This window comes from Halomonas sp. KM007 (assembly GCF_050709225.1).
GTDB lineage: Bacteria > Pseudomonadota > Gammaproteobacteria > Pseudomonadales > Halomonadaceae > Vreelandella > Vreelandella hamiltonii.
In genome coordinates this window covers 3317174-3544261 of record NZ_CP136131.1, presented here as the reverse complement: position 1 = coordinate 3544261, position 227088 = coordinate 3317174, and the positions used below count along the sequence as shown (strand labels likewise).

Sequence of the window (227088 nt, the reverse complement as noted above, 5' to 3'; positions counted from 1 at the left end):
GACAATCGCCGAGTGGATATTGGTAAACACCTTGAACTCATCGGCACAGCGCACATCGTATCCGTAGCTGGACGTGCCGTAGGAGATCACCCGCTGATCGTTGACGTAGCGCACCTGCTCGGCTTCGAAGGGCTCGATCATGGCATCGCTCTGCGCCATGCGGCGGATCCACTTGTCTGATTTAATGCTCATCGGTTACTTCATCACTCGCTAAAGGAAATCGTCGGGCCACCGGACTGATGGGCGTTGACGGACTGCGCCACCTGACGGGCAATCTCGGCAAACGTTTGGCTCACGGAACTCTCCGGCTCGGCAACCACGCTGGGGCGCCCGGAGTCGGCCAATTCACGAATCGACAGGGTCAGCGGCAGCCGACCCAGCACCGCCGTATCATACTCTTCGGCAATGCGGTCACCGCCACCGGTGCCAAAGATCGCCGCTTCATGGCCGCACTGTTCACAGTGGTAAAGGCTCATGTTCTCGACTACCCCCAGCACAGGCACATTGACCTTGCGAAACATTTCGATGCCCTTGCGAGCATCCAGCAGCGCGATGTCTTGAGGTGTCGTCACGATCACCGCACCCGACACGGCCACTTTCTGCGCCAGGGTCAACTGAATGTCGCCGGTACCGGGCGGCATGTCGATCAGCAGGAAGTCCAGGTTGTCCCACTGGGTCTGGGTGAGCATCTGCTGGAATGCCCCCACCACCATAGGGCCACGCCATACCATGGCATCACGGGTATTGACCATGAACGCCATCGACATGGCCTGGATGCCGTGTGCCTCCAGAGGCAGAAACGTGTTGTTCTCCCCGGCTTGAGGACGCATGCCCTCCTTGACGCCCAGCATCTGGGCCTGGCTGGGTCCATAGATATCGGCGTCCAGCACGCCCACACGGTAGCCCTGAGCCGACAATGCCAGCGCCAGATTCACGGTCACGGTCGACTTGCCGACCCCCCCCTTGCCCGAGGCCACGGCCACGATATGTTTCACACCATCCATCAATGGCTCTCCCGTTGTTGAATACCTGCATGGTCTGGCGGGAATGATACTCCTCCACCGCCCATTTCTAAACCGACAAAAACAAAAGCGGGCATGGGAAGCCCCGTGCCCGCTTTTGGAAGAACACGATGGCCTCAGCCATCGGAACTCCGTTTACTGCGCCTGCGTATCGTCAGCGTCGTCGCCCTCGCTCTCTTGATCACCTGACAGGTCAGGCACCTCATCGTTGGCAGCATCATCCACGTGCAGGCGGTCGCCTAGCGCGGCCAGCTCTTCACGCCACTCGCGCAGTTGGCTCTCCAAGCGTTCCAGCTGCTCTTCGCGAGTCTCGATATCGCTCTCGACATTGGCGACTTCCTCACGGCCAATGTCCAACGCCACCATCAGGTCATCCATTTCACCGCGCACCTGGCTCAGGCTCTCTTCTTCCTCCTCGCGCAGCTGGGTCATGGACTCGATCTCGGACTGCATCGCATCGCGCTCGCTGGTCACGCTATCGCGCTCTTCCTGCAGCGACTCCAGCTCGCTCTGCTGGCTGGCAATCTGCTCTTCCAGCTCGGCCAGGCGCTCATTGGCCTCGTTGACCTGGGATTCCAGCTCACTGAGCTCGTCTTCGGCAGCCGTCTGCTCTTCGACCGCCTGCTGGCGCTGCTCTTCGGCTTCCTGACGGGCCGCTTCAGCCTCCTGACGCGCCTGCTCCGCGCTTTCACGGGCGTCTTCGATCTGCTGCAGGCTAGACTCGGCCTCATCACGCTCACTGACGATCTGGTCGCGCGCTTCGCGCAGGCTTTCCATCTCGCTCTCGGCGCCCGCCAGACGCTCTTCCAGTGACGTCACTTCCTGCTCAAGGGCATCCCGCTGCGCTTCCAACTCCTCCAGACGAGACTGCACGGTGCCTACCTCGCCCTGAGCAGACGCCAGCGTTTCAGAGGCTTCTTCCTGCTGCTGCGCCAACAAGGCAATTTCTTCACGCATGGCGGTCAGGTCGGCTTCGGCTTCTTCGACCTCGGCCAGGCGCTGGCTCAACTGGGCATTCTCCTGCTCGACACTGTTGAGCTGGCCTTCCAGCCGCTCGACGCGATCACGATGGGTGCCTGCATTGGACTGCGCCATGATGGCCCATATCACCGCAATGGCCGCGATACCGGCAATCCCCTTGACGCGGTTATCCTGAAACAGCGTCTTCATATCAGGCTTGCCAGCAGGTGTGTGCGGCTCTGGGTGGTTTGCTTCTGACATGCTGCATCCCTCTCTTCGCTTGGCTGCTGGTAATAGCAACGTGAGTGACAAATCGCTCGATATCGTCAACGATCGTTTCTAAACGTAGTCCTTACCAGCATACACAGCCACCCGCATATCGCCAGCGCTCAGCAAGATACGGCTTCGAACCCTGCCTCTCTCGAGTGACCAGATGCCGTCACGGGCGACGCACTTTGCAAAGATGGCTCTCTTCACCGAAGCCCTGAGCGGCTCCCTGCTCCACCTCGAACCACGAAAGTCGCGCATGCAATGTCACCACGCTTCCCACGATCAACAGCGTAGGCGGCTGGATGGCACCTTGCAGAAAAGCCGTCGGCAGTTGCCGCAGGGTGCCCGTATGGGTCTGCTGCTGACGCGTGGTTCCCTGCTCGATCAGTGCCAGGGGCGTTTCCGGTGGCAAACCATGGGCCATCAGCCCCTCACAAATGGCCGTCAAATTACTCAGCCCCATGTAAAACACCAGGGTCTGCCCAGGCTGCGCCAGAGTAGGCCAATCGAGGGTAAACTCGCCCTGCTGCAAATGCCCGGTCACGAAACGCACGGATTGCGCATGATCGCGATGGGTCAGCGGTATGCCAGCATAAGCCGCACACCCCGAGGCAGCGGTGATGCCGGGCACGACGTCTACCTCGATACCGGCAGCCACCAAGGTTTCCAGCTCTTCTCCCCCACGCCCAAAAATGAACGGGTCGCCACCTTTCAGACGCACCACCTGCTTGCCCTGTCGGGCCCACTCCACCAATGCCTGATTGATCCCCTCCTGAGGCACACTGTGGGACGAACGCGCCTTGCCGACATAGTAGCGCGCGGCTTCCTGTGGCAGCAGCGCGATGATTTCATCACTCACCAGACGGTCATAAAGCACCACCTCGGCACTTTTGAGCCGACGAAAGGCTTTCAGGGTCAGTAACTCCGGGTCGCCTGGCCCTGCGCCTACCAAACTGACACGGCCAACGCCTGTCTGTGCGCTCATGGTTGCCATTATGGACGTATCCACCTCGTGTGATTGCTGTGCAGCCAAACCCGCCACCAAAGTAATAAGAATAATAATTCATATGCCGAAAAGTAATTTTAAACCGAATGGTGCGCTCTGCACAGGCCATCTCCGCCAAAAACGGACCATATAGAATTTAAAACCTGCTTTTAATTCCAAAAAATTATTAATAAAAGACAATTTGTCAGCAATGGCTTACATCCCATTTACCTATTTAGGGCTAATCTTCACAGCTAACTTATAATAGGCCTATCGTCTGGAGATTCACGCATGTCCGTGAATGAGGCATCCGTTACTTCCAAGCCTGCCGCCCCGGGCACGGAAGAGTTGATCAGCAGCATCCCAGGGGTCATTTTTCAGTTTTACCGCACGCACGCTGGCCACATGCATTTTCCCTATCTGGAAGGGGGTGGCATGGCACTTGCCTATATCGACAAACACCAGCTCGCCGAAGATGCCCAGCCGCTGCTGGAGCAACTCACTGGCAGCGACTACCCAAAGATCATGTCGGCCATCGAGCGCTCAGCACGCTGGATGCTGCCGCTGACCACCCGCTTCCGATTCCCCTTTCCAGAAGAAAACCCTCGCTGGATCGCGGTCAGCGCCAACCCAGAACCTTTCACCAATGGCGTGCGCTGGAGCGGTATCATGATGGACATCACCGACCAGGTGCTGGAAGAGCAGCGCCTGCGTCGGCTTTGCGACACCGACCCGCTGACCGGCCTGGCCAACCGGCGCAAGTTGATGCTGCAACTGACGCATTTGAGCTCCCTGAGCACGCGCCACGGCTCACCACTGTCGGTCATGATGATCGACATCGACCACTTCAAGCAGCTCAATGACGCCTGGGGACATCTGCAGGGCGACAAGGTACTCAAACAGCTCGCCACGTTGACCTGCTCGCTGCTGCGCTGTGAAGACGTGGTTGCCCGCCTGGGAGGTGAAGAGTTCATGGTACTGTTGCCGCTCACCTCGCTGCAGCAATGCCATGCGCTTGCCGACCGCCTGCGCAAAACCATCGCCGAGCACGATTTCGGCATTGGCCAGAACAGCGTCACGCTGAGCATCGGGGTTGCGGAGTACCGCTGTGGCGAACCCCTGACCAGCCTGATGGAGCGCGCGGATCAGGCGCTCTATCGCGCCAAGGAGGTTGGCCGGGACTGCGTGCGTCTTCTACCCTGACGCTAGTAACGTCGCCTTCGGAGACCGACCATGCAAAGCCTCGCTCGCACTGCCTTCCAGCCCGTGTCGTCAGATGCCATGCCGCTCGCTCATGAGGCATGCCAACCCCATCTGGCCGCACTTCCAGAGTGGCAGATTATCGAACACGATGGCATCATGAAGTTGACGAGACGCTTTGCGTTTCGTGATTTCGCGGATGCGTTGGCTTTTACCCAGCGTGTCGGTGAGGTCGCCGAGCAGGCTGGGCATCACCCGGTCCTCGTGACCGAGTGGGGGCACACCACCGTGACCTGGTGGACGCATACCCTGCGCGGCCTGCATCTCAATGATTTCATTCTTGCCGCCAGAACCGACGAGGTAGTCGAATAAATGTTTGAGCAAATTGAGCGAGTCCCTGGAGACGCCATTCTCGGGTTGATCGAAGCTTTCAAGAAAGACACCAATCCGCAGAAAGTGGACCTTGGTGTCGGTGTATACCGTGACGCAGCGGGCAATACCCCGGTCATGCGCGCGGTCAAGGAAGCAGAAGCTCGCCTGCTCAAGAATGAAACCACCAAGACCTACATCGGCTCCCATGGCGCGCCTGCTTATGGCGATGCCGTGCTGCCCATGGTACTGGGTGCCGACTCAGCGGTATTGAAAGCCAACCGTGCCAGCGCCACGCAGTCACCGGGCGGTACGGGCGCTCTGCGCCTGGCGGCCGATTTCATTGCCAGCCAGTTGCCCGGCAAAGGCATCTGGGTCAGCGACCCCACTTGGCCCAACCACCACGGCATCTTCACCGCGGCGGGCATTGCGCTGCACAAATACCCCTACGTCGATGCCGAGAACCGTCTGGATTTCACGGGCATGCTGGCAGCCCTCAAACAGATTCCAGAAGGCGACGTGGTCGTGCTGCATGCCTGCTGCCACAACCCTACCGGCTTCGATCTTTCTCAAGCCCAGTGGCAGGAAGTCATGGCCGTTCTGCAAGAGCGCAAGCTGCTGCCGCTGATCGACTTCGCCTACCAGGGCTTCGGCGAAGGGCTGGAAGAAGATGCCTACGGCGTTCGTCTGCTGGCTGAAAACCTGGATGAGGTGATCATCACCAGCTCCTGCTCCAAGAACTTCGGTATCTACTGCGAGCGCACTGGCTGCCTGATTCTGGTGGCCAAGGACGCCGAGCAGATGGAAAACGTACGCTCTCAGGCGGCCATCGTTGCCCGGGAAAACTACTCCAACCCGCCCGCCCACGGCGGCGCCATCGTCAGTGAAATCCTCCACGATGCCGAGCTGTCCGCCCTGTGGCGTGAAGAGCTGACGGAAATGCGCGACCGTATCAACACCCTGCGTCGCGATTTCGTCGAAGCGCTGAAGCCTTACGGTCTGGCGGAAAAATATGCCTGCGTAGCCGAGCAGCGCGGCATGTTCTCCTACACGGGCCTGACCCCGGAACAGGTAGACCGCCTGCGTGATGAGTTCGGCATCTACATGGTGCGCTCGGGCCGTGCCAACGTGGCAGGCTTCTCCCACGAGAACCTTCCCTACCTGGCCAAGGCCATCGCGGCAGTCAACGACTGATCTCGCGCACTGACGTATGACGCCCAGGCTTTGGCCTGGGCGTTTTTGTTTAGAAAGATCAACCTCTTGAACAATGATGTGTACAATTGCGCCTTCGCCGCCAGAGCCTGGGGCGCCCGCGCGGCGTCCGTGACAACGCAACGCTTGACCGATTAGTCAAATATTCGGCACACTCAGCGTAGCCTTGTATACAACACACCATAACCGAGAGGCACAACATGGCGGCTGCCAGCACTCCCTACCCCTGGTACAAAAAAGGTAACTATTCAGGTGGCTGCGGATGGGATATCGCCAACCAGCTGATTTTTCTGGCATAGTGTGCCTAATCCTTCGGCATATCTATGCGGTGACATGACCATCAGCGATATCAACGTCGACGAGGCTCTGGAGCGGGTCCGACAGCAGCTCAAGGAAGACCAGACGGTCTCTCCGTCGCTGCGTGCGGCCATCGATGTGCTGATGTTGCTGGTCAAGCTCATGGCCGATCGCCTGGCCACCAGTAGCCGCAACAGCAGCAAGCCACCGTCCCAGGATCCCAATCGCCAGCGCCGCTCGCGCGCCAAAGGCGAGCGGCGCCCCGGCGGACAGCCAGGGCATGAGGGTAAGACGTTGGCGCCGGTGACGGACCCCGACGAGGTGGTCAAGCTCCGTGTCGATCGTCGGCAACTCCCCAAGGGGCGTTCTTACCGCCCGGTCGGCGTCGAAACGCGCCAAGTGCAGGACATCGTAATCCAGGCCGTGGTCACCGAATATCAGGCTGAGGTCCTCGAAGATGATCAGGGGCAACGCTACGTGGCGCCATTCCCCGAGGGCGTGACTCGCCCCATCCAGTATGGCCCTCGCCTCAAGGCGCATGTCGTCTATCTCTCCCAGTATCAGCTGTTGCCCTATGCGCGTATCCGCGAGTTGCTCACCTCGCAGTGCGGCCTGTCGCTGAGCACCGGCACCCTGTTCGCCTTCAACCAGGAGGCCTACCAGCGGGCCGAGGCGTTCGCCGAGTGGGTGATCCCGGCGCTACGTGAAGCAGCCACCGTCCATGCCGATGAAACCGGAATGCAGGTCGGTGGCAAACGCTACTGGCTACACAGCGCCTCCAACGAGGCCCTGACCTGGTTGGCCCCGCACCCCAAGCGCGGCCAGGAAGCGATGGACGCCATCGGCGTATTGCCCTTCGTGCGTGGCGTGCTGGTGCATGATCACTGGAAGCCCTACTACCGCTATCCGGATTGCCGGCACGCGCTCTGTAATGCGCACCACCTTCGGGAGCTGACAGCGGCCTGGGAGAACGATGGCCAGGCATGGGCCAAGGCCTTGCATGACCTGTTGTTGGAGATGCATCGCGCCGTGGAGGTGGCCGACGGCTGCCTCTCGGCCGATGAGACCCGAGCCTGGCGGCAGCGCTATCGAGATTGCCTGGCGAAAGGGGACGCCGAGTGCCCCCCGCCGGTGAAACCGCCACCTGGAACGCGAGGCCGGGCCAAGCGCACCAAGCCGCGCAACCTCCTGGAACGCCTCCAGGCGTACGAGGACGACGTGTTGCGCTTCCTCGACGACCCTGCCGCTCCCTTCACCAACAACCAGGGGGAGCGCGATCTGCGAATGACCAAGGTCCAGCAGAAAATCTCGGGCTGTTTCCGCTCCTGGGAGGGTGCTGAGATCTTCTGCCGCATGCGTAGCTTTCTCTCGACCGCCGTCAAGCAAGGGGTAGCGGCGCATACCGCACTGGAGCAACTGTTTGCGGGGGAGGTGCCAGCCTTCATGCAGCAAGAAGCCCCGACTCAGCCAACCGGTGCTGAATAGTTACCAAAAAAGAAGATACCGACGCTTTCTTTGCGCTGTTTCAGAACAACATCGCCAATTTCGTCATTATCGCCATTACCATGCTGGGCATGGGTTTTCCTGCCTCCATCGTGTATGGGCAGGTGCTGCCAGGGGCGGCGGTCGCCGTCATGGTGGGCAATTTCTACTACGCCTGGAGCGCCGCTCGCTTGGCGCGCAAGGAGAACCGCAGCGACGTCACGGCGCTCTCCTACGGTATTTCCACGCCGGTGATGTTCGTCTTCCTGTTCGGGGTGCTACTGCCCGCCAAACAGCTGACCGGCGATGCCGAACTCGCTTGGAAAGTCGCCGTGGCCGCCTGCTTCATCAGCGGTGCCATCGAAGCCCTGATCAGCGTCGTAGGCCGCTGGGTACAGTATCACCTGCCCAGAGCCGCGATGCTGGGTGCCGTGGCAGGCGTTGCGCTGACCTTCATTGCGGGTGAAATGCTGTTCAAGACGCTGGAAATGCCGGTGATTGGCCTGCTGGTGCTGGGGATCATCATCGTGGGCCTGGTCGCCAGGGTGAGCATGCCCTTCAAGCTTCCCACCTCGCTGTTTGCCATCGTCATCGGGACGACCATGGCCTACCTGATTGGCGATGCAGGCACCGAGCGCTTCAGCGATGCCTTCACCCACTTGGGGTTCTACCCCTTGCTGCCCAATCTCGCCTGGTTCGAAGGGCTGGGCCTGCTGTTCACCGGCATGCTGGCCGTCCTGACCGTGGTGCTGCCCATTACCCTGTACAACGCCATCGAAACCATGAACAACGTCGAGGCCATGGAAGCCGCAGGCGACAAGTACGATGTACGGGAATGCCAGGCCGTGGATGGCGCGGGCACCATGATCGGGGCGCTGTTTGGCGGCGTGTTCCCGACGACGGTCTACATTGCCACGGTGGGTGCCAAATGGATGGGCGCCGGGCGCGGCTACAGCCTGCTGAACGGCGCCGTCTACGCGCTGGCCACCATGTTCGGCCTGATTGCTGCCCTGGCGGCCATCATTCCGGTCTCCGTCGTGGCGCCTATTCTGGTATTCGTGGGGATGTCCATGATCGCCACTGCGTTCCAGGCCAACGATACCCGCTACTACCCGGCCATCGCCCTGGCGATGCTGCCCTACTTCGCCAATTACGTGATGACGCGTTTCAACCGGGGAGCCGGTGAGGTGGTCAGCGACATCTCCAGCGCCATCGTCGTGCTGGGGCAAGGGGCCATGTTCATGGCCATCCTGTTAGGCGCCATGACCGTGTCGGTGATCGACCATCAGTTCCGCAGGGCAGCGGCCTTTGCCGCCATCGCGGCGGGCTTTTCATTCGTTGGCCTGATGCATGCGCCCCAGCTGGCCTTCAATGCGGCCCCCGACTTCGTCATGGGCTATCTCGCCATGGCGCTGCTGTTCCTGTATTTCTCGTTTCAGGAATCACGTCGCCAGCACTGAAGCTGTCGTCGGGTCATGACACTCCCGCCCGCCGATGCGGGCGGGAGAGAATCCGCCGCAGCGCTCCCCAAGCCATCAGGCCTGCCAGCACATTCCCCAAAGCGGCACCCGCAGCCAGCCCCGTCCAGCCAAACAGCTGCGCCCCCACCCAAAGGCACGGCAGGTAGCACACGAACAGCCGCGCACTGGAGAGCAGCATGGCCCGCAGCGGCCAGCCCAGCGCATTACCCGCCGACACCACCAGCATGCATACACCCAGCGCCGCATAGCTGGGCAGCAAAAAACGTATCAGCAGCGCCAGCTCGCTCTGCACTTCCGGATTACCGGCCAGCGCCATGGCCACCCAGGGTGACGCCAGCGCCAACAACACGCCCAACGCCAGCTGCCAGGCCACGGCCACGGTCAGCGCCAGGCGCATGAGACGATGAATCTGCTCCCAGTCTCCAGCCCCATAGCAGCGCCCCAACCAGGGGGGCAGCGACATGGTCATGGCAAGAATCACCATCAGCGAAAGGGTTTCCAACCGGCTGGCCAACCCCCAGGCCGCGACTTGGGTATCCCCCAGCCCCGCCACCGCCGCAATCGCCAGCATAGCGGCCAGCGGCGGCATCAGCTGGCTGACCATGGCTGGCGCGGCAATGCCGGTGAAAGGCCGCCAGGAGCGTTTGGCCTCTGGCCACAGCGCGACCATCGTCGCCCAGTCACGCCGATAGAGCTTGCGGCAGGTAAACCACAAGCCCACGGCAAAGGCGATGGCCGTGGCCCAGGCAGCCCCCGGCAACCCCCACCCCTCCCAGGGGCCTATGCCAAAAATGAACAGCGGGTCCAGCACCAGGTTCACCAGACTGCTGACCACCATCATCTTGCCAGGCAACCGAGTATCGCCGTGGGCGCGAAACACGCTGTAGATGAAGTAAAGCAAGGCGCCCAACCAGGCGGCGAACAGCTGCGGCGCCCAGTAGGCTCGAATGTGCCCTAGCGCACGCTGGTCGGCCCCCAGCAGGCTGAACAAGGGCTCCTGCAACGCCCAAAGCACGACAGCCAGCACACCGATGACCGCACCACCCGCCAACAGCACCAGGCTGCTCAAGCGCCTGGCTCTGGCCTGCTCACCGGCCCCCAAGGCTCGGGAGATGAGCGCCGCAATGGCGATGCCCACCCCCACCTGAATACCAATGATCAAAAACGACAGCGGAAAAGTGAACGACTGCGCGGCCAGCGGGGCCGTGCCCAGCCGCGCGATGAAGGCGCTGTCGACCAGCTGAAACCCGAGCAGCGCCAGAACACCAATGGCCATGGGCCAGGTTTGACGCCACAGGGTGATAGCCAACTCACGTTGTTGCATAGCGGCTGCCAACGGCGGCCTCCTTGGTGTATTGCTCGATTTACGGGGGCTTTAAAACGCAAAAAACGCCACCACCCGTGAAGGTGGCAGCGTTCTGATCAGTCATCGCTTACTGGCGGATGCCTTCGAAGGTGACGTAGAGCTCCAGCTCGTGCATAGCTTCCGGGAAGTCGCTCATGTCGATGCCGAAATCACTCAGCGTCAGCATGGTGCTGCCTTCGAAACCAGCGCGGTAGTTACCCCAGGGGTCTTCACCTTCGCCCATGAGGGTCACCGGCATTTCGATTTCCTGAGTTTCGCCATGCAGCGTCAGCTCGCCGGTCACCACGCCTTCGTTGTCACCTGTAGCTTCGAAACCAGTGGACGTGAAGGTCGCCGTGGGGAATTCGCTGGCGTTGAGGAAGTCAGCGCTCAGAATATGACGGTCACGCTCGGCATGGTTGGTGGTCAGGCTGTTGACCTGCACTTCCATGGAGACGGAAGACGCATCCAGGTCGTCGGCATCGTAATGGAACTGGCCATCGAAGGTCTCGAAGCTGCCCAGAATGTAAGAGAAGCCCAGATGGTTGATCTTGAACTGCACGAATGCGTGCTGGCCTTCGATATCGATCTGATAATCAGCCGCCTGAGCCTGGCTCAAGGGAACCAGAGCCGCTGCGGCCAGTGCCGTGGCAATCGCTGTCTTCTTCAACATTGCTATCTCCTCGCTTTCCTTGGTCAAAACTGCGGATTCATCATGAGTCCGCGGTGAGTAGAACAGGGGTTCAAATTTTAGGCTGGGCATGGGGCTTTGGCTGCCCATGGCGCGGGTTGACCATGCGGCGCAGCGTGTCGTGCCGCCAGCGCCAATGATGCACCAATGCCGCCAACGCATGCCCACCTGCCAATACCATGAGCGCCAACGCGCTGTACCAGTGTATGTCGCCCGCCACGCTGGCCTGATTGGGCAGGCCATGCAGGATGGCAGGAGCATCGAACCAGCCAAACACACTGATGGAACGCCCGTTGGCGGTCGAAATCAGGTAGCCACTGAACAGTACCGTCAGCAACAAAACGTAAAGTGCGATGTGGCCAAGGTGAGCCGCCAGACGCTCGAAACGCCCTCCCTCGGCCGCGGGGGTCGGCTGTATGAAACGCCAAGCCAATCGGCCAAAGGTGACCAGCAGCAGTAGCACGCCCACCGAGCGGTGTATCCAGGGAGCCTGATTGTACCAAGGGTCGTAATAACCCAACCCGGTCATCCACCAACCTAACGCGAACAACCCAATGATGGTCAAAGCGCTCAGCCAGTGAAACGCGATACTGATCACCCCCCAGCCAGTGCGTGTATTACGCCACATCCTTGACTCCCCATTGACGGCTGCACGCTGCCCCACAGCATGCTTCACTTGTTATAAAAATCATAACCTTTCGCATGACAAAACACTGCTGAAAAAAGCAGAACGCATCGTTCGGAAAAACCGTTTCATCGTGCCCGTATCGTGTCACTTTATGAAACGTTGGCGTGTTTCGCCAATAAAAAACCGGCCTTTCGGCCGGTCAGTCGTCACAATATCGTACTTCAACGAGCCGCCAGCGCATCCAGGCCACGGGCCAGGTCACGCTGGATATCCGCCTGACTTTCAAGCCCGACGGCTACCCGAATCAGCCCCGGCGCAATCCCTGCGGCGGCCTTTTGCTCATCGGAAAGGCGCCCGTGGGTCGTGGTGGCCGGGTGAGTGATGGTGGTTTTGACATCGCCCAGATTGCCGGTAATCGACAGCATGCGCGTGGCGTCGATCACCTGCCAGGCGCCCTCTTGCCCACCCAGCACCTCGAATCCCAGCACGGCACCAAAGCCCTGCTGCTGGCGCTTGGCCAACGCATGCTGAGGGTGCGCTTCCAGGCCGCTGTAATACACCCGATTGACGGCAGGATGCTGGTCGAGCCAGCGGGCCAGGCTCAAGGCGTTCTCGCAGTGGGCCTTCATGCGTAGCGACAGGGTCTCGAGCCCCTTGGTGAAGATCCACGCGTTGAACGGACTCAGGCAGGGGCCGCAGGTCCGCACGACGCCAAACACCTCTTCCAGCAGGTCATGACGCCCCACCACCGCTCCGCCTACGGCGCGCCCTTGGCCATCCAGGTATTTGGTGGCCGAGTGGATCACCAGATCGGCCCCCAGTGCCAGCGGCTGTTGCAGGGCAGGCGTAAGGAAACAGTTATCGATGGCCAGCAAGGCCCCGCTGCGCTTCGCCAACGCTGCCAGGGCCGGAATATCGGCCACTTCGGAAAGCGGATTGGACGGCGTTTCTGCAAACATCAACCGAGTGGCGGGCGTCACTGCGGCTTCCCAGGCTGCCAGATTGGAAAGCTCCACATAGCGCGTGGTAATGCCAAACTTGCCCAGATACTTGTCGAACAGGCTGACCGTAGAGCCAAACAGCGAACGCGAGGCCACGATCTCATCCCCCGCCGACAGCAGTGCCAGGGCAGTGGAAAGAATGGCGGCCATGCCAGAGCTGGTGGCTACACAACGCTCACCGCCTTCCAGGGCCGCCAGTCGGCGTTCGAAGGTATGTACTGTCGGATTGGTGAAGCGCGAGTAGACGTTACCCGGCTCTTGACCACCGAACTTGCGGGCAGCTTCGGCAGCACTCTCGTAAACAAAGCTCGAGGTGGGAAAAATCGGCTCGGCATGCTCCTGCTCAAGCGTGCGGTGGTGCCCCGCGCGAATGGCGAGCGTTTCGAGCGACCACTCCTCCTGGTGATGATCATCGTGCATGGCAGCGCCCTCTTTTCCAAAACGTCCAGCTTCCAAAACGTCCATTCCCCCGGCAACTCTCCCTGAGGAAAGTTGCCAGCGCATGCGCGTTCAGTCGTCCAGGTCATCATCCTGATTGTGCATGTCAACCAGCGCATGGTCACCCGCGCTGTTGTCCTTGGCCGCATCGTTACGGCTAGCCTCCAGTACCGCCAGGTAAGCCTCGTCGATATCGCCGGTGACGTAGTTGCCATCGAACACCGAGCAATCGAAGGCTTCCATCTCGGGGTTAACCTCGCGACAGGCGCTCTTCAGGTCTTCGAGGTCCTGATAGAAAATGCGGTCGGCGCCGATCAGCTGACCCACTTCCTCTTCCGTACGGCCATGGGCAATCAGCTCGGTGGCCGCGGGCATGTCGATGCCGTAAACGTTGGGGTAACGCACCGGGGGCGCCGCCGAGGCGAAATAGACCTTGCGGGCACCGGCATCCCGGGCCATCTGGATGATCTGCTTGCAGGTGGTGCCGCGCACGATGGAGTCATCCACCAGCAGTACGTTCTTGCCGTTGAACTCGACATCGATGGCATTCAGCTTCTGACGCACCGATTTCTTGCGCTGGGTCTGCCCGGGCATGATGAAGGTCCGGCCAATGTAGCGATTCTTCATGAAGCCTTCGCGGTAGGTGACGCCAAGATGCTGGGCCATCTCCAGTGCCGAAGTACGTGAGGTGTCCGGGATCGGGATGACCACATCGATATCGTGGTCGGGCCACTCGTTCATGATGCGGTCGCCCAGCTTGCGACCCATCTGCATGCGCGTGCCGTAGACATAAGCGCCATCGAGGATGGAGTCGGGGCGCGCCAGATAGACGTGCTCGAAGATACACGGACGCAGTTCGGGGCGGTCGGCACATACCTGGGTGTGAACCTGACCCTGCATGTCGACGAAGATGGCCTCGCCCGGCGCCAGGTCACGCGCCAGCTCGAAACCACCCACGTCCAGCGCCACCGACTCGGAGGCGATCATCACTTCCTGGCCGTTGGGGTCCTGACGCGTGCCGAACACCACCGGACGAATGCCGTGGGGATCACGGAAGGCGACCATACCGAACCCGTTGATGATCGCCACGGCCGCATAGCCACCCTTGCAGCGACGATGCACGCGACGCACCGCATCGAAGATGTCCTCGGCTTCCAGGTGAAGCCCTTGCTTGCCCAGCTCGTGGGCGAAGACGTTGAGCAGCACTTCCGAGTCGGAGCTGGTATTGATATGGCGCAGGTCCGTGGAGAACAGCTCCTGCTTCAACTGCTCTGAGTTGGTCAGGTTGCCGTTGTGGGCCAGCGCGATGCCGTAGGGGGAGTTGACGTAGAACGGCTGAGACTCGGCCTCACTGGAGGAGCCTGCCGTGGGGTAGCGCACGTGACCAATGCCCAGGTTGCCTTTCAGGCGCGCCATGTGGCGAGTATGGAAAACGTCACGAACCAGGCCGTTACTCTTGCGCAGTAGGAAGCGTCCCTCGCTCCAGGTCATCATGCCGGCAGCGTCCTGGCCCCGATGCTGAAGTACGGTCAGGGCATCGTAGATTCCCTGATTTACCGCCTGCTTGGCCAGAAGGCCCACTATACCGCACATTCCAGTTACCTCGCTTTAAAACCACGGCTTGCTGGTGCAAACCCGTATGATCATCAAACTTGCTCGTGCCGCTGCCAGACAGCGGCACGACATCCACCGCTCGGCTATTGCTGAACGGGAACGCGCAATTCGGGGAGCGAGACATCGCGCAGCGACGCCGGTGGCGTCGGCAGCTCACGCTCCCACTGGTCCAGTTGGCTCACGGCCCAGTCCCGCAACTCGATGAAGGTGGGGCGCAGCGAGGCTTCCTGCCATGCCTGAAGGTCTGCCAACGGTGTCAAGGTGATCAGCACGGTTACCACCAGCAGGATGACCGCGCCACGGGCAAGCCCGAACGCAGCGCCCGCAAAACGGTTCAACAGCCCCATGCCCACCCACTCCACGGCGGCGTGAACGATACGTATCACGATGCCGCACAGCAGAATCACCGCAAAGATGACCAGCGCAAAGGCCAGCACCAGGCGAGCATCGAAACTCTCGATGAAGCCGGCCATCAGCTCGGCCACCGGCTCGGCCAGCACCCGCGCCACCATCAGCGCGACGACCCAGGCAGCCAGCCCCAGCGATTCACGCACGAAGCCCCGTACGAAGCCTGCCAGCATCGATAGCGCCAGCACGGCCAGAAAAACGGCATCAATCCATGTCAGCGCCATGATCAGTCTCTTACCCGCACCAGAAGGCCTTGAACATTGGCCCGCTCTTTCACCAGTGCCAACGCCGCCTCGCCATCTTCCGAAGAGCCGTACGGGCCCACCAGCACGGTGGTGAGGTTGTTGTCACGCGGACGCTGGAAAACGCGGAAGCCTTGATTGGTGAGTTGGTCGCTGATTCGCTGGGCATTGGCGGCATCGCCAAAACTGCCTACCTGAACGGCCCATTCGCCCTGCTGCTGAGCCTGGGGAGCAGAACCATTGCTGCTGCCGCTACTACTGCTACTGCTGCCACGGTTCTGGTTAGCAGCCACCAGCTCGGCAATCGGGTCATTGGCGGGAGCGGGCGTCGGTTCGTTGCGCGGCGCTTCGGCGGGTGCTGCTGGCGGAGGCGTCTCAGCGGGCGCACTGGCAACGGCCTCGGTCTGCGGTTCCAGCGGCACGACCTCGATGGGCTCGTCCACTACCTCGGCATTCTCCAGCGGCTCGAGGGGAGACGGCGCGTTGATGGAAGCAGGCATCTCGGGCACAGGAACGTCCTGACGCACCACGTTCACCGGCTGTTCGATCACGAAGGTGGGCTGCGGACGCTCCTCCCGGGGAGCCGGGTCACTCATCAACCACGGCACGATGATCGCCAGCACGGCCAGCAGAATCACGAGACCGCTAATGCGTTCCGTTTTACCGTATTTCATATCCCTCTCCCTCCAGCTTAACGTGCCTGCGGCGATGCTTGAGGCAGTGACATCGCCAGTAGCGCTGCCACGGTAAAGAATGACCCCGTTGCCAATACCCGATCCTCTGGCGTCAGCCGTTGAGCCAGCCACTCTGCCCCGGCCTGCGGAGAATCGGCGCAATGATACACGCGCCCACCCAGCAACGTAATACGCTCGGCAAGCTCGCTGGCCAAGCGGCCACGTTCGCCTTCCAGGCTGACGCAGACCCAGTCACGGATACGCGGCAACAATGCCTCGATCACACCGTCGGCATCCTTGTCATTGAGCATGCCAAGCAGCCCCCACTGGCGACCACCGGCAGGCGGCGCGGGAAGCCTGCGCGCCAGATAGCTGGCCGCATGCGGATTATGCCCCACGTCCAGGCACCACTGCCCGCTCCACTGCATGCGCCCCGGCAGCGTCACCGTGGCCAGCGCTTCACTGACCGGCCGCACCTTCAACGGCACGCCTGCCAGCGCCAGCGCCTGCAGCGCCGTCGCCGCATTGTCGATGGGCAAGCCTGGGTCGGGCAGCGCGTCAAGGGAAAGAGTATCCCCTTCACGGTTGAGCCCATGCCAGCACCAGGGAGTTCCTGGCGGCTCGTCACCCGCGCTATGGCTGAAACCCACGCCCAGCACGTAGCTGGGCGCAGCCACGGCAATGGCCGTGTCCAGCACGCTCGTGGGCAGCGTCAAGCTTCCCAATACGGCGGGTTTCAGGGGGCGAAAGATGCCCGCTTTTTCGCGCCCGATCTGAGCCAGATCGGTTCCCAGGAAATTGGCATGATCCAGCGCGATGGTGGTCACGATGGCCACATCGGCATCGATGATGTTGACGGCATCCAGCCGCCCGCCCAGCCCTACCTCCAATACCGCCAGATCCAGCTCGGCATTGGCCAGACACCAGAGCGCACACAGAGTGCCCGCCTCGAAGTAGGTCAGACTGATGGCGGGCGCTTCCAGGCGAGCATCCTCCACCTGAATGAAGCCTTCGACCAGGGTTTGGTCACTGGCTTCGCGACCTTCCAGCGTGACACGCTCGTTATAGCGCAGCAGATGAGGAGACGTGTAGGTACCGGTGCGCAGGCCATGCGCCCGCGCCACCGCATCGATCATGGCAAGGGTCGAGCCCTTGCCATTGGTGCCTGCCACGGTAATCACCTGGCGGGCCAGGGGGCGGTCCAGCAGCCCCATGCGCCGGGCCACCTGCGACACCCGCTCCAGGCCCATGTCGATGCCTACCGGATGCAGCGTCTCAAGATGATTCAGCCATTCGGCTAACGTGCTAGGCATTGCGCGACGCGTCATCGCTCGCAGGCTTGGCAGGCTCTGCCTGAGCGCTGCTTTCTGCGGCATCGGCCAGCGCTGCTTCATCCACCACTGGCTCCGCGATCTCGGTATCGACTTCCGGCTCACCACTGACGTACAGTGGGTTCTGATGAGTCAGCTTGCGCAGCACACCACCGACACGCGCACGCATGTCATGACGATGTACGATCATGTCGACCGTGCCGTGTTCGAGCAGAAACTCGCTGCGCTGGAAACCTTCCGGCAGCGTTTCGCGCACGGTCTGTTCGATGACCCGAGGGCCTGCAAAACCGATCAGTGCGTTGGGTTCGGCAATGTTCAGGTCACCCAGCATGGCCAGCGACGCGGAAACGCCACCAAACACCGGGTCGGTCAGCACGGAAATATAGGGGACGCCCGCCTGTTTGAGCTTCTCCAGTGCTGCCGAGGTCTTGGCCATCTGCATCAGCGAGAACAGCGCTTCCTGCATCCGCGCGCCACCCGAGGCAGCAAAGCAGATCAGCGGAATACCCTCGTCCAGCGCAATGGTGGCCGCGCGGACGAACTTTTCGCCGACCACGGCACCCATGGAGCCGCCCATGAAGGTGAACTCGAAGGCCACGGCCACGACCGGCAGGCCATCCAGCTCGCCCCGCATGGCAACCAGCGCGTCTTTTTCACCGGTCTCTTTCTGGGCAGCCGTCAGGCGGTCCTTGTACTTCTTGGAGTCGCGGAACTTGAGGCGGTCATTGGGCTCGATCTCGGCCCCCACCTCTTCGCGCCCCTGCTTGTCCAGGAACCAGTCAAGGCGCTTGCGGGCGGTCAGACGCAAGTGATGGTCACACTTGGGACAGACGCTGTGGTGCTTTTCCAGCTCCGGCAGGTACAGCACCGCCTCGCATTTGGGACATTTACGCCAGAGGCCATCGGGCACGCTGGCACGACGGTCCTTCCGCTGGATACGCCCCATGGAGGGCACGATCTTGTCTAACCAGCTCATATCAAAAAGGCTTCCGTATACGTCAACGCTTGGCCAAGCCAAGCTTGATGAGTGTCGTCAATTCAAGATTCAGTGTAGACGATGAGAGGATGCACTCAGGCATCCATGGCGGTCCGCATTTCAGCCAACACGCTCTTCAACTGTCCGGCGATGGTTTCAGGGGCATCCTCGCTGTCCGCAATGCGGTTGACCAGCGCGCTGCCGACGATCACGCCATCGGCGACTTTCGCCACCTCGGCGGCCGTCACCCCATCGCGAATGCCGAACCCAACGCACAGCGGCAAATCGGTCATGTCACGCAGCGGCGCCAGGTGTTCAGCGACATCGGCTGCGTTCAATGTGGCCGCCCCGGTCACGCCTTTGAGCGACACATAGTAAAGATACCCCTCACCGTGGGCGCATATTGTAGCGGCACGGGCATGAGAAGTGGTAGGCGCAACCAGGAAAATCGCTGCCAAGCCGCGCTCTTTGAGCAGCGGGCCGAACTCGTCCGCCTCTTCCGGCGGCATGTCCACCACCAGCACGCCGTCCACACCGACGCTGGCGGCTTTATCGGCAAAGGCCGTGTAACCGATGCGTTCGATAGGATTCAGGTAGCCCATCAGCACGATGGGTGTCTGGGTATCGGTCTGGCGAAACTCGGCCACCATGTCCAGCAGGTCCACCAGCCGGGTGCCCTGCTTCAGAGCCCGCTCGCAGGCCTTCTGGATGACCGGGCCATCCGCCATCGGGTCGGAGAACGGCACGCCAAGCTCGATCACATCGGCCCCGGCATCCACCAGGGCGTGCATGAAGCCTACCGTATACTGGGGCGCAGGGTCCCCGGCGGTGATGTAAGGGATCAGAGCCTTGCGGCCCTGCTGCTTCAATTCGGAAAAACGCTGGTCGATTCGATTCATGCTAGCCCTTAAAACTCGATGCCGTCGATGTTAGCCACGGTCATGATGTCCTTGTCACCACGCCCTGAAAGGTTCACCACGATATGCTGATCAGGCCGCATGGTGGGCGCCAGCACTTTGGCATGGGCCAAGGCATGGGCAGACTCCAGCGCAGGCATGATGCCCTCCATGCGGGTCAGCTCGCGGAACGCTTCCAGCACCTGCTGGTCATTGGCGGCCACGTACTGCACGCGACCGGCGTCTTTCCACAGCGCGTGCTCGGGGCCAACGCCAGGATAATCGAGGCCTGCCGAGATGGAGTGAGTATCCATCACCTGGCCCGCTTCGTCGGACATCAGGTAGGTGCGGTTGCCGTGCAGTACGCCACGCGGTGCATTGGAAGACAGCGGCGCGGCGTGACGGCCGGTTTCCACCCCGTCGCCCCCTGCCTCGACACCGTACATGGCCACGGCGTCATCTTCGACGAACGGGTAGAACAGGCCAATGGCATTGGAGCCCCCGCCCACGCACGCTACCAGCGCATCCGGCAAGCGGCCGATCTGCTCCAGCGACTGGCGGCGCGCCTCGCGCCCCACCACTGCATTGAAATCGCGCACCAACAGCGGGTACGGGTGCGGCCCGGCCACGGTACCGATGATGTAGAAGGTGTTGTCCACGTTGGTGACCCAGTCACGCAACGCTTCGTTCATGGCGTCCTTGAGCGTGCGGGTGCCGGACTCCACCGGAATGACCCGCGCGCCCAGCAGCCGCATGCGGTAGACGTTCAGCTTCTGGCGCTGGACATCGGCGGCGCCCATGTAGACATCGCACTCCAGCCCCAGCCGCGCGGCAACCGTGGCCGTGGCCACACCGTGCTGACCCGCGCCGGTTTCAGCGATGACCCGAGGCTTGCCGGTCTTCTTGGCCAGCAGCGCCTGACCGATGGTGTTGTTCACCTTGTGGGCACCGGTATGGTTGAGGTCTTCGCGCTTCAACCAGATTTGTGCGCCACCCAGTGAGTTGGACCAGCGCTCGGCGTGATAAAGCGGCGAGGGGCGACCCACATAGTGCGCCAGATCGCGGTCGAACTCCGCCTGAAAGACCGGGTCGTCGCGCAGGCTGAAGTAGGTCTGCTCCAGCTCTTCAAGAGCGTAACTCAGGGTTTCCGACACGAACCGGCCGCCATAGGGGCCAAAGTGACCACGGGCATCCGGCATTCGGGTCAGGTCGCTGAACTTGGTTTCAGTTGCTGAGACTGTCACAGGCATACCTCACAGGATCGCCAGAAAGGCAAAGATGAATGAATACATAAAGGCAGAAGAAGGGTTTCACTCCCCTCGTCAGCGCTGATCGGCCCGCCCGACCTGAGCCACGAAGTCGGCCATTCGCCGAGCATCCTTTTGGCCTGGGGCGGCTTCGATTCCCCCTGATACATCAACCGCATAGGGAGCCACCTGCGCCACCGCGGCAGCAATGTTCTCGACCGTCAGCCCACCCGCCAGAATAACAGGTTTTTGCAGGGCTGCGGGGATTCTAGACCAGTCGAAGGTTTCTCCGGTTCCGCCTGGCACGCCCGGTCGGTAGGCGTCCAGCAGCAGTGCCTGGGCGGCCGCGTACTGCTGCGCTGCCTGATGCAGGTCGAGGTCGTCACGCATGCGCAGCGCCTTGATCCAGGGGCGATCGAACTGGGCGCAGAAGTCGGCGGACTCGTCACCATGGAACTGGATCAAATCCAGATGCGGCAAACACGCCTCCACCAGCGCTACGTCAGGGTTGACGAACAGCCCCACCCGCGTCACGAAAGCCGGTACCGGTGCTGCCAGCGCCGCCAACGCATCAGGGTCGATACCCCGCGCGCTCCTGGGCCACATGACGAACCCCAGCGCATCGACCCCCAGCGCCACGGCCTGGGCCACGTCCTCGTGGCGAGTAAAACCACAAAACTTGATACGCGTGCGACCAGATGCGGTCATGAGGCGCTCTCCTGCTGTTCAGGGCTGGCTTGCTGGGTAAAGGTGAGCTGGCGCCGGGCGGCCACTCGGGGCGTCTCCGGCAGCGCCCGCTCGCCGGTCCACTCGCCGGTGAAGGCCAGCAGATTGGGCCCCAGCGGCTCCTTGGGGATCGCGAAACGTTCGTCGTAGAGGGAGTCGACGAAATGCAGGCCGCAGGCAGGCGCCGTGACATCGCCCTTCTGGCGATTTTTCATCGCCAGCAGGCGGGCGATATGCCCTTCGTCCTGCGCCCCCCGGCCAACGCTGGCCAGCGCTCCGGCAATGTTACGGATCATGTGATGCAGGAAGGCATTGCCTTGGATATCGATCACCACCAGCGGGCCGTAACGCTTCACTTCGACGAAGTGCATCTGGCGCCAGGGGGATTTCGACTGGCAGCCCGCCGCGCGGAAGCTGCTGAAATCGTGCTCGCCCACCAGCACCTGGGCCGCACGATGCATGGCATCGGCATCCAGCGGGTCGCGACACCAGGTGACGTTGTGGCGCTCCATGACCGGGCGGCTGATCTGATTCAGAAAGATGTAGCGGTAACGGCGTGCCAGCGCGCCAAGGCGCGAATGAAAATCATCGGACACCGGCTTCACCCAACGCACCGCCACGTCTCGGGGCAGATTGGTATTGGCGCCGAAAATCCACGCTTTTTCAGTGCGCTGTACCGGCGGGTCGAAGTGAATCACTTGGCGCGTGGCGTGCACACCGGAATCGGTACGGCCGCTGGCGTAGATATGCACGGGCGCCCCCGCCACCTTGCCCAGCGCATCTTCGATGGCCTGTTGCACGGAGGCGGCATGCTTCAGGCGCTGAAAGCCACAAAAACGTGTGCCGTCATATTCGACGCCCATGGCCAGTCGGCCAGCCAGCGGTTGTGTTTCATCAAAGTGGTAGAACAGCGTCATCAAGCCACGTCATTTGGAGGATTTGGAAGAGTCGCTATTATCCCGACGTCGCGGCTCGAATGCCACCTCTTCGATTTCCCACTCCTCTTCAGGGGTATAGCGGGTGCGCAGCGGTGGCGGGTGCGCGTTTCCTGACAAGGAGGTCTCGGCCGCGTCTGACTCGTTAGCCTGCAGCAAGGGCGGATGATAATCGATACAGTGCGCCCGATGATCGTCCGGCACCGGTTGCGCAGGTGCCTGGGGCGTCGACAGCTCTGTAGCTTCCTCCAAGGGGCTATGCTCACCAGGCGCTTGAGCAACAGGCGTTTGGACAGCAAGCTCGTCGGTCACCGGCTCGTCAGCAGCAGACACCTGCTCATAGCGCTCGGCTACCTGTGGCGGCGCTTTCGGGATATCGAAAGGCGGTGGCTCGGCAAGGGGCGGCTCGGCCAAAGGTGCGCCAGCGGTGCCGGTGCTTTCCATGACTGGCTCGGCGCGCCGTGGGGGCGTTTCCACGGCAGCGGCGGGCGCTGGCACGTCCTCCCACTGGCGCTCGCGGCGTTTGCGTGACCACACCAGCGCCCCCAGCAACAGCGCCAGGGCGGCACTGGCCAGCGGCCACTGATAGGCCTCCAGCCGTGCGATCACCCCCGGCCCGGACGCTCCCGCACCGGCCGCCTGACCCGCGCTGGCCGCCATGGCTTCTGCGGCAGCCAGGGCATGCTGGGTTTCCTGTTGAGACGCCTGCAGCGCCTCCGTCAACGAGGCCACCTCCTGACGCAGCGCAGCCATTTCCGCCTGCATCAGGTCACGCTCTTCGAGGACGGTTTGCAGCATGGCCTGGCTTTCGCGCAGCTGTTCTGCCAGGTCGTTGAGGGTCAGCCCTGCCAGCTCGCTCTCTGTCTCGCTCTCTGTCTCGCCCTCGGCATCACCCTCGGCCAATGGGCCTTCTGGCGCGCCCTGTGGCAACTGCTCGCTCGCGGCCAGCGCCTCGTCGACCAGCACCGGCTCCTCGCCTGACGATGGCGCCGCCGCCGTTTGGCGCATGGCCTGCACCGCCTGGGATGCCTGGCTGGGGCTACGTGCCATGATTTGCTCGCGACCTGGCACCACCAGGGTTTGCCCGGCGCGAAGCTCATCCGGGTTACCGGAAGGGAACGCCGACGGGTTGGCTTCGACCAGCGCCAGTATCATCTGCTGGACACTGACCTCGGCGGGCTTGACCCGCGCCGCCACCCCCCACAATGAATCGCCGCTGGCCACATAGGCCGTTCCGCCAGGCGCCTGGGCCGCACTGGCCACGGATGCGGGCGATGGCGATGGCAATGGCGAAGAAGAGACTGCCTGTGGCGGGGCTTGTGCAGCCGTCGCGGACGGACTGACATGGCTGGCAGGTGCCGCCACCGGCGCACTGGCGATGCTCTCCGGCAGATCGAACAGCAGTGTGAACGCCTCGGCGCTACGCCCATCGGGGCCGCTGATGATCAACAACAGATCCAGCCAGGGTTCCAGCACCTCCTGATCGGTGCGCAGCACCACCCGAGCACCGCCGGGAAGGCGCTCGATCTCGGCGCGCACGCTGGCCGCCAGCGGGGTCCACTCCAGCCCCCGGGCGGTAAAGGCCGCTTCGTCAGCGACCTCCACCCGTATCTCGCCCAGCGCAGTCTCGGAGACATCCACGATGGGTGCGGAGGCATTCAGCGGTGCCTGGAGCGGTGAGTTGACCGTCACCTGCCCCAGCCCCACGGCCAACGCCAACGGGCTTACGACGCCCAGCGGCAGCCATGACCACCATGCCAGCTTGTTTTTCATTGCGGCCCCTACTGCCTGCGGTTCCCTGCGTTACATTGTGCGGAAACATTCACCCATCACAATGACTTAATTCGTTTTTATCATAACGTATTTAACATGCCGCTTGGGCCAATGCACCCTCGACACGCCTGACGGGCAAAAAAAATGGGAAGCTGCGAACAGCTTCCCACTGGTTTACCTGACGACCCGCGCTGGATTACTGCTCGCGCAGGATCTTCAGCATGCGCTTGAGCGGCTCGGCGGCCCCCCACAGCAGCTGGTCGCCCACGCTGAAGGCGGAGAGGTATTCACCGCCCATGTTCAGCTTGCGCAGCCGACCGACCGGCACTTGCAGCGTGCCCGTGGCTGCTGCCGGGGTCAGGCCTGCCACGGTGGCTTCCTTGTCGTTGGGAATCAGGCGCACCCACTCGTTGTGCTTGGCAATGCGCTCTTCGATCTCGTCCAGCGGCACATCCTGCTTCAGCTTGATGGTGAATGCTTGGCTGTGGGAGCGCATGGCCCCGATACGCACGCAAAGCCCATCGATGGGAATCGGGTTGTTCTGCAGACCCAGAATCTTGTTGGACTCGACGCTGCCCTTCCACTCTTCGCGGCTCTGGCCGCTCTCCAGCTTGGTGTCGATCCACGGCAGCAGGCTGCCCGCCAGCGGCGCAGTGAAGTTTTCCGTGGGGAAGTCGCCGCCACGCATGGCCGCAGTGACCTTGCGGTCGATATCCAGAATGGCGCTGGCCGGGTCGGCCAATTCGCTGGCCACGCTATCACGCAGGTGGCCCATCTGGTTGAGCAGCTCGCGCATGTGCTTGGCACCGGAGCCGGACGCCGCCTGATAGGTCATGGAGGTCATCCACTCGACCATATCGGCCTCGAACAGGCCGCCAAGGCCCATCAGCATCAGGCTGACAGTGCAGTTGCCACCCACGAAGGTTTTGGCACCTTTTGCCAGCTGCGCATCGATGACCTTGCGGTTCACCGGGTCGAGGATGATGGTGGCTTCGTCTTCCATCCGCAGGGTGCTGGCAGCATCGATCCAGTAGCCTTGCCAACCGCCGCTGCGCAGGTCGCCGTAGACCTTCTTGGTGTAGTCACCGCCCTGACAGGTAATGATCACGTCCAGCGCTTTCAGGTCATCCAGTGCAAACGCATCTTTCAGCGGAGGCACGTCCACGCCGATGTCGGGGCCGGGCTGGCCAACTTGAGAAGTGGTGAAAAAGATCGGCTCGATACCGTTGAAATCACCATCTTCCTGCATGCGCTGCATCAGCACAGAGCCCACCATGCCACGCCATCCCACGAAACCGACTTTCAACATGTGAAGTCCTCCAACCAAGAATGAGATAAGTATTATACACAAATATCCGACACGACGTCGGCCACCCCTTGGGGCAGCCGACGTTGGTTGCTTTGCGACGAGTCGAAGCGAATCAACCCATTAGCAGGCTTTCTTTTTGCCCATGCTCTTCTTGCTAGCCTTAGGCTGAGCGTTGTGCAAAGGCCGCCAGCACCGCATCGCCCATCTCCACCGTGGAGACCCGACGGGTGCCTTCGGAAGCGATATCCGCCGTACGCAGGCCGTCGTCCAGCACGCTGCCCACCGCCGCTTCAATGCGCTCGGCCATGGCGGGCTCATTGAGCGAGTAGCGCAGCATCATGGCCACCGAGAGCATCATGGCCAGCGGGTTGGCGACGTTCTGGCCTGCGATGTCCGGCGCGCTGCCGTGGCAAGGCTCGTACATGCCCTGCCCGCTCTCGTTGAGCGATGCAGAAGGCAACATGCCGATGGAGCCGGTCAGCATGGCGGCGGCATCGGAGAGAATGTCGCCAAACATGTTGCCGGTGACCACCACATCGAACTGCTTCGGTGCACGCACCAGCTGCATGGCGGCGTTGTCCACGTACATGTGCGACAGCTCTACATCCGGGTATTCCGGTGCCAGCCGCTCCATGACCTCACGCCACAGAATCGTCACTTCCAGCACGTTGGCCTTGTCCACCGAGCAGAGCTTCTTGCCGCGCTTCTGGGCCATCTCGAAGGCGACACGGCCAATGCGCTCGATTTCGCTCTCGGAGTAGATATAGGTATTGAAGCCGACCCGCTCGCCGTCGCGCACTTCGATACCCCGGGGCTGGCCGAAGTAGATGCCGCCGGTGAGTTCACGCACGATCATGATATCCAGCCCGGCCACCAGCTCGGGCTTCAAGCTGGAAGCGCTGGCCAACTGCGGGTAGAGCATGGCCGGACGCAGGTTGCCAAACAGCCCCAGGTTCTTGCGCAGGCCCAGCAAGCCTTTCTCAGGACGCTTGGAGAGGTCTTCGATCTTGTCCCATTTGGGGCCGCCCACGGCACCCAGCAGAATCGCGCTGGCAGCCTTGGCTTTTTCCAACGTTTCGGCGGGCAGCGGCTCGCCGTGTACGTCGTAGGCCGAGCCGCCCACCAGACCCTCTTCCACCTCGATGTCCAGGCCAGCGTCTTGGCAGGCTTTCAACAAACGCGCCGCCTGGGCGGCAATTTCCGGGCCGATACCGTCACCGGGCAGCAGTAACACCTTATGAGTCATGCTCAATCCTTAGCACAAAAAATGGAAGACTTACGCGGGCTGACGGAACAGCCACGGGCGCTGCTGACGATGCTGCGCTTCGAAGCTGCGAATGGCCTCTTCGTCTTGCAGGGTAATGCCGATATCGTCCAGGCCGTTCAGCAGGCAGTGCTTGCGGAATTCATCGACCTCGAATTCCAGAATCTCGCCGCTGGGCGTGATCACGCGCTGATGCTCCAGGTCGACGTCCAGCTGGTAGCCTTCGTTGGCGTCCACCTCGGCAAACAGACGATCCACCTGCTCTTCGGCCAGCGTCACCAGCAGGATGCCGTTCTTGAACGCGTTGTTGTAAAAGATATCGGCAAAGCTGGGGGCAATCACTACTTTGAAGCCAAAATCTTCCAGCGCCCAGGGCGCGTGCTCGCGGGAGCTGCCGCAGCCAAAGTTACGCCGTGCCAGCAGCACCTCGGCGCCTTTGAAGCGCGGCTGGTTCAGAACGAAATCCGGATTCAGCGGGCGCTGGGAGCAGTCCTGACCGGGTTGGCCTTCGTCCAGGTAGCGCAGCTCATCGAACAGGTTCACGCCAAAGCCGGTCCGCTTGATGGACTTCAGGAACTGCTTCGGAATGATCAGGTCGGTATCGACATTGGCACGGTCCAGAGGCGCGACGATGCCTTCAAAACGTTCGAACTTTTTCATGGCTCAGGCCTCCTGGGCGTGGGTGGCATCGTTGGCAGGCAAGGTACGGACATCGACGAAGTGGCCAGCAATGGCGGCCGCAGCGGCCATGGCCGGGCTCACCAGATGCGTACGCCCGCCGTAGCCCTGACGACCTTCGAAGTTACGGTTGGAGGTCGAGGCGCAGTGCTCGCCAGCGCCCAGCTTGTCGGCATTCATGGCCAGACACATGGAGCAACCCGGCTCGCGCCACTCGAAGCCCGCTTCGATGAAGATCTTGTCGAGGCCTTCGGCTTCCGCCTGGCGCTTCACCAGGCCAGAACCCGGCACCACCATGGCCAGCTTGATGGTATCGGCCACCTTGTTGCCCTTGGCCACCTTGGCGGCTTCACGCAGGTCTTCGATACGCGAGTTGGTGCAGGAGCCGATGAACACCTTGTCCAGCTTGATATCGGTAATTTTCTGGTTGGCCTGCAGGCCCATGTACTCCAGCGCGCGGGAGTGACTGCGCTGGACGGTTTCGTCATCGGCGGCCTGGGGGTCGGGCACCTGACCGGAAATACCGGTGACCATTTCGGGGCTGGTGCCCCAGCTTACCTGAGGCTCGATCTCTTCAGCCTTCAGGGTGACCACTTTATCGAAGTGGGCATCGGCATCGGAGACCAGCAGACGCCAGTCGGCCACGGCGGCTTCCCACTGCTCGGTGGTGGGCGCAAAGGGGCGCTCGGCGAGGTAATCGATGGTGGTGTCATCGACCGCAATCAGCCCCACTCGGGCACCCGCTTCGATGGCCATGTTGCACACGGTCATGCGGCCTTCCATGGAGAGCGATTCGATGGCGCTTCCAGCAAACTCGATGGCATAGCCGGTGCCGCCGGCGGTACCAATCTTGCCGATGATGGCCAGCACCACGTCCTTGGCGGTCACGCCCAGGCCCAGCTCGCCTTCCACGCGCACCTGCATGTTCTTCATCTTCTGCGCCAGCAAACACTGGGTAGCCAGCACGTGTTCCACTTCCGAGGTGCCGATACCGTGGGCCAGCGCGGCAAAGGCGCCGTGGGTGGCGGTATGCGAGTCGCCGCACACCACGGTCATGCCGGGCAGTGTGGCACCCTGCTCGGGGCCCACCACGTGCACGATGCCCTGGCGGGGGTCGTTGATCTTGAACTCTTCGATACCGAAGGCCTGGCAGTTGTCGTCCAGGGTCTGCACCTGAATCAACGAGACCGGGTCCTTGATGCCGCTGTTGCCCTCGGCACGCTCTTTCACCGTGGTGGGCACGTTGTGATCGGGGGTGGCCAGGTTGGCATCCAGACGCCAGGGCTTGCGGTTGGCCAGACGCAGGCCTTCAAACGCCTGTGGCGAGGTCACTTCGTGGAGCAGTTGGCGGTCGATGTAGATCAGCGCCGTGCCGTCATCGCGCTGCTTGACCAAGTGCTGGTTCCAGAGTTTGTCGTAAAGGGTTTGACCTGACATGTGGCTCTCCTGGGCAGTGCCCTGCTAGTCGTGTTGGCGGCTTCTACGGGCCGCTCTTGTCGCGGGCGTCATGGACGATGACCCGAGTGTTACCCGACTCGCACATAAAAGCAATTCATGTTATTCATACTTTAGATTCCAAACAGGAATAGATAATCAGGGAGCCGCCGTGGATACCCAAAGCCTGCAAGCCTTTCTTGCCGTGGCGCAAACCCAAAGCTTTTCCCGGGCCGCCGAGCAGCTTCACCTTACGCAGCCAGCGGTGAGTAAACGCATTGCCACCCTGGAAGAGCTGCTGGGCACGCGGCTTTTCGACCGTATCGGGCGGAAAATCACCCTTACCGAGGCAGGCAACCTGCTGCTGCCCCGCGCCCAGCGTATCCTCTTCACCGTGGACGACAGCCGCCGCGCGCTGGCCAACCTTTCCGGCCAGGTAGGCGGCAAGCTCACCCTGGCCACCAGCCACCACATCGGCCTGCACCGGCTGCCGCCGCTGCTCAAGCTCTACACCCAGCGCCATCCGGAAGTGGCCCTCGACCTGCACTTCCTGGACTCCGAGCTTGCCTATCAGGGCGTGGTGGATGGCACCCTGGAAATGGCCATCGTCACCCTGGCGCCCCACCCGGTGGAGCAGCTGCAGGTGGTCGAGCTCTGGCGCGACCGGCTCTGCTTCGTCTGCGCCAAGGACCACCCACTGGCCCAGCGCAGCCGCACCCAGGCCACGCTGAGCCTGGCCGAACTGTGCGAGGTGAACTGCGTGATGCCCGGCGCCAAGACCTTCACCCACACCCTGATCGGCCAACGCTTCCAGGCCGCCGGCCTGACCCTGCCGGTCAGCATGTCCACCAACTACCTGGAAACCCTGAAGATGATGTGCAGCGTCGGGCTCGGCTGGAGCCTGCTGCCGGAAAGCATGCTCGACAGCGAACTGGTCGAACTGCCGGTGGATACCGACCCCATCCACCGCCCACTGGGTTATCTGGTGCACCACAACCGCACGCTCTCCAACGCAGCGCGCCGGATGATCGAGGCGCTGGAGAATGACCGCGAGTGATGGCCTGGTAGCGGGGGCAACGTCAGAAACGAAACTGGCCCACGCCTCTACAAGCGTGGGCCAGCGCCACAGAAGCCCTGCCTCAATACAGGCATGTATTACCGTGATGACGACAGCGCCTGTTTGACAGCCTCTTCCAGCGACAGCGTGGGCCTACCCAGCAACTGGCTCAACTGATGGCCCTCATCCAATAGTGCCCCCTTGGCAACTCCTCTATCGGCGTCTGCCAATACGCTAGCGAACTCCTTCGGCAGCCCCGCCTGCTGCAAAGCACTTACGTAATCGGCCTCACTCACGTTGACGTAATCGACGCGCTGTCCGCTTTGCCGCGCGATAACGGCTGCCAGCTCGCCCAGCGTATACGCGCTGTCACCTGCCAACTCATAGACGGGCTCCCTGTGCTGATCGCTGGCCAGCACGATGGCCGCTGCTTCGGCGTAATCAGCCCGCCCAGCCGAGGCAATCCGCCCCTCGTCGGCACAGCCAAACAAGACACCCTGGGCGACCGCTCCAGGAGCGCCCTGCGTATAATTTTCGGTGTACCAGCCGTTGCGCAGCAGCACATAAGGAACACCAGAGGCATGAATCAGTGCCTCGGTCTCGCGGTGCTCCTGCGCTAAACCAAGCGGTGACGAATCGGCATGCAATAGGCTGGTATACGCTAGTAGCGCTACGCCCTGACGCTTCGCAGCCTCGATGACCGCTCGATGCTGATCGACACGCTGGCCAATCTCGCTAGACGAGATCAGCAGCACCTTTTCGGCTCCTTGCAAAGCCGCTTGCCAGCTGTCAGGGTCATCGTAATTGGCTTGACGTACGTGTACGCCTAGCTCGGCCAGCGGCTGGGCTTTTTCCACATTCCGCACGGCGGCCACAATGTGCTCGGCAGGCACGCGCTTCACTAGCGCATCAATCACCAAGCGGCCTAGCTGTCCGGTAGCACCCGTTACTACGATCATGTTTTCACCCTCATTCATCTGCAATGGTTGGTGAAACGAAGCGTACCCTTTAAACTAACTTTTAGTAAGTACGCACAAAAAGGTAAGTACCATGACCCGTCACCCAACGCCCCCTTCTCAAAGCGCCAGCCATGGAGAACTCGCCAATGCCATGCGCCGTGGCGAAGTACTCGCAAAAGCCTGCCCATCGCGGCAGATTTTGAAACACGTGACCAGCCAGTGGGGGGTTTTAGTGCTGCTGGTGTTGATGAAAGGCACCCACCGCTTCAGCGAACTGCGTCGCAAGATCGAGGGAGTCAGTGAGAAAATGCTGGCACAAACGCTTCAGCAGCTGGAAGAAGATGGCCTGGTCGCACGCTATGCGCGTCCCGTTGTGCCGCCGCATGTGGAGTATTCATTAACGTCGCCAGGCAAAGAGCTGGGACAGCACATCGAAGCGCTAACCGATTGGATCGAACACAACCTGCCTACACTGCTTGCTGCACGCCGAAAGCCTGACTAGCTACCCATGCTCAAGCGATGCAGGGCCGCATTACTTTGCACGGTGGAGGGTGTGGCCTCTTCCAGCGCCACCTTGACCATACCCAATGCCACGGCCTCTACCGAAATAGGCCGCAGCGCAAGCGGTAGCCAGCGCACCGCGGGTGCCAGCACCGCGCTCGCCCACGTCTCTGCAAAGCGCCCATCCTGCGGCCGCCCCAACAACAGCGAAGGCCGAGCAAAGAACACACAGGGCAACCTCAGCGCCTGAATATCCCGCTCCACTTCGCCTTTCACGCGGTTATAAAATATCGACGAGCGAGCATTGGCACCGTGCGCTGTCACCACGGCCAACCGGCTCACCCCCGCCGCTTTGCAGGCACGGGCAAACGCCAGCACCAACCCATGATCCACGCGACGAAACGCCTCTTTACTCCCTGCCTGCTTTTTCGTGGTGCCCAGCGCTACAAACGCCATGGCCCCAGCGGGCACCCGTTCGGCAACCTCAGCTTCCAACCGTTCGAAATCCAGCAGCACAGGCTGAAGCCTGGATGCGTTAGCGTGGGGAAATTCACGAGCAAGATCCAGCTCGCGGCGGGTCACGACGATGACGCTCTCCACCTCATCGCGCTGGGAAAGCTGCGTCACGAGGTGCTGGCCAATGGCGCCAGTGGCACCAAGAACGATGGCGGTAGGCATGAGTAACCGTTTCCTTATGGTGTGAGTACCTAGACACAGGTTTGCTTTCTACTGACACTGCAGGCAAAGAATGACATTGTAGCGCGTGGTAACGAGCGAGCAGCGAGGCACCCGCGAGGCCGCGCCACCGTGAGAAAAGGTAAGCAACCCACGCCCCACCATCACCTGACTGAATACATCCGCCTCACGGATCAGGTATCAACCCCCACAAACCGCGACTTCACCTCTGCTGACGGCACCATACAGGCATCTTTCTTACCAAAGAGCCGATAGCGATGCCGCGCAAACAATTTATAAGCCGCGTCCCTGATCGGCTTGGGCACTCTCTTGAGCGCATAACACAGCCGCCAAGGCCCTTTCAGGTCTTTCGCGATCTCAAGGGCGGCATCCGAGAGCACATAACACTCACCCTTCTTGATCAGCACCAGGGTGTCCGTGCCCACATCGGGGACGTTGAAGTGCTCCGTCAGCTCCTGGGCCAACTCACTCTGCATCGGGGTGAAGGCAAAGACACCCTCTGGATCTCGCTGGATGATGAAATTCACCGCGCCGTTGCAGAAGTTGCACACACCATCGAATATCACGATATGCCGATTATCCATAGGCTCCTGCAGAAAGAAGACGTTCGTTCGACATGAGTAGGTTGCCTGACACTACGGGCAACGGCGCACCATGGCAATCCGCTGCATCGGGTCGGCAAGCGCTGCCCAAGGTGCAGTGTTCCAATACCGCATGACCTCATGATCAGAAAAGATTTCCAGCAGGCTATCCGACTCATCGATGGCCAAGGGTTTGAGTATCAACCGCGCGGTTTCAATCACGGGGAAAAATAATCCTTTCAATATCAGCACTCCATTTCCATATCTAGCACTGGCTGGCTACCATCACCAAGTCCGTCAATTCAACCCTCTGGCATCGCACCGGAACAAAGCCGCACACTGCGCGCCACCAAGGGCAGCCACCCCTGTAGCGCGTGGTAACGAGCGATCAGCGAGGCACCCGCGAGGCCGCGCCACCGAGCAGCTATCGATGCTCAAAAATGTGATGCGTGGCGTGATAAAACACACTATCAGCTCGGCTCAAATGTTCAGCAACCCAGCGCGCCACAGCGCAAGCACCACTTCGACTTGCTGGTTATGCTGTTTCGGTGCCCCTTGGACGACAATTCCCCAAAGTTGTTTTCTGGGCAAATCGGCCAAGTGCGGTTTTTCGTGAAGAAGCTTAAGCAAGTCAATCGCGTATTTTTTGTTGGAAACGGAGGTGGTGTACTTACCAGCCTCTATTCCCTCGACATAGCCTTCTTCGCATAACCCCAAAAATGCAGACCGTGGACAGCCTTTAACACGAGCAGCATGCTGATCAGGAAACATGGATGCGGCGGCCAAATTCCACGCTTCTACAGGAGCAACACCTTCCCCTGCCAAGCGAACAGCCTGTAAAGCAACATCGCCATATTTAGCCATTTTACGCCCCCCCAACTCGAATCATCATGTAGCGCGTGGTAACGAGCGATTAGCGAGGCACCCGCGAGGCCGCGCCACCAATAGAGAAGTAGGCAGCCGTCCAGGCTCCACCAGCGGGCGGACACCGCCATTCCCTATGCGGGAAGATCACTGACCAAGCGCCCATACATTGCCGAGTCAGAGACAACGCCATTGACTTCCCAGCGCTGCCTTAGCAGCCCCTCTTGAGAAAACCCGAGTTTCCGTAGTGCTTTCGCTGACGCCAGGTTTTTTGGGTCAATCTCTGCTTCAATCCGCCGGAGCCCCAATGAGTTGAAGCCGTACTGAATCAACGCCTCGCCTGCCTCATGAATATATCCCTGCCCCCAGCATGAACGGCCCAACCCAAACCCGATTTCAGCCCGTTTGGATTTTTGATCGTAGCTGAACAGCATGCACTTGCCAGCCAACTCACCTGTCGACTTCACATACACGCCGAGCACCAGCGACTCTTCACGGCGCATCGACTCATGACTTCCATTAATGAAATCAATGGCGTCCTGAATCGTTGCCCAAGGTGCAGTGTTCCAGTACCGCATGACCTCATGATCAGAAAAGATTTCCAGCAGGCTATCCGAGTCATCGATGGCCAAGGGTTTGAGTATCAACCGCGCAGTTTCAAGCACGGGGAAAAATAATCCTTTCAATGTCAGCACTCCATTTCCATATCTAGCACTGGCTGGCTACCATCACCAAGCCAGTCAATTTAACCCTCTGGCGGAACAAAGCCGCACACGGCGCGCCACCAAGAGCAGCCCGTGGCTCGGCTAATGGGGCCAACACTGCGTGATGATTCGCGGGTACCTCGCCGTACCAGGCTTTTTACGATAAAGACAAGGTTATAGCGCGCTCCATATAGCGTACCAGTGCATCAAACTCTTCTTGCCTGTCTAACCATTGATCATCGACGACCCCCAGGTAGCCTTCCCGCGCATACTTCAATTGCGCTGCGTACCTTGAAGGAGCCCGCTTCTCCGCCCACTCTGCAGCCACATCTTTAGGCTCGATAGTGCCGGTAGAGGCTGTGAGCCACATGCGAGCCAGGGTCAAAATCACGTTACGTTCATCCCCTTGCGATTCTGCCAACAAAGTGGGCAAGGCATGTTGAATGGCCACTCGGATATCAGCCATAGGTATCGAGGGGATAACCTCTGCAGCGTTGGGGCCATGAAGCGCCAGGCCATGCTCCCTCACTTTTTTCAAGACGATGACCAGGTCAGGGTCACGGACAGGGGCTGGTACACTGCCCGCCTCGAACTGCTCGCGCATCCATTCCCCATATACAAACTCCGCTTGCGGAGGAAATGGCCAGGGAGCGCCCCCTGAAACCGTTATCACGGTCAGCTCCAATGGCCTGATGCCATGTATATTGCCGATCGCACCGGACACACTCATCAATTGGGCCGCCAATGCCTTCCTCTGTTCGCGGCACAGCGGCTGGGCAACGCTAATAAGGATATCGACGTCGCTATCAGGTTTTAAGCCGCCTACTACCGCAGAACCAAAGAGGTAAATACCAACAATCGACTCACCCAGCACCTTTTTCGCTACTTGCTGGGCCTGCTGCGCTTCACTGGGTATCGTTGGAATAGCCATCAAAAGGGTGGAATCCTCACGGGTAATGCGACCATTGCCGCTAGTTCTTTAACTCCAATCCCAGAAAATGCGTTCCAGGCACGGGGTTATGCGTGACGGGTGGATGCTCCACAAACCCATATGACTTGTATAGCTTCAAAGCTGCCGTAAATTCGGGCAATACATCCAGGCAGATTTTCTTGTAGCCACTCTCATTCGCCGCCTGCAGCACTCTATCCATTAGCATGGCCCCCCACTGGTTGCCGCGGGCACCAGGTCGGATATAGACCCGTTTCATTTCACACGTGTGGGCGTCCAGCTTCCGAAAAGCGGCGCAACCCACCGACACACCCTCTTTTTTCAGCAGAAATATCTGTGACTCTTCAGAGGAGTACTTTTCAGCTAGCTGGCTGAACTCCTGATCATTTCCTTGAAAAGAGAGATCCACCGACGTGCTGTCGATATACTCTTGATACAGAGCCAGCACAGCGTGTAGATCATCAGGAAATACCGCTCTCGACACTTCAGGCATGTTTCTCCCCCCAATCGGCAGTCATTTCGATCCCCTTCACTCACGGCGGGCCAACAGCAGCCCTGCCCCCGCGCTTCCCAATAACCCGGCACACACTCGATTGAACAGGCGCCGCATGGAGGGGCGCGAGAACCAGTGGCGCAATGCCTTGCCGAAGAACGCGTAACCGGCGATGGCGACCCACTCCAGCAACAGAAACAGCGTCCCGAGTATCAGGAACTGAAGCCCTACGGAACCCGCAGGGTCGACAAACTGGGGCAGGAACGCGGTAAAAATCAGGATGGCTTTGGGGTTGCCCGCTGCCAGCAGGAACTCCTGCCTCGCCAGTTGAAGCAGACTCTTGCCGCCCAGCGCCTCGCTATCGCCTTCTGCTGGGTCTGCGTTCCAGAGCTGATACGCCAGCCAGAAGAGGTACAGCCCACCGGCGATTTTGACGGCGAGAAACACCTTTTCGGAGGTATGCAGCACGGTGGCCAACCCGGTAGCGGCCAATGTAATCATGCCCACAAAGGCCACCAACCGACCCATCCCCGCATAGCAGGCCACCCGTATGCCGTATCGCTTGGCATTCGCCATGGAGAGCAGATTGTTCGGGCCGGGGGCCATGTTCAGGGCAAAACATGCAGGTATGAATAACAGGAGCGTCATCAAGGTCATGTCGGTTCCCATCTTGTAAAGTGAAAAGGGTCAGCTCCCGGCAGCAGGCTCGTCTGCCTTCGCCCTGGGCTGGTTGGTGACACCAAACGGAATATGAACAGAAGGCACCACCGCACTGGCGGACTGTAAATGACCAGACTGATCATCGAAGAAGATGTGCGGCTTCAACACACCCAGCACTCTGCCCTTCTCGATGCCGCCGAGGAAGAACGCATCGTTGGCCATGACGCCCCAGCTTTTCAGCGTCTTCAAGGCGCGCTCATGGGAAGGCGCATTGCGGGCCGTGACAATCGACACGCGTATACGATTTTCATACTCGAGGTGCTGCTGCTTGTACGCCTCTTCCGCCGACTGGATTCTTGAAATGCGTACCAGGAACTCTTTCAGTGGCCCAGGATGGTGCGGCTGCATCACGTTCTTGACTTCATGATCGTGGAAGGCCGTGAGACCTGATGCCTGCATGACCGACTCGGATTCGTCGCCCGCCAGCACGCCATCAAAGTCAAAAGCGATGCGCAGTGTCTGGTCGTCTTCATCATCGTCAAACATGGAATCCAGCACCTGCCCCGCCGGGTGCCCGCTGCCAATGGCGGCCTCCACGTCTGGCTTGTGGCCAGACAAAAATAGCGCAATGTTCAACGCGGGAATGTACTCATAGGGCGAACGACCCTGCATGAAGATCGCCCGGGTAATGCCCAGCCCGTAGTGCTCGATGGTTTTCATGACGCGCAAGCCGGTATCCGGGTCGTTGCGTGACAGCAGCACCACCTCCACCAGCGGGTCTTCCGGGCTGGGGCTCAAGTCGTTCAACGCCAGCAGCCGCTTGATAAACGGAAACGCGATGCCCTTGGGGAGCGGAACCTCAAGGTTCTTTTCCTGATATTCGCGATACTGCTCCTCCCCCTCGCGGCGAAAGACGGCATCGGATTCGCTCAGATCAAAGACAGCACTGGAGGCAACGCCAATGACCAGGCGGTTATCGAGTTCGTAGGGCATGCGCTTCCTTTGTGGGTGGTGGGCTTGTTGCGTCAAGTGCCTTATTAGCATCCTCGATTTCATGCTGGCTAAATACCTGAATATCGTGTCGGCGCAACAGCGCAGCGGTAACCCCCATCCCAGGGTTCCTATTTCCTGAGAAGTGACCGTCGTAGATGAATGAACTGCCGCAGGAAGGGCTAGCCTCAGCCAGCACGGCTATTTCAATATGAAACCTTTTGCACAGCTCCAGGGCCACCGACGCACCAGCAATAAAACTATCAGACACAATGTTGCCGCCTTTTTCCATGACGTCGGCCTCACCGTCTAACACACTGTTTCCACAGCCCTCGAAGATTTCCGCAGGCTCCCTGGGAATACTCATGCCTGCTTCCACCTCTGGGCAAACAGATACCACTCGGCCTTCAGAAATCCACCGCGCCACGATTTGATCATTTACCGGTAAGCTACCACCGTCGTACCGGACACTTTTCCCTAGAAGACAAGCACTCATTAGCACTTTTTTCACATTCCCCCCCTGTCACTGTGATGCAGACGCCTACTCTCACCAGATGCACAATGTAAGCAGAGATGTTGCATCGAGTGGATGGCCTGACCCCGAAGTTGAAAACCAGATGACCATACCGCTCATCGTGATTATCGCGTGCTGGCCGCAAGGCGCGCACCCAAAGTGACGGACAAGGCATTTGAGGTGGCGCAGCCTAGGCTAATTTTCACCACTTCCATATGCGAAACAGCTCGCATATGAACACCATCGCATGCCCTGCAACACCACTTGCTTGATCACCTAAGCAGTATCTTGTGATATATTTTTACATGCTACAAACTCACCCTTACCTACGGGCAGCGTTGTCGCCGTGAATTCGCCGCTGGTATTGATGAAACAAAAAAACTCGTCCAGTTCTTCTGCATGCGAAATCGCATTATCGCAAACAAGAAGCCCGCCAGGCCGCACAAGAGAAACGATTCGACCAGCAAGCTGAAGGTAGCTTGATCGATCTGCATCGAGAAACACCAGATCAAACAGCTGATCACAAGACTCGAGAAAATCCATAGCATCGGCTTGTACTAGTGCAATTTTGTGTTCAAGACCTGCCCGTTTGAAGTTATTTTGGGCCTGAGCAACCTTGAAAGAGGAAACTTCTAGCGTGGTTATATGCCCATCCTCTGGCAGCGCAGAGGCTATCCACAGTGTGGAATAACCGTTTGATGTACCAATTTCCAACACCCGCTTCACAGCGCTTGCCTTTATAAGCACTTCCAAAAACTGTCCTGTATGCCTAGTTATATTGAGATACTTACGGTCTCTATCTTCTACCGACGCATCATTCTCTTGACCTAGCATCTCCAACTCTTTGAGAATTTTCTTGAGCTCCACGGCGCGCCTCCTGGCAAGTAACACTGGTTATTATATCGGACTCAAAACGAGAAACGGAGGCAGTCCCTAACCCCGGAACGGCAAGTGTCGTTTACCATGGGCGAGCATCGGCCTCTACAATCCTTGCCTTGCTCTTTCTATTGCAGCCGTGACCGCCGACAAGGCCTGAGGGCTATTCTTCCAGCAGGTAGCCCCAAGCATTAATGCGATTTTTTCCGCAACTACTTCTGGGTCATGGCTCGCCAACTCTGAAAAGGAGTTTATACCTATTTCCTCAAAACGTTTGACCACTGTAGGGCCTACCCCCTTCACTTCGAGTAGCGCGTTTCTTTCTGAGGTATTGAACACCATAACGAAACTCCTTGAATTACATAAAGTTTGATCGCAGCAGCATGAACTACTCCAACTCGTTACACAAAAGGCTAAACATGCACTTCAACCTTACCCGCTCCGGCAGCATGACCAACTTCGAGCAGACAGCGCTCTTCTACTTCTGAAAGGCCGCCTTCCGTCATGGCCCGAGGATAAATCAGGAGCTTCGGTTTCCTTTTGAAGAGACCTTTAGCACCCACCTTTGCCAAGCCTTCCTTCATGCACTCGACAGCTGGCATAAATGTTCCTACCAGCAGCCTCGTAGTGGTGAAAGGCTCTTTTGGCTCGACGACAACCGTATTGTTATTTGCAGTGAACACAATACGATTTTTCAAAATCTCCGCTTTGACTTCCATTTTCTCTTGACCTCCCTTGAAATATGCTTTCTGTCTTTTATTGATCAGAACCATGAACCCGAAACCAGAAAACTCTCCCAACACCAGATAAAAAGGAAAGCGACGGCGTGACTCGCTACTACGGACGATAAACAACCTTCGTCACTTGGCTTCAGACTTGGCTCGGAACTCAATATAGCACTTTTCGTTACAACGCCGATAATTGATAAGTCTCATTTTTAACACCGCATCACCAATGACAACACCGGGGCAAAGCGGAGGTTTTAACATCAATTGGATGACTTTGTTATGCGCGCTGCCGTATATCACGGATATCCTCGACATCTACCGGCCGTGAGAGCGCAGATTTATACCGTATCAGATCTTCCCGCAGCATGAGAGGAAGCTGAAGACCCAACAAATGTACGGTCTCATAGCAAGAAAAATCTATATTGAGCGGTACCCACTGCTCGTTGCCTGAATCAAATATCTGCGGACCATCAGCGTTGCCTACCTCGACTTTAATGCCTTCATACTTGAATTGGACGTAGGTGAGATCCCAGCCTTCCTCTTGGCGGTGAGCGGCGGCTTTGGATACGAATTCCTGACCAGCCTGTACCACTGATGAAAAGTGCTCACTAGGAACGAAAAGGTCAATATCATGCAGGTCACGCTCAGCGCCATAGCCCTTTGCTGCGAGCCCACCACAAATGATGAAGGGTATGTTTCTATCTCTTAGTAACCCTACGATCCATTGCGTGGCTACTTGATGCATGATTCCTCCTCTACGCTTAACGCTCGGCTTACACACCAGCATGTGGGCGCTCAGCGCCGGAAAGGCGGTCGCCGTGAAGTCATTGGTTAGAAAAAATTGGCCGGTTGATATAGCTGACCATATTTACGTCATCTACCGATACATGACTCAGCCCACAATTATCGTGCGGGAACCGTGTTTTATGGGGCAAAGCCAGCATGCTGTTTAATAATTCGCGAAGCATGTGCCCGTGTGTTACTACCAATAACCTGGAGTGAGGCTGGGTGTCGACGATTAGCTTCTTCGCCTGTACCACACGCTCCATGAATGCACTTGGCGACTCATTTTCATGGGGGTAGTCATGGCCTGGCACGTGGCGGAAATACTTGGGCTCCTCTCGGGCAGGAGCATCAGTTAGTAATAACTGCCCCTCAGCTAAACAAGGGTGAACCTCAATCTCTATTTTGGCAACCTCAGCAAAAGGTTGAATGGTTTTCAGGGCTCTTGGATAAGGAGAGCACAGAATGCACTCGATCTCCAATTCCAAGAGGCTTCCTATAATGCTTTGTGCCTGATAATGACCATGCTGTGTGAGCGCGTCACCGCTTCCTGTTCCTAACGCACCATCACGGTTCGTTTCTGTTTCTGCGTGTCTCAAGAGGAATATATTCATTCTTGATTCATTTTAATGCCCACATTTGGGGCAACCGAAACGCAGTCTAGGTTGTCCCACCCGCGATAGTAGCGACAACATGTGATTGTCATATTTTGTTGCTTGGTGACAGCTCACCTGCCCACTTCATTAAACGAATCATAGCTTTTTTTGAATAACCGTATGTAGCAGTGCCCTTGTTCTTAGCTCGAACTACCCATGGCCGTTTCCTCTTAATCTTTTCTGCCCCTTCAAGTGCATCGCCTTCAACTATATCGGGGATAAAGTCATTCCAATCAAAATCAGGTGAATCCATATCTGGCTCAGGAAACACATATTCCTGAATCCGTGAAGCCGGCGCCGACACTTTCCCTATCACCGCCAGCGAGCACTTTTTGATCATTCGCCCCGTGCAAGTTGGCTTTCGCAAGCCCGTTATTGCCAAAACCCACCGTGCTGATCGGTGCTGACGGCCCGTTTTGTCATGCCTTTCCACCCGCCAGGCACGACATATCTGGCGATCGCGTGTCGCTTGGAACTGCTTGTGGATAGAGTGTCGCCGATTGACGGTCAGCATGGCGTTCCTCGTGGATAACGCACTCGGCTCCGCAGCGTCTTGAGCACCGTCATGCGCCCGATATCCTGCCCGAAGTCGAGGATGATCTGCCGTGCCTTGTGAATCACGAGAGCCGCACGGTGCACCAGCTCTTGTAGCACGGTGCGCAGCCGCCGCTTGGGCGGGTGGCGAACCGGGCTCAGCTCGCCGGTCATGCCCAGCTGTCCCATCAGGCGCAGGATGTTGTAGGCCAACTGGGCGAGATGCAGGATCAGATCGTTGGTGGCGAACTTGCCGGACGGCAAGCGCTCCAGGTCGAGATCGGTCTTGATCTCGCTGTGAAACTGCTCATGGGTGGCATGCGCCTGGTAGCGTTTGATCACCGCCTCCGGCGCCTCGTCCAGGCTGGTCCACCAGCCTTCCAACTCATAGTCCGGTTCGAGCAGCAACTGGCCATCGCGATCGGCGGTGCGCTCTACCAGGCGCATCACGCGTTGGACGACGTATTCGGTCTTGTTGTCGTCGTGGATCGAGACGGTCTGCGACCACAGCGCCTGGCGCTTGCCAGGACGCAGCTCTTCCCAGTAGTCCGCCGCCACCGCCAGCCAGGTATCTCGATCAGCCGTGGCCGAGCCACGCGGGTTCCATTTGACGACATAGTCGAGCCGGCGCCCCTCGTCGGCAAAGACCTGGCGTTGCTGTTCGAGAAGCGCCAGGTGCGCCTGGCTGTCGAAGCCGCTGTCCTCGCGTAACAGGATCGGTTGCTTGGTCAAGCATTGGGCGCGAGGCAGTACCCGCTCCAGGAAGGCGTTGCTCTCCTTCATGGTGTGCTGCTTGCCAGGCCGCAGTTCCAGACCCAGGCACCACCCTTCGTTGCCCAGATAGGCGGCGATCGGGGTGTAGCCATCGACCTTCTGGTAGGTCCGCGAGACGCCTTCCTTCTTCGAGTTGCTGTTGTCCATGACGAAGGTGTCGATGTCCAGGCAGACGTGCGTCGTCTCGGCGGTGATCGGTGCTTCGATCAGTGACAGCAGGGTCGTGGACCAGGTGGCGGTGCGCGCCTGCAGGTCGTTGGCGGCAAGTTTTTCCAGCCGCTGTCGCAGTGTCGCCGCGCTCGGCACCTTCTGCAGGGTCAGCAGTTGTTGGAAGGGCTTGTCGCGGCGGAAGTTCTCGACAGCGTCATAGTCGCTCATGCCCAGACACAGCAGGCCCAGGTAGCTCTTGATCACGTCACTGGTGCGCATGCCCAGCGTGGTGGGGAAGCGGCTGTCGATGCTGTCGACGCCAGCGATCTCGAAGCATTGCCCGATGATGGACAGCCCGGCGTGGCTGGTGAGGGTGCGGCAACTGGCGCGGAACTTTATGTTGGGCATGGCACTGTCTGGGTGAATGGCGATAATGGCTATATTGCCATGCAGGTCAGTGGGTTAGAAGTGCTTCCGGGGGCCGGTCTCACGGATTCAGGATATTCATACTCTTCGAAATCTAGCGAAATAACCGGAGTCTTTTTTGTTTTTCCATTCTTGAAAGGCGTGTGAAGGGTTAGAGAGGTGTCAGTGGTTTTAACGATCCAACCCAAAGCCACTAAAGAATCAGTCAGGTAACTGGCTATTTCGGTAGTACTGATAAACTCTGGAGGATTAAAAGATTGCTTTAACGCCAATTCAGGTGACTCACCAGGAATAGCCAATTCCATTTTTGAAATGGAGAAAGTTTTTACCGCTCCTGTTTCCATACATCGTGCACGAACCTTATCATTAATTATTTTTACTGGCGAAATATCTCGCTCTGTACCCGGTGTACTTTCACCAAAATATCTAACCCGAAGAATTTCGCCAGAATCTATGGCTTCCCCTAGCTTATCCTTCATTCCAGCACCTCCCTAAAATATAATGCTGAATTCAACGGCTTGTCCGCTGCAATGCATTGCTATGCCTTCGTCGCTGACATATCGTGCAGATCATGTGCTTTGCCACTCTTCTGGAACCAGGGCGGGCGGCTTTGTCCAAGGCTCTTCGACCAACGATTTTTGAAACCAATGGTCACGAAGGTTCGCGTGCTCGGTGATGATCAGTTGGAACCCGGGAACCTCCTCCTGAGTGAACTTTAGCAATAACTCGAACAATCGACGCACTGCATCTAGGTCGGCGTCGGCCTCTGTCTTCTGTATTGATCCATCGGCGTCGTTATAGACCTGCTCAGATGGAAAATAGACCTGGGTAGGCTGATCGATCAGCAGGAATCTAGGTATTGGCCGGTTATTCTTTGCGGCGAAAAGATGTAGCGCAAGCAGTGCCGATAGGTGGTACGCCAAATGATTTTCGCCGCCTCCAGTCCGCGCCATCGGAACCGGGCGTTCTGGGCGATCAAAAATTATAGTCAACTGTGGCAGGTTTAACCGAGCGGGGTAAGGACTGAACTCGGCGTTAAACTTTTGTATATAACGTGACAGATTTACGGAGATAGTGTTGAGAATCGAGGCTAAGCGCTCGTTGCTGTCATCCGCGCCAATCTGGTCTTCAAGCTGCTTAACCTTGTTGTTAAGACGACGATTCTGTGCTTCCAACCGAGCAAGTTCTTCGTTCGGCAGAAGCGTCTCCAGAAACAGGCTGATGCGACCAACCACGCGTGCTGCCGCATTATTACGAGAGCCCATTTGAGATATGACCTCGTTAGCCGAGATCGCCGCAGATAGCTCTGCTTCTTTCTGCTTTATGGCGCCCGCTATCTCGTCCACTTTGCTCGTCAGTTCGGAAAGGTAGGATTCGAGCTTTGGACGCTGGCCGATAGCGATGCGCAATTCGCTGTCAAGCGACTTTAACTCGCCGAGCAAGGCCGCCGCAATTGGAGACTCCATCGCTAGGTTTCGTTCGCTGAACGGCCATTGCCATTCACCGTTGTCTGGGTTTCTCGGCAAAGCCTTGATCGACGCCAGTCGATCCAATTGCTCGGCTGCCTCATTCTCGTAGCCACCCGCCCGCTTGGCAAACTGTCGTGCCGCGTCGATCCTCGATTGAGTGTCGCGTCGATCCTGACGCAACTGGCTTAGATCTTCTTCCAAGAGCGAAATCCGGCTGCCGTCGTCGTCGGGTACCATTTCGGGCTTCCACGCCAGCGCAGACCTCAGCGCCTCGATGATCCCGCTTCCATTCGTGCTCTCCCCGCCTCTAATGACACCGACGCTTCTGGCTTCCGAATAGAGGCCAATGGCCTGCTCGTGCGATGTGTCGATAGCGTTGCGCGCCTGTTCCAACTGCTTGCTGTTAATCCTAAGATCCCGCTGGGCTGTGCGTAGACGAGATTCCAGTTCATAGCGGTCGCCGGAAGAGACGCCGAGCAGGATCGGCAGAGTGTCGCGGATTGCCTGAGGCTGGTACGGCTCGTTCTGGCGATAGAAAAGCTGATCCTTGTTGGCTATCAGCCCTTGCTTCTGGAACAGATAGTAGAACGTGTGCTTGACGTTCGCGTCGTAACTGTCGCGGCTGTGTTCAAGCGCGACATCTGTGCGGTTCTCGGGAATACCGAGCAGACGCGACAGCAATTCCACAACGCTATCGTCATCAGCGTTGGCCACCAAATCCTTGAACGCAGGCGTCTGTAACTGAGTACCACGTCGGAGCATCGCCATGCTGCAACTGGCTCCTACGCTAGGTGGGCTCGGCTTAGCCACTAGAACCTGCTCTTTCTCGAACTGATAGACCACGGCGAACCATGCCACTTTGTCGCGAATTACGCCTTCGGGAACATTGAATGAGGAGCGGCCCATGCAATACTCAATGATCTCGGAGAGTGCGGACTTGCCGGTAGACGAGCGTCCGGTGATGACATTGAGCCCTTCGACCCTAAACCGGAGATCCCGGCGTTGACCGTCGTGGCTGTAGATATGGATAGAGCTAATCTTCATGGACGAATCCCAAAAGTCGTGTAAACGGTCACCGGATCGGCAATGCGTGCGAATTCCCGTCCCAAGATCCGTGCCACTTTCTGGCAAGAAACGGTCTCGTCAGTTCCCCGGACGGTCTTGCGCACTTTGTTGGGCACGGTCTGAATGCGACCGTCATCCCCAACTACGATGCACCCCCGTTCCATGAGCAAACCGAAACCCTCGAAGACATAGGGCAACATCTGCGTCACTCGGTCAGCAAACCCCAGTGTAATCTGCTGGTTCTTTTCCGTGATCTTGAGGAGATAACTACGCGGACTGTCTGCAAGGACTTCTCGCGAATCCTTGTGTAGGCACAATGGCAGTACCAGCAGAGAAAGGGAGAAAGGCATCCCGCGGGTATCTTGTTCCTCGTAACTAGAGAGGGCACGGTACAGTACCAAACCGCAGAAGGCTGGGTTGAACAGATTCCGAATCTCGACAGGGCGCAGGTTCCATTGCTTCATGAGGCCACTCCGAGTACTTTGCTAAGACGATCAAGAAATCTGGGGTGCCAGTAGACCCTAGGCTTGGGCGTGGCATCGGCCAAAATATGGAAGCTTCCGCGGAGGACATAAGGCTCAGTAACCCGGGCGCGGATGCGTAAGGATTCGAGCTTTCCTGTCTCGAACTCCGCCCAGTTATAGAGGGTCGCGCCGGCTTCACGAAGCGCGTTCTCGGCGCTATCGTCTGCCAACTTTTCGAAGACGACATCCTTGTAGCGATTCCACTCGTCAGCAAGACGATCTTCGTATTCCTCGACTTCTCCTGACACCAGCAGGTTCTCGCGTGCCCAAGCGGATCGCTGCTCAAACGCGCGATAGTAATCTAGGACGGCGCTTCTGATCCGGCTGGAGGAGAGGCCGATCTCGCGGAGCTGCGCCACGAACAAGCGAGGATCTTCCTCAATATCAATCTCGCCTGCGTGCTGTTTTCCCCGGAAGGTGATGGGAAGGTTGTCCGCTTTGTATTCCTCGGCAAAGTTGGAGAGCTTGTCCGATACCTCGTAACCGAAAATTCCTTCCGGCCGTGCGTGTGTCAACTGCTTTATCACGGCGTCAGTCCACCAGCCTTCCAGTCGCTCGAAAACGAACTCGCGGTGCTCGCGCCGGATGCTTCGCATGTGCTTATCCCTGATGATCGACGGGATATCATCGATACGTGGGCTGCCGTCTAGGATCAGAATACGTTCGAGAAAATCCTGCTTCTCTGGCTCACTCAGCTCATTGAACGACACAGCGATCGGCGCGATGAGTTGAGACTTAGAATTGGCGAGCGAGGCATTCGCTAATTCAGTTAGTGGCGCCAAATCGCTTGAAGGGGCGGGCTGGTCAGGGAGAAGACGTGCGAGAAACGAGCCTGTACTCACGGTACCCGTAGTAAACAGGAAGAACTGCAGGCTCGATGCGGAACGTCCATCACGCTTGTAACGCTCCAGCCAGATGTTCACCGACTTCCAAAAGTCCGTGGACAGATCGGCCAGCCTATCGCCGACCGCCTTATGCTTGAGTGATGCGAGGGATTTTCCACCATCACCATCGATGAAATCGAGGTCGTCGTCCTTTTCCAAGAAGACGGCGGTCTCCTCCGATAATTGCAATATATGGAGCAGGGCGAGACGCGCCTGGTATATGTACCCCAAGCCTTGTTCGCTGGCTGAATATTTGTCGGTTTTTTTTGTCGTCATTGGCTCAACCGATACTAATTATATTTTCAGGGGTCGCAGTCTACCCAGCGTCAAGGTCGGCGACCATCCTTAGAATGGGCTTGATCCATAGTCCACTGGTTGCGATTACTTTCTGCGGCATAACGAGGCTGTAGAAAAACCCAATTCCGAGCCGTCTTCACCGCCTCTCGTCATAATTTAATGATCCAGCAAGTCATCTAGCTGGATAATATTCATATCGGTATTCCGCCACATGAGCGCCCATTGAAAGCTAGATGAAGGCAGTATTTTGCTCTTACAAAGCAATTGGTCCCGCTCCAAGCCCTTCATGACGCGGCCACATGACCATAATTCGCTAACTTCTCAATGTTGTGAACTAGGCAGTAGAGCTGCCACTGACCCTGCACCTTTTTCTTACCCCGTAGACTGAACCGGTTCAGCCTTTTCGTCGTGCCAATGTTGCCGAATACCGGCTCTACAACTGACATGCGATGGCTGTAGATTTCCTTGCCCTTCGGGCTATCCACCCGGTGTTTCATCCAGTCAGTGTAATTGGGTAAGCGTTTGTTCTCGATAATAAAAGACACTTGTCGCCCTGCGCCGTGGCGATGATCGGCCGAGCCAGGGTTCTGCATGCAACGGTATTTCTTTGGGCAGTGCCGACATTGCAGCAAACGTCCTTCAAAGTGAACACGAATCTTGCCAGTGTCCGTTTCTCGTTGCCCGCGATAAGACAGCTTTTCGCCAGTTGGGCAGATACACGTTAGCGCTACTGGATCAAACTGGAACGCGCTGGCGGGTGTCGTCTCACGCCAACCTTTGTCCGGTAGGTTCTGGTGGCGCTTGCCGTATTTATCTTTCTGGTCGGCAAACTTCGGATCTCGGCTGCGGAACTGGTTATCGGGGATGTAGCCATTGATCTGGCGTTCGTGCAGGTACTTCATATTGGCTTCATTGGCGAAGCCAGTATCTGCGGTCACAACGGCACCTTTCTGGTAGATGTTGTCCGCAATGCCTAGCTTCTTGAAACGAGCTTCGACCGCTTCCAGTACGGGTTGCAAGGTGTGGTGTTCCTGGCCTTCACCAAAGGCCTGAGCGTCAATGATGATCTGATGCTTTTTATCCACCGTGGCCACACCGTTATAACCCTGGATCGTGCCTTTACTGGTGGTCATCTTGGCGCTTTCATTATCGGTGAGGTTGCTTTTCACTTCCTTGAGTCGCTTCCCCCGGCCCATCCTTGGGCTGTGCGTCTTCAGGAAGCGATCCACTTTGTTCATGGCGGCATCCAGGGAGAGGATCATCCTGGCTCGACGAATATCCCGATCCAGATCGGCTTCCGTTTCAGCTTCATCACGTGCGTAATGCTCTAGCAGGTGATGCCGAACCAGGCCTCTCAGTTTCTCCCGCTTCTCGCCCAACTCCTTGAACGTACCCGACCACTCTTTAGAGGCATCGGAGGACATCTTGCAGCCGTCAATGGCAAAGAGCTCGTTGCCCAGTAAGCCTTGTTCGTGGCACACAAGCAGCACCTGTTCGAACAGCGCTTCAATCTCATCAGCATGACGGCTTACGAAGCTAGCCAGAGTGGTAAAGTGGGGAACGGTATCGCAGGAAAGGGCTTTGAAAATGATATTGGTCTCGCAACACCATTGCATCTCGCGGCTGGAGGTGATGCCTTTTGAGTAAGCAAACAGGATGATCTTCAACAAGATGGCCGGATCATAGGCCAGCCGACCGGTCGCGTCGTTGCGATACCTGGGATGGAAAACGGATAAGTCGAGCCTGTACTCGATCAGGTAGTGCACGGCGTGTTCGAAGGTGCCAGGCTGAAGCTGATCCTGGTAGTTGATGACCACCATGGCGTTCTGATCGTAATTGTAAACCTTGAAGCGCGGCATGCTGACCACTCCCCGTCTGTTTTCCCGATCCTACCAAAACCTGGCTGTCAAAGGGGTTTTTCTACAGCCTCAACGCTTAGCGCACCGGTGACTTTGACGTAGCGAAGCGGAGACAAAGGCATCCGAGTGCCGCGCCTGGTTATGTTTGATATTCGATTTCTACGGCCGACTCGTCTCCACAATGAATGAAGAGTTCCCCTTTCGCTGAATTTGAAGATGAAAACTGAAACCAACCACGGCCAGACTTTTCACGACCATCATCATTTCCAGACCAAGAAAACTCGACTCGCCCTCCATCATCTGGAATGCGGTAGTCGATTTGGCCCTCAACTGCTCCGAATACAAAAAAGCCGAGGCCATCTTCATCGAACTGGAAGTATCCGGGCTCGATAAGATCAACAAAGTCTTGATCCCACATTTCCATCCACTTAATTCGCCAGCGTCCAACGACTTTACTCAAACTACCTCCTTAAAACATAACGCCGAAGCACAGCGGCGACCTTGGAGTGGCGACGAAAGCGCCACGTAAAGGGCGTCCGGCGGCCATCGGCCGCGAACTGCTGCGCCTTGTTAATTGGATACCTCAATGTACCACTTGGGCTTGATACGCCCGAAATCCCGGCGGACGTTTGATTTCAGTGCCTTTTTGGAGTCCAGCACCTTTGCCTCGCCGCCCTCTCTGATAAACACAACCCAATGCCAGAATGGTTTGCCCTGTTCCATACGCCATTTAATAGCCATGAGAGCCTTGTCTGGAAGGCGCTCCCAAGACTCGAATGGTGTTTCTTTACGCGACACTGAGATACCGAACTCCCGCAGAAGCTTCCGGACATGCACAGTCTCTGACCAAAGCGACGTGTCTGCGGCGTAAATGCCCAGAGCGTTTGCCTTACTTTTGGCCTCCGTATAGCCAATGCCTGCTAGAGCAGCACTTGCAGCAATACCACACCCCGTTATTTCTTCCTGGATGACTGGTTCCATATCTCTACCAATTAACGCCCCGCGCATGCGCGCGAACTTGTGAGCGTCGCAAGGGCCGAAGGCCCTGAATGACGCGGATTGTTATATTTTTTTATACTGCAAATCTCTTGGCTACGTTGGCAACACGCTGCCCCAGATATTGTGCAGTTACTAAATCGACTACATTTAGTTCGCCATCTTTAGAGTGTGCAATTAAACCAGATTGAGCGCCAAGCCTGTTACGCCCTTCGGCATCACAATTACCTGGTATATCTAAACTTGCCCATAACATGCCATGTTGGTTAGCGAAAATTTGCATGTATTGAATGGTGTTTAACTGATCACCACTCAGATTTGAGCCAATGGTAAAACCACTAGCAATTTTATTAGACCAAGCTTTCTCAGCCCAAAGATCACCCGTTGCATCAGCAAAAGCTTTGAATTGTGCCGAAACACAACCCATAAATGTAGGTGAACCGAAAACCATTGCATCGACATTGTTAAGTTGCTCTATCAGGGCTAAGTTTTTAAAACGTCCATCAACAATATCCGTACCCACAATTTCAGCAAAAACAACATCAACCTCAGAGACAGAACGAATGCCCGAAGCTACTGCTTCAGCAAGTTTCATTGTAGTACCTGATGCTGAGTGAAAAATAATGGCGACCTTTATCACTTAACTATCCTTAAAAAATATAACGCCAGAATTAAGCCGTGCCGCGAAGCGGCATCGGCTTGAATGATTTGTTAGGCCGCAGCTTGCGATATGCCAGCGATGCCAGCAACGCACCTACCGCCCACGCGACAAGGGTCTTGGTACCGAAAGTGAGCTGGCCCGCCAGCCCCATTGCAAGAGGCGCTGCGCCGAGGAACGATGCGAGTGCCCAAGCAGCGTCCGCTTGGAACAAGCGAAGCACGACGATGTGGATAAGCAGCGCCACAAGTGCGGCTCCAATCCCGAAGACTACGACGGTCTCCCAAAGTGCCCACGGTGCCCACGGTGCCCACGACGGCATCACGAATGCGTTGGTGTAGCCAAGCGCGACGACGGATGCGAAGTAGGTGGCAATGGCCGACACCACGCCTGCGACGATGCTCTTAAGTGGTCCTTGCATGATCCTCTCCCTGCGGCCTAACGCTTGGCACACGTGCCGGTTTGGAGCCGCAGCGCGGCGGAAAAGCGGTCACCGTGCTGCCACTGGTTATATCTCGTTTGCACGACAAGATGAAACATAGTCCCGCCACTCCCCAAGAATACGACGGCGGGAATCCAACTCTTTTGCATGCTGTAATGCGTGAAATGTTTCTATGTACTTGCTTCGAATGCTCGTGAAGAGTTCATTCTCGAACTGTTCTTGAAACCACTCCCGCTCCTGACTCGTTGGCCCTTCCAGAAGTTCTTCAATCTCCTCGATGTAGTCTGGCTGTGCCCAATTAGATGAGTGCCACATGTCTTGCTTGGGCATTGGCCGCGAAAACAGATAGGGGAGTAGGTAAATGTTGCTTAACATCGTATCCAGCAGGTATCCCCGCGCTTTCCCCAGAGACCCCACCCGGTAATAGGCCAACGCAGCATATAAGAGAAACGCGGGCTCACCAACGTCATCCGGGAACTCCTTCTCGAACCAGTCCAAGAACTCGACTGCTTTTTCTGGAGCACCGCTAAGCACAAAGTAAACGCACACCCGGTAGCGTTTCCCTGAGCCGTCCGAAATAGCGCCGAATTTCTCCCTTTCTTTGAGGAGCTCTCGTCGCGCACGGTTAGCGCGGTCTCGGTATTTCTTCTGTTCATCGGTTAGCACAGATCTACCTCAAGAGATATAACAGTGAAGCATTTATTCGCCGTGCGGAGCATGGCGAATAAATGCCTGTTGGACTAAGGCGCGTCCATCAGGCGGCTATTTAATAGGGAATTGTATTGACTGACAGGTGGCCTGAGGTGCCAAACGGCGCATTGGCAGGTCGGGGGGCACGCGCTCTGATCGTCCGTTTCGTCATTATGTCGACACTTCCAAATCCAATTTAACCCAATGTAGCGCGTCTGATGGCTAAAATCCATCATCGGGACGAGCTTATCCATGACTCGCTAGCGAGCCGGTTAGCCAGGTCTGTTGTTGTCGTAGGGCGTTACATCATGCTCGATAGTGTTGCTCCTTGTCGTTAGGCGGCTGATCATGGAGGGGGCGCTGGGGTGTGAGCGTCCCGATCATCCGTAAGGTGGGCTGCTTGCAGTGTGGACAGGTGTAGGTCGGCTCCGCATCGCTGGCGGCTGTATCGACATGGGGGGCCTGGTCAACCATCGCTAGCGCTCGACGGATCTGTACCAGACGTTGCCGTCGGCAGCGATTGGCCAGAAAGCCGTAATGCCGCACTCGCATCAGTCCCCTAGGCAGGACGTGGAGCAGGAAGCGACGCACGAACTCCTCGCCATCCAGAATGAGTTGCTTGTGTCGGTCGTGGTCGCGGTAATCCTTGTAACGTAGGGTCACTTGCTGGTCGTCTACGGCGAGGATACGTGCGTTGCTGATGGCGATCTGGCGCGTGTAGCGCGCCAGGTAGCGTACTACCGCCTGGGTGTGTTCAAGGCAGTCCTTGCTGTCAACCACCCAGTCAGTGGCCATCAGTGTGTTCAATTGAGCATCGACATCGCCGGGCCGGGTAACCCGGTGGAGATCGCCAGCATGGGCGGCCTTGCGCAGAGCGCTCACCATGTGCCCACGGAAGTGGCGTGACAGGGCCCGCACGGGGAACAAGTAGTTGCTTCGCGCTTCATGCCACTTGCCATCGTCACTCAAGGCACCGCCTGGAACCAGACAATGCAGATGCACATGCTGGCTCAGGTTCTGGCCCCAGGTGTGAAGCACCGCGATCATGCCCATTTCGCCGTTGAGGCGTTTTGGGTCTCGTGCAAACGTGCACAGCGTTTGCCAGGCACTCTGGAACAGCAATCGGTGAATCACCTCGGGATGAAGCTGAACCCAGCCATTAAGACTGTGCGGTAGCGTGAATACGACGTGGTAATAGCGCACCGGCAGCATATTGGCCTGCTGACGCTCAGCCCATTGCGCCATGGCGCGGCCCTGACACTGTGGACAGTGACGATCACGACAGCCAAAGTAGCGTGGCTGTACATGAGCGCAGTCAGAGCACTGTAAGACCATCCCACCCATCGCCTTCGTTCGGCAGGCCAGCAGATGGGTACACACCCGTTGGCGCTGGCGATCAAGACCGCTTGGGTCGAGAAAGCGGGTCAATGCCTGTTGCAAGGTAGCGGCCTTAGTCATGGCTCACCTCCAGGGCGGCCACCAGGTCAATATGACACTGATCTCCCCCTTGCTGGTTCGGTAGCCAGTGCAGGTAGCGCATCGTCGACTGGAGGTTACGGTGGCCCAGTAGTCGCTGGAGCTGATGGACGGGCAGGCCTTGCTCCAGAACATGGGTGGCATAGGCATGGCGCAGACTATGGATGCCACCCACCCGCTCGACCCCGGCCAGACGCTTGGCCTGGGTAAAGGCCTTCTGTGGCGCACTGGCGTGCAGGGCTTGATCGGGAAACAGAGCGCTCGGGAACAGCCATGTGACTGGCCGATAGGCGCGCCAGTAATCGCGCAAGCGATCAAGCAGGGTCACGGGTAGTAACACCATACGATCCTTGCCGCCCTTGCCCTGCGTCACACGGAGTTGGTAACGCTGGCTGTCGATGTCACTAACTCGCAGGTGGCAGACCTCGGTCACACGCAATCCGCAGCCATAGCACAGTTCGAGCATCATGCGATGCTTGGCGTTTTGGCAGGCGGCCAGGATCCGCCGAACCTCGTCGCGGGTCAGCAGTTCTGGAATCCGCTGCGGTTTTTTGGGGACGGTGAGCGGCACATCAAACGACGGCCACTGCAACACGTGCAAATACAGGAACCGCACGCCGTGCAGATAGACACGGCAACTGGCGGCAGACAAACCGCGCTCCTGAACCAGGTGATTGAAGAAGTGTTGCAGGTCGTCGGTACTCAACGTGTCTGGCGAACGGTGGAAATAACGTGCCAGATCAGTGACCACCATCAGGTAGGTATTGTGGGTACGTTGCGCAAAGCCACGCTGACGCATGGCCGCGATCATCTTCTGTCGCAGGGCAGTCATCGTCGTCACTCCTGTTGATTGACCCACGTGGGTCAATCAATAGTGTGGCCCGATGAGGCGAAAAACGTGATTCGTCAACAGCTACCGCGAAGCGGTTTAGTTCAACAGTGTGATTATATAGCCCACTACATAACCCCAATAACTGAGCGATCACAGTCATTGATGTTATACAGCCTAAAAAACCACCTAACCTATTGATTTTAAAAAATACTCCATTAGATCAGGCTACATATCCCCTATTATCGTGCCCGCTCGTTTTGCCTGTTTAATCATACTCTATTCATAAAATCTGCTTAGGTCACCTATCTGGGGAAAATTTTTTCGTGACTTGGGTGGCTGTATCGGCACCGCGTTGCGGTGCTTCGCGGGTGCCTCGCTTTGCTCGTTACGCCGCGCTACGGGGTTGGTGGCGTTATCGTTGTTGGAGGCGTTGTCGTTGTTGGTGGCGCTGTCGGTGTTGGAGGCGTTATCGTTGGATTGGTGGCTTGATCGTCGCGCGCTGAAGCGCCCTCCCACGTCACACATCCTACACCCCTCATTTCCCTCAGCTCCATCGCATCCCCTTTCCCCTTTCCCAACATCTTTCATCTCGCACACGGTGCATCCTCGGCATCTGCTGTCCCACTTTTCCCCTCACTCTTGCTGCTGGCCTTCTTTTGCAAAGCAGCTTAGCCTGCTAACTCAACCAGTAAGGGTGTGCGATGCAAGAGACGACGAGTCGGCAGCGGGTGGCGGGTGGGTTGTTGTTGCTGGGGCTGTTGGTGCAGGTGGTGGGCTTTACCGGGGCTTTTGCGGCGGCGCAGGGGGTGAGCTATCTGCTGTGGGCGGCGGTGGTGTTGCTGTGGCGGGATATTCCCAAGCGTTCGCGCCTTCAGGCGGGGGTGTTGATTGCCCTGGGTGTGGTGATGCTGGTGGTGGCGCAAACCGTGTATGGCGCGGCGGTGAACTGGCCTGCCATGCTGCAGGGGAACGTGTTCGTGGCTTCCATGCTGGTGGGCGTGAGTTTTATCTCGCTGATTGGCACCCAGGGCAACAAGCGTGCGTCGGGTAAGCGGGTAACGGGGGCGGACGGCGTGCTACGCACCTGGCTGGGGGTGCATTTTCTGGGCACCATTCTGAACCTTTCCACGGTGCTCATGGTGGGCGACCGCTTGGCCCGCCGTGCGCCGTTAACCACGCCGCAGCTACTGGCGCTGAACCGGGGGCTTTCCAGCGCCGCGCTCTGGTCGCCCTTCTTTGCCTCCATGGCGGTGGTGATCGCGCTGGTGCCTTCGGTGCAGTACGCCCAGATTGCCGTGGTGGGTTTTCCGATGGCCATGCTCTCGGGGCTATTGACCACATTAGAGCTGCGGCGGCGGTTCGATTTGGCCGAGGTGGATGGCTTTTCGCTGTCGCCCCGTAGCCTGCTCATGCCTGCAGGCATGGCGGCGCTGGTGATGCTGTTTCACTTTTGGATCACGCCGTCGCTTACTATCGTCAGCATTATTACCTTTTTGCTGCCTGGGGTGGCGCTGCTGAGCAACCTGCGGGAAGGCCCGCGTTTTACCCTGCGGCGCCTGCGTCAGCATACCGTTACTCGCCTGCCCGCCATGCGCGGGGAAATTTCACTGTTTTTAGCGGCAGGCTTATTAACGCTGGGGCTTTCAACGCTGGTAACAGCGGCGGCAGGCGATGAGTGGACGCTGTTTGCCCGCTTTGATACATGGCAGGCCATGGTGAGTTTTGCGGCTATTACGCTTAGCGCGCTGGTGGGGCTGCACCCGATTATTGGGGTGTCGGTGTTGGCGTCGGTGCTTAATCTGAACGGCGCTGAACAGACCCTGTTTGCCTTTGTGGCGTTAAGCGCCTGGGCGGTGGGCACCAGCGTGGGGCCGCTTTCCGGCATCAACCTCTCGTTACAGGGGCGTTATGGGGTCAGCGGCTACCAGATGATGAAGAACAACCTGCCCTATGCGGCGCTCATGAGCCTGCTGTCGCTGGGCGCGATAGCAGGCTTGAGCGCCTGGCTGGGCCTATAGCTCAGGTTTCGATGATCTTGTTGGGGAAGCGGTAGAAGTAGCGGTGGCCGCACTGGTGGCAGGGCTCCAGCCGGGCGACTTCGTTGAGCATCACCTGGGCGTCGCAGTGGGTGCAGGCCATTAAGCCCGGGGCGGCGATTTCGCCTTCGCAGTAGTCGGCGCGGGCGGCTTCTAGGTCATCCTCGAAACGTTCGCGGTCTACCACGCTACGGTCGGCAATGGAAAGCAGCGACTCTGCCACGCGGCGGGAAAGCCGGTCCAGGTCGATGCCCAGCCAGCTGGCTACCTGCTTGCCGGTATCGGCCATGTAGTAGCGCATATCTTTCAGGTCGCGCTCTACCCAGGCGCGCAGCAGGGCCAGCTCGTCCTTGGTGTACTCCTCAAGCTCAGCTTCAAAGGCAACGGCGTCGTCCAAATCCTTTTGCAGGTTTTCCCAGGTGAGTTCGTTGGCGCCATCCTGCATGCGTTCCAGCAGGCGCTCGTAGCCTTCGCGAAGGCGATGATCGTTATGTTTTTCCATGGGTCCTCTCCTTTTGTTGCCACAGGTGCTGCCTATCATCGGTTAGCCGTTCAAGGATACACCGGCATAGGATACAATCGACGTTACTTATCTGACAGTCGTCATCCACTATTCACTTTGCGCCCTTTTTCGGGCGAATGACCCCAAGGCATTGAAAACACCGATGGACGCACACTACAGCCCCCGTGATATCGAACGTGATGCTCAGCAGTACTGGGAAAAGCACCAGTGCTTCAAAGCCGTAGAAGACGCCAACCGCGAGAAGTTCTACTGCCTATCCATGTTCCCCTACCCCAGCGGCAAGCTGCACATGGGCCACGTGCGTAATTACACTATCGGCGACGTTGTCTCACGTTTCCAGCGCATGCAGGGCAAAAATGTCATGCAGCCCATGGGGTGGGATGCCTTCGGCATGCCGGCGGAAAATGCCGCCATCCAGAATCAGGTGCCGCCCGCCAAGTGGACCTACCAGAACATCGATTACATGCGCAACCAGTTGAAGGCACTGGGGTTTGCCTACGACTGGAGCCGTGAATTCGCCACCTGCGATACCAGCTACTACCGCTGGGAGCAGTGGTTCTTCACCAAGCTGGTGGAGAAAGGGCTGGTCTACAAGAAGATGTCCACAGTGAACTGGGACCCAGTCGATCAGACCGTGCTGGCCAACGAGCAGGTCATCGACGGCTGCGGCTGGCGTTCCGGTGCGCCGGTAGAGCGCAAGGAGATCCCGCTGTGGTTCCTGAAGATCACCGACTACGCCGATGAGCTGCTGGCGGACCTGGACAACGTCGAGTGGCCCGAGCAAGTCAAGACCATGCAGCGCAACTGGATCGGCAAATCCCGTGGCGTCGAGCTGAGCTTCGAGATCAAAGCTGCCGATGGCAGCGCCTGCGAGCCGCTGGCGGTGTACACCACCCGCCCGGACACGCTGATGGGCGTGACCTACGTGGCCGTGGCCGCTGGCCATCCGCTGGCCAAGCAGGTCGCCGAGCAGAGCAGCGAGATGGCTGCGTTCTGTGAAGAGTGCGCCAAGGGCGGCACTTCCGAGGCGGAAATGGCCACCAAAGAGAAGCTGGGCATGGCCACGGGCCATAAAGCCATTCACCCGTTAAGCGGTGAAGAAGTGCCGGTATTCGTGGCTAACTTCGTACTGATGGAGTTCGGCACCGGCGCGGTGATGGCCGTTCCCGCCCACGACCAGCGCGACTGGGAGTTTGCCACCAAGTACGGCATCGAGCTGAAGCCGGTGGTCGCCGACGAGCACGGCAATACACCGGATATCTCTGAAGGCGCTTACACCGAGCGCGGCACGCTGATCAATTCCGGCGAGTTCGATGGTCTGGAATTCCAAGCCGCGTTCGATGCCATTGCCGCCAAACTGGCCGAGCTGGGCCGTGGCGAGGTGAAAACCAACTACCGCCTGCGTGACTGGGGTATTGCCCGCCAGCGTTACTGGGGCGCGCCGATTCCGGTGAAGTACGGCCCGGAAGGCCAAACCGTGCCGCTCTCCGATGACGAGCTGCCCGTGGCGCTGCCCATGGAAGTCACCGTGGATGCCTCCGGCTCGCCGCTGAAGAAGATGCCCGAGTTCTCTGAACTGAGCGATGGCTGGGTGCGTGAAACCGACACCTTCGATACCTTCATGGAGTCCTCCTGGTACTTCGCCCGCTTCTGCTGTGCGGATAACCACGAAGCGATGCTGGATGAGCGCGCCAACTACTGGCTGCCGGTGGATCTCTACATTGGCGGTATCGAACACGCCATTCTGCACCTGCTATACGCCCGCTTCTTCCACAAGCTGCTGCGCGATTTCGGCATGGTCGATTCCGACGAGCCGTTCCAGCAGCTGCTCACCCAAGGCATGGTGATCGCCGAAACCTTCTACCGCATCAAGGATAACGGCGGCAAGGAGTGGTTCAACCCCGCCGATGTGGAAGTGAAGCGCGACGAGAAAGGCCGCCCGCTGAGCGCCGTACTGATGAGCGACGGCCAGCCCGTTGAAATGGGCGGCATCGAGAAGATGTCCAAATCGAAGAACAACGGCGTCGATCCTCAGTCGATGATCGACAAGTTCGGGGCCGACACCGTGCGCCTGTTCATGATGTTTGCGGCACCGCCCGAGCAGTCGCTGGAGTGGTCGGATTCTGGCGTGGAAGGCGCGCACCGCTTCTTGAAGCGCATCTGGCGTCAGGTTACCGAGCATCTGGCGGCGGGCACCCCCGGCACCTTGAACGTGGATGCGCTGAACGACGACCAGAAAGCGCTGCGTCGCAAGACCCACGAGACCATCAAGAAAGCCAGCGACGACATTGGCCGCCGCACCACCTTCAACACTGCCATTGCCGCCGTGATGGAGCTTTCCAACGCGGTTGCCAAGTTCGACGACAGCTCTGAGCTGGGCCTGGCGGTGAGCCGTGAAGCGCTGGAAGCCTGCGTACTGCTGCTGGCCCCGATCACCCCGCACCTGTGCCACACGTTGTGGCAGCAGCTGGGCCACACCCAGCCTGCCATCGAAGCGCCGTGGCCAGCGGTGGATGAAGCCGCCCTCACCCGCGACAGCATCGAGCTGGTGGTGCAGGTGAACGGTAAACTGCGCGCTCGCCTGGAAGCACCGGCCAGCGCCGACAAAGCCGCCATCGAGAAACTGGCGATGGAGAGCGACAACGTCCAGCGCCATCTGGAAGGCAAGACGGTCCGTAAAGTGATCGTGGTGCCGGGCAAGCTGGTCAACATCGTGGTGAGCGGATGAATCGACGTCATTTCCTGACCCTTGGCAGCGCCGCCTGTGCGGTGGCGCTGCTGGGCGGCTGCGGGTTCCGCCTGCGCGGCACCGACTCCATGCCCAACCTGCCGCCGCTGGCCCTGGAGGGGGATGCCAACAGCACCCTAGCCCAACAGCTGCGCACCCGCCTGCAGCAGCTGGGCACCGAGGTGGAAAACGGCGCGCCCTGGCGCGTCACCCTGGGCACTCCTTCGCTTCAGGAGCGCCGCATCGGGACCGATGGTCGTGCCAGCCGTGAGCATGAGCTGACGCTGAGTACATCGCTCTCGGTTCAGCAGCGGGCAACCAATGCCTACGCCCTGAACAACGCCACGTTGAGTACCAGCACGCGGATTCGCGTCAGCGATGACGACCTGCTGAACCGCGAGACGCTGTTCCAGGAAGCCGAGCAGACCCTGACTCGCCAGCTGGCCCAGCGCATCGTCGAGCGGCTGGCCAACCTCGAGGCACTGCGGTGAAGGTATTTGCCGACCAGCTGCCTGCGGCCCTGGCCAAGAAGCTGCCCAAGGCGGTGATCGTGGCGGGAGACGAGCCGTTGCAGCACCGCGACGCCTGCGATGCGGTACGTGCAGCGGCGCGCCAGGCCGGTATCGAAGAGCGCGAAGTGCTCGATGTGGAGCCCAACTTTGCCTGGGGGCGGCTGCTGGAAACGGCCAGCAACCTGTCGCTGTTCGCATCCAACAAGTTGCTGGAGCTGCGCCTGGGCAACCACAAGCTGGGGCAGGATGGCAGCAAGGCGCTGGCCCAGTACGCCGAACTGATGGACGGCAGCGATGACCTGCTGCTGATCAGCATGGGCAAGGTCGATGCCAAGCAGCAGAAGTCGGCCTGGTTCAAGGCGCTGGACAAGCACGGTCTGTTCGTGCCGGTCTGGCCGGTCGATGCCTCGCGGCTGGGCTACTGGCTGCGTGACCGGGCGGCCCTGCATGGCCTGCAGCTCGACCTGGACGCCGCCAGGCTGCTGGGCGAACGCACCGAAGGCAACCTGCTGGCCGCCGACCAGGAGCTGCAGAAACTGGCGCTGATGCACCCGCCCCAGGCCCGCCTGGGGGTCGAGAGCATCGCCCAAGGCGTGGAAGACAGCTCGCGTTTCGATGTCTTCAACCTGGCGGATGCCTGCCTGAAGGGGGAGCCCAGCCGTGCCTCGCGCATCGTCAACGGCCTGAAAAGCGAAGGTGTCGAAGCACCTATCGTGCTGTGGGCACTGACCCGCGAGCTGCGCACCCTGCTCTCGCTGCATCAGCATCTGGACCAGGGGCAAAGCTTCGAGCACGCCTGCAAAAGCCAGAAGCCGATGATTTTCGACAAGCGCCGCCCGGCGTACCAGAAAGCCATCCAGCGGCTGCCCATGAAGCGGCTGCACAAGCTGTTGCTGATGGCCCAGCGGCTCGATCTGGCCGTGAAAGGAGCATCGCCGGTGCCGCTTTGGGCCGGGCTTCACGACCTGGCCATGAGCATGGCAGGCGCCCGGGGCATTCTCTCGGAAACCCCCTGGACCTACCGAATTAGTGCAAATAATTAGCACTTTTCCATTTTGTCTTAAATCTCTTGACGTTTGTTTCTATACTATTGATTCAAGCGCTAAAAATGCTTGCTCCCCGACCAGTCTAAGGAAGAAGACGATGAAAACAGTGCGTGCTTACCTCTCGACCCTTTTGATTGCTGCGTTAGTGCTGGCCAGCCTGCCCGTCGTGGCGGCACCCACCGCTCCTCAGGGCATGGATCTGGTATCGACGCAGTCTGTTTTAGCAGGCGACCGTGCCGGTGCGGACCGCGAGCGTATCAATGAAATCCTCGCCCGTGCCGATGTGCAGGATCAACTGCTAAAGCAGGGTGTGAACCCCGCCGATGTGGAAGCCCGTGTGGCGGCGCTGAGTGATGCAGAAGCGCAACAGATGGCCCAACAGCTGGAAGAACTGCTTAAGTACGCGCGGGTGTGATCGGAGCCCTGTTTGCGGTCTTCATCATTCTGCTGATCACCGACATTCTCGGGTTGACCGATGTCTATCCGTTTACCCGCTAAGCGCCTCGGCGTGTTCCACCGCTTGTTCAACGCCCGCACTGCGGGCGTTTTAGCGTTGGTACTGCTGCTCGGTGGCTGTGCCCGCGCCCCCGTGCTGCTGGAAAGCACCCAGCGTGACCTGCCGCCGCAAACCGAGCTGCAAGACGTGCCGTTCTTCGCCCAGACCGAGTACCAGTGTGGCCCCGCCACTCTGGCCATGGTACTGACCCATGAAGGGGTAGACACCAGCGTCGATGAGCTGATCCCCCAGGTGTTCATTCCGGGGCGGGATGGCAGCGTGCAACCGGAAATGCTGGCCACGGTGCGTCGCCAGGAACGGCTGGCGATCCCCATTCGCGCCACCATGGATGCCCTGCTGAGCCACCTGGCGGCGGGTGACCCGGTGGTGGTCATGCAGAACCTGGCGCTGCCCGCCTTCCCCATGTGGCACTACGCGGTGGCCATTGGCTACGACCTGCCCGATGAAACGCTGCTGCTGCGTAGCGGCGAGATCGAGCGCCATCGCCTGTCGTTCAGCCGCTTCGATGCCACCTGGGCACGCAGCCAGCGCTGGGGCTTCGTGGTCAGCCAGCCGGGCACGCTGCCCGAAGGTGTCACGGCACGCAATGCGTTAGAGGCCATTAGTGCCTTTGAAGAGCAGCACGGATCAGAGAAAACGCTGAGCAGTTGGCAGGCATTCAGTGAACGCTTCCCGCAAAATCCTACTGGGCAGTTTGCGCTGGGCAATGCCCTGTATGCCGATGGCCAGCCCGAAGCCGCCCTGACCGCCTTCGAGACGGCCACGAGTCTCGACCCGGAGATGGGTGCTGCGTGGCTCAACCTGGCCATTTTACAATTCCAGCAAGCGCGCCTTGCAGACGCCAGAGCATCGCTTACCCAAGCCGCTTCCCTTGAAGGCGAATGGCAGCCTCGGGCTAGACAGCTTTTGGAAACGCTATAGCGTCGCCCTGAAGAGCCGTGAGAGGAAGCTTCAACTCGCGACGGTGCTGAAATGCACTCATGGGAGGGAGCTTCAGCTCACGACAGTGGCTTGGCCAGGGCGCCTGACGGCGCCATTCGCCCGCTAAAGCGGCCTCCCACCGAAGCTGATCTGGGCGGAGCCTCCCTGTCCAGGAAGGCCCGCCCCGACCGCTTAGAACACCCGGTTCAGACCATTTTGCGCCGCCACTCGATAGGCTTCTGCCATGGTGGGGTAATTGAAGGTGGTGTTGACGAAGTACTTGAGCGTGTTGGCCTTGCCCTCCTGCTGCATGATGGCCATGCCGATGTGCAGGATCTCCGACGCCTGGTCGCCAAAGCAGTGGATACCGAGAATCTCCAGGGTGTCCTGATGGAACAGGATCTTCAGCATACCGACCGTATCGCCGGTGATCTGGGCACGGGCGGTATCCTTGAAAAACGCCTTGCCGACTTCGTAAGGCACTTTCGCTTCGGTCAGCTCGCGCTCATTGGGGCCAAAGGAGCTGATTTCAGGAATGGTATAGATACCGGTCGGCACGTCGCTGACGAAACGGTACTCCTTCTCCAGCAGCTCGTTGCACAAGTTGAGCCCCTGATCGTAGGCGGCACTGGCCAGGCTTGGCCAACCAATCACGTCGCCAGCGGCATAGATATGCGGAATTCCCGTGCGGTAGTGTTCATCCACGCTCAGCTGGCCGCGACCGTTGGCCTCCAGGCCGATGTTTTCCAGCCCCAGGCTGTCGGTGTTGCCGGTGCGGCCGTTGGCCCACAGGAAGGCATCAGCACGGATTTTCTTACCGGATTTCAGGCGTACCACTACGCCTGCTTCATCACCCTCGACACTCTCGTACTCTTCGTTATGACGAATCAGCACGCCGTGTTTGCGCAGATGATACGACAGCGCATCGCTGATCTCGTCGTCCAGGAACGACAACAGGCTATCGCGGTTGTTGATCAAGTCCACCTTGACGCCCAGGCCGGAAAAGATCGAGGCGTATTCACAGCCGATGACCCCGGCACCAAAAATCACCAGGGTGCGCGGCGTATGCGACAGGCTGAGAATGGTGTCCGAGCAGTAGATGCGCGGGTGGCGGAAATTGATGTCTGCCGGGCGGTAAGGCCGGGAGCCCGTGGCAATGACGATCTTCTTGGCCACCAGCTCTTCCATGCCTTCCTGACGGTCACGCACCACCACGGTGTGTTCGTCCTTGAAGCGGGCAACGCCATGGAACAGGTCGATGCGGTTACGCGCATAGAAGGTGGTGCGCATTTCGACCTGTTTGTCGATGGTGCCGCGAGAGCGCTCCATCACTTTGGGAAACGAGAACCAGCGGGGTTCACCGATGTCGCGGAACATGCGGTTGGTGTTGAAGGCCATGATCTGCTTGACCTGATGGCGCAACGCCTTGGAAGGAATCGTGCCCCAGTGGGTACAGTTGCCCCCTACCTGCGCCTGCTTTTCGATGATGGCCACGCGCATGCCATGTTTGGCTGCATTGATGGCAGCGCTCTCGCCAGCCGGGCCAGTACCGATTACCACGACATCATAATTGTGAACCGCCATAGGGTTTCGTTCTCCTTGAAAATAAACGGGAGCTTAGCGACGCGTGGCATCGTAGCCCAGGTCGGCACCGCGGCTCTCGTCGCTGCGGCGGCGCGCACTGTTACGCTTGCGGTTCTCTTCTTCGCATACTTCGTCCTTGCCGCCACAGATATCGCAGCCATCTTTCAAACCGAGCTGGTTGAGCCCGCCACAGGAGCCTGCAATGGGCTTGCGTCCCATCAATACGCCCACCGCCATTGCGGTCATTACCAGCGCCATGAAGCCAAATACCAGTAGCCAGATTGCCATGATGTTCTCCCAGCTGTGTTGCTAGCATCGTTGAATGGTCACACCTGCCGACCACGGTTGGGCCAATAAGTGCCTTGAAAGTTGGCCCTATTGTACCTCAGCCAACACAAAATGATCAGGTATAAACGCCAACGGGGCTGACCCGAAGGTCAGCCCCGTTGTGGAGCGCGTCTGCGCTACCTTAGCCGCCGAAGTCATCCAGCAGGATGTTTTCCGGCTCGACTCCCATATCAAGCAGCAGCTTGATGACGGAAGCGTTCATCATGGGTGGCCCACACATGTAGTACTCGCAATCTTCAGGCGCCGGGTGGTCCTTCAGATAGTTTTCGTACAGCACGTTGTGGATGAAGCCCGTCGGGCCTTCCCAGTTGTCTTCCGGTTGCGGATCGGAGAGTGCCAAGTGCCACTCAAAGTTCGGGAACTCTTCCGCCAGCTGGTCGTACTCTTCGTTGTAGAAGGTCTCGCGCCAGGAGCGCGCACCGTACCAGAACGAAATTTTACGAGTCGACTTCAGACGCTTGAGCTGGTCAAAGATATGGCTACGCATCGGGGCCATACCGGCACCACCACCGATGAAGACCATTTCAGCGTCGGTGTCTTTGGCGAAGAACTCACCAAACGGCCCCATCACCGTTACCTTGTCACCCGGCTTCAGGTTGAAGGCGTAGGTGGACATCAGGCCCGGCGGATGGCTGCTGCCCGGAGGCGGCGTGGCGATACGAATGTTGAACTTGAGGAGGCCTTTCTCTTCCGGGTAGTTCGCCATGGAGTAGGCGCGGATGACTTCCTCGTTGTTCTTGTGGGAAATGTCGAATAGACCAAACTTTTCCCAGTCGCCACGGTACTCTTCTTCGATATCGAAGTCAGAGAACTTGATGTCGTAAGGCGGCGCTACCAGCTGTACATAACCACCGGCGCGGAAGGCCACTTCTTCACCTTCAGGCAGCTTCAAGTTCAGCTCTTTGATGAAGGTCGCCACGTTCGGGTTGGCGGTGACTTCGGTTTCCCACTTCTTAACGCCGAAGACTTCTTCCGGCACTTCTATTTTCATGTCCTGCTTCACAGGAACCTGACAAGAGAGGCGCCAGCCTTCTTTCTTCTCACGCATGGTGAAGTGAGATTCTTCGGTGGGCAGGATCGAGCCGCCGCCCTCTTCCACTCGGCATTTGCACTGGGCGCAAGAACCGCCGCCACCACAGGCAGACGACAGGAAGATGCCGTTGGCCGCCAGGGTGTTCAGCAGCTTGCCGCCAGCCTGAGTTTTCAGAGTGTGCTCGGGGTCGCCGTTGACTTCGATCGTCACGTCCCCGCTACTCACTAGCTTGCTTCGCGCTGCCAGAATGATCGCCGTCAAGCTGATGACGATGATCGTGAACATGACAACACCGAGCAAGATGACAGATGTATCAACCATGTCGGTTTCCTATTGCTGAAGGTTTTCTGTACCTCGGCAGCCCAGGGGCTGCCGAGAAAACCGGCTCCGATTACAGCTGGATGCCCGAGAAGGACATGAAGCCCAGTGACATCAAGCCAACGGTGATGAACGTGATGCCCAGACCCTGCAGGCCGCCAGGCACGTCGCTATACTTCAGCTTCTCGCGGATACCGGCCAGCGCGGTAATGGCCAGCGCCCAGCCTACTCCCGAACCGAAGCCGTACATGACGGATTCGCCGAAGTTGTAGTTACGCTCCACCATGAACAGTACGCCACCAAGAATGGCGCAGTTTACGGTGATCAGCGGCAGGAATACGCCCAGCGCGTTGTACAGCGCAGGTACGTATTTATCCAGGAACATCTCCAGGATCTGCACCAGAGCAGCAATAACGCCGATGTAGCTCAGCAGGCCAAGGAACGAGAGGTCGATATTCTCTGCACCGCTGATACCCGTCCAGGTCAGTGCACCCTCTGCCAGCAGCAGGTTGAATACCAGGTTGTTCACCGGTACGGCAATGGTCAGTACCACGATGACCGCGATGCCCAGACCAAATGCCGCCGAGACCTTCTTGGAAACCGCCAGGAAGGTACACATCCCGAGGAAGAAAGCCAGCGCCAGGTTCTCGACGAAAACCGAAGCAACGAAAAGGCTTAGATAGTGTTCCATGTTACACAGCCTCCTTCGGCTTGGTGTTGTGCTTCATCTTGAACTCGTTGTCTTCTACCTGCTCGGGGTTGTAGGCACGAATTGCCCAGATCAACAGACCGATGATGAAGAAGGCAGACGGCGGCAGCAGCAGCAGACCGTTCGGCACGTACCAGCCGCCGTTTTGCACGGTGGGCAGTACGGTGAAGCCGAAGATGCTGCCCGCACCCAGCAGTTCACGGAAGAAGCCAACGACCATCAGAACGAAACCGTAGCCCAGGCCGTTACCAATACCGTCCAGGAAGGACATGCCGGGAGAGTTGGTCATGGCAAAACCTTCTGCACGACCCATGACGATACAGTTGGTGATGATCAGACCGACGAAGACCGACAGCTGCTTGGACATTTCGTAGGCGTAGGCTTTCAGAATCTGATCGACCACGATAACCAGCGAGGCGATGATCGTCATCTGAACGATGATACGGATCGAGGAAGGAATGTGATTCCGAATCAACGATACGAACAGGTTCGAGAAAGCCGTTACGAAGATTACCGCCAGGGCCATGACCAGCGATACGCTCATGCTGGTGGTTACCGCCAGCGCAGAACAGATACCGAGGATCTGCAGGGCAATCGGGTTATTCTTGAAGATCGGCGCCGTCAAGACGCTTTTTGCATTTACGTCCGCCATGATCAAGCTCCTTCCGCTTCGAGTTCGACGTCAGCGTCCTGAACGTCTTCCTGGTCAACGCCGCTGCGGAACTTGGCCAGGTATTCACCGAAGCCTTCCGGGCTCAGCCAGAACTGCAGCATGTTGTTAACACCGTTAGCGGTCAGGGTGGCACCCGACAGGCCGTCGACTTCATGGTCACCGCTACCGCTACCCTTCACGACACGGATAGCCGGCACCAGATCACCCTCTTCGTCGAAGATCTGCTTGCCTTCCCACTGAGCCTGCCAACGGGGGTTGTTGACCTCGGCACCCAGACCTGGCGTTTCGCTGTGCTCGAAGTAGGTGATACCGACGATGGTATTACCGTCACCTTCGACCGACAGGAAGCCGCGCATCAGGCCCCACAGGCCCTGGCCACGGATGGGCAGAATGATCTGCTCGGGGCTGTCCGGGTCGCCCACCAGGTAGACGGTGGCGTAGTTTTCGACGCTGGACAGACCCGCCGGGTCACGCTCACCTGACAGGGTGCGCGAGGCCGCCGGATCACGACGAGCTTCGAAGCCGTCGAAGGTCTCGGGATCGTGCTGGTCCGAGTACTCGCCCGTTTCGAGGTTGACCACGCGTGGGGTTACCTCACGGAAAGCGGCTTCTACGTCCATGCCGCTCTCATAGAGATTGGCAACGCGCAGGATATTGGTCTTACGGTCGAGTTCCTGATTGAGCTGCTGCGCAGGGCGCAGTGCCACGGCCGCTGTCGAAACGATGACCGAGCACACGATGCACAGCGAAAACGCTACGATCAGTACTTTCTTGATGGAGTTGTTACCTTGTGCCATTAGGCAGTCTCCTCGGCCGGTGTGCCAGTCCGCTTGAGACGGCGCTTGACATTGGCCTGGACGAACATGTGGTCAATCAGCGGTGCGAACAGGTTGGCAAACAGGATAGCCAGCATGATGCCTTCCGGGAAGGCCGGGTTCACCACGCGGATCAGCACGGTCATGACACCGATCAGCGCACCGAACAGCAGGCGGCCCTGGTTGGTCATCGCGGCCGACACGGGGTCGGTTGCCATGAACACCATACCGAAGGCGAAACCACCCACCACCAGATGCCAGTACCAGGGCATCGCGAACATGGCGTTGGTGTCGGAACCGATCAGATTGAACAGCGTGCTGGTGATCACCATGCCCAGGAACACGCCCAGCATGATGCGCCAGCTGGCGATCTTGGTCCAAAGCAGTACGGCGGCACCGATCAGGATAGCCAGGGTCGAGACTTCACCCACGGAACCTGGCATGAAGCCCAGGAACGCATCCCACCAGCTATAGGTGTTGGTCAGCGCAGACATACCGTCTTGAAACGCCATGGAGAGCGCTGTCGCACCCGTGTAGCCATCGGCGGCCACCCATACTGCGTCGCCGGAAATCTGCGCCGGGTAAGCAAAGTAGAGGAAGGCACGGCCGGTCAACGCGGGGTTCAGGAAGTTCTTGCCGGTACCGCCGAAGATTTCCTTGCCGATCACCACACCGAAGGTGATACCCAGGGCCACCTGCCAGAGCGGGATGGTCGCCGGGAGGATCAGTGCGAACAGCACGGAAGTGACGAAGAAACCTTCGTTGACTTCGTGGCCACGCTTGACCGCGAACAGGACTTCCCAGAAACCGCCGACCGCGAAGGTCACCAGATAGATGGGCAGAAAGTAGGTGGCACCGAGGACGAAGTTGGCCCACAGGCTAGCCGGATCATGGCCACCCGCCAGGGTCATCATGATCGCTTCGCGCCAACCGCCCATGGAAGCATAGCCTGCTTCGATGGCAGTGTTGGCTTGCCAGCCAGCGCTCCACATACCGAAGAACATGGCCGGGAAAGTACACATCCACACGGTGATCATGATGCGTTTCAGATCGACGCCGTCACGAACGTGGGCAGTGGTCTTGGCGACACTCGGGGGTGAGTAGAAGATGGTGTCTACCGCTTCGTACAGCGGATAGAACTTCTCGTACTTGCCACCCTTGTGGAAATGCGGCTCGAGATTATCGAGTGTTTGTCGAATACCCATCATCAGGCCTCTTTCTCGATCATGGTGAGATTGTCACGCAGGATGGGGCCGTACTCGTATTTGCCGGGGCAAACGTAGGTACACAGCGCCAGATCCTCTTCGTCCAGCTCCAGACACCCGAGCTGCATGGCAACCTCAATGTCGCCCACAATCAGCGAACGCAGCAGCTGCGTCGGCATGACATCCAACGGCATGACGCGCTCGTAGTTGCCCACCGGCACCATGGCGCGCTCGGAGCCATTGGTGGAAGTGGTTGGCGCGTAGTTGCTCAGGCCTTTGAACTTGGACAGGTAGATGCCCATGATGGAGTGACGGTTCGCACCCAGCGAGAGCCATCCCATGAAGGTGCGCTTGTTACCCTCTTCCAGCAAGCTGACCTGATTATGGAAGCGACCCAGATAGGTGATATTGCCCTCGGCGGCAAAGCCTGAAAATACCGAACCGGAGATGACACGAGTATCCTCGGGTTGGATCACTTCGCCTGCCAGGAGTTCCTGGGTACTGGCGCCCACGCGGGTGCGCAGCAGACGAGGTTTCTCGGCGCGTGGGCCGCCTACCGCGACGATGCGGGAGACGTCCAGCTTGCCTTCCACGAACAGTTTGCCGAAGGCAATCACGTCCTGATAACCGATGTGCCACACTTTCTTATGCAGCGCCACGGGCGAGAGGTAGTGAATGTGTGTGCCGACCAGACCTGCAGGGTGCGGCCCGGCAAAGGTTTCGGTCTTGACGCCGCTGACATCGCTGCCGGGCAGTGATGCGTTGGCACCCGTGCACAGAAAAACGTTGCCCTCGGTCAGGTGGGTTAGCACCTTGAGGCCGTCTTCAAATGCTTGGGCATTTTCATTGATGATAAAGGCAGGGTCAGCGCTTAGCGGATGAGTATCTACAGCGGTGACAAAGATATCGGCAGGAACGCTATCGATGGCAGGCGTACGCGAGAAGGGACGGGTGCGCAAGGCAGTCCAGAGACCCGACTCGACCAGTTGGTCGACAACGGTCTGACGATCCAACTGTCCTAAAGTGCCACGATCATGGGAAGCGAATGTCATCGCTTCTTCATTTTCGTCGACTTTAATGACCACAGACAGCAAACGACGTTTTTCGCCACGGTTGATAGCTACCACTTCACCAGCGGCGGGTGCGGTGAAGCGCACGCCGTCGACTTTCTTGTCGGTGAAGAGCAGTTGGCCTAGTTTGACCTTGTCCCCTTCCTGAACTTCCATTGTTGGTTTCATACCAACATAGTCAGTGCCCAGGATTGCCACGTGACGCACAGGCTGCGCATCTTCAATACGCTGCTCGGGCGCTCCCGTGATGGGGAGATCCAGGCCTTTTTTGACTTCGATCATAGTCTCGCCCAGTTGATGGATCGGATATACGAAGGTAAGGGGTTCGAATGCTTAATTTCTGCTCAGCGAATTCTTGTTTTCTGTTCAGATTGTTACCAGTCCGGCCCAAGCAAGCTTGGACCACCCCGAAAAAATCCATCGTATTATAAAGATAAGCGCGGCCAATGACCACATCCCTGACCGCCTCCGAAAGTGCTATATACAAAACGCCACCCGAAGGTGGCGCTTGAAAGGCATGGTGTTTCATCTAATGCTGTATTAGTCGAACACCCTCCCCGACCGCTCAGCTGGCCTGACGCGGCAGTTTCAGGAACTGCACGTTGGACATGTGCTGAAGAATGCGGATGACCTGGCAGCTGTAGCCGAATTCGTTGTCGTACCAGACATAGACCACGGCATGGTTGCCGTTGGCGATGGTCGCCTTGGCGTCCACGATACCGGCATGACGGTTGCCGACGAAATCCGACGAGACCACCTCCGCAGAATCGACGAAGTCGATCTGTTTCTGGTAGGCCGAGTCGATAGACATGCGACGCAGGTAGTCGTTGAGCGCCACTGCATCGGTGCCCTTCTCCAGGGTCAGGTTCAGAATCGCCATGGAGACGTTGGGCGTGGGCACGCGAATGGCGTTGCCGGTCAGCTTGCCTTCCAGCTCGGGCAGCGCCTTGGCGACGGCCTTGGCCGCACCGGTTTCGGTCAATACCATGTTCAGGGCAGCGCTGCGTCCGCGACGATCGCCCTTGTGGTAGTTGTCGATCAGGTTCTGGTCATTGGTGTAGGCATGCACGGTTTCTACATGGCCGGTCACCACACCGAACTCATCGTTGAGCACTTTCAACACCGGCACGATGGCGTTGGTAGTGCACGACGCCGCCGACACGATGCGGTCGCTTTCGCCGATGGCTTCGTGGTTGATGCCAAACACGACGTTCTTGATATCGCCTTTGCCCGGCGCCGTGAGCAGCGCCTTGGCCGCGCCCTTGCACTCCAGGTGCTGGCCCAGGCCTGCTTCGTCACGCCAGATACCGGTGTTGTCCACCACCACGGCGTTATGGATATCGTAAGCGGTATAGTCGATCTCGCTGGGCGAATCAGCGTAGATCACCTGAACCACGTTACCGTTGATGGTCAGCGTACGCGCTTCGGCGTCTACCGTGATGGTGCCATCGAAGGGCCCATGGACAGAATCACGACGCAGCAGGCTGGCGCGCTTCTCGAGGTCCTTGCCCACGTCGCCACGGCCACGCACCACGATGGCGCGCAAACGCAACAGGTTGCCGCCACCGGCTTTTTCGACCATGACACGGGCCAGCAGGCGACCGATACGGCCAAACCCGTAAAGCACCACGTCCTGGGGCTCACCGGTGCTGGCACCGGGCTGGTAGCCATCGATGATATCGTTCAGCTCGCCGCGCAGGAAAGCGTTCAGGTCACCACCGCCCTGGCGCTTGAACATCACCGCCAGCTTGCCCACATCGACGTGGGCCGGACCCAGATTCATCTCACTCATGGCCTGAACGATCGGGAAGGTGTCTTCCACGGACAGCTCGGTGCCCTCGATCTTGCGCACGAAACGATGGTCTTTAAGAATCCGAATAACCGACCGCTTGATCAGAGAACGTCCGAACATGGTGGCGACAACATTGTTCTGGCGATACAGCTTCCCGACCAGCGGGATCATTTGCTCGGCCAGAGCTTCGTTGTTCTGCCAATCCTGAAAAACGTTGTCGAGAGTTTGCTGACTCACGGGCGGCCTCATAGGTAGTGAAGGGGATTTTCAGGGGGCATTATCCGGAGCCAGCGGCGTGGCCGCAATGAATGGATAGTCGCACAGGATGTAGGGGTATTACAGAAATAGGGCATTGACTACAAACACCAATGATGCAACGCGCGATGACGACCCCGCCCGACCCACGGGCCGAAAGGCGCTGCGTAAAAGTGTCGTTCGTGTATGATTCTGGTTCCGTTCCAGCGCAAAACGAAGCCGACTCCATGACCTCTTTTTCTCTGCTCGAACCGCCTCAGCCGCAAGGGATACGCGATACGCTCTACCTGAAAGCGCCGCCGGGCAGCGCCACTGCGCTGGCACTGGCCCAGGTGGCGGCCAGCGCACCACTGCTGGTCATTACACCCAATACCGCCAGCGCCCAGCGCCTGGAGCAGGATCTGGCCTTTTACAGCAGCGTGCCGGTGCTGCCGTTCCCCGACTGGGAAACATTGCCTTACGACAGTTTTTCACCGCACCAGGATATTATCTCCGCCCGCCTGCGCACGCTGAGGCAGCTGCAGGACGGCGCGCGCGGCATCGTGCTGGTGCCCATCAATACGCTGATGCAGCGCTTGCCACCGGTGTCTTACATTGCAGGCCGCGTCATGACCCTGCAGTCCGGCGCCAGGCTCGACCGGGAAACCTTCCGCGAATCGCTTTCACGGGCGGGCTATCGCGCGGTGGAAACGGTCTACGAGCCGGGCGAATACGCCATGCGCGGAGCCATCATCGACCTGTTCGCCATGGGCATGGACGAGCCGATTCGTATCGACCTGTTCGATGACGAGATCGACACCCTGCGCCACTTCGACCCAGGCAGCCAGCGCTCTACCGACAAAATCGACGGCATCGAACTGCTGCCCGCCCACGAGTACTCGCTGAGCCGCAGCGCCATTGCCTGCTTCCGCGAGCAGTTCGAGACCCTGTTCGACGTCGACCCGCGCCAGTGCCCGCTCTACAACGACGCTCTGAAGGCCATTCCTTCACCGGGACTGGAGCAGTACCTGCCGCTGTTCTTCGACGAAACCGCGTCGCTGTTCGACCACGTGACAGATGACACCCGGATCGCCCTGCTGCCGGGCGTCTTCGCTGCCGCCGAACAGCACTGGCAGGCCATCGAAGCGCGCTACGTCAATCTGGGCGTCGACCCGACACGTCCCCTGCTGCCGCCCCATCGTGCGTTCTTTCCGGTCAGCGACGTGTTTGCGGCCATCAAGGCACGGCCCCGAGTGGAATTCACCGAGGACGAGCAGCAGCGCCATGCGCTGGCACCCCAAGCCCGCGCCCTGCCCTCGCTGGCCATCAATGCGCGGGCCAAGCAGCCGCTGGCCGAGCTGGCAAATTTCATGGCGGCGCAGCCCGCGACACGCCTGTTGTTCGTGGCGGAATCTCGTGGTCGCCGAGAAGCACTCGAAGAAGTCCTGGCACCGCTCAAACTCTCGCTACCCCACGTAGAGAGCTTCCACGCCTTCCTGCAAGGCAATCAGCCCCTGGCGATCACCGCAAGTCTGGTGGCCAGCGGCCTGTGGCTGGAAACGCCCGACCTGGCGGTGATCAGCGAAACCGAGCTGTTCGGCGACGTGGTACGACAAAGCCGTCGCCGCGAGAAAGCCACCGATGACAACGAACTGGCAGTTCGCCACTTGTCGGAACTCCGCGAGGGGGCGCCGGTGGTCCACCAGGCCCACGGGGTGGGCCGCTATCTGGGCCTGGAAACCCTGGAAGCCGGGGGCCAGGCCAACGAATTCCTGGCGCTCTCCTATGCCGACGGGGCCAAGCTGTACGTTCCGGTGGACAGCCTGCACCTGATTTCTCGCTACAGCGGTGCCGACGACGAGCTGGCACCGCTGCACAAGCTGGGCTCCGACCAGTGGGAGAAGGCCCGCCGCAAGGCCGCCGAGAAGATTCGCGACACCGCCGCCGAACTGCTCGACATCTACGCCCGGCGCGAGGCCCAGCAAGGGGTGGTCTACGAAGCCCCCGGCGAAGAGTACGTGCGCTTCGCGGCCAGCTTCCCCTTCGAGGAGACTCCCGACCAACAGGCCGTCATCGAAGCCGTGATCAGCGACATGGTATCGCCCCAGCCCATGGACCGTGTAGTCTGCGGCGACGTGGGCTTCGGCAAGACCGAAGTCGCCATGCGCGCAGCGTTCCTGGCCGTGCAGTCGGGCAGGCAGGTGGTGGTCCTGGTGCCCACTACCCTGCTGGCACGCCAGCATTTCGAAAACTTCCGTGACCGCTTTGCCGACACGGCGGTGAACATCAGCCTGATCTCGCGCTTTACCGGCGGCAAAGAGATGACCCAGACCCTGGCAAGCATCAAGAGCGGGCAGACCGATATCGTCATCGGCACCCACAAGCTGCTGTCCAAGAGCGTCGAGCTGCCCAAGATGGGGTTACTGATCATCGATGAAGAGCACCGTTTTGGCGTCGCCCAGAAGGAGAAGCTCAAGACCCTGCGGGCCGAGATCGACATTCTCACGCTGACCGCCACGCCCATCCCGAGAACGCTGAACATGGCGATGAGCGGCATTCGCGACCTCTCCATCATCGCGACGCCACCCGCCCGGCGCCTGTCGGTCAAAACCTTCGTCCAGCAGCGCGACGACAGCGTGATCAAGGAGGCCCTGCTGCGTGAAATTCTGCGCGGCGGCCAGGTCTACTTCCTGCACAACGAAGTCAAGACCATCGAAAACGCCGCCGAACAGATTCGCGCGCTGGTGCCGGAAGCCCGAGTGGCGGTGGCCCACGGCCAGCTACCGGAGCGTAGCCTGGAACGCGTGATGTCCGACTTTTATCATCGGCGCTTCAACGTGCTGGTGTGTTCGACCATCATCGAAACCGGCATCGACGTGCCAAGCGCCAACACCATTCTGATCGAGCGGGCCGACAAGTTCGGCCTGGCCCAGCTGCACCAGCTGCGTGGGCGCGTGGGCCGTAGCCACCACCAGGCCTACGCTTATCTGCTCACGCCTTCGCCGAAGGCAATGACCCTGGATGCCGTCAAACGCCTGGAAGCCATCAGCGCCTCCGACGACCTGGGCGCGGGCTTCACCCTGGCCAGCCACGACATGGAAATTCGCGGTGCCGGGGAACTGCTGGGCGACGAACAGAGCGGCCAGATGGAAACCATTGGCTACTCGCTTTACATGGAAATGCTCGACCGCGCCGTGAAGGCCATTCGGGCAGGCAAGACGCCCAACATCGACGCCCCCTTCAACACCGGCGTGGAAATCAGCCTGAACCTGCCCGCACTGATCCCCGACGACTATCTGCACGACGTGCAGCAGCGCCTGGTGATGTACAAGCGCATTGCCAACGCCCAGTCGGATGGCGAGCTCAAAGAGCTGCAGGTAGAGCTGATCGACCGTTTCGGCCTGCTGCCTCAGCCGTTGAAGAACCTGATCCGCCAGACGCGGCTGCGCCAGCGCGCCGAGCAGCTCGGCATTGCCCGCATCGAGGCCGGTGAATCCCGAGGCCGAGTGCTGTTCGACGGCTCTACCCAGGTCGACCCATTGACCCTGGTGACGCTGATCCAGACCGCCCCGCAGCACTACCGACTGGACGGTTCCGACACGTTAAGATTTGAATTTGCGATGGAAACCGCCGAGCAACGCTTTGAGAAGGTTGAAACACTGTTAAACACCCTTAATCAAAAAGTAGCGAAGGCGTGAACCTTGGGGCAAACTTGTCATTAAGCAGACAACCCTGCCAACGCATGGCCAACCACCGCCAGGCGTCTCTGCAGTGCATACTTGATTAGGAACGACCATGAAGACTCGCAAGATCATCAACCGTTGGGGCCCCACCAGTCTGGCGGTCCTGCTGGCCGCCAGCTTGACCGGACCCGTTTATGCCCAGCCCGCCTCAGAGCAGGCTGCGGTCAGCAGTGAAGCCACTGCCGGTGCCGAACAGGTCGCCGAGGCGCGCCACGACCTGCCACGCGGGCATTTTCGCCTGCCCGAGCAGGGTGACATCATCGGTGAGTACTACACGGTAACGGTGGACAACCCCGAGGACACCCTGATCGACATCGCCCGTCGCCACAACATCGGCTACGAAGAGATCCGCATGGCGAACCCTGGCGTCAGCATGTGGGTACCTGGCGAAGGCACGGAAATCGTCATTCCGGCCCAGTACATCCTGCCCCCCGCACCGCGTGAAGGGGTGGTGGTGAATCTGTCGGAACTGCGCCTGTACTACTACCCGGCCAACAACCCCGGCATCGTCGAGACCTACCCGGTCAGCGTCGGTCGTGACGGTTTCGCCACCCCGGTCGGCATTACCCGCACCACCATCAAGGTCAAGGACCCCGCCTGGGCACCGCCCGCCTCCATGCGTCGTGAAGCCGCCGAGCGCGGCGAGCCTGCCCCGGCCATCGTACCGCCAGGCCCTGACAACCCGCTGGGCCGCCACGCCATCCTGCTGGCCATGCCGAGCTACCTGATTCACGGCACCAACCGTCCTGACGGCGTCGGCATGCGCGCCAGCCGCGGCTGTATCCGCATGTACCCTGAAGATATCGAGTCGCTCTACGAGCGCCTGCCCAGCGGCACCCAGGTCAACTTGATGGATGCTCCCTTCAAGGCAGGCTGGGCGGCTGACGGCACGCTGTTCGTGCAGTCTTACCCGCAGCTGGAAGAGAACGTCGAAGGCTCTGAGCCCCTGCGCGACGCCATGGAGCGCCTGAACGCCCTGGTGGAAGACCAGGTGGATATCGACGAAGCCCAGATCCAGCGCGCCATCGCCGAGCCTGACGGCCGCTTTGTCGCGCTTCACGGCCCGCAAGCCGCCGCTGAAGAACAGCCCCAGCCTGAAGCGCAGCAGCCGCAGCTGGAAGGCATTCTAGGCGACATCGAGCTATCTACCGTGGTTCGTATCGAAGGCGACGCTTAACGCCTTCCAGGGCCGCCTCTGGCGGCCCTGTCATCCTCCGCCAAGCTCGCTCGACGATTGGCGACAGGAATGAAGGCTAAATCTGAAAAAACGTCAAAAAAAACCCCGCCAGTTGGCGGGGTTTTTTCACATCTAACAGCAGCCGTCGGGTTCTTGACGAACCTGACGACCCAAGCAGAATTACTTCTGCATGGAACGCTGGAACATGCGGTTCATTTCTTCACGGTTCTGCTCAGACATCTGCAGGGCAGCTTGCGCGTCGCGCTGAGCCTGGTTTGCAGTGTTCAGAGACTGTGAAGCCATGCTGCGAGCTTCTGCAGCGTCAGCTTGTGCAGATTCAGCAGTCATGCGAACTTCTTCCAGAGCGCTGGTAGAAGCACAGCCAGCCAGGATTGCCAGAGAAGCGGCAGCGGCGGTCATTTTCAGAGCAGTCTTAAGAGTCATGATGTTCTCCTTGAGTCTTCCTTGGGTACTACGTTTAAGGGTATGACAAAAAATAAAGCTAAATTATTAGCTTAGATTTGTCTACCTGCGATGCAGGTTCTTTTCACCGACTTGTACCAGGGCTTACCCGTGGGGTACGCAAGTCAAACGCTGTTTTATAATAGACCACAGCGGTTGTCTATAGTCGCGTGTCCAAAAACCTGGAACTTCCTTCAACAACGTAAGCCTAGCGGATCACCACGCGTGTGCCAACTCCTACTAGCTCGGCAACCCGCTCGATTTGCTCATTGGTCACTGCCACACACCCTTGGGTCCAGTGGAAGTTGCCATGGATATCGGGGTCTCCTCGGCCAATGCCGTGAATCCCAATGGCTCCCCCCAGCGCGGTATCCTGCGGTGGGGAGCCGTAACGCCGATAGTGGTCGAAATAGGCCTCGTAGTCCGCCTGGGAGTAGATGCCTTTTTCGAGCGCCATGCGCGCGTGAGGTGGCGTAGGATAATCGATACCAATAAAGATATGCCACTGGCTTTCGAAATTAAATCGATTAATTCTGAACTCACCCAGCGGCGTCACGTTACCGCCGCGTATACGATGCGTTCTGGCGCCCCCACGGCCTAGCGATACCGGCGCGAACCGCTCCAGCAGCGCATGACCACGAAACACGCTCAGCGTCGCCTCCTTGTCGTCTACCAGCACCCACACCTCGTTGCTGTGGCGTGGCACATCTGCCCTGGCCAGCAAGGTGGCGACCAGATCGGTAGGCTCGTAATCAGGCAGGGCACTGGTAGCCGCTGCACTGGCCACTACAGGCCAGCCCAGTGCCAGCGCCAAAAATCGGCGACGGTTTACAGGCATCATTGTTGCTCTCGAAAATGGGGTCGGCTCGACAACAGGTAAGCCAAGGCCGACCGATAACGCATGGATGGAGGCTGTTATACCCTATTCATACGGCTTTTGTCAGCGTATCGACCCCACAATAAACGCCCAAAATACCCGCCATCTCAACCGCCCACTGTGCTTCAACGTAGCTTTGCAGACCTGGCGCTAGACGCCCTCCAGCTCTTGCAGGCTAGCCACCAGCTTGCGCGCTTCGGCGGCATGCCCTTGGGCCAAGGTCGTAAAGAACGTTTCCTCAGGGGCCACTCTGGCCCGCGAGGCGCGATGCTCATAAAGGGCCTGAAGCTGCTCGTGCGACTCCACGGCCGTGGCGGTCAACTCATCCAGTGAACCGGCCACGTCCCGCTCAGCCAAGGCTTCCAGCATCGGCGGCTGAGGAAAATCGCCGGACTCGTCGAACCATAGCTCCAGCACTTCGCGCTGATCCGAGCCATCGTGAAACAGCGCCTCCAGCCCGGACTTCATGGTCAATTCACTGCTGGCGAGATAGTTGAGCGCCATGGCCAGCCGTTCGTGCTCTGCCGCATCGGCTGCTGCGCTGTACTGACGCGCCATACGCTCATGATAGCCAGCAGCCCACTGCATCAGATCCTTCACTTGGCTGTATCGCATCCTTGCCTCCTGTTGAGTGACACACTCCATAGCATGGACATGATCGGCCATTTTTCAAGCCTACCACTCCAGGCTAGTCTCCCTGAGCAGCGCCATTTCACGCTTCGCCGACTGAAGATGTTCCAGCAATTGCTCGCCCAGGGACGCCTGAGCGCCTACGGCGATCATGGCGGGGTTATGCACCTGACGCCGGGCTGCGCCCTCGTCGCCATGCAGCTTCTCCAGTTGCGCTGTGAGCCACGCCAGCCAGCTATCCGGGCGCTGCAGCTCGTCACGCAGGCGCTGCAGCTCGGCCAACTCTGGGCCATCGCTGGCCAGCAGCCGCCGCCAGTCATGATCCGGCAAGCGCGCATGCTCGGTGACCTCTTTCAACAACGACACCAGCGCCAGCTCGAACAGCGCCAGTGCGCCCTCCTCCAGCGCCATCTGACGGGCAGCAGCGTGCTCGTCATCGCCCACCGGAAGCCCAATCATCAGCTCAGCTTGATAGACGAGCTGGTTAGTACGCGAACGGGCACTCACTTGCGCTTGTCCTCCACGTGCCATTTACCGCCTTCGTAGGTGGCTTTCCAGCCCGTGGCCTTGCCCTCTTCATCGGTCATCACGTACTGCTCTTTATTCTTGCGTGAGTAACGAATCTGCGCCGGGCGGCCGTCCGGGTCTTCGCTGGGTGCCTTGAGCAGGAAGTGGTACTTCTCGGGCAGCTCGTCGGCATGGGCCTTCAGCTCGTGAACCAGCGGCGGGCGTGTTTCACGGTTCTTGGGGAACTTGCTGGCCGCCAGGAACAGGCCGCTGGCACCATCACGCAGCACGTAGTGGTCTTCCACCTTCTGACAGGCCAGCTCCGGCATGGGAATCGGGTCCATCTTGGGCGGTGCCACTTCGCCGCTGCGCAGCAGCTTGCGGGTGTTCTTGCACTCGCTGTTGGTGCAGCCGAAATATTTACCGAAGCGTCCGGTCTTGAGCTGCATGTCCGAGCCACACTTGTCGCATTCGATCAGCGGGCCATCGTAGCCTTTGATCTTGAATTTGCCGCCCTCGACTTCGTAACCATCGCAATCCGGGCTGTTGCCACAGATATGCAGCTTGCGGGTTTCGTCGATCAGATAGTTGTCCATGGCCGTGCCACACTTCGGGCAGCGACGCTTGGCGCGCAGCGCATCGGTCTCTGCCTCTTCCCCGGCATCTTCAGCCACGGCTTCTTCACCGGGAATGAGGTCGATGGTGGTCTTGCAACGCTCCTTGGGCGGCAGGTTGTAGCCGCTGCACCCCAGGAACACACCGGTGGAAGCGGTTCGAATCTGCATCTGACGGCCACAGCTGGGGCAGTCGATGTTGGTCGCCACCGGCTGATTGGGGCGCATCCCTTCATCGCTCTCGGCCTTGGCCAGCTCACGACGAAACTCGTCGTAGAAAGCATCCAGCAGCGCCCGCCAGTTGCGCTCGCCCTCGGCGACTTCGTCCAGGCTGTCTTCCATGCGCGCCGTGAAGGAGTAATCCATCAGGTCCGGGAACGACTCCTTGAGGCGCTCGGTGACGATATCGCCCAGCTTTTCGGCATAGAAGCGGCGGCTTTCCAGCTTCACATAGCCCCGATCCTGAATAGTGGAAATGATCGAGGCGTAGGTAGATGGACGCCCGATGCCCTGCTTCTCCAGCTCCTTGACCAGGCTGGCTTCGGTGTAACGTGCAGGCGGCTTGGTGAAGTGCTGCTGAGGGTCGAGCACTTCAAGCCCCATGGGCGTGCCGGTGGGCAGGTCGGGGAGGGTCTGATCCTCGTTCTTGCCGGTCGGCTTCATGACTCGGGTGTAACCATCGAACTTGAGCACGCGCCCTTTGGCACGCAGCTCGTAGCCATCGACCTCGACACTCAGGGTGCTGGAAAGATATTCCGCCGGGGTCATCTGGCAGGCCACGAACTGCCGCCAGATCAGCTCATACAGGCGCTCGGCGTCACGCTCCATGCCCACCAGATCCGTGGACTTGCGCTCCACGCTGGAGGGGCGGATCGCTTCGTGGGCTTCCTGTGCACTCTCTTTGCTGCTGTAGCGGTTGGGCGCTTCGGGCAGGTAGCGCTCCCCATACTCATCACCAATAAACGAACGCACGCTCTCGACCGCATCCTTGGACAAATTGGTCGAGTCGGTACGCATATAAGTGATGTAGCCAGCTTCATACAGCCGCTGGGCCATGGTCATGGTCTTCTTGACCGAGAACCCTAGCCGCCCGCTGGCAGCCTGCTGCAGCGTCGAGGTAATGAAGGGAGCGGTGGGCTTGGAGCGTGTCGGTTTGTCTTCGCGCGACGTGATCGACAATTTGGCCTTGCGCAGCTTGGCAATTCGCTCCAGGGTCTCTTTTTCCGAAGTGGGGCGGAAGGCCTGGCCATCCTGCCGCGCCAAAGCAAAACGCACCAGCTCACCCTCGGGCGAGACCAGGTCCGCATGCACGTCCCAGAACTCTTCGGGGATGAAGGCACGAATTTCCCGCTCACGCTCGACGATCAAACGCACGGCCACCGACTGTACACGGCCGGCAGACAGGCCGCGGGCAATCTTGGCCCACAGCAGCGGCGAGAGCATGAAGCCCACCACGCGGTCGAGGAAACGGCGCGCCTGCTGAGCTTCCACACGGGGGATGTTCAACACACCGGGGGTCTTGAAGGCATCCTGGATGGCATTCTTGGTGATTTCGTTGAACACCACGCGTTTGTAGCGGCTGTCGTCACCACCGATGGTTTCCCGCAGGTGCCAGGCAATGGCCTCCCCCTCGCGGTCCAAATCCGTGGCGAGGTAGACGGCATCGGCTTTCTCGGCCAGCTTCTTCAGCTCGGCCACGACCTTTTCCTTGCCGGGCAGAATGTCATAGTTGGCCGCCCAGCCATTGTCCGGGTCGATACCCATGCGGCGAACCAACTGGTCGTGGGCCTTGCGCTGCTTGTACTCGGCTTTCTCTTCCGCTGACATCTTGCGCGTTGCCGCGGCCTGGCGAGCGCGCTCCTTTGGGTCGGAGGCTGCCTTACCCGAGCCGCTGGTCGGCAGGTCACGGATGTGACCCACGCTCGACTTCACGATGAAATCGTTGCCGAGATACTTGTTAATCGTCTTCGCTTTCGCGGGCGATTCGACGATGACCAGTGACTTGCCCATAGTGCTCCACTTTCCTGATGCCGAGGCGCTATCGCCACGGCGCTAAATACGTTGTCGCCCCAAATCATGCCTTGGCGACCATGAGAAAAATGCGCCTACCCTACCCCAGCCCTTGCCCAAGCGCTAGTAGCAACCTTGTGCAGCGGCACACACGATGAGGTAGTGCCTCCTCGAAGAGGCCGTCGCAATCGACCATGCTTTTTTATATCGAGTAGCTAGACACTAGACTGCCGTATAGCACTCGGCAACCTAAAGCGGGGTTCTCCAACCAATCGCCCCCGCTGAAAAGCGGGGGCGTCGGCGGTGATGGCACGAGACGACTAGCGCTTGCGTGACGTTCCGCGCCGCGCATTGGCTGACCTGGCCGCAGTCTTTTTAGCGGCCGCGGCAGGGGCTGAAGATGCCGCCGAAGGCTTGGCTTCTTGAGTGGTCGCGCCCTCGGTGTCGGTGACGACTTCGGCCTTGGCTTCTGGCTTGTTCTCAGGCTTGACCTGAGGTTTGGGGTCAGGTTCAGCCTCCGAGCTTTGGACGGTTGCAGGCAGCACAGGACGCGCTTGACCAAACAGCGCCTTGACCTGTTCGAAACGCTCGGCGGCATGGGCAGTCAGCTCACCGCTGGCCGAGAACACGTGCTCCAGATGCTCCAGGTGACCATCGATGGCCGCATTGTCCTCACCTTCCAGCAACACGGGCAGCGTGCTCAGGGCCTGTTCGCGGTCCAGCTTGAGAATGAAGAACTGCTCACGCACCAGGCGCTTGAACTCGCTCAACGAGCTGCTGGGCTCGAGCTTCGCACGCGAGGCTCGCAACCGCTTGAAGTTGCGCTCGTCGGTGGCAGGCGCACCGCCCAGCACGTAGATCACCGCTCGCATCACGGCTTCATGCGGGCCACCTTGGGTGATTTGCTTGCGCAGCTCGTCCTGCTGATGCTGGATGAAGCGACGATGCTCCGGCTCGGCACCCGGACGACGACGATGCACATGGGCATCACCATAAAGCCCGACGGCCGCCTGCAGCAGTGGCTGGCCATAGATATCCATGAACAGCCGCTCGGTGCTGCTGTCCCTGAAATCGCGCCAGGCATTGAGGCTGGCGACGATCTGATCCGAAGCCATGGTTTCGAACGCCTTGAACACGTTGTCCTGCCCTACCGGCTCACGATGCTTGCGCACGTAATCGGCCATCACCGGCAGCGGCACGCTCAGCGGGTTACGGTCCGACAGCAGCTTGTAGCCCAGGCGAATGGGGTGCATGCGTCGGATCCAGCGTGCGGCCTCGGGCGTCATTACCGCCTGCAGCCAGGGCTGCATGTAAATCCGATACAGCCCAAGATTGATCTCCGAGATGCGTGCAACGGTGGCGAAACGGCGGTCACCTTCGGGCTTGTGCATGACATCCCGATCCAACTCCTCGAAGTTGCGCGGATTGAATTCGAGCAGGTAGTCACGCTCGATCAGCTCGGCATCGGCTCGTTCACTGGCATGGGAAATCGTCGTTTCGTAAAGCCCTGGCGGCATCACGTCAATGTAATCCATATTGGCCGTGAATTCGGAGTGTTCCTTGCGGGAAACTCTGCCGGAAACGAAGATTCCCAGATGGCCCGTGGTGTCATGCAGGCAGTAGATGATGGTCTGGTCGTTGGCGATGATGTCCTCTTCGCCTTCGTACAGGTCACGGATCCATCCCAGCGCCTGCGGCGGCGGGGTAATGTCGTCGCCACGGGAGCAGAACACCACCACCGGCGAACGTACGTTGCGCAGATCGATGCGCCGCCCGTCGCGGGTCACCAGCTGGGCCGTGGAGAGCCGGTTGCCCACGAACAGATTATCGACGATGTACTGGATTTCTTCCCCACCCAGCACTACGTGACCACCCCACCAGCGCTCGAACTCAAGATAACGCGAGGTTTCGGTGTCGATATTGGCGTACAAGTGGTACTGCTTTTTCCAGTAGGTGTTGGCCGGGTTCAGGCGTTCGAAGTTCTGCACCAGCCAGGCGCCATCGAACAGGCCATTGCCCATGTCACTGGTCAGCGCCGTGATCCAGCTACCGCCCACCATGCCGCCGGTATAGCGCATCGGCGCCTTGCCGTGCTCGCCCGCCCAGTAAGAGAGCGGCGCACCGGCAATCAGGATGGGTCCGAACACGTCGGGCTCCAGTGCCGCCGCCATCATGATCTGCCAGCCCGCCTGACAGTTGCCTACCACCATCGGCTTTTCAGTGGTTTCTGGATGCAGCTCGATGACATGACGCAGGAAAGCGATTTCGGCTTCGACCACATCCTCGACCGTCTGACCGGGCTCGGGAAAGGGCAGAAAGCCAATGAAGTAGCAGGGATGGCCCGCCTTGAGCGCCACGCCCAGTTCGCTGTCGGGCTTGAAGCCGCCGATGCCTGGGCCATGCCCGGCCCGTGGGTCGACCACCACGAACGGGCGCTTGCTGGGGTCGGTGACCGTATCGCCCTTGGGCAATACGCGCAGCAGTTCGTAATTGGTCGGGTTGGGCAGCGTCCGCCCATCCATCAGCACTTCGGTATCGAACCCCAGCACGTTGGGCTTGGTCTGCTCCATATGGGCCAGGTACTGGTTGCCCCGTTCGCGCATCACATCCCAGTACAGCACGTTGCGTTCGACGCTGTCGCGCCAGTAGCTCAAGGCAGCACGGCCAAACCCGAACGGGTCCATCATGCTCGTCAGCGCGCTGTTGACCAGAGTGGGGGAAAGCAAGGGATTAGCGAGAAAGTTCATAGAGTCTCCCGTGGGGTTGATGCGGGGCACCAAGCCCGAAGCCATGATGCTGCAATGCAATATAGTTTAGGGCACTCCTTGCCAGACGTCGATCATTACCCATGCACGAACCATCGAGCGACAGCGATTCAAGGCGTTAGCGGGCAAAGGATGGTAGCATTTCGACATGGATCCACGCGCTTGGGCGTCGCTGACGCTGACCGAGCACGTTTACCTCGAGGTGGTTATGTCATCCCCGTCGCTGCTCAACCGCTTGACGTTTCGCCAACTACAGGTGTTTCAGGCCGTACATCGCCAGCGCTCGTATTCGCGTGCCGCCGAACAGCTGGGCCTGACTCAACCCGCCGTGAGCGCCCAGATTCGCCAGCTGGAACAGGCGCTGGGGCAGCCGCTGTTTCGCTATGCCGGTAAAACCCTGCATGTACTGCCTGCGGCGGATACGCTGGCGCTTTCCACTCGGGAAATCTTCGGACAGCTCTCGCGCCTGCAGATGCACCTTTCAGATATTAACGGCAAGATCAGCGGCAAGTTGAGCATTGCAGCGGTTTCTTCTGCCCAATACGTGGTGCCCTACCTGCTGTCACGCTTTCGCGCCCGCTACCCCGATGTACAGCTGCGTCTGAAAGTATGCAACCGCAGCCAGGCACTGGAGCGCCTCGCCGACCAGCAGGATGACGTGGTCATCATGGCCATGGTGCCGGAGGACGATGGCTTGGTGGTCATGCCGGTATTGGAAAATGAGCTGGTGGCCGTGGTATGGCCGGAGCATCCGCTGCTCCAACTGGCCAACCCTACCCTCTCGGACTTTGCCCGCCACTATGTATTGATGCGTGAGCCGGGGTCAGGCGTGCGCAGCGCCTTCGAGCAGCTGGCGGTCGATCAGGAAGTCGGGCTGCCCCACCGTATCGAGCTGGGCACCAACGAAGCGATCAAACAAGGCGTGATGGCGCATCTGGGCGTGGCGGTACTGCCGCGCATGGCCATTCAGCTGGAGCTGGAACAGGGGCTGCTGGCCACGCTGGCGCTGCCCCACTTTCCGATCCGCCGCGCCTGGTGCACCGTCTATCGCCGTGACCACTTTCCCACGCCGGTGGCGGAGCTGTTCTTGCGTTTCACCCGCGAACACCTCAGCGAGCTGCGTGCGCATTTCCAGGCGCCTCCCAGCCCCCTCCCCAGCCACGGCGTTTCCTGCCTGCCTGGCCTGAGCCTCGAACAGACCCCGTGATGCGCGACGGTGTCTTGTTGATTGCCAGATATGTTACATTATCTACCACCTACGTATCAGTTAGCGTGACTCGAGGCTCTCTCCTATGAGCAACACCCCTTCCCAGCGCGTGCCCAGCGGCGAAAAATTCCGCAACGAACACGGCATGACGGTGATCAAGGACGGCATGAAGCAGCGCAAGGCGCAGGCCGATGCGCCCGCCCTTGAACGCAAGCCCAAATGGCTGCGCGCCCAGATTCCAGGCGGCGAGCGTTTCGAAGCCGTCAAGAAAAACGTATCGACTCACCGGCTGAGCACGGTGTGCGCCGAATCCCACTGCCCCAACATGGGCGAGTGCTGGAGCAACGGCACCGCGACCATCATGCTGATGGGCTCCGTCTGTACCCGCGCCTGCCGCTTCTGCGCGGTGGACACCGGCAATCCCAAGGGTTGGCTGGACAAGGAAGAGCCCGAGAATACCGCCAAGTCCGTCGAGCTGATGGGCCTGCGCTATATCGTGCTGACCTCGGTCGACCGGGATGACCTGGAAGATGGCGGTGCCACGCACTACGCCTCGTGCATTCGCGCCATCAAGGCACGCACCCCCGAGGTCGTGGTGGAGGCTTTGACGCCGGATTTCGACGGTGATCAGGCCGCCATCGAGCGCGTGGTCGACTCCGGTCTGGAAGTGTTTGCCCAGAACGTGGAAACCGTGGAGCGGCTGACCTCCAAGGTACGCGACCCGCGTGCCGGTTACCGCAAGACGCTGGACGTATTGGCCCATGCCAAGCGCCACCGCCCGGACGTGATCACCAAGACCAGCCTGATGCTGGGGCTGGGTGAAACGGAAGAAGAGATTCTGCAGACGTTCGACGACCTGCGCGCCATCGGTGTAGATATCGTCACGCTGGGGCAGTACCTGCGCCCCACCAAGAACCATCTGGCGGTAGAGCGCTATGTCACGCCGGAAGAGTTCGAGCGCTATCGCGTGCTGGGCCTCGAGAAAGGCTTTATGGAGGTTCCCTCCGGCCCACTGGTACGTTCGAGCTACCGCGCCGACCGCGTGTTCGAAAAGAACAACCTGGGCCTGGCCGCCCCTGCCGCAGTGCCTGGCCAGGAAACCGACAGCAACCGTATTCCGGCCTTCAACGTCGGCTGATACCCCGCACGAATGTCACCGGCATGCCCCTTTCGGCATGCCGGTGAATCCGTCTTTTGCAGCACTTACTCGATCACGACGCCGAATCCACCAGCGATCGGCCTAGCTGCTCCGCCAGCGCCAGGGCCAATGCCCCCCCGATATCTGCGCCATCGTCCAGCGTCACCAGATCGCCCAGACGCGTCACCTGCATGCCTGCATAGCCACAGGGGTTGATGCGGCCAAACGGCGACAGGTCGCCGTCCACGTTCAATGCAACACCGTGGTAACTGGCCCCTCGACGAATGCGCAGCCCCAGCGATGCAATCTTGGCTTCCCCCATCACCGTGCGGGTATACACGCCCGGCGCATCCAGCTTGGCCCAGGCATCGACACCATGGCGGGCCAGCACGTCGATCACCGCATTTTCCAAGGCGCTGACCAGCTCACGCACACCGATCTTGCCACGCCGCACGTCCAGCAACGGGTAAAGCACCACTTGCCCAGGCCCGTGATAGGTCACTTGGCCGCCACGGTCGGTATTGACCACCGGGATATCGCCCGGCATCAGCAAATGTTCGGGTTTGCCCGCCTGCCCCTGAGTGAAGACCGGGTCGTGCTCGACCAGCCAGAACTGGTCGGGCGTATGCTCGTCACGGCAGTCGGTGAGCTCGCGCATGGCTTCCCAGACAGGCTGGTAGGGCCGACGCCCCAGGCGATGCAGCTCGATGGGTGCGGGGCTCATGTCACACCACCATGTGCACGCGGCCCGTGGCTTTCAGCTCATCGAACAGGCTGGCCAGCTGCTGTTCACCGGTAGCCACGATGGTCACCCGTACCGATTGGAAGCGGCCATTCCGACTATCCACCACCTGCAGGGTGGTTTCGTCGAAATCTGGCGCGTGCTTGACGATGACCTGGCATACACAAGCGGGAAAATCATCCGCCGCATCGCCTACCACCTTGAGCGAATAGTCGCAGGGAAAAGTGATCTTGGGCGGCTCACTGACCGTGGAGGGCCGGCGCAGATCACGCAGCGGAGACTTGGTATCTTTTTTCATGAGTTGCCTATCTATGACGAATGCTAAAACGAATGAAACCCTGACGATGACGCCAGAGCTTCTGGTTGCGACCGGGAGGCTGGAGCACCGCAGGCAGGCCACGGCGGCCTGCCCAGCGTGCTCGAGGCTCGTCAGCTTCTGAAGTTGCCGATCAGGTTGCTGAAGAAGCGCTGCACCTGATCGAAGAAGCGCTTGAACAGGCCGCCCTCTTCGACGTTTTCCAGCGCCACCAGCTGGCGCTCGCCGACCATTTCGTCACCCATGTAGACTTCCAGAGTACCGACTTCGTCGCCAACGGCGACGGGCGCACTCAGGTCGCTATCCAGATTCAGACGCGCGCGCAGCTCTTCGTTGCGGTTGCGCGGCAGCGTCATGAAGACTTCACCATCGACACCCACGCGTAGTTCATTGGTGTCACCACCCCACACCCGCGGCGTGGCCAATACGGCACCGCGCTCATAGAGCTTCATGGTTTCATAGAAGCGGAATCCGTAGCTCAGCAGCTTCTGGGTTTCCTGGGCGCGAGCCTCTTCGGAGCTGGTGCCCATGACCACGGAGATCAGGCGCATGCCATCACGCTCGGCAGACGACACCAGGCAGTAGCCCGCTTCGGTGGTCCAGCCGGTTTTCAGACCATCCACCGACGGGTCACGCCACAGCAGACGGTTGCGATTGGGCTGGTCGATGCCGCCAAAGGAGAAGTTGCGCTGTGAGTAGATGGCGTAGTGGTCAGGGTAGTCGTTGATGATGTACTGAGACAGGATGGCCATGTCTCGCGCCGTGGAGTAGTGCTGGTCACCCGGCAACCCGGTGGCGTTCTGGAAATTGGTGTTGTGCATGCCCAGGCGCGTGGCATGCTGGTTCATCAGGTCGGCGAACGGCGCTTCGCCGCCGGCCAGATGCTCGGCCATGGCCACGCTGGCATCGTTGCCGGACACGATGATGATACCGTGCAGCAGATTTTCCACCGATACGCGGTCGCCCACCTCGATGAACATCTTGGAGCCACCGGTACGCCAGGCATTTTCGCTGATATTGACCATGTCGGTCAGGTTGATGGTGCCACGGTCCAGCTCCCGCTCGACCAGGTAGGCGGTCATCAGCTTGGTCAGGCTCGCCGGCGGCAGGCGCTCGTCGGAATTGTGCTCGGCGAGAATACGTCCGCTATTGGCATCCATCAGAATCCACGAGCTGGCCGCCAGCTGTGGAGGTGCAGGAATGATGGTCTGGGGTTGCGGCTGAGGAATCACCTGCGCCGAAGCAGGGATCGCCACGACGGTCATGGCAGCAAAAAGACACAGCTTGGCGGTCCGGCGAATCGATATCAATACATTCATCACACACGTCTCACTTACATTGGGTGGCAGCAGGGTGACGCTGCCGGGTGACTAAATTGGAACGCATTATCGCACTATAAACACTTGAGGAAAGCCCGCCCGGCGCAGATCTTCTCGGGCCTGGTTTTCCTGGGCAGGACTGACGGGCCCTACCTGAACACGATGCACCTCGGCCTCGCTTTTCACACGCACGCCGTGGGCCAACTCCCCAGAAAGGCGCTGCTGCAATTGCTGGGCACCCTCTGCCGTGCCTAACGCGGCAATTTGCAGGAAGATGCCGTCGCCGCTTGCCTGAGCGGGCGCTGGCGAAGGGGAAGACGCTGGCGCAGCCGGAGCGCTCTCGATACTCGGTGCCGACGCCGCGGGTACCGGTGCGCTTGCCACCGTCGAGCGGGTCGCCTCCCCACCTCGACCACGCTCTGCCAACCATTGCGCAGGGTCGATGGCCTCGACGCGAACAGGCCCCGTGCCATCGTCCAGAATGCCCAGCCGAGCCGCAGCGGCGTAGGAAAGGTCGATTTCGCGATCACTGTGGAAAGGGCCACGGTCATTGACGCGCACGATCACCGAACGGCCATTGGTCAGGCTGGTGACACGGGCAAAGGTCGGCAACGGCAGCGAGCGATGCGCCGCCGTCATCTTGTACATGTCGTAGATCTCACCGTTGGAGGTGGCGTAGCCGTGGAATTTTTCACCGTACCAGGAGGCCGTGCCCTGGCGAGCATAACCCCGCGAGTCCGGCAGTACACGGTAGGTTTCGCCCCACACCTCGTAGGTGGGGCGATTGCCTGCACGTGAGGGCTGCTCGATGCGCGGCTCGGCATCGGGCACCTGGCTGACGTCCGGCGGTGCTACCGGATAGGCATCGCCGGACATGGCATACCGTTCGCCGCTGGGAGCGGCGCTGGCCACGGGCGAAACGCTGGGCTGCGACGCGGCGCTGCCGCTGTCACGCTGCGGCGCTTGGCTGGCACAGCCGCTCACCAGCATCGCCAACACGAGAGAACCGCTCACATAACGGGCATTGGTCAACAGGTTAGTCATGCTCACTCTCAAACTGATGCTGGATCGCGTCCGCCAATTCGGCCACGGCCATGCCGTAAAGGTGGCTGTGATTGTAGCGAGTAATCACATAGAAGTTGAATTCACCCAGACGGTAGCCTTGCTCATCTTCTGAAAACTCCAGCAATAGCGGCACCACGGGGGCATCAGGGGCCAGCGGCGCCTCGCTAGTGATGCCCTGCTCCACCATGTCGGCGGCGGTCAAGGAGGGGCGCGAGGTCTGGTTGAAGGCGATGCCTTCGGGGGCTTCCTGTGGGCCGACGGCATCGTGGTAGATGGCGCCATCACGCTGCCAGCCATGCTCGGCAAAGTAGTTGGCTACGCTGCCGATGGCATCGACCGGGTTGTTCCACAGGTCGCGAATGCCGTCGTCATCGAAATCGACCGCGTAGGCCTGGTAACTGGTAGGAATGAACTGCGGATAGCCCATGGCCCCGGCGTAAGAGCCGTAGAGCGTTTCCGGCTCGACACCCTGCTCGTAGGCAATGGCCAGGAAAGCAGCCAGCTCGCCACGGAAGAAGCGCCCCCGCTGGGGGTGATGAAAGGCCAGCGTTGCCAGCGAATCGAGCACCTTGTGCGTGCCTTTGTGACGCCCGTAATAGGTTTCCACGCCAATGATGGCGGTAATCACCTCAGGAGCGACACCAAAGAATTCTTCGGCACGCGCCAGCGTCTCGGCATGCTCGCGCATGAACTCGGCACCTTCTTCGATACGCTGCTGGTTCAGAAAAATATCGCGATACTCGAACCAGCGCAGACGCCGTTCTGCCGCCCCCGCCATGGCATCCAGCACGTTCTGGCGAAATGTCGCCTGCTCCAGCGCTTGCGTCAGCCACTGCTCGGGTACGCCCTGCTCCACCAGTTCACTGACCAGTTGGCGCGTCTGCTCGTTGACGCGGGGGTCGAAATCGACCTCCTCGGCCGCCCAGCTGGCCGAGGCTGAACATGCCATCAGCGCCGCCAGTAAATACCTGCCCGCTCTTCTTCGCGCCCTGTTCATTTGCTTACCACTCCTGTGAAAAAGCGTCGACTGCACTTTGATCATTCAACGCGGCAATAGCCGCCGATGGGCGTGTATCGACATGAGAATACCGAACCCGGCCAGCAAGGTCACGCTGGAGGTGCCGCCGTAGCTCACCAGCGGCAGCGGCACCCCCACCACGGGCAGGATGCCGCTCACCATGCCGACATTGACAAACACATAAATGAAGAACGTCAAAATGATACTGCCCGCCACCAGACGTCCAAAGGTGTCCTGGGACGCCGCCGCCAACCACAGCCCACGACCGACGATCATCACGTACAGCAGTAGCAGCAGCAACATACCGACCAGGCCGAACTCTTCGCCCAGCACGGCAATGATGAAATCAGTGTGGCGCTCGGGCAGGAATTCGAGCTGTGACTGCGTGCCCTCCAGCCACCCCTTGCCCCACAGGCCACCGCTACCGATGGCGGTGGTGGACTGGATGATGTTCCAGCCGGAGCCGAGCGGGTCGCTCTCCGGATCCAGGAAGGTCAGCACCCGCTGACGCTGGTAGTTGTGCATGTTCATCCACAGTAGCGGCAAGCCCGCCACCACCAGGGCCACTACCAGGCTAATCAAGCGCCAGGAGAGCCCCGCCAGCAGCACCACGATCAGCGCCGCGCCGGCCATCAAGAGCGAGGTTCCCAGGTCTGGCTGGATCGCCGTCAAGACCACCGGCACGCCAATGATCAGGGCACACACCGCGATGTCCCGCAGCCTCGGGGGGAGCTGACAGCGATTGAGGTATGCCGCCACCATCAGCGGTACGGCCAGCTTCATCATCTCAGAGGGCTGGAAGCGAATCACGCCGGGTATTTCCAGCCAGCGCTTGGCTCCCATGCCGATATCGCCAGCAATCTCCACGGCCACCAGCATGGCAAGCCCTGCGCCATAAGCCAGCGGCGCCCAGCGCAAAAACGTGGTGGGGGAAAACTGTGCCAGCACGAACATGCCCACCAGGGCCAAGCCAAAGCGCATGGCCTGAGCAATCACGACTTCGATGCGCTGCCCAGAAGCGCTGTAGAGCACCAGCAGGCCGCCCGCCATCAGCGCCAGCAGCAGGCCCACGAGCCAAGGGTCGATATGAATACGCTCCCAAATGCTCTTGCGCCTGGCGATGCCGCTATCGGGTGGGCGAACCGGGTGCCCTCGCCAAGAGCGCATCAGCAGTTGCAGCGGCATCATCAGTTACCCTCCACGCGACTGTTATCCTCTTCCAGCACTTCCTTGACCTCATCGGCTTCCGGCGCCGCCTCTTTCAGCAGCCAGGCATCGGTCATGGCGCGCGCCATGCGGGCAGCATGGGTACTGCCGCCCCCGGCATTCTCGACGATGACCGATACGGCGATTTCAGGCTCTTCCAGCGGGGCAAAGGCCATGAACAGCGAGTGGTCGCGCAGCCGCTCTTCCAGCTCTTCGGCGTTGTAGCGCTGATCCTGGCCCAGCGAAAACACCTGGGCCGTACCTGACTTGCCACCCATGCGATACTCCAGGCCCACCCCGGTGCGCCTTGCCGTTCCTTCGCTGCCGGTCAGCACTTTCTCCATGCCATTGAACACTCTGTCCCACCAGTTCTCATTGGCCAGGTCGATGTCGGGCAACGTGTCCGGCAGTTCCAGCGAAACGGGGTCTTCACCAATGCGCAGCGCCAGCCGAGGCTTGACCCAGTGACCACGGTTGGCCAAGGCCGCCGTGGCACTGGCCAGTTGCAGCGGGGTAATTTGCCAATACCCCTGACCGATACCGACCGAAAGGGTTTCCCCCGGGTACCAGGGCTGGTTGAAACGTGCGCGCTTCCAATCACGAGAAGGCATCAAACCGGTGCTTTCTCCCTGAACGTCGTGAGCGACCCGCTGCCCGAAGCCAAAGTTGGACATCTGATCATGCAAGCGATCGATGCCAAGGTCATGGGCCAGGGAGTAGTAGTAGGTGTTGTTCGACACGGCAATGGAGCGTTCCATATCGACACGCCCATGCCCCCACCGCAACCAGTTACGGTAGCGACGGGAGTCATTGGGCAGCTGATAGAAGCCCGGGTCATTGATGGTGCTGTCCGGGGTGATCACCCCTTCCACCAGCCCTGCCAGCGCCAGAAACGGCTTGATGGTGGAACCCGGGGGGTAGTGGCCACGAATGGCGCGGTTGAACAGCGGCAGGTCGATGTCTTCCTGCAGGGCGCGGAAAGACGCCACATCGATCCCGGTGACGAACTGGTTGCTATCGAAACCAGGCGTCGACACCATGGCCAGAATTTCCCCGGTGCGCGGCACGATGGCCACGATGGAGCCTCGCCGACCCTCCAGCAGCTCGTAGGCGAGCATCTGAAGCGAGCGGTCCAGGGTCAGGGTCAGGTTGGCACCGGGTACCGGGTCGGTGCGCCCCAGCTCGCGCAGCACCCGGCCACGGGCGTTGGTTTCGACCTTGCGAAGCCCCGCCTGGCCGTGCAATTCCGACTCGTAAAAACGCTCCACTCCGGTCTTGCCGATAAAGTGGGTGCCTGCGTAGCGGCCGGTATCCAGGGTTTGCAGCTCTTCGGCATTGATCCGCCCCACATAGCCCAGCGCATGAGCCATCATTTCGGCATCCGGGTAGTAACGCAGCAGCTGGGCTTCTACCTCGACCCCGGGCAGGCGGTGGCGATTGATGGCCAGGCGGGCAATCTGCTCTTCACTCAGGTCGCTCATCAGCAGCGCGGGCTGAAACGGCCGCTGGCGCTGGCGAGAACGAACGTTGAAGGCCTCGATCTCTTCTTCCGGCAGCTCCAGAAGTTCCACCAGCAGCGCCAGGGTATCCTCCAGGCTGTCGACACGCTCACGCACCAGCGTCAGGTTGTAGGTCGGTCGGTTTTCTGCCAGCAGGGCGCCGTTACGGTCGTAGATCAACCCGCGATTGGGCGGCAGCGGCTCGACCCGCACGCGGTTTTTCTCGGAGCGGGTGCTGTAGAGGTCGTGCTGGACGATTTGCAGATACCCCAGCCGACCGACCAGCAAACCGGTCAAGACGATGACCACGAACACTGCCAGCAGCGACCGAACACGGAAGATACGCAGCTCTTGCTCAGGGTTCTTTAGCGTGTCACGGCGCTTGGGCATGGCAACAGACAACTCTCAATCAAACGATGTACGCAACGGCCACAAGGGTCGACAACAGGTAACTTCTAACGGTGATAAGGGTGACCCACGAGCAGGGTCCATGCCCGATAGAGCTGTTCGGCGAGCATGATCCGCACCAGCGGGTGCGGCAGTGTCAGCGGTGACAGCGACCAGGCCTTGTCGGCCATGGCCGAGAGAGAAGGCTCCAGCCCATCGGGCCCGCCGACCAGCAGCACTACGTCCTGACCAGACATTCGCCAGGCATCGGCTTCCTGAGCCAGCTGCTCCGTGGTCCAGGGCTTGCCCTTGACTTCGAGAGCCACGACGATTTCATCGCCGCGCAGCTTGTCGCGGATCCGCTGGGCTTCTTGAGCTCGTGCTTTGGTGATGTCGGCATTCTTGCCGCGCTGGCCCAGCGCGATCTCTTCGATTTCCAGGAAAAAATCACGCGGTAGCCGTTTGCGGTAGGTCTCCACGCCTTGTTCCACCCAGGCAGGCATTTTGGTTCCCACCGCCAACAGCCGAACCTTCATGACATGGAGGCTCGCTCTTCGACCTGACGCAGCGCATCGCCGATGGCGCCCGCATCGTTGGGCAGGTCTGCCCACAGACGCTCGAGGTCATACAGCGCGCGCGCTTCGGGAAGCATGACATGAACGACGATGTCACCCAGATCGACCAACACCCAATCCGCGTTCTCACCGCCTTCGACACCGCGAGGGTGCAGACCGGCAGCCTTGGCTTTCTCGACGAGATTCTGCGCCAGTGCTGCCACATGACGGGTAGACGTACCGCTGGCAATCAACATGAGGTCGGTGACCTCGGTCAATTTCGACACGTCCAACTGCGTAATATCACGAGCTTTAAGTTCTTCTAGCGCTTCGATGGCTAGGTTTTTCAATGTATCGATGTGCATGTCTCCTGACGACAACCCCATTATTGACCTGACGATGATAGACGCCCGCCATTGGCAACGGGCGTTTGAGGCGGCCATTGTAACGGCTTCTTTCACGACTGCCAGCGCTATTCGCTGCTTTGATACCAGCCCTGTTGCAAAATGGCCGTTTCCACCGCGTGGGGCAGTAAATAGCGCACGCTTTCGCCTGCTTGCAGACGCTGGCGAATGTAGGTCGCGGAGATGGCCATCAGGGAGGGCAACTCCAGCACCAACAAATGCCCTTGAGCATGCTGCATCATCGTCTCGACGCTGTAGACTTCGCGATTGCCCACCAGTTCCTTCAACGTTGCTGGCCAATCGTTGTTGTACCCAGGCCGAGCGATCACCACGACGTGCCCTAGCGCCCAAAGACGCTCGGCACGGTCCCACTGATGGAGTCGCAAAAAAGCATCCATGCCGATCACCATCACCAGTCGGGCCGAGGGGCCGTAAAGGTCGCGCAGCTCCGTCAGCGTATCCACACTATAAGAGGGGCCTGCTCGGCGTAGCTCACGGCCATCGGCCAGCAGGCCAGGGGTATCCGCGATGCCTGCTTCCAGCAGGGCCAAGCGCTGCTGCGGCGATACCTGCGGCACACCGCGCAGCGGTGGCTGCGGCGCAGGCACCATGTGCAGCACTTCCAGGCCCAGCGCGTCGCGCACTTCCAGGGCACTGCGTAGATGGCCGTTGTGCACCGGGTCGAAGGTGCCACCAAACATGCCGATACGCTGGCTCATTGGCGAACCTGGCCGTCTCCGAACACGATGTATTTCTGCGTGGTCAGGCCTTCCAGGCCGACCGGGCCACGGGCGTGCAGCTTGTCGGTGGAAATACCGATCTCCGCCCCCAGGCCGTACTCGAACCCATCGGCAAAGCGTGTCGAGGCGTTGACGATCACCGAACTGGAGTCCACTTCGGCCATGAAACGGCGCGCCAGCGTGTAGTCCTGCGTGACGATGGCATCGGTGTGGTGGGAGCCGTATCGCTCGATGTGTTCGATCGCTTCGTCCACGCCATCTACCACTTTGATGGCCAGGACCGGGGCGAGGTACTCCGCGTGCCAGTCCTCCTCGGTTGCTGCCAGCGCCTGGGGCAACAGCGCCCGCGCCCGCTCGCAGCCGCGCAGCTCTACCTGGTGCTCGGCGTAGGCACGCGCCAGCTCCGGCAGCAGAAGATCGGCAACCGGGGCATCCACCAGCAGGGTTTCCATGGTGTTGCAGGTGCCGTAGCGGTGGGTCTTGGCATTCAGTGCGATGGCCAGCGCCTTGGCAGGGTCGGCGGTGGTATCGATGTACACATGGCAAACGCCATCCAGGTGCTTGATCACCGGGACACGCGCTTCCCGCGAAATGCGCTCGATCAAGGACTTGCCGCCACGCGGGATGATCACATCGACATACTCGGGCATGCTGATCATCTCACCCACCGCGGCGCGATCCGTGGTAGCAACAACCTGAACGCTACCCTCGGGCAGGCCCGCGTCTGCCAAGCCTGCCTGAATGCATCGGCTCAGGGCCGCATTGGACGCACTGGCTTCCGAGCCTCCACGCAAGACGCAGGCATTGCCGGACTTGAGACACAGGCTGGCGGCTTCCAGGGTGACATTGGGGCGCGATTCGTAAATGATGCCGATCACCCCCAGCGGAACCCGCATCTTGCCGACCTGGATACCGCTGGGCCGGTAGCTCATGCCATCGATGGCACCGACCGGGTCCGGCAGCGCCGCCACTTGATGCAGCCCCTCGATCATGGCATCGATCCGCGCGTCATTGAGCGCCAGGCGATCCAGCAGCGCGCTGTCCAGGCCATTGTCCCGGCCCCGCTGCATGTCCTCCTGATTGGCCTTCATGATCTCGCCGCGCGACGCCTCAAGGCGCTTCGCCATGGCATACAGCGCCTGATTCTTGGCCTGGGTATCGGCACGGCGCAATACGCTGGCCGCCGCCCTGGCCCCCTGCCCCACGGCCACCATGTAACGAGCCACATCGCCGGCCGCCAGATGGTGTTGGGCGTCTTGTTGGAATGCGTCAGCGCTGCGCATGGGATCTCCCTGTGTAAGCAATACTGAAAGTAGGTAGGCTTATATTACGCCATGAGGGCATTATACTGAGGGATTGACAGGTTCGAGCCAAGCAATGCGTTATGCTACGGCCGAGTAACCCTCGTTTATCAGCCAGATAGTAAGCCACCATGCAAAGCAAATACAAAATCAGCTCGCTGAGGGCGACGTTGTTCGCTGCCGCCGTCGCGCTGGCCTTCTGGACACCCACCGCGCCGCTGGCAGCCGCCATTGCGCTATGGCTGGCCGTGGCCTGGCTGTTCATTACGGCGCTACTGCTCGACTTCAGCCATCGACGCTCGCGAGGGCTGCCTTGGCAGTTGCTGGCCGGTACGCTCCTGCTGTCGCTGATTGCCGTTGCCCCTGAGCGTCACCTGTTGCTGATATGGGCCTGGGGCGCAGTGTTCATGCTGCCACAACCCCGCTGGGTGGCCACCTTCAATGTCTGCGCTGCCCTGCTGGCCTGCCTGATCATCCAGCCACTGCTCACCCTGCCAGAGTGGTGCCTGCTGGTGGCATCCTTGGGGACGCTGTGCCTGCTGGCCATGGCACGGACTTACCTGCTGGTGCACTTGAGCGGCACCATGCGCCAGCGCCTGCGGTTGATTCCGGGGCTCAACCTATGGGCAGGGGAGCAACTGCTGCGTGATTTGACCAAGGAGCAGACACGCTCCGAACGAGAAGCCATTCACGCCGAAGTGCTGGTCATTCATCTCCGGCTCCACCAGCTCTGGCCCGCGGCTCACAAGCTGTGCAGCCTGGTTTACAGTTTCGAAAACGTTTATCGCCTCAATGCCACGACCCTGGCCACGCTGATGCTCTCCAAGACGCCCCGTGAAGCCGAACATCGTCGTCATTTGCTGTGTGCCGCGCTGCCCGAACACGCCGTTTGCCAGCCCATGCCCTTGATGGAGCTGGAGCTGGAAGCGCTCACCCTGGAGGCCCTTGCCCAGATGGGCAAACAGCGGCCGAGCGACATCACATGACCACCAGCCAGCCCCCCAAACGGCTGATGGGCCTGGCCTACGGCGCGGGCCTGATCATCATCTGTGCTTACACCGCCTGGCTTTATGCCATCGGCAGCTACCGAGAGCTTCTGGTACCGCTGATCATGACGACCCTGCTGCTGGCCAGCCTGATGATGCACCTGGGCCAGGGGGTCAAATCGTGCCTGCCGCGCCTTTTGCTGCTGGGCAGCCTGTTTCTGGTCGTCGTGCACGCGGTGCTCACCCATGCCAACCTGTCACTGCATTGGCTGGGACTGCCTTTGGCCGCCGCGTTCATACTGCTGCCGCTGTGGGGAGCCCTGGTCATCAACCTGATGGCCATGGTCGCGATAGGCTGGCAACTGCCCGCACTGCAGGGAGAAACTGCGCTGGGGTTCGCCGCACTGACCCTGCTGCTGGCGCTTCCCCCGTGGGAGCACGCCCGGCGCAAGGCGCTGTTGAGGGCAACCGACCCCAACGACAACGATTGCGATGCGTACCATATCGATACGCTGAAGGAGCGCCTCAGGAATGAGTTTCAGCGCGCCGCAATGCTCAACAAGCGGCTGGCCGTGCTGGTGCTGCACTTGCCGCAGCTGGACATGGCAGAGGAGCAGTTTGGCCAGCGCGCCAAGACCGCGCTGCTGGGTGCGCTGTGCAGCGAGGTCAATAGCCGCTGCCGTGATCACGACATTCTGGGCCGAGCGGGCGGTGCGACCTTCTGGCTGGTCCTGCCCGACACCAGTGAAAGCGGCGCCCTGCTGGTCAAGGAGCGCCTTCAGCGCGCCCTGTCACGGCGCGTACTGGTTGAAACAGGCCAGTTGGAAGCACGGCTCGCCACTTGCCTGCCCATGCGCAAGGAGAGCTTCGCGCGCTACCTTCAGCGCCTGGAAGCACGCGCAGAATCCATTACCCATTTATAACCGCTGACGGAGTCACTCTTGGCGATTGTCGACACCCTGCTCTCTCTTACCCTGTCTCCTCCCTTGCTGCTGCTTCTGGTGCTGGGCATTGCCCTGGTGGAGTCGCTGGCACTCATTGGCCTGCTGGTACCCGGGGTCGTGTTGATGACTGCGGCGGCCACCCTGGCGGGCCACCAAGGGCTCGACCTGCCCTGGCTGATTGGCGCGGCGTTCATTGGCGCGATCATCGGCGACAGCGTCAGTTACTATCTGGGCTATCGGCATCGCGAGGCGGTGTTGTCCCGCTGGCCGCTGTCGCTTCACCCCGAGTGGGTGGGGCGTGGGGCGCGCTTTTTCGAGCGTTACGGCGTTTACTCGGTCTTCATTGGCCGCTTTGTTGGGCCTGTTCGCCCGGTGATTCCGCTGGTGGCCGGCATGATGCAAATGCCGGCACGCACCTTCGCCTGGGCAAACATTACCTCGGCAGCGCTCTGGGCTCCCGCCTATGTACTGCCTGGCTATCTGGTCGGCCATACCTGGCAGCAGCGGCTGAATCTGCCCACGAACGTGGAAATGGCCGTCATCCTGATTGCCGTCACGGTGGTGGTATTGGCCGTGGTGTTTTCATGGGGGCGTGCCCAGGTGGACCGCCAGGGGCGCGTCTATTTTGCGCTGGCACGCATCGTGCGGCGCATTCCGGTCATGCGCCGCCCCTGGTTGGCCATGAGCCGTTCGGGGGAAGTGCCGCTGGGTTCCCTGCTGCTGCTCATTACCGCGCTTACCGGGGCCTCTGCCTGGACGCTGTACGTGATGCACCATGTGACGCCGTTGACGGTCGATCTGGAAGCTCAACGGCTATTCGACTGGCTCGACTCCCCCTGGCTTGCCCACGCCAGCCTGCTATTGGCCATGATCGGTGACAAGGCGGGCATCGTGGCACTGGTCAGCCCGTGGGCGTGCTGGCTGCTGGTGGTCAAACGCTTCGATGCACTGCTGCATGGGGCTCTGGCCCTTGGCGGCATTGCCCTGATCAACACCGCGGGCAAGGCACTGTTCGCCCGGGCACGCCCCACCACCCCGGACCACCTGACCGGCTCATACGCCTACCCCAGCGCGCACACCTCTACCTGGGTGGTGATGATCGGACTGGCGGCCGCCGTGATGGCCGCGCGGCTGCCTCGCCAGCGGCGTGCCTGGGTATACTGGATGGCCATTGTCGTCACGCTGCCGATGGCGCTCTCGCGCTTGGCTCTGGGCGTGCACTGGCTGAGTGATCTGGTGGGAGGCGCGCTCATGGGGCTGGTGGTCTGCGCTCTGGTTCAGCTCAACTGGCAGCGGCGCTATCGCACGCCGCTGCCACCCATCCCCTGGGTGACGCTCACAGGGGCATCGCTGCTGCTGGTGAGCGCGAGAATGCTGCTGTTCGGACCGATTTGAGGGCGCGGCAAAACGTGGCTGGCACGGGCTGGCGTGATCAGCCCAGCGCCAGCCACGCGCCCACGCCAAACATCAGCGTCCCGGCAATGCGGTTCAGCAGGCGTACGTTACCGCTTTTGCCCAGCACGCGACGCAGCGTCTTGCCTCCCGTGGCATACACCAGCATGCTGCCGAACTCGATGACCAGAATCAGGGCAATCAACAGGCTGAGCTGGGGGGCCAGCGGGCGGCTGCTGTCCAGAAACGGCGGCAGCAGCACCATGAAGAATGCCCAGCCCTTGGGGTTGGCCACGGCGGTCACCAGCCCCTGCATGGCCAACTGCCAGCGGCCTGCAGGCGGCCCTGTGTCCAGCTCGCTGGGAATGGCCATGCGCCCCCGCGAGCGCCACATCATCACCCCCAGATACGCCAGGTAAGCCCCACCGATCCACTTGAACGCAGTGAACAGCTCAGGCTGGCGCAACATCAACGCGGCCACCCCTGCCCCTGCCGCCGCGGCCACCAGCCCCACGCCAATCAACTCACCGATCATCATCCAGAGCGTACGCTTCACCCCCTGGGTCATCCCCAGCACCATGGCCAGCGTCATGCACATGCCGGGAGTCAGCGATACGAACAGAAAGGTTGGCACGAAGACCGATAGAGTAGCCCAGGACATGGTGACGCTTCCTTGTGATGAACGGTGACGAAAGTCAGTAAGATGGCGAATCGCAAACACAAAAGGGCGGTGGCACCGCCGGGATTACCCTTCGCCCCAGCGTGGCATCAGGCGGTGCTCGATACCCAGCTGGTTGAGAATCCGCGCGACGATGAAATCGATCAGGTCCTCCATGGATTGGGGGCGATGATAGAACCCGGGTGCGGCAGGCAGGATCACCACGCCCAGGCGACTCAAGGTCAGCATGTGTTCCAGATGAATGGGGGAAAAAGGGCTCTCCCGGGGCACCATGACCAGCGTGCGCCGCTCCTTGATCGCCACATCGGCGGCGCGTTCGATCAGGTTGTTGCTGGCCCCGGTGGCCACCGCAGAGAGGGTGCCGGTGGAACAGGGGCAGATCACCATGGCGGAAGGCGCGCCGGAACCCGAGGCCACGGGGGCCATCCAGTCTTCACGCCCAAAGCAGCGAATTTGCCCGGGCTTGGCACCGCTTTGCGCCATCAAGGCCTCTTCCAGTCGCTGAGGCTGAGCAGGCAGCGATACATCCGTTTCCGTGGCAATGACCATATGGGCCGCCTTGGAAATCATCACCCACACTTCATGACCCGCCTCGACCAGCACGTCGATCAAGCGCAGGCCATACTGGGCCCCCGAAGCGCCTGTCAGGGCCACTGTCACAGGGGGTTTGAACTCACTCATGGGATACTCCCGTGTCAGCGTTTGCCACTGCCAACGCCGCCAACAGGCGCTCGTGAACGCCATCGAAACCACCGTTGGACATCACCACGATGCGGTCGAGCGGTGCCGCCTGGGTGACCACTGCCTGTACCAATGCATCGATATCCCGATACAGCGACGCCCGCGACCCTTGCACCTCTACCAAAGAGTCCATCGACCACTCCACGCCAGCAGGCTGGAACCAGAAGCTGTGATCCGCGTCGGCAACGCTGTCGTTCAGACGTTCACGCAGCGCGCCCAGCCGCATGGTGTTGGAGCGCGGCTCGATCACGGCCAGCAGCCGTCCCCGCGGTGTGGCGGCACGCAGCCCCTGCAGCGTGGCGGCAATGGCGGTGGGATGGTGGGCAAAGTCGTCGATCACCTGAATGCCGTTGACCTCGCCACGCACCTCCTGACGACGACGGGGCGTCTGGAAGCGCGCCAGCGCCGCGCAGGCACGCGGCAGGTTCACCCCGCACAGTCGTGCAGCCGCCAGGGCGGCCAAGGCGTTGCGGGCGTTGTGCTCCCCGGTGAGCGACCATTCCACCACGCCGTCCTCCTCATCCTGCCCGCCGCTATACAGCACCTGAAAGCGGCTGGCGTCGGCCTGCTCCAGGCGCAGCTGCCACTGGCTGTCGGCCTCGCTGCCAAAGCGTGTGACCGGGCTCCAGCTGCCCATGGCCAGCACCCGGTCAAGCGCGGGCTGCTGGTCAGCCACCAGCAGGTGCCCCTGGCCTGGCACGGTACGCACCAGGTGGTGGAACTGGCGTTCGATGGCGGCCAGATCGGGAAAGATATCGGCGTGGTCGAATTCGAGGTTGTTCATCACGGCGATCGTTGGCCGGTAGTGCACGAACTTGGAGCGCTTGTCGAAAAAGGCGGTATCGTACTCGTCCGCCTCGACCACGAACGGCGCCGCCGCGCCCCCAAGCCTGGCCGAGACGCCAAAGTTGCGTGGCACACCGCCAATCAGAAAGCCGGGCTCCAGGCCCGCGCTCTCCAGCAGCCAGGCCAACAGGCTGGCCGTGGTGGTCTTGCCGTGGGTGCCCGCCACCGCAATGACCCGGCGGCCCGGCAGCACGTACTCCGCCAGCCACTGGGCACCCGAGGTGTAGCGCAGGCCGCTATCGAGCAGCGCCTCGACTTCCGGATTACCGCGCGAGAGAGCGTTGCCCACCACCACCAGGTCCAACGGGCCCTGCAGATTGTCGGCGCGATACCCCTCCATCAGCGTGATGCCCGCCTCGGCGAGCTGAGTGCTCATGGGCGGATACACGTTCGCATCCGACCCACTCACCTCGTGCCCCAACTCTCGGGCCAGCAGCGCAAGACTGCCCATAAAGGTGCCGCAGATACCAATCACATGTAAACGCATGGGCGAGCGCTCCTTCCATGACCCTGACAACGGACTGAAATATCAGCCTAAATGCATACATTGGGAGAAAGATTATCATGCCCGGGACGCCAGCTCATCTGGTTCCCTTCGCGATGCCTCGTCACAGGGCAGGAAAGTGACAATGGGTGGCTTTTGATGCAGGATGCGGCACCTATCGACCTAAACCACCCCGCTGCGCTGGCGAGAGGAGCTTTTATCATGCGCATTATCGTTCGTTACTTTTTCCGTGGCCTTCGCGTGCTGCTGGCCCCGGTGATGCTAGTGTCGGAAAAACTCTCCACGCCGCGCTCGGTGGAGCGCAGCGCCGAGGAGCAGGCTGAGGTCGACGCGGCCTGTGAGGCATTGGCGCTGTATCAGTTTCGTACCTGCCCTTTCTGCATCAAGGTACGCAAGGAGATGGCGCGGCTTGGTTTGAAGATCGAACTGCGCGATGCCCAGTTGGATCCAGACCACAAGCAGGCACTGCTGGAAGGCGGCGGCAAGGTCAAAGTGCCCTGCCTGCGCATCGCCCATGAAGACGGTCGTGAAGAGTGGCTCTATGAGTCCGATGCGATCAATCGCTGGCTGCATCAGCGCTTTGGGGCCTGATTAGGTGCCTTAGCACCTGCCACCTCAGAATTCGACCTTGCGCGCCGTGACATCGAATTCGATAGCCAAGCTGACTCCCTCTTCCGCAAGAGGGTCAGCCTCCGGGCTATGCTGTAGCGCCAGCAGCCCCTCGAGGGTGCCCTGAAGATGTAACCGGCTGCCTTCGCGCTCCACCCGAGCAAGCACCACGGTCAGCTCGTCATCGCTGGCCGTGTAGTACGGCGGGTGAACGACATCGCCGATCAGGTGCAGCACTCGGGCATCGGTGAGCCGCTCGTCGGCCAGCACCAACTGAATGACCAGCGCGTCTCGGGCCGCCCATTTATCCGGGTCCCGGTAGCCGGTCATCTCCACCACCCAACGGTCTCCCTCTTCGATGAACGTGGCGCCGGGCTCGCTGCTTGGATCGAGGACGAACCACTGATGGTCGTCGCCATCCAGCGTCCCCGTGATCTCGGCCACAGGGTCACCGGCGCCCGCCCAGCCTGTGGTGGCCAGCAAAACAGCCACCAGTAACGGTTTAACGCCTTGTATTTTCATTGCCTTTCCTTGTTACCTAGCTACTGAGCACGATTGGACGGCTCCGATATTGCGACTTTAGTCTAATTTAAAGACCTATGGTTGCCGCGCCAGCCCTGATCATTCAGTAGATGAATGAGGCCTGTCATTATTTCGATTGTGTGTCACAACCACCTGTCTCTATGTTGTCAGGATAGCTTACGAGCTGACCGTGTCTGTTTTGTGGATGGGCCATCCGTCGACAAAACGAACAATAAACAATACACATGGGAACGATCATGACGCTGAAAAAGACACTACTGGCCACTGTCGTGGGTGCTGCCATGGCAGGCACCGCACTACTGCCGCTGACTGCCAGTGCAGAAACCCTGCGCATCGGTTACTCGGCCGACCCTGAAACCCTCGACCTGCACGAACAGCTTTCTGGCGGTGTCCTGCGCTTCTCGCATTTGTCATTCGACCCCCTGGTGCGCTGGACCAAGGACTTCCAGTTCGAACCGCGTCTGGCCACCGAGTGGGAACAAATCGACGACACCCATGTACGCATGACCCTGCGTGAAGGCGTTACCTTCCATTCCGGCAACCCGTTCACTGCCAAGGACGTGGTCTGGACCATCGAGCGCCTGAAAGAGAGTCCGGATTATCGCGCCATTTTCGAGCCGATCGCCAGCGCCGAAGCGGTCGATGACTACACCATCGAAATCACCACCACCGAGCCTTACCCGCTGCTGTTGAACCTGGCCACCTACATCTTCCCCATGGACAGCGAGTTCTACACGGGCGAGACCGACGACGGCAACGACAAGGCGGAAATCGTCAAGGCAGGCAACTCGTTTGCATCGCGTAACGTTTCCGGCACCGGGCCCTTCGTGGTCACCGACCGTCGCCAGGGCGTTCGCGTCGACTTCGAACGCTTTGAAGACTACTGGGACACCGAAAGCGAAGGTAACGTGACCAGCATCGTGCTGACGCCGATTGCCGAAAACGCCTCCCGCGTGGCGGCCCTGCTGTCCGGTGGCGTCGATTTCATCGATGCCGTACCGCCCAACGACCTGGACCGTGTGCGCGATGCACAAGGCGCCAATCTGGTTGAAATCCCCGGTACGCGTATCATCGGCTTCCAGCTGAATGAAGAGCGCGTCGAGGCTTTCCAGGATGCACGCGTGCGTCAGGCCGTCGACCTGGCCATCAACCAGGAAGGCATTGCCGACCGTCTGATGCGTGGCTTTGCAACGCCCGCGGGTCAGTTCTCACCGGAAGGCTACTCCGGCTATAACGCGGACCTGGTACCGCGTTACGATCTGGAGCGTGCTCAGGAGTTGATGGCGGAAGCGGGCTACGAAGAGGGCTTCAGCGTCGACATGATCGCCCCGAACAACCGCTACGTGAACGATGCGCAGATTGCCCAGGCCGTAGCCAACATGCTGGCGCGTATCAACATCAACGTTAACCTGCGCACCATGCCGCTGGCCCAGTACTGGCCGGAGTACGACACGCGTCAATCCGACATTGCCATGATCGGCTGGCACTCGGACACCGAAGACACCGCCAACTTCTTCCAGTACCTGTCGTTCTGCATCGACACCGAGAGCGGTGCCGGTCAGTACAACTACGGCAGCTACTGCAACGAGGAAATCGATGCGCTGGTAACCCAGGCCGACAGTGAGACCGATCTGGAAAAACGCGGTGAAATGCTGCGTGAAGCCGAAGCCATGCTGTACGAAGACGTTGGTTTCATCATGCTGCATTGGCAGAACCTGGCCTATGCCGCCGCTGACGGCATCGACATCGAGCCGGTGGTCAACGCCACCGACTTCCCCTACCTGGGCGATCTGGTGATTACGCGTTAATCACCCCTTAACGACATAACCCACGCAAGGACGCTTCGCTCTCCAGGATTCAGGAGGGCGAAGCGTCGTGCATGACGCGACCCACCGGGCAGCGCCATGCCTTGCCCTGATGTTTAGTGAAACTTTCCACACAGGTGGCGTACGCCATGATTGCTTTTCTAATCAAGCGGCTGATGCACGCAATATTGGTGATGTTTGTCATCAGTGTACTGGCCTTCGCCATCCAGGATAACCTGGGTGACCCTGTACAGCAGATGGTCGGACAGTCGGTCCCCGAAAGTGAACGTGAAGCCATTCGCGAACGGCTGGGGCTCAACGACCCCTTCCTGGTGCAATACGCACGCTTCGCCAAGAACGCCGTTCAGGGCGATTTTGGCTACTCCTATTTCTACCGTGAACCGGCGCTGGAGGTGATTGCTCGCCACTTGCCTGCCACCCTCGAGCTGGTGTTCGCGGCCACGCTGATCATCGTATTGTTCTCTGTTCCCATCGGGGTATACAGCGCCATCAAACCGCGCTCCCCCGTGTCACGCTTTTTCATGGGGGCCTCGATCATCGGCATTTCGATACCGGTGTTCTTGACCGCCATCGTGCTGATCCAGATTTTCTCCATCGGCATGACCGTCTCGCTGTTCCCGGAGGGCACCGCCTGGGGCGCCTGGCTGAACGGTGCGCTCTCCACTCAGGGCAACATGCCCTCTTTTGGCCGGGGTTACGATCTGGTTCATGTGGTCGGCCACTGGGAAACCAACCTGGTCACCTGGGATGGCATCAAGCACCTGGTGCTGCCTGCGGTCTCGCTGGCCTCCATCATGCTGCCGCTGTTCATCCGCCTGATCCGCGCCGAAATGATGGAAGTACTGCAATCGGAGTACGTGAAGTATGCCCGCGCCAAGGGTATTTCCATGCGCCGGGTCTACTTCGTGCATGCGCTGAAAAACACCATGCTCCCGGTGATTACCGTGGGGGGCGTTCAGATCGGTACCATGGTGGCCTACACCATTTTGACCGAAACCGTATTCCAATGGCCGGGCATGGGGCTGATGTTCCTGGATGCTATCAACCATGCCGACATTCCGCTCATTGTGACCTACCTGATGATTGTCGGCGTCATTTTCGTGGTTACGAACACCATCGTAGACCTGATCTACGGCTTCGTGAATCCCACCGTTAAACTGACTGGTAAGCCCGCATGACAACGTCCACAACTTCCACTGCACCAAGCCGCTGGGAGCGCCTGCGCGACTCCTTTTTGTGGTACAGCTTCAAACGTGACCGTACGGCGCAACTGTGTTTGGCGGTCTTTATCTGCTTACTCATTGCGGCATTTTCGGCGCCGCTATTAGCGCCGACCGACCCTTATGACCTGGCTCAAATCGACATTCTCGCCTCCGAGCTGCCGCCTTTCTGGATTGATGGCGCCGACGAGATGTATACGCTCGGCACCGACGCCCAAGGGCGTGATCTGCTGTCGATCATTCTTTACGGCACGCGGGTATCGCTGCTGATCGGCTTTGGCGCGGTGGCACTGCAAGCCCTGCTGGGCGTGACCTTTGGCCTGATGGCCGGTTATCTGGGCGGGCGAGTCGATGCCTTTCTGATGCGCCTGGCAGACATTCAGCTGTCGTTCTCGACGCTGATGGTGGCCATCGTGGTCGGTGCCGTGGTGAAAGCCACCATGGGCAGCGCCTTCTACAGTCAATACGCCGTGCTCATGCTGATACTGATCATCGGGCTCGCCGAATGGCCGCAGTATGCGCGTACCGTGCGCGCGTCAGTGCTGGCCGAGAAAAACAAGGAGTACGTGGACGCCGCCCGCGTCATGGGGCTGCGTAGCCGACGCATCATGTTCCGTCATGTGCTGCCCAATACGCTGTCGCCGATCTTCGTCATCTCTACCGTTCAGATCGCCAACGCGATCATCTCCGAAGCGGCACTGTCGTTTCTGGGGCTGGGCATGCCGGAAACGCACCCGTCGCTGGGTTCGTTGATCAAGGCGGGCTTCGACTACATTCAATCCGGCTCCTGGTGGATCACCATGATGCCCGGCGCGGTACTGGTGGTGCTGGTGCTGTCGATCAATCTGCTGGGCGACTGGCTGCGCGATGTCATGAACCCACGACTGTATAAAGGCTGAAGACACCATGGCACTTCTTGAAGTCTCACAACTGGATGTTCGCTTTGCCCTGCGTCAGGGTGAGGTCCGCGCCTTACGGGATGTCAACTTCACCCTGGAGCGTGGCGAACGGCTGGGCATCGTCGGTGAGTCCGGCGCGGGCAAGTCGGTGGCGGCCTTTTCACTGCTCAACCTGATTTCACGGCCCGGATTCATTGCCGGTGGCAGCATCACCTTCGAGGGTAAAACCCTCAACACCATGTCCGAGCGGGGCCTGCGCAAGGTGCGCGGCAATCGTATCTCGATGATCTTCCAGGACCCGATGATGACCCTCAACCCGGTGCTCTCGATCGGTGAGCAGATGGTCGAGTGTCTGAAAGCGCACCGCCGAATCTCCACCCGAGAGGCCCGTGCCATTGCTCTGGACAAGCTCAAGCAGGTGCAGATCCCGTCGCCGGAAAAGCGCCTGGACCAGTACCCCCACGAGCTTTCCGGCGGCATGCGCCAGCGCATCATCATCGCCATTGCGCTCCTGCTGGACCCCGACATCATCATTGCCGATGAGCCGACCACGGCGCTGGACGTCACCATCCAGGCGGAAATCATGGCGCTGCTGCTGGAGCTTTGCGAGCAGCACAACGTGGGCCTGATCCTGATCACCCACGACCTGGGCGTGGTCAGCCAGGTCACCCAGCGCATGCTGGTCATGTACGCAGGCCGCGTGATCGAGCAGGGGCCGACTCGTGAAATCATCAATGACCCCCAGCACCCCTACACCCAGGGGCTGATCAACGCCCTGCCCCAGATGGCCACCCCCGGCGAAAAACTGAATCAGATTCGGGGCAGCATGCCGTCGCTTTCCAACTTGCCCACCGGCTGCGCGTTTCATCCCCGCTGCGACTTTATCCTGCGCAGCGACGGTCAGCCGCGCCCGGCGTGTACTCAGCAGGTGCCCAGGTTCGTGGAGTCGGGCAACTGCCGCGTTGCCTGCCATATGGTGGCTGAAATGCTCGAAGATCGCCGCCTGAAGGAGGAGAGCCTATGAACGCCCAGGCCGACACACGCCCAACGACCGCGCAAGCGCCAGCCAGCGAGACGCTGCTGGAAATACGCGACCTGAAAAAGCGCTTTTCGCTATCGGGCGACTTTCTCGAGCAGCTGCGCTTCAAGGGCGGCAAGCTGGTTCGTCATCAGGAGTACGTGCACGCCATCAACGGGGTCAACCTGGAGATCAAGCGTGGTGAAGCGCTCTGCGTGGTCGGCGAATCCGGCTGCGGAAAATCCACCGTAGCACGCACGGTGATGGGGCTAATCACCCCCTCCGAAGGCGAAATTCGTTACGGCGGCGAGCGCATCGACCACCTCTCCACCCGTCAACTGCTGCCTTATCGAAAGCGCATGCAGATGATTTTCCAGAACCCCTACGCGTCGCTGAACCCGCGCATGACGATCCAGCAGACGCTGGAAGAGCCACTGCGCCTGCACCACCCAGACTGGAATCGTCAGCAGATTCTCGACAAGGTGGAAGAAGTGATGCGCTCGGTGGGCATCGACCCGGACTGGGGCAAGCGCTTTGGCCATGAGTTCTCCGGCGGCCAACGCCAGCGCATTGCCATTGCCAGGGCGCTGGCCGTGGACCCGGAATTCATCGTGGCCGACGAGCCCATCTCGGCTCTGGACGTGTCGATCCAGGCCCAGGTGCTGAACCTGCTGATGGATGCCCAGCGTGACCGCCACCTCACCTACCTGTTCATCACCCACGACCTGGCCGTGGTCGAGCACTTCGGCACGCGCGTGGCGGTGATGTATCTGGGCACGGTGTGTGAAGTCGCCACCACGGCCACGCTGTTTGCCAAGCCGCGCCATCCCTATACGCAGGCGCTGCTGTCGGCCATTCCTCGGCTGGAAGATGACCGACCCCAGCACATTCGCCTCTCCGGTGAAGTGCCTACGCCGGTCAATCTGCCTAGCGGCTGTGTCTTTCATGGCCGCTGCCCACATGCCAACGCCCGCTGCAAGCAGGAGATCCCGGCATTGCAAACACAGGATGACGGCACTCGCGTGGCGTGCCACGCTGTCGAGGAGGGGCGCTTGTAATGGCCCGCTTCATTCAGGCCTCACGCGAGGCCGTCTTGCGAGGTAAGGCATGGAAATTCGCTGGCTAGAAGACTTCATTGCCCTGGCCAGAACGCGACACTTCTCCCGCGCTGCCGACGAGCAGCACGTGACACAGCCTACTTTTTCACGGCGCATCAAGCTGCTGGAAGAGGAAATGGGCGTGACGTTGATCAACCGACAGACCCTGCCGCTGTCGTTGACTCCAGCGGGGGAAGAGTTCCTGACGCTCTGCGAACAGGTCACCGAGCGCGTGCGCCTCACCAGAGAGCGCGTACGGGCGATCAGCGCTGGCCAGCAGCGCCGCATCATGGTGGCTGCCCCGCAAAGCCTGCTGGCGCACTTTTTGCCCGAATGGCTGACCCAACTGGGTTGGCAAGACCGTGTGCAGCCCTACTTGCGCGCCACGGGCTGGGTGGCCAGCGACTATTTTCAGGCGCTGGCCAGGGCCGAGTGTGATCTGGCCATCTGCTACTGGCCCGTGGGCCGCTGCGATCTGGACATCGACACCAGCAGCAGCACCTACCGCGTCATTGGCCAGGAGCGGCTGATACCCGTGACGGGCCTGGCCAGCGATGGATCCCCCTGCACGCAGCTACCTGGCACGCGCCAGCAGACGGTGCCCTGGCTTGCCTACCCCAAACGCGGGCTGTTGGGTTCGGCGGTCAAGGCACACCTTGCCCGCCTTCCCCATACGACCTACCTGACCGCGCAGAGCGAGAACCTCTACGCCGCAGGCATCAAGGAACTGGTACTGTTGGGCTACGGCATGAGCTGGCTACCTGAACGCAACGTGGCCAGCGAACTGGCCAGCGGTCAGCTGGTGCGCGCAGGCGACAGTCGCTGGGACGTGCCCATGGAGTTGAGGCTCTACCGTCACCAACAACACCACCACGCAGAGCTGGACAGCTTATGGAGCGAGCTCCCTCCCCTACGACCCTGAAGGAAACCCCATGTCTGCATCACTGAACGCACTACAGCGTGAGCATATCGCGCATCTTTGCCAGGCTTATAGCCAGTTGCTTGAGCAGCATCGGCTGGATTGCCTGGCCATTTACAGTGGCCACGCCCGCTACCATTTCGCCGATGATCACACCACGACCTTTCAGGCCTACGGGCATTTCACCCACTGGGTAGGGTTGGCCGATGTTCAGCACAGCTGGATCGTGGTGCAGCCCGGTCAGCGGCCACAGCTCTATATCTACGCGCCAGCCGATTTCTGGCACTTGCCCACCCAACTGCCGGAAGAGCCCTGGGTAGCCGAATTCGACGTGCATTTGTGCAGCGACAAGATCACCCCGCCGCTAGCGGGCAACGCAGCCGTGATTGGCGATATCGAGACCCTGGAGAGCGTTTCAGTGCTCGCCAACACCGCCAAGCTGCACCCCAACGCCCTCGTCCGTGCGCTGGACGAACTGCGCATGTACAAGACCGCCTATGAGATTGCCTGCCTGAGGGAAGCCAATCGCCTGGCCGTTGCCGGGCATCAGGCCGCCAAGGCCGCTTTTGTGGGCACCGCCAGCGAGCTGGATATCCAGTTGGCATATTTGCAAGCCAGCCGTCAGCGCGAGTCGGACGTGCCGTACCAGAACATCATCGGGCTCAATCAGCACGCTGGCGTGCTGCATTATCAGCGCTATGACCTGAGCGCCCCCAGCCAGCGCCACAGCTTGTTGGTGGATGCCGGGCGGCGCTTTCGCGGTTACGCGGCAGACATCACCCGCACCCACGCAGGCCCCGACGCCCCGGCCGCCTTTGGCGAGCTGATCACTGCCCTGCACCACCTGAAAGATCAATTGATTCAGCACGCCGCGCCCGGCGTGGAGTTCGTGTCGCTCCACGAGCAGATGCACCGCTATCTGGCCGAAATTCTGGTGCAGCACGGGCTGTACGAAGGCAGCGCGGAAAGCGCTATCGAGCTGGGCGTGACCCGTGCCTTCTGCCCGCATGGTCTGGGCCACTCGCTGGGCATCCAGGTGCATGACGTGGCGGGGCTGATGCACCCCGATGGCACGCCAGCGCCGCCGCCACCGCAACATCCGGCACTACGCCTGACGCGCACGCTGCACCCCGGCATGGTAGTCACCATCGAACCCGGGCTCTACTTCATTCCCATGCTGCTGGCACCGCTGCGCCAGCAGGGAATTGCCGTCAACTGGGCCACGGTGGACGCTTTGGCCGCCTGCGGTGGTATCCGCATCGAAGACAACATCGTGATCACGGAAAGCGGCTGCGACAACCTGACACAAACACATTAGTGCCAGGTAAAAAAACGCCCGGTTCCAATGAAGGAACCGGGCGTACCTTGGCGATTAACCGCCAGACTTAAAACGATAGGCTTAGAAACGGTAGGTAATACCACCGCCTACGGTGACAGGCTCGATGTCCACTTCACCTACACGGCCAGCGCCATCCAGGTTGATGTCGGAGTTGACGTCGGCGTAGCTCACATAGCCGTTCAGCATGATGTTTTCGGTGACGGCCAAATCAAGACCTGCCTGACCGATGACACCATAGCTGCTTTCCACGCTCAGACCTTCCGGCTCACCCGAGAAGCGGGTGTAGTTCAGGCCCACGCCCACGTAGGGCTGTACACGAGAGTCCAGACCACCCATCGGGTAGTAGTTGACCAGCAGGTTGACCGGCAGGCGATCGACGCTGCCTGCATCGCCACCCGGGCGCGTGTTCAGATCATGCTCGAATTTTTCAGAGCTGTTCAGCTCCATACCGATTTTGTCGGTGAACAGGTAACCCGCACCGAAGGTGAAACCACGGGCACTTTGCACGTTCAGGTCTGCATCACCCACGTTGCCGTTGCCGGAACCAGTATCTGTTTGGGCAACACCGCCACGGACGAACACATCACCCGCTTCGTAGGCCATGGCAGCTTGGCTGGCCATGAACGCGCTGGCAGAAACAACGGCGGCAGTCATCAGTTTTAGCTTGCTCATCAGGGTATCCTCTTGCGTCTTCCTTGGGGGTAAGTGCCGGAACACACCAGCTATCCTATACAACATATACTATACGAACACTGTTTCCAAATTTCCTGTGAAATTTTATTATAGGTTTTTGGTCTCTGATAGCTTTTTTTAAAGAGGCGTACCATCAGGCACGCAGGTGACCCCACGATGGGTATCTGGGCAAGTTGCCCCGATACCTCCCAGTGGCTAAACGACAGCGTGGCAAAACGACAGGGTGGCTAAACCACAGGCATAAAAAAAGTCCCCCGAAGGGGACCCAGGTGGAGCACGCCAGCTCACTCGTTGTACCGTGCGACAGGTCGCATCGGCATGGCAAAGAAGGGAGAGCTTCGATAATCCGCGGGTCAGGCTAACGGTGAAGACTCTATTCATTTGCCGCTTGCCTAATATATAGCGAGCAACGTGCCAATATTTTATAAAAACATTAAAAACAACATCTTATAAAAATTCCCACCTATTTCTCGTATCATCCTCAGCGCCAGGAAGCGCGGATCGCACCAATGGTGCGCAGGAACTCAGGCCTATGCTTCATAACGACGCTTGGCCCCACCCGGTATCAGCTGCACACCTGATTGCGCCCGCCGCGTTTGGCGCGATAGAGCGCCTCGTCGGCCAGCACCAGTAACCGCTCCCTGTCACTCTCCGCCACGTCCAGGCTGCACACCATGCCGGCCGAGAGCGTACATGCAAACTCTTGCCCGCCCTGACTGAAACGCAGGCGCGAAAAGTACTCGCGGACATCCTCAAGACGTTTACGGCCATCCTCGGCACTGCAATGGGGCAGCACCAGCAAGAACTCTTCCCCTCCGTAGCGGCCAATCATGTCGGTTTGCCGCAAGCGCTGACGCAGCAGAGTGGCGACCGAGGCAATCACCACATCGCCAATGGCATGCCCGTGAGTGTCATTGACCGATTTGAAGTGGTCGATATCGACCATGGCCACCACCACGGAGTACGCCTGCCGATAGCTGCGAGCGATTTCATTGATCGCCGCACTCTTGATGCTGGCATGCTTCAACAATCCCGTCAGGCTGTCTTTGTTCAACAAGGCCGACAGCGTACGCGAACGCGCCACGCGAACCCGAATCGAAGCCACCAGCTGCGCGGCCTGAATAGGCTTGGTCAGGAAGTCGTCTGCCCCATGGCTCAACGCATCCACCTGCTTGCCAAGGTCGGTTTCTGCCGACAGGAAAACGATGGGCAGGCTGCTCCACTCATCGTACTGCCGCACCACCGATGCCAGGTCCGGGCCATCGTAGTCGGGCATGTGCACATCCATCAGCAGCAGCTCGGGACGGAACGAGTGCAGCTGATCCAGAATATGGCGTGGATTGTCGAGGATTCGTACTTCCATGCCTGCGGCTTCCAGCACCAATTGGTAATACGCTGCCAGCTGCTGGTCATCATCCACCACCAGAATGCGGGCAGGCGGGGACTGGCGTTATTGCAGCAACTGCTCCAGCCGGTTGACCAACTGCGGGATATTGACCGGCTTCAGAAAGTAACCACAGGCATTGAGCTGAGCGGCACGGATACGCGCATCGAAGGTGTCACTGTCGCTGATGAACAACACGGGGCACGACAACGCCTGCAATTGGCTTTCACACACCCTTGACCCGACACTTACGGAGCGTTTGATATCCTTCAACATGTTTAACTCTATGCATTAAAGTAGGTGCTGTCTTTAGCTGTGTAGATATTTTACATTTGGCTCCGCTAACGCACATTTCCCCTATTCACTTGGCCTTCAGGCGGTAAAATTGTCATGGTGCAGCGTAAAACAGTGTATGTGACGGGCGGTGCCCAGGGGATTGGTCTGGGCATTGCGAATGAACTCCTTTCCAACGGCCACCAGGTGGCTATCGTCGACATCGATGCAGAGGCGCTACGTGATGCTGCGCAGCGGTTGAAACAGTACGACCGGCTATTGGTTCTGGAAGCTGACGTCAGCCAAGAGGGACACATTGCCCGCACGCTCGAACGTACCGTGCAACACTTTGGCAGGCTGGATGGCATCGTCCATAACGCGGGCATCGCCGACCCGTTTCATGGCACGATCGAACAGCTGCCACTGGAAACCTGGCAAGCCTACTTGAATACCAACCTCACCGGAGCGTTCCTGTGCGCCAAGCATGGGGCGGCGCATTTGCGACCTCATGGAGGCAGTATCGTGCTGATGGCCTCGTCCCGGGCCCTGCAATCCGAGCCCGACACCGAAGCGTATGCGGCCAGCAAAGGTGGCATCGTGGCCCTCACCCATGCGCTTGCCGTGAGCCTTGGCCCGGACATTCGCGTCAACGCCATCAGCCCAGGCTGGATCGAAGTAGGCGACTGGCAAAAGCCCAGCCGCCAGCAGCCGGTGGAGCACCGCGCCATCGATCGTGACCAGCATCCGGTGGGACGCGTGGGCACGCCCCAAGACATCGCTGCCCTGACGCGCTTTCTGCTGTCCGACGAGGCCGGGTTCATCACCGGGCAGAACTTTGTCGCCGACGGCGGGATGACGCGCAAAATGATTTATGCCGAGTAGCGGCACCGCCCATCAAAAAATCCCATTAAAAAAGGCCATCCGCGGATGGCCTTTCGCCTTTCAAAAACGTACCGCTATGGCGTGACGATAATTTTCACCTGCGCCTTATCGCTCAGCAGCGCCTCAAAGCCCTCCTCCACGATATCCGCCAGCGGAATGCGTTGAGTGACCATATCCTCGGCGCGGAAGTAGCCCCGCTGCATCAGCGCCATCACCGCTGGGTACACATGGCGATAGGCAATGATGCCTTTCATGGTGCGCTCCTTGATGACCAGGTCATTGGGCTGGAAGCTGGCGTCCCCCTCCCAAATACTCACCACCACCACTTCGCCCCCTTCGTGGGTGCTGTGCAGCGCTTGGTTGAGCACGGCGGGAATGCCGGTCACTTCGAAGGCCACGTCCACCCCGCCGCCGCTCAAGGCGTGCAGTTTCTCCACCGCGTCCTCTTGCTGTGGGTCGACGACCATGGCTCCCAGTGCTTCGGCTTTTGCCTTACGGGACGGTGCGACTTCCACCGCATAAATCTGTGCAGCCCCGGCGGCTTTAAGTGCTTCGATGGTCATTAAACCAATCGGCCCCGCACCAAACACCACGGCACTATCCCCGGCTTTGAGGCTGCTCTGGCGTACTGAATGCAGCGCGACCGCCGCAGGCTCGACCAGCGCCCCCTGCTCGTAGCTGAGGTCATCCGGCAGTTTGTGCACCATATGCTCACCCATCACGGTGAACTCCGAAAATCCGCCGCCACCGCCGGAGAGGCCGTGGAAGCCGAGCAGCGGCGTCAGGTTGTAGCGCTCCATCTGGTAAGCGCCATCCTTGTTGGGCGACAGGATCGGCTCGATGGCGACGCGATCCCCCACCTTCACGCGGGTGACTTTTTCACCGACCTCCACCACTTCCCCCGCAAACTCATGGCCCATGATGATCGGCGCCTGTTCGCCGCTAATGGGGTGCGGCTTGTCCACCGGGATGAAAATCGGCCCGGCGGCGTATTCATGCAAATCGCTGCCGCAAATCCCACAGGCGGCCACTTTCACCTTCACCGAGTGAGGGTCGTTAATGGTTGGCACAGGCACCTGCTCCACGCGAAGATCCCTGGCCGCATACCACACCGCTGCTTGCATATTGGTTTGACTCATGACTAGCCCTTCCTATCAAGACACATGATGTACCGGCTGAAGCCCGTACACGGGGGTTTCCAGGCCTTCCATACGCGCTTTCAACTGCAGCGCCAGGTAGTGCGAGTAGTGCCGGGACTGATGCAGGTTGCCACCGTGGAACCACAACGCCTCTTGCTGAGTGGGCTTCCACATGTTGCGCAGCTCGCCTTCCCAGGGGCCGGGGTCTTTGGTGGTGTCGGAGCCCAGCCCCCAGCACTTGCCCACCTTGTCTGCCACCTCCTGGGAGATGAGCCGTGCAGCCCAGCCATTCATCGAGCCATAGCCCGTGGCGTATACAATGAGATCCGCCGGCAGTTCGCTGCCATCGGTCAAGGTAATGGAGCGAGGATTAATACGCTCGATGCCAACACCGCTGCGCAGCTTAATATCGCCATTGGCGACCAGATCGCAGGCCCCCACATCGATGTAGTAGCCCGAGCCACGACGCAGGTACTTCAGGAACAGGCCTGAGTCGTCGTCACCGAAATCGAGCAGAAAGCCTGCGTCTTCCAGCTTCTGATAAAACGCCGCATCACGCTGCTTGATGGCGGCGAAGGCTGGCCGCTGGAAATCGGGCAGCACCTTGTAGGGAATCGATGCAAACAGCAGGTCGGCCTTGTCATGGGTCAGGCCACCCGCCACCGCATTTTCCGAATAGAGCGGCCCCAGCACTTCTTCCATCAATGAATCCGACTTGACGATATGCGTCGAGGAGCGCTGAAGCATGGTGACATCGGCATCGTGTTCCCAGAGGGCCGCCGCAATGTCGTGGGCCGAGTTGTTCGACCCCACGATCACGCACTTTTTACCGGCGTAGGCATCTGGCCCCGGATGCTGGCTGGAGTGCTGCTGCTCGCCTTCGAAACACTCCGCGCCCGCAAATTTGGGGATGTTGGGCATGCCCGACATGCCGGTGGCCATCACCAGCTGTTTCGGACGTAGCGTGATCTGCTCACCGTTGCGCTTCACGTTCACGATCCACTCGCCTGCGGCTTCATCGAAGCGTGCATTGTCGCAGGTGGTGGAACTCCAATAGTTGAGCTCCATCACTTTTGTGTACATTTCCAGCCAGTCGCCCACTTTGTCTTTCGGGGCAAACACCGGCCAGTTGTCGGGAAACGGAATATAGGGCAGGTGGTCGTACCACACCGGGTCATGCAGACAGAGGGATTTATAGCGTTTGCGCCAGGAGTCCCCCGCGCGTTCGTTACGCTCGATGATGATGGTAGGCACGCCCATCTGCTTTAGCCGCGCCCCCAGGCCAATGCCGCCTTGTCCTCCTCCGATGATCACGCAGTAGGGCTGGCGCGTGTAACCCAGCTCAGCCTCTTCACGCTCGCGGGCTTCCAGCCAGGTTTCGCGCTGTTTGTTGGCACCATGCTCGGCCCCTTTGGGGCGGTGGTGGTTACGCGGTTCGGGAAAATCATCCAGCGCCTGCAGGGTGGTGAGCAGCGTCCAACACTTGCCGTTCTTCAACCGCAGGTAGCCTTTGCCGCTGGCAATGGCCGTTTTAAACGTGAACCACGCCTCCACGGTATCGCCGTTTTCGCTGGCCTCCCCGTCAAGCTGCCACTGGGTGGGCTGAGTATTGGCCAGCGTGGCATCGAGCATGGCTTGGATTTCCTTCTGGCCTTCGCAGGTTTTTAGATTCCAGGTAAAGGATAAAAAGTCGCGCCAATAGCATTCGTCATTGAATAGCGTCAGCACGCGTTGGATATCGCCTGCCTGCAGCGCCTCATCAAACTCCTGTAGCCATGCGTTGACGGTGCTGGTGGCGTGGGTTGGGGTTCTTACTTCTGTGTGAGTCATCGCGGGTACTCCAAGGTCGTTGTTATTGTTGAACTGTCGATAAGACACTCAACCCTAAGCATCCGCCGTGCCAAATGTGTAAAAAAATCAATAAGCAATTGAAAAGTTTAAACAAAAAAAATTTCGCATTGCTATCCACCAACGCACCACCTGTACACTTGTCACACCTCGTGTACGGCTAACGTTACAGGTGTAACGCACGACTAACGGCGTAACACAGCCTCGTTGACACCCACGACAAAGCGCATAGTCTGGAGGTACAACAATAATTCTGTATGGATTCGCCATGCCGACGCCATCACTACCACCGACACGCTTGGCCTCTGTGCAGCGCCAGCATATCGAGCACATCTTTCAGCTCGGTGAAGGACTGGATGCGCCACAGCTACCGGCACAGGCCACCATCCGCCGCTCCTGGCTACGCTGCCTCAACGAGTACCAACTCGACCCCACGCAGCCACGCCCTGCCCGGGTGGTGCCCCAGCAAACCTTGATCGAGCACCGGGAATCCGTCGATGAGCTGCTGCACGTCGCCCGCGCCGGGGTCGAGCAGCTCTACGGGCAAATCGCCCAGCTCGGCTACGTGCTGCTGCTCACCGATCATCGCGGCATTACCGTGGAGTTTCGCGGCAATCCCAATCAAGACCAGCAGCTACGCAAAGCGGGCCTCTATTTGGGTGCCGACTGGGACGAGCGCTTCGCGGGTACCTGCGCCGTAGGTACCTGCCTGCACGACCGCCAAGCGATCATTTGCCACCGCCAGGAGCACTTCGACGCCACGCATATTTCGCTGACCTGCACGGCTGCCCCCATCGCCGACCCGCAAGGCAACGTGATGGCCGTGCTGGATATCTCTGCGCTGCAATCGCCCACTCAGCATGAGAGTCAGAACTTCAGCCTATCGCTGGTGACGCTCTACGCCCGCATGATCGAAGACGCCTACTTTCTGCAGCGCTACCGCGACTGCCTGATGGTGCGCTTAGATACCTCGCGGGAGTTTGTGCATGTGAACGGGCGTGGGCTGATCGCGATAGAAGAGAACGGCCAGGTTATTGCCGCCAACGCCGTGGGCCGCGAGCTGATCAGTGCGCACCAACAGCGCTGGCCGCCGTGGTCTGCTCAACACGCACCGATGCTCAGCGAACTGTTTGAGTGCGAAATTGCCGATGTGCTGAGTATCAACAGCGCGACCAACGACCAGCTCAGGGCGTTTCGCGCCCGCGCCAGCAACGCCATCTACTTTATTAGCCTGCTGGAGCCGCGCAGGCCGCGCATCGCGCCACTCGGAAAGCCCGCCTCCTCGCTGCCAACAGCGCTAGAACGGTTGGGGGCCGACGACCCCGCTATACGCAAAGTGCAGAAATTGGCCGAACGGCTGCGTAACGAAGCCAGTGTCAACGTGCTGATCAGCGGTGAAACCGGCACCGGCAAAGAAGTGGTTGCCCGTGCGCTGCACGATAGCGGCAACCGCGCCAATGGCCCCTTTATTGCGGTGAACTGTGCGGCGATTCCCGAAGCGCTGATCGAAAGCGAGCTGTTCGGCTACGCACCCGGCGCGTTTACCGGCGGGCGAGCAAAAGGTATGCGCGGGCTGATCCCCCAGGCCCATGGCGGCACGCTGTTTTTAGACGAGATCGGCGATATGCCACTGGCCCTGCAAACCCGCCTGCTGCGCGTACTCGCCGAGCGTGAGGTCATGCCACTAGGCGCCAATAAACCGGAAAAAATCGACATCCGGGTGATCACCGCTACCCACCGCCACATCGATACCATGATTGCGCAGGGAGAGTTTCGTGAAGACCTCTACTACCGCCTGAACGGTGCCCAACTGCACTTACCACCGCTGCGCGAACGCGCCGACCGGCTCTTCGTGATTCGTCAGGTGTTCGATGAGGTCGTCAACGAGCGCCAAGGCGCGCACAAGCCCCGCCTGAGAGCCGATGCCATCAGCGCCCTGCTGGCCTACACCTGGCCTGGCAACATACGCCAGCTCAAGAATGCCCTGGCATTTGCACTGGCCACTGCCGAAAGCGACGAGATTACCGTGCATGACCTGCCGGAGCAGTGCCTGGGCGCACGCATCACCCGCCGTCGTCTCGACCAGACCCAGCAGGCCAGCCCACAGCACCACCCGCTGGCCGAACTGCTCCACCAGCACCAGTGGAATGTCAGTGCCGTGGCTCGCCATCTGGACGTGTCACGCCCTACCGTGTACCGCCAGATGCATCGTCTTGGGCTGGTACCGCCCAACAAGGCCTGAACCGTGGGCGCTTGGCCGGGAGGGCCAGCCTCACGTACACTTGTTTGAATCTGATCACGCTTTCGACAAGCCGAGGCCCAGCATGGCGTTTGACTCTACCTCTTCGTATATCGCAACCGATGCACTCAAGCAGGCGGTGAATGCCGCCGTGGTACTCCAGCGCCCGCTGCTCATCAAGGGCGAGCCGGGCACCGGCAAGACGCTGCTGGCCGAAGAGCTGGCGGCTTCGCTGGGCACTCGACTGATCACCTGGCATATCAAGTCCAGCACCAAGGCAGCCCAGGGGCTCTACGAATACGATGCGGTGAGCCGCCTGCGCGACTCGCAGTTGGGCGTGGAAGGCGTCGAGAACGTCGGCAACTACATCAAGCCCGGCAAGCTCTGGGAAGCCTTCACCGCTGGTGAGCGTGTCGTGCTGTTGATCGACGAAATCGACAAGGCAGACATCGAATTCCCCAATGACCTGCTCCAGGAGCTGGATCGTATGGAGTTTCACGTTTATGAAACCGGCGAGACCATCCGTGCCGAGCAGCGCCCGATCATCGTCATCACGTCCAACAACGAAAAAGAGCTGCCGGACGCCTTCCTGCGCCGCTGCTTCTTCCACTACATCGAGTTCCCCGACCGCGAGACCATGCAGGCCATCGTCGACGTTCACTTTCCCGACATCGCCCCCAGGCTCGCCAGCGAGGCGCTGGAGGTCTTTTTCGACCTGCGCAGCGCTCCAGGGCTGAAGAAGAAACCTTCCACTTCCGAGCTGGTCGATTGGCTCAAGCTGTTGATGGCCGACGAGCTGGCCCAGGAAGCGCTGTATCATCGCGATCCCGCCAAGGCGCTGCCGCCCATGGCCGGCGCGCTGGTCAAGAACGAGCAGGACACCCACCTGCTGGAACGCCTGGCGTTCATGATGCGTCGCCAGAAGAACAGCGGGCGCTAAGCCATGTTCATCGGCTTGTTCGAGACCCTCAAACGCGCAGGCGTACCCGTTTCACTGCGGGAGCTTTTAGACCTTCACGCGGTGGTGGAGCGTGGCGTGGTGTTTGCCGATATGGAGGCGTTCTATCAGGTCGCGCGCACGGTCATGGTGAAGGATGAGCGCCACTTCGACCGCTTCGATCGCGCTTTTGCCGCCTGGTTCAAGGGCATCGAGGACATGGACGCCGCCATCGAAGCGCTGATTCCCGACGAGTGGCTGCGCCGCGAATTCGAGAAACAGCTGACCGATGAAGAGAAAGCCAGGATCGAGTCGCTGGGCGGGTTGGAAGAGCTCATCGAGACCTTCAAGAAGCGCCTGGACGAGCAGAAAGAGCGCCACGCGGGTGGCAACAAGTGGATTGGCACCGGCGGCACCAGCCCCTTTGGGGCCTACGGCTACAACCCGGAAGGCATTCGAATTGGGCAAGACGGCTCCCGCCACCGCCGCGCCACCAAAGTGTGGGACGAGCGACGCTTTCGCGATTACGACGACTCTCTGGAGCTGGGCACCCGCAACATCAAAATGGCCCTGCGACGGCTGCGCAAATTCGCCCGCCAGGGCGCCAGGGACGAGTTCGATGTGGACGGCACCATTCGTGAAACCGCCCGCGATGCCGGGCTGCTCAATATCCAGATGCGCCCGGAGCGCCACAATGCGGTCAAGGTGCTGCTGTTTCTGGACGTGGGCGGCTCCATGGACGACCACATCCGGGTATGCGAAGAGCTCTTTTCTGCGGCGCGCTCCGAGTTCAAGCACCTGGAGCACTACTACTTCCATAACTGCCTCTACGAAGGCGTCTGGAAAAACAACCTGCGTCGTGGTAACGAGCGTATCCCTACCATGGACGTACTGCACACCTACGGCGCGGATTACCAGGTGGTCATCGTCGGCGACGCCGCCATGTCGCCTTACGAGGTCACCCACCGGGGTGGTAGCGTGGAGCACTTCAACGACGAAGCGGGCGGAGTGTGGCTCAAACGGCTGGCCGATAAATTCCCCCGGTTGGCGTGGCTGAACCCCATGCCACCCCGCGCCTGGGAGTACACCTACTCGACCACCCTGATCCGCGAGCTGATCGACGACCGCATGTACCCCATGACCCTGGAGGGGCTGGAAAACGCCATGCGTGACCTGGCCAAGTAGCGGACGTCTATTCACCACGACTGTTCACCACAACTGCAGCGCACAAAAAACGGCGTGCCCAGGAGGCACGCCGTTTTTATGGACGCTATGCTGAACGGGCGCGCAAGCTATGCCATGCGGGTCATCAGGCTGTGGCCCGTCAAGCGGCGGTGCAGCACCGCCATGCCGATATGGCCCAGCACCAGTACCAGCAGCGCCCAGCCAAGCTCACCGTGCAGCAAGCCGCCCAGGTTGATCATCCACTCCACGCGCTCACCGCCTCCCGACATCAGCGGCACGCCGAATACCTCCAGCGGCCGCCCCGAGCCGTACTGACGAATCAGCGCAATGGTGGGTACCGCGATCATCAGGCCATAGAGTGCCAGATGGCCCAGCTTGGCCATGACGCTCACGGCAGGCGGGCGGCGCGAGGCATTGGCCAACGCCCAGAGCGCCCGCAGCACCACCAGCGTCATCAGCAGCACGCCAACGTTTCGATGAGTGCCCCACAAGAAGCTTTCAATGGCCGTATCTTCCAGCAGCACCCGTGCCCCAGCGCCACTGAATTGCCAAACGAACAGCAGGGCCATGCCCCAGTGCAACGCACGACTCACCAGGCCGTAACGAGACGTCGAATCCATGATCGCAAGCGCCATGATGCAAATTCCTCATAACCATCACTATTGAGGAAGCCATTTTACCCTGAACTTGACGACGCTTCGTGACAACAACGTGCAAACAGGTTCTCAAACGTGGAACACGCCGTTCCACCTGAAGGCTACAAAGACGCCGGGAACTGATTCAAGCCCGCCAGGAAGGCTTCCTTGGCCTGGCCGAAAGCGGGCGCGTCGTGCTTGAAACGACGCAGAATCAACGCCTCGTCCAGCTCCAGGGTGGGCGCCAGCTCATCCACATGGCTGGCAGGATGGCGCGCCACAAGCCCAACGCGCTGGCCCTGCGCCGTGGTCCACCAGCGCTTGAACCCGCACTGCTGGTAGAACGCCTCCTCCTGCTCACTGCTCACCTCGACACGTAGCGGCGCCTTCAGGCTCAGTTCGCTCAGCAGGCGGGCCTTGGCCCCTTCCACCAGCTCGCAGGCATGGGTGACGGTCATGCCCTGGCCTTTCTCGTCCAGCACCAGCAGCGCCAGGGCCAGCGGCTTGCCGTTGCCATCCACCCCCGCCAGCAAGCGCGCGCCTTCCTGGGCAAACAGCACGTTCCGAGTACCGGTGAAGACCACCAGCGGCGTCAACCCTGCCGCCTGGCCATAGACTTCAGCACACAATTTGGCCAAACACGCATCCCGCTGGGCACGTTCACTTACATGGACTACCTTCATGACGCCCTCTCGTTGCGTTCATCTACCCCGCCCTTCAATAAGCGCTGGCGGGCTATAAAAGCCCGCCAGCGTAGAGCAAAGCGCGGGGAGACACCAGCCTGTTTCGATGGAACCCAGTGGTCATGGCATAGTCGCACTATGGGCAAGGCATGTTTGTATTGCCAAGGAGAACACATGACACAGTTCATCAACGATCCTACTCTGCCTAAACCCGACTTTCCGGGCAGCCACATGGTAATCGACGACCACTACGCGTTTATCTCTGGCCTTACCGTGGCCGATCTCTCCAATGGCGACGTAGCCCGTGGTGATGTGAAAGAAGAGGCCCGTTTGGTGATGCGTGAGCTGGAACGCATGCTGGTGCAGGAAGGCGGTAGCCTCGCGGATGTCGTGAGGGTAGATGTTCACTTGGCGGATCTGAAACAGATTAGCGCTTTGGACAGCGTCTATGCTGACTTCTTTGAACCAGGACGCTACCCCGCACGAACTTGCACCGAATCCCCGCATATCTGCGGTGGCAGCCAGGTAGAAATTACCCTGATGGCCAAGCGGGCACGCAAAGCAAGCCCAGAAAAGTAAATGTTTGCCTTCACCTCAGCAAGGCCAGTATTGCTTCGATATCCAGGTGCGCCTCCAGCGTATCGGCCAGGCGGTCCAGCGCCTGTTCACGGTGGGCGGTGTAATCGATGCGACTGGCGCTGGCCAGCCCCAACCGTTCCAGCAAGGCCTGACAGGCATCGGGGTGGTCGAACAACCCGTGCAGGTAGGTCCCCAACACTTGCCCATCTTCGCTGATGGCCCCATCAAAATGGCCACCCAGGTCGAAGAGCGGGCGCTCCAGCGCCTTGCCCTCACTCACGCCGTGATGGATTTCGTAGCCGCTCACCGGCACTTGGCTACCGGCCAGCACTCCGTGCACGTTGCGCAGTTGCTTGGCCGGGGCCATGCGCGTCGAAAGCGCCAGCCAGCCCAGGCCCGCCACCCGTCCGGCGGCTCCCTCCAGCCCTTCGGGGTCGTCCACCCACTCCCCCAGCATCTGAAAACCGCCGCAAATGCCCAGCACCTTGCCCCCGTAACGCAAGTGCCTGGCAATGGCAGCCTCCCACCCTTGGCGCTTCAGCCAGGTCAGGTCGCTGGCGGTGCTTTTACTGCCCGGCAGGATGATCACGTCGGCTGCCGGTATCGGCTGGTCCGGCCCGATAAAGCTCAACGACACCTGCGGGTGCAGGCGCAAGGCATCGAAGTCTGTGTGGTTACTGATGCGTGGCAAGGCAGGCACGATGACGTTCAGGGTGTCGCGCTGTTTTTCTACCTGCACCGTGCCAATGCTGTCTTCGGCATCCAACAGCAGCCCGGGCAGATAGGGCAACGTACCCAGTACCGGTTTGCGGGTGCGCGCCGTCAGCCACTCGAGCCCCGGCTCCAGTAGCCCGATATCCCCCCGAAAACGGTTGATGATGAACCCCCTGGTCCGCGCCTGCTCGCTGTCGCTCAGCAGCGCCAGGGTGCCCACCAGCTGGGCAAACACCCCACCACGGTCGATATCGCCCACCAGCAGTACCGGGCAATCCACGGCTTCGGCAAAGCCCATGTTGGCGATATCCCCCTTGCGCAGGTTGATCTCTGCCGGGCTCCCCGCCCCTTCGGCAATGATCACCTCATGGCGCTGTGACAACGCCTGCCAGGCGGCCATCACGCTCTCCTGGGCGGTACGTTTGAAGGCGTGATAATCCAGCGCATCCATATGGCCATGTACCTTGCCCCGCAGGATCACTTGGGCACCCCGGTCCGTTTCCGGCTTGAGCAGTACCGGGTTCATGTCACTGTGCGGCATCACCCCCGCCGCCTGGGCCTGAAGCGCAGTGGAGCGGCCAATCTCTCCGCCATCGATGGTCACGGCGCTGTTGAGCGCCATGTTCTGGGGCTTGAACGGAGCCACCGAGAACCCCCGGCGCTGCAAAACACGGCACACCCCCGCCACCACGGTACTTTTGCCTGCATCCGAGGTGGTGCCTTGAATCATCAGTGTGGTCATGAAGAGAAGTTGCCATAGTGATCTGGAGCGAGACTGTAGCCAGCCCGTTGGGTGAGCGCAATGTCCCAGACGAAAACTCGCTTATCAAGGCCCGAGGGATGCGGGCTTCGTGGCCTTGTCATCATAACCAAGCCAAAAATACATATTCCCGACATAGAGACGTCACATACCCCCTCTAGCCTAGTACCCAACAAATGAGATCGATCTCATTACCTCAAAGACAGGTACTTTTGCATGGCTGATTTGCTCAGTGTGGCCAAGCTTGCCGGGGTCTCTAGGGCGACGGCGGCCCGCGCTTTTTCCACGCCTGATCTGGTACGCCCGACGACGCGAGAGCGCGTTTTCGATGCGGCCAGGCAGTTGGCATTCAGGCCCAACAAAGTCGCTCAACAGCTGCGCTCCCAAGCCACCCTGATGATCGGCGTGATGGTGCCCAGTCTCGATAACCCGGTATTTGCAGAGCAGTTGCAAGCCATGGAAGTGGCTGCCCGCACGTGCGGTTACTCATTACTGGTGACCACCAGTGAATACTCGCCAGGGCGCGAGAGTGACATCGTCGAAGAGATGCTGCGCCAGCGCGTCGACGGCTTGGTACTCACCGTTGCCGATGCTGGCAATAGCGCTGTATTGGAGAAGCTGCGGCTGGAAAACACCCCCTGCCTGTTGGTCTATAACCCACCTGCCGACAGCGGTTTCGACTCGATTGGCGTCGATAATCACGCTGCCGGTATGGATGCTACCCAGCATCTGATGGCCTTGGGTCACTCGCGCATTGGCATGGTGGCGGGCCCGTTGCTTCAGTCGGACCGAGCGAAACAGCGATATGCAGGCTACTGCCATGCCATGGCCCAGGCAGGGCTCGAAGCTCGCCCTCTGGTGGAAATGGCGCGTCATACCCAAGCAGACCTCGCAAGCCTGATGCCGGAGCTGTCGGGTGTGAATGCGCTCACGGCCGTGATCTGTACCAATGATCTGCTCGCCATCAGCCTGATGGGCAAACTACAGCGCGGGGGCTTTAGTGTACCCGGCGATCTATCCGTCATGGGCTTCGATGGGATTGCCCTGGGCAAACACCTCTACCCTTCACTGTGCACCATCGAGCAACCCCGTGCCGAGATCGGTCGCACCGCCGTTCATGTTCTGTTAGCCAAGATTCGGGGAGAGAACTGTATCCCTGCTCCCCTGCCCCACGCACTGCGTGAGGGCGAAAGCGTCGCTATGCCGACACCCAGCAAGTCCACGTTAGGCACTTCTCAGAGGAGCACATCATGAATCTCAAGCGTCTTTATCAAGCGGTATTCGCCACGACAGTGATCAGTGCATCGGGGGGCGTTATTGCTCAGTCCAGCGATAGCGCCATTTGCTACAACTGCCCACCGGAATGGGCGGATTGGGGCACTCAACTGCGATTGATCGAACAGGAAACCGGCATACGCGTTCCTCAGGACAACAAGAATTCTGGCCAATCACTCGCCCAACTGGTGGCGGAAGCCGGTAGCCCGGTAGCCGATGTCGTCTACTATGGCGTGACCTTTGGCATTCAAGCCATGGAAGAGAACGTGGTGACACCCTATCAGCCCGCCCATTGGGATGAGATTCCGGAAGGTCTGAAGGACCCCGAGGGTAACTGGTTCGCCATTCACTCAGGCACCCTTGGCTTCATGGTCAATGTCGATGCCCTGGATGGCGCACCGGTACCCACATCCTGGGAAGACCTGCTCAAGCCCGAATATCGCGGCATGGTGGGTTATCTCGACCCCGCCAGCGCTTTCGTGGGTTATGTAGGAGCCGTGGCTGTCAACCTGGCCATGGGTGGTGACCTCGATGACTTTACACCGGCAATCGACTACTTCAACGAACTCGCCAACAACGCCCCCATCGTGCCCAAGCAAACCAGTTATGCGCGTGTACTTTCCGGTGAAATTCCCATTCTGCTGGATTACGACTTCAACGCCTACCGTGCTCGTCATGGCGATGGGGCCAACGTGGCGTTCGTCATTCCTGAAGAAGGTAGCGTAGTCGTACCTTACGTGATGAGCCTGGTCAAAGAGGGTCCGAACCCGGAGAACGGCCAACGGGTGCTCGATTTCGTGCTTTCCGACCAGGGTCAAGCCGTATGGGCCGATGCTTATCTACGCCCGGTACGTGAAAGCGCCATCTCCGCCGAAGCTCGGGAAGTCTTCTTACCGGATAGCGATTACGCCCGCGCCGAAGCCGTCGACTACACCGCCATGGCGGCTGCCCAGCGCAGCTTCTCCGAGCGGTATCTGTCGGAGGTGCGTTAATCATGACTGCGGCATCCAGGCAGCCCTCAGGGGCTGCTTCTTACTTGCGTCAACGACCAGGTGGCTCAGGTCATGCATTACGTCTTTACCTTCCCGCGCTGCTGACCTTGCTGCCAGCGCTGGTCATCTTCTGCGCCTTCTGGTTGCTGCCTTTTTCTCGACTGATCGTCATGGGGGCCGAAGCAGATCGCAGTAGTGGCATCAGCGCCTATCTCACCATTCTCACCCATCGCCAGTATTTGATCAGTTTGGCAAACACCATCGGTATTTCGCTGATTGTCTCCTTCACGGCGGTGGCTATCGCGGGCATTGCCGGTTTCTTTCTCGCTCGCCATCACTTTTTCGGCAAATCGGTCCTGGTGGCGATTCTCACGTTTCCGCTGGCCTTTCCGGGCGTCGTCGTGGGGTTTCTGGTCATCATGCTGGGAGGACGACAAGGGGCTCTGGCACAGACCAGCCTGTGGCTGTTTGGTGAGCGCTGGATGTTCGCTTACTCGCTGGCCGGGCTGTTCATCGGTTACCTCTACTTCTCGATTCCCCGCGTGATCACCACCGTGATGGCCGCCTGTGACAACCTGGATAGAAGCCTCGAGGAAGCCGCCCGATCACTGGGCGCCAACACCTGGCAAGTCACCAAGGACGTCATCGTACCCGGCATCGCCCCCGCCTTGCTGTCCACCGGCGCCATCTGTTTTGCGACCAGCATGGGCGCCTTTGGTACGGCATTTACGCTTGGCACACGCCTGAGCATTCTGCCCCTCAACATCTACGGTGAATTCACCAACTACGCCAATTTCGCCATGGCAGCCGCACTCTCCGTCGTGCTGGGCGTCATCACCTGGCTGGCACTGAGTCTTGCTCGCAGGCTGGCTGGCGGCAATCTGGGGGCTTCGGCATGAAATCTCGCCTACGCTTCACGCTTCAGCTGAGCTTCACCCTACTGGTGTGCCTGTTCATGATCGTACCCGTTGCCATGTCGGTGGTGGCGGGGCTGACCGAAAATTACTTCTTGGGGTTGGAGAGTGGGTTGACCCTGCGCTGGGTCAACGAGGTCTGGCAACTCTATGCCGACACCATCTTGCTCTCCATCCAACTGGCACTTGCCTGCTTGCTGATCACGGTCGTGATTGGTGTACCAGCGGCTTATGGCCTGCTGCGCAGCCGTCGGCGCTGGGCCAACGCCATTGAAGAATTACTGCTGTTACCGGTGGCTGTCCCTGGGCTGGCCACCGCCCTGGCGCTGCTGCTGGCGTATGGCAGCTATCGTGAGTTTCGGAGCAGCTGGTTATTCATCCTAGTGGGCCACGTGCTCTTTACGCTCCCGTTCATGGTGCGTGCAGTGCTTGCCGTCATGCAAACCGCCAAGCTTCCTCAACTTGAGGAGGCTGCGGCCAGTTTGGGCGCAAATGTCAGGCAACGCTTTTTCGGCGTAGTCATCCCTAACAGCATGAGCGGCATTCTGGCAGGCGCATTGATGGTGGTGACCCTGTCGATTGGCGAATTCAACATTACCTGGATGCTGCATACGCCACTGACCAAGACACTGCCTGTCGGCCTAGCCGACAGCTACGCCTCCATGCGCCTGGAAGTGGGCTCGGCCTATACGTTGATCTTTCTTGTCATGGTCATACCGCTGCTAGTGGCGATTCAGTGGGCTGGCAAGCTCACCCGACGCCACTGAACGACCGAGCCTACCACTACCATTAACGCCTGATTGCTTGATGCGAGAAACCATCATGAGTTCATCTGTCAGCATTACCCTGACCCAGTGCAGCCGCACCTTCGCTGGCGGCAACACGGCCCTGCAACCACTGGACCTGCACATCGAAGCAGGCGAAACCCTCGTCCTGCTTGGGCCATCAGGCTGTGGCAAAACAACGACCCTGCGCATCATCAGCGGCCTGGAGAGCCCCGACAAGGGTGGACGCGTTCAGTTTGGCAAGCGCGACGTCACGGCGTTACCAATCGAGAAACGCGATGTGGGCATGGTGTTTCAAAACTACGCGCTATTCCCCAACATGAGCGTGGCCGACAATATTGCCTATGGCTTGAAAATACAGCGTCTCCCCCGCGCCGAGATTGAGCAAAGACTCGATGACGTCATGCGCATGGTGGACTTGCAAGGCTTTGGAGAGCGGCGTATCGACGCCCTCTCTGGAGGCCAGAGGCAGCGTGTGGCGCTCGCCCGTGCCATTGCCGTAAGGCCAAAAGTACTTCTGTTCGATGAACCACTGGCCGCTCTGGACGCCAAATTACGCGATCGGTTACGGATCGAAATTGGCCAGCTCTTGCGTGAGCTGGGCACTACCGCCGTCTACGTCACCCACGACCAGGACGAAGCAATGGCCCTGGGTGATCGCATCGCCGTCATGCAGGCTGGCCGCATTGCTCAGTTGGGCTCTCCTCAAGAAATTTACCATCAGCCTGCCAATGCCTTCGTGGCCGATTTCATTGGCGCGGTCAACTGCCTCGAGGTGATCACTACCCGCACCGATGGCGGGCTGGCCGTCCACGGTGGCGAACTCGTGGCCCCGCATTTGACGGGAGTTTCCACGGTCTACTGCCGCCCTGAAGACATACAGGTCGTCCCCGCTGCCCAAGCGGACATACGCGGCAAGGTAGTACAAAGCATTTTTCTGGGTCAGACGCAACGATTGATGGTCGACACCGGTGGCGCTGCCCCCCTTCAGGTCGAAGCCTCTTCCCGCCAGCGCTACTCCCACGATGCCATCATTAGCCTTGCGCTACCCGCCCACGTACTTTTTCATCCCGACAGGCCTACGCCTTCGGTACGCACTCAGGAGGTGGTCAATGGCTAATGACGGATTCGACACTACGATACCCGACCCTTCTTCATGTCTCATCGCACAGATCAGCGACCCACATATCAAGGCGGGCGGCAAACGCTCCTATCGCCAGGTGGATACCGCCCGTGCGCTGAGTCACGCCATCGACACGCTCAACCAGCTCGCCCCTAGGCCTGACCTGGTACTCATCACCGGTGACCTGGTCGATTTTGGCCAGCCTGACGAGTACGCTACCTTCAAGCAGATTCTTGCCGAGTTGACGCTGCCCGTGTATCTGATTCCCGGCAATCATGACGACCGCGCTCACCTACGCGCCGCATTTCCCGAACATCACTATCTGTTTCAGAACCGCGACGCCGTGCAGTGGGTGGTGGAGGAGTATCCGGTGCGGCTCGTGGGGCTCGATTCTTCTGTTCCCGGTAAACCCCACGGGAAACTCAGCGAGGAGAGCCTGCATTGGCTGGAGGCAACGCTTGCCCAGCAACCCCACAAACCAACGCTGGTGATGGTGCATCATCATCCGTTCATGAGCGGCATTGGACATATGGACGCTCAGCCGCTGAAGCATCCAGACGCCCTGGCCAGCGTCATTGCTCGCCATGCCCAGGTCGAGCGCGTGCTATGCGGGCATCTGCACCGCTCAATTCAAGCGCGCTTTGCCCGTACCCTGGCCATTAGCTGCCCGGGGGTTTCCCACCAGGTCAGCCTGGATCTTACTCCAGGCGGCCCCGCTCACTTTCAAATGGAGCCGCCCGGTTACCTGCTTCACCAATGGTCAGCGACCAATGGCATGGTGACGCACCAGGGGTTCATCGAGCGCTATCCTGGGCCTTTCCCGTTTTACGACGAGCACGGGCTGATCGACTAATGCTCTATCGACTCGCCTCTGATGTCGCTTGGCGACGATGCACCCGAAAGCGCAAATGGAACGGGCTCAGCAGGCCCGGCATGGGGCCTCTGCGGAGAGCTTTTCCGGGGGATGAAGTACGATGCTGGCCTGCCCCAACAGGGCAGCCAGGCAGTGGCTGGTCACCAGCAGCACCACATGCCTGCCGGGGCAGATACCCGGCCCACCGCTGAACGGCACCAGCGGCCAAGGCGTTTGGGTGTGGCTATGGCCTTCCGGCGTCAGCCAGAGCTCGGGGGTGAAGCGATGGGCGGCGTGCAGGTAGCGCTCGTCGCGATGAAAGTAGGGTGCGTGAATCAGTACCGAAGTATTGGCGGGCATGGTGCCCGCCTGCCACTGGGTTGGCTGGGTGGTCTGGCGCAGCAGCAGCGGCGTGGTGGGCCACAGGCGTAGCGCTTCCAACAGGGTGGCCTTGAAATCGTCCAGCGGGTGGCCCTGTTGCGCTTTGGCCAGCGCCTGCGCCGCGACATCAGGATGCGCGCTGAGCAGCGCCAGGGCGCGGAAGGTCGCCATGCCCGCCGGCTCGAAGGCAAACAGCCATTGAGGCACCTGCTGCAACGGTGCCTGCTCTCGGCCAGGGCACTGCGGAGCCAGCGCAGACATCAGGCTGCCGGGTGCCGCTTCACGCAGGTAATACGCCAGGCGCTGCTCGAAGCGCTTGCGCAGGCGCTGGCGCTTGGGGCGCAAAAAGCCCCAGTTGGCCGCTTTGCGCAGAGCAGTCAGCTCCTCGGTCAGTACGCGGTCATCGGCGGCGGCGTCGCCCAGCACCACGCGACGAACGATGCGGTCCCAGGTCAGCAGAAAGGTCGGCCAATCCAGCTCGTCATAGCGGGTGGCGACCCGCTCCAGCAGCGCCGTGACCTCTTCCTGCACCACCTGCACGAACGCCTGGGAAGCATCATGGTGAGGACAATCGCTTTGCAGAACCCGCTCGTTCAGCGCCCTGCGCTGCTCGCGGGCCTCTCCTTCGGAAATCAGCGAGAACCCCGGCTCGAAGTGGCTGAGGGCACTGTGCTTGGCCTGCTCATTGGGTGAAAAGGGGGTGGGCGTATGCTCCAGCACATCGTTGGCATCGGCGGGGTCCAGCACCACCGCCATGGACTTCATCGGCACCTTGAGCATCAGCGGCCCCGCGTTGGATATCCTATCCATGAAACCTCCTTTGACCGGGCAGGGTTCAGGCTGCAGTGTAGATGCCACCGGCCCCGCTGCAAGGGCTCCCACTGCAAACAGCATGTTTATCAACTCAAAGGGTTATCAAGGTTATTGCGCAGCGCCTCAGCGGGCTGCCGCCAGCAGACAGCTGGGCTTTTTTCCGCTAGGGTAGCGGCTCCCGCTGCCAAACAACGACGCCCGAGATGCAAACGCTACTGAACGAGATTGCTGACGAGCTATCCCACGCCACCGAGCGCGGCAAGGTGGCCGACTACATTCCCCAACTGGCCCAGGTCGATCCCAACCAGTTTGCCATCAGCCTGGCCACCGTAGAGGGCGAGCGCTTCTCGACGGGCTGCGCCACCACGCCGTTCTCGATTCAGAGTATTTCCAAGGTTTTCACCCTGACCATTGCCCTGGGCAAGCTCGGCGATGCGCTGTGGTCCAACGTCGGCCGCGAACCCTCCGGCGACCCCTTCAACTCCATCGTGCAGCTGGAACACGAGAGCGGTAAACCGCGCAACCCGTTCATCAATGCCGGGGCCATTGCGGTGGTAGACGCCATCATGATGGGCCACGCCCCCAAGGAAACCCTGGCCGAAATATTGAGCTTCGTGCGCTATATCGCCGACGACAACAGCATCTGCTTCGACCATCAGGTCGCCGCCTCGGAAATGCAGCACAAGGACCGTAACGCCTCGCTGGCGCACTTCATGAAAGCCTTTGGGCGGCTGCGCCACGACGTGGACAAAGTGCTTGGCACCTACTTTCACCAGTGCGCCATCGCCATGAGCTGCGAGCAACTGGCCCACGCCGGGCTGTTTCTGGCTTCCGACGGCGTCAACCGCCCCAGCAACCTGCGGGTGGTGTCGCCCCAGCGGGCACGCCGAATCAACTCATTGATGATGATGTGTGGCCACTACGATGCCTCGGGGGAGTTTGCTTTCCGTGTGGGCTTGCCGGGCAAGAGCGGCGTGGGCGGCGGCATTCTGGCCATTGCGCCGGGGCGCGGCTCGCTGGCCGTCTGGTCGCCGGGGCTGGATAGCTACGGCAACAGCCTTCTGGGGGTGCGCGCCCTGGAGATGTTCGTGCAACGCACGGGCTGGTCCATATTTGGACATTAGCGTGCGCTAGCTGGGCACTAGCCGGTCACTCGCTTCAAGCGCTTTCCGAGGATTCCAGATGCTGGGCCACTTCCCAGGCCTGCACCTGGCGTTTCACCTCCAGCCCCCAGCGGTAGCCACCCAGGGCGCCGCTTTGCTGAATCACCCGGTGGCAGGGAATCCACAGCGCCACGGGGTTGGCGCCCACCGCGTTACCCACCGCCCGAGACGATTTCGGCGCCCCCAGCCACTGGGCGATGTGGGAGTAGCTGGCAAGCTGCCCGTCCGGGATCATCAGCAGCGCCCGCCACACGTTGAGCTGAAAGTTGGTGCCCCGCACATGCAGCGAAAGTGCCCCAGGCGCGGCGCGGCGCGGCGGTTCGAACAGCGCCTCGACGGCGTAACGCGTGGCGTCCGGCTGGTGGCACAAGGTACAGCGCGGCCACTCGGCGGCCAGCTGCGCCAGAATCTCCGCTTCGGGTGTCGCTGCCAGAAAGCCCATGCGGCAAATGCCTCTCGGGGTGGTGGCGACCAGCACCTGGCCAAACGGCGTGGGGTGAACCCCATAAGCAATTTCCACGTCCTCCCCCTGGCGCTTGAACTCCCCCGGCGTGACCGCCTCCAGCGTCACGAAATGATCGTAAAGCCGCGAGCCGCCGCTCAGCCCCAGCGCTTCGGCGGTGTCGGCAAGGCTCTGGGAAGAAGCAATCAACTGCTTGCCCCGCGCCAACGTCAACGCTTGTAAAAAGCGCTTCGGGCTCACCCCTACATAGCGGCTGAACAGCCGCTGAAAATGGAACGCACTCAAGTGTACCTGCTCGGCCACCGCCTCCAGGCTCGGCTGCTGGGCGGCGTGGGCCACCATGAAGGCCATGGCTTTTTCGATACGGGCGTAGTCGTTCATCGCGTCCATCTCACGGGCAAAGGGGCAAAAAGAGGCTGATGCTCGCTAAAGCTTACCCAGTGAAAGGCCCGACACCTACCCGAATCTTGCGCACTACACATGCCGGTAAATCACCCGCAAGGGTTGCCCCAGGTGGCCTTGCAGCGACTCGGTCTGTTGAGGGCTCATGGCCCCTGTTCTGGGGTTGATGGCCGTGAGCGAAAACCGAGCGAACCCTTGGGGGAAGGAGTAGTCGAGCTGGTGCACGCTGGCGACACTGCCACAGCACGGCAGCGTCTGAGGAAGGAGCGCAAAGCCACGCTGTGCGTCGTAATCCTGATCCATCAGGAGATGCCACTCAGGAAGGGTCAGCTCTTGCGCGCACAGGTGACAGCGCACGTACTCGAAGTTGCTGCCACAGTCATGAAACATCACATGCTTCGATACCTGCTCGTCTATACTCTCTGCCTCGGGCATCCACTGCCACAACGCAGCCTTGGCCTGGGCTACCTGCTGCGCAGTGAGCAGATAATGAGGCTCTGCCGGAATGATGACGATATGATGATCACTCATGTGAGTCACAGTCTACTCTACACGACAACCCCGCACATTCCTCATGTGCGCCGCCGCCAGTCGGCCATGCCAGTTACGTCAGGAGGACACGATGGCGCTGATCTCTACCCGTACCCAGCACTGGCTGGAGCGTTTGAACGGCTCAAAACACATGCTCTGGCTGATCGCCACCCTCTCGTTTCTGGAAACCATCATACTGCCCGTGCCCATCGAGCTGGTACTGATCCCGTTGATGGCGGTGAACAAACAGCGGATCTGGGCGATTGCCACGGCCACCACGCTGGGCTGCCTGGTGGCGTCGCTGGTGGGCTATAGCGTGGGCATGGTGCTCTATCAATCGCTGGGGACCTGGTTTATCGAGTTCATGGGCATGGAGGAGAGCTATCAGGCGTTTCAGGGCTTCTTCAACCGCTACGGGTTTGCCGCGATTCTGGCCATCGGCATTCTTCCCATCCCCTTCCAGGTGGCCATGATTACCGCCGGGCTCTCCGGTTACCCCATCCTGCTATTCGTGCTGGCGGCGCTGCTCTCACGCGGGCTGCGCTACTACGGGCTGGCCTGGCTGGTGAAACGCTATGGCAAACGGGTTGAAACTCTGTGGAAGCGCCATGCGCTGATGACCAGCCTCGCACTGGGTAGCGCGGTGCTGGTCATCGTGTTGGTCATGCAGGCATTGGCGGGGATGATCGTGTGATAGGCTAGCGGCTGATTGACCCAGCCGTCACTCGATATAGTAACCACTGACCCGCCAGGTGCCGTTTTCCAGATGCGGGGTCACCACTTCCACCACCCGCGGGCGGTTGGCAAACTGGGTCTGGAAGGTAACGACCTTGAAGTCGCCCCGTTCAGCGCCGGGCATGGAGGTGTACTGCGAAACGCGCACTCGGCGGCGCGATTGCACCGAGCCAAAGTCCTTACGCGACAGTGCAACGGTGCGTTCAAGCATGGCAGCAGAAAGCGGTGTACGCAGCAGTGGCGAAGCGGCTTCCCATGCCTGTTCATACTCGCTGTTATCGATCTTCACCAACCACGCCAGCGCCGCCTCCTCTGCTGCCTGCACAGATGCCTGAGCCGTTGCGGTAAGCATCAACAAGGCAGCGGACAACAACAGAGCACGTAATTTGGGCATGGCAGACTCATTAGTGGCTAAGAAAAGACGTACCTCTTTATTATCGGAAAGTCGCAAGGATTCTTTAGCATTTCAGCGCCCATCGCTGCCAGCGACGTCAATCTTTCACCGCAGTGGCAAAAAGATGCTCAAGCGACGAACCCAAAAGCCATACAGAAGTCATACATTAAAATTTTACCTGCAAGGAGTAGACCATGAACAGTCATGATGAGCACACGAGGCCTGGCGAACAATACACACATCACCAACCTCAGGGGCTGTCAGACCGCATTGCCTACCGAGTCGTGAAATTCATGCGTTTTTTTGCCGACAAGTTTTTTGCCGGCCGTTACGGCCATCGTGCCGTCATTCTGGAAACAGTGGCCGCCGTGCCCGGCATGGTGGGAGGGGCGATACAGCACTTGCATGCCATTCGGCGCATCAAGGATGATGATGGCTGGATTCGTACCCTATTGGATGAAGCGGAAAACGAGCGCATGCACCTGATGACCTTTATCGAGGTCGCCAAGCCCAACCGTTTCGAGCGCTTCCTCATTCTCGTAGCCCAAGGCATGTTCTTTAATCTGTTTTTCCTGCTGTATTTATGCTCCAGCAAGACCGCCCACCGCGTGGTCGGCTACCTGGAAGAGGAAGCCGTCTATAGCTACACCGAATACCTGGAAGGTATCGACCGAGGCGATTACGAAAACATCCCGGCGCCCCAAATCGCCATCGATTACTGGAAGCTACCCCAGGATGCGCGGTTGCGCGACGTGGTGATCGCCGTACGTGCCGACGAGGCGAGCCATCGGGACGTCAACCATGACTTCGCCGACCAGCTTTCTTGATGGGCTACCGTAAGCGGCTAACGTGAAAAGCTGTCTCCACAACCCATCACCGGGCACCCTGCACCAGGCCCGGTGATATTAGCCTTTTCAGCTCTCGCCCAGGCATAGCCGCATGAAACAGCTATTGGGGTCAAGCCGGTAGCTGCCGAACGGCCCGCAATACTCGAACCCGAAACGGGCGTATAAACGGCGGGCGGGTTCGAATATGTATCATTGCCCTCTCCGTTGGCTAGCCAAACCCGGCTTCTCAAATACGAAGCGCTCGTATACCATGCGCCACCTCTTTCCTTTAGCGTTCACCGTTAGGCCACCATGTCCGTCAACGCGCTCTACACCGACCTTTCCGGCTATTACGATCTGATGTGCGTCGACATCGACTACCGCGCGCAAAGTAACGCCATTCATCGCCTGCATCAGCTGTTTGGCAACGCGGGCAGCCAGCACTTGGACCTGGCCTGCGGCACCGGCCCCCACGTACGCCATTTTCTGGATGTGGGCTACACCAGCAGCGGGCTGGACATTCACCAGCCGATGCTGGACCTGGCAGCCACCCGCTGCCCGGAAGCTCACTTTTCGCTGCAAGACATGGGCCAGTTCCAAGTGGATGAGCCGGTGGATTTGATCACCTGCTTTTTATACTCCATCCACTACAACGCCAACCTGGAAAAGCTGAGCGCCTGCATCGCCAGCGCCCACCGCGCCCTGCGCACCGGCGGCGTACTGTGCTTCAACAGCGTGGACAAGGAGCGCATCGACAACGCGCTGTTCGTCAAGCACACCGCCCAGCAAGGCGAGGATCGCTTCACGTTTCGTTCGGGTTGGCACTATGCGGGGCACGGGGAACGGCAAACGCTGCGGCTCAGTATCGAAAAGAGCACGCCTGCGGTCACCCAGGTATGGAATGACGAGCACCCCATGGTGGCGGTCAGCTTTGGCGAACTCATCGCCCTGCTGACGCCCTACTTCGAGGTACACGTGTTCGAACACGACTACCAGACCATCACCCCGTGGGACAACGCGTCTGGCAATGCCATCTTCGTGTGCGTGAAGCGCGACGGCTAAGGTATCACCTTAGGCGTCAGTTCTCCTGGCTGGGGCGCTGCTGTTGCTGCACGCCCATCAGGAAGTTGCGCAGCATCTGGTCCTTGCACTCGCGGTAATTCTTGTGGCTTGGCTTGCGGAAGAACGCGCTCAGCTCGTGGGGGCTGAGCGGTAGCCCCACCTGCTCGAACACCGCCAGCACGTCTTCGGCCTTCATGTTCAGCGCAATACGCAGCTTCTGGAACACCATGTTGTTGTTCAGCTGGGTTTCCGGCGCAGGCACCGGGCCTTCGCGCTTGCCGCGCTTGAAGCTGATGAAGCCATTCAAAAACGCCGCCAGCTCCCGGTTCTTCATGGGCACCAGCGCTTCGTCCTCATCCTTCTTCAGCCAGGCCGTTACCTGGGCAGGCGTCACGTCCACCTCTGCCAAGGCGAAGATATTGACGATGGTGGCCTCCTTCAAATCGAAGGCATAGCGAATACGGCGAAAAATATCGTTATTGGTCAAGGGGACTCCTAACCGTTGGTGAGCGTGGCCAGCAGCTCGTCGATCTCTGCTTTCAGCTCGTTATCTTCAATCGTTTGGGCGCTGGCCTGGGCGCGCTGCAAGCTTTCGATGGCGGCCTGGGGCTCGCCCAGCTCCACCTGCAGGGTGGCCATGGAAAAGCCAATCGAGGCCAGATGGTCGTTCGACTGCTTGGCCACCGCCTTGTCCAGCGCCTTTTGGTAGATCGGCAGCGCGTCTTCCAGCTCTTCGGTGAAGTCGGCCAGGGTTTCCCACTGCTCGGGGTGGTCTTTTTCGGTGTTCTCATGCTCGGTGCAGATCGCCTGCAGCTCGGCGTAAAGCGCTTCAAAGGTGGCGCGGTCATCCTTGGACGCGGCCTTCATCAGCTTTTCGGCCAGCTCGTACACCGCCTTGTAAATTTTCGTGTTGATCATCAAACCACGACCTTATCGACGTAAAACAGCAGGCTAAAGCACACAGGCTTCGCCGGGAAGGGGGCATTATACCTTGTGTGAGGCGGGGTACGGTGACGCGGCGGGCAATATTCGAGCAACGGCGGGCCGATTTTACGCTATGCTGCACCACTTTTTACGTTCGACCCACCTACGACTCGCTGTCAGGGCCCCTTATGCCTTTTTCTACACTCGGTTTATCCACTCCCCTCGTTCAGGCGATTACCGAACTCGGTTACCAGACGCCCACGCCCATCCAGGAACAGGCCATTCCCGCCATTCTCTCGGGCAAGGACCTCATCGCCACCGCCCAAACCGGCACCGGCAAAACCGCCGCCTTCGTGCTGCCGCTGCTGGAGCGCTTCAGCAAGGCAGAAGCGCTGCGGGCCAAGCGCATCCGCGCGCTGATTCTGGTGCCCACTCGCGAGCTGGCGGTACAGGTCAACGCCAGCGTGGCGCAATACGCCAGGCATACCCAGCTCACCTCGATGGCCGCGTATGGCGGTGTGGATACCGCGCCCCAAAAGGAGCGTTTGATCGAAGGCGTGGACATTCTAGTGGCCACACCGGGCAGGCTGCTGGACCTGGCGCATCAGCGCGCCCTGCACTTCGACGAGCTGCAGGTCATGGTACTGGACGAAGCGGACAGAATGGTCGACATGGGCTTTGTGGATGATATTCACAAGATCATCGTGCGCCTGCCGGAACAGCGCCAGAACCTGCTGTTCACGGCCACCATGACCCAGGACGTTCGCGCCCTCGCCCGTAGTTTTTCAGACAGCAAGATGACCGACCTGGCCGCCAACATCGCCATCACCCCCAACGTTCGCGCCGCCGACACCATCGAACAGTGGCTGATCACGGTCGACAAGGACACCAAATCCGCCCTGCTCAGCCACCTGATCAACGAACAGGCCTGGGACCAGGCGCTGATCTTCGTCGAGAAGAAGCACAGCGCGGCCAAGCTGGTGGCCCAGTTGGAGAAACGCGGCATCGTCGCGGACTCCATCCATGGCGGCAGAAGCCAGGCCATGCGCGAAAAGATTCTGGCCCAGTTCAAAACCGGTGAGCTCAAGTACCTGGTAGCCACCGGCGTCGCGGCGCGGGGGCTGGATATCGGCGAGCTGAGCCGAGTGGTGAACTACGACTTACCCTTCCAGCCGGAAGAGTACATCCACCGCATTGGCCGCACCGGCCGCGCCGGGGCCTCCGGGGAAGCCATCTCGCTGGTGGACATCAGCGACTTCAAGAACCTGTGTGCCATCGAACGGCGCATGAACCAGCTCATCGAGCGCCGGGAAGTGGCAGAGTTTCCAGTCAAGAAGGCCGTCCCGGCCTCCAATTTGAAGCATGTGAAGAAAGGCAGCCGCTAGACGTTGCACGCAGCGTCGGCGAGCGATGGCCCGCAGGCAGGTGGCAGGCCTTACCCCTGAGCGGGTGAAAACGCCGCCAGCAGCTCGGCGTTGGTGGGGTACTTCTCCAGCAGCGCCAGCAGCTTCTGCGCGCCGTCGGTTGGCTTGAGCGGCGCCAAGGCTCTGCGCAGGCTGCGTACCTTTTCGATCTCGTGGGCCTCGATCAACAGCTCTTCGCGGCGGGTACTGCTTTTGGCAATATCGAGCGCCGGGAAGATGCGCTGGCTGGCCACCTCCCGCGACAGCACCAGCTCCATGTTGCCGGTGCCCTTGAACTCCTCGAAGATCACCTGATCCATGCGGCTTCCCGTCTCCACCAGCACGGTGGCCAGAATGGTCAGCGAGCCGCCGTTTTCGATGTTCCGTGCCGCACCGAACAGTTTGCGGGGGATTTCCAGCGCCCGGGTATCCAACCCGCCGGACATGGTACGGCCACTGCCCCGCTGCCCCGCATTGTGCACCCGGGAAAGCCGCGTCAATGAGTCGATCACGATCATCACATCGTGCCCTTCCCCGGCTTGCCTGCGCGCCGTTTGCAGCAGGTTATCGGCCACGCGCACATGGTGGGCGTAGCTTTCGTCAGACGACGAAGCGTGCACCTCGGCGGTCACGCTGCGCTTGAAATCGGTCACTTCCTCCGGGCGCTCATCGATCAACAGGGCATACAGCTTGATCTCGGGATACGCCGCCGCCACGGCCTGGCAGATATGCTTCAACAGGGTGGTTTTCCCCGCCCCCGGCGGCGCCACGATCAGCCCGCGCTGCCCCATGCCAATGGGCGTGATCAAATCCATCGCCCGCACGCTGTGCTCACGAACGCCATTGGCCAGATAAAGGCGCGGGGAAGGATGAATGGCCGTGCCGTTGAGAAAGCGCTTTTCGGGGTCGGTATGTGATTGCTCTTCGGGAGAGGAATCGGCCACTGTCTCGGCGGGCTTGGCCTCTAGGGGCCGTTTCGTTTTGAGGCTTAGGGTTTTGCGGGTCATGGTTGGAGCCGTCTTGTCAAAGTGAGGGTTCGTGGTTGGCCGTGTTCGTGGTGACTCGACGGCGGATGTTAAACGTAGGCATGGTATTCAACGACCTCCCTGACGGCACACAGCGCTTTTTCGAGCTGCTGAATATCTACCGATGCTAGCGCAAGACGGATGGCATGGGGCACCTGGGCTGCCGTTGAAAAGGGAGCTGCGGTCGATACACTGATGCCTTGTTGTAAAAGCGCACTTGCCACCCGGTCGGCACGCCCCTCTTCCAGCAAGGGCAGCCAAACGCAGTAAGACGCAGGGTGTGCCTGATAGCGCATGCCCTTGAATACCCGAGCCACCACCGCTTGCCGCTGTGCGGCATCCTCACGCTTTTGCTGTTCCAAACGCGCCACCGTACCCTCTAGCACCCATTGGCATACCATCGCCGTCATCACTGCTGGCGTGTTCCAGGTCGTCGCACGAATCGTGCGCTCTATCTCGGCAACCCATTGTGCAGGTGCCACCACATAGCCAACCCGCAAGCCGGTGGCCACGCTTTTGGAGAAACTCGACACGTATATCGTACGTTCGGGGGCAAGCTTGGCCAGCGGCGGAGGCGCCAGGGTCTCAAGAAACGCATAGGGAGCATCCTCGATGATCAGAAAATCGTGTTGCTCGGCCAAGCCAATGAGCTGATGCCGCCATGCCAGCCCCATTACCCACCCCATGGGGTTATGAACGGTGGGCTGAACATAGACTGCACGAACGCGGCGGCGCTGGCAAAGTCGCGCGAGTGCACACAAGTCGGTTCCTTCCACATTGGCGGGCACTGCTGCCAGTTCCAACCCTAAGCGATGCGCCAGGACACTAAAGCCTGGGTACGTGATGGCATCGACGGCGATCACATCACCCGGCTTGAATAGCGCCATGGCCGTGGTCGCCAAGCCATGCTGAGCACCATCGACCAGCAATAACCGTTCCGCAGCGACGTTTAGACCACTGCGCATCACGTGCTCGGCAACGATCTCTCTCTCATGCAGACGACCACCGTGGGGCTGGTAGTGGAGCAATGCACTCACATCACCTGATGAAGCGAGCTGGCTTAGCGTTGCGCGCAGCAGATCCGCCTGCCCCGCCACAGTGGGGTAATTGAAGCTGAGGTCTAGCAGGCCATCGACGACTTGCTGCTGGTCTACCCCCAGCCCCGGCGGCAGCGCAGTATCCCTCACAAACGTTCCTCGCCCCGTTTCTCCCACCACAAGCCCCATGGCTTCAAGCTCGGCGTATACCCGTGTTGCCGTGGCCAGCGCCAATCCGTACCGCTGGGCAAGTTGCCGGTGCGTAGGTAAGCGCGTGCCAGGGCGGTACTTTCCAGCACGAATCTCCAGCGCGAAGGCATCGACTACCTGTTTGTATCGGGCACGTGGCATGGGCATTGTATCCATGACAATAATTTGATTGTGATATATACCATGCCTAGCATGCGATACGTGACCCCACCAGGAGCTTCACCTCATGCATATCGCCATCCTTACCTTCGAAGGCTTCAACGAACTTGACTCATTGATCGCCCTGGGCATTTTGAATCGCATCAAACAGCCCGGCTGGCGCGTATCGCTCATGTGCCCGGAAGCCAAGGTGACATCGATGAATGGCGTTACCCTCCACGCCCAAGCCTCTTTCGCAGAGCTGGCAAGCGCCGATGCCGTCCTGATCGGTAGCGGCATCCATACCCGTGAGATTGCTGACAACGAGCACTTGATGGCCCAGCTTACGTTGAACCCCGACCAACAACTTTTGGGCGCACAGTGCTCGGGCACCTTGCTGCTCGCCAAACGCGGCCTTCTCGGGAACGTTCCTGCCTGTACCGATCTCACCACCCGCCCCTGGGTGATGGAAGCAGGCATCGAGGTATTGAATCAGCCGTTCTTTGCCAGCGGAAATATCGCCACTGCAGGTGGCTGCCTGGGCTCACAATACCTAGCCTGCTGGATGATAGCCCGTCTGGTGGGCATGGAGGCAGCCGAAGAAGCCATGCATTATGTGGCCCCTGTGGGGGAGAAAACAGAATACATCGAGCGCATGGTGCGCAATATCGGCCCATACCTTCCAGCGGCAGAAGCTTCGCCACGGATGGCCGCTCATCTGAGTGAATGATGGCGTGGTGTGATGGGCATGCCAAGGAAAAGACTACGCTACTGGCACAGATCACCGCTTCTGAAGGATCGCTGAATAAGTGTGCCAGTGCTCATTTTTGCCCATGAGCGTCATCCCTGCCCTGCTTTGTTCTTGAAGGATAATGACGTGATAGTCATCCGCAAATAGCGTGGACAGCGTAGCGGGCGTGTGGATGGTCAAATGGCGGCTTTCATCTTGTGCCCAGGTATCATCAGGCCCCATGAAATGGCCACAAAACATGCCCCCTGAGCTCAACGATTGAGTCAACCTGTGCCACACCGTTGTAAACACGTCAGGGTGACAAAAAAACAGGCTCATACACGCGGTGATCAAGGAAGCAGGCGGATACTCGAACTCATCAAAACGGGCCTGAGAGGTAAACAGCGATGACCCCAGATGCGCCTTGCCCGCTTCTTGTAAGCGCTCGATGGCCAGTGGGTGATGGTCAAACGCATGCACCCGATAACCGCGCTCCACCAAAAACAGGGCATTCCGCCCTGCTCCACAGCCCATATCAATGGCGGTCCTGGGCAGCTCGCCGGTTAGCCGCTCGACGGATTCACGTAGGTGCGGATAAAGATCCAGCTGCTTCGAGCGCTCATAATAAGTGCCGTGGTTCATTCTGCCCCTCCATATGCCAAGGATGCATGATCACGTGAATACCTCACGGCACCGTGCGTTACGACGACACATCGGCACCATAGGCTTTGCGATAGAACCAAAAGCTCATTAAAAGCGCCAGAATGTTCACCCCCACCAGAGTGGGAAACGAGTCATTCATGAACGAATACTGAAAACCACTGCCCAGCATGGCGTTATAGCCATAACTGATATTGCCTAAACCCACCCACACGGACAGGTAAGCACCCGAGCCAAAAAAGTAGCCCAGCACAGGCGTATTAAAAACAGGCACCTGTATTAGCCAAAACTTGAAATTGGCACGCGCTGCGTTCGGCTGCTTCTCTAACAATTGAATGCCGCACCAAATACCCCACGAAAACAACAGAATAAAACCAATACAAAACAGCCAGTCCAGAACATGCGATGACACCATCATGTAAGGCATCGTGGAAGATATACCAATACCTCCCCCCGCAATCGTCATAGCCCCCAATACGCGCCGCTTCCAATCGTTCATCTTCATCCTTAGCCAAACGTATAAGCACACTCAAATTAAGGGGGCTAATTAAACCATGAGACAGGTGGTAAAAAAAGTAGCTTTGGAAGCGGTTCTGGTATGCTACTGGGATTGTATCAGGGGTGATGTCAGACCTCTTACAAAAGGCCCAGCCAGTCGTTAATCAAGGCTAATACATCCGCACCAGCCTTTGATTATGCATTATTCGTAGTGGCTCCAGGCCTGAGAACTTTCACCACTCGCTCATCATCGAGCACTTGATAGACCAGTCGATGCTGAATATTGATGCGGCGTGAATAGGCCACCGCAACATCACCCACGAGCTTCTCAAACGGAGGCGGCTTGCGGTATAGGTCTTCGGCTACCAGCGCTAGCCGTTCCTGGGCTTTTGGTTTGAGGCCGCGGGAGGCTAGCTTCTTTGCATCTTGCTGGGCGTACCCGGTGTAAACCAACGTCCATGTCACCAGTCCAGCTCCTCATCGCATTCATCCAAGGGAGCAGCCATCCCCTCACGAATAGATTCCCGCATACCGGGTACGGAGAGCAGGTAAAGTGTTTCCTGAATGGCAGACCAGTCTTCCTCGGACACCAGCACGGCGTTGTTTCGCTTACCCATGATGACGATGGGCTGATGCGACTCGGCGGTCTCGTCGATCAACCGATACAGGTTGCTGCGCGCCTCGGTGGCTGTGATTCCGGTCATGACGCACCACTTTTATGTTCAACTTTTCACCAAGGTGTGCGTCTTTGGGTACGTACGTCAAGGCGGACGCTTTGTATGGCGCTGCAAGCAGTGGCGCGACTTTATCGCGTCGGCCTGCCTTGCCTTGTTATGGGTGCTTTGCCATGATATACCAATATTTGGTACAGGAGTTTCCCCATGGCTAGAAATACCAGCATTACACTCGGCCCCCATTTTGACGAGTTTATAGCCACTCAGGTTGAAAAGGGCCGCTATGGCTCGGTGAGCGAGGTGGTACGTGCCGGACTGCGTCTGCTTGAAGAAACGGAAAGTAAGCTTGAACGGCTCCAACGCCTCCTGGATGAAGGCGAACAGAGTGGAATCGCAGAGTATTCCCTTGAAAGCGTTATTACAGAACTGGACAACGAAGCTCACTGATGCGTCCATACCTGCTCACTACCTCTGCCCGAAAAGACGTTGTCGAGATAGGCCGCTTCACCACCGAAAAGTGGGGAAAGCGCCAACGCGATACATACCTCAGGCAGCTTGACGATGCTTTCAAGCGGCTCGCTCGCCAGCCTGATATTGGCCGCAATGCGGGTGACATAAAACCAGGGTACAAAAAGTTCAGTCAGGGCAGTCATGTTATCTTTTACAGAGCCGGTACGGAATCCAGGATCGTTGTCATCCGAATTCTCCATAACAGTATGGATGTGGAGCAGCATCTTTAACGCCCGCCATCACCGGTGACAAAACCGTAGCGAAGCGGAGGGTTTGGCGTCCGGTGCATGGCTTGGTTATGTTTCGTTTGCAGGTAACTCAAGCTGCCTCTCACTTCGCCAGACTCGTATGAGCACAACCTCTTTAGCTTGCCTGAGATAGACAACTCGAAATGGCGCGTGAATCAATTCGCGAATATGATCCAGGTTGAATTCAGGAACAATACGGCCAGCATCAGGGTGGAGCTGAAGCATTTCGCTATGCTCCAAGATCGCAGCCACGAAATCATCACCGATATGTGGAACATCCTGCTCTTTGTAATACTCTTGAATAGCCTGTAAGTCCTCAAGAGCGGACTGTGCGATGCGTAATTCCATTTACTTGATGCCCAACGTTTTCTTGGCGTCCTCCAACGATACGGTGTTGCCCTCGCGAACATCCATAAGCCCCTGCGCCACCGCCTTTACAAACCGCAATTCCTCTGCACTTTTCTCATAATCCTCGAGCCCCTGCACAACCGCTACGCCGCGGCCACGGCTGGTAAGCAGGATTGGGCGATGCGTGTCCTGTGCTCGACCAACCACCTTTCCGGGATTGATCTTCAGGTCTGATAGAGGAATGACATCCTCGGAAAATTTCACTTGCATAGTGGTTACCTAGCCAACAATTTAGTGCTATTAATAGCACCACTTAACAGGTGCGGTCAAGGAACATAACGCCGCCAGCACGCGCGGCTTTGTAGTGAAGGCGAAGCCGCAACGAAAAAGACGTCGCTGTGCCTGGCCTTGTTAAATGCTCAACTTGACCGGCACCAAGCTTGATTTCAAATATAAAGGATGCGCCGGTTCACCAGACTTATTGATTTTCAACGCCGACAGGTTAGGAATCATATTCTTGACCGACGTGGACCGACCGAGATAAGAACCATCACCTGAATCCGTGAGACCGGCCCCCGGAAGCACTTCTAACCCACTGACCTGCATGGCAATATAGCCATTATCGCCATTCACCCAGACAGTGCCATGCCCAACATAAAGTTCCGCGCCAGTTGCCGCACCCTCACCAGCCACGCCGGGCTGTCCATCATCGGGCAATGCTTCGAGATCGCTGGCGTCGACAGCATCGACAGCCGCTTCCCCACCACGCTGGGCATGCGCACCAGTGACGTGATCAAGAGCTACCTGGGCCTGCTGTGTCTGGGCATGAGCGACTATGACGCTGTCGAGAACTTCCGCCGCGACAAGCCCTTCCAACAACTGCTGACCCTGCAGAAGGTGCCGAGCGCGGCGACACTGCGACAGCGGCTGGAAAAACTTGCCGCCAACGACCTGCAGGCGCGCACCGCCACCTGGTCCACGACCCTGCTGTCACTGATCGAAGCACCGATCACCGCCGAGACGACGCACGTCTGCCTGGACATCGACACCTTCGTCATGGACAACAGCAACTCGAAGAAGGAAGGCGTCTCGCGGACCTACCAGAAGGTCGATGGCTACACCCCGATCGCCGCCTATCTGGGCAACGAAGGGTGGTGCCTGGGTCTGGAACTGCGGCCTGGCAAGCAGCACACCATGAAGGAGAGCAACGCCTTCCTGGAGCGGGTACTGCCTCGCGCCCAATGCTTGACCAAGCAACCGATCCTGTTACGCGAGGACAGCGGCTTCGACAGCCAGGCGCACCTGGCGCTTCTCGAACAGCAACGCCAGGTCTTTGCCGACGAGGGGCGCCGGCTCGACTATGTCGTCAAATGGAACCCGCGTGGCTCGGCCACGGCTGATCGAGATACCTGGCTGGCGGTGGCGGCGGACTACTGGGAAGAGCTGCGTCCTGGCAAGCGCCAGGCGCTGTGGTCGCAGACCGTCTCGATCCACGACGACAACAAGACCGAATACGTCGTCCAACGCGTGATGCGCCTGGTAGAGCGCACCGCCGATCGCGATGGCCAGTTGCTGCTCGAACCGGACTATGAGTTGGAAGGCTGGTGGACCAGCCTGGACGAGGCGCCGGAGGCGGTGATCAAACGCTACCAGGCGCATGCCACCCATGAGCAGTTTCACAGCGAGATCAAGACCGATCTCGACCTGGAGCGCTTGCCGTCCGGCAAGTTCGCCACCAACGATCTGATCCTGCATCTCGCCCAGTTGGCCTACAACATCCTGCGCCTGATGGGACAGCTGGGCATGACCGGCGAGCTGAGCCCGGTTCGCCACCCGGCCAAGCGGCGCCGGCTGCGCACCGTGCTACAAGAGCTGGTGCACCGTGCGGCTCTCGTGATTCACAAGGCACGGCAGATCATCCTCGACTTCGGGCAGGATATCGGGCGCATGACGGTGCTCAAGACGCTGCGGAGCCGAGTGCGTTATCCACGAGGAACGCCATGCTGACCGTCAATCGGCGACACTCTATCCACAAGCAGTTCCAAGCGACACGCGATCGCCAGATATGTCGTGCCTGGCGGGTGGAAAGGCATGACAAAACGGGCCGTCAGCACCGATCAGCACGGTGGGTTTTGGCAATAACGGGCTTGCGAAAGCCAACTTGCACGGGGCGAATGATCAAAAAGTGCTCGCTGGCGGTGATAGGGAAAGTGTCGGCGCCGGCTTCACGGATTCAGGAACTAAAGATTCATCAACTGAATTCAAATTAAGAGCTGTAGCCAGATAGTCAGCAATTTTTGGTCTATCCACCACAGCAATGTCATTAACCGATATCGTTGCCAGCTCTTTGTTCAGCTTCTCAGCTTGAGCAGCAGTCATGATCTCACCATCCTGCATGGACAAGAATTGATCTATATTCATAGTATTCCTTTTCATAAGTGAGAATGCTTGGGATTGGAAGCCTAACGCCGCGCTTTGCGGCAATTTTGGAACCGCAAAGCGGTGGAGAAATTGTCCGGCAACAGCGCTTGGTTAGCCAGAAGTAAGCAGCGCCCCAGCATCTCGCAACTGGCCCCGCATCTTGGCGAGAATATCGTCCGTGAATTGCACAATTAACTGGCGATTGTGCTGATTGCCGTCGATTATGTCCTGAACTTCGCTATCGTCAATCCGCTGTGTGCTCCTGATCGATACAAGACCTTCTTTCCCCACTTTGTAGTCTGCAAAGGCTTGCATAGCATTAGTGATTTGATTGTAGTGGTCAGGCTCAATCAAAAGCGCGCTATTCTGAATTTGACGCTGAGCTTTTTCCAAGGCTCGAATAAAGTTCCGTAGATTTCGGTTTGTTGCTTCTGCCCATAACTGGTCGACCCAGCGCCGGAGTTCGACCAGTGAAACCCACAGATCATTGTAAATCTTGAATTGGCCTTCAAAGTACATCGAGAATACGAAATTACCTTTCTCTCGCTCTGATGCTAGTTCATTTTTTAACTTTTCAATTTCAGACTGATAGCGAAATCTGTCCTGTTCGAGAATGCGGTTGGCCCATACCTTCCCGAGCCATGAGGACAGACCGACAATAATTAACGCTGCTCCTCCAACCGAACCTATGACGGCTGCGGAAACGGCAAAGATATCTGAAAGATTCATAGTCCATCCGTACATTGGCTAACGCCGCGCTCTGCGGCAAATTTGAAGCGCAGCGGAGAATTTGTCCGACAGCAGCGCCTTGTTAGGCGAGAGAATGCACCGCCAGAAAATCATACGGCCACACCGAAGAGCGCACCGACCCCAGCCGTCAAAGCCATTGCCAGAGCCCCCCAAAACGTGACCCGAGAGGCGGCCTTAAGAACAGGAGCGCCGCCGACTTTCGCTGCTAATGAGCCTAGTAAGGCAAGGAACACCAATGAACTGCCAGGGACGACCCACATAAGTAACCACTCCGGAAACGATAGGACGACACATAAGGGAAGGGCCGCACCTACCGAGAATGTGCCTGCCGACGCCAATGCAGCCTGAATTGGACGGGCCGTAGAGACCTCTGAGATGCCAAGTTCATCGCGTGCATGTGCCCCAAGTGCATCCTGCTTCATCAGTTGACTTGCTACGCTGTCTGCGAGCGCCCGGTCTAACCCGCGCCTGACGTAAATCTCGGCAAGCTCCGCATGCTCTTGTTCAGGCGCATCAGCCAGCTCGGCTTTCTCTCTGGCAAGGTCGGCCCCCTCCGTATCGGCTTGAGAGCTGACTGACACGTACTCACCTGCTGCCATCGACATAGCACCTGCAACGAGACCAGCTACGCCTGCGACTAACAAAGCCTTGGAGTCCGCCCCTGCTGCTGCCACCCCCAAGACCAGGCTCGCAGTAGATACAATCCCGTCGTTTGCACCAAGAACCGCAGCACGAAGCCAACCGATTCGATCTGTTTTGTGTCTTTCAGAGTGTCTCATGCGAAGTCCAAATATAAGGTGAGCAGTAGCGCCTAACAGTGAAGCATTTATTCGCCGTGCGGAGCATGGCGAATAAATGCCTGTTGGACTAAGGCGCGTCCATCAGGCGGCTATTTAATAGGGAATTGTATTGACTGACAGGTGGCCTGAGGTGCCAAACGGCGCATTGGCAGGTCGGGGGGCACGCGCTCTGATCGTCCGTTTCGTCATTATGTCGACACTTCCAAATCCAATTTAACCCAATGTAGCGCGTCTGATGGCTAAAATCCATCATCGGGACGAGCTTATCCATGACTCGCTAGCGAGCCGGTTAGCCAGGTCTGTTGTTGTCGTAGGGCGTTACATCATGCTCGATAGTGTTGCTCCTTGTCGTTAGGCGGCTGATCATGGAGGGGGCGCTGGGGTGTGAGCGTCCCGATCATCCGTAAGGTGGGCTGCTTGCAGTGTGGACAGGTGTAGGTCGGCTCCGCATCGCTGGCGGCTGTATCGACATGGGGGGCCTGGTCAACCATCGCTAGCGCTCGACGGATCTGTACCAGACGTTGCCGTCGGCAGCGATTGGCCAGAAAGCCGTAATGCCGCACTCGCATCAGTCCCCTAGGCAGGACGTGGAGCAGGAAGCGACGCACGAACTCCTCGCCATCCAGAATGAGTTGCTTGTGTCGGTCGTGGTCGCGGTAATCCTTGTAACGTAGGGTCACTTGCTGGTCGTCTACGGCGAGGATACGTGCGTTGCTGATGGCGATCTGGCGCGTGTAGCGCGCCAGGTAGCGTACTACCGCCTGGGTGTGTTCAAGGCAGTCCTTGCTGTCAACCACCCAGTCAGTGGCCATCAGTGTGTTCAATTGAGCATCGACATCGCCGGGCCGGGTAACCCGGTGGAGATCGCCAGCATGGGCGGCCTTGCGCAGAGCGCTCACCATGTGCCCACGGAAGTGGCGTGACAGGGCCCGCACGGGGAACAAGTAGTTGCTTCGCGCTTCATGCCACTTGCCATCGTCACTCAAGGCACCGCCTGGAACCAGACAATGCAGATGCACATGCTGGCTCAGGTTCTGGCCCCAGGTGTGAAGCACCGCGATCATGCCCATTTCGCCGTTGAGGCGTTTTGGGTCTCGTGCAAACGTGCACAGCGTTTGCCAGGCACTCTGGAACAGCAATCGGTGAATCACCTCGGGATGAAGCTGAACCCAGCCATTAAGACTGTGCGGTAGCGTGAATACGACGTGGTAATAGCGCACCGGCAGCATATTGGCCTGCTGACGCTCAGCCCATTGCGCCATGGCGCGGCCCTGACACTGTGGACAGTGACGATCACGACAGCCAAAGTAGCGTGGCTGTACATGAGCGCAGTCAGAGCACTGTAAGACCATCCCACCCATCGCCTTCGTTCGGCAGGCCAGCAGATGGGTACACACCCGTTGGCGCTGGCGATCAAGACCGCTTGGGTCGAGAAAGCGGGTCAATGCCTGTTGCAAGGTAGCGGCCTTAGTCATGGCTCACCTCCAGGGCGGCCACCAGGTCAATATGACACTGATCTCCCCCTTGCTGGTTCGGTAGCCAGTGCAGGTAGCGCATCGTCGACTGGAGGTTACGGTGGCCCAGTAGTCGCTGGAGCTGATGGACGGGCAGGCCTTGCTCCAGAACATGGGTGGCATAGGCATGGCGCAGACTATGGATGCCACCCACCCGCTCGACCCCGGCCAGACGCTTGGCCTGGGTAAAGGCCTTCTGTGGCGCACTGGCGTGCAGGGCTTGATCGGGAAACAGAGCGCTCGGGAACAGCCATGTGACTGGCCGATAGGCGCGCCAGTAATCGCGCAAGCGATCAAGCAGGGTCACGGGTAGTAACACCATACGATCCTTGCCGCCCTTGCCCTGCGTCACACGGAGTTGGTAACGCTGGCTGTCGATGTCACTAACTCGCAGGTGGCAGACCTCGGTCACACGCAATCCGCAGCCATAGCACAGTTCGAGCATCATGCGATGCTTGGCGTTTTGGCAGGCGGCCAGGATCCGCCGAACCTCGTCGCGGGTCAGCAGTTCTGGAATCCGCTGCGGTTTTTTGGGGACGGTGAGCGGCACATCAAACGACGGCCACTGCAACACGTGCAAATACAGGAACCGCACGCCGTGCAGATAGACACGGCAACTGGCGGCAGACAAACCGCGCTCCTGAACCAGGTGATTGAAGAAGTGTTGCAGGTCGTCGGTACTCAACGTGTCTGGCGAACGGTGGAAATAACGTGCCAGATCAGTGACCACCATCAGGTAGGTATTGTGGGTACGTTGCGCAAAGCCACGCTGACGCATGGCCGCGATCATCTTCTGTCGCAGGGCAGTCATCGTCGTCACTCCTGTTGATTGACCCACGTGGGTCAATCAATAGTGTGGCCCGATGAGGCGAAAAACGTGATTCGTCAACAGCTACCGCGAAGCGGTTTAGTTCAACAGTGATTATACGCCCTTCCACATAACACTATTGAGCGCGCCAGCATGATTATTGATGTTATATAGCCACTCAAACAGGCATAAACCATTGTTTCTAAAAGACTATATCTGGCTCATGGCAGCATAACCAAAATTCGCGTGACCGCTGCTTTTTGCGATTTCATCATACTCTATTGATAAATTTGGCTTTGGTCACGCAGATTTTCGGAAAAATTGAGTTGGGTCAAGGGATGGAGTGGTTGAGGGAATGTGGCGGGTTCGGGGCGGCTGGGCGCCGCCTTCGCGCCGGGCCGCCGCTGCGGGTGCCTTCCTCGCTCGTTGCTCTCGCTCGGGCGTTACGCCGCGCTACGGGTGGGGTGAGGTTTGGTGGCTTGATCGTCGCGAGCTGAAGCTCCCTCCCACAAGGGCGGCTGGCGCCGCCTTCGCGGGTGCCTTCTTCGCTCGTTGCTCTCGCTCAGGCGTTACGCCGCGCTACAAGTTGCCATCGACCATTTGCATTGCCGTTACCCCCTTGCGCGTTTCTCCTCACTTCAAAGCTCGATGCCTTTTTGGGCTTTGATGCCTTGATCTTTGAAGGCGTGTTTGACGACTTTCATTTCGGTGACGGTGTCGGCGAGGTCGATGAGGGGCTGGGGGGCGTAGCGGCCGGTGACGATGGCGTGTTGCATGGGGGGGCGGGCTTGCAGGTCGTCGAGGACCTGGTCCAGGTCGAGGTACTCGTAGCGCAGGGCGATGTTGAGTTCGTCGAGCAGTACCATGTGGTAGCTGTCGTCTTGCAGCATGCGCTTGGCTTGTGCCCAGGCGGCGTTGGCGGCGGCGACGTCGCGTTCGCGGTCCTGGGTGTCCCAGGTGTAGCCTTCGCCCATGACGTGGTAGTCCACGTTGGGCAGGTTGCGGAAGAAGGCTTCTTCGCCGGTGCTGAACGCGCCCTTGATGAACTGCACCACGCCTACCTTCATGCCGTGGCCCAGGGCGCGGGCGAGCATGCCAAAACCGGAGCTGCTTTTGCCTTTGCCGGGGCCGGTGAGCACCAGCAAAATGCCCTGCTCTTTGTCGGCGCGGGCGATGCGCTCGTTCATGATTTTCTGCTTGGCCGCCATGCGCTGGGCATGGCGTTCCGGGGTTTTGGCATTTTCGCGCATGGGGGCTCCTTGGGGTGTTTTACCTTTTACGTTTTATGCTTTCAGTACGTAGCGCAGGGTTTCCACGACCTGATCGGTGGTGGTGCACCAGGCTTGGGCCTGGGCGTCGACTTCTTTCAGCGGGTGAACGATCTCTTCGCTGTGCAGCGTGATGTAGGGCTTGGCCAGGGCTGCGCAGTAGCCTGCATCGAAGGCGGCGTTCCACTGCTTGTACTTGTCGCCGAAGCGCACCACCACCAGATCGGCTTGTTCGATCAGGGTGCGGGTGCGGATGGCGTTCACTTTGGAAGACTGGTGGTCACGCCAGAAGCCGTTGTCCGGCTTGCCCAGGTGGTCGCCAGCGGCATCGGAGGCGTCGTGGTCGGTCACCGGGGCGGTGAAGACCACGTCCAGGCCTGCGGCTTCTGCGCCGCGCTGGATCTCTTCGCGCCAGTCGGTGTGAATCTCGCCGGAAAGGTAGACGTAAAAGCTCATGGTGGCTCCTTGGGGTTGGGGAGTGTGTGCCGCTCTATCATAGCCCACTGGGCTTTATGGAAAAACCTTCCATATTTGATTTGCGGCGACCCGCCTCCCCTGCCCGTTACGCGGTGGGCTGCAGTGCCTGGCCGGTGAAAATGTCCGCCACCAGCCTGGGCGCGGAGGGAAAGTAGCCGTGGAAGTAGCTGGCCACCAGCGCGCCCTCGATGTAGATCGGTTCGGCTTCGCTGCCTGCCAGCTTGCGGGTGCGGGCCAGCGGCTTCAGGGAGGTGTCCAGCAGCGAGTGGTGGTAGGTGTGGCCACGCAGTTCGCCGCGTTGGGTGTGCAGGCTTTGCAGCCCAAGCGCAGTGAGCTTTCCGGCCATTCTGGCGGTGCCGGGCAGTAGCCCCAGCATGGCGTGGCCGTTGCCGTCGCCATCTACCAATTGCTCTACGCAGTTCATCAGCCCGCCGCACTCGGCCAGTATGGGCTTGCCTGCCCAGTGGTGGGCGCGAATGGCGTCGTGCATGGGCTGGTTGGCGCTGAAGCGGGCGGCGTGGAGTTCCGGGTAGCCGCCGGGCAGCCACAGGGCATCGCACTCTGGCAGCGCTGCGTCATTGAGCGGCGAGAAGAAGCGCAGCATGGCGCCCATCTCTTCGAGCACATCGAGATTGGCGCGGTAGAGAAACGCGAAGGCGTCGTCTTTGGCGATGGCGATACGCACGCCGCGCAGATGTGCCGGGACAGGTGTGGGGGCCTCAGCGCTGAGCGTGACCCGCTTGGGCAGGCGGCCCAGCCCGGCCTCTTCCAGCATTTTCGCGGCGGCATCCAGCTGGGCATCCAGGCCGCCCAGTTCGCTGGCTTGCACCAGGCCCAGATGGCGGTCGGGAATCTGCATGGCCTCGTGGCGGGGAATGGCCCCCAGCAGGGCAATGCCTTCCGGCATGCTCTCGGCCAGCAGTTTGCCGTGGCCGGGGCTGCCCACGCGGTTGGCGATCACTTCGTGAATGGCGAGATCCGGGTGGTAGTTGGCCAGGCCCTGGGCCACCGCGCCGAAGGTTTGCGCCATGCCCCAGGCATCGATGACCGGCAGCGCGGGAATACCCGCCAGCATGGCCAGATCCGCGCTGGAGGGCGAGCCATCGAACAGCCCCATGGAGCCTTCCACCAGAATCACATCGGCTTCCTGAGCGGCTTTGGCCAGCCGCCAGCGGCACTCGTGCTCGCCGGTCATCCAGGGGTGAAGCTGGTACACCGGCTGGCCAGAGGCGACCTCTTGCACCATGGGGTCCAGGTAGTCGGGGCCGTGCTTGAACACCCGCACGGTGCGCCCGGCATTGCGGTGCAGCCGAGCCAGTGCCGCCGTCACCATGGATTTGCCCTGGCCGGAGCCGGGGGCGCTGATCAACGCGGCGTGTGCTTCACCTTGCAACATGTGGCTTCCTTGAATCATTCATGATCGGTCAATGGCGCTTGAATGGGCACGAACACCGGCGCGCCGTCCACCTCTACCGTGGCCAGCCGCTGGCGGTAGAGCCGCTCCAGCGCGCTGGGTACCAGCATGGTGTCCCGGGGGCCCCAGCAGGCTTCGCCGCTGGGGTATAGCAGCAGAATGTGGTCGCACCAACGGGCGGCCAGGTTGAGGTCGTGCAGGCACATCATCACCGCGCTGCCGTTTGCCGCCTGCTCGGCCATTAGCGCCATCACCGCGCTTTGGTGGTGCAAATCCAGGTGGTTGGTGGGTTCATCGGCCAGCCAGAGGCTGGGGGCCTGGGTCAGTACCGTGGCCACGGCCACCCGCTGGCGTTCGCCGCCGGAGAGCGTGTTCACCAGGCGGTCGCGCAGGTGGGCCACGTCCAGCGCGGCCAGCGCGGCCTCGGCGCGGGCGTAGTCGTAGGCGCCTTCCCGCTGCCACAATGAAAGGTAGGGGTGGCGGCCTATCAGCGCGGTCTCCAGTACCGTGGCGGGAAAGCCGTCCAGCCGCTCCTGAAACACCAGCCCCAGCCGCTGGGCCACTTGTCGCCTGCGCAGCTGGCCAAGCGGCGTGTCGCCCAGCAGCACCTGCCCCGAACGGGGGGCGTGAAGCCCGGCCAAAGTGTGCAGCAGCGTGGTCTTGCCTGCGCCGTTGGGGCCCAGCACGCCCCACACCTGCCCCGGCTCGATGGTGAGGTTCAGCGCGGTGCCTGAACGGCGCCCCGGCACGTCGATGATCAACTCCTGGGTGGCCAAGCGGGTCATCAGCGGCTCCGGTAGAGCAGAAAGAGGAACGTGGGCACGCCCAGCAGCGCGGTGATCACCCCCACGGGCAGCTGTTCCGGGGCAATCAGGGTGCGGGCCAGGGTGTCGGCCAGCACCAGCAGCGTGCCCCCGGCCAGGGCGCAGGCGGGCAGAATCAGCCGCTGGTCGTTGCCCAGCACCAGGCGCAGCATGTGCGGCACGATCAGCCCCACGAAGCCGATGCTGCCCGCGCTGGTCACGGCGGCGGCCGTGAGCAGGCTGGCGGCGATGTAGATGCTCCACTCCAGCGGACGCACATCGACCCCCAGCGCAGCCGCCTGCTGAGGGCCTCGGGCCAGTACGTTCAGGCTGCGCCCCAGCGGCACCAGCACCAGGCAGGTCATCAGCAGCAGGAGCAGCGGCGGCCAGGGGGTGCGGGAGTAGGAAAGGTCGCCCATCAGCCAGTAGAGCATGCCGGGCAGCCGCTCGGCGGGGCTCAGCGCCAGCATCAGGGTAATCACCGCGCCCCATCCGGCGGCCACCACCACGCCGGTCAGCAGCAGCCGGGAAGGAGTCCAGCCGCCCCGGCCATGGGCCAGGCCAAACACCAGCAGCGTCGATACCAGCGCCCCCACGAATGCAGAACCGGACACCAGCAGGCCGCCCAGGCCCGCCAACATGGCCGCCAGGGCACCAATGGAGGCGCCGCCGGAAAGCCCCAGCACGTAGGGGTCGGCCAGCGGGTTACGCAGCAGCACCTGCATCAGCGCCCCGGCCACGGCTAGCAGCCCGCCCACCGCAAAGGCCGAGAGCGCCCTTGGCAGGCGCAGCTCCACCACCAGGGTGCGCGCCAGCGCATCGCCCTGCCCCTGAACCACGCCCCAGAGCTGGGCCATGGAAAGCGAGGCGCTGCCCACCGTCAGCGAAAACAGCAGCGCCGCCACGGCCATCAGGGCCAGCAGGCCAAGGGGTGTCCAGCGGCGCAGCGGCATCAGGCGTCCTCGCGCTTCTGGCGCGCCTGGTCGAGTTTGTCGCACAGCAGCTGTGTGCCTTCCAGCAGTCGCGGAGTGGGCCGCTGGATCAGTGAAGGCGGTACGAAGTAGAGGTTCTCCTTGGCCACCGCATCAAGGTGGGGGTACTGCTCCCAGTGGGTCAGCCAGTGGCGGTTCTCTTCGCCCATGCCGCCCGCGATGATGGCTTCCGGGTTGGCGGCCAGCACGGCTTCGTCATCCAGTCTGGGCACCAGCCGTTCCAGGCTTCCAAACACGTTCTCGCCGCCGCACAGGGTCACCACCTGGCCAATCAGGTGTTCGTCACTGACGCCCATCAGCGGCTCGTCCCATACCTGGTAGAACGTGGGTACCGGGTCGCGTTCGCTATAGCGCACGGTGAGCGCGGCCATGCCGTCTCGGAACTCGCTGGCCGCCTGCCGCCCTATTGGCTCGGTACCGGCCAGCCGGGCGAGTCGTTCGATGGTATGGGCGACCGCTTCCACGCTGCGCGGCTCGATGTAGAACACCGGCATGCCCAGCGCTTCCAGGGTCTCCATCTGCTCGGCGGGGTTGCCGGTCACCCAGCCGATGACCAGGTCCGGCGCCAGCCCCACCAGCGCTTCCAGGTCGATGCGCGTGTGGCTGCCTACCGAGGCCACCTGTTTGGCTTCCGGGGGGTAGTCGCTGTAGCTCACCACCGCCACCACCTGATCCCCCGCCCCGGCGGCCCAGGTCAGCTCGGTGGCCCCCGGCGAGAGCGTGGCGATACGGTTGGCGGAGGCGTGCAGGCACACCTCCCGGTCGCGATCATCCACCGCGCAGCGCGAATGGTCATACCCCTGGGCGGCGGCCGCCATGAACGAAAACGCGAGGCCCAGGGCCCCGCGTGTCAGTGTGTCATTGGCCAAAGTGAACACTCAGGAACCCTGCCCGGCCAGCGTTGATGTAGTCGGCACCGTCGAAGGAGCGCGTGGTGATGTAGTCCTGGTCCAGTACGTTCTCCAACGTCACCCGAGCGCTCCACAGCGGCGCAAACTGCCAACCGGCGCGAAGATTCACCAGGCCGTAGCCACTCAGGCGGTCCTGATTGGCGGCATCCCGGAAGCGGTGGTTCTGGGCCAGCCAGGAGCCGCCCACCGACCACTCGCCCAGCTCACGGTCGACGTCCAGACGCAGGCTTTGAGAAGCGCGGTTTTGCAGGCGCATGCCGGTCAGGCGATTCTCCGGGTCGGTGTAGGTGAGCGCCGCCGCCAGCGTCCAGGCGTCGAGTTCGACCCCGGCGCTCAGCTCGGCTCCCCGAATACGGCTTTCCGGCACGTTGAACTGCAGCCCCTGCCCCGCAATCAGGTTGTCGATGTCGGTCTGGTACAGCGCCGCATCCCAGAACCACTGGGCATACTGGCCACGAACGCCTACTTCGAGGGTGTCTGACGTTTCCGCTTCCAGGTCGGGGTTGCCGAAGCCAGGGAAGTAGAGCTGGTTGTAGGTGGGCGCATTGAACGCCGTGCCGTAGCTGGCACGCAGGGTGTGCTGGTCATCCAGCTGGTAGCCCAGCCCCAGGCTGCCGGTCACTTCCTCGCCGTAGGATTCGTTATCGTCGAAGCGCAGGCTCGCCTGTACCAGCAGCGGGGAGAAGTCCAGCAGGGCCTGGGTGAACACGGCGGCATTGCTGCGGCTGGTTTCATCGTAGGCGGTGGTACTGTCTACCCGGTCTTCGCTGTACTCGGCTCCGGCCACCAGCTCATGGGCCCCAGCGGTGAAGGTGTTTTCCCAGCGGGCAGCGCGAATCTTGGTATTAAAGGCAGACTCGCTGAAGCCATCGAAGTTATCGCTTTCATCGCGGGATTCGCTGAGCGTCAGGCGGCTACGCCAGCTGTCTGTCAGCGGCAGCTCGCCATACACCCCGGCCACCTGCTGCACGAAGTCGTTCTCGCCGCCGTCGTATTCGTTGTGACCACGGGCACGCAGGGCCAGCACGCCCGCTTCGGCACCGTTATCGAAGGTGTGCGATACCCGCGCCAGCGCCGAGGTGTTGTCGTACCCCTTGTCGTCGCCATCGCGGCGCACGGGCTGGCCATCGGTGGTGAAGTGGCTACCGGCAAAGCTGTAGCGGGTGCCGCCTTCTCGGCCGCTGATCCCCGCGCTGAGCCGCTGGGTGTTGAACGAGCCACCGCCTGCGGAAATACGCGGCTGCGGGCCTTCCTCACGCCCTTCAGGGGTAAACAGTTGAATGACGCCGCCCATGGCATCGGCCCCGTAGAGGCTGCCACGGGGGCCGCGCACGACTTCGACGCGGTCGAACATGCGTGGTTCCAGGTACTGCCACGCCGCGCCGCCGCTGGTGGCCGAACGTAAGCGAATGCCGTCGATCAGCAGCACGTTCTGGGCGCTGCCGGTACCGCGCAGAAAGACGCTGCTGTTCTTGCCGAAGCTGCCATTGCTGGAAACGTCCACGCCCGGCTGGCCGCGCAGCAGGTCCGTGATGCTCACCGGGTCCTGGCGGCGAAGCGTCGCTTCATCCAGAACGGTGACCGAAGAGAGGCTTTCGTTGGCGGTACGCGGTGCCAGCGCTGCCGTCACGACGACAGGATTGAGCGTATCGTGACTGGCCGAGGCCTGCTGCGCCTGCGCATGAACGGCCATGGGCACGGCGGCCATGGCAAATGCCGCCAGCGTGGCGGTAGGATATAAACGTTGCATGATGGATCCCTTGCGCACTGTGCTCACCCGCACAGCGTGTTTTTTAGTGGCCGGCGCAGGCGCACACGCAAGGCAGGCAAGCTGCGTTGGCAGCCCACCCTACACCCTGCACATGCCCACCGCATGCCGGTAATCCGTGGCTTTTTCAGCCGTCACTCCAGGGCCGGTCTCCGGGCTGACGAGCGAAAGGAGGCGCTTTTTTCAAGCGCCGACCCTTTCCGAACGACCACCTTCCCATGCCTGAGCACAGTGGCGTCCTGGCCGTTCTTGTCTCGATCACCGTTGCGGGGGCAGCGTTGGATTGACGCAGTCGCGTTTACCAACTTCCCGTTTAACTGAGGGCGAAGGGTCGCCATCAGCACCTAAGAGTGCGCGTAAACTAGCAACTTGCGCTAATCAGGTCAATTTTGGCCAGGCGGGGCATGCTGCACTATGTCGGACTTTATGACGTGCTTTATGCCGTGCTTTTCAGCGCTTGCACGAGCCCATGGCGCACGTACCAAACCTGGCTTGCCTGGGCGGCGGCGTCCTGGGTGAACCAACCGCTGAGGTCCCTCAGGCGGCGCTGGTCCCGGGCCATGGGCACCAGGCCTCGGCCCAGCTCGTTGGCAATCACCACCAGGGTGGCGTGCTGGCCTGCCGCTGCCTCGTCCAGGCGCTGCAGATCTTCGCGCCAGTGGGCGCGCCATTCGTCGCTGCTGAAGTCGGAGTGAATGGCCGCCGAAAGCCATTCGAACAGGCCATGCAGCACCAGCGGAGTGCCGGGGTGCATGACGTGGGACACTTCCTGCAAGCGCTGGCCCGGCGCCAAGCGCCACCACACCGCGCCGGGAAAGCGCTGTTTTACTGCGTCTCGCTTGCCTGCGCTGGCACCGCCGATGAACAGTTGCATTGCCACTCTCCTTTGCCTGCATCGTTGGGCTGATAGGTCAGCTGCCAGCGACGGCCCTGGGCCTGATGGACGATGCCCGCCCAGAAATCCAGCGTTTCGAACCGGCGGCGCAGCTCACGAATCACCCCGCCGTGGGTCACCACCAGCACCTTGCGATGGCCCTGTTCGCGCGCCTGTTGCGCCACCTCTTCCAGCCAGGCATCGAGGCGCTCACGCAACTGGCCAGACGACTCACCGCCGGGTATCTGCAGCTCGCCCGCGCTGTCTATCCAGGCGCGGTAGTGCGGCAGCTCCTTGAGTTCATCGTAAACCTTTCCTTCGTACTCGCCAAAATCCAGCTCTCGCAAGCGCGGCTCCCGGTACACCGGCATGCCGGGCTTGGCCGCCTGTGACCACGCCAGGGTTTCCTGGCAGCGGCCCAGGTCACTGGCATGAATGGCATCGAAACGCTCGCTTGCCAAAGCGTCACGCAGGGCCAGCAGGCCCGCTTCCGCGTCCGGGAACAGCAGCGGGATATCGCGCTGCCCCTGGTACCGACGCTCCAGATTCCAGGATGTTATACCGTGGCGAACTGCCACCAGCTCCACATCAAGACCAGTAGCCAAAGCTCTCCTCCTTCGATAGTGGCACCCACCATGTCACCGTTGATGCCGTGAAATAAGCGCAGCAGCGCCTGACGCACCAGCACGACCCACAAGGCCGTGGCCACCAGCCAGACCCACAGCCCCGGCATGAACAGTGCCCCGACCAGCAGCGGCAGCAGGGCCAGCACCACGTCCCTTCGGCCCAGCGACTGCTGCCAGCTAAAGGCCAGGCCGCTGGGCTGGGCACAGGGCGTCAGCACCAGCAGGGCCACCCCCGCCAGCCGACCCAGCGCGGGGGCCACCGCCAGCCAGCCAAGCGGCGCCTGATAGTGCACCAGCGCCCATAGCAGCACCCCTTTCCAGGCCAGCAGAAACACCAGCGCCAGCATGCCAAAACTACCCACCACCGGGTCTTTCATGATCTCCCATCGGCGGGCCACGGGCTGGTTGCTGCCCAGCGCATCGGCCAGGTCCATCACGCCATCCAGGTGCAGGCCACCGGAAATGGCCACCCACAGGCTAAGCAGCACCAGCGCCGTGATGGGCGATGGGGTTTGCCACTGGCCCAACAGCAGGGCGACACAGGCTAGCAGCGCTCCCACCATCAGGCCCACCAGCGGGTAGGCGCGAATGGCCCAGCGCCGAGTGGCCGGTGTCCAGGGGCAGGCAACGGGGATCGGCAGGCGCGTCAGAAACTGCAGCGCCAGCAGCATGCCGTACAGGGCATTTTTCATGGTGCGCCAGCCGCCTTCCATTCGATGGTCTGCCCGGCCACTACCTCCACCACCCGGTCGGCCTGGGCCGCCAGCCAACGGTGCAGCTTTTGCAGGAATTCCACGTAGCGCCACACCTCTGCCGAGGCAGGCAAGGGCGCTTCGTTGAGATCGTTGGAGACCACTACCAGCGTCACCCCCCGGCGGCGGGCATCGTGAAGCGCACGCACCAACAGCGCAAAGGCTTCCGTTTCACTGACCGGGGCGGCGTCCTCCTGAGTATTGAACATCACCTGGCTGGCCCAGAGGGTCAGGCAGTCCAACAGGGCGGCATGGCCGTTGGGCACCTGGGCCACGGCCTGTTCGATGTTGAGCGGAGCTTCCAGGGTGACCCAGTGGTTGGCGCGGCGGGCCTGATGATGGCCTACCCGTTCGGCCATTTCGCTATCGTAGATGTCGGCGGTGGCCACGTAGTAACACGTCTTGCCGTCGGCGTACTGCTGAACACACTGCTCCGCCACCAGGCTCTTGCCCGACCGAGCCCCTCCACTAACAAAGACAATCATTCAGCACCTTTAACAACCGATCATTGGTCACACCATCGCGCAGTGCCAGCCTTAGCCAACCACCCTTCAGGCCAGCAAAACCATGGGTATGTCGCGCCAGCATACCTTGGTGAAGCAGGCGTTCAAGCAGCACGATACTGGAAATGCCCCGCTGCCGCTGAGCGGCCCCAGGCCGCACCAGATGAAAGCAGCTGTGGCTGGGCACCACCTCCAACCCCAGCGCGGCCAGGGCAGCGCCCATGCGCGGCTGCTCACGGGCCAACCACTGGTGGGTACGCCGGGCAAAGCCCTCATCCGCCAGCAGCGGCGCCACCAGTTCGGCGGCCAGATGATTGACGCTCCAGGGCGGTTGCTGCGCCTGAAGCTGGCCGATACGCCCCTCATCGGCCAGCACGTAGCCCAGCCGCAGGCCCGGCAGGGTAAAGAATTTGGTCATGGAGCGCAGCAGCATCAACGCCGGGTAGCGTTGGAGCAGCGGGGTCAGCGGTGCAGCCTCCAACGCCAGGTCGATGAAGGCTTCATCCACCACCAGCGAGGCCCCCGGTTTCAAGGCGTCCAGCAGCGCCTCGATAAGCGCCACGGGCAGCAGCGTGCCGGTGGGGTTGTTGGGGCGGCAAACGAATACAACATCAGCGCTGGCCGCCGCCTGCAGCAACGCGGCCGCGGGCGGGTCGAAGGTGCCCGGCAACAGGCCAAGCTCGCTGATGCGCACACCGTGGGCGTTGCAGGCCCGGGCGTACTCGCCAAAGGTGGGGGTGACGATCAGCGCCTGCTGGTCAGCGTGGTGCGCCGCCGCCAGAAAGATGGCTTCCGCGCCGCCATTGGTGAGCAGTACCTGCCCCGGCTCCACGCCTGCGTGTTCGGCAATCGCCTGCCTGGCGGCGCGGTAGTCCGGCTCGGGGTAGCGGCCCAGCCCAGCCAGGCGCTGGGCCAGGTAGCCGGTTACCCAGTCGGGCGGGCCCAGCGGGTTCAGGTTGGCGCTGATATCTTCCAGCGGATGGTCGGCAGGCAGGCCAAAGCGCTGCAGCAGCGCGGCGGCCTGGCCACCGTGGCTTGGCCAATGGTCGAGAGGAAGGTTGCCGGGCTGGTCGCGCATCACCAGGCCACCGTAGCCATCACGAGGCACAGCAGCAGGAAGAACATCAACCAAGCCCCGTGCATCAGCCAAATCGTGGTAGTGATGTGGCTGGCTTTCAGTAAATCATGGGCGGTGCCCAGCGTGGCCCGGTGTGATACTTGCCCCTGGTAGACGTTGGTGCCGCCCAACTGGACGCCCAGCAAATTCGCCACCATCGCCTCGGGCCAGCCCGCGTTGGGGCTTGGGTGGCGGGGTGCCTCGCGCCAGGTGGCCGCCAGGGCGCCCCGCCAGCGCAGAGGTGAGCGGTGAAACACCCCATACAGCACGCCCGCCAGCCACAGGCATAAGGCGGTCAGCCGGGCAGGCAGCCAGTTGGCCAGGTCGTCCAGCCTGGCCGAGGCGTAGCCGAAGTCGCCGTAGCGCTCGTTCCGATAGCCCACCATGGAGTCCAGTGTATTGACGGCCTTGTAGGCCAGCGCCAGCGGCGCGCCTCCCAGCAGCGCAAACAGCAGCGGCGAGGTAATGCCATCGACGGTGTTTTCCGCCACGGTTTCCACCGCGCCCCGGGTAATCTCGGCTTCATCCAGAGCCTGGGTATCACGCCCCACCACTCTGGAAAGCGCCTGCCGCGCAGCGGGCAAGTCGCCCTGCCGCAACGGGGCGGCAATGGCCCGCCCGGCATTCGCCAGCCCCTTGATAGCCAGCGTGGTGGCCAGCAGCCACAGCTCGGCGGCCAGCCCCAGCCAGGGGTGCACCCACGACAACAGCGCAAGCCCCAGCCAGACCACCGAAAAGGTGCCCAGCACCACCACCAGGGTAAGGCACCCGCCCAACAGGCGCCGCCGCTGGGGGCTGCCATGGTTCCAGCGGTGCTCCAGGGCGCTAATCGCCTTGCCGAGGATCACCACCGGGTGGGGCAGCGCGCGCGGGTCCCCCACGATCAAATCGATGACGATGGCCAGCGCGACCCATCCGGCCAGAGCGGGCAGGCTCAGCAAGTCGAGGCTCATGGTGCCTTGCCACTCACCCTCGCCTGGGAGAACGTGGCCATGTCACTGAGCATGGCGGCAGCGGCCTGTAGCAGCGGGTAAGCCAGCGCCGCCCCACTGCCCTCGCCCAGGCGCATTTCCAGGGCCAGCAGCGGCTGCGCCGCCAGGGCTTCCAGCGCCAGGGCGTGGCCCGGCTCCGCCGAACGGTGGCCAAACACCAGGTAGTCGCGCAGTGCCGGGGCCATGCGGCAGGCGGTCAAGGCCGCCACCGTGGCAATGAAGCCATCCACCACCGCGGGCAGGCGGTGGGCCGCCGCCGCCAGGTACGCGCCCGCCATGGCGGCGATTTCCAGGCCACCCAGCTTGCACAACACCTCCAGCGGGTCGTCAGGATTCGCCTGGCGATTGGCCAGCGCCCGTTCGATGACCGCCGCCTTGTGGGCCTGCTGGGTGCTGTCGATGCCGGTGCCCGCCCCCACCACCTGGGCGGCGGGCACCCCTAGCAACGCCGCCAGCATGGCGCTGCTGGCGGTGGTGTTGGCGATGCCCATGTCGCCCACGATGAGCCCATTGGCCCCCGCCTGTACGGCCCGCTCGACCGCTGCCATGCCGGCCTGCATGGCCTGGCGCGCGTCGTCCAGCGGCATGGCGTCGTGGTGCAGCATGTTGGCCGTGCCCGAACGCACGCGGGCATCGGTGGCTCCCGGCAGCGGTCGCGGCGACGCCACCCCGACATCCACCACGTCCACCCGAGCGCCCAGCTGGCGGGCAAACACGTTGATGGCCGCGCCCTGCTGAACGAAGTTGGCGACCATCTGCGCGGTCACCTCCTGGGGAAACGCCGACACGCCTTCAGCGGCCACGCCGTGGTCGGCGGCAAACACCACCACGGCGGGGCTATCCACCCGAGGGCGGGCGCTGCCTGTGATAGCGCTGAGCTGAATCGCCAGCGCTTCGAGCCTGCCCAGGCTGCCGGGCGGCTTGGTCAAAGTGTCAAGGTAGGCACGGGTGCGCTCAGCGGCGGCGGCATCGACAGGGCCGATGTCGGGCAGCCAGGGGTAAGCGGCAAGGGAGTCAGAAGCGGCAGCAGAGGACGCGCAGAGAGGCATGGCAGCTCCAGTGGCAGCAAAACCAGAGATGAAGTGATCGCAAGCGCAGCATGGTAACAGATGCGGGCGGCCAGCGGAGCCGCCCGGGCTGTGGTTACCGTACCGGCAATCAGTAAACGGGGGTTTCCTGCCAGCCACCCCCCAGCGCCTTGAACAGCGTGGCCGTGGCCGCCAGCTGTTCACGGCGCGCACCGGCCTGGGCCAAACGGGCCGAGAGCAGGTTGCGTTCGGCGTCCAGGCGCTCCAGCTGGCTCACCTGCCCCTGGTCGTACATCAGCACGGCCAGCTCCCGGGTGCGAGCAACAGCCTCCAGCTGTTCGTCGATGGCGGCCAGCCGTCGCTCGCTGAAGTCGTAGCTGTAGAGCGCATCGCGCACTTCGTTGAAAGCGGTCAGCACGGTCAGGCGATACTGCGCTTCGGCCTGTTCGGCCAGCGCTTCGGCGCTTTCCACCCCGGACTGGCTACGACCGAAGTCGAACAGCGGCCCCATCACCGAGGCCCCGACGCCCCAGGTGCGGGCCACATCGCTGAACAGATCACTGGTGCTGGCGGCCGCAGTGCCCAAAAAGGAGCTGAGATTGAGCGACGGCAGGCGGTTGGCCTCGGCCACGCCGATCTGGGCGGTGGCCGCAATCAGCGCCGCTTCTGCCGAGCGAATATCGGGCCTGCGCTGGAGCATCGCCGACGGCATCACGGCAGGTATGCCCACCGGCTGGGCCAGGTCATCCAGCCGCGACGTGCCGGTGTCCAGGGTAGTCAGCAGCTCATCAGGGGACATGCCCACCAGCGTGCCCAGGGCCCCGCGCAGGGTTTCCACCTGCTGCTTGAGCGACGGCAGCTCTGCCTGCAGGTTGCGCCACTCGGCTTCGGCCTGGCGCAGTTCCAGTTCGCTGATGTCGCCATGCTCGAAGCGCAGCGCCTGAAGGCGATAGGTCTCCTGGTACGCGGCCAGGGTCTCCTCCATCAGCGCTTGCTGGGCTTCGGCACTTTTCAGGCTGACGTAGGTGGTGACCACGTCACCGATCACGCCCAGCTCGGCGGCGTCTCTGGCAAACAGGCTCTCCTGCAGGGCGGCCATGGCCGCAGCGCGCTGGTTGGCTAGCCGCCCCCACAGGTCGATTTCATACTCCAGGCTGGCGGCCAGGGAGTACTGGTTGTTGGTGGAGGTCAGCAGCTCCTGCACGGGCTGAACATCGATGGGCAGCGCCGCCCCCGGAGTGCGCTCACGGTTGGCTTCGGCCTGATAGCCCACGGTGGGAAAGCGCTCGGCATCGGCAAACCCCAGCTGGGCCCGGGCCTCGCGAATGCGCGCCAACTGAATCGCCAGTTCGAGATTGTCTTCGCTGGCGCGCTCGACCAGCCGGTTCAGCGCCGGGTCTTCGAAGCGCTGCCACCAGCGGTGCCAGTCGTCACGGGCCTGCTGCTCCAGAGTGATATGGGCAGGCCAGCTCTCCGGCAGCTCAATGTCGGGCGTTTGATACTCCGGGCCGACCGCACAGCCTGCCAGCAGCAAGGCCAGCGCCGAGGCAGTGGTGAACGGTTTGAGGCGGGGGCCCCACGGGCGATTCCTGTGCACGCTGATCATCCTTGCAGTTCGGGTGAATACCGATTTAGGGCGGCGTTTAACCAAACACCTGTTCGAAGTGGCTAAGAGTACCTATTATAGGAGACTAACGAAACAGGGGATACATCACACCACCGTGATCCCCCATTGACTTGCAGGGAGGCATTGAATGAGGTTCATCCGCAAGGGGAAGTGGCTACCCACTCTGGCCGGGTTGCTGGCATGCGTGACGTTATTGGCAGGTTGCAGAGACGCCGAAGAGCCCCCCGAGCCTCCGGCTCAGGTGGTCAAACTGTTTGAGACTGGCCAGCAGCAGGCCTTTTCGGGCCGTCGTTTTGTGGGTCGCGTCGATGCCGTGAGCACCGTCAATCTGGCCTTTCAGGTGGGCGGGCGCCTGACCACCTTTCCAGCCGTACAGGGCACCACGCTGGCCAAAGGCGAGCTGATCGCCCAGCTCGATCAAACCGATTACGCTCTGCAGGTGCGCGCCGCAGAGGCGGAATTGTCCCAGGCCCGCCAGCATCTGCAGCGGCAGGAAAATCTGTATCGCCATAACGCCGTCTCCGCCTCGGTGCTGGAAGCGGCCCGCACTGATGCCGAGCTGGCCGCTACCCAGCTGGAGAGCGCCCGCCAGGAGCTGGCCTACACCTCATTGTACGCGCCCTTTGATGCGCTGATTGCCCGCCGCCTGGTGGAAAACCACACCACGCTGCCGCCCAATGCCGAAGTCGTCCGTATTCAGGACATCTCGGAGCTGCGCATTCGCATCAACGTGCCCGAAGCGCTGATGCAGCATCTCGATGGCGAACACGGTTTCAACGCCGAAGCCGAGATCGCTACGCTGCCCGGCGAGCGCATTGCGCTGGAGTACCGCGAACACATCACCGAGCCCGACGAGGTCGCCCAGACCTATCAGGTGGAGTTCGCGCCCGCCGAAGGCGAGCACCTGGTGGCGCTGCCCGGCACCACGGCCACCGTGTTCATCGAACCCGCCGAGCGGCTGGTGTCCGGGGTGATGATGATTCCAGCCAGCGCCCTGGACACCACCGAGAGCGGTGATTTTCGCGTGTGGGTCTACGACCCCGACGAGGGCACGGTATCGCCCCGGGAGGTCACCGTGGGTGAGCTGAGCGACGACGCCGTGATGCTGGTGGCAGGCGTTCAGCCTGGCGAGTCGATTGCGGCGGCCGGGGTACACCTGCTGCGCGACGGCATGCGCGTCAAACCGCTGGATAACGCCCTCTAGGAGCCGCCATGAACATCGCCAAGCTGTCCATCGAACGGCCTCTCAATACCTGGCTGATCGTGGTGATCTGCCTGTTGGGCGGTATCTGGGGATTCAATACGGTGGGCAAACTGGAAGACCCCGCCTTCACCATCCCCAACGCCATCATCAACACGCCCTACCCCGGCGCCACCGCCGTGGAAGTGGAAGAAGAGGTCACCGAACGTCTGGAGCGCGCCATCCAGGAGATGGAGCAGATCGACGTCATCGAGTCGAAGTCGCTACCAGGGCGCTCGGAAATACAGGTCGAGGTCCACGCCAGCTACCGCAGCCACGAACTGCCGCAAATCTGGGACGAGCTGCGCCACAAGATCAACGATGCCCAGGGCGACCTGCCCGAGGGGGTGCTGGGCTCCCAAGTCAACGACGATTTCGGTGAAGTGTACGGCCTCTTCTATGCGGTCACGGCCGATGGGTTCACCACGCGGGAGATCCGCGATATTTCGACGTTTCTTCAGCGCGAGCTGCTGGCAGTACCCGGCGTGGCCAGGGTGACCACCGCAGGCGAGCGGGAAGAGACCATCTACATCGACATCTCCAACGAGCGCCTGACCACCCTGGGCATTCCCATCGATCAGGTCATCAACACCATCCAGACCGAAAACGCCGTGGAAGACGCGGGCAGCCTGCGAGTGGGGGAACGCCAGGTGCGGCTGGTAGCGCGTAGCGACATTGACAGCACCGCGCTGATCGAAGCCATTCGCATCGGCCGCCCCGGCACCACCGAGCAGGTGTCGCTGGTGGATATCGCCACCGTCTACCGCGAGCCCAGCGACCAGCCCAACCAGCTGATTCGCTATAACGGCGAAGATGCCTTCACGCTCGGCATTGCGGGCGCCGCCAACGACAACATCATCGAAGTAGGCGAAGCCGTCGAAGCCCGCATGGAAGAGCTGAAAAGCCGCCTGCCGCTGGGCGTAGAGCTGCATCCTCTCTACGAACAGCACCATGTGGTCAACGATGCCATCAACGACTTCCTGCTCAACCTGGCCATGTCGGTGGCCATCGTGATCGGGGTGCTGTGCCTGGCCATGGGCTGGCGCATCGGTGTGGTGGTCGGCAGTACCCTGCTGCTCACCGTGCTGGGCACCCTGCTGTTCATGGGGCTGTTGAACATCGAGATGGAGCGTATCTCGCTGGGGGCGCTGATCATCGCCATGGGCATGCTGGTGGATAACGCCATCGTGGTCGCCGAAGGCATGGTCACCAACATCAAGCGCGGCCAGCGCGCCAAGGAGGCTGCAGGCAGCGCCGCCAAGCGTGCCCAGCTGCCGCTGCTGGGCGCCACGGTGATCGGCATCATGGCCTTTGCCGGTATTGGCCTGTCGGACGATGTCACCGGCGAATTTCTCTACTCGCTGTTCATGGTCATCCTGGTATCCTTGATGCTGAGCTGGCTGCTGGCGATCACCGTCACCCCGCTGTTTGGCTACTACCTGCTGCGCCAGAAAGGCGACGACGAGGATCAGCCCGCTGACGAGCAGCAAGCAGACGAGCGCCAGGACGAAAACGAGAACGACGACGAGCCCAGCAAGCGCGAGCTGTACGGCGGCCTGCTCTATCGCGCCTATCGCCGGGTGCTGCTGCTGGCGCTGGGCATGCGCATCGTCACCGTCAGCGCGCTGGTGCTGATCACCGCCGTGTGCCTGTGGGCCTTCAGCCTGATTCCCCAGTCGTTCTTTCCGGACTCCAACACGCCGCTGTTCTTCGTCAATGTGGAGCTGCCCCAGGGCACCGACATTCGCTCGACCGCCGATTACGCCGCCGATATCGAGGCGTATATCCTGGAGCAGGAGGACGTGGTATCGGTGGCCAGCTTCATCGGCCAGGGCGCTACCCGCTTCATGCTCACCTACGCTCCGGAGCAGCCCAACACCGCCTATGCCCAGTTCATCGTGCGCACCGAAGACCTGGACGCCATTCCCGCGCTGGACCAGCGCTTCTACCGAGAGCTGAACGAAGCGTTTCCCAGCGCGCAGGTACGCACCCAGCGGCTGCAATTTGGCCCGGGCGATGGCGCGGACATCGAAGCGCGCTTTCAGGGGCCCTCCCCGGAAGTGCTGCGCTCGCTGGCCGACCAGGCCCAGCGCATCATGGCCGACAGCCCCTACCTGATCGACCAGCGCACCGACTGGCGCCAGCAGGAGCTGGTAGTGCGGCCGCGCATCAACGAGGAGCGCGCCCGCATTGCCGGGGTCAGCCGTGAAGACATCACCCAGACCCTGCAGTTTGTCTCGTCGGGCATTCGGGCAGGCACCTACCGTGAAGGCGAGCACCTGCTGCCCATCGTCGCTCGCCCCCCGGCGGCCGAGCGGGACGATGTGGCACTGCTGGAAAACCGCAACGTGTGGAGCGCCGCGCAGCAGCGCTTCGTGCCCATCAGTCAGGTGGTCTCCTCCTTCGATACCGATAGCGAGGAAGCACTGATTCAACGCCGCAACCGGGTGCGTACGCTGACCGTCGGGGCCGACCCCGCCGAGGGCTATACCGCCGCCCAAGCCTTCGACGGCATTCGCGAAGAGCTCGAGGCCATGACGCTGCCACCGGGCTACCAGCTGAGCTGGGGAGGTGAACACGAGGATTCCGGCGATGCCAAGGAGGCGCTGGCCCAGCAGCTGCCCATCAGCCTGCTGGTGATGCTGCTGACCTCGATTTTGCTGTTTGGCAAGCTCAAGCAGCCGCTGATCATCTGGCTGGTGGTGCCCATGTCGGTGTGTGGCGTGGTGATTGGCCTACTGGTAACCGGCCTGCCCTTCTCGTTTACCGCCCTGCTGGGCATGCTCAGCCTGTCGGGCATGCTGATGAAAAACGCCATCGTGCTGGTGGACGAGATCGACGGGCAGATCAAGGAGGGCAAGGCGCGCTTTTCTGCACTGGTGGACGCTAGCGTCAGCCGCTTGCGGCCGGTCTTTCTGGCCGCTGGCACCACTATCCTTGGCATGCTGCCGCTGCTGGCCGACGCCTTCTTCAACAGCATGGCGGTGACCATCATGGGCGGCCTGGCGTTTGCCTCGCTGCTGACGCTGATTGCCGTACCCACCCTGTATGCCATGCTGTTCCATATCAGCAGCGATGAGGTCGAGTCCTGAGCAGGCGCGTTCGGCCCATGAGCGCTTTTTAGCTATCATGGGCTGGACGCCGGGATCATCCGACTCATCCTTTCGGGTAATAAAACTACAACTTAAGCTATAAATCGGCTTTTTATTGCCGTAAGGTCTCTATTATTGGCGCCATAAAATGTAAAATAACTACAAGATACTTTCACCGTCTCTACTCATGCAGAGGTTTCTATGCCTGGTTCAACGTCTGGTTCTACCCCCGCAGTCCTTCATCCCAAGGTCGCGGAAGTCACCCAACGCATTCGTGAACGCTCTGCCGAGCGCCGCGCTCTCTACGAGCGCCGCATGGCCGACCAGCACAAGCGTGGCGTGCATCGTGCCGAGCTCTCCTGCGGCAACCTGGCCCACGGCTTTGCTGCCTGTAGCCCCCAGGAAAAAGATGCCCTGAAGCTGATGAACAGCGCCAATCTGGGCATCATCTCGTCTTACAACGACATGCTGTCGGCCCACCAGCCGTTTGAAACCTTTCCGGAAACCATCAAGGCGGCAGCGCGAGCCATGGGCTCCACTGCACAGTTTGCGGGCGGCGTACCCGCCATGTGCGATGGCGTAACCCAAGGCCAGCCGGGCATGGAACTGTCGCTGTTCTCCCGTGACCTGATTGCCATGGCCGCTGCGGTGGGGCTGTCGCACAACATGTTCGACGCCGCCATTTACCTCGGCGTATGCGATAAAATTGTTCCCGGACTATTCATCGGCGCGGCCCGTTTCGGTCACCTACCCGCCATGTTCGTCCCCGCAGGCCCGATGCCGAGCGGCTTGCCGAACAAAGAGAAAGCGCGCATTCGCCAGCTCTACGCCGAAGGCAAAGTAGGCCGCGAAGAACTACTGCAGGCGGAGTCCGACTCTTACCACAGCCCCGGCACCTGCACCTTCTACGGCACCGCCAACTCCAATCAGCTGATGATGGAAGTGATGGGCCTGCACCTGCCGGGTACCTCGTTCGTCAACCCGGGCACCGAGATGCGCGAAGCGCTGACCCGTTACGCCACCGAGCAGGCCATTCGCAACACCGAACCCGGCGGCGAGTACCGCCCGTTCTATAAGCAGATCGACGAGCGCGCCATCGTCAATGCCGTGGTCGGCCTGCTGGCCTCCGGCGGCTCGACCAACCACACCATGCACCTGATTGCCATGGCGGCAGCGGCGGGCATCACCCTGAACTGGGATGACTTCACCGATCTGTCAGCGGTCACCCCCAGCCTAATGAAGGTGTACCCGAACGGCCAAGCAGACATCAATCACTTCCAGGCCGCAGGCGGCATGAGCTACCTGTTCCGCGAACTGCTAGGCGCGGGCCTGCTCCACGGTGACATTCCCACCGTGTTTGGCACCGACCTGACCGCTTACACCCAAGAGCCCTTCCTGGAAGATGGCAAAGTGGTCTGGCGCGAAGGCCCGGAAAACAGCCTGGACGAAGAAGTGCTGCGCCCGGTCGCGACACCCTTCGCTCCCACCGGCGGCCTGACCGTGATGAAAGGCAACCTGGGCCGTGGCGTCATCAAAGTCTCGGCCGTTGCCGAGGAGCACCGCATCGTCGAAGCGCCGGTGAAGATCTTCGAAGACCAAAACGAGATGAAAGCGGCGTTCGAGTCGGGCGAGCTGGACCGCGACGTGATCGTCGTCGTGCGTTTCCAAGGCCCCAAAGCCAACGGCATGCCCGAGCTGCACAAACTAACACCGTTCCTGGGCGTACTTCAGGACCGTGGCTTCAAGGTGGCCCTCGTCACCGATGGCCGCATGTCCGGCGCATCGGGCAAAGTACCCGCCTCTATCCACATGAGCCCGGAAGCGCTCGACGGCGGCCCGCTGGCCAAGCTGCGCGATGGCGACGTGGTGCGCCTGGATGCCAACGCCGGTACGCTGGAAGCCAAGGTAGACGCCGCCACCTGGGCCGAGCGTGAGCTCGTTGTCGCCAATTTGGATCACTACCATGTGGGCCTGGGCCGCGAGCTGTTCTCGGGCTTCCGCCACTTGGCAATGCGCGGCGAAGAGGGTGCCGGTTCGCTGGGGGGCTTCGAAGCCGATGACCTGGCCCGCCAGGAAGGTCAGATCTTTCAAGAGGACGCCTGATGCGACCGGCATTAATCGGGGACATTGGCGGCACGAATGCTCGCCTGGCGCTGGTCACGCCGGGCGAGGTCACGCCCCACGACATTCTTAACCTGCCCTGCGCCGATTACCCCGGCGTGATCGAGGCGATTCAAGACTACCTCGCTCGGGTAGGCGCCACAGGCGAAAACGCGCCCCAAGAAGCCTGCCTGGCCTTCGCCTGCCCGGTACATGCCGAGCGGGTGAAAATGACCAACAACCATTGGGACTTCATGAAAAGCGACGTTCAGCAGGCGCTGAATTTGTCGCTGTTCAAGGTCATCAATGACTTCACTGCCCAGGCGCTGGGCGTGCCCCACGTGGGCGAAGACAACCTCGTCGAAGTGCAGCCTGGTGAAGCCCAGTCGCACTCGACCCGCTTGGTCATCGGCCCGGGCACCGGGCTGGGCGTGGCCGGGGTGTTTCCCGGCCAGCACGCCTGGATTCCGCTGCCCACCGAAGGTGGCCACGTCACCTTTGCACCTACCGACACCACCGAGCGGGCGCTGCTGGATGTTTTCCTGCAGCGCCACCAGCGGGTCAGCGTAGAGCGCATCCTGTGCGGCCAGGGGCTGCTGGAACTCTACCAGGCCCACTGCGCGCTGGAAGGCCAAGCGCCACGTTGCGAAACCCCGGCCGAGGTGACCCAGGCGGCCAATCAGGGCGACGCCCTGGCCACGGCCACCCTGCTGCGCTTTTTGAAAATCCTCGGTGACGTCTGCGGTGATGCCACCCTGACCATGGGTGCGCGCGGCGGCGTGTATCTCTGCGGCGGTATTCTGCCCCGCCTGTTGGACTGGCTGCCCAAGTGCGAGCTGCGCGCAAGCTTCGTCAATAAAGGACGCATGGGCGCTTACAACGCCGATATCCCGGTGTGGATCGTGACCCACCCGTGGACCGGCCTGCTGGGTGCCGCCGAAGCGCTGCATAACGAAGAAGTCTTTTAAACTGACGGAAATACGCCATGGCTGCTGTGACCTTTGACGTGCCGTTCGTACTTGGCATGATGCGCCTGCATGAAGCGCAAGAGATGCACCAGGCGAGCCATTTGGCCGACTGGATCGAAGCCCGCCTGGAACAAGGCCTGCACTGGTTCGACCATGCCGATATCTACGGCAGCGGAGCTTGCGAAACGCTGTTCGGCCAGGCGCTGCGTGCCCGCCCGGCCCTGGCCAAGCGGCTCCACGTGGTCACCAAAGCCAGCATTGCCAACGACAACCCGGCCGCGGGCTCCGGCAAGGTAAAGCACTACAATGCCAGCCCGGCATATCTCGGCCGGGCCATCGACGATGCCTTGAGCCGCTTGGGCGTCGAGCGCCTCGATCATTTTCTGATTCATCGCCCGGACCTGCTGATGGATGCCGAGGCCACCGGCCGTGCACTGGACGATGCCATCGACGCGGGCAAGATTGGCGCAGCGGGCATTTCCAACCACCTGCCCAGCCAGTGGCGCAGGCTGCAACGCCATATGCACCAGCCGCTTCGGGCCAACCAGATCGAACTTTCCATTGCCCATAGCGCGCCGCTGTTCGACGGCAGCTTCGACGACCTGAACGCCGATGGCCAGGCACCCATGGCGTGGTCGCCGCTGGCGGGCGGCCAACTGATGCAGGGTGAAGTAAGCCGCGTATTGAACCGTTTGGCAGGCGAGCTTAACAGCACACCCGGCGCGCTGGCGCTGGCCTGGCTGCGCACCCTGCCTGGCCGCCCAGCACCGGTGGTGGGCAGCGTGAAACCGGAGCGTATTGCCGATATGCTGAACGGCCCGGAAACGCTGCCCAGAGAAGCCTGGTACGAACTGCTGGAGGCCGCCCGCGGCCACTGCGTCGCTTAGTACGCCCACTCAACATTGATGCCAATAATGACAAGGAACGATCTATGACGCCGGTGATTGCTTTCGGTGAAGCCTTGATTGATATGCTCTCTAGCCGGTTAGGCGATAACACAGGGCAGGAAACCTTTACCCCCTACGCCGGCGGCGCGCCCGCCAACGTGGCGGTGGCCTGTGCGCGGTTGAACGTGCCCAGCCAGTTTTTGGGCATGGTGGGTGACGATACCTTTGGGCACTTTCTAATTCGTGAGCTGAAAAGCCACGGCGTGGATACCCAGGGCGTCGTGCTTACCAAAGAAGCCCGCACGGCGCTGGCGTTTGTCTCCCGCGACAGCAGCGGCGAGCGCACTTTCGATTTCTACCGCCCACCGGCCGCCGACCTGCTCTACCGCCTGGAGCATCTGCCCCACGGCGTGTTCGAGCAGCCCGCCATCGTTCACCTGTGCAGCAACAGCCTGACCGACCCCGAAATTGCCGAGACCACTCTCGCGATTGCCGCCATGGCCAAGCGCGCAGGCTGCCTGGTAAGCGTGGATGCCAACCTGCGCCATAACCTGTGGGCGGACGGCTCGGCGGATGTTTGGCGGGTCACCGAGCTGATCGATAGCGCCGAGCTGGTGAAGGTCTCGCAGGAAGAGCTGGACTACCTGCGTGGCGACCATCCACCAGAGGCGTGGTTAGCCGAGCGCATGGCCGCAGGTGTCAAAGTGGTCGTGGTCACCGATGGACCCAACGATGTCGCACTCAAAGGCGTCGGTATCGACCAAACCGTGACGCCACCCAGCGTGACGGCCGTCGACACCACCGCCGGTGGCGATGCCTTTATTGGCGGCTTACTGGCCGAGCTTTCCCGCTACGGCATCAGTGAGAACTGGCATCAGGACAGCGCGTTTCTCACCCGCGCAGTGGACATTGCCTGCCGCTGCGGCGCCCACGCGGTCACCCGCCCCGGCGCGTATGCCGCGCTGCCCACCCACACCGATATTGAAGCCCTGCGCAGCTCGGCAGGCTAGCACTGAGCGTCGTCGAGGCCGCTACTCGACGGCGCTTTGGATGCCCCCTTCTGCCACCTCCACCCGCCCGCTGACGACTTCCAACGTCACCGGCTGACGGCGATGATCGACAAAGCTAACCTGAGTGATGCTGCGCTGTTCAGTGGCCCCGTCGACCAACATTTCCAGCGTGCCGTGATCGCACCACCACGTTACCGTCACCGTTAACCCATCGACGCTGCCCGCCGCGTGGTCGCAGGCAAAGTGCTCATCAAAGGCGGCCTGACCGTTACTCCCTTGACGCTCATAGTGTAGCGACGTTGTTGATTCACCTGCGGTCAGCCATAGCCGCTGCTGATAGCCCTGCTGCAGCGACAGCGCCAGCCTTGTGCCTGCTTTAAGCACCAGCGTCAGCTGGCCGTAAACCGCCGCGCCCTCTGGCAAAGCAATGCAGTGCTCCCCTGCCGTTTGAAGCGAACGAGGCGATATGTGGCTTGGGGCGCTGAGCGCTTGAGCTGCTTCGCGAGCAAAGCGCTGTCGTAACCGCACCCCACGACAAGTCGCACGCAGCGTCAGCTCTCGCGGCAAGCTCATGGTGCCCCGCCAGCCCGTTTCGGGGGCATGGTTGGCGTACTGCCAGTTGTTCAACCACGCCAGCGCAAGCTGCCGCCCGGGGGTATTCGACCAGCTCTGCACCGCGTAGAAATCCCGCCCTTCGTCCATCATCAGCACGACGTCGGCAGCGTTGTCATTGGTGAAACGCTCGCCATCGAACGCGCCGATGAAGTACTGGGTCAACGAGCCAAACGGGTTATCCGGCGTGGCGCCAATCCCCACCACCAGCACCCAGCGGGTGGCGGGCTCATCCGGCCCAGCGCCCTCCACCGGCAGCTCGAACAGGTCCGGACACTCCCAGGGGTGCTGAGTATGCGCGCCCTCGCCTTTGCCAAAGGCGCTGGCAAACTGCCACGCCAACAGGTTGTGGGAGGTATAGAAGTGCATCTCCTGCCCACAGGCCAGCGCCATCACCCAGCGCTGGCTAGGGCTATGCCAAACCACTTTAGGGTCGCGGAAGTCTTTAAATCCTGGCGGCGGCAGAATGGGGTTACGTTCATAGCGCTGCCAAGTACGGCCCTTATCGCGGCTATACGACAAGCACTGAGACTGCTGGTAATCTTCCGGGTCATCCGAGAGCACCCGGTGGCAGGTGTAAAACGCCAGCAGCCCCGGCTGGCCGTCAAACAGCCCCGTGACATCGTGCTCATCTACCACGGCGCTACCCGAAAAGCAGGCGCCCTCTTCGTTCGGTGCCAGCGCAATGGGTAAATGCTGCCAGTGGCACAGGTCACGGCTGACCGCATGCCCCCAGTGCATTGGCCCCCAGACAGTGCTGAACGGGTGGAATTGATAAAACAGATGGTACTCGCCTTCAAAAAATACCAGCCCATTGGGGTCGTTCATCCACCCCATCGGCGGCGCGAAGTGCACCACCGGGCGCTGGGGCTCAAAATCCGCTAACGTCATGCTTAAAACCTTGAGTTAATCGGTCAACTTAATCGTTTAAGTTAGCGTATCACGACCATTAACTAACGGAAGTACCCCCTTTAGGTGTAGACGTAAAAAAGCCCGAGCATGGCGACATGCTCGGGCAAACGTCTTGCTCACACGACCCGACATCAGTGAGGCAAGTGACGAGAGTGCTCGGTACGGTGTTTTACATAAGTGGTGGAACCGTTTAGTGGTGGAAACGCTCCGCTGCTTGGCGGGCCAGTTCGCGAATGCCGTCCCAATCTTCGGCATCGACCATTGCTTTCGGCGTCAGCCAGGAGCCGCCAACACACATCACGTTGGGCAGTGAGAGGTAGGAGTCCGCGTTATCCACGGTGATGCCGCCAGTGGGGCAAAAACGCGCTTCAGGAATGGGTGCGCCAAACGCTTTGATCGCTTTGGCACCGCCGCTGGATTCCGCGGGGAAGAACTTAAAGCGGCGGTAACCGTACTGCCAGCCGGTCATCAGCTCAGAGATGGTAGACACGCCCGGCAGCATGGGCACCGTGCTCTCTACGCCGTAGCGGTAAAGCGCCTCGGTGGCACCTGGCGTAACGACGAAATCAGCGCCGACTTGCTCGGCTTGGCGATATTGCGCGGGTGTTAGCACGGTACCCACGCCAATACTGGCACCCGGCAGCGCTTCTTTCATGCGCTTGATGGCTTCCAGGGCGCAGTCGGTACGCAAGGTAATTTCCAGCACGCTCAGGCCGCCTTCGACCAGAGCTCGGCCCAGCGGCACGGCGTCTTCCAGGCGCTCGATGGTGATCACCGGGATCACTTCGGCTTTTAGGCAAATGCTGTCTAGCTCGGCGGTGCGCGTTGAGGGTAACTGTTTATCGATGGTCATCAGTGAGTCTCCAAGCAATTTGTTATTGGCGAAGGCGGTTTATTAGGGCGCCCAATAGATCGCCAGCGGGCAAGATAAGAAAGCGCGGATGGGCAATGTACGAACGTCGTCGCCACCCATGGCGTTGGCCAATACGGCACGCTTATCGTCGCCGGTAATATGTAGAATGTGGCGCTTCGCCTGATGCAGGCGGTCCGCCGAGAAGGTAATACGTGGCTGCGGCTGGCTGGGGGTGCGCACGGCCACTAGCGGCTCATCGGTAGAAAGCGCTAGGCCCAGCTCTTGGCTATCGGGGAACAGCGAAGCCGTGTGGCCATCGCCGCCCATGCCTAAAATGACGACGCTCGCGGGCCAGGCAAGTCCTGCCGTCGCTTCTGCCACCGCTGCCACGCCCTCTTCCGGGGTGCCAGCGTCCGAGGTGAGCGGCACGAAGTTAGCCGCCGCCGCCGGGCCCTGCAGCAGGTTCTCGCGCACCAGCTTGGCGTTGCTGTCGCTGCTTTGCTCATCTACCCAGCGCTCGTCGGCCAGGGTGATGTCCACCCGCGCCCACTCCAGCGGCTTTTGCGCCAGCGCCTTGAAAAACGGCACGGGCGTTGAGCCACCGGAGACCACCAGCAGCGCACGTGATTGGTTGACAAGGTCATCGGCTAGCGCCTGATAGACGGCTTCCGCTAGCTGCTCGGCTAGCGCTTGACGTGCTTCGCTCATGTTAATAATCCTCGTACCAGCTGCGGCCATCCTGGGTAATCATGGCAATAGAGGCGACCGGCCCCCAAGAGCCTGCCGGGTAGCGGCGCGGCGGGGTTTTGCGTGCTTTCCAGCCGCTGATGAGCTGGTCGCACCAGCGCCACGCGTGCTCCACTTCATCCCGGCGCACAAACAGGTACTGCTGGCCTTTCATGACTTCTAGCAGCAGACGCTCGTAGGCATCGGGAATACGCGATTTCGGGAAGGCGCTGTTGAAATCCAGGTGCAGCGGACCGGGGCGCAGGCGCATGCCTTTATCCAGGCCGCTATCCTTGGTGAGTACCTGAAGGGCAATGCCCTCTTCCGGCTGCAGGCGAATGATCAGCTTGTTGGAGGCGATGCCGCGCTGGTCCGGATCAAAGATGTAGTGCGGTTGCTGACGGAAATGAATGACGATTTGCGACAGTTTCTCCGGCATCCGTTTACCGGTACGCAGATAGAACGGCACGCCAGCCCAGCGCCAGTTGGACACTTCGGTCTTCATGGCCACGAAGGTTTCGGTCTGGCTCTGGGTGTTGGCGCCCTCTTCTTCCAGGTAGCCCGGCACGGCCTGGCCATCGCTGGTACCGGCAATGTACTGGCCACGCACCACGTCGCGGCCCAGCGCTTCGCCGGTAAACGGCTTCAGCGCCTTGAGCACTTTTACCTTCTCATCGCGGATGGCATCGGCATCCAGGTTGGAGGGCGGGTCCATGGCGATCAAGCACAGCAGTTGCAGCAGGTGGTTCTGCACCATATCCCGCAGCTGGCCCGCATCATCAAAGTAGCCCCAGCGGCCTTCAATACCCACTTTTTCAGCGACGGTAATCTCGACGTGGGAGATATGGTTCTGGTTCCACTGGGTGCCGAACAGCGGATTGGCAAAGCGCAGGGCGATCAGGTTTTGAACCGTCTCTTTACCCAGGTAGTGGTCAATGCGGTAAATGCGTGATTCAGGGAACACGGCACCGATGGCGTCATTGATCTCTTCTGAAGAGGCCAAGTCATAACCAATCGGCTTTTCCACTACCACACGGGTATCGTCATCCAGGCTATTGCTGGCCTGGAGATTGCGGCAAATGTCGCCATAAATACGCGCGGCAACGGAGAGGTAGACCACCATTGGGCGCTTGCTGCCTTCGCGCCACTGGCGAATGGCGTCGTAGCCCTCTGCGGTGGCAAAGTCGAGCTTGAGATACTCTAAGCGGTTCAGGAAGCGTTCAAGGCTTGCCTTGTCCTGCTCCTCTTTTTTCAGGCGCTTCTGCAGCGCGCCCTTGACCAGCTGACGGAACGCGGCAGTGTCGTGCTCCTGACGCGCCAGCCCCATGATCCGCGTGCTTTCGGGCATTAAGCCTTCGCGGTCAAGATGATACAGCGCAGGAAACAGCTTGCGCATGGCAAGGTCGCCTAGCGCCCCAAAAAGCGCTAAATCAATAGCGTGATTCGGATCGCCCAGCGGGGCATGTGACTGGCTCATCTCAACTCCTATTTATAATTAGGCCATCTAATGTAGTTAGATTACCTAAAATCTATCTTATATGAGGCGCTATACGCAATAATTCGTGTAATTTTACTACAAAATATTGTCGCCTGCTGCCCTTTCCGGTGGTTTTTACAACGACGATGTGGCGCCCTGACCGCCTACGCTTCTACCTTTACTCTACGCCCCTTGGATACGCCACCCCTCCTCTCCCCAAGGAGGAGGTGGCCTTGCGCTGAATTAGAGACGCTGGCAGTGAACAAAGCACGTCTAACAACGAACGTGCCCGACAACAACAACGTCACAACGAGGTATGCACATCATGGCAATGGTTCGTCCATTTTTCACGCCGCTGCTCGCCGCTACGCTAGCAGCCACCGCCACACTCCCCGCCTTCGCCTTTGAGGATGACCGTTTAACCATCTGGATGGGCGACAATAAAGGCCAGGAAGGCATCCGCGCGGTCGCCGACCAGTTCTTAGAAGAGACCGGCATCGAAGTGGAAGTCGTGTTTCCGGACAACCTGACCGACCGCTTCCAGCAGGCGGCAGGCAGCGGCCAAGGGCCGGATATCGTGATTTGGGCCCACGACCGCATGGGTGAATGGGCACAGAGCGGCCTGCTCAAACCGATTGCACCCAGCGACAGCTTCCGTGAAGCGTTCTACGACTTCACCTGGGAAGCCGCGCTGTGGAACGGCGATACCTATGCCTACCCGATTTCCGTGGAATCCCTTGGGCTGATTTATAACAAGGCGTTAGTGGATACCCCGCCCGACAGCTTCGCGGAACTGATCGAACTGGACGCCACCCTGGCCCCCGAGGGTAAAAAGGCCATCCTGTTCGACTACAGCGAGCCCTATTATGGCTGGACCCTGCTGGCCGCCAACGGCGGTTACCCGTTCAAGCAAACCGATAGCGGCTATGATGTCAGCGACATCGGGGTCAACAATGCCGGTGCCCTACAGGGGGCCGAGCTGCTGGTGGAGCTGATCGATAGCGGCGTGGTGCCCCGGGGCACCGACTACAACCTGATGGATACTCGCTTCAACCGGGGCGAAGTCGCCACCATGATCAGCGGCCCCTGGGCGTGGCCCAACCTGGAGCGCAGCGGCATCGATTATGGCGTGGCGCTGCTGCCCCGGGTAGGCGACGAGCGCGCCCGACCGATGTTTGGCGTGACGGCCGCGATGATCAACTCCGCCACGCCCAACGACTTCCTGGCGGTGGAGTTTTTAGAGAACTACCTGCTCAGCGAAGAGGGTATGCGCACCTTCAACAGCGATGGTTCGCTGGGAGCGGTTGCCCATATCAACTATCAGGCGGAGCTGGCGGATAACCCCAACATTGCCGCTACGCTGAAAAACGCCGAAGTGGGCATGCCGATGCCCAACATTCCTGAAATGGGTGCGTTCTGGGCCGCCATGGAGCCAGCGCTGCAAAACATCGGCAGCGGGCGCCAAGCCCCTCAAGAAGCGCTGGATGCCGCTGCACGGCGCATGCGTCAGTAGCCTCTCTTTTTTGCTCATCTGCCCAGCGGCACTAGCCGCTGGGCAGCTTTCAGGAAGCCATCATGTATACCACCAACGCGTCTCGTGGCCTTCCCCGCCATCGCTCTCGCCATCTTACTGAACGCTACACACGCTGGGCCATGCGTGGCGTGATTGCTGTTTTGGTGATTGCGCTACTTTGGTTAGTCTTGGCCTTTCATTTGAACGGCCAGTGGATGTTCGCACTGCTGTTTCTGCTTCTCGGCGGCTCGCTGGGCGTGGTCTTCACCAAGCGTTCGCTGATGAGCCACCGCTATATTTTCCCAGCCGTGGCAGGGCTGGGGGTGTTCGTCATTTTTCCACTGATCTACACCTTCGGGATCAGCTTCAGCAACTACAGCTCCACCAACCTGCTCTCAGAAGAGCGGGTGCGCGACCAGCTCATGAGCCAAACCTATCAAGCGGAGGGTAACGCCTTTGACCTAGCGCTCTACCCCGAAGGTGATTTGGTACGGCTCTATTTAGAGAGCCCTCAGGGCCAGCGGTTCGTGTCTTCTCCACTCAATTTGGCCAATCAGGAAAACCGCCAGATTGGCGTTCAGGCCACCGATGCCCCACCTGCACAGGAAGCGCTGGGCATGCGGGCCATTATTCAAGCACGGGATGCCCTGCAAGGCTTGCGGCTGGTCACTCCAGACGGCAGCGAACTGCGTATGGCGGGCTTGCGCCAGTTTGCTCCGATAGTGAACCGCTACGAAGCCCGCGAGGATGGCACGCTATACGACCGCCGAGACGACCGAGTGCTGACACCGGACCACACCATCGGCTTTTTCGTCGCCGACGATGGCCAGCGCATCACCCCGGGCTGGCCGGTCAACGTGGGCTTCTCGAACTACACGCAAATCTTCACCGACCCAGACATTCGCGGCCCGTTCATGCAGATTTTTGTGTGGACCTTCGTATTTGCCGCCCTCACCGTGGTGTTTACCCTGGCTGTCGGTTTCGTACTGGCGTCACTGCTGCAGTGGGATCAACTCAAAGGCAAGGCCATTTACCGTACGCTGCTGATTCTGCCCTATGCGGTGCCAGCGTTTATCTCGATTCTGATTTTCAAAGGCATGTTCAACCAGCACTTTGGCGAAGTGAACATGATTCTGGACGCCTTGTTTGGGGTGCGCCCCGAGTGGTTTACCGACCCGTGGATGGCACGCAGCATGCTGCTGATCGTGAACACCTGGTTAGGCTACCCCTACATGCTACTGCTCTGCATGGGCTTGATTCAGGCCATTCCCCAGGATTTATACGAAGCCTCGGCGGTAGACGGCGGTGGCCCGCTCACCAACCTGTTCAAAATCACCCTGCCGCTGATCATCAAGCCGCTCACGCCGCTGCTGATTGCCGCTTTTGCGTTCAACTTCAACAATTTCGTGCTGATTGCGCTGCTCACGGGTGGCAACCCGGACATTCTGGGGGCCAGCACCCCGGCGGGCACCACCGACCTGCTGGTGAGCTACACCTACCGCATTGCCTTCCAGGATGCCGGACAGAACTTCGGCCTGGCGGCCGCCATTGCCACGCTGATTTTCCTGCTGGTGGCCGGTATGTCGTTGCTCAATTTGCGCCTTTCCAAAGTGAAGGTCTAGGAGGTTACTGATGGCGATGGTTCAACCACGCTCCGTGGGCGTTCGCCGCCTGGGGGCACATCTGGCACTGATCTGTTTCGTCTCGCTGATCGTGTTTCCGCTGCTGCTGGTGATCTCGATCTCGTTTCGAGAGGGCAACTTTGCCAGCGGCAGCCTGATCCCCGAGAACGTCTCGTTGGAGCACTGGTCACTGGCGCTGGGTATCCCTTGGGAGCGCGCCGACGGCACCGTCGTGCAGCCGCCCTTCCCGGTACTGCTGTGGCTGTGGAACTCCATCAAGGTGGCGGTGGTGTCGTCGGTGCTGATTCTCATGCTCGCTACCACCAGCGCCTACGCGTTTGCCCGCATGCACTTCAAGGGCAAAGCGCCGCTGCTCAAAGGTATGCTGATTTTTCAGATGTTCCCAGCGGTGCTCTCGCTGGTGGCACTGTATGCCCTCTTTGACCGGCTGGGGCAGTTCGTCGGTTGGCTAGGCATCAATACGCACGGCGCGCTGATTGTGGCTTCGCTGGGTGCGGTAGCGCTGCATATCTGGACGATCAAAGGTTATTTCGAATCCATCGATGGCTCGCTTGAGGAAGCTGCCATGGTGGATGGCGCCAGCACTTGGCAAGCGTTTCGCTACATTCTGCTGCCGCTCTCTATCCCAATCTTGATGGTGGTGTTCATTCTGGCGTTTGTGATGAGCATTATGGAGTACCCCATGGCCTCGGTACTGTTGGTCGACGAGCACAAGCTGACGCTCGCCGTGGGTGCCCAGCAGTACCTAGCCGACCACAACCAGCGCTGGGGTAACTTCGCCGCCGCTGCTGTTCTCTCCGGCCTACCGATTACTGTGGCGTTTTTGATCTGCCAACGCTGGATTATTGGCGGTTTGACCGCCGGAGGCGTCAAGGGCTAGGCCGCCCACCGCTCGAGGGTTTTCTCGCTTGAGCATGTTGCTCATGACCGGCGCTCATCAGCGCCGGTTTTTTTATGGGTTAGGTAATCTTTAGCACTACAGTCGTAACTACTGCCGTGATCGTTCATGCTAAGAAGCCCATTGGCGGCCCAAGGAGTTAGGTTTTTGGACTGATGGTGCGTTCTTCTCGTTACTGCTATGTTGAAAGATTGTTCATGGCTGAAGCGAGGAGCGCGATTATGGCGGGTGGATGGGCGAAAGATGGCGCTGAACACGAGCAGATGGAGAGCACGCTGGAGGATGCGGTGCAGCGTGCGCGTAGCCAATTACCCCGCGGCGAAAGTCTTGAGTTTTGTGAGGAGTGTGGCGACCCCATTCCCGAAGCACGCCGCAAGGCTATTCCTGGCGTTCGACTCTGTGTGGTGTGTCAAGGTGAATTGGACAAAAAGCAGTCGGCTTATAATGGCTACAATCGTCGGGGCAGTAAGGATAGCCAACTGCGTTGAGATGGGGCTGTATGTCTACGCGTCCTGGTCGGTGTCCGGCAACTGCTTGAAATAGACATAGCGGTGAAGGCGAATCGCTGGGCGAATCAGCATTCGAGAGCGACGGTGTTGCCGTCCGGTACTTTGACGTCGGCGGGCGTCATGTCAGCCAGCGCGACGTGACTGAAGGATGCAATCAAGATAGCGGCGAGAGTATGCTGGATGGTCATTTCAGTCTCCTTGGGTTTTGTATCAACCGCTTTAAATAGCGGCTGTATAGGGGATACACACAAGGAGACCGATTGGATGCACTCTTTTTAAAAAAAAATTAATTATTTAAAAAATTATCGGCTTACCCCGTCCACCGTGACTTGGCGAGGGCAGGCGTTGCCGTTGGAGTCAAACAGATGGCAGCGCTGCCCTGCCAACCCCAGATGTGACGCTTGCCCTTCTTCAAGCCGGGTTAAACCATCCAGGCGTTGGGTTAAAGGCGCTTCAATGCCCTCTACCTGCCAGTGGGCCAGAGTTTCATAGCCCAGCTTTTCGGCCACCATCAGGGTCGCGCTCAGCGTTGCATCCGCTTGCTCCGCCGGCACGAAGTCTTCGGCCCGCAGCCCCAGCGTGGCATGTTCACCGGCCTGAAGCTGCTGACCGTTTACCGCCACCGCCAGCGTTTCACCGCTGTGCAGGCGCACCACGGTTTGGCGCTCGCCGGGGTCGACCACCGTCACCGGCAGCGTATTGATACGCGGCGAGCCGATAAACTCCGCCACCTCAAGGGTATTGGGAAAGTGATACAGCGACAGCGGCGCGCCTACCTGGGCAATACGCCCCTTGGAGAGCAGCACGATACGATCCGCCAGGGTCATCGCCTCCACCTGATCGTGGGTGACGTAGATCATGGTGGCGTTTAAGCGTTTGTGCAGCGCGGCGATCTGTACCCGCATATCGACTCGCAGTGCGGCATCCAAATTGGAAAGCGGCTCGTCGAATAGGAACACTGCAGGCTCTTTGACCAGGGTGCGGCCAATGGCGACCCGCTGGCGCTGGCCGCCGGAGAGGTCTTTGGGCTTGCGCTCCAGAAGCTCGGTGAGGTGCAGCATCTCGGCGGCGTGCTCCACGCGGCGGCGAATTTCTGCTTTGTCGGTGCGTGCCAGCTTCAAGCCAAACGCCATGTTCTCGGCCACGCTCATATGCGGGTAGAGCGCGTAGGATTGGAACACCATGCCAATGTCCCGCTCCTGGGGCGGAATCTCGTTGATCCGCTGGCCATCGAGCTGCATATCTCCTGCGGTAATGTCTTCCAAGCCTGCAATCATGCGTAGCAGCGTGGATTTACCGCAGCCGGAGGGGCCCACGAAAACGACGAACTCGCCGTCTTCGATGGTGAGGTCGATATCCCGTGAGATTTCGACACCATCGAAGGATTTACCGATACCGCTGAGGGTTAAACGTCCCATGGCGCATCCTCCTGGGTTTGCGGGCAGCGGGCAATCGCCACCCCAAACGGCGGCAGTGTCAGCGTACCTGCCTGCCACTCGCCGTTTAGCCACTTAGGCGCATCCCCCAGCGCTTCAGCACCCTCGGGAGCCGGGCGGGTCACGGTTTGATCGCTAAAGTTGAGTGCTACCAACAAGCGCGTTTGCTGATAGGTGCGCTCTAAGCAAAGCACCTCGTCGCGTACCGGGTGATAGCGCACGTCGCCTTTGACCAGCGCGGGCTGGGTGCGGCGGAAGGCTAAAAACGCGCGGTAGGCATTGAGCAGCGAATCAGCATCCTGCTCTTGCTGGTCCACCGCCAAACTTGCGTGGGAATCGGGCACCGGCAGCCAGGGAGTAGCGCTGCTAAAGCCCGCATGGCGGGCGTCCGCCTGCCAGGGGTGCGGGGTGCGGCAGCCATCGCGGCCTTTATAGGCAGGCCAGAAGGTGATGCCCGCCGGATCGACAAGCTGCTCGAACGTCAGCTCCGCCTCGGGTAGCCCCAGCTCTTCGCCCTGATAGAGGCATACGCTGCCCCGCTGGCTGAACAGGAACACCAAATAGAGGCGCAGCTTATCGAGCTGCCCCTGGGCCTGCCAGCGAGTCGCCAGCCGCGTGACGTCATGGTTGCCCAGCGCCCAGCAGGGCCAGCCATCGCCAATCCGCGCTTCCATCTCGGTCAGCGTTTCGTGCAGGTACGTCGGGTCGGCCTTGTCGGTCAGCAGGTTGAACGAGTAGCACATGTGCAGCCGCTGCCCCCCCTGGGAGTAGGCCGCCATGACGCCGAGGGCGTCGTCATCCCCCACTTCACCGACGCTGGTGGCGCCGGGGTACTCATCCAACAGTGCCCGCAGCCGCTCCAGGAAAACGAGATTTTCCGGCTGGGTTTTGTCGTAAAGGTGGAGCTGATAGCCGTAAGGGTTATCAGGGCGAACGCCTAGGAAGCTCTCGGTGATTTCCTGGCGCGGCGGATTGTCTTTTAACTCGCCGTGGGTGCAGAAGTTCACCGCATCCAGCCGGAAGCCATCCACGCCGCGCTCCAACCAGAAGCGCACCTCTTCCAGCATGGCGTCGACCACGGCAGGGGTGCGGAAGTTAAGATCCGGCTGGCTGGCCAGGAAGTTGTGCAGGTAGTACTGGCAGCGGCGGGTATCCCACTGCCAGGCGCTGCCGCCGAATACCGACTGCCAGTTGGTGGGCGGCGCGCCGTCGGGTTTGGGGTCGGCCCATACGTACCAGTCGGCTTTGGGGTTGTCGCGGCTTTGGCGGCTCTCTTCGAACCAGGCGTGCTGGTCGGAGGTGTGGGACATCACCTGATCGATCGTCACTTTCAGCCCCCGCGCGTGGGCCGCTTCGACCAGGCGGTCGAAGTCTTCCAGCGTGCCGAACATGGGGTCGACATCGCGGTAGTTGCTGATGTCGTAGCCGAAATCTTTCATCGGCGAGGTAAAAAACGGCGACAGCCAAATCGCATCGACGTTCAGTGAGGCGATGTAGTCGAGCTTATCGATTACCCCTTTCAAATCGCCAATGCCGTCGCCGTTACTATCCATGAAACTGCGCGGGTAGATTTGGTAAATCACCGCGCCGCGCCACCAGTCGGCCCCTTGGCTGCCAACGTAGTGAGAAGTAGAAGGTGTCTGCATCATGATCCTTGTCCTTGTTATTGCCGTCGGTATCTCGATGAATAGAGAGATGACCCATGGTCGGCATGATGCAGGCTACGCCGCTCGATAAAATCCTCCCCCAGAGGGAGTGCTAGGCGTAGGCGCGGGGAGGAGTGGTCACACGGCGCCTCACTCCCCCTGAATATGCGCCAAGAGCTGCCCTGCCAGCGCAATGGCTTCGTCTCGGCGGCGAATGTTCTGCTTTTGGTAAAGGCTGCGGATATGGGTCTTGATGGTGGTCGGTGCTACCGAGAGCTGCTCGGCAATCTGTTCGTTGGAGAGCCCGGCGTGAATCAACCCCAGGATTTGCCATTCGCGGCGGGTCAGCGGCGACGTGCGGATCAGCTCCGGCACGTCGGGCCTCGCGACAATATCGGCGATGACCGTTTCATCCAGCATTAAGCGTCGGGCGCAGCCAAAATCCTTCTGTTGGCCCGCCAGCGCTAGCAGCCGCTCTGCCCTCGCCTGCTCTAAAGCCGCTAGCGTGCCGCTGGCGAGTAAGCCGTTGAGCAGCTCCCCAAGCGGTTTACCCAGGCGCAGAAAGCTGCCTACCAGCGCGGTGCGGGAAGCCAAGCTGAGCGCTTGATGCATGTGGTGGCGGGCTTGCGTCTCCTGGCCAGCCGACCACGCAGCGGCCGCGAGGCAGAGCTGGTTGCGGTTGGCATCGGTGACTAGCCCTAGTCTTTGAGTATGCACTTCGAGCGCTTCCAACAGCTCGCGGGCCTCATCCACGTGGCCCAGCAGCGTGAGCGCCCGGGCGTGGTTGCGCACGTTGCACTGGGCGAAATGGTTGGTGGCCCTGTCGGTGATGGGGGCGGGCGCTTCCTGACGCCAGCGCTCTACCGCGTCGAGGTCTTGCGTGGAGTGCCACCAGGCCAGCAGCGTGGCGTGGGCATTGGCCACCCAGTCGATATGGTAATCGCCTTCGGCGAGGATTTTACGCAGCCGCCGGATATGGTCGGCGCACTGGGCCTGGTCGCCACGGCTCTGGGCAATTTTGGCCAGCTGAATATGGCACTGCAGCGTCCAACGCTCGCCCTGGTTATCCAGCACGGCAATGCCTTTCAGCGCGGCCTGCTCGGCTTCATCCAGGCGGTGCCACTCCCAAAGCACCTGGCTGCGAATCCGGTAGAGAAATTCCGCCACGGGCAGGTGCTCAAGCTCTGCCCGCTCTAAGTGGACAAAAGCGCGCTCTTGAATATCGTAAGCGGCTTGCAAGCGCCCCTGGGCCACCAGCGTTTCCGACTGATGGCAGAACGACCACAGCAGCAGCTGGTGATCCTCTCGCTGGCGTGCCAGACGCTCCACCTCGCGCACCCGTTGCAGCGACTCGTCCAGATAGCCCAGCACGAAACGCGCCTCGCTCAAGATGGCGGTCGCGGTCAGCGGGGTGGAGGCTAAATAGCGGGCGGGCACGGCCAGCGCCTGTTCGGCGAGCGGAGCGGCACGCTCGGCGTTGCCTTGATTGATCGCTAACTGGGCACGCAGGGTGGCAAACTCCGCACCCAACACCTGCCACTCGGGCACCTCAAGCTGCGCTTCGATCCAGCTAATCACCCGCTCGGTGATATCAAACTGAAACTGGGCGTGGGATACCCAGCCATAAAGCAGCGCCAGCTCCGGGCGTGTCGAGATGTGCGGCTCTCCTAGTAGCCCGAGGCCTTGAGCCAGCAGCGCGTAGGCCCCGCTGGCTAGCAGTGCAGGCCCTTGAGCAACCAGTAGGCTGGCCACATCATCGGGCGTTTCCGCCAGAATGGCTTGGCGCAGCGCCATTATTGGGTCGTTGAGTGCCAACCAGGCTTGGCTGGCCCGCTGGTGCAGCGTGCGCTGGGTGGCCAAGCTTAGCTCGTGGCGGCGGTGGCGCAGGTACTCACCAAATAGCCGTTGAAAGCGGTACCACTGGGCATGAGGGTCGGGCCGCTCGATAAACAGCCCCGCCTGTTCAAAGGCCCCTAGCCGCTGGGTGAGCCGCTCGCCCTCCAGCAAACGTGCCATGAGTTCGGGGGAGAAACGCTCCAGCACACCAAGCTGCAGCATGAGTTCACGCTCTTCAGGGGGCAGTGCCTCGGCCAGCAGCTCATCAAACCAAGCCACAAAATCAGGATGCCCGCCGTTTAACCGCTCGACCAGCGCATCGAACCCGGCGCGTGTAGTGGTGCGCTCCACCAGCCAATTCAGCGCCATCACCCAGCCGCCGCTTCTGCGTAGCGCCCGCTCAAGGCTTACCCGCGTAGGGGGAAAGCTGAGCTGCTCGGCGCAGAGGGTTTGCGCCTCTTCGCTATCAAAGGCCAGGGCGCTAAGGTCGATCTCTTCAAGCTCGCCGCGTAACCGCAGGCTGGCAAGGCCCAACGCAGGGCGGGAGCGGCTGGCCATGGTTAAGGTCAGCCAGGGCGGCTGATGACGCAGCCAGTGGGCGAGCCCGGCTAAAATATCGGGGTGGGTAAGGTGTTCAAACTCATCCACCACCAATCGGCAGGCTGCGCGCTGTTCAGGCAGCTCGGCCAGCCAGCGCTCTAATTGCTCAACGCACTTTTGCTCAACGCACTCTGCCCCTTCGGCCAAAGGCGACAGCGGCGTATGGTCGCCTAGCAGCGACTGGATGGCCGCTTGCCAGTAGCTCAAAAAGCGCTCGGGCTGGTTATCGCGCTGATCCAAACGCAGCCAGGCCGCCTCTTGTTCCAGGGCGGGTAGGCGTTCAGCCAGCAGCGTGGTTTTGCCGTAGCCCGAAGGCGCTTGCACGACCAGCAAGCGTATCCGCTCGTTCAACGCGAAGAAATCGTTCAGGCGCGGCCTTGCCACGACGCTCAGTGGCAGCGGCGGTGCTTTTAGCTTTTCTTGAAGCAGCGGCATGGCCCTCTCCTTTCACTACCCAAAACCTAGCCTAGTAAACCTAGGCTAATAAAAAGCCCGCGACGAATCGCGGGCAATCAGCATTGGTGAAACAAACGTATCAATAACAGCCTTGCTAGTGAGCGGTTCGCTCTTAGAACCATACCTCGGTTTGTACGCCGAAGGTGAACTCACCGCCGGTGAAGCCGTCGCTACCCAGCGAGCTGGCACCGTAGCTGTTGAGGCTCTCATCCCAATCGCTATAAGTGGTAAACAGACGAATTTCAGGACGCTTCCAGAAACCACCCACTTCCGGCTTGAAGGTCGGTGCAATGGTGAACTTCATGTAGTCGCCATTCACCGCATTGCGGCCGCCGTAACCCTGTGGTTCGAAATCCATCCACTGGTAGCTGGCTTCGTACTGCATTTCAAAGTTCTGGTTAATCTCGTTCGCCAGACGAACGTTCAGGGTCGCCCAGTCGTAGCTGTCACCGCTAGCAAAACGGTCATCGCTGGTTTCCGCCAGAAGGGCGGGAGCAATGCGCCACTGCGGGGCAATGTAGGTGGTACCGTAGACCGCCAGGCGGGTCGCCGTGGCGTCGTCGGTCAGGTTGCCATTGCTGCCCAGCCCTTTCACTTCCGCACCCAGCCCTTGGCCGTGCAGCAACGCCGCCTTGAAGTTACCCTCGCCCAGGCCAAAGAAGCTGTCGCCGTGGTAGGCCACCATGGTGTGCCAACCGGTATCGGCACCCGCTTGTCCGGCACTAATTCGCTGATCGTTATCATCATAACGAACGTCATTTGAACGTTCATCGTTATCCGCGGCAGACATGCCGTTGACCATCACCTGCCAGTTACCGAAGTAGTTGTTGGAGGTAAGGATCAAGTTATCAGTATCGCTACTTCCACCGTCTAAACCAGGGTTTTCGCGGTTGACGACAGGATAGTCGCTGAAGCTGCGACCATACAGCGAGAAGTTGGACTTCCAGTTATCGGCCAGTTGAATATCGTAGATACCGCCACCGGTACCGGCCAGGAACACGACGTCGCTGTCCAGCCAGTGGATATCGAAGTTATCCCGGTCGAAGCGCTTACCCGCCCAGATGGAGGCATTCTCAAACGCGCCGGTAAAGCTCGGCAAGTCGCTGAACTCTGCGTAGACTTGACGGACGTTGAGCTGAGACTCTTCTCCTGTCCAGTCATTACTGGTATTGACACCGTCCGCAATCATCGTGGTGTAGCGCGCTTTTGCACCGTTATCGAACTGCATCCGGTAGTTCAGGATAGCTTCGGCGTAGGTGTCTGTTTCGTTGCCCAAACGGCCCACTGCGCCGCCGTTGCCACCTGCTGGCGTCAGGTAAGGGCCACCCGGCGCGCTTTTGCCATCTTCGCCAATTAGCAGTCCAGAGCGGGCATAAACGTTAAACGAGAAACCTTCTTCGCCGCTGGCTTGGCGCTCAACGCGCGCCAGGCGCTCTTCGATATCGGCATCGGTAGTTGCCGCTGCTGGCGCGCTTGAAGCAGGCGCAGCACCGCGCCCCTGCTCAGCTAACTCCGCGCGGCGCTCGGCAGCCTCAGCCCGCTGCTCGGCGGCCGCAATGCGCGCTTCTAGCTCGGCAAAGCGCTCTTCCATCGTCGTGTCGGCATTGGCAGCACCGCAAAGTCCGAGGCTGGCAGTGGCAACGGCGATGGCTAATGGTGTCTTGAATGTCATTTTGTGCATTGTTTTAAATCCTATTTTAAACCCTATTGTTCTGATCGTGACGCTGACTCCAGGCACCGCCTTCCCTTGAATGTTGCAAAGCAACTTCTGTTTTGAGCCGAAGAGCGACAGCCACTAAAACTTAATCGATTAAGAGATAGTAAACCAACAAGCTTTTACTAATTATCGACCAATGTCTAAAGCACTATTTATCTTAGAGAAACCGAATTGAAATAGATTAGACAAAAGTCTCTATTGAACTTCACGACGACAGACGGCTAACTGGCAGCGCACTTAATCGTTTAAGTAGGCGCTATGAGCGCATTGACACCCCATCACCCACAACAATAAACGCCGAGGAACGCCGTAATGAAAAAGACACTACTCACTTCAGCTATCGCTTTGGCCAGTCTTGCCAGTACTACCGGGTCTGCCCAGGCGGTCGAACTGACGATTTCCTGTGGTGCGGTTGGTGCAGAGTTGACCCTTTGCCAAGAAGGCGTGCGCGCTTGGGAAGAGAAAACCGGCCACAGCGTCGATGTGGTTTCAACGCCCAACTCGTCCACCGAGCGCCTGTCTCTCTATCAACAAATTCTCTCCGCCAACTCCAGCGATATCGATGTGATGCAGATTGACGTGGTATGGCCCGGCCTGTTGGCCAATCACCTGCTCGATCTTCGCGAGGTATTGGGTGACGACGCAGCCGCGGGCCATTTCGAGACGATCGTGGTCAACAACACCATCGATGATCGTCTGGTCGCCATGCCCTGGTTTACCGATGCGGGGGTGCTTTACTACCGCGAAGACCTGTTGGAAAAGCATGGCCACGAGGTGCCCACCACGTGGCAAGAACTGACTGAGATTGCGCGCGATATTCAAAACGCTGAGCGTGAAGCGGGCAACAACCGCATGCAAGGCTTCGTATTCCAAGGGCGCGCCTATGAAGGGCTGACCGTCAACGCCTTGGAATGGGTCGCCAGCTTTGGCGGCGGTACCGTGGTCGATAACGACGGCGAAGTGACCATCAACAACGAGCGCGCTGCCCAAGCGTTGGATCTGGCCGCCTCTTGGATCGGCGACATCTCCCCGGAAGGCGTGCTGAACTACACCGAAGAGGAAGCACGGGGTGTTTTCCAGGGCGGCAATGCCGTCTTCATGCGCAACTGGCCTTACGCCTGGGCGCTGGCCCAAAGCGATGACAGCGACGTGCGCGGCAAAGTAGGCGTCGTGCAGCTGCCTGCTGGCGGTGAAGAGGGCCAAAGCGCTGCGGGCCTGGGCGGCTGGAACCTGGCCGTGTCGCGCTACAGCGAGCATCCTGACATTGCGGCGGATTTGGTGGCTTACCTGACCGGTGAAGAAGAGCAGAAACGTCGCGCCATTCAGGCGTCCTACAACCCCACCATCGATGCGCTCTACCAGGACCAGGAAGTACTGGAAGCGGTGCCCTTCTTCGGCACGCTCTACGACACGTTCACCAATGCCGTCGCGCGTCCGTCTGCACCTACCGGCGGTGCCTATGGCCGGGTCAGCAACGCCTTTTTCAGCACCACCCATGACGTGCTTTCCGGCAACAAGGATGGCGCCCAGGGAGTTGCCGACCTGGAAGGCGAATTGCTGCGCCTGAAGCGCCGTAACTGGTAATTGCGGAGACCCCCATGCCGAGCACTTCTCACCACGACGCGCCCTTCGGGGCGCGTTCCATAGCGCCCCCAAGGCGCCAGCGCGGCACCAAGGTGCGCCGCCAACGGGTCAAGGCGGCCTGGCTGTTCCTGGCCCCCATGCTGATCGCCCTGACTCTGGTCGCTGGCTGGCCGCTGCTGCGGACGTTCTTTCTGAGCTTTACCGACGCATCGCTATCGGACCTGGGCGCGGCCAACCTGATCGGTTTCGAAAACTATCTGGTGTATGACGATGGTCGCTGGTTTGGCGTGCTGGCCGACCCCATCTGGTGGCGCTCGGTCTGGAACACGGTCTACTTCTCGGTGGTGTCCGTCTCACTGGAAGTCATCTTCGGTGTCATCGTGGCGCTGATTCTGAATGCCGAATTCAAGGGCCGGGTGATCGTCCGGGCCGCGGTGCTGATCCCCTGGGCCATCCCGACCATTGTCTCTGCCCAGATGTGGGCATGGATGCTCAACGACCAGTTCGGCATCATTAACCACCTGCTGATGGTGGTTGGCATTATTGATAATCCCATCGCCTGGACAGCCAGCGCCACCTACTCCATGTGGGCGGTCATCATGGTGGACGTTTGGAAAACCATTCCCTTTGTCGCGCTGCTGGTACTAGCCGCACTGCAGATGCTGCCCAAAGATTGTTACGAAGCCGCCGAGGTGGATGGCATTCACCCCGTTCGGGTGTTCTTCAAGGTTACGCTGCCACTGATCACTCCCGCGCTAATGGTAGCGGTGATCTTCCGCCTGCTGGATGCGCTGCGCGTATTCGACGTGATTTACGTACTGACCTCCAACTCCACCAGCACGATGTCGATGTCGGTCTACGCCCGCCAGCAGCTCGTCGAGTTTCAGGATGTCGGTTACGGCAGCGCGGCCTCCACGCTGCTGTTCCTGATCATCGCGCTGGCCACCATTGCCTACCTTTATCTGGGCCGCAACAAGATCCAACTGGGAGGTGACTGATGACCACTCGTCAGCTAGCCAAAATAGCCAAACGCGTCGGCTTCTGGGCGCTGATTGCGCTCATCATGGTGTACGCGGTCTTCCCGTTCTACTACGCGGTGATCACCTCGCTCAAACCCTCCAGCGACCTGTTTCGCGTGGAGCTATGGCCCTCGACCTGGAATCTGGACAACTACGTACAGATCTTTAGCCAATCGAGCTTCGTGAGGGCGATCTTCAACTCGATCGTCATCGCATTCAGCGTGGTATTCATCGCGCTGCTGCTGGGCATTACCGCGTCCTATGCGCTTGGGCGGGTACGTTTTCGCGGTCGCTCCACGGTGCTGCTGGTGATCCTCGGGGTCTCCATGTTCCCCCAGGTGGCGGTGCTGTCGGGGCTCTTCGAGGTCATTCGCGCGCTGAACCTCTACAACAACCCGGCAGGCCTCATCCTCAGCTACACCATCTTCACCCTGCCTTTTACCGTCTGGGTACTGACCACGTTCATGAAGCAGCTGCCCATGGAGCTGGAAGAGGCCGCGATCATGGATGGTGCCACTCCCTGGGTCACCATCACCAAAGTGTTTTTACCGTTGATGTGGCCCGCCATGGCCACCACCGGACTGCTGGCCTTCATTGCCGCCTGGAACGAGTTCCTGTTCGCGCTGACCTTCACACTCACCGATGCCCAGCGCACGGTGCCTGTGGCCATCGCCCTGCTCTCGGGCGGCAGTGCTTATGAATTGCCCTGGGGGCCGATCATGGCAGCCTCCGTCGTGGTCACCGTACCGCTGGTGATTTTGGTCATCATTTTCCAGCGCCGCATTGTGTCCGGCCTAACCGCGGGTGCCGTGAAGGGCTAACCGCCTTCACACCATGGTCCCATGAATTCGCTGATCAAACTCAGCAACCGTTTTTAAGGAACACAGTAATGCAAGACAACATGATGTGGTGGCGCGGCGGCGTTATTTATCAAATCTATCCGCGTAGCTTCTTGGACAGCCGTGGCGACGGCGTGGGCGACCTGAACGGCATCACCGAAAAGCTGGATTACGTGGCTTCCCTCAACGTGGAGGGCATCTGGCTATCGCCCTTTTTCACCTCGCCGATGCTCGACTTCGGCTATGACGTGAGTGACTACCGCGACGTAGACCCGATGTTCGGCACGCTGGAAGACTTCAAGGCGCTGCTGGAAAAAGCTCACTCGCTGGGCTTGAAAGTGATGATCGATCAGGTGATCAGCCATACCTCCGATCAGCACCCCTGGTTCCAGGAGAGCCGCCAGGATCGCACCAATCCTAAAGCCGACTGGTTCGTATGGGCCGACCCGAAACCCGACGGCACGCCGCCCAACAACTGGCTGTCGATTTTTGGCGGCTCGGCGTGGACCTTCGACTCCCGCCGCCAGCAGTACTATCTGCACAACTTCCTGACCAGCCAGCCGGACGTCAACTTCCACCACCCGGAAGCGCGTCAGGCGCAGCTCGACAACATGCGTTTCTGGCTGGACCTGGGCGTAGACGGCTTCCGCCTGGATACGGTCAACTTCTACTTCCACGACGCCGAACTGCGGGACAACCCGCCGGTGCCCAAAGGCGAAGCCAAAACCCTGGGGGCACCGGAAGCGAACCCCTATACCTGGCAGCGCCATGTCTACGACCTCAGCCGCCCGGAAAATCTGGACTTCCTCAAAGACCTGCGCGCGCTGATGGATGAGTACCCCGGCACCACCACCGTGGGTGAGATTGGCGACGATAATCCGCTAGAGCGCATGGCCGAGTACACCGCCGGTGGCGATAAGCTGCACATGGCGTACACCTTCGACCTGCTCAACATGCCCCACTCCGCCAGCTACCTGCGCGAAGTGATCGAGCGTTTCCAACGCTTGGCGGGCGACGCCTGGCCCTGCTGGGCCACGTCCAACCACGATGTGGTGCGTAGCGCGACACGCTGGGGCGCTGACGAAGACCCGCATGCCTACCCCAAAGTCATGCTGGCCATGCTGTTTTCGCTACGCGGCAGCGTGTGCCTGTACCAAGGCGAAGAGCTGGGCCTACCCGAAGCCGACGTGCCCTTCGAGCGCATTCAAGACCCCTACGGCAAAGTGCTGTGGCCCGAGTTCAAAGGCCGCGACGGCTGCCGCACGCCCATGCCGTGGACAGACGGCGATCAGGGTGGTTTCTCGCCAGTAGAGCCGTGGTTGCCCATGGAAGCTCGTCACTTGGATTTGGCGGTGAGCCGCCAGCAAGACGACCCCAACGCCACACTCAACACCGTACGCGCCCTGCTAGCGTTCCGTCGCCGCCACCCCGCCCTCTTCGATGGCGATTTATCGTTGGTCGACGTCGGTGACGACCTGCTCGGCTTTACCCGTCAAAAAGGCGACGAGACCTTGCTGTGTGTTTTCAACCTGACCGGGCAAGATCAGCAAACCACCCTGCCCGTGGAGGTCGCCAGCGACTTGCCGGTCGCCCATTTTACCGCCACGCGAGACGGCAGCACACTCACGCTGCCCGCGTACCAAGCCGCCTTTATGCAGGTTGCCTAAACGCCGCCCACAACAGTTAAGAACGATAGCCGACCCGCTCCGGTCGAGGTCGGTAAGGAGTTACCATGGCAAGTGTTACGCTTGAGAAGGTCAACAAGGTATTTGGCCGCGACCACATCATCAAAGACGTCGATCTTTCCATTGGCGACGGCGAGTTCGTCGTGTTCGTGGGTCCCTCCGGCTGCGGTAAATCCACCCTACTGCGCCTGATTGCCGGGCTCGAATCGATCACCGATGGCAACCTGAACATTGGCGGCACCGTGGTGAACGACCTGCCCCCCCGCGAGCGCGGCGTCGGCATGGTGTTTCAGTCCTACGCGCTCTACCCGCACATGACCGTCTACGACAACATGGCCTTTGGCCTAAAGCTGGCCAACACTGCCAAAGAGACCGTTCACGAGCGGGTAATGAGCACGGCCAAAATCCTGCAGCTGGAAGAGCTGCTGCACCGCAAACCCAAAGCCCTCTCTGGCGGCCAGCGCCAGCGGGTGGCCATGGGCCGCGCCATGGCGCGGGAGCCGCGCATTCTGCTGTTCGACGAGCCGCTCTCCAACCTGGATGCCTCGCTGCGGGTGCAGATGCGTAACGAGATCGCCCGCCTGCATAACCGTCTCGGCTCTACCATGATCTACGTCACCCACGACCAGATCGAAGCCATGACCCTGGCCGACAAGATCGTGGTGCTCAACCGGGGTCATATCGAGCAAGTGGGCAGCCCCCACGAGCTGTACCAGCGTCCGGCCACCAAATTCGTAGCCGGCTTTATTGGCTCACCCACCATGAACTTTATGCCCGCCGAACTACTGAGCGGCACCGCCGACGGCTGCCGAGTGAAAGCGGCGGGAGTGGGAGAAATATCGCTGCCCCAAGCGGGCGACGCTTACTCGAAAGGCACCTCGCTCACACTTGGCGTGCGTCCCGAGCACCTTCGCCTGGAAGCACCTCAGGGCGATAACTGCTTTGATATCGTCAACGTTGAGTACCTGGGTAACGAGGTCTACGTCTATCTGGAGCCGAAAGAGGGCTCTACCTTGCTGATCCATCGCAGCGAAGCGCCCAGCCAGTGGAAAGAGGGCCAGCAGGTATCGCTGGTGCCCGACAAGGCGCATGTGCACCTGTTCGACGAAAGCGGCAGCGCACTGACGCTTTCCGCAACCCGCTCGGCAGCTTAAGTACTGATAGAAAGACCCATAACGGCCTTGGCTGGGTGAGACAACCTTTCAAAGAGGGTAGTCGTCACACTATCAAGGCCGTTATTCTTGTGCACTACAAGTAAATAATTAGCCTGCGTTGTAAATACCGCCCAGGCAACGCACTCTCTCCGCCCATACTCTTCACCTGTTTAGGAAGCACCGTGACCGCCCCTCGCCGAATGACCCTAAAGGACCTTGCACTCGAACTCGGCGTCTCAACCGCGACGATTTCCAACGCCTTTAACCGACCCGACCAGCTCTCCCCCCTACTACGAGACCGCATCCTCAAAGAAGCCAAGCGCCTAGGTTACAACGGGCCAGACGCCAAAGCGCGCAGCCTGCGCACCGGACGTTCAAGTATCGTAGCGGTGATTCTGGCCGAAAGCCTGACCTACAGCTTGAACGATGCCGTTGCTAGCGAGTTTCTTTCCGGCGTGGCCGAAGTGCTGGATGCCCACGGCCATACCATGTTGCTATTACCGGGCCGAGGCCACGCTTCCCAGCCACCCGGATCGGCTAATATCGCCGATGGATTTATCGTTTACGGGCTGATGCCCAACAATAAACTGCTGAACGAACTGCCGTCGCAGCGTCCGCTGGTCTCGGTAGACTTCGATATCGACGGCTACCCCACGGTGCACATCGATGACCGCGACGCTAGCTACGCCATGGCCATGCATGCCCTTAAACAGCGTCCTACCCGGCCTGCCATCATCAACCTGCGGCTGACCAGAGAGCCCTGTAATGGCCGAGTAACGAAGGCGCATACGTTGCTTCCCGACAGCAGCACGATCAGCCGAGCACGCCTGGTCGGTTTTCATGCCGCACTCACCGAACATGGCTTTGATACCGAACAGGTTCCGCTGTGGAATATTGAAGAGAACGTATTTGACGTGTGCTCGCCGGTGATTACCGAGATCCTCGATCAGCCCGCAGAGCAGCGCCCTGACCTTTTGCTATGCATGTCAGATCGAATTGCGCTCACTGCGCTAACGCTAGCAGAGCAGCGAGGTATTCACGTCCCAGGGGAGTTACGAATTACTGGCTTTGACGGCATTGCCGAAGGGCAATATCGTGCCCCACGCTTAACCACCGTACGCCAGGACAGCGCAGGTAAAGGACGCGTGGCGGCCAAAATGATTTTAGGCCGAATACCAAAAACCCAGCAGCTGCTCAAAACCGAGCTGCTGCTGGGCGATACCTGCCCTTAAAGATCAAACAGGCGTTATTTGGCGGTTTTCTGCATCGCGATGGCGGTATCCAACATACGGTTGGAGAAGCCCCACTCGTTGTCGTACCACGCCATGATCTTCACCAGACGACCATTAACGCGAGTATGGTTAGCGTCAAAGGTGGACGAGTGCGCATCGTGATTGAAGTCGATAGACACCAGCGGCTGGGCGTTAACCGCCAGGACAGGGGAGTTTGCGGCGGCTTTCTCGACGATCGCGTTGATCTCTTCTTTGGTGGTATCACGTCCTGCCGTGAAAGTCAGATCCACCAGAGAGACGTTGATCACCGGTACGCGCACGGCCAGGCCGTCGAACTTGCCCGCCAGCTCAGGTAATACCAGACCTACTGCAGCGGCAGCGCCGGTCTTGGTCGGAATCATGGAGTGGGTAGCGCTACGGGCACGGTAGGGGTCGGAGTGGTACACATCCGACAGATTCTGGTCGTTGGTGTAGGCATGAACCGTGGTCATCAGGCCGTTTTCGATACCAACAGCGTCGTTCAGCGCTTTGGCAACCGGTGCCAGGCAGTTCGTCGTGCACGACGCATTGGACACCACAGTGTGCTCAGCGGTGAGGATGTGGTCATTCACGCCGTAAACGATGGTGGCATCCGCGTCCGGGCTGGGAGCTGAGATCAGCACACGCTTGGCGCCCGCAGCAATATGCTTGGCAGCCGCCTCGCGCTTGGTGAACAGACCAGTACACTCCATGACGAGATCGATATCCATGGACGCCCAGGGTAGGTTGGCTGGATCACGCTCGGAGGAGATCGTAATACGATCACCATCTACGCTGATGCTTTCGGCGTCATGCTCGACACTGAAGGGGAAGTGACCGTGAACCGTATCATGACGCAGTAGATGGGAATTAAGCGAAGGGTCACCCAGATCATTGATCGCAACGACCTGAACGCGATCACGGTAGCCGTTTTCATACAGTGCGCGCAGCACGTTGCGGCCGATCCGTCCAAAACCGTTAATGGCAACTCTTATTGTCATGGTAGCACCTCTATCAAGCAGTGGTCGTCGATGGCGTATCCAGTAAAAAAATTACTAAAAATACGTCTTTAATCACCTATAGGCCGATCAAAACCTGCCATAACCGCCCCTAAAGGCTAATAACTATCCAATATGTAGTAAAATTACTATATAAAGGCTATCGTAGTCCAATACTTAATCAACGATTCACCCGCCCTTTATCGGGCCACGTTCAGCAACGCTGCCCCCAGGAGCCCCTATGACACGCGCAACGTCCTCGACTCCCCTACGCCGTACCAAAATCGTCGCCACGCTTGGCCCAGCCAGCGACCGTCCCGGGGTATTGGAAGCCATGCTAAAAGCGGGCGTTGACGTGGTGCGCCTCAACTTCTCCCACGGCTCTGCTGATGATCATCGCCGCCGCCTCACCGATGTCCGCGAGATCGCCCAGCGCCTGGGCCGCAGTGTCGCCGCCCTCGGCGACTTGCAGGGCCCTAAAATTCGCATTTCGCGCTTTGCCGAAGGCGCCGTTCACCTCGAGGTTGGTCAACCGTTCGTGCTGGACATGACACTGGATGCCAATGGCGGCAGCAGCGAGCGCGTCGGCTGCGACTACAAAGCGCTCATCGATGACGTCGCCCCCGGCGACCGTCTGCTGCTGGACGATGGTCGCGTCGTGCTGGACGTCACGTCTATCGTTGGGCAAGAAGTTCACACCCGAGTTCACGTGGGTGGCAAGCTGTCCAACAATAAAGGCATCAACAAGCAAGGCGGCGGCCTTTCCGCCCCAGCGCTGACCGATAAGGATAAAGAAGACCTGAAAACCGCCATCGAGATTGGTGTGGATTACCTCGCCGTTTCGTTCCCACGCAGCGCCGCCGACATGCAGGAAGCGCGTGCTCTACTGGGCGACGAGGGCAAAGAGATCGGGCTGGTGGCGAAATTGGAGCGTGCCGAGGCCGTCGCCAACGACGACACCTTGGACGCGATCATCGAAGCATCGGAAGCGGTGATGGTCGCTCGCGGCGACCTGGGCGTAGAGATTGGCGATGAGGCGCTGATCGGCACGCAAAAGCGCATTATCAAGCATGCCCGTTCGCTGAATCGCGCGGTGATCACCGCCACCCAAATGATGGAGTCGATGATCGAATCGCCGCTCCCCACCCGTGCGGAAGTCTTCGACGTAGCCAACGCCGTGCTCGACGCCACCGATGCCGTCATGCTCTCGGCGGAAACGGCGGCAGGCGACTACCCGGTGGAAACCATCGAAGCCATGGACCGCGTCTGCCTGGGTGCCGAGCGGGAGCGCATTGCTCAAGCCTCCGGCCACCGCATCCATGAAGGCTTCGAGCGGATCGATGAAACCATTGCGCTCTCCGCCATGTACGCCGCCAACCATCTGACCGGCGTACGCGCCATTGCCTGCATGACCTCCACCGGCTACACGCCGCTGATTGCCTCGCGCATTCGGTCGGGCCTGCCAATCGTAGGCTTGGCCCATAGCCCCATCGCCCAGCGGCGCATGGCGCTTTACCGCGGCGTGGTCTCGCTTCCATTCGATACCACGCACATGGAGGCGACCGAAGTGAACCAGGAAGCCATCAAGCTGCTGAAAGCCCATGGATTGGCACGCCCAGGCGAGCATGTCATTCTTACTCGCGGCGACCACATGAATGCCCACGGTGGCACCAACACCATGAAAGTACTGGCCGTCGACGCCGAATGAATAACCGTCTCGACGGACGATGAATAACAAGCGAATGACCAGGAGAGCCATGCCATGAACGATGCCCGCCCACCCCGCCAAGCCGTGCGCACGCTGCAACCGCGCAAGCGTATTGCGCTGATTGCCCACGATGGCAAAAAAACCGAGATGCTGGAGTGGGCGACGCGCTGGCAAGACACACTCAGCCAGCACACGCTGATTGGCACAGGCACTACCGCCGGGCGGCTGAAAACCGCCCTGGGGCTAGAAGTGGAAGGCTTAATGAGCGGGCCGCTAGGCGGCGACCAGCAGATCGGCGCGCGCATCGCCGAGCAGCAGCTCGACGTATTGATCTTCTTCTGGGACCCCTTTGCACCGCAGCCCCACGACCCGGACGTGAAAGCACTGCTGCGTTTAGCGGCGCTGTGGAACGTGCCGGTAGCGTGTAATGCGGCGAGTGCTGACTTTCTGCTCTCCTCGCCCTACTTGGCCGAACGCTACGATATGTCGATTCCAGACGCGAATGCCTGGGCAAAGGCCCGCACGGTATAATAGGCACGCACGGTATAGCCGCGCGCACCTCTTACTTAGCGAGTACGCAGGTGGCGTGCCACCACCTGCTGACCGCATTGGTAGCTTCCGTTCATCGCGCCGAGCGCGCACTGCAGCGTCAGCTCGGCGATGCGGTCGTAATCTTGCAGTGCCGAATTGACCGGCTGCGGCAGAAAATCTAGCAGGCGATGATCGCCGAAGGTGGCTAACCGAAGTGTCTCTGGCAGCCCACCCTGGGCGAGCAGCTCATCAAACACACCTTCCATGAGCGCATAAGACGCCGTGACCAGCGCGTCGATCTCACCTACCGCCAAGGCTTGCTTAACCAGCTCAACGCCTACGTCACGCTCATAGCGCTCGCCGCTAAAGGTGACGGCTTCAACTCCCTGCCCTTCTAATGCCTCTAAGAATCCCGCACGGCGCTCCCGGCTAACCGACAGCTCAGGCATTGCATCCAGCCACGCGATTCGCCGCGCTGCGCTACCCATCACCGAGCGCGTCAGCGCGTAAGCCGCCTCTTGGTCATTGCTCACCACGCTGGCAAAACGCTCGGGTGTCAGGCCACGGTCCATCCCAACGACGCTCCAGCCTTCGTCGGCCAAATCCGTATAAAAAGTGTCGCTCTCTGGCAGACAGCTGGCGGTAATCAGCACCTCACAGCGCTGGGCGCGCAGCGCCAAGGCCAGCGCGCGCTCACTATCCGCGCAGTCATCGGAACTCACCACCAGCAGCTGGTAGCCGCGCTCACGAGCACCGCGCTCCAAGCGTTTAGCGAGGCGCGCATAGCTGATGTTTTCTAAATCCGGGACGATCAGACCAATTAATCGGCTAGCGCCCCGGCGCAGCGCGGCGGCCTGGGGGTCAATGTGATAGCGGTGCTGACGCACCACAGCCATCACTTTATCGATGGTGGCCGGGCTAATACGCCGCTGTTCGGCCTGGCCGTTGATTACATAGCTTGCCGTGGTGCGCGAAACCCCGGCAAGCCGGGCAATATCGGCAAGTGTCATGCTGGTTTCTCCCTAGATGAAGACGGCAGTTTAGCAGCCGTTTTACCCTCTTCAGACAAAAGTCTAAAGAAACAACCCTTGTGCCAAAAAGTGAATCGATTCAGCATAGCCAACTAACCACAGGTGACACGATTCATCCAGCTAACCTTAACGATCTACGACTAACGTTTTATGCGCGCACTTTCGCCGCCAATCGCAGACGTTGCCGTTGCCTGACCGCGTTTACAGGAGACCCCTATGTTGACACTCGGCCCCGATGACATCTTGCTCGACCGCCACGCGGACAACTGGCAAGCTGCGCTCGACAGCGCCGCCAACGCTCTGGCAGAGGCTGGCTTGGTTGCGGCCGAGTATCGCGATGGCCTCCACGCCCGCGAAGCGCAGTCCTCAACGTACCTAGGCAACGCCATTGCCATTCCCCACGGCACTCCAGAAAGCCGCCATCACGTCAAACGTACCGGCGTACGGGTGCTGCAGTTCCCTAAAGGGGTGCAGTGGCACGACGGCAACACCGTTCACGTACTGGTCACGATAGCGGCACAAAACGACGAGCACCTGGATATTCTGCGCCAGCTTACCCACGTCCTCGACCGCGACGGCGTAGCAACCGAGTTGGCCCGCGCCAGCTCCGCCGTCGATGTTGCGCGCCTGCTCTCGAAGCCGTCATTAGCACCGCGCCTGGATGCCGATACGCTGTGTGTTAACTTCCCCGCCCGCGACCCGCAGGAACTGGCCCTGGCGGCCGCGGCCCGGCTGCGTCAAAGCGGCTGCGTGGATAACGGCTTTATTAGTGCCGTGGCGAGCGCCCAGCCCCAGTGGTTGGGCAAAGGCTTATGGCTTTCAAGCCACGCCCAAGGGGTGAACCAGCCCGCACTAGGCGTGGCAACGCCCGCCGATAGCACCATCGAGCATGGCGGTCATCCGGTTCATGCGCTGTTCTGCTTGGCCGCCAGCGGCGATGCCCACCGGCCGCTGCTCGAACAGTTGATGGCGGTACTAGAGAACGGCGAAAGCGACAGCTTTGTGGGCAAAAATAGCGCCCAACTGCTGGCAGCGCTGGCCGGTGAAACCGCCAGCACCCAAACCCGCCGCGTGCGCGTTCTGAACCCCCACGGCCTGCACGCCCGCCCGGCCAAACAGCTGGTACAGATCGCCCGTGCCCAGCCCATGCCCATCAACGTACGCCTGGAAGAGGGCAGCGCCACTACCGTCTCCGCCGCCAGCTTGACCAAAGTGATTGGCCTGGGCGCGCGCCGCGGCCAGTGGCTGATTTTCTCCGCCGAGGGCGAACAGGCAAATGCCGCGTTAGACGCCATTGCCGCCGCCGTCGAAAGTGGCTTGGGTGAGAAAGTCACACCCTTCGATGGCGGTCGCGACGCGGCCCCAGCCGCTAGCACCAGTAAGCCCGCCGTCGAACCACTCGTTGCCGATACGCCCCATTCCGGCGTGGCCGCTTCGCCGGGTTTGGCGATTGCCCCGGTGTTCGTCATTCGCCCGATGCAGTTCGACTATCCTGAGCACGCCAATCAGCCCGACGACGAGATCGCCCGCCTGGAGGCAGCGCTGAAAGAAGGGGCTGCCCAGCTGCAGGCGCTGGTACACAAAGCGCCCGGCGGCGAAGTCGCGGACATTCTCTCCATGCATGAAGAGATGCTCGACGACCCCGAACTTCACCAGGCGGCCATCGACGCCATCCGCGAAGGCCGCTCGGCGGAAGCGGGATGGTGGGAAGCCATCGACACCGCCGCCCACGCCCAAGAGATGCTGGCCGACCGGCTGCTGGCCGAACGCGCCGCCGACCTGCGCGATGTCGGCCGCCGCGTGTTAGGCATTTTGTGCGACGTCAGCCTGCCCGAGCCGCCTGATCACCCTTACATCTTGGTCATGGACGATATCGGCCCCTCCGATGTGGCCCGCCTGGATACCTCCCGCGTGCGTGGCCTGCTGACCGTGCGCGGCGGCGCCACCGCCCACAGCGCCATCTTGGCCCGCGCGCTGGGCATTCCTGCCGTCGTAGGCGCCGGTGAAGCGGTGATGGCGCTGCATAACGGCAGCATGATGATTCTGGACGGCGAGCGTGGCCGCGTGACTTCGCAGCCGTCCGAGGAGCGCCTGCGCCGCGCCGAACAGCAGCTGCTCGACCAGCAGCAGCGTGAAGCGGACGCCTGGGAGCTACGCTTCGAACAGGCGCAAACCCGCGACGGCCACAAGGTGGAAGTGGCTGCCAACCTCGGCAACACCGCCCACGCCGCCGATGCGGTAGAGCGCGGTGCGGAAGGGGTCGGCCTGCTGCGCACCGAGTTCCTGTTCATGGCCTACTCGAGCGCGCCGGATCTCGCTACGCAAATCGCCGAGTACCGCGAAGCCACCGATGCGCTTAATAGCCGCCCGCTCGTCGCCCGCACCCTGGACGTCGGCGGCGACAAACCGCTGCCCTACTGGCCGGTGCCCCAGGAAGACAACCCCTTCCTCGGCCTGCGCGGTATTCGCTTAGCGCTGACCCAGCCGGACGTGCTGGAAACGCAGCTTCGCGCCCTGCTGATGGCCGCCGTAGGCAAACCGCTGCGCATCATGCTGCCGATGGTCAAGGACGTGGCCGAATTCCGCGCCGCCAAAGCCATTTACGACCGCCTGCTCAACGAGATCTCCCCGCAGCAGCGCGCCACCGACGTACAGCTTGGCGTGATGATCGAAGTCCCTTCCAGCGCTCTTCTAGCACCGACGCTGGCCGCCGAGGTCGACTTCTTCTCAGTCGGTACCAACGATTTAACCCAGTACACCCTCGCGATTGATCGCGGCCACCCAGAGCTATCCGCTCAAGCCGATGGCCTGCACCCGGCGGTACTGCGGTTGATTCAAATGACCGTTGAGGCCGCCCACGCCCACGGCAAATGGGTCGGTGTGTGTGGTGAACTGGCTTCTGATGCCATGGCCGTACCGGTTCTGGTGGGCTTAGGTGTCGATGAACTCTCGGTGAGTGCACGCCAAATCCCGCTGGTCAAAGCCCGCCTGCGCGAGTTTGATCTTGCCCAAGCCCAGGCTAGTGCCCAGTTGGCGCTGAGCCAAGCTACCAGCGACGACGTCCGCGACGCCCTGGAGGCCCGCTAATGGCACGCGTGGTCTGTATTACGCTCAACCCCGCGCTGGATCTCGCCTTCAATCTGGAGGCGCTGACGCTGGGGCACGTCAACCGCCCCACCGGCGCGCAGCTAGAAGCGGCCGGTAAAGGGGTGAACGTCGCCCGAGTACTGGCCAGCCTTGGCCATGAGGTGGTCGTCAGCGGCTTTTTGGGCGAAGAGAACGACGCTCCTTTCAGCCTCGCCTTCCCCCGTTACAGCGTCATCGACGCCTTCGTGCGGGTGCCGGGCAGCACGCGCATCAATGCCAAACTGGCCGAGCAGAGCGGTCGGGTGACCGATATCAACGGCCCCGGCATGCCCATCGAAGCCGCCCATCTGGAGGCGTTACGCACCACGCTCGATGGCCTGTTCGAGAGTAGCGCGCCGCCTGAGGCTGTGGTGGTCGCAGGCAGCCTGCCTCCCGGCATCGACCAACCCGCGTTTGGCGAACTGCTTGCCTTCTTGAAAGGTTTCGCAGTGCCGCTGTGGGTGGATACCAGCGGCCCGGCGCTGCTCACGGCAATTGCCGCGCAGCCTGCCGCCGTAAAACCCAACGAAACCGAGCTGGCCGACTGGGCAGGAAGCGTGCTCGATACCGAACAGCAGCGCCAAGCCGCCGCCAAGCGGCTGCACGCCAGCGGTATCGAACACGCGCTGATTTCCGCCGGTGCCGAAGGCGTCTTGTGGGCCAGCCAGTACGGCACTTGGCACTCGACGCCGCCCAGCGTTCATGCAGTCAACACCGTGTGTGCGGGCGATACCTTCGTGGCGGGCATGCTGCATGGGCTGCTGAGCCAGCACGACCCCGACGCCACGCTGCGCTTCGCCACGGCGCTGTCTGCCGAAGCCGTTCGCCATGTTGGCGTGGGCAACCCCCACGCCGACGATTTCGACTCACTCCAACAACAGACCCGGGTACGGCGTCTTGACGACACCCACACCGAGGGAGCCACGCGATGAACCTGATCCTGATTACCGCCTGCCCCAGCGGCATGGCGACCACCTTCCTGGCCGCCAAGCGCCTGGAACAAGCCGCCACCCGGCTGGGCTGGCACGTCCATGTGGAAATGCATGGTGAAATTGCCCCTCTGCAGGCGGCCACCGCCGAACAGATCGCCAACGCCGACCTGATCGTGGTCGCCGCCGACCAGGTCCCGGCCCCGGAGCGTTTCGAAGGTAAGCGGCTGTTCAAGGCGCCGATTGCCAGCGCCCTTCCCGACCCTACGGCGTTTTTGACCCAGGCAAAACGCGACGCCCCTCTGTATAGCTCCCCGGCCACCACCGCAGCGGCCCCCGCTGGCAGCCCAGGCGGCCAACGCATCGTTGCCGTCACCGCCTGCCCCACCGGCGTTGCCCACACCTTCATGGCCGCCGAAGCGCTGGCCGAAGCGGGCAAGGCCATGGGCCACCAGATTCGCGTGGAAACCCAGGGCTCGGTGGGTGCACAAAACCAGCTCACCGATAAAGAGATCGCCGCCGCCGACGTGGTCGTGCTGGCCTGCGACATCGAAGTGGACCCTTCTCGCTTTGCGGGCAAGCGCATTTATCGCACCTCCACCAGCAACGCGCTGAAAAAGCCCCGCCCGACGCTGGAAGCCGCGCTGACTGACGCGGCGGTGGAAGATAGCACCAGCGCTGCTGGCGGCGCCTCGGCCAAAAAGGGGATCAAGGAAAAAGGCGTCTACAAGCACCTGCTGACCGGCGTTTCTTTCATGCTGCCCATGGTCGTCGCGGGCGGCCTGTTGATTGCCCTGTCGTTCGTGTTTGGTATCGAAGCGTTTCAGGAAGAAGGCACCCTGGCGGCAGCATTGATGCAGATCGGTGGCGGCACCGCCTTTGCACTGATGATTCCCGTGCTGGCAGGCTACATTGCCTACTCGATTGCCGACCGCCCCGGCATCGCCCCCGGCATGATCGGCGGCATGCTGGCCGCCAATATCGATGCCGGTTTCATCGGCGGCATTCTGGCCGGCTTCCTGGCAGGCTATGTGGCGCTGGCCGTGACGCGGTACGTCAAGCTGCCTGCCAGCGTGGAATCCCTCAAGCCGATCCTGATCATCCCATTCGTGGCCAGCCTGGTCACCGGCCTGACCATGATCTACGTGATCGGCGAACCCGTGGCCGCCATCATGGCCGCCCTGACCGGCTTCCTCTCCTCCATGGGCTCTACCAACGCCGTGCTGCTGGGGATTCTGCTGGGCGCCATGATGTGCTTCGACCTGGGTGGGCCCGTCAACAAAGCCGCCTACACCTTCGGCGTGGGCCTGCTGGCATCGCAAACCTACGCGCCCATGGCGGCCATCATGGCAGCGGGCATGGTGCCTGCCATTGGCATGGGCATCGCCAGCTTTGTGGCGCGCAACAAGTTCTCTGCCCCTGAGCGGGAAGCGGGCAAGGCATCGTTCGTGCTGGGCCTGTGCTTCATCAGCGAAGGCGCGATTCCCTTTGCCGCGAAAGACCCGCTGCGGGTGATTCCGGCCTGTATCGCGGGGGGCGCGGTGACCGGCGCGCTCTCCATGCTGATCGGCGCTCAACTGATGGCGCCGCACGGCGGTATCTTCGTGCTCCTGATCCCCAACGCCATCACCCCGGCGTTCCTCTACCTGGGGGCGATCATTGCGGGCTCCTTGATTACTGGCCTGGGCTATGCGTTCATCAAGCGCGGTGCTGCACAGGTAGCGGTGGCCAGCTAACGGTTGCACACTGGCCTTACCAAGGGGCGGGGGCGGGCCCAGGCCCGCCCTTTTTGCAGTCACGCCACGCAGCTCGCACAAAATCTAGTTTTATTACTCTTTTTCTAACGACTTAAGCTACAAAGCGCTTTCATGGCGCCCGATATGTAGTATTTTTACATAAACAAGAATCACGATTGGAGCCCCCTCTGATCTGAAACAACGATGTAAAAACAAATAGGACCGCCCGTTATGTTTCAACTCACTCGCAGCGTTACTTGGCAGGCCCTAGAGCGCCTGCGCGATAAAACCGCCAACGACCGCATTCGTGATTACTTTACGAGTGACCCGCAGCGCTTTGAAAAAATGAGCCTGCGCGTCGGCGGCCTTTTTCTGGACTACTCAAAGCACCAGGTGTCTGATGCGGTACTGGCCAAGCTGATCGAACTGGCCGACCACTCGGCTCTGGTACAGCGCCGTGCTCAGATGTTCTCCGGCGACATCATCAACGTCACCGAAAACCGCCCGGTACTGCACACCGCGCTACGCCATTTGGGCGACGAGCCGGTCTACGTGGACGGCGAAGACGTGATGCCCGAAATCACCCGCACCCGCGAGCAGATCAAGGTGTTCTCCGAGGCGGTGCGTAACGGAGAGTGGAAAGGCTATAACGGCCAGCGTATTAAAGACGTGGTCAATATCGGCATTGGCGGCTCGGACCTGGGCCCCAACATGGCGGTGCGGGCGCTGCTGAAATACCGGCATCCGGAGCTGCACTTTCACTTCGTGTCCAACGTGGACGGCACTCACATTCAGAAAGTGCTCTCACGGCTCGACCCCGCCACCACGCTGTTCATCGTTTCTACCAAGACCTTCTCCACTCAGGAGACCCTGCTCAACGCCAAGACGGCGCGGCGCTGGTTCCTGGAGAACGCTGGCGAAGACGCGGACGTGGGCGCGCACTTTATTGCCGCCTCTACTAACCGCAAAGCGGCCATGGAGTTCGGCATTCGCGAAGAGAACGTGTTCGAGTTTTGGGCCTGGGTAGGTGGACGTTACTCCATGTGGTCGTCCATCGGCCTGCCCATCGCGCTCTCGATTGGCTTTGAAGGCTTCATCGAGCTGCTGGAAGGCGCTCACGAGATGGACCGCCACTTTATCGAAGCGCCTTTCGCTCAGAACATGCCCGTACTGATGGCGCTGATTGGCATTTGGTACATCAACTTTATCGGCGCGGAAACCCAGGCCATCGTGCCCTACGACCAAGCGCTGAACCAGTTACCCTCTTTCCTGCAGCAGTTGGATATGGAGTCCAACGGCAAGTCGGTGGATATTTTCGGCCACCCGGTGAACTACAAAACCGGCCCGATTGTATGGGGCCAAACTGGCTCCAACGGCCAGCACGCGTTCTTCCAGCTATTGCACCAGGGCACCCGCTACGTGCCCATCGACTTCATCGCTTCGCTCAAGCCGGAGCCGGGCGTGGAAGACCACCACTTTGCCCTGCTCACCAACATGCTGGCCCAGGCCAATGCCTTCATGGAAGGCAGCCAGGGCGACAGCAAAGAGCTGAGCCAACTGGACCCCTACAGCTGCCCCGGCAACCGCCCTTCCAGCACGCTGCTGTTGGACGAGCTGACGCCGAAGAACCTCGGCGCGCTGATTGCGCTGTATGAGCACAAGGTGTTCGTACAGGGCGTGATCTGGAACATCAACTCGTTTGATCAGTGGGGCGTACAGCTAGGCAAGCGCATCGCCGGTGAAATCAGCGAGCGCATCGACGCCAACGCCGCCGACTTCGACGCCTCCACCCAGGGCCTGCTGGAACTCGTTCGCGCCCACTTCCCGGGCACCGCACACCGCGCAGACCCCGGAGCCGGAGACAAAAAGCCCGCTCGCAAGAAGCGTTAGGCTCAAGCGGCATTGACTGATGGCCTACACTACGGTGGGGGCCATCAGTCAATGCCCAGACTTACGCAGTGCCCCGAGCCCAGGTAGCGAGTCGTTACAACCCACCGGCCACGCTTTCCCCATAGGGATAAAATTACCCCTTTCCACTGACACTGCCTCTTATTTTCCCTATCGGGAAAGTTCGGCTACTATACGTACTCCAGTCCGGTAATTTTCCTTATAGGGAAACGCGAGCGTATATGCCTACCCTGCCAGCCCCAACCAACGCGGCGCTTTATTCGATTGAATCCGCCAGCAGTCTTGGCCTGATCATCCGTCAGGCTCGTAAACGCCAGCATCTGACTCTGGAAACCCTGGCGGGACTGTGCGGCGTCAGTATTCGCTTTTTAAGTGAACTCGAAAACGGCCGCGACACATGCGGCATGGGCAGAGTATTGCGCGTCCTGGAAACACTCGGTATCGAGCTTTTGGCACAGCCAATGGATAGCGATTCATGACCACTGAAACGCTTATCGTGTGGCAGAACCACCAACGGGTGGGCACACTCTGGCGCGGCGCAGATAGCCGCCTCATGGGCTTTGAGTATGACGCAGAGTGGCAAGCTAGCGGGCAGGCCATTTCCAACAGCCTTCCTTTACACCAACGGACATGGCCGCCCGAAGCACTGACTGCCCATCATTGGTTCGGCAACCTACTGCCAGAAGAGCAAGCACGTGCGGCGATTATCCGCCAACTGGGCATTCCTGATGACGACTTCACGCTGCTGACCGCGCTTGGTGGAGATTGCGCCGGGGCACTGTCGATTCTGCCGCCTCATCAACTACCAGAGCCTGCGTCCAGCAATGACGACGGTACGCCACTGCCGCAAGAAAGACTTAACGAGTGGGCGGCCTTTCAACAACGTTATGCGCTATTTGCAGCGTCACAACCAGCCCCCAGGCCACGTCTTTCACTGGCCGGTGCACAAGACAAGATTCCTGTGATCTGGCGTGAGGAAGCTTTTTATTTGCCCCAAGGCACTGCTGCCTCTTCGCATATCATCAAGTTTGCGGTAGATGGACGCGACCAAGTTATTTTCAATGAGCTTTACCTCAACACGCTGGCCAAGCTGGTCGGCATCGAGTGCCCCCGCACTTCAATACATTATGCAGAGAAGTGCCCACTATTAGTGGTTGAGCGTTACGATAGAGCATGGGTCAACGGCTCTCTGCAACGCGTGCATCAGGAAGATTTATGCCAGGCAATGGGCAGACCTCGTACGCAGAAATACCAGGAGCACGGCGGACCGACGCTGGCCGACTGCTTTCATCTGTTACGTGAGGTATGCAGGCCACCTGCCCCAGCATTGCAACAGTTGCTCCGCTGGCAAATTTTTAACGTATTGGTAGGCAACAGTGATGGCCACGCAAAAAATGTGTCATTACTACAAGATGCAAAAGGCAAATGGCGTATTGCTCCCGCTTACGACTTGGTGGGCACCATTGTTTTAGGATATGACCCTAGCTTGGCATTCTCCATTGGCAACCAAAACAACACCATGCAGCTTTTATCTCGTGACTGGAAGCAGCTGGCGACGCAGAGCAAAATTAGCTATCCATTCATCAAACGAGAGATTGAGCGACTTAAAGCGCTACTGCTTCGATTTGTTGACTCCACAGAAATGCAGCAAGCTTTAATAGAGGCAGGGCTATCCGAGGGCGCTTGGCCACGTTTACAACAACAGCGCCACCACATCGTAAAACAGTGCAAGAAAGCAGCGCATTGGTGACTTCATTCTCTTGCTAACCCCAGCTCCCAGGTAACGAAAAACGAGCATCCTCATGAACTACCTTGACCAGGCAATCCAACGCTGCCCCCGCGTGGCGGTATACGGCACGTTAAAGCACGGTCATCGCAATCATCATTGGCTGGGCGGCGCAGACATGCTGGGCCAGGACTGCTTGACGGCGATTACGCTTTACGACCTGGGACCCTACCCCGGCGCCAAGCTCATGCCCTCCACAGGCGTTGTGGTGGAAGTGTATGCCATCGATGCCGAGCGGCTAGCCCGGCTCGATGAGCTGGAAGATTACCTGCACCACTCTCCGACAGAGGGGATGTACGACCGGGCGGTGCTGGCGACCACTCATGGCGATGCCTGGTGCTACCTCTACAACCCAGTCGTCGAGGAAGCATCGCTCATTCGCCACGGCGAGTGGTAAACCGCGCCAGCGCTCCTTGCGTATCCACGATCTGCGCATACTCTCCCGCCAGATTGGCCAGCGACATGGCGTGCACTTCATCGGCGGTACGCTCCGTGCCCGCGTAATCGCACTTGGCAAACGTAAACGTCGCGTCGCTCACGACCCAGGTACCGAAACCGAGATTGCCTGCGGTGCGCAAACAGTTGATGGCGCACCGCTGCCCCTTGCTTGCAGAGCATGACAAACACCCTATACTGTATGGATACACATATCTTAGGTAGCTCAGCGCGAGACTCCTGATGACGGCTCATAACCTTCCCCGATCCGCCGTGCATAAAGGTCGCGGTGCCACTTACGACCCCCATAACCGTTTTTCACCGACCCGCAGCGTCATGGAGGACGATGGCTGGTGGCAAGAGGAAGCTCGCCCATCGCTGGCTACCGAAGTGCGCGAAGAGCCCAGCAAAAGCGCGCTCTCCTGGAACCGCTCACCCGATCTGCCCTTTGACCGCTCCCTGAACCCTTATCGTGGCTGCGAACATGGCTGCGTGTATTGCTATGCCCGCCCTTCCCACGCCTATTGGGACCTGTCGCCGGGGCTGGATTTTGAAACCCGACTGATCGCCCGCAGCGGCCTGGTCGAGCATCTGAAAGAGGAGCTTTGCCATCCGCAGTATGTCTGCCGCCCCATCAACCTGTCTGGCAACACCGACTGCTACCAGCCGCTGGAAGCCACATACCAGACGACCCGGCGCCTGCTGGAGCTGCTGCTGGCCTGTCGCCACCCGGTCACTCTGGTAACCAAGAGCACGCTGATCCTGCGTGACCTGGACCTGCTGGCGGAAATGGCGGAGCACCGCTTGGTGAGGGTGTTCGTCAGCCTGACCAGCCTGGACGCCAACCTCAAGCGTACGCTGGAGCCTCGGGCGGCATCGCCCCAGGCACGCTTGAGAGCCATTCGCGAGCTGAACACGGCAGGCATACCGGTAGGCACGCTGGTGTCACCGATCATCCCGGGCCTCACCGACCATGAAATCGAGCGCATCCTCGAAGCGGCCAGCCGGGCGGGGGCACGAACCGCGACCTGGATGCTGTTGCGACTGCCCCATGAAGTCGCCCCCCTGTTCGAAGCCTGGCTGAACGCCCATTACCCGGAACGCGCCGCCAAGGTCATGAGCTTGATGCGCCAATGCCGCGGCGGCCAGAACTACGATGCACGGTTTGGTAAGCGCTTTCGTGGGGAAGGGGTCTTTGCCGACCTGATCGCCCAGCGTTTCCAGCGCGCCAGCCGTCAATGGAACATGCAATCGCGCACCGAGCAGGGCTTGAACACCCGCGACTTTCGGCCACCGCGGGCGCAGGGGGATTTATTTGATTAGACTGCTGGAGTACACATCACCAAGAAGACGCCCTCGCTATGTCGCTCAGTAAAACAAAATCCAGCTTTTACCGCCGCCTATACGTGGCCCACTTGATCGAACAAGGTATTTCCAGCGTGCCTGCGCTGATGGAAGCCACCGGCATGCCCAGGCGCACGGCTCAGGATACCATTGCCTCGCTGAGCGAACTGGACATCGAGTGCGTGTTCGAAAAAGGCGACGGCGAGCGCCATAACATCGGCCACTACGTCATCAAGCAGTGGGGCGCGATCGATCCGCGCTGGGTGGCGCAACATGCTCAGCGGCTGGGTGAGGCGTTGGGCTACCGTGAGTAGGCCCAAGCGCATCGGGCTCGGCCCAGGTCAGCCTCGCGGCGTTGAGTGTGACGCTGAGGGAGCTGGCGGCCATGGCCAGCACGGCGACCAGCGGGGGAATGGCCATGGTGACCACCAACCCCAGCGCCAAGGTGTTATAGAGCGCCGATAGCAGCAGGTTTTGGACCATGACTCGACGCGTTCGCTGGGCAACCCTCAACAGCCTGGCGACACCCGCAATACCGGGATACAGCAGTTGAGCAGCGGCCCCTTCCCGAGCAGCGTCGCTGGCGTGCAACGGGGCCACACCCACCGCAGCTGCTGCCAGGCTCAGCGTGTCGTTGACCCCATCGCCCACGTACAGCGTGGGCGATGGCAGCGCCTCCAGCAAACGTGCCTTGGCCTCCGGGGAGCGCTGGGCATAGCACGCTTCCCGCGATAGACCAACACGCTGGCCCAGCCACTGCACCGGGCCCTGGCGATCTCCGCTGATCAGTGCCAGCACGTAACCGGCGCTCTGCAGCTGGGCAAGCGTGGCCTGGGCATCCGGCACGGGCTGGTCGGCCAGGTACAGGGTGGCCAGCCATCCTTGCTCATCCGCCACCAGCACCTCGGATGCAAAGCCATATGCCGGGTGCTGTGCATCGGCGGGGATCTCCTTGCCCTGCTGGGCCAGCCACGCGGTACTGCCCAGCCACCAGGTGTGGCCATCGGCGAAGGTGATGGTTTGCCCGGCCCCCGGCGTTTCATGAACCTCCACCTGATCCCGAGAAGTGCCGCTTGCCCAGTGGCGCAGTCCGTTCGCCAGCGGGTGTTCACTCTGCCTGACTGCCAAGGCCAACTGTTGGCGGAATAATTCCGCTTCTTCCCCCTCGCGCAGCATCGCGTGCAGTACGCGATGCTGCCCCTGGGTCAAAGTGCCGGTCTTGTCGAACGCCACCGAGCGCACCTTGGCCAACACTTCCAGCGCGGCAGGGTCGCGCAGGGCAATACCCTGCTGGGTGGCCTGGCTGCTGCCCGCCAGGCTTGCCAGCGGCACGGCCAAGCCCACGGCGCAGGGGCAGGCCACCACCAGCACCGAGAGCGCGCGCACGCTCGCTTCATCCCACCCCACGCCCAACAGCCAGGCAATGGGCAGGGTCACTGCCGCCAGCACCAGCGCGGCGGGGCTCAGCCAGGCGGCAAACCGTTCGGCCAAGGTGTGGAGCTCCCCTTTTTGCGTTTGAAATCGACGCATCTGGTCACACAGTTTGTCCATTCGCCGCTGGCCCGCCGTGGCGGTCACGGTCAGTTCCAGCGAGCCGCCCTGCCCACCGCGGCCCATAAAACGACAGCCTGCATACACTGGCTGCCCGGCACCCACGAAGCGCGGCTGGCTTTCACCGGACAGCGTGGCGGTGTCCAGCCAGCCGTCGGTCTCCAGGGTGCCATCCAGCGGCACCACGTCGCCTGTGACAACGGCAATGCGTTGGCCCAGCGTGACCTCCTCGATGGCGGTTTCCTGAACCTGCCCTTGATGCAGCACCTGCACCGACGTGTCGGGCAGCGCCAGCGCATCGAAGGCTTTCAAGCCCCGCTGACGACACAGCGTTTCGACCAGTCGCCCCACCAATAGCAGGACGATCAGCATCACCGCCGTATCGAAATAGACCTCTACCGAGCCACGCCACAAAAGGCCCAGCGATACCACCACGGCGCCCAGGACGCCCAGGCTCACCAGTACGTCCATGCCGGGCCGCCTTGCCCGCAGTGTGCGCCAGCCCGCCCGGTAGAAAGGCAGCCCGGCATAGCTCACCACGGGAATCGCAAAGGCACCCGACACCCAGGCCAGCACGCTCTCAAGCGCGGCCGTGGGCATTGCCCCGGCGTAGATCAGCAGCGAGGCCAGCATGGTCCACATGCCAAACACCGAGCCGACGATCAAGCGCAGGGTCAAGTAACGGCTTTCCTGCTCCAGCCGGGCATGGGCGTCCTGCAGGTCTTCCAACGGCGCCAGCCGATAGCCCAGCCGCGCCACGTTGGGCGCCAGTGCGTCCAGCGCCGTGGCATCGGGCTCACCCTTCACCCACACGGTGGCGGTCGGGTAGTGGACGCTGGCGTCGAGCACCCCCGGCTGCTGTTTGAGCGCTCCTTCCACCGCCAGCGCACAGCTGGTGCACCACATGCCGTGCAGCGTGTACAGCGGTGCTTCCAGGCCGTCGGGTTGGGCCGCGTGCGTGGCCGATGCGTCGCTCAAGGCCACGTTACACGCAAGGCGGAATGCCTATGATCGGCAGCGCCACGAACACCACGCTAAGCGCCGAGAACAGATACAGCCCCGCCGAGACCACGGCATTGAAGCGAGCACGCCCCTGGTGGTGCTGACCTGCTTGCCAGCACCACCAGGTAAGCGCCGCCAGCAGCGCGGTCGTGACGAGACTCAGCAGCAGCATCCAGCCATTGAGCAGCGTGAACACGCCACGCTCCGTGGCGGGGGCCGCCACCTCGCAGGCCACGGCGTGGCCTCCATAAACGGCGATGAACCAGATGCACCATACGGTCAGGCCCACCACGAAGTGGATGGGATGCGTCAACCTCAAGCGCTCGAGTAAAGGTGACATGGCCTCAACCTCCAATGACGCGGGGCAACACAGCGAGCGAGCCCACCAGGATCCAGAACACCACGGCGTTGTAGCGCCACAGCTGTACCACCACGGCAGGTTCGAACGGCGCGTGGGCCCCCACGTAGCCGTAGCGCACCCGCAGCGCCTGCATGACCGTCAGCACGACCGCCAGCCCGCCGTGGAACAGAGCATAAATCAGGCCCAACAGCAGCACGGCATCGTGGGTGGTCTCGGTGGGAGCCAAATCGGCGGCCAGCATCACCCAGGTGGTCACGGCGACCTGCACGGCCCCCAGCGCACCGGCCAGATAGAAGCCGCTGGCAAGCCCGGCATCCTGCTGGCGACGCAGCCCACGGATCATTTTGACCATCACGATGTAGCCCGCCGTCATGGCCAGACCCGCTACCACCAGCCCCACCAACGACAGTGGCGACGTGTCGGGCATGCTCCACTCCGGGGAGACGGTCCACAGGTAGAACCAGCCAAACAGGTACGAGAGGAAGAACGAGCCGTTGGCAATCAGGAAGGTGCCCATGGCCCACACACCCGGGCCATCCATGGTGCGAGAGTGCAGCGGCGGGTCACCGGGTGACACATCGGCATCCGGCGCGGCCTTGGGGTGCGCGCCGTTCTCCCAGGACCAACGCAGCAGAAATACCCCGGCAATCAGCACGAAGACACCGGCCAGCGCATAGACACGCACCAGCAGGCTGATACACACCACCGCCAGCGCCATGGCAGCAAACAGGGGCCACCAGGAGTTACCCGGCAGGTGGATAATTTCACGCACCTTGCCAGAGATGGGGTCGGTGCCCCACATCTCACGCCGCCCGTGGGTAGCGACCGCCAGCGAGTGCTTCCCTTCCGCCATGGTGACAGGCAGATTCGGGTCATCCCACAGCGGGTGGCGCGTCTCGATCTTAGGCAGACTGACAAAGTTATAGGCACTGGGTGGCATGGTGTTGGCCCACTCCAGCGTATCGGCGTTCCAGGGGTTCTGCTTAGCGGGTTTGCCAAAGCGGAAATGTAACGCAATATCCAACAGCACCATGGCAATACCAGCCGACATGACAAAACTGCTGACCGACGAAAGCAGGTTATAAATATCCCAGCCCATGCCGGTGTCGTAGGTGTAGACGCGGCGCGGCATCCCCAGAAGCCCGGTCCAGTGCATGATCAGGAAGGTGCCGTTGAAGCCCAAAAACGTCAGCCAAAAACCCCAGCGGCCCAGATTCTCAGAGGGCATGCGTCCGGAAAACAGCGGTAGCCAATAATAAAGCCCGGCAATCAGCGGGAAGAACATGCCCCCCACCAGCACGTAGTGCATGTGCGCCACCACGAAGTGGGTATCGTGAACCTGCCAGTTGAACGGCACCAGCGCCAGCATGACGCCGGTCAAACCACCGCAGACAAAGATGATCAGAAAGCCCAGCACCCACAGCATGGGCAGCTTCATTTTAGGCTTGCCTAACCATAGCGTGGCCAGCCACACGAACACCTGAATGGCCGTGGGCACCGCCACCAGCATACTGGCCGCCGAGAAAAAGGCCTGCGCCAGCTGGGGAATGCCCACCGTGAACATGTGATGAACCCACAGGCCGAAGCTGATGAAACCTGTGACGATAATGGCAAAGACTACCCAGCCATAGCCCACGATGGGCCTTCCGGCAAAGACCGGAATCAGCGTCGAGATGATCCCCGCCGCAGGCAGGAAAATAATGTAGACCTCAGGGTGCCCAAACAGCCAGAACAAATGCTGCCATAGGATAGGGTCACCTCCGCCGGCGACTTCAAAAAACGGCATGCCCACGGCACGTTCAAGCTCCAGTAGCACACTGGCTAGGATTAGCGGCGGAAAACCCACCACAATCATTAACGCCATGGCGAGGATGTACCAGGCAAACAGCGGCATCTTGTGCAGCGCCATTCCCTGGGTACGGGTACGCAAGATTGAAACGACAATCTCAACCCCCGCTGAAAGCGCAGAAATCTCCACAAAGGTGATGCCTAGCAGCCAGAAGTCTGAGCCTAAGCCTGGGGAAAATTCGCTGCTGCTCAACGGGGTGTACATAAACCAACCGCTGGACGGTGCCATCTCCAAAACAAGGCTGGACATCAGGATGATGCCGCCAAATAAGTAGCACCAGTAGCCTAACGACGTCAGCCTTGGGCAAACCAAATCACGCGCGCCGATCATCTTTGGAATCAGATAGATCGCTAGCCCTTCCAGCATGGGAATAGCGAACAGGAACATCATCACCGTGCCGTGCATGGTGGTGACTTGGTTATAAATATCCGGCGACATGAAATCTTGATCAGGCATCGCCAGCTGGGTACGAACCAGCATGGCAAGCATGCCGCCGATCAAGAAAAACACCATCCCGGTAACCATAAAACGCAGGCCCAGGGTGGTGTGATTAACAATCGTTAGTGCTTTAAGCCCTTTCGGATTGCCCCAAATTTCGTGGAGGTCGTCATGTAATTGCTGTGGATCGTGTTTGATCGCTTCTTGGTTGACGGTACTCATGGGTTTAAGGTCTCCAACCAAGCGCCTAGGGCATCCAAGGTGTCCGTGTCGATATCATCGTGGGCCGGCATTCTATTGCCCGGCTTTAGCGATTGGTGGTGTTTTAGCCACCGGCTCACTGCCCCCTCCTCCATGGCCATAACGCCCGCACCCACCGTGGCGCGGCTACCCATATCCGATAAGTTCGGCCCTGTGGTGCCACGGCTCACCCCGGCCACCTGGTGGCAGCTAGCACAGTGGGTCATGAAAGCATCTTGCGCATCATCGTGGGTGGCGTCGGCAGTGGCTAACGCGCCAAGCTGGTCTTCTTGGCGCGCTGTAAGCCAGGCGTTGTACTCCTCCCGAGGAAGCGACTCAACATGAAGGTGCATATGCGCATGTCCAATACCGCATAGCTCTGCACACTGGGCGCCAAACACTGCCGGGATATCAGCCTCTAGACGGATACGGTTCACCCTGCCAGGGATCATATCCACTTTGCCACCCAAGCGCGGTATCCAGAAGGCGTGAATCACATCCGCACCACTCACATGGAAATCAACCGGCTCCCCCACAGGCATGACCAGATGGTTCGCGGTTACCACTTCCCCTCCGTCAGCGTTGGGATAGCGCACTTCGAACCACCACTGATGACCAATTACCTCAATCACCTCGGCTGAATCGTCGATCGCCAGCATCCGCTGCCCGGCAGGCACGCCAAACGCTAACAATGCAATAATGCTGGTCACGGGCAGCACAATACCACCACCCAGAATCCAGCGGCGGGCAATGCGGCGCTCCTGAGCGGGGGTACGCGTCACCTCTCGGGGTTTAAAGGCGTAGAGCCAGAGTGCGGTTATGGCGACAAGCACCACCGTGCCGAACGTCAGCATAATCCACCAAATCAGCGTCACATCGCGTGCAGCTTGCCCAGCGGGGTCTAGAATAGATTTATCGCCTGAACATCCTGCGGTTAAGCTGGCTGCGGCGAGTATTGCCACCAACGCTATTGAGTTGACCCGTTGACGCGATACGCGTTGAATATTTGGTGAGGCCGTGTAGCCGTTGCGATCCCTCATTTGCTATTTCCCTTTGTCTGCCCACAGGAAGTGACCATGGCACCAACGCCCCAACGATCAATTAAAAGCCGAGCCTCTTTGGCTGGCCACCCACTGCACCCCGTAATGATTCACTTCCCCGTTGCTGCGCTGATGGCCCTGGTGGCAAGCGACCTGGCCTACTGGTATACCGAAGACCCTTTCTGGATGCGCAGCGGCCTGTGGCTGGCGGGCGTCGGTGCCTTTGGCGGCTGGGTCGCCTCGATAGCCGGTATCATCGATCTGGTCACGGTGTCGCGCATTCGGCGTCTGATTACCGGCTGGAGCCACGCCATCGTGGCGGTGGTGATGCTCTCGCTGGCGTCGTTCAACTGGCTGCTGCGCTTCAACGAGCCCGACGCGATCCTGCCCTGGGGGCTGGCGGTATCGCTGCTGACCGGAGGACTGATTGCGCTGGCCGGCTGGCTGGGCGGCCAACTGGTTTATGAACACGCCGTGGGCGTGGATGTCGACTGACCACCTGCTCATGGGCATCGGCTAACTCCAATCAAGTGGTTTGGCCAGCACGAAGCCCAGCACGGCCAGAATACCCGCCACTGCCAGCAACAGCGCCAGCAGGTTGGCGGGTTTCACACCGCGATAGATGCCCATTTCCAGACGTAGAATCAGCCAGCCAAAACAGCCATGGGCAGCCACCATGGCGACCACCGCAGCCAGCTTGAAGATCAGCCACCCACCCATTAGCCCGTGAAGCAGGAACAGCAGCGTGCCCGACGCAATGGCCAGCAGCGCGGCAGGGGTGGCAACGGAGTTGTAGAAGTAGCGCGGCATGGGCGGTGAGCCCTGCGCAAATCCAGCGTCCTTGCGCAGCTGAAGGGCGTGACTCAGCAGCGCAGGTAAGTAAAGCAGCGAACCGCACCAGATAACCAGTGCGGCAATGTGAAGCAATTTTAGCCAGGGCATTGCGGCTTCCTTGCGTTGCATTGGGCAGGGGGAGAAATAACTCCGTTAACCTTAGACAACACTGGCCACTCTGGCTAGGCGTTTAGCTAACGATAATCTCGTAACCCGTGAATTTACGAAGATTTATCACGCCGGTATCGAGTATCAGGTACTGCCCTTTCACGCCCTGCAAGACACCCTCTACCTGTGGCTGCTTATCGAAATTGTGCGACACCACCTTGCGTGGAAAAGCCTCCACCGGGTAGTGGAAGTGGTAAGGCGTTTCATCCAGTTCACGAATGGCATCCTCACCATGCACCTGGCGCAGTTGCGCCAGCCCATCGGCCAATACGCTCAACAGACGGTCTCGCTCTGCACACAGGTCCAGCGCGGCCACCTCGCCTTTCAACATGGCCCGCCAGTTGGTGCGGTCGGCGACCTGCTCCTTGAACAGTATTTCGACCATGCCGGACTGCTGCCGCGTATCGACCTCCAGAATGGGCAGCGCCTGAATGGCCCCCTGATCCAGCCAGCGGGTGGGCATCTGGGTTTTGCGGGTGATGCCCACCTTCAGCCCCGAGGAGTTGGCAAGATAAACGATATGGGGCTGGAAACAGTGGGTCTCGCCCCACTCGGGCTCGCGGCAGGTGCCCTGGTAGTAGTGGCAGGTTTCCGGCTTCATGATGCAGGTATCG

The 227088-nt window shown here is 60.4% G+C and carries 218 protein-coding genes, 2 pseudogenes and 1 riboswitch (2 of these 221 only partly in view); of the genes and pseudogenes, 76 read left to right on the top strand and 144 right to left on the bottom strand.

Annotation, left to right across the window (positions count from 1 at the left end; genetic code table 11):
- From dcd to cobA, 4 genes are all read right to left on the bottom strand, one after another.
- Positions 1-192 carry the 5' portion of a dCTP deaminase gene (gene dcd, locus RVM27_RS16845; protein WP_039182260.1) on the bottom strand. It extends 375 nt beyond the left edge of the window, so the window shows 192 of its 567 coding nt (coding positions 1-192); it begins with the start codon at positions 190-192; its stop codon lies off the left edge, out of view.
- An 11-nt stretch (positions 193-203) separates the two neighbouring features.
- Positions 204-1004: an iron-sulfur cluster carrier protein ApbC gene (gene apbC, locus RVM27_RS16840; RefSeq protein WP_052196470.1), complete on the bottom strand. Its 801-nt coding sequence runs from the start codon at positions 1002-1004 to the stop codon at positions 204-206.
- 153 nt (positions 1005-1157) lie between these two features.
- Positions 1158-2243 (bottom strand): coiled-coil domain-containing protein, encoded by a 1086-nt coding sequence (locus RVM27_RS16835; protein WP_498957054.1) that lies wholly within the window; start codon positions 2241-2243, stop codon positions 1158-1160.
- 178 nt (positions 2244-2421) lie between these two features.
- Complete coding sequence (gene cobA, locus RVM27_RS16830; RefSeq protein WP_039182296.1) at positions 2422-3237, bottom strand: uroporphyrinogen-III C-methyltransferase; 816 nt, start codon at positions 3235-3237, stop codon at positions 2422-2424.
- A gap of 291 nt (positions 3238-3528) precedes the next feature.
- On the opposite strand from cobA, the gene RVM27_RS16825 reads away from it, so the two are divergent.
- From RVM27_RS16825 to RVM27_RS16805, 5 genes are all read left to right on the top strand, one after another.
- Positions 3529-4440 (top strand): GGDEF domain-containing protein, encoded by a 912-nt coding sequence (locus RVM27_RS16825; RefSeq protein WP_096922874.1) that lies wholly within the window; start codon positions 3529-3531, stop codon positions 4438-4440.
- A gap of 30 nt (positions 4441-4470) precedes the next feature.
- Positions 4471-4809 (top strand): 4a-hydroxytetrahydrobiopterin dehydratase, encoded by a 339-nt coding sequence (locus RVM27_RS16820; RefSeq protein ID WP_039182269.1) that lies wholly within the window; start codon positions 4471-4473, stop codon positions 4807-4809.
- The gene (locus tag RVM27_RS16815; RefSeq protein WP_287806543.1) at positions 4810-6000 is read left to right on the top strand and encodes an amino acid aminotransferase; all 1191 of its coding nucleotides are present in this window, start codon (positions 4810-4812) and stop codon (positions 5998-6000) included.
- A 351-nt stretch (positions 6001-6351) separates the two neighbouring features.
- Entirely contained in the window at positions 6352-7800 is a 1449-nt protein-coding gene (gene tnpC / locus RVM27_RS16810; protein WP_154487592.1) for an IS66 family transposase, read from the top strand.
- A gap of 89 nt (positions 7801-7889) precedes the next feature.
- The gene (locus RVM27_RS16805) at positions 7890-9257 is read left to right on the top strand and encodes an NCS2 family permease (RefSeq protein ID WP_498957053.1); all 1368 of its coding nucleotides are present in this window, start codon (positions 7890-7892) and stop codon (positions 9255-9257) included.
- Positions 9258-9270: 13 nt separating this feature from the next.
- On the opposite strand, the gene RVM27_RS16800 is transcribed toward RVM27_RS16805, so the two are convergent.
- The 18 genes from RVM27_RS16800 to leuC all read right to left on the bottom strand — a co-directional run bounded on the left by RVM27_RS16800 (position 9271) and on the right by leuC (position 28891).
- Positions 9271-10602 (bottom strand): MATE family efflux transporter, encoded by a 1332-nt coding sequence (locus RVM27_RS16800; RefSeq protein WP_498957789.1) that lies wholly within the window; start codon positions 10600-10602, stop codon positions 9271-9273.
- 109 nt (positions 10603-10711) lie between these two features.
- Positions 10712-11296 (bottom strand): YceI family protein, encoded by a 585-nt coding sequence (locus tag RVM27_RS16795; protein WP_016914033.1) that lies wholly within the window; start codon positions 11294-11296, stop codon positions 10712-10714.
- A gap of 70 nt (positions 11297-11366) precedes the next feature.
- Entirely contained in the window at positions 11367-11942 is a 576-nt protein-coding gene (locus RVM27_RS16790; RefSeq protein WP_498957052.1) for a cytochrome b, read from the bottom strand.
- A gap of 221 nt (positions 11943-12163) precedes the next feature.
- Positions 12164-13363 carry an O-succinylhomoserine sulfhydrylase gene (locus tag RVM27_RS16785; protein WP_498957051.1) on the bottom strand — a complete coding sequence of 400 codons (1200 nt, stop codon included), beginning with the start codon at positions 13361-13363 and terminating at the stop codon, positions 12164-12166.
- A gap of 90 nt (positions 13364-13453) precedes the next feature.
- Positions 13454-14974 carry an amidophosphoribosyltransferase gene (purF, locus tag RVM27_RS16780; RefSeq protein ID WP_498957050.1) on the bottom strand — a complete coding sequence of 507 codons (1521 nt, stop codon included), beginning with the start codon at positions 14972-14974 and terminating at the stop codon, positions 13454-13456.
- A gap of 104 nt (positions 14975-15078) precedes the next feature.
- Positions 15079-15627: a CvpA family protein gene (locus RVM27_RS16775; RefSeq protein WP_039179928.1), complete on the bottom strand. Its 549-nt coding sequence runs from the start codon at positions 15625-15627 to the stop codon at positions 15079-15081.
- A 2-nt stretch (positions 15628-15629) separates the two neighbouring features.
- Positions 15630-16319: an SPOR domain-containing protein gene (locus RVM27_RS16770; protein ID WP_498957049.1), complete on the bottom strand. Its 690-nt coding sequence runs from the start codon at positions 16317-16319 to the stop codon at positions 15630-15632.
- A 17-nt stretch (positions 16320-16336) separates the two neighbouring features.
- Positions 16337-17632 (bottom strand): bifunctional folylpolyglutamate synthase/dihydrofolate synthase, encoded by a 1296-nt coding sequence (gene folC, locus RVM27_RS16765; protein ID WP_498941519.1) that lies wholly within the window; start codon positions 17630-17632, stop codon positions 16337-16339.
- Positions 17625-18626: an acetyl-CoA carboxylase carboxyltransferase subunit beta gene (gene accD, locus RVM27_RS16760; RefSeq protein WP_498957048.1), complete on the bottom strand. Its 1002-nt coding sequence runs from the start codon at positions 18624-18626 to the stop codon at positions 17625-17627. Before accD ends, folC begins: the two co-directional genes overlap by 8 nt.
- Before the next feature lie 95 nt (positions 18627-18721).
- Entirely contained in the window at positions 18722-19525 is an 804-nt protein-coding gene (gene trpA / locus RVM27_RS16755) for a tryptophan synthase subunit alpha (RefSeq protein WP_498941521.1), read from the bottom strand.
- Positions 19526-19533: 8 nt separating this feature from the next.
- A complete protein-coding gene (trpB, locus tag RVM27_RS16750; protein ID WP_498957047.1) occupies positions 19534-20772 on the bottom strand; it encodes a tryptophan synthase subunit beta in 1239 nt (412 codons plus the stop codon).
- 72 nt (positions 20773-20844) lie between these two features.
- Positions 20845-21477, bottom strand: coding sequence for a phosphoribosylanthranilate isomerase (locus RVM27_RS16745; RefSeq protein ID WP_498957046.1), 633 nt, complete (start codon positions 21475-21477; stop codon positions 20845-20847).
- Complete coding sequence (truA, locus tag RVM27_RS16740; RefSeq protein WP_498957045.1) at positions 21474-22412, bottom strand: tRNA pseudouridine synthase A; 939 nt, start codon at positions 22410-22412, stop codon at positions 21474-21476. Before truA ends, RVM27_RS16745 begins: the two co-directional genes overlap by 4 nt.
- Positions 22413-22421: 9 nt before the next feature.
- Positions 22422-24203: a type IV pilus assembly protein FimV gene (locus RVM27_RS16735; RefSeq protein WP_100731243.1), complete on the bottom strand. Its 1782-nt coding sequence runs from the start codon at positions 24201-24203 to the stop codon at positions 22422-22424.
- A 196-nt stretch (positions 24204-24399) separates the two neighbouring features.
- A complete protein-coding gene (gene asd / locus RVM27_RS16730; protein WP_498957044.1) occupies positions 24400-25512 on the bottom strand; it encodes an aspartate-semialdehyde dehydrogenase in 1113 nt (370 codons plus the stop codon).
- Positions 25513-25672: 160 nt separating this feature from the next.
- Positions 25673-26758, bottom strand: coding sequence for a 3-isopropylmalate dehydrogenase (gene leuB / locus RVM27_RS16725; protein ID WP_498941525.1), 1086 nt, complete (start codon positions 26756-26758; stop codon positions 25673-25675).
- A 30-nt stretch (positions 26759-26788) separates the two neighbouring features.
- A complete protein-coding gene (leuD, locus tag RVM27_RS16720; protein WP_039179896.1) occupies positions 26789-27436 on the bottom strand; it encodes a 3-isopropylmalate dehydratase small subunit in 648 nt (215 codons plus the stop codon).
- 3 nt (positions 27437-27439) lie between these two features.
- Positions 27440-28891 (bottom strand): 3-isopropylmalate dehydratase large subunit, encoded by a 1452-nt coding sequence (leuC, locus tag RVM27_RS16715; RefSeq protein WP_498941526.1) that lies wholly within the window; start codon positions 28889-28891, stop codon positions 27440-27442.
- Positions 28892-29060: 169 nt separating this feature from the next.
- On the opposite strand from leuC, the gene RVM27_RS16710 reads away from it, so the two are divergent.
- Entirely contained in the window at positions 29061-29945 is an 885-nt protein-coding gene (locus tag RVM27_RS16710; RefSeq protein WP_287806580.1) for a LysR family transcriptional regulator, read from the top strand.
- 98 nt (positions 29946-30043) lie between these two features.
- Here the strand turns inward: RVM27_RS16710 and RVM27_RS16705 are convergent, their stop codons facing one another.
- Entirely contained in the window at positions 30044-30904 is an 861-nt protein-coding gene (locus RVM27_RS16705; RefSeq protein ID WP_081192983.1) for an SDR family oxidoreductase, read from the bottom strand.
- 91 nt (positions 30905-30995) lie between these two features.
- On the opposite strand from RVM27_RS16705, the gene RVM27_RS16700 reads away from it, so the two are divergent.
- Positions 30996-31406 carry a winged helix-turn-helix transcriptional regulator gene (locus RVM27_RS16700; protein ID WP_081192981.1) on the top strand — a complete coding sequence of 137 codons (411 nt, stop codon included), beginning with the start codon at positions 30996-30998 and terminating at the stop codon, positions 31404-31406.
- On the opposite strand, the gene RVM27_RS16695 is transcribed toward RVM27_RS16700, so the two are convergent.
- The 29 genes from RVM27_RS16695 to RVM27_RS16555 form a co-directional block, all read right to left on the bottom strand.
- A complete protein-coding gene (locus RVM27_RS16695; RefSeq protein WP_081192979.1) occupies positions 31403-32083 on the bottom strand; it encodes an NAD(P)H-binding protein in 681 nt (226 codons plus the stop codon). The genes RVM27_RS16700 and RVM27_RS16695 overlap by 4 nt on opposite strands.
- Positions 32084-32274: 191 nt before the next feature.
- A complete protein-coding gene (locus RVM27_RS16690; RefSeq protein WP_081192977.1) occupies positions 32275-32685 on the bottom strand; it encodes a thiol-disulfide oxidoreductase DCC family protein in 411 nt (136 codons plus the stop codon).
- Between the two features lie 51 nt (positions 32686-32736).
- Entirely contained in the window at positions 32737-32925 is a 189-nt protein-coding gene (locus tag RVM27_RS16685; RefSeq protein ID WP_217806053.1) for a GNAT family N-acetyltransferase, read from the bottom strand.
- Positions 32926-33162: 237 nt separating this feature from the next.
- Positions 33163-33546, bottom strand: a complete 384-nt coding sequence (locus tag RVM27_RS16680) for a DUF6979 family protein (RefSeq protein WP_081192973.1) — start codon at positions 33544-33546, stop codon at positions 33163-33165.
- 134 nt (positions 33547-33680) lie between these two features.
- The gene (locus tag RVM27_RS16675; RefSeq protein ID WP_498957043.1) at positions 33681-34241 is read right to left on the bottom strand and encodes a GNAT family N-acetyltransferase; all 561 of its coding nucleotides are present in this window, start codon (positions 34239-34241) and stop codon (positions 33681-33683) included.
- A gap of 166 nt (positions 34242-34407) precedes the next feature.
- Positions 34408-35181, bottom strand: a complete 774-nt coding sequence (locus RVM27_RS16670) for an aminoglycoside adenylyltransferase family protein (RefSeq protein ID WP_498957042.1) — start codon at positions 35179-35181, stop codon at positions 34408-34410.
- Positions 35182-35221: 40 nt separating this feature from the next.
- Positions 35222-35692: a GNAT family N-acetyltransferase gene (locus RVM27_RS16665; protein ID WP_081192969.1), complete on the bottom strand. Its 471-nt coding sequence runs from the start codon at positions 35690-35692 to the stop codon at positions 35222-35224.
- Positions 35693-35728: 36 nt separating this feature from the next.
- The gene (locus tag RVM27_RS16660; RefSeq protein WP_498957041.1) at positions 35729-36349 is read right to left on the bottom strand and encodes a LysE family translocator; all 621 of its coding nucleotides are present in this window, start codon (positions 36347-36349) and stop codon (positions 35729-35731) included.
- Positions 36350-36379: 30 nt separating this feature from the next.
- On the bottom strand, positions 36380-37345 hold the full coding sequence (locus RVM27_RS16655; RefSeq protein WP_081192965.1) for a 5'-nucleotidase: 966 nt from the start codon (positions 37343-37345) through the stop codon (positions 36380-36382).
- Complete coding sequence (locus RVM27_RS16650; RefSeq protein WP_217806051.1) at positions 37326-37853, bottom strand: 2-thiouracil desulfurase family protein; 528 nt, start codon at positions 37851-37853, stop codon at positions 37326-37328. The genes RVM27_RS16655 and RVM27_RS16650 overlap by 20 nt, the downstream gene beginning before the upstream one ends.
- Positions 37854-38132: 279 nt before the next feature.
- A complete protein-coding gene (locus tag RVM27_RS16645; protein WP_254893759.1) occupies positions 38133-38723 on the bottom strand; it encodes an O-methyltransferase in 591 nt (196 codons plus the stop codon).
- Positions 38724-38837: 114 nt separating this feature from the next.
- Positions 38838-39074: a hypothetical protein gene (locus tag RVM27_RS16640; RefSeq protein WP_081192961.1), complete on the bottom strand. Its 237-nt coding sequence runs from the start codon at positions 39072-39074 to the stop codon at positions 38838-38840.
- A gap of 71 nt (positions 39075-39145) precedes the next feature.
- Complete coding sequence (locus RVM27_RS16635) at positions 39146-39586, bottom strand: hypothetical protein (RefSeq protein ID WP_217806050.1); 441 nt, start codon at positions 39584-39586, stop codon at positions 39146-39148.
- Between the two features lie 151 nt (positions 39587-39737).
- Complete coding sequence (locus RVM27_RS16630; RefSeq protein WP_081192959.1) at positions 39738-40205, bottom strand: nucleotidyltransferase; 468 nt, start codon at positions 40203-40205, stop codon at positions 39738-39740.
- A gap of 79 nt (positions 40206-40284) precedes the next feature.
- Entirely contained in the window at positions 40285-40857 is a 573-nt protein-coding gene (locus tag RVM27_RS16625; RefSeq protein ID WP_498957040.1) for a histidine phosphatase family protein, read from the bottom strand.
- A gap of 88 nt (positions 40858-40945) precedes the next feature.
- On the bottom strand, positions 40946-41413 hold the full coding sequence (locus tag RVM27_RS16620; protein WP_498957039.1) for a hypothetical protein: 468 nt from the start codon (positions 41411-41413) through the stop codon (positions 40946-40948).
- The gene (locus RVM27_RS16615) at positions 41407-42765 is read right to left on the bottom strand and encodes an IS1380 family transposase (protein ID WP_498957038.1); all 1359 of its coding nucleotides are present in this window, start codon (positions 42763-42765) and stop codon (positions 41407-41409) included. Before RVM27_RS16615 ends, RVM27_RS16620 begins: the two co-directional genes overlap by 7 nt.
- Before the next feature lie 29 nt (positions 42766-42794).
- A complete protein-coding gene (locus tag RVM27_RS16610) occupies positions 42795-43262 on the bottom strand; it encodes a WYL domain-containing protein (RefSeq protein WP_498957037.1) in 468 nt (155 codons plus the stop codon).
- A 90-nt stretch (positions 43263-43352) separates the two neighbouring features.
- Complete coding sequence (locus tag RVM27_RS16605; RefSeq protein ID WP_081192955.1) at positions 43353-45296, bottom strand: DUF3732 domain-containing protein; 1944 nt, start codon at positions 45294-45296, stop codon at positions 43353-43355.
- The gene (locus RVM27_RS16600; RefSeq protein WP_081192953.1) at positions 45293-45781 is read right to left on the bottom strand and encodes a three component ABC system middle component; all 489 of its coding nucleotides are present in this window, start codon (positions 45779-45781) and stop codon (positions 45293-45295) included. The genes RVM27_RS16605 and RVM27_RS16600 overlap by 4 nt, the downstream gene beginning before the upstream one ends.
- Positions 45778-47001, bottom strand: a complete 1224-nt coding sequence (locus RVM27_RS16595) for an ABC-three component system protein (RefSeq protein WP_081192951.1) — start codon at positions 46999-47001, stop codon at positions 45778-45780. Before RVM27_RS16595 ends, RVM27_RS16600 begins: the two co-directional genes overlap by 4 nt.
- Positions 47002-47306: 305 nt before the next feature.
- On the bottom strand, positions 47307-48881 hold the full coding sequence (locus tag RVM27_RS16590) for a transposase (protein WP_081192949.1): 1575 nt from the start codon (positions 48879-48881) through the stop codon (positions 47307-47309).
- A gap of 139 nt (positions 48882-49020) precedes the next feature.
- A complete protein-coding gene (locus RVM27_RS16585) occupies positions 49021-49341 on the bottom strand; it encodes a hypothetical protein (protein WP_164834383.1) in 321 nt (106 codons plus the stop codon).
- 110 nt (positions 49342-49451) lie between these two features.
- A complete protein-coding gene (locus tag RVM27_RS16580; RefSeq protein WP_498957036.1) occupies positions 49452-49862 on the bottom strand; it encodes a hypothetical protein in 411 nt (136 codons plus the stop codon).
- Positions 49863-49953: 91 nt separating this feature from the next.
- The gene (locus tag RVM27_RS16575; RefSeq protein WP_498957035.1) at positions 49954-50517 is read right to left on the bottom strand and encodes a flavodoxin family protein; all 564 of its coding nucleotides are present in this window, start codon (positions 50515-50517) and stop codon (positions 49954-49956) included.
- Between the two features lie 31 nt (positions 50518-50548).
- Complete coding sequence (locus RVM27_RS16570) at positions 50549-50956, bottom strand: hypothetical protein (RefSeq protein WP_081192945.1); 408 nt, start codon at positions 50954-50956, stop codon at positions 50549-50551.
- 87 nt (positions 50957-51043) lie between these two features.
- Positions 51044-51643 (bottom strand): hypothetical protein, encoded by a 600-nt coding sequence (locus tag RVM27_RS16565; RefSeq protein ID WP_081192943.1) that lies wholly within the window; start codon positions 51641-51643, stop codon positions 51044-51046.
- A 330-nt stretch (positions 51644-51973) separates the two neighbouring features.
- The gene (locus RVM27_RS16560) at positions 51974-53125 is read right to left on the bottom strand and encodes an IS91 family transposase (protein WP_498938785.1); all 1152 of its coding nucleotides are present in this window, start codon (positions 53123-53125) and stop codon (positions 51974-51976) included.
- Complete coding sequence (locus RVM27_RS16555) at positions 53118-53975, bottom strand: tyrosine-type recombinase/integrase (RefSeq protein ID WP_213262753.1); 858 nt, start codon at positions 53973-53975, stop codon at positions 53118-53120. The genes RVM27_RS16560 and RVM27_RS16555 overlap by 8 nt, the downstream gene beginning before the upstream one ends.
- 701 nt (positions 53976-54676) lie before the next feature.
- Between RVM27_RS16555 and RVM27_RS16550 the strand changes: the two genes are divergently transcribed.
- Positions 54677-55993 carry a hypothetical protein gene (locus RVM27_RS16550; protein WP_498957034.1) on the top strand — a complete coding sequence of 439 codons (1317 nt, stop codon included), beginning with the start codon at positions 54677-54679 and terminating at the stop codon, positions 55991-55993.
- A 1-nt stretch (position 55994) separates the two neighbouring features.
- Here the strand turns inward: RVM27_RS16550 and RVM27_RS16545 are convergent, their stop codons facing one another.
- Positions 55995-56513 (bottom strand): zinc ribbon-containing protein, encoded by a 519-nt coding sequence (locus RVM27_RS16545; protein WP_287806598.1) that lies wholly within the window; start codon positions 56511-56513, stop codon positions 55995-55997.
- Positions 56514-56676: 163 nt separating this feature from the next.
- On the opposite strand from RVM27_RS16545, the gene leuS reads away from it, so the two are divergent.
- The 5 genes and pseudogenes from leuS to RVM27_RS16520 all read left to right on the top strand — a co-directional run bounded on the left by leuS (position 56677) and on the right by RVM27_RS16520 (position 62258).
- Positions 56677-59262, top strand: a complete 2586-nt coding sequence (gene leuS / locus RVM27_RS16540) for a leucine--tRNA ligase (RefSeq protein ID WP_498957033.1) — start codon at positions 56677-56679, stop codon at positions 59260-59262.
- Complete coding sequence (locus RVM27_RS16535) at positions 59259-59753, top strand: LPS-assembly lipoprotein LptE (protein WP_498957032.1); 495 nt, start codon at positions 59259-59261, stop codon at positions 59751-59753. Before leuS ends, RVM27_RS16535 begins: the two co-directional genes overlap by 4 nt.
- The gene (gene holA, locus RVM27_RS16530) at positions 59750-60817 is read left to right on the top strand and encodes a DNA polymerase III subunit delta (protein ID WP_498957031.1); all 1068 of its coding nucleotides are present in this window, start codon (positions 59750-59752) and stop codon (positions 60815-60817) included. The genes RVM27_RS16535 and holA overlap by 4 nt, the downstream gene beginning before the upstream one ends.
- Positions 60818-60917: 100 nt before the next feature.
- Positions 60918-61318 (top strand): annotated as a pseudogene (locus RVM27_RS16525) (PA2779 family protein).
- Positions 61296-62258 (top strand): PA2778 family cysteine peptidase, encoded by a 963-nt coding sequence (locus tag RVM27_RS16520; protein ID WP_287806610.1) that lies wholly within the window; start codon positions 61296-61298, stop codon positions 62256-62258. Before RVM27_RS16525 ends, RVM27_RS16520 begins: the two are co-directional and overlap by 23 nt.
- A gap of 192 nt (positions 62259-62450) precedes the next feature.
- Here RVM27_RS16520 and sthA read toward each other — a convergent pair whose 3' ends face one another.
- From sthA to RVM27_RS16475, 9 genes are all read right to left on the bottom strand, one after another.
- On the bottom strand, positions 62451-63842 hold the full coding sequence (gene sthA / locus RVM27_RS16515) for a Si-specific NAD(P)(+) transhydrogenase (RefSeq protein WP_498957030.1): 1392 nt from the start codon (positions 63840-63842) through the stop codon (positions 62451-62453).
- A 33-nt stretch (positions 63843-63875) separates the two neighbouring features.
- Entirely contained in the window at positions 63876-64130 is a 255-nt protein-coding gene (nqrM, locus tag RVM27_RS16510; RefSeq protein ID WP_039179819.1) for a (Na+)-NQR maturation NqrM, read from the bottom strand.
- Positions 64131-64311: 181 nt separating this feature from the next.
- Complete coding sequence (nqrF, locus tag RVM27_RS16505) at positions 64312-65544, bottom strand: NADH:ubiquinone reductase (Na(+)-transporting) subunit F (RefSeq protein ID WP_498957029.1); 1233 nt, start codon at positions 65542-65544, stop codon at positions 64312-64314.
- A 70-nt stretch (positions 65545-65614) separates the two neighbouring features.
- Positions 65615-66232, bottom strand: coding sequence for an NADH:ubiquinone reductase (Na(+)-transporting) subunit E (nqrE, locus tag RVM27_RS16500; protein WP_039179812.1), 618 nt, complete (start codon positions 66230-66232; stop codon positions 65615-65617).
- Position 66233: 1 nt separating this feature from the next.
- Positions 66234-66902: an NADH:ubiquinone reductase (Na(+)-transporting) subunit D gene (locus tag RVM27_RS16495; protein ID WP_081138947.1), complete on the bottom strand. Its 669-nt coding sequence runs from the start codon at positions 66900-66902 to the stop codon at positions 66234-66236.
- 2 nt (positions 66903-66904) lie between these two features.
- Positions 66905-67720, bottom strand: coding sequence for a Na(+)-translocating NADH-quinone reductase subunit C (locus tag RVM27_RS16490; RefSeq protein WP_287806622.1), 816 nt, complete (start codon positions 67718-67720; stop codon positions 66905-66907).
- Positions 67720-68946, bottom strand: a complete 1227-nt coding sequence (locus RVM27_RS16485; RefSeq protein ID WP_498941540.1) for a Na+-translocating NADH-quinone reductase subunit B — start codon at positions 68944-68946, stop codon at positions 67720-67722. Before RVM27_RS16485 ends, RVM27_RS16490 begins: the two co-directional genes overlap by 1 nt.
- Positions 68946-70295 carry an NADH:ubiquinone reductase (Na(+)-transporting) subunit A gene (locus tag RVM27_RS16480; RefSeq protein WP_498941541.1) on the bottom strand — a complete coding sequence of 450 codons (1350 nt, stop codon included), beginning with the start codon at positions 70293-70295 and terminating at the stop codon, positions 68946-68948. The genes RVM27_RS16485 and RVM27_RS16480 overlap by 1 nt, the downstream gene beginning before the upstream one ends.
- Positions 70296-70578: 283 nt before the next feature.
- A complete protein-coding gene (locus RVM27_RS16475; protein ID WP_287805209.1) occupies positions 70579-72042 on the bottom strand; it encodes a glyceraldehyde-3-phosphate dehydrogenase in 1464 nt (487 codons plus the stop codon).
- A gap of 245 nt (positions 72043-72287) precedes the next feature.
- On the opposite strand from RVM27_RS16475, the gene mfd reads away from it, so the two are divergent.
- Together mfd and RVM27_RS16465 are read left to right on the top strand one after the other, a co-directional pair.
- Positions 72288-75737 carry a transcription-repair coupling factor gene (gene mfd / locus RVM27_RS16470; protein WP_498957028.1) on the top strand — a complete coding sequence of 1150 codons (3450 nt, stop codon included), beginning with the start codon at positions 72288-72290 and terminating at the stop codon, positions 75735-75737.
- Between the two features lie 97 nt (positions 75738-75834).
- On the top strand, positions 75835-76959 hold the full coding sequence (locus tag RVM27_RS16465; RefSeq protein WP_498941543.1) for a L,D-transpeptidase family protein: 1125 nt from the start codon (positions 75835-75837) through the stop codon (positions 76957-76959).
- A 180-nt stretch (positions 76960-77139) separates the two neighbouring features.
- Here the strand turns inward: RVM27_RS16465 and RVM27_RS16460 are convergent, their stop codons facing one another.
- The 6 genes from RVM27_RS16460 to RVM27_RS16435 all read right to left on the bottom strand — a co-directional run bounded on the left by RVM27_RS16460 (position 77140) and on the right by RVM27_RS16435 (position 84806).
- Complete coding sequence (locus RVM27_RS16460) at positions 77140-77403, bottom strand: Lpp/OprI family alanine-zipper lipoprotein (protein ID WP_287805203.1); 264 nt, start codon at positions 77401-77403, stop codon at positions 77140-77142.
- A gap of 226 nt (positions 77404-77629) precedes the next feature.
- On the bottom strand, positions 77630-78262 hold the full coding sequence (locus RVM27_RS16455; protein ID WP_287805201.1) for a L,D-transpeptidase family protein: 633 nt from the start codon (positions 78260-78262) through the stop codon (positions 77630-77632).
- Positions 78263-78448: 186 nt separating this feature from the next.
- Positions 78449-78913 carry a 2-hydroxyacyl-CoA dehydratase gene (locus tag RVM27_RS16450; protein WP_287805199.1) on the bottom strand — a complete coding sequence of 155 codons (465 nt, stop codon included), beginning with the start codon at positions 78911-78913 and terminating at the stop codon, positions 78449-78451.
- Positions 78914-78973: 60 nt separating this feature from the next.
- Positions 78974-79435 carry a DUF6586 family protein gene (locus RVM27_RS16445; protein ID WP_287805197.1) on the bottom strand — a complete coding sequence of 154 codons (462 nt, stop codon included), beginning with the start codon at positions 79433-79435 and terminating at the stop codon, positions 78974-78976.
- Entirely contained in the window at positions 79432-82059 is a 2628-nt protein-coding gene (gene topA, locus RVM27_RS16440) for a type I DNA topoisomerase (RefSeq protein WP_287805195.1), read from the bottom strand. The genes RVM27_RS16445 and topA overlap by 4 nt, the downstream gene beginning before the upstream one ends.
- A gap of 320 nt (positions 82060-82379) precedes the next feature.
- Entirely contained in the window at positions 82380-84806 is a 2427-nt protein-coding gene (locus tag RVM27_RS16435; RefSeq protein WP_498957027.1) for a DUF3141 domain-containing protein, read from the bottom strand.
- A gap of 226 nt (positions 84807-85032) precedes the next feature.
- Between RVM27_RS16435 and RVM27_RS16430 the strand changes: the two genes are divergently transcribed.
- Positions 85033-86031: a LysR family transcriptional regulator gene (locus RVM27_RS16430; protein WP_287805213.1), complete on the top strand. Its 999-nt coding sequence runs from the start codon at positions 85033-85035 to the stop codon at positions 86029-86031.
- 85 nt (positions 86032-86116) lie between these two features.
- Entirely contained in the window at positions 86117-87169 is a 1053-nt protein-coding gene (lipA, locus tag RVM27_RS16425; protein WP_016914094.1) for a lipoyl synthase, read from the top strand.
- Between the two features lie 73 nt (positions 87170-87242).
- Here the strand turns inward: lipA and lipB are convergent, their stop codons facing one another.
- The 11 genes from lipB to RVM27_RS16370 all read right to left on the bottom strand — a co-directional run bounded on the left by lipB (position 87243) and on the right by RVM27_RS16370 (position 97702).
- Positions 87243-87893, bottom strand: a complete 651-nt coding sequence (lipB, locus tag RVM27_RS16420; protein ID WP_498957026.1) for a lipoyl(octanoyl) transferase LipB — start codon at positions 87891-87893, stop codon at positions 87243-87245.
- 1 nt (position 87894) lies between these two features.
- Complete coding sequence (locus RVM27_RS16415) at positions 87895-88209, bottom strand: YbeD family protein (RefSeq protein ID WP_498957025.1); 315 nt, start codon at positions 88207-88209, stop codon at positions 87895-87897.
- Between the two features lie 131 nt (positions 88210-88340).
- Entirely contained in the window at positions 88341-89546 is a 1206-nt protein-coding gene (locus tag RVM27_RS16410) for a D-alanyl-D-alanine carboxypeptidase family protein (protein WP_498957024.1), read from the bottom strand.
- 66 nt (positions 89547-89612) lie between these two features.
- Positions 89613-90590, bottom strand: a complete 978-nt coding sequence (locus RVM27_RS16405) for a septal ring lytic transglycosylase RlpA family protein (RefSeq protein ID WP_498957023.1) — start codon at positions 90588-90590, stop codon at positions 89613-89615.
- Positions 90583-91560 carry a lytic murein transglycosylase gene (gene mltB / locus RVM27_RS16400; protein ID WP_498957022.1) on the bottom strand — a complete coding sequence of 326 codons (978 nt, stop codon included), beginning with the start codon at positions 91558-91560 and terminating at the stop codon, positions 90583-90585. The genes RVM27_RS16405 and mltB overlap by 8 nt, the downstream gene beginning before the upstream one ends.
- A 93-nt stretch (positions 91561-91653) precedes the next feature.
- Positions 91654-92817 (bottom strand): rod shape-determining protein RodA, encoded by a 1164-nt coding sequence (rodA, locus tag RVM27_RS16395; RefSeq protein WP_287805181.1) that lies wholly within the window; start codon positions 92815-92817, stop codon positions 91654-91656.
- Positions 92817-94724, bottom strand: coding sequence for a penicillin-binding protein 2 (gene mrdA / locus RVM27_RS16390; protein ID WP_498957021.1), 1908 nt, complete (start codon positions 94722-94724; stop codon positions 92817-92819). Before mrdA ends, rodA begins: the two co-directional genes overlap by 1 nt.
- A 65-nt stretch (positions 94725-94789) precedes the next feature.
- Positions 94790-95257, bottom strand: coding sequence for a 23S rRNA (pseudouridine(1915)-N(3))-methyltransferase RlmH (rlmH, locus tag RVM27_RS16385; RefSeq protein ID WP_498957020.1), 468 nt, complete (start codon positions 95255-95257; stop codon positions 94790-94792).
- Complete coding sequence (rsfS, locus tag RVM27_RS16380; RefSeq protein ID WP_096922824.1) at positions 95254-95640, bottom strand: ribosome silencing factor; 387 nt, start codon at positions 95638-95640, stop codon at positions 95254-95256. Before rsfS ends, rlmH begins: the two co-directional genes overlap by 4 nt.
- Positions 95641-95747: 107 nt before the next feature.
- Positions 95748-96398, bottom strand: a complete 651-nt coding sequence (gene nadD, locus RVM27_RS16375; RefSeq protein ID WP_498941553.1) for a nicotinate-nicotinamide nucleotide adenylyltransferase — start codon at positions 96396-96398, stop codon at positions 95748-95750.
- The gene (locus RVM27_RS16370) at positions 96395-97702 is read right to left on the bottom strand and encodes a gamma-glutamyl-phosphate reductase (protein ID WP_498941554.1); all 1308 of its coding nucleotides are present in this window, start codon (positions 97700-97702) and stop codon (positions 96395-96397) included. Before RVM27_RS16370 ends, nadD begins: the two co-directional genes overlap by 4 nt.
- Before the next feature lie 149 nt (positions 97703-97851).
- Here RVM27_RS16370 and RVM27_RS16365 point away from each other — a divergent pair, with 149 nt between their 5' ends.
- Genes RVM27_RS16365 through RVM27_RS16355 form a run of 3 tightly spaced genes read left to right on the top strand, consistent with a single transcriptional unit; the run spans position 97852 to position 101045 of the window.
- Entirely contained in the window at positions 97852-98706 is an 855-nt protein-coding gene (locus RVM27_RS16365) for a hypothetical protein (protein ID WP_498957019.1), read from the top strand.
- The gene (locus tag RVM27_RS16360) at positions 98703-99629 is read left to right on the top strand and encodes a GGDEF domain-containing protein (protein ID WP_498957018.1); all 927 of its coding nucleotides are present in this window, start codon (positions 98703-98705) and stop codon (positions 99627-99629) included. Before RVM27_RS16365 ends, RVM27_RS16360 begins: the two co-directional genes overlap by 4 nt.
- A gap of 18 nt (positions 99630-99647) precedes the next feature.
- Positions 99648-101045, top strand: coding sequence for a bifunctional DedA family/phosphatase PAP2 family protein (locus tag RVM27_RS16355; RefSeq protein ID WP_498957017.1), 1398 nt, complete (start codon positions 99648-99650; stop codon positions 101043-101045).
- Between the two features lie 37 nt (positions 101046-101082).
- On the opposite strand, the gene RVM27_RS16350 is transcribed toward RVM27_RS16355, so the two are convergent.
- The 3 genes from RVM27_RS16350 to mpl all read right to left on the bottom strand — a co-directional run bounded on the left by RVM27_RS16350 (position 101083) and on the right by mpl (position 103795).
- Positions 101083-101703: a LysE family translocator gene (locus RVM27_RS16350; RefSeq protein ID WP_039179741.1), complete on the bottom strand. Its 621-nt coding sequence runs from the start codon at positions 101701-101703 to the stop codon at positions 101083-101085.
- A gap of 84 nt (positions 101704-101787) precedes the next feature.
- On the bottom strand, positions 101788-102402 hold the full coding sequence (locus tag RVM27_RS16345; protein ID WP_498957016.1) for a flavin prenyltransferase UbiX: 615 nt from the start codon (positions 102400-102402) through the stop codon (positions 101788-101790).
- Entirely contained in the window at positions 102395-103795 is a 1401-nt protein-coding gene (gene mpl / locus RVM27_RS16340; protein ID WP_498957015.1) for a UDP-N-acetylmuramate:L-alanyl-gamma-D-glutamyl-meso-diaminopimelate ligase, read from the bottom strand. The genes RVM27_RS16345 and mpl overlap by 8 nt, the downstream gene beginning before the upstream one ends.
- Before the next feature lie 219 nt (positions 103796-104014).
- Between mpl and RVM27_RS16335 the strand changes: the two genes are divergently transcribed.
- Positions 104015-104404, top strand: coding sequence for a glutaredoxin family protein (locus RVM27_RS16335; RefSeq protein ID WP_498957014.1), 390 nt, complete (start codon positions 104015-104017; stop codon positions 104402-104404).
- Between the two features lie 24 nt (positions 104405-104428).
- On the opposite strand, the gene RVM27_RS16330 is transcribed toward RVM27_RS16335, so the two are convergent.
- Positions 104429-104944: a hypothetical protein gene (locus tag RVM27_RS16330; protein ID WP_287805163.1), complete on the bottom strand. Its 516-nt coding sequence runs from the start codon at positions 104942-104944 to the stop codon at positions 104429-104431.
- Positions 104945-105201: 257 nt separating this feature from the next.
- Here RVM27_RS16330 and RVM27_RS16325 point away from each other — a divergent pair, with 257 nt between their 5' ends.
- The 7 genes from RVM27_RS16325 (at position 105202) to pepQ (ending at position 113262) form a co-directional block, all read left to right on the top strand.
- Entirely contained in the window at positions 105202-106773 is a 1572-nt protein-coding gene (locus tag RVM27_RS16325) for an ABC transporter substrate-binding protein (RefSeq protein WP_498957013.1), read from the top strand.
- 146 nt (positions 106774-106919) lie between these two features.
- Complete coding sequence (locus RVM27_RS16320) at positions 106920-107969, top strand: ABC transporter permease (protein WP_144983133.1); 1050 nt, start codon at positions 106920-106922, stop codon at positions 107967-107969.
- Complete coding sequence (locus RVM27_RS16315) at positions 107966-108910, top strand: ABC transporter permease (RefSeq protein WP_498941561.1); 945 nt, start codon at positions 107966-107968, stop codon at positions 108908-108910. Before RVM27_RS16320 ends, RVM27_RS16315 begins: the two co-directional genes overlap by 4 nt.
- Before the next feature lie 7 nt (positions 108911-108917).
- A complete protein-coding gene (locus tag RVM27_RS16310; RefSeq protein WP_287805155.1) occupies positions 108918-109934 on the top strand; it encodes an ABC transporter ATP-binding protein in 1017 nt (338 codons plus the stop codon).
- Positions 109931-110986, top strand: a complete 1056-nt coding sequence (locus tag RVM27_RS16305; protein WP_498941562.1) for an ABC transporter ATP-binding protein — start codon at positions 109931-109933, stop codon at positions 110984-110986. Before RVM27_RS16310 ends, RVM27_RS16305 begins: the two co-directional genes overlap by 4 nt.
- A 49-nt stretch (positions 110987-111035) precedes the next feature.
- Complete coding sequence (locus RVM27_RS16300) at positions 111036-111947, top strand: LysR family transcriptional regulator (protein ID WP_287805151.1); 912 nt, start codon at positions 111036-111038, stop codon at positions 111945-111947.
- A 10-nt stretch (positions 111948-111957) separates the two neighbouring features.
- A complete protein-coding gene (gene pepQ, locus RVM27_RS16295; protein ID WP_498941563.1) occupies positions 111958-113262 on the top strand; it encodes a Xaa-Pro dipeptidase in 1305 nt (434 codons plus the stop codon).
- Between the two features lie 81 nt (positions 113263-113343).
- Here the strand turns inward: pepQ and RVM27_RS16290 are convergent, their stop codons facing one another.
- From RVM27_RS16290 to RVM27_RS16280, 3 genes are all read right to left on the bottom strand, one after another.
- On the bottom strand, positions 113344-113955 hold the full coding sequence (locus tag RVM27_RS16290) for an OmpW/AlkL family protein (protein ID WP_096922812.1): 612 nt from the start codon (positions 113953-113955) through the stop codon (positions 113344-113346).
- 586 nt (positions 113956-114541) lie between these two features.
- A complete protein-coding gene (locus RVM27_RS16285; protein ID WP_498957012.1) occupies positions 114542-115396 on the bottom strand; it encodes a GGDEF domain-containing response regulator in 855 nt (284 codons plus the stop codon).
- Positions 115397-115426: 30 nt separating this feature from the next.
- Positions 115427-115636, bottom strand: coding sequence for a response regulator (locus RVM27_RS16280; RefSeq protein ID WP_287805144.1), 210 nt, complete (start codon positions 115634-115636; stop codon positions 115427-115429).
- Positions 115637-115750: 114 nt separating this feature from the next.
- Between RVM27_RS16280 and RVM27_RS16275 the strand changes: the two genes are divergently transcribed.
- Positions 115751-116515 carry a Rossmann-fold NAD(P)-binding domain-containing protein gene (locus RVM27_RS16275; RefSeq protein WP_498941565.1) on the top strand — a complete coding sequence of 255 codons (765 nt, stop codon included), beginning with the start codon at positions 115751-115753 and terminating at the stop codon, positions 116513-116515.
- Positions 116516-116589: 74 nt separating this feature from the next.
- Here RVM27_RS16275 and RVM27_RS16270 read toward each other — a convergent pair whose 3' ends face one another.
- Positions 116590-117654 carry a 2,3-butanediol dehydrogenase gene (locus RVM27_RS16270; protein ID WP_498941566.1) on the bottom strand — a complete coding sequence of 355 codons (1065 nt, stop codon included), beginning with the start codon at positions 117652-117654 and terminating at the stop codon, positions 116590-116592.
- Between the two features lie 15 nt (positions 117655-117669).
- Positions 117670-119484, bottom strand: coding sequence for an NAD(P)/FAD-dependent oxidoreductase (locus tag RVM27_RS16265; protein ID WP_498957011.1), 1815 nt, complete (start codon positions 119482-119484; stop codon positions 117670-117672).
- Between the two features lie 286 nt (positions 119485-119770).
- Here RVM27_RS16265 and RVM27_RS16260 point away from each other — a divergent pair, with 286 nt between their 5' ends.
- From RVM27_RS16260 to RVM27_RS16250, 3 genes are all read left to right on the top strand, one after another.
- The gene (locus RVM27_RS16260) at positions 119771-121744 is read left to right on the top strand and encodes a sigma-54-dependent Fis family transcriptional regulator (protein WP_498957010.1); all 1974 of its coding nucleotides are present in this window, start codon (positions 119771-119773) and stop codon (positions 121742-121744) included.
- An 82-nt stretch (positions 121745-121826) separates the two neighbouring features.
- Positions 121827-122681, top strand: coding sequence for an AAA family ATPase (locus tag RVM27_RS16255; RefSeq protein WP_039179688.1), 855 nt, complete (start codon positions 121827-121829; stop codon positions 122679-122681).
- A gap of 3 nt (positions 122682-122684) precedes the next feature.
- Positions 122685-123863 carry a vWA domain-containing protein gene (locus tag RVM27_RS16250; RefSeq protein WP_498957009.1) on the top strand — a complete coding sequence of 393 codons (1179 nt, stop codon included), beginning with the start codon at positions 122685-122687 and terminating at the stop codon, positions 123861-123863.
- Between the two features lie 107 nt (positions 123864-123970).
- Here the strand turns inward: RVM27_RS16250 and RVM27_RS16245 are convergent, their stop codons facing one another.
- Entirely contained in the window at positions 123971-124498 is a 528-nt protein-coding gene (locus RVM27_RS16245; protein ID WP_081138894.1) for a cytochrome b, read from the bottom strand.
- A 122-nt stretch (positions 124499-124620) separates the two neighbouring features.
- Positions 124621-125181: a hypothetical protein gene (locus RVM27_RS16240; protein WP_498957008.1), complete on the bottom strand. Its 561-nt coding sequence runs from the start codon at positions 125179-125181 to the stop codon at positions 124621-124623.
- A gap of 174 nt (positions 125182-125355) precedes the next feature.
- On the opposite strand from RVM27_RS16240, the gene RVM27_RS16235 reads away from it, so the two are divergent.
- Positions 125356-125760, top strand: a complete 405-nt coding sequence (locus RVM27_RS16235; protein ID WP_081138892.1) for a RidA family protein — start codon at positions 125356-125358, stop codon at positions 125758-125760.
- Between the two features lie 10 nt (positions 125761-125770).
- Here RVM27_RS16235 and RVM27_RS16230 read toward each other — a convergent pair whose 3' ends face one another.
- The gene (locus RVM27_RS16230; protein ID WP_498957007.1) at positions 125771-127216 is read right to left on the bottom strand and encodes a cobyric acid synthase CobQ; all 1446 of its coding nucleotides are present in this window, start codon (positions 127214-127216) and stop codon (positions 125771-125773) included.
- A gap of 234 nt (positions 127217-127450) precedes the next feature.
- Between RVM27_RS16230 and RVM27_RS16225 the strand changes: the two genes are divergently transcribed.
- The 6 genes from RVM27_RS16225 to RVM27_RS16200 are packed head-to-tail and all read left to right on the top strand — an operon-like array spanning position 127451 to position 133176.
- On the top strand, positions 127451-128488 hold the full coding sequence (locus tag RVM27_RS16225) for a helix-turn-helix transcriptional regulator (protein ID WP_498957006.1): 1038 nt from the start codon (positions 127451-127453) through the stop codon (positions 128486-128488).
- On the top strand, positions 128485-129501 hold the full coding sequence (locus RVM27_RS16220) for an ABC transporter substrate-binding protein (RefSeq protein WP_498957005.1): 1017 nt from the start codon (positions 128485-128487) through the stop codon (positions 129499-129501). Before RVM27_RS16225 ends, RVM27_RS16220 begins: the two co-directional genes overlap by 4 nt.
- Positions 129502-129503: 2 nt before the next feature.
- The gene (locus RVM27_RS16215) at positions 129504-130400 is read left to right on the top strand and encodes an ABC transporter permease (RefSeq protein WP_498957004.1); all 897 of its coding nucleotides are present in this window, start codon (positions 129504-129506) and stop codon (positions 130398-130400) included.
- Positions 130397-131182, top strand: coding sequence for an ABC transporter permease (locus tag RVM27_RS16210; RefSeq protein ID WP_498957003.1), 786 nt, complete (start codon positions 130397-130399; stop codon positions 131180-131182). Before RVM27_RS16215 ends, RVM27_RS16210 begins: the two co-directional genes overlap by 4 nt.
- A gap of 55 nt (positions 131183-131237) precedes the next feature.
- Entirely contained in the window at positions 131238-132320 is a 1083-nt protein-coding gene (locus RVM27_RS16205) for an ABC transporter ATP-binding protein (protein WP_498957002.1), read from the top strand.
- Complete coding sequence (locus RVM27_RS16200; RefSeq protein WP_498941580.1) at positions 132313-133176, top strand: phosphodiesterase; 864 nt, start codon at positions 132313-132315, stop codon at positions 133174-133176. Before RVM27_RS16205 ends, RVM27_RS16200 begins: the two co-directional genes overlap by 8 nt.
- 66 nt (positions 133177-133242) lie before the next feature.
- On the opposite strand, the gene RVM27_RS16195 is transcribed toward RVM27_RS16200, so the two are convergent.
- Positions 133243-134367 (bottom strand): cytochrome P450 family protein, encoded by a 1125-nt coding sequence (locus RVM27_RS16195; protein ID WP_498941581.1) that lies wholly within the window; start codon positions 134365-134367, stop codon positions 133243-133245.
- Positions 134368-134573: 206 nt separating this feature from the next.
- Between RVM27_RS16195 and RVM27_RS16190 the strand changes: the two genes are divergently transcribed.
- The gene (locus RVM27_RS16190; protein ID WP_498941582.1) at positions 134574-135494 is read left to right on the top strand and encodes a glutaminase; all 921 of its coding nucleotides are present in this window, start codon (positions 134574-134576) and stop codon (positions 135492-135494) included.
- A 34-nt stretch (positions 135495-135528) separates the two neighbouring features.
- Here RVM27_RS16190 and RVM27_RS16185 read toward each other — a convergent pair whose 3' ends face one another.
- Together RVM27_RS16185 and RVM27_RS16180 are read right to left on the bottom strand one after the other, a co-directional pair.
- On the bottom strand, positions 135529-136377 hold the full coding sequence (locus tag RVM27_RS16185) for a bifunctional transcriptional activator/DNA repair enzyme AdaA (RefSeq protein WP_498957001.1): 849 nt from the start codon (positions 136375-136377) through the stop codon (positions 135529-135531).
- 93 nt (positions 136378-136470) lie between these two features.
- Positions 136471-136929, bottom strand: a complete 459-nt coding sequence (locus RVM27_RS16180) for a hypothetical protein (protein ID WP_287804673.1) — start codon at positions 136927-136929, stop codon at positions 136471-136473.
- Between the two features lie 91 nt (positions 136930-137020).
- On the opposite strand from RVM27_RS16180, the gene RVM27_RS16175 reads away from it, so the two are divergent.
- Positions 137021-137623, top strand: coding sequence for a YqaA family protein (locus tag RVM27_RS16175; protein ID WP_039179656.1), 603 nt, complete (start codon positions 137021-137023; stop codon positions 137621-137623).
- 27 nt (positions 137624-137650) lie between these two features.
- On the opposite strand, the gene RVM27_RS16170 is transcribed toward RVM27_RS16175, so the two are convergent.
- The gene (locus RVM27_RS16170) at positions 137651-138058 is read right to left on the bottom strand and encodes a DUF4019 domain-containing protein (protein WP_081138885.1); all 408 of its coding nucleotides are present in this window, start codon (positions 138056-138058) and stop codon (positions 137651-137653) included.
- Positions 138059-138252: 194 nt separating this feature from the next.
- Here RVM27_RS16170 and RVM27_RS16165 point away from each other — a divergent pair, with 194 nt between their 5' ends.
- Positions 138253-138885, top strand: a complete 633-nt coding sequence (locus tag RVM27_RS16165) for an alternative oxidase (RefSeq protein WP_498957000.1) — start codon at positions 138253-138255, stop codon at positions 138883-138885.
- A 312-nt stretch (positions 138886-139197) separates the two neighbouring features.
- Complete coding sequence (locus RVM27_RS16160; RefSeq protein WP_081138883.1) at positions 139198-139947, top strand: class I SAM-dependent DNA methyltransferase; 750 nt, start codon at positions 139198-139200, stop codon at positions 139945-139947.
- A gap of 16 nt (positions 139948-139963) precedes the next feature.
- Here the strand turns inward: RVM27_RS16160 and RVM27_RS16155 are convergent, their stop codons facing one another.
- The gene (locus RVM27_RS16155; RefSeq protein ID WP_498956999.1) at positions 139964-140434 is read right to left on the bottom strand and encodes a YehS family protein; all 471 of its coding nucleotides are present in this window, start codon (positions 140432-140434) and stop codon (positions 139964-139966) included.
- Positions 140435-140442: 8 nt separating this feature from the next.
- Positions 140443-140865 carry a Replicative DNA helicase gene (locus tag RVM27_RS16150; protein ID WP_081138882.1) on the bottom strand — a complete coding sequence of 141 codons (423 nt, stop codon included), beginning with the start codon at positions 140863-140865 and terminating at the stop codon, positions 140443-140445.
- Between the two features lie 194 nt (positions 140866-141059).
- On the opposite strand from RVM27_RS16150, the gene RVM27_RS16145 reads away from it, so the two are divergent.
- Positions 141060-142256 (top strand): DEAD/DEAH box helicase, encoded by a 1197-nt coding sequence (locus RVM27_RS16145; protein WP_062374603.1) that lies wholly within the window; start codon positions 141060-141062, stop codon positions 142254-142256.
- A gap of 50 nt (positions 142257-142306) precedes the next feature.
- On the opposite strand, the gene rho is transcribed toward RVM27_RS16145, so the two are convergent.
- Both rho and RVM27_RS16135 read right to left on the bottom strand, forming a co-directional pair.
- A complete protein-coding gene (gene rho / locus RVM27_RS16140) occupies positions 142307-143281 on the bottom strand; it encodes a transcription termination factor Rho (protein ID WP_498956998.1) in 975 nt (324 codons plus the stop codon).
- 68 nt (positions 143282-143349) lie between these two features.
- The gene (locus tag RVM27_RS16135) at positions 143350-144687 is read right to left on the bottom strand and encodes an aminotransferase-like domain-containing protein (protein ID WP_498956997.1); all 1338 of its coding nucleotides are present in this window, start codon (positions 144685-144687) and stop codon (positions 143350-143352) included.
- Between the two features lie 85 nt (positions 144688-144772).
- Here RVM27_RS16135 and RVM27_RS16130 point away from each other — a divergent pair, with 85 nt between their 5' ends.
- Complete coding sequence (locus tag RVM27_RS16130) at positions 144773-145414, top strand: type 1 glutamine amidotransferase family protein (RefSeq protein WP_498956996.1); 642 nt, start codon at positions 144773-144775, stop codon at positions 145412-145414.
- A gap of 51 nt (positions 145415-145465) precedes the next feature.
- Here RVM27_RS16130 and RVM27_RS16125 read toward each other — a convergent pair whose 3' ends face one another.
- The 4 genes and pseudogenes from RVM27_RS16125 to RVM27_RS16110 all read right to left on the bottom strand — a co-directional run bounded on the left by RVM27_RS16125 (position 145466) and on the right by RVM27_RS16110 (position 147276).
- Complete coding sequence (locus RVM27_RS16125) at positions 145466-146056, bottom strand: class I SAM-dependent methyltransferase (RefSeq protein ID WP_498956995.1); 591 nt, start codon at positions 146054-146056, stop codon at positions 145466-145468.
- A 58-nt stretch (positions 146057-146114) separates the two neighbouring features.
- Positions 146115-146573: a hypothetical protein gene (locus RVM27_RS16120; protein ID WP_139788441.1), complete on the bottom strand. Its 459-nt coding sequence runs from the start codon at positions 146571-146573 to the stop codon at positions 146115-146117.
- Positions 146574-146774: 201 nt separating this feature from the next.
- Positions 146775-147037, bottom strand: a pseudogene (locus RVM27_RS16115) (Txe/YoeB family addiction module toxin).
- Entirely contained in the window at positions 147034-147276 is a 243-nt protein-coding gene (locus RVM27_RS16110) for a type II toxin-antitoxin system Phd/YefM family antitoxin (RefSeq protein WP_498956994.1), read from the bottom strand. The pseudogene RVM27_RS16115 and the gene RVM27_RS16110 overlap by 4 nt, the downstream one beginning before the upstream one ends.
- Before the next feature lie 177 nt (positions 147277-147453).
- Here RVM27_RS16110 and RVM27_RS16105 point away from each other — a divergent pair, with 177 nt between their 5' ends.
- Together RVM27_RS16105 and RVM27_RS16100 are read left to right on the top strand one after the other, a co-directional pair.
- Positions 147454-147693, top strand: a complete 240-nt coding sequence (locus RVM27_RS16105; RefSeq protein WP_016914150.1) for a type II toxin-antitoxin system ParD family antitoxin — start codon at positions 147454-147456, stop codon at positions 147691-147693.
- Positions 147693-147986 (top strand): type II toxin-antitoxin system RelE/ParE family toxin, encoded by a 294-nt coding sequence (locus RVM27_RS16100; protein WP_498956993.1) that lies wholly within the window; start codon positions 147693-147695, stop codon positions 147984-147986. The genes RVM27_RS16105 and RVM27_RS16100 overlap by 1 nt, the downstream gene beginning before the upstream one ends.
- A gap of 66 nt (positions 147987-148052) precedes the next feature.
- Here RVM27_RS16100 and RVM27_RS16095 read toward each other — a convergent pair whose 3' ends face one another.
- The 3 genes from RVM27_RS16095 to RVM27_RS16085 all read right to left on the bottom strand — a co-directional run bounded on the left by RVM27_RS16095 (position 148053) and on the right by RVM27_RS16085 (position 148985).
- Positions 148053-148352: a type II toxin-antitoxin system RelE/ParE family toxin gene (locus RVM27_RS16095; RefSeq protein WP_086904840.1), complete on the bottom strand. Its 300-nt coding sequence runs from the start codon at positions 148350-148352 to the stop codon at positions 148053-148055.
- Positions 148353-148622, bottom strand: coding sequence for a type II toxin-antitoxin system Phd/YefM family antitoxin (locus RVM27_RS16090; RefSeq protein ID WP_086904841.1), 270 nt, complete (start codon positions 148620-148622; stop codon positions 148353-148355).
- Positions 148623-148763: 141 nt separating this feature from the next.
- On the bottom strand, positions 148764-148985 hold the full coding sequence (locus RVM27_RS16085; RefSeq protein ID WP_498956992.1) for a DUF1643 domain-containing protein: 222 nt from the start codon (positions 148983-148985) through the stop codon (positions 148764-148766).
- A 12-nt stretch (positions 148986-148997) separates the two neighbouring features.
- Between RVM27_RS16085 and RVM27_RS16080 the strand changes: the two genes are divergently transcribed.
- Positions 148998-150359: an IS1380 family transposase gene (locus RVM27_RS16080; protein WP_498956793.1), complete on the top strand. Its 1362-nt coding sequence runs from the start codon at positions 148998-149000 to the stop codon at positions 150357-150359.
- 171 nt (positions 150360-150530) lie between these two features.
- On the opposite strand, the gene RVM27_RS16075 is transcribed toward RVM27_RS16080, so the two are convergent.
- The 20 genes from RVM27_RS16075 to RVM27_RS15980 all read right to left on the bottom strand — a co-directional run bounded on the left by RVM27_RS16075 (position 150531) and on the right by RVM27_RS15980 (position 169776).
- Positions 150531-150773 (bottom strand): hypothetical protein, encoded by a 243-nt coding sequence (locus RVM27_RS16075; RefSeq protein ID WP_498956991.1) that lies wholly within the window; start codon positions 150771-150773, stop codon positions 150531-150533.
- 111 nt (positions 150774-150884) lie between these two features.
- Positions 150885-151502: a hypothetical protein gene (locus RVM27_RS16070; protein WP_498956990.1), complete on the bottom strand. Its 618-nt coding sequence runs from the start codon at positions 151500-151502 to the stop codon at positions 150885-150887.
- Between the two features lie 110 nt (positions 151503-151612).
- Positions 151613-152302 carry a VIT1/CCC1 transporter family protein gene (locus RVM27_RS16065; protein WP_020742832.1) on the bottom strand — a complete coding sequence of 230 codons (690 nt, stop codon included), beginning with the start codon at positions 152300-152302 and terminating at the stop codon, positions 151613-151615.
- Positions 152303-152646: 344 nt separating this feature from the next.
- Positions 152647-153798, bottom strand: coding sequence for an IS91 family transposase (locus RVM27_RS16060; RefSeq protein ID WP_498938785.1), 1152 nt, complete (start codon positions 153796-153798; stop codon positions 152647-152649).
- Complete coding sequence (locus tag RVM27_RS16055) at positions 153791-154648, bottom strand: tyrosine-type recombinase/integrase (RefSeq protein ID WP_213262753.1); 858 nt, start codon at positions 154646-154648, stop codon at positions 153791-153793. Before RVM27_RS16055 ends, RVM27_RS16060 begins: the two co-directional genes overlap by 8 nt.
- Before the next feature lie 635 nt (positions 154649-155283).
- Positions 155284-155895, bottom strand: a complete 612-nt coding sequence (gene cobO / locus RVM27_RS16050) for a cob(I)yrinic acid a,c-diamide adenosyltransferase (protein WP_096922788.1) — start codon at positions 155893-155895, stop codon at positions 155284-155286.
- 33 nt (positions 155896-155928) lie between these two features.
- Positions 155929-156369: a YtoQ family protein gene (locus tag RVM27_RS16045; RefSeq protein ID WP_016914164.1), complete on the bottom strand. Its 441-nt coding sequence runs from the start codon at positions 156367-156369 to the stop codon at positions 155929-155931.
- Between the two features lie 106 nt (positions 156370-156475).
- On the bottom strand, positions 156476-157786 hold the full coding sequence (locus tag RVM27_RS16040) for a hydrogenobyrinic/cobyrinic acid a,c-diamide synthase (RefSeq protein ID WP_498956989.1): 1311 nt from the start codon (positions 157784-157786) through the stop codon (positions 156476-156478).
- Positions 157787-157800: 14 nt separating this feature from the next.
- On the bottom strand, positions 157801-158589 hold the full coding sequence (locus tag RVM27_RS16035) for an ABC transporter ATP-binding protein (RefSeq protein ID WP_498956988.1): 789 nt from the start codon (positions 158587-158589) through the stop codon (positions 157801-157803).
- Positions 158589-159560 (bottom strand): FecCD family ABC transporter permease, encoded by a 972-nt coding sequence (locus RVM27_RS16030; protein WP_498956987.1) that lies wholly within the window; start codon positions 159558-159560, stop codon positions 158589-158591. The genes RVM27_RS16035 and RVM27_RS16030 overlap by 1 nt, the downstream gene beginning before the upstream one ends.
- Complete coding sequence (locus RVM27_RS16025) at positions 159560-160477, bottom strand: cobalamin-binding protein (RefSeq protein ID WP_498956986.1); 918 nt, start codon at positions 160475-160477, stop codon at positions 159560-159562. Before RVM27_RS16025 ends, RVM27_RS16030 begins: the two co-directional genes overlap by 1 nt.
- Complete coding sequence (locus RVM27_RS16020) at positions 160458-162260, bottom strand: TonB-dependent receptor family protein (RefSeq protein WP_498956985.1); 1803 nt, start codon at positions 162258-162260, stop codon at positions 160458-160460. The genes RVM27_RS16025 and RVM27_RS16020 overlap by 20 nt, the downstream gene beginning before the upstream one ends.
- A 144-nt stretch (positions 162261-162404) precedes the next feature.
- Positions 162405-162641, bottom strand: a riboswitch (cobalamin riboswitch).
- Between the two features lie 73 nt (positions 162642-162714).
- Positions 162715-163152 carry a bifunctional adenosylcobinamide kinase/adenosylcobinamide-phosphate guanylyltransferase gene (locus RVM27_RS16015; RefSeq protein ID WP_039179601.1) on the bottom strand — a complete coding sequence of 146 codons (438 nt, stop codon included), beginning with the start codon at positions 163150-163152 and terminating at the stop codon, positions 162715-162717.
- Positions 163104-163757: a histidine phosphatase family protein gene (locus tag RVM27_RS16010; RefSeq protein ID WP_170919403.1), complete on the bottom strand. Its 654-nt coding sequence runs from the start codon at positions 163755-163757 to the stop codon at positions 163104-163106. Before RVM27_RS16010 ends, RVM27_RS16015 begins: the two co-directional genes overlap by 49 nt.
- Positions 163709-164470: an adenosylcobinamide-GDP ribazoletransferase gene (locus RVM27_RS16005; protein WP_498956984.1), complete on the bottom strand. Its 762-nt coding sequence runs from the start codon at positions 164468-164470 to the stop codon at positions 163709-163711. Before RVM27_RS16005 ends, RVM27_RS16010 begins: the two co-directional genes overlap by 49 nt.
- The gene (locus tag RVM27_RS16000) at positions 164467-165015 is read right to left on the bottom strand and encodes a bifunctional adenosylcobinamide kinase/adenosylcobinamide-phosphate guanylyltransferase (RefSeq protein ID WP_081192009.1); all 549 of its coding nucleotides are present in this window, start codon (positions 165013-165015) and stop codon (positions 164467-164469) included. Before RVM27_RS16000 ends, RVM27_RS16005 begins: the two co-directional genes overlap by 4 nt.
- The gene (cobD, locus tag RVM27_RS15995) at positions 164999-166111 is read right to left on the bottom strand and encodes a pyridoxal phosphate-dependent aminotransferase (RefSeq protein ID WP_498956983.1); all 1113 of its coding nucleotides are present in this window, start codon (positions 166109-166111) and stop codon (positions 164999-165001) included. The genes RVM27_RS16000 and cobD overlap by 17 nt, the downstream gene beginning before the upstream one ends.
- Entirely contained in the window at positions 166111-167103 is a 993-nt protein-coding gene (gene cbiB / locus RVM27_RS15990; RefSeq protein WP_498956982.1) for a cobalamin biosynthesis protein CobD/CbiB, read from the bottom strand. The genes cobD and cbiB overlap by 1 nt, the downstream gene beginning before the upstream one ends.
- Entirely contained in the window at positions 167100-168191 is a 1092-nt protein-coding gene (cobT, locus tag RVM27_RS15985) for a nicotinate-nucleotide--dimethylbenzimidazole phosphoribosyltransferase (RefSeq protein ID WP_498956981.1), read from the bottom strand. Before cobT ends, cbiB begins: the two co-directional genes overlap by 4 nt.
- Positions 168192-168300: 109 nt before the next feature.
- Positions 168301-169776 carry an efflux transporter outer membrane subunit gene (locus RVM27_RS15980; RefSeq protein ID WP_475317045.1) on the bottom strand — a complete coding sequence of 492 codons (1476 nt, stop codon included), beginning with the start codon at positions 169774-169776 and terminating at the stop codon, positions 168301-168303.
- Positions 169777-169924: 148 nt separating this feature from the next.
- Between RVM27_RS15980 and RVM27_RS15975 the strand changes: the two genes are divergently transcribed.
- The 6 genes from RVM27_RS15975 to RVM27_RS15950 all read left to right on the top strand — a co-directional run bounded on the left by RVM27_RS15975 (position 169925) and on the right by RVM27_RS15950 (position 179094).
- Entirely contained in the window at positions 169925-171001 is a 1077-nt protein-coding gene (locus RVM27_RS15975; RefSeq protein ID WP_498956980.1) for an efflux RND transporter periplasmic adaptor subunit, read from the top strand.
- Between the two features lie 8 nt (positions 171002-171009).
- Positions 171010-174129, top strand: coding sequence for an efflux RND transporter permease subunit (locus RVM27_RS15970; RefSeq protein ID WP_498956979.1), 3120 nt, complete (start codon positions 171010-171012; stop codon positions 174127-174129).
- 201 nt (positions 174130-174330) lie between these two features.
- Positions 174331-176232, top strand: coding sequence for an IlvD/Edd family dehydratase (gene edd, locus RVM27_RS15965; protein ID WP_498956978.1), 1902 nt, complete (start codon positions 174331-174333; stop codon positions 176230-176232).
- Entirely contained in the window at positions 176232-177197 is a 966-nt protein-coding gene (gene glk, locus RVM27_RS15960; protein ID WP_498956977.1) for a glucokinase, read from the top strand. Before edd ends, glk begins: the two co-directional genes overlap by 1 nt.
- A gap of 17 nt (positions 177198-177214) precedes the next feature.
- Positions 177215-178084 (top strand): aldo/keto reductase, encoded by an 870-nt coding sequence (locus tag RVM27_RS15955; protein WP_498941608.1) that lies wholly within the window; start codon positions 177215-177217, stop codon positions 178082-178084.
- A 44-nt stretch (positions 178085-178128) separates the two neighbouring features.
- Positions 178129-179094, top strand: a complete 966-nt coding sequence (locus RVM27_RS15950; protein WP_498956976.1) for a carbohydrate kinase family protein — start codon at positions 178129-178131, stop codon at positions 179092-179094.
- Positions 179095-179115: 21 nt separating this feature from the next.
- On the opposite strand, the gene RVM27_RS15945 is transcribed toward RVM27_RS15950, so the two are convergent.
- The 4 genes from RVM27_RS15945 to zwf form a co-directional block, all read right to left on the bottom strand.
- Positions 179116-180597, bottom strand: a complete 1482-nt coding sequence (locus RVM27_RS15945; protein WP_498956975.1) for a glycoside hydrolase family 32 protein — start codon at positions 180595-180597, stop codon at positions 179116-179118.
- Positions 180598-180808: 211 nt separating this feature from the next.
- A complete protein-coding gene (locus RVM27_RS15940) occupies positions 180809-181471 on the bottom strand; it encodes a bifunctional 4-hydroxy-2-oxoglutarate aldolase/2-dehydro-3-deoxy-phosphogluconate aldolase (protein WP_498956974.1) in 663 nt (220 codons plus the stop codon).
- Between the two features lie 42 nt (positions 181472-181513).
- Positions 181514-182179, bottom strand: coding sequence for a 6-phosphogluconolactonase (gene pgl, locus RVM27_RS15935; RefSeq protein WP_348665319.1), 666 nt, complete (start codon positions 182177-182179; stop codon positions 181514-181516).
- A gap of 1 nt (position 182180) precedes the next feature.
- Complete coding sequence (gene zwf, locus RVM27_RS15930) at positions 182181-183674, bottom strand: glucose-6-phosphate dehydrogenase (protein ID WP_498956973.1); 1494 nt, start codon at positions 183672-183674, stop codon at positions 182181-182183.
- Positions 183675-183999: 325 nt separating this feature from the next.
- On the opposite strand from zwf, the gene malE reads away from it, so the two are divergent.
- The 4 genes from malE to RVM27_RS15910 all read left to right on the top strand — a co-directional run bounded on the left by malE (position 184000) and on the right by RVM27_RS15910 (position 188216).
- Positions 184000-185187, top strand: coding sequence for a type 2 periplasmic-binding domain-containing protein (gene malE / locus RVM27_RS15925; RefSeq protein ID WP_498956972.1), 1188 nt, complete (start codon positions 184000-184002; stop codon positions 185185-185187).
- 62 nt (positions 185188-185249) lie between these two features.
- A complete protein-coding gene (malF, locus tag RVM27_RS15920) occupies positions 185250-186809 on the top strand; it encodes a sugar transporter permease (protein WP_498956971.1) in 1560 nt (519 codons plus the stop codon).
- A 10-nt stretch (positions 186810-186819) separates the two neighbouring features.
- Positions 186820-187710: a maltose ABC transporter permease MalG gene (gene malG, locus RVM27_RS15915; RefSeq protein ID WP_498956970.1), complete on the top strand. Its 891-nt coding sequence runs from the start codon at positions 186820-186822 to the stop codon at positions 187708-187710.
- Between the two features lie 239 nt (positions 187711-187949).
- A complete protein-coding gene (locus tag RVM27_RS15910; protein ID WP_498957788.1) occupies positions 187950-188216 on the top strand; it encodes a TraR/DksA family transcriptional regulator in 267 nt (88 codons plus the stop codon).
- An 86-nt stretch (positions 188217-188302) separates the two neighbouring features.
- Here the strand turns inward: RVM27_RS15910 and RVM27_RS15905 are convergent, their stop codons facing one another.
- The 5 genes from RVM27_RS15905 to RVM27_RS15885 form a co-directional block, all read right to left on the bottom strand.
- Positions 188303-188425 carry a hypothetical protein gene (locus RVM27_RS15905; RefSeq protein ID WP_269473455.1) on the bottom strand — a complete coding sequence of 41 codons (123 nt, stop codon included), beginning with the start codon at positions 188423-188425 and terminating at the stop codon, positions 188303-188305.
- 114 nt (positions 188426-188539) lie between these two features.
- Positions 188540-189655: a sn-glycerol-3-phosphate ABC transporter ATP-binding protein UgpC gene (gene ugpC, locus RVM27_RS15900; RefSeq protein WP_498956969.1), complete on the bottom strand. Its 1116-nt coding sequence runs from the start codon at positions 189653-189655 to the stop codon at positions 188540-188542.
- Positions 189643-191322 (bottom strand): alpha-amylase family glycosyl hydrolase, encoded by a 1680-nt coding sequence (locus RVM27_RS15895; RefSeq protein WP_498956968.1) that lies wholly within the window; start codon positions 191320-191322, stop codon positions 189643-189645. Before RVM27_RS15895 ends, ugpC begins: the two co-directional genes overlap by 13 nt.
- Before the next feature lie 147 nt (positions 191323-191469).
- Positions 191470-194190 carry a MalT transcriptional regulator family protein gene (gene malT, locus RVM27_RS15890; protein WP_498956967.1) on the bottom strand — a complete coding sequence of 907 codons (2721 nt, stop codon included), beginning with the start codon at positions 194188-194190 and terminating at the stop codon, positions 191470-191472.
- Between the two features lie 133 nt (positions 194191-194323).
- Positions 194324-195892, bottom strand: coding sequence for a carbohydrate porin (locus tag RVM27_RS15885; RefSeq protein WP_498956966.1), 1569 nt, complete (start codon positions 195890-195892; stop codon positions 194324-194326).
- 348 nt (positions 195893-196240) lie between these two features.
- On the opposite strand from RVM27_RS15885, the gene RVM27_RS15880 reads away from it, so the two are divergent.
- The 6 genes from RVM27_RS15880 (at position 196241) to RVM27_RS15855 (ending at position 203441) form a co-directional block, all read left to right on the top strand.
- Positions 196241-197512 (top strand): ABC transporter substrate-binding protein, encoded by a 1272-nt coding sequence (locus tag RVM27_RS15880; protein WP_498956965.1) that lies wholly within the window; start codon positions 196241-196243, stop codon positions 197510-197512.
- 14 nt (positions 197513-197526) lie between these two features.
- A complete protein-coding gene (locus RVM27_RS15875) occupies positions 197527-198510 on the top strand; it encodes a carbohydrate ABC transporter permease (protein WP_498956964.1) in 984 nt (327 codons plus the stop codon).
- Complete coding sequence (locus RVM27_RS15870; protein ID WP_498956963.1) at positions 198510-199352, top strand: carbohydrate ABC transporter permease; 843 nt, start codon at positions 198510-198512, stop codon at positions 199350-199352. Before RVM27_RS15875 ends, RVM27_RS15870 begins: the two co-directional genes overlap by 1 nt.
- Before the next feature lie 68 nt (positions 199353-199420).
- Positions 199421-201037, top strand: a complete 1617-nt coding sequence (locus RVM27_RS15865; protein WP_498956962.1) for an alpha-glucosidase family protein — start codon at positions 199421-199423, stop codon at positions 201035-201037.
- Positions 201038-201102: 65 nt separating this feature from the next.
- Positions 201103-202209 (top strand): ABC transporter ATP-binding protein, encoded by a 1107-nt coding sequence (locus RVM27_RS15860; protein ID WP_498956961.1) that lies wholly within the window; start codon positions 201103-201105, stop codon positions 202207-202209.
- Positions 202210-202409: 200 nt separating this feature from the next.
- Positions 202410-203441: a LacI family DNA-binding transcriptional regulator gene (locus RVM27_RS15855; RefSeq protein WP_498941717.1), complete on the top strand. Its 1032-nt coding sequence runs from the start codon at positions 202410-202412 to the stop codon at positions 203439-203441.
- A gap of 14 nt (positions 203442-203455) precedes the next feature.
- Here RVM27_RS15855 and gap read toward each other — a convergent pair whose 3' ends face one another.
- A complete protein-coding gene (gap, locus tag RVM27_RS15850; RefSeq protein ID WP_230834777.1) occupies positions 203456-204460 on the bottom strand; it encodes a type I glyceraldehyde-3-phosphate dehydrogenase in 1005 nt (334 codons plus the stop codon).
- Positions 204461-204698: 238 nt separating this feature from the next.
- Here gap and pyk point away from each other — a divergent pair, with 238 nt between their 5' ends.
- Complete coding sequence (pyk, locus tag RVM27_RS15845; RefSeq protein WP_498956960.1) at positions 204699-206165, top strand: pyruvate kinase; 1467 nt, start codon at positions 204699-204701, stop codon at positions 206163-206165.
- A 54-nt stretch (positions 206166-206219) separates the two neighbouring features.
- On the top strand, positions 206220-206696 hold the full coding sequence (locus RVM27_RS15840; RefSeq protein ID WP_062374559.1) for a methylglyoxal synthase: 477 nt from the start codon (positions 206220-206222) through the stop codon (positions 206694-206696).
- 35 nt (positions 206697-206731) lie between these two features.
- Here the strand turns inward: RVM27_RS15840 and cra are convergent, their stop codons facing one another.
- Complete coding sequence (gene cra, locus RVM27_RS15835) at positions 206732-207706, bottom strand: catabolite repressor/activator (RefSeq protein ID WP_287804937.1); 975 nt, start codon at positions 207704-207706, stop codon at positions 206732-206734.
- Between the two features lie 237 nt (positions 207707-207943).
- Between cra and ptsP the strand changes: the two genes are divergently transcribed.
- The 7 genes from ptsP (at position 207944) to RVM27_RS15800 (ending at position 217609) form a co-directional block, all read left to right on the top strand.
- The gene (gene ptsP, locus RVM27_RS15830; protein ID WP_498956959.1) at positions 207944-210814 is read left to right on the top strand and encodes a fused PTS fructose transporter subunit IIA/HPr protein/phosphoenolpyruvate--protein phosphotransferase; all 2871 of its coding nucleotides are present in this window, start codon (positions 207944-207946) and stop codon (positions 210812-210814) included.
- On the top strand, positions 210814-211785 hold the full coding sequence (pfkB, locus tag RVM27_RS15825; RefSeq protein ID WP_498956958.1) for a 1-phosphofructokinase family hexose kinase: 972 nt from the start codon (positions 210814-210816) through the stop codon (positions 211783-211785). The genes ptsP and pfkB overlap by 1 nt, the downstream gene beginning before the upstream one ends.
- Complete coding sequence (locus RVM27_RS15820) at positions 211782-213518, top strand: PTS fructose transporter subunit IIBC (RefSeq protein WP_498956957.1); 1737 nt, start codon at positions 211782-211784, stop codon at positions 213516-213518. The genes pfkB and RVM27_RS15820 overlap by 4 nt, the downstream gene beginning before the upstream one ends.
- Positions 213519-213749: 231 nt before the next feature.
- On the top strand, positions 213750-215408 hold the full coding sequence (gene pgi / locus RVM27_RS15815; RefSeq protein ID WP_498956956.1) for a glucose-6-phosphate isomerase: 1659 nt from the start codon (positions 213750-213752) through the stop codon (positions 215406-215408).
- A gap of 239 nt (positions 215409-215647) precedes the next feature.
- Positions 215648-215905: a helix-turn-helix domain-containing protein gene (locus RVM27_RS15810; protein WP_498956955.1), complete on the top strand. Its 258-nt coding sequence runs from the start codon at positions 215648-215650 to the stop codon at positions 215903-215905.
- Positions 215902-217176 (top strand): type II toxin-antitoxin system HipA family toxin, encoded by a 1275-nt coding sequence (locus tag RVM27_RS15805; RefSeq protein WP_498956954.1) that lies wholly within the window; start codon positions 215902-215904, stop codon positions 217174-217176. Before RVM27_RS15810 ends, RVM27_RS15805 begins: the two co-directional genes overlap by 4 nt.
- 52 nt (positions 217177-217228) lie before the next feature.
- Positions 217229-217609: a gamma-glutamylcyclotransferase family protein gene (locus RVM27_RS15800; protein WP_287804944.1), complete on the top strand. Its 381-nt coding sequence runs from the start codon at positions 217229-217231 to the stop codon at positions 217607-217609.
- On the opposite strand, the gene RVM27_RS15795 is transcribed toward RVM27_RS15800, so the two are convergent.
- On the bottom strand, positions 217587-217751 hold the full coding sequence (locus RVM27_RS15795) for an isochorismatase (protein WP_287804945.1): 165 nt from the start codon (positions 217749-217751) through the stop codon (positions 217587-217589). The genes RVM27_RS15800 and RVM27_RS15795 overlap by 23 nt on opposite strands.
- Before the next feature lie 139 nt (positions 217752-217890).
- Between RVM27_RS15795 and RVM27_RS15790 the strand changes: the two genes are divergently transcribed.
- Positions 217891-218970, top strand: a complete 1080-nt coding sequence (locus tag RVM27_RS15790) for a radical SAM family protein (protein WP_498941624.1) — start codon at positions 217891-217893, stop codon at positions 218968-218970.
- A 38-nt stretch (positions 218971-219008) separates the two neighbouring features.
- A complete protein-coding gene (locus RVM27_RS15785) occupies positions 219009-219305 on the top strand; it encodes a winged helix-turn-helix domain-containing protein (protein WP_081135084.1) in 297 nt (98 codons plus the stop codon).
- Here RVM27_RS15785 and RVM27_RS15780 read toward each other — a convergent pair.
- The 4 genes from RVM27_RS15780 to coxB all read right to left on the bottom strand — a co-directional run bounded on the left by RVM27_RS15780 (position 219223) and on the right by coxB (position 225472).
- Positions 219223-221448, bottom strand: a complete 2226-nt coding sequence (locus RVM27_RS15780) for a heavy metal translocating P-type ATPase (RefSeq protein WP_498957787.1) — start codon at positions 221446-221448, stop codon at positions 219223-219225. The two genes, RVM27_RS15785 and RVM27_RS15780, sit on opposite strands and share 83 nt — an antisense overlap.
- A gap of 79 nt (positions 221449-221527) precedes the next feature.
- Positions 221528-221884: a hypothetical protein gene (locus RVM27_RS15775; protein ID WP_039179486.1), complete on the bottom strand. Its 357-nt coding sequence runs from the start codon at positions 221882-221884 to the stop codon at positions 221528-221530.
- A gap of 4 nt (positions 221885-221888) precedes the next feature.
- The gene (ctaD, locus tag RVM27_RS15770; RefSeq protein WP_498956953.1) at positions 221889-224414 is read right to left on the bottom strand and encodes a cytochrome c oxidase subunit I; all 2526 of its coding nucleotides are present in this window, start codon (positions 224412-224414) and stop codon (positions 221889-221891) included.
- Positions 224411-225472: a cytochrome c oxidase subunit II gene (coxB, locus tag RVM27_RS15765; protein WP_498956952.1), complete on the bottom strand. Its 1062-nt coding sequence runs from the start codon at positions 225470-225472 to the stop codon at positions 224411-224413. Before coxB ends, ctaD begins: the two co-directional genes overlap by 4 nt.
- Before the next feature lie 36 nt (positions 225473-225508).
- On the opposite strand from coxB, the gene RVM27_RS15760 reads away from it, so the two are divergent.
- Positions 225509-225967, top strand: coding sequence for a DUF2231 domain-containing protein (locus RVM27_RS15760; protein ID WP_016914243.1), 459 nt, complete (start codon positions 225509-225511; stop codon positions 225965-225967).
- A 21-nt stretch (positions 225968-225988) separates the two neighbouring features.
- Here RVM27_RS15760 and RVM27_RS15755 read toward each other — a convergent pair whose 3' ends face one another.
- The gene (locus RVM27_RS15755; protein WP_039179477.1) at positions 225989-226414 is read right to left on the bottom strand and encodes a CopD family protein; all 426 of its coding nucleotides are present in this window, start codon (positions 226412-226414) and stop codon (positions 225989-225991) included.
- An 82-nt stretch (positions 226415-226496) separates the two neighbouring features.
- On the bottom strand, positions 226497-227088 hold the 3' portion of the coding sequence (locus RVM27_RS15750; RefSeq protein ID WP_498956951.1) for a DUF2797 domain-containing protein. 275 nt of this gene lie beyond the right edge of the window; only the last 592 of its 867 coding nucleotides appear in the window; the start codon falls outside the window, past its right edge — the gene reads right to left on this strand; it ends in the stop codon at positions 226497-226499.

What these genes read in the sequence shown, in the direction of transcription:
- RVM27_RS16595 (WP_081192951.1), bottom strand. Translation starts at nt 47,001, where the DNA reads ATGACGACAAAAAAAACCGACAAATATTCAGCCAGCGAACAAGGCTTG.
- RVM27_RS16580 (WP_498957036.1), bottom strand. Translation starts at nt 49,862, where the DNA reads ATGGAACCAGTCATCCAGGAAGAAATAACGGGGTGTGGTATTGCTGCA.
- RVM27_RS16065 (WP_020742832.1), bottom strand. Translation starts at nt 152,302, where the DNA reads ATGAGACACTCTGAAAGACACAAAACAGATCGAATCGGTTGGCTTCGT.
- RVM27_RS16055 (WP_213262753.1), bottom strand. Translation starts at nt 154,648, where the DNA reads ATGACTGCCCTGCGACAGAAGATGATCGCGGCCATGCGTCAGCGTGGC.
- RVM27_RS16615 (WP_498957038.1), bottom strand. Translation starts at nt 42,765, where the DNA reads ATGCCCAACATAAAGTTCCGCGCCAGTTGCCGCACCCTCACCAGCCAC.
- zwf (WP_498956973.1), bottom strand. Translation starts at nt 183,674, where the DNA reads ATGAGCCAGTCACATGCCCCGCTGGGCGATCCGAATCACGCTATTGAT.
- pyk (WP_498956960.1), top strand. Translation starts at nt 204,699, where the DNA reads ATGACACGCGCAACGTCCTCGACTCCCCTACGCCGTACCAAAATCGTC.
- asd (WP_498957044.1), bottom strand. Translation starts at nt 25,512, where the DNA reads ATGTTGAAAGTCGGTTTCGTGGGATGGCGTGGCATGGTGGGCTCTGTG.
- RVM27_RS16030 (WP_498956987.1), bottom strand. Translation starts at nt 159,560, where the DNA reads ATGCCGCTGCGCCGCTGGACACCCCTTGGCCTGCTGGCCCTGATGGCC.
- RVM27_RS16330 (WP_287805163.1), bottom strand. Translation starts at nt 104,944, where the DNA reads ATGAAAATACAAGGCGTTAAACCGTTACTGGTGGCTGTTTTGCTGGCC.
- RVM27_RS16240 (WP_498957008.1), bottom strand. Translation starts at nt 125,181, where the DNA reads ATGAAGGTAGTCCATGTAAGTGAACGTGCCCAGCGGGATGCGTGTTTG.
- leuD (WP_039179896.1), bottom strand. Translation starts at nt 27,436, where the DNA reads ATGAAAAAGTTCGAACGTTTTGAAGGCATCGTCGCGCCTCTGGACCGT.
- RVM27_RS15910 (WP_498957788.1), top strand. Translation starts at nt 187,950, where the DNA reads ATGGCGGGTGGATGGGCGAAAGATGGCGCTGAACACGAGCAGATGGAG.
- RVM27_RS15855 (WP_498941717.1), top strand. Translation starts at nt 202,410, where the DNA reads ATGACCCTAAAGGACCTTGCACTCGAACTCGGCGTCTCAACCGCGACG.
- RVM27_RS16210 (WP_498957003.1), top strand. Translation starts at nt 130,397, where the DNA reads ATGAAATCTCGCCTACGCTTCACGCTTCAGCTGAGCTTCACCCTACTG.
- malT (WP_498956967.1), bottom strand. Translation starts at nt 194,190, where the DNA reads ATGCCGCTGCTTCAAGAAAAGCTAAAAGCACCGCCGCTGCCACTGAGC.
- RVM27_RS15905 (WP_269473455.1), bottom strand. Translation starts at nt 188,425, where the DNA reads ATGACCATCCAGCATACTCTCGCCGCTATCTTGATTGCATCCTTCAGT.
- RVM27_RS16145 (WP_062374603.1), top strand. Translation starts at nt 141,060, where the DNA reads ATGCCTTTTTCTACACTCGGTTTATCCACTCCCCTCGTTCAGGCGATT.
- RVM27_RS16535 (WP_498957032.1), top strand. Translation starts at nt 59,259, where the DNA reads ATGAATCGACGTCATTTCCTGACCCTTGGCAGCGCCGCCTGTGCGGTG.
- mltB (WP_498957022.1), bottom strand. Translation starts at nt 91,560, where the DNA reads ATGGCATGTTCAGCCTCGGCCAGCTGGGCGGCCGAGGAGGTCGATTTC.
- ptsP (WP_498956959.1), top strand. Translation starts at nt 207,944, where the DNA reads ATGTTGACACTCGGCCCCGATGACATCTTGCTCGACCGCCACGCGGAC.
- RVM27_RS15955 (WP_498941608.1), top strand. Translation starts at nt 177,215, where the DNA reads ATGGCTGCTGTGACCTTTGACGTGCCGTTCGTACTTGGCATGATGCGC.
- RVM27_RS16175 (WP_039179656.1), top strand. Translation starts at nt 137,021, where the DNA reads ATGGCGCTGATCTCTACCCGTACCCAGCACTGGCTGGAGCGTTTGAAC.
- RVM27_RS15940 (WP_498956974.1), bottom strand. Translation starts at nt 181,471, where the DNA reads ATGACCATCGATAAACAGTTACCCTCAACGCGCACCGCCGAGCTAGAC.
- RVM27_RS16625 (WP_498957040.1), bottom strand. Translation starts at nt 40,857, where the DNA reads ATGAATATATTCCTCTTGAGACACGCAGAAACAGAAACGAACCGTGAT.
- RVM27_RS16410 (WP_498957024.1), bottom strand. Translation starts at nt 89,546, where the DNA reads ATGAATGTATTGATATCGATTCGCCGGACCGCCAAGCTGTGTCTTTTT.
- RVM27_RS16785 (WP_498957051.1), bottom strand. Translation starts at nt 13,363, where the DNA reads ATGCACGATGATCATCACCAGGAGGAGTGGTCGCTCGAAACGCTCGCC.
- nqrE (WP_039179812.1), bottom strand. Translation starts at nt 66,232, where the DNA reads ATGGAACACTATCTAAGCCTTTTCGTTGCTTCGGTTTTCGTCGAGAAC.
- RVM27_RS16460 (WP_287805203.1), bottom strand. Translation starts at nt 77,403, where the DNA reads ATGACTCTTAAGACTGCTCTGAAAATGACCGCCGCTGCCGCTTCTCTG.
- gap (WP_230834777.1), bottom strand. Translation starts at nt 204,460, where the DNA reads ATGACAATAAGAGTTGCCATTAACGGTTTTGGACGGATCGGCCGCAAC.
- RVM27_RS16360 (WP_498957018.1), top strand. Translation starts at nt 98,703, where the DNA reads ATGACCACCAGCCAGCCCCCCAAACGGCTGATGGGCCTGGCCTACGGC.
- RVM27_RS16180 (WP_287804673.1), bottom strand. Translation starts at nt 136,929, where the DNA reads ATGAGTGATCATCATATCGTCATCATTCCGGCAGAGCCTCATTATCTG.
- RVM27_RS16170 (WP_081138885.1), bottom strand. Translation starts at nt 138,058, where the DNA reads ATGCCCAAATTACGTGCTCTGTTGTTGTCCGCTGCCTTGTTGATGCTT.
- RVM27_RS16135 (WP_498956997.1), bottom strand. Translation starts at nt 144,687, where the DNA reads ATGCCACGTGCCCGATACAAACAGGTAGTCGATGCCTTCGCGCTGGAG.
- RVM27_RS15870 (WP_498956963.1), top strand. Translation starts at nt 198,510, where the DNA reads ATGACCACTCGTCAGCTAGCCAAAATAGCCAAACGCGTCGGCTTCTGG.
- RVM27_RS16120 (WP_139788441.1), bottom strand. Translation starts at nt 146,573, where the DNA reads ATGAACGATTGGAAGCGGCGCGTATTGGGGGCTATGACGATTGCGGGG.
- nqrF (WP_498957029.1), bottom strand. Translation starts at nt 65,544, where the DNA reads ATGGTTGATACATCTGTCATCTTGCTCGGTGTTGTCATGTTCACGATC.
- RVM27_RS16815 (WP_287806543.1), top strand. Translation starts at nt 4,810, where the DNA reads ATGTTTGAGCAAATTGAGCGAGTCCCTGGAGACGCCATTCTCGGGTTG.
- RVM27_RS15780 (WP_498957787.1), bottom strand. Translation starts at nt 221,448, where the DNA reads ATGTGGTGCACCAGCTGTGCGCTGGCGGTGGAAGGAGCGCTCAAACAG.
- pepQ (WP_498941563.1), top strand. Translation starts at nt 111,958, where the DNA reads ATGTCTGCATCACTGAACGCACTACAGCGTGAGCATATCGCGCATCTT.
- cobO (WP_096922788.1), bottom strand. Translation starts at nt 155,895, where the DNA reads ATGCGCGAAAATGCCAAAACCCCGGAACGCCATGCCCAGCGCATGGCG.
- cobT (WP_498956981.1), bottom strand. Translation starts at nt 168,191, where the DNA reads ATGCCTCTCTGCGCGTCCTCTGCTGCCGCTTCTGACTCCCTTGCCGCT.
- RVM27_RS16005 (WP_498956984.1), bottom strand. Translation starts at nt 164,470, where the DNA reads ATGAAAAATGCCCTGTACGGCATGCTGCTGGCGCTGCAGTTTCTGACG.
- RVM27_RS16165 (WP_498957000.1), top strand. Translation starts at nt 138,253, where the DNA reads ATGAACAGTCATGATGAGCACACGAGGCCTGGCGAACAATACACACAT.
- RVM27_RS16315 (WP_498941561.1), top strand. Translation starts at nt 107,966, where the DNA reads ATGACAACGTCCACAACTTCCACTGCACCAAGCCGCTGGGAGCGCCTG.
- RVM27_RS16255 (WP_039179688.1), top strand. Translation starts at nt 121,827, where the DNA reads ATGGCGTTTGACTCTACCTCTTCGTATATCGCAACCGATGCACTCAAG.
- tnpC (WP_154487592.1), top strand. Translation starts at nt 6,352, where the DNA reads ATGACCATCAGCGATATCAACGTCGACGAGGCTCTGGAGCGGGTCCGA.
- RVM27_RS16250 (WP_498957009.1), top strand. Translation starts at nt 122,685, where the DNA reads ATGTTCATCGGCTTGTTCGAGACCCTCAAACGCGCAGGCGTACCCGTT.
- cbiB (WP_498956982.1), bottom strand. Translation starts at nt 167,103, where the DNA reads ATGAGCCTCGACTTGCTGAGCCTGCCCGCTCTGGCCGGATGGGTCGCG.
- RVM27_RS16345 (WP_498957016.1), bottom strand. Translation starts at nt 102,402, where the DNA reads ATGAGTGAGTTCAAACCCCCTGTGACAGTGGCCCTGACAGGCGCTTCG.
- sthA (WP_498957030.1), bottom strand. Translation starts at nt 63,842, where the DNA reads ATGGCGGTTCACAATTATGATGTCGTGGTAATCGGTACTGGCCCGGCT.
- RVM27_RS16350 (WP_039179741.1), bottom strand. Translation starts at nt 101,703, where the DNA reads ATGTCCTGGGCTACTCTATCGGTCTTCGTGCCAACCTTTCTGTTCGTA.
- RVM27_RS16150 (WP_081138882.1), bottom strand. Translation starts at nt 140,865, where the DNA reads ATGATCAACACGAAAATTTACAAGGCGGTGTACGAGCTGGCCGAAAAG.
- RVM27_RS16520 (WP_287806610.1), top strand. Translation starts at nt 61,296, where the DNA reads ATGTCTATCCGTTTACCCGCTAAGCGCCTCGGCGTGTTCCACCGCTTG.
- ugpC (WP_498956969.1), bottom strand. Translation starts at nt 189,655, where the DNA reads ATGGGACGTTTAACCCTCAGCGGTATCGGTAAATCCTTCGATGGTGTC.
- folC (WP_498941519.1), bottom strand. Translation starts at nt 17,632, where the DNA reads ATGCCTAGCACGTTAGCCGAATGGCTGAATCATCTTGAGACGCTGCAT.
- edd (WP_498956978.1), top strand. Translation starts at nt 174,331, where the DNA reads ATGCCTGGTTCAACGTCTGGTTCTACCCCCGCAGTCCTTCATCCCAAG.
- RVM27_RS15820 (WP_498956957.1), top strand. Translation starts at nt 211,782, where the DNA reads ATGAACCTGATCCTGATTACCGCCTGCCCCAGCGGCATGGCGACCACC.
- RVM27_RS16365 (WP_498957019.1), top strand. Translation starts at nt 97,852, where the DNA reads ATGCAAAGCAAATACAAAATCAGCTCGCTGAGGGCGACGTTGTTCGCT.
- RVM27_RS16280 (WP_287805144.1), bottom strand. Translation starts at nt 115,636, where the DNA reads ATGTTGAAGGATATCAAACGCTCCGTAAGTGTCGGGTCAAGGGTGTGT.
- RVM27_RS16305 (WP_498941562.1), top strand. Translation starts at nt 109,931, where the DNA reads ATGAACGCCCAGGCCGACACACGCCCAACGACCGCGCAAGCGCCAGCC.
- RVM27_RS16190 (WP_498941582.1), top strand. Translation starts at nt 134,574, where the DNA reads ATGCAAACGCTACTGAACGAGATTGCTGACGAGCTATCCCACGCCACC.
- mpl (WP_498957015.1), bottom strand. Translation starts at nt 103,795, where the DNA reads ATGCGTTTACATGTGATTGGTATCTGCGGCACCTTTATGGGCAGTCTT.
- RVM27_RS16655 (WP_081192965.1), bottom strand. Translation starts at nt 37,345, where the DNA reads ATGCCCTACGAACTCGATAACCGCCTGGTCATTGGCGTTGCCTCCAGT.
- RVM27_RS16000 (WP_081192009.1), bottom strand. Translation starts at nt 165,015, where the DNA reads ATGATTGTCTTTGTTAGTGGAGGGGCTCGGTCGGGCAAGAGCCTGGTG.
- RVM27_RS16455 (WP_287805201.1), bottom strand. Translation starts at nt 78,262, where the DNA reads ATGATGCCTGTAAACCGTCGCCGATTTTTGGCGCTGGCACTGGGCTGG.
- RVM27_RS16405 (WP_498957023.1), bottom strand. Translation starts at nt 90,590, where the DNA reads ATGACTAACCTGTTGACCAATGCCCGTTATGTGAGCGGTTCTCTCGTG.
- ctaD (WP_498956953.1), bottom strand. Translation starts at nt 224,414, where the DNA reads ATGAGTACCGTCAACCAAGAAGCGATCAAACACGATCCACAGCAATTA.
- RVM27_RS16320 (WP_144983133.1), top strand. Translation starts at nt 106,920, where the DNA reads ATGATTGCTTTTCTAATCAAGCGGCTGATGCACGCAATATTGGTGATG.
- RVM27_RS16215 (WP_498957004.1), top strand. Translation starts at nt 129,504, where the DNA reads ATGACTGCGGCATCCAGGCAGCCCTCAGGGGCTGCTTCTTACTTGCGT.
- mrdA (WP_498957021.1), bottom strand. Translation starts at nt 94,724, where the DNA reads ATGCCCAAGCGCCGTGACACGCTAAAGAACCCTGAGCAAGAGCTGCGT.
- RVM27_RS16105 (WP_016914150.1), top strand. Translation starts at nt 147,454, where the DNA reads ATGGCTAGAAATACCAGCATTACACTCGGCCCCCATTTTGACGAGTTT.
- RVM27_RS16235 (WP_081138892.1), top strand. Translation starts at nt 125,356, where the DNA reads ATGACACAGTTCATCAACGATCCTACTCTGCCTAAACCCGACTTTCCG.
- RVM27_RS16040 (WP_498956989.1), bottom strand. Translation starts at nt 157,786, where the DNA reads ATGTTGCAAGGTGAAGCACACGCCGCGTTGATCAGCGCCCCCGGCTCC.
- topA (WP_287805195.1), bottom strand. Translation starts at nt 82,059, where the DNA reads ATGGGCAAGTCACTGGTCATCGTCGAATCGCCCGCGAAAGCGAAGACG.
- lipA (WP_016914094.1), top strand. Translation starts at nt 86,117, where the DNA reads ATGAGCAACACCCCTTCCCAGCGCGTGCCCAGCGGCGAAAAATTCCGC.
- RVM27_RS16415 (WP_498957025.1), bottom strand. Translation starts at nt 88,209, where the DNA reads ATGAAAAAAGATACCAAGTCTCCGCTGCGTGATCTGCGCCGGCCCTCC.
- RVM27_RS16835 (WP_498957054.1), bottom strand. Translation starts at nt 2,243, where the DNA reads ATGTCAGAAGCAAACCACCCAGAGCCGCACACACCTGCTGGCAAGCCT.
- RVM27_RS16035 (WP_498956988.1), bottom strand. Translation starts at nt 158,589, where the DNA reads ATGACCCGCTTGGCCACCCAGGAGTTGATCATCGACGTGCCGGGGCGC.
- RVM27_RS15755 (WP_039179477.1), bottom strand. Translation starts at nt 226,414, where the DNA reads ATGCCCTGGCTAAAATTGCTTCACATTGCCGCACTGGTTATCTGGTGC.
- RVM27_RS16700 (WP_081192981.1), top strand. Translation starts at nt 30,996, where the DNA reads ATGACCCGTCACCCAACGCCCCCTTCTCAAAGCGCCAGCCATGGAGAA.
- RVM27_RS15885 (WP_498956966.1), bottom strand. Translation starts at nt 195,892, where the DNA reads ATGCACAAAATGACATTCAAGACACCATTAGCCATCGCCGTTGCCACT.
- malE (WP_498956972.1), top strand. Translation starts at nt 184,000, where the DNA reads ATGGCAATGGTTCGTCCATTTTTCACGCCGCTGCTCGCCGCTACGCTA.
- RVM27_RS16680 (WP_081192973.1), bottom strand. Translation starts at nt 33,546, where the DNA reads ATGGCTAAATATGGCGATGTTGCTTTACAGGCTGTTCGCTTGGCAGGG.
- RVM27_RS16265 (WP_498957011.1), bottom strand. Translation starts at nt 119,484, where the DNA reads ATGACTCACACAGAAGTAAGAACCCCAACCCACGCCACCAGCACCGTC.
- RVM27_RS16665 (WP_081192969.1), bottom strand. Translation starts at nt 35,692, where the DNA reads ATGCCTGAAGTGTCGAGAGCGGTATTTCCTGATGATCTACACGCTGTG.
- RVM27_RS16545 (WP_287806598.1), bottom strand. Translation starts at nt 56,513, where the DNA reads ATGGAAAAACATAACGATCATCGCCTTCGCGAAGGCTACGAGCGCCTG.
- RVM27_RS16790 (WP_498957052.1), bottom strand. Translation starts at nt 11,942, where the DNA reads ATGTGGCGTAATACACGCACTGGCTGGGGGGTGATCAGTATCGCGTTT.
- RVM27_RS16495 (WP_081138947.1), bottom strand. Translation starts at nt 66,902, where the DNA reads ATGGCGGACGTAAATGCAAAAAGCGTCTTGACGGCGCCGATCTTCAAG.
- RVM27_RS15860 (WP_498956961.1), top strand. Translation starts at nt 201,103, where the DNA reads ATGGCAAGTGTTACGCTTGAGAAGGTCAACAAGGTATTTGGCCGCGAC.
- nqrM (WP_039179819.1), bottom strand. Translation starts at nt 64,130, where the DNA reads ATGGCAATCTGGCTACTGGTATTTGGCTTCATGGCGCTGGTAATGACC.
- RVM27_RS16465 (WP_498941543.1), top strand. Translation starts at nt 75,835, where the DNA reads ATGAAGACTCGCAAGATCATCAACCGTTGGGGCCCCACCAGTCTGGCG.
- RVM27_RS16020 (WP_498956985.1), bottom strand. Translation starts at nt 162,260, where the DNA reads ATGCAACGTTTATATCCTACCGCCACGCTGGCGGCATTTGCCATGGCC.
- RVM27_RS16075 (WP_498956991.1), bottom strand. Translation starts at nt 150,773, where the DNA reads ATGAATATAGATCAATTCTTGTCCATGCAGGATGGTGAGATCATGACT.
- RVM27_RS15880 (WP_498956965.1), top strand. Translation starts at nt 196,241, where the DNA reads ATGAAAAAGACACTACTCACTTCAGCTATCGCTTTGGCCAGTCTTGCC.
- RVM27_RS16610 (WP_498957037.1), bottom strand. Translation starts at nt 43,262, where the DNA reads ATGAAGGATAAGCTAGGGGAAGCCATAGATTCTGGCGAAATTCTTCGG.
- malG (WP_498956970.1), top strand. Translation starts at nt 186,820, where the DNA reads ATGGCGATGGTTCAACCACGCTCCGTGGGCGTTCGCCGCCTGGGGGCA.
- RVM27_RS16745 (WP_498957046.1), bottom strand. Translation starts at nt 21,477, where the DNA reads ATGACCGCATCTGGTCGCACGCGTATCAAGTTTTGTGGTTTTACTCGC.
- rho (WP_498956998.1), bottom strand. Translation starts at nt 143,281, where the DNA reads ATGACCCGCAAAACCCTAAGCCTCAAAACGAAACGGCCCCTAGAGGCC.
- leuB (WP_498941525.1), bottom strand. Translation starts at nt 26,758, where the DNA reads ATGACTCATAAGGTGTTACTGCTGCCCGGTGACGGTATCGGCCCGGAA.
- RVM27_RS16435 (WP_498957027.1), bottom strand. Translation starts at nt 84,806, where the DNA reads ATGAACTTTCTCGCTAATCCCTTGCTTTCCCCCACTCTGGTCAACAGC.
- malF (WP_498956971.1), top strand. Translation starts at nt 185,250, where the DNA reads ATGTATACCACCAACGCGTCTCGTGGCCTTCCCCGCCATCGCTCTCGC.
- mfd (WP_498957028.1), top strand. Translation starts at nt 72,288, where the DNA reads ATGACCTCTTTTTCTCTGCTCGAACCGCCTCAGCCGCAAGGGATACGC.
- RVM27_RS16290 (WP_096922812.1), bottom strand. Translation starts at nt 113,955, where the DNA reads ATGAGCAAGCTAAAACTGATGACTGCCGCCGTTGTTTCTGCCAGCGCG.
- RVM27_RS16080 (WP_498956793.1), top strand. Translation starts at nt 148,998, where the DNA reads ATGCCCAACATAAAGTTCCGCGCCAGTTGCCGCACCCTCACCAGCCAC.
- RVM27_RS16100 (WP_498956993.1), top strand. Translation starts at nt 147,693, where the DNA reads ATGCGTCCATACCTGCTCACTACCTCTGCCCGAAAAGACGTTGTCGAG.
- lipB (WP_498957026.1), bottom strand. Translation starts at nt 87,893, where the DNA reads ATGAGCCCCGCACCCATCGAGCTGCATCGCCTGGGGCGTCGGCCCTAC.
- RVM27_RS16820 (WP_039182269.1), top strand. Translation starts at nt 4,471, where the DNA reads ATGCAAAGCCTCGCTCGCACTGCCTTCCAGCCCGTGTCGTCAGATGCC.
- RVM27_RS16095 (WP_086904840.1), bottom strand. Translation starts at nt 148,352, where the DNA reads ATGGAATTACGCATCGCACAGTCCGCTCTTGAGGACTTACAGGCTATT.
- rsfS (WP_096922824.1), bottom strand. Translation starts at nt 95,640, where the DNA reads ATGCACATCGATACATTGAAAAACCTAGCCATCGAAGCGCTAGAAGAA.
- RVM27_RS16670 (WP_498957042.1), bottom strand. Translation starts at nt 35,181, where the DNA reads ATGGCTATTCCAACGATACCCAGTGAAGCGCAGCAGGCCCAGCAAGTA.
- RVM27_RS16160 (WP_081138883.1), top strand. Translation starts at nt 139,198, where the DNA reads ATGTCCGTCAACGCGCTCTACACCGACCTTTCCGGCTATTACGATCTG.
- RVM27_RS16600 (WP_081192953.1), bottom strand. Translation starts at nt 45,781, where the DNA reads ATGAAGCAATGGAACCTGCGCCCTGTCGAGATTCGGAATCTGTTCAAC.
- RVM27_RS15805 (WP_498956954.1), top strand. Translation starts at nt 215,902, where the DNA reads ATGACCACTGAAACGCTTATCGTGTGGCAGAACCACCAACGGGTGGGC.
- RVM27_RS15810 (WP_498956955.1), top strand. Translation starts at nt 215,648, where the DNA reads ATGCCTACCCTGCCAGCCCCAACCAACGCGGCGCTTTATTCGATTGAA.
- RVM27_RS15980 (WP_475317045.1), bottom strand. Translation starts at nt 169,776, where the DNA reads ATGATCAGCGTGCACAGGAATCGCCCGTGGGGCCCCCGCCTCAAACCG.
- RVM27_RS16480 (WP_498941541.1), bottom strand. Translation starts at nt 70,295, where the DNA reads ATGATCGAAGTCAAAAAAGGCCTGGATCTCCCCATCACGGGAGCGCCC.
- RVM27_RS16185 (WP_498957001.1), bottom strand. Translation starts at nt 136,377, where the DNA reads ATGAACGACTACGCCCGTATCGAAAAAGCCATGGCCTTCATGGTGGCC.
- RVM27_RS16560 (WP_498938785.1), bottom strand. Translation starts at nt 53,125, where the DNA reads ATGACTAAGGCCGCTACCTTGCAACAGGCATTGACCCGCTTTCTCGAC.
- accD (WP_498957048.1), bottom strand. Translation starts at nt 18,626, where the DNA reads ATGAGCTGGTTAGACAAGATCGTGCCCTCCATGGGGCGTATCCAGCGG.
- RVM27_RS16555 (WP_213262753.1), bottom strand. Translation starts at nt 53,975, where the DNA reads ATGACTGCCCTGCGACAGAAGATGATCGCGGCCATGCGTCAGCGTGGC.
- RVM27_RS16660 (WP_498957041.1), bottom strand. Translation starts at nt 36,349, where the DNA reads ATGACCTTGATGACGCTCCTGTTATTCATACCTGCATGTTTTGCCCTG.
- RVM27_RS16630 (WP_081192959.1), bottom strand. Translation starts at nt 40,205, where the DNA reads ATGCATCAAGTAGCCACGCAATGGATCGTAGGGTTACTAAGAGATAGA.
- trpA (WP_498941521.1), bottom strand. Translation starts at nt 19,525, where the DNA reads ATGAATCGAATCGACCAGCGTTTTTCCGAATTGAAGCAGCAGGGCCGC.
- RVM27_RS15865 (WP_498956962.1), top strand. Translation starts at nt 199,421, where the DNA reads ATGCAAGACAACATGATGTGGTGGCGCGGCGGCGTTATTTATCAAATC.
- RVM27_RS15970 (WP_498956979.1), top strand. Translation starts at nt 171,010, where the DNA reads ATGAACATCGCCAAGCTGTCCATCGAACGGCCTCTCAATACCTGGCTG.
- rodA (WP_287805181.1), bottom strand. Translation starts at nt 92,817, where the DNA reads ATGATGCCGCTGCAACTGCTGATGCGCTCTTGGCGAGGGCACCCGGTT.
- RVM27_RS16335 (WP_498957014.1), top strand. Translation starts at nt 104,015, where the DNA reads ATGCGCATTATCGTTCGTTACTTTTTCCGTGGCCTTCGCGTGCTGCTG.
- RVM27_RS16705 (WP_081192983.1), bottom strand. Translation starts at nt 30,904, where the DNA reads ATGATCGTAGTAACGGGTGCTACCGGACAGCTAGGCCGCTTGGTGATT.
- leuS (WP_498957033.1), top strand. Translation starts at nt 56,677, where the DNA reads ATGGACGCACACTACAGCCCCCGTGATATCGAACGTGATGCTCAGCAG.
- RVM27_RS16690 (WP_081192977.1), bottom strand. Translation starts at nt 32,685, where the DNA reads ATGGATAATCGGCATATCGTGATATTCGATGGTGTGTGCAACTTCTGC.
- RVM27_RS15950 (WP_498956976.1), top strand. Translation starts at nt 178,129, where the DNA reads ATGACGCCGGTGATTGCTTTCGGTGAAGCCTTGATTGATATGCTCTCT.
- RVM27_RS16485 (WP_498941540.1), bottom strand. Translation starts at nt 68,946, where the DNA reads ATGATGGGTATTCGACAAACACTCGATAATCTCGAGCCGCATTTCCAC.
- RVM27_RS15840 (WP_062374559.1), top strand. Translation starts at nt 206,220, where the DNA reads ATGAACGATGCCCGCCCACCCCGCCAAGCCGTGCGCACGCTGCAACCG.
- RVM27_RS15895 (WP_498956968.1), bottom strand. Translation starts at nt 191,322, where the DNA reads ATGATGCAGACACCTTCTACTTCTCACTACGTTGGCAGCCAAGGGGCC.
- RVM27_RS16735 (WP_100731243.1), bottom strand. Translation starts at nt 24,203, where the DNA reads ATGAAAAACAAGCTGGCATGGTGGTCATGGCTGCCGCTGGGCGTCGTA.
- RVM27_RS15760 (WP_016914243.1), top strand. Translation starts at nt 225,509, where the DNA reads ATGGCACCAACGCCCCAACGATCAATTAAAAGCCGAGCCTCTTTGGCT.
- RVM27_RS15785 (WP_081135084.1), top strand. Translation starts at nt 219,009, where the DNA reads ATGTCGCTCAGTAAAACAAAATCCAGCTTTTACCGCCGCCTATACGTG.
- apbC (WP_052196470.1), bottom strand. Translation starts at nt 1,004, where the DNA reads ATGGATGGTGTGAAACATATCGTGGCCGTGGCCTCGGGCAAGGGGGGG.
- cobD (WP_498956983.1), bottom strand. Translation starts at nt 166,111, where the DNA reads ATGCGCGACCAGCCCGGCAACCTTCCTCTCGACCATTGGCCAAGCCAC.
- leuC (WP_498941526.1), bottom strand. Translation starts at nt 28,891, where the DNA reads ATGTCAGGTCAAACCCTTTACGACAAACTCTGGAACCAGCACTTGGTC.
- RVM27_RS16090 (WP_086904841.1), bottom strand. Translation starts at nt 148,622, where the DNA reads ATGCAAGTGAAATTTTCCGAGGATGTCATTCCTCTATCAGACCTGAAG.
- RVM27_RS16570 (WP_081192945.1), bottom strand. Translation starts at nt 50,956, where the DNA reads ATGCAAGGACCACTTAAGAGCATCGTCGCAGGCGTGGTGTCGGCCATT.
- trpB (WP_498957047.1), bottom strand. Translation starts at nt 20,772, where the DNA reads ATGCCTGTGACAGTCTCAGCAACTGAAACCAAGTTCAGCGACCTGACC.
- RVM27_RS16695 (WP_081192979.1), bottom strand. Translation starts at nt 32,083, where the DNA reads ATGCCTACCGCCATCGTTCTTGGTGCCACTGGCGCCATTGGCCAGCAC.
- coxB (WP_498956952.1), bottom strand. Translation starts at nt 225,472, where the DNA reads ATGAGGGATCGCAACGGCTACACGGCCTCACCAAATATTCAACGCGTA.
- RVM27_RS16260 (WP_498957010.1), top strand. Translation starts at nt 119,771, where the DNA reads ATGCCGACGCCATCACTACCACCGACACGCTTGGCCTCTGTGCAGCGC.
- RVM27_RS16590 (WP_081192949.1), bottom strand. Translation starts at nt 48,881, where the DNA reads ATGCCGCGCTTCAAGGTTTACAATTACGATCAGAACGCCATGGTGGTC.
- RVM27_RS16125 (WP_498956995.1), bottom strand. Translation starts at nt 146,056, where the DNA reads ATGAACCACGGCACTTATTATGAGCGCTCGAAGCAGCTGGATCTTTAT.
- glk (WP_498956977.1), top strand. Translation starts at nt 176,232, where the DNA reads ATGCGACCGGCATTAATCGGGGACATTGGCGGCACGAATGCTCGCCTG.
- cobA (WP_039182296.1), bottom strand. Translation starts at nt 3,237, where the DNA reads ATGAGCGCACAGACAGGCGTTGGCCGTGTCAGTTTGGTAGGCGCAGGG.
- RVM27_RS16805 (WP_498957053.1), top strand. Translation starts at nt 7,890, where the DNA reads ATGGGTTTTCCTGCCTCCATCGTGTATGGGCAGGTGCTGCCAGGGGCG.
- RVM27_RS16770 (WP_498957049.1), bottom strand. Translation starts at nt 16,319, where the DNA reads ATGAAATACGGTAAAACGGAACGCATTAGCGGTCTCGTGATTCTGCTG.
- rlmH (WP_498957020.1), bottom strand. Translation starts at nt 95,257, where the DNA reads ATGAAGGTTCGGCTGTTGGCGGTGGGAACCAAAATGCCTGCCTGGGTG.
- RVM27_RS15790 (WP_498941624.1), top strand. Translation starts at nt 217,891, where the DNA reads ATGACGGCTCATAACCTTCCCCGATCCGCCGTGCATAAAGGTCGCGGT.
- RVM27_RS16430 (WP_287805213.1), top strand. Translation starts at nt 85,033, where the DNA reads ATGTCATCCCCGTCGCTGCTCAACCGCTTGACGTTTCGCCAACTACAG.
- RVM27_RS16310 (WP_287805155.1), top strand. Translation starts at nt 108,918, where the DNA reads ATGGCACTTCTTGAAGTCTCACAACTGGATGTTCGCTTTGCCCTGCGT.
- RVM27_RS16300 (WP_287805151.1), top strand. Translation starts at nt 111,036, where the DNA reads ATGGAAATTCGCTGGCTAGAAGACTTCATTGCCCTGGCCAGAACGCGA.
- nadD (WP_498941553.1), bottom strand. Translation starts at nt 96,398, where the DNA reads ATGAGCCAGCGTATCGGCATGTTTGGTGGCACCTTCGACCCGGTGCAC.
- truA (WP_498957045.1), bottom strand. Translation starts at nt 22,412, where the DNA reads ATGACGCTGTTCTACCACTTTGATGAAACACAACCGCTGGCTGGCCGA.
- RVM27_RS15975 (WP_498956980.1), top strand. Translation starts at nt 169,925, where the DNA reads ATGAGGTTCATCCGCAAGGGGAAGTGGCTACCCACTCTGGCCGGGTTG.
- RVM27_RS16270 (WP_498941566.1), bottom strand. Translation starts at nt 117,654, where the DNA reads ATGAGTCAAACCAATATGCAAGCAGCGGTGTGGTATGCGGCCAGGGAT.
- RVM27_RS15775 (WP_039179486.1), bottom strand. Translation starts at nt 221,884, where the DNA reads ATGTCACCTTTACTCGAGCGCTTGAGGTTGACGCATCCCATCCACTTC.
- pgi (WP_498956956.1), top strand. Translation starts at nt 213,750, where the DNA reads ATGTTTCAACTCACTCGCAGCGTTACTTGGCAGGCCCTAGAGCGCCTG.
- RVM27_RS16640 (WP_081192961.1), bottom strand. Translation starts at nt 39,074, where the DNA reads ATGGTGTTCAATACCTCAGAAAGAAACGCGCTACTCGAAGTGAAGGGG.
- RVM27_RS16110 (WP_498956994.1), bottom strand. Translation starts at nt 147,276, where the DNA reads ATGACCGGAATCACAGCCACCGAGGCGCGCAGCAACCTGTATCGGTTG.
- RVM27_RS16775 (WP_039179928.1), bottom strand. Translation starts at nt 15,627, where the DNA reads ATGGCGCTGACATGGATTGATGCCGTTTTTCTGGCCGTGCTGGCGCTA.
- RVM27_RS16450 (WP_287805199.1), bottom strand. Translation starts at nt 78,913, where the DNA reads ATGCGATACAGCCAAGTGAAGGATCTGATGCAGTGGGCTGCTGGCTAT.
- RVM27_RS16825 (WP_096922874.1), top strand. Translation starts at nt 3,529, where the DNA reads ATGTCCGTGAATGAGGCATCCGTTACTTCCAAGCCTGCCGCCCCGGGC.
- RVM27_RS16200 (WP_498941580.1), top strand. Translation starts at nt 132,313, where the DNA reads ATGGCTAATGACGGATTCGACACTACGATACCCGACCCTTCTTCATGT.
- RVM27_RS16325 (WP_498957013.1), top strand. Translation starts at nt 105,202, where the DNA reads ATGACGCTGAAAAAGACACTACTGGCCACTGTCGTGGGTGCTGCCATG.
- RVM27_RS16605 (WP_081192955.1), bottom strand. Translation starts at nt 45,296, where the DNA reads ATGAAGATTAGCTCTATCCATATCTACAGCCACGACGGTCAACGCCGG.
- cra (WP_287804937.1), bottom strand. Translation starts at nt 207,706, where the DNA reads ATGACACTTGCCGATATTGCCCGGCTTGCCGGGGTTTCGCGCACCACG.
- RVM27_RS16620 (WP_498957039.1), bottom strand. Translation starts at nt 41,413, where the DNA reads ATGCTGACCGTCAATCGGCGACACTCTATCCACAAGCAGTTCCAAGCG.
- RVM27_RS16795 (WP_016914033.1), bottom strand. Translation starts at nt 11,296, where the DNA reads ATGTTGAAGAAGACAGCGATTGCCACGGCACTGGCCGCAGCGGCTCTG.
- RVM27_RS16130 (WP_498956996.1), top strand. Translation starts at nt 144,773, where the DNA reads ATGCATATCGCCATCCTTACCTTCGAAGGCTTCAACGAACTTGACTCA.
- RVM27_RS16045 (WP_016914164.1), bottom strand. Translation starts at nt 156,369, where the DNA reads ATGAGCTTTTACGTCTACCTTTCCGGCGAGATTCACACCGACTGGCGC.
- RVM27_RS16370 (WP_498941554.1), bottom strand. Translation starts at nt 97,702, where the DNA reads ATGCGCAGCGCTGACGCATTCCAACAAGACGCCCAACACCATCTGGCG.
- purF (WP_498957050.1), bottom strand. Translation starts at nt 14,974, where the DNA reads ATGTGCGGTATAGTGGGCCTTCTGGCCAAGCAGGCGGTAAATCAGGGA.
- pgl (WP_348665319.1), bottom strand. Translation starts at nt 182,179, where the DNA reads ATGAGCGAAGCACGTCAAGCGCTAGCCGAGCAGCTAGCGGAAGCCGTC.
- RVM27_RS15800 (WP_287804944.1), top strand. Translation starts at nt 217,229, where the DNA reads ATGAACTACCTTGACCAGGCAATCCAACGCTGCCCCCGCGTGGCGGTA.
- RVM27_RS16225 (WP_498957006.1), top strand. Translation starts at nt 127,451, where the DNA reads ATGGCTGATTTGCTCAGTGTGGCCAAGCTTGCCGGGGTCTCTAGGGCG.
- RVM27_RS16220 (WP_498957005.1), top strand. Translation starts at nt 128,485, where the DNA reads ATGAATCTCAAGCGTCTTTATCAAGCGGTATTCGCCACGACAGTGATC.
- RVM27_RS16490 (WP_287806622.1), bottom strand. Translation starts at nt 67,720, where the DNA reads ATGGCACAAGGTAACAACTCCATCAAGAAAGTACTGATCGTAGCGTTT.
- RVM27_RS15875 (WP_498956964.1), top strand. Translation starts at nt 197,527, where the DNA reads ATGCCGAGCACTTCTCACCACGACGCGCCCTTCGGGGCGCGTTCCATA.
- RVM27_RS15945 (WP_498956975.1), bottom strand. Translation starts at nt 180,597, where the DNA reads ATGACGTTAGCGGATTTTGAGCCCCAGCGCCCGGTGGTGCACTTCGCG.
- RVM27_RS16070 (WP_498956990.1), bottom strand. Translation starts at nt 151,502, where the DNA reads ATGAATCTTTCAGATATCTTTGCCGTTTCCGCAGCCGTCATAGGTTCG.
- RVM27_RS16230 (WP_498957007.1), bottom strand. Translation starts at nt 127,216, where the DNA reads ATGACCACACTGATGATTCAAGGCACCACCTCGGATGCAGGCAAAAGT.
- RVM27_RS16275 (WP_498941565.1), top strand. Translation starts at nt 115,751, where the DNA reads ATGGTGCAGCGTAAAACAGTGTATGTGACGGGCGGTGCCCAGGGGATT.
- pfkB (WP_498956958.1), top strand. Translation starts at nt 210,814, where the DNA reads ATGGCACGCGTGGTCTGTATTACGCTCAACCCCGCGCTGGATCTCGCC.
- RVM27_RS16245 (WP_081138894.1), bottom strand. Translation starts at nt 124,498, where the DNA reads ATGGCGCTTGCGATCATGGATTCGACGTCTCGTTACGGCCTGGTGAGT.
- RVM27_RS16060 (WP_498938785.1), bottom strand. Translation starts at nt 153,798, where the DNA reads ATGACTAAGGCCGCTACCTTGCAACAGGCATTGACCCGCTTTCTCGAC.
- RVM27_RS16195 (WP_498941581.1), bottom strand. Translation starts at nt 134,367, where the DNA reads ATGGATAGGATATCCAACGCGGGGCCGCTGATGCTCAAGGTGCCGATG.
- RVM27_RS16205 (WP_498957002.1), top strand. Translation starts at nt 131,238, where the DNA reads ATGAGTTCATCTGTCAGCATTACCCTGACCCAGTGCAGCCGCACCTTC.
- RVM27_RS16015 (WP_039179601.1), bottom strand. Translation starts at nt 163,152, where the DNA reads ATGCAACTGTTCATCGGCGGTGCCAGCGCAGGCAAGCGAGACGCAGTA.
- RVM27_RS16800 (WP_498957789.1), bottom strand. Translation starts at nt 10,602, where the DNA reads ATGCAACAACGTGAGTTGGCTATCACCCTGTGGCGTCAAACCTGGCCC.
- RVM27_RS16550 (WP_498957034.1), top strand. Translation starts at nt 54,677, where the DNA reads ATGCAAGAGACGACGAGTCGGCAGCGGGTGGCGGGTGGGTTGTTGTTG.